Source organism: Komagataeibacter xylinus, assembly GCF_009834365.1.
GTDB classification, from domain to species: Bacteria; Pseudomonadota; Alphaproteobacteria; order Acetobacterales; family Acetobacteraceae; genus Komagataeibacter; species Komagataeibacter xylinus_D.
The window spans coordinates 336045-566730 of record NZ_CP041348.1; the positions used below are offsets into that span (position 1 = coordinate 336045).

Here is a 230686-nt window from a genome sequence, read left to right on the forward strand (position 1 = left end):
GAAAACTTTTATCACTGCATCATTTTCAAACGGATAACCGCGCCGCCTGCCGCATCCGCTCCGACAGGCCGGGCCGGAATGCCGGGCATGGCACGCAGGCACCACTGCCCGCCTCCTCATGCAACGCGCCATCACGGAACGCCACCACCCCGCCCCGGATCACGCACACCGCCTGCCCGCCCAGCGTGATGCCGCCGTACAGGCTGCCCGCGCTGGCAGGGCGCGTTTCCTGCGCATCGGGGTTCCACAGTACAAGGTCGGCATCCGCACCCGGCATGATGGCCCCTTTACGGGGGTAGATGTTGAACGCCATTGCCGCCGCCTCCGACGTGGCGCGGACAAATTCCTCCGCCCCCATCACGCCCGCCTGCACACCGTGCCGCCACACCACGCGCATCCGTTCGGCCAGCCCTGCTGTCACGCCATGGGCCGCCTGCCGGGCCGGGCTGAAGCCACTGGCCACCATGCCCACCGCGCCGCAGGCCAGCGCGCCCCACAGCGCCTGCCGGTGCGTGCTGTCCCGAAAGGGCGGACAGGTGATGTAGGGGGCAGCGTCATCAGCGTCATACACCGCCTCATCAAGCACAAGATGCGGTGCGAGCACATGCGCCTGCACGCGCTGGGCCCGGGCACGGGCCGCGATAATGGCGGCACACGCGCCCGTGGTTGAAACCGGGCCCACATGCACCGGCGCCCCCACCAGCCCCGCCAGCATGATGGCCCGGCCCACGGCATCCGCCTCGGTGGCGGGCGGGCAGGCCAGCAGGCAGGCTTCACCCCCGCTCACCCCGGCATGGTCAAGGGCCGCGCGCAGGTAAGCCATGGCCTGCGCATTCTGTGCCTCGACCATGCAGAGCGCACCAAGGCCAGCGGCATGGGCCGCCAGATCAAGAATGTCACGATCCGCCATGCCCGCTGCCATGGACAGGTGAAAGCTGTTGACCCCATGGCCCGCCAGCGTGTCCATGCCGCCCATGACAGCGCCCCCGGCATCCGGCAGCGCCATGCACAGCCCGACATCGACCGGCGCGCGGGCTGCCGCCTGCCGCCAGTCGCGCCAAGCCTGCGCCATGTCACGGCCCTGTGGGTACATCACATCGATTATGGTGGTGGTGCCGCCTGCCAGCGCATCAGCCGTTGCGGCAAAACCGGCTTCATCCGCGCCAATGCTGGTATGGGGGTCAACTCCGCCTGGCAGCACCAGCAGGCTACCGGCATCAATGACCGTGCAGCCGGTGGGGGTTTCCAGATCCGGCCCGACGGCCAGAATTTCCCCCACGCCACCACACAGCACATCCACCCGCAGGCTGGCCTGCCCTGTAACCACCGTGCCGCCGCGTATCAGCAGCAGGTCGCGCTGCGCTGCGTGCTTCATGCCGCCCCCTGTTACCGATAAGCCTAAAAGATTGTTTGGAAACACATCATGAATAAAAAATCAGAAAAGCTTCTGGGAGTCGCCTTTTTGAAAAAAAGCTTCGCCCAAACCTTCTGATCCTTAAATCAGATTTCTAGCTAGTGTCCTGATTCTGAAGTTTCGCTGATTTTGGTAGTACGGAGGCAGAATCGCTTGACGGCCTGCAGGATGTCGTCGGCGGATCTGGTCCATTTGAAGGGCTTGGGCTGTTCGTTATGGACGGCGATGAAAGCCCTGATGTCGGCCTCCAGGGCTTCGGTCGAACGGTGAATGCCGCGCCTGATCTGCTTTTCAGTGACGAGAGCGAAAAACCGCTCCACCTGATTGATCCATGAGGCCCCGGTCGGCGTAAAATGAACGTGCCAGCGCGGGCGCCTGGCCAACCAGTCACGGATCAGCTTCGTCTTGTGGGTGGCATAGTTATCCATCACCAGATGGATATCGAGGTCAGTCGGCACATTGGTTTCGATCTGGTCAAGGAATTTGCGGAATTCCGTGGATCGGTGCTTCGGATAACACTTTCCAATGATGGTGCCGGTGGCAATGTCGAGAGCTGCGAACAGTGAGGTCGTACCGTGGCGGGTATAGTCATGTGTCCGCCGCTCGACCTGGCCGGGCCGCATCGGGAGCATGGGCTGGCTGCGATCCAGCGCCTGGATCTGGCTCTTCTCATCCACGCACAGTACCAGCGCACGCTCCGGCGGTGCCATATACAGACCAACGATGTCGCGGACCTTCTCCACGAAGAGGGGGTCGTTCGACAGTTTGAAGGTCTCTGTTCGATGCGGCTGTAACCCGAACGCTTTCCAGATGCGATGGATCGTTGACGGTGCATATCCCACGGCCTGTGCCATCGAGCGCAGCGACCAATGCGTAGCACCGCGCGGGGTTTCTTCCAGTGTCCGGCGGATCGTCTCCGCGATTTCCCCGTCGCCGATCGAGCGTGGTGTCCCCGGCCGGGGTTCATCGTAAAGCCCGTCCAGACGGTCCGTTGCAAAACGCCGGCGCCACTTGCCAACCGTGTTGATGTCCGCGCCCGTCAGGTCACGGATCGCCTTGTTCTCATGCCCATCGGCTGCGGCAAGGACAATACGGGCTCGCCGCGCAAGCGCCTGGCCCGTCTTGCGCGCCCTTGCCAGAGATTCCAGTTCCTGACGCTCCAATGCCGTCAGTTCAATCGCAACCGCTACACGTCCCATTCGATTACTCCTGCCATCAGGATAATCATATAAACTTCTCGATCAGGACACTAGTGATCGCGGACGCGCACCGGCATGTTCATGGCACTGCCCAGGCGTTCGAGCCTGCGGCGCACGCTCTCGCCCTGCACCACGTCACGCCCCGGCGCAAAATGCAGCGACAGCGTGCCACCCGCCATTTCCAGCCGCGTACCATCAAGCAGGGCTTCCGTGCCGCCACTCACCGTATAGGCCAGCCGCAATGCCTGCCCCAGCACCACGGCATGGGCAAACTGGGCGGGATCAAGCAACTGGCGCGAAGGCTGCAGATACGCCACCGACAGGTCAGCCCCATAGCGCACCGCCAGCGTAAGCGACAGGAACGCCCGCGCCTGATGCGTAAAGCCCACGCCCTGCAGCCGCAGGATGCGCAGATAGGTCTGCTCGGCCCGGTATTCCGGGTGGTCATGCGCCCCTACATCCGACAGCCAGCATGCCACCGCGCGCAGGCGGTCGGCCCCGGGGTCTTCATCGGGGAAGAGCGGAGCCGTCCAGTCCGCCAGGCGCTCGGGCAACTGCATGCTGCGGCCGAGCATGCAGCACATCTCGCGCGCCACGGCATCCTGCGGGTCGTTATTGGCAACGCTGGCGGCGACATTGTGCATGTACCACCCCTCGCGCAGGCCATCGACACAGAAGACCAGCCCGTTGGGCTGCGCATGCCGCATGAGCCGGCGCAGAACGGTGGCGGCAAAGGGCGCATCATCAAGCCGCTTGCGCGGCACGCCGGGCAGGCGCTCGATCGAGCGTTTGCTGGCGCTCAAAATCCAGTCCGTCATCTCACGCGCGGTGTCGGGCGCAAGCTGATAAAGATGCACGATATTGAGCGGATAGGCCGTGCGCGCGATCTGCATGCGCGCCAGCGCGCGAAAGGCGCCGCCCACCAGGTACAGATCCTGCCCGCGCACATCTTCCAGCCAGCCCACGCGGGCCAGGTCTTCATCCACCAGTGCCCGCGCGCGAGCCAGATCGCCATCAGCGCGATCATTGAGCCGGATCACGCCCAGCGGCAGGGTGCAGGCATCGCGTTTGCGCCCGTTCTCGATGCGGATCAGCTCAAGCGAGCCGCCGCCAATATCGGCCACCAGCCCGTTGGCATCGGGTATGCCGCACAAGACGCCGGTGGCGGAATAATCGGCTTCCTCCTCCCCGCTCAATATGCGGATCGGCACGCCGGGCAGGCGTGATTTCAGGCCCGCCACGAATTCCGGGCCGTTGGTGGCATCACGCACCGCCGCCGTGGCCAGTACCTCAAAGGGGCTGGCCTCCATGCCGCGCGCGATGGCGTTGAAGCGGGCCATGACTTCCATGGCCAGCGGCACCGCCTCATCGTTCAGCCGGCCCGTGGCGTTGAGCCCCCGGCCCAGCCTGAGCACGACCTTCTCGTTGAAGATGGGCGCGGGATTGCGCGAAATGCCGTCAAACACCACAAGGCGCACGGAATTCGAACCCAGATCAATGACCGCCGAACGGCGAAACCCGCCAGCACCCGTCACATCGCGCCCCATATGCTGCCCGCGCGTCCTGCCTTGAGCGTGCCCATGCCGTAATCCTCAGTCCTCAATAATCTGTTCCGCATGCCACGGCTGCGATGCGCTGACCCGGATCGGGGCTTCTGACGCGCCACGCACCGGATAGCCCGGATGCTCCATGAAATACTCATGCGATGAAAAGGGCCTGCGCCCCGGCTCCAGCCGCCGCCAGACCCCGTTACGCTGTAGAATCCACGACTGCAGGTTGTCTTTGAGATCGATCATCATGATCTGGTCAAGCACGCGGGCATGAATTTGCGGGTCGAGCATGGGCACCATGCTTTCAACCCGCCAGTCCATATTACGCTGCATCCAGTCCGCCGAGGAAATATACAGCTTCGCCTGCTTTGACGGCAGGCGGTGCCCGTCACCAAACGCATAGATGCGGGCATGCTCAAGGAAGCGCCCCACGATGGACTTGACCTTGATGTTCTCCGAAAGGCCGGGCACGCCAGGGCGCAGGCAGCAGATGCCGCGCACCACGGCCACGATGCGCACACCCGCGTTCGATGCCGCATACAGCCGGTCGATCAGATCGGGATCGACCAGCGAGTTCATCTTGAGCCAGATCTGCCCCGGCCTGCCCGCCTGCACATGCGCGATCTCGCCTGCGATCAGTTCTTCCAGCGTGCGGCGGATGGTCACGGGCGAGAACGCGATCGCCTCCATCTTGGCGGGCATGGCGTAGCCGGTCATGTAGTTGAACAGCCGCGCCGAATCACGCGCAAGCTCAGGGTTGCACGTAAAGAACGACAGGTCGGTATAGATCCGCGCCGTAATGGGGTGGTAATTGCCGGTGCCAAAATGCGCATACGAGCGCAGGCCGCTGCCTTCGCGCCGCACCACAAGGCTGAGCTTGGCATGGGTCTTGAGGTCGGAGAAGCCAAACACCACCTGCACGCCAGCAGCCTCGAGCGCGCGGGCGAGGCGGATGTTCGCTTCTTCATCAAACCGGGCGCGCAGTTCAACCATGGCGGTCACCGCCTTGCCCGCTTCCGCCGCCTCGATCAGTGCCTTGACGATCGGGCTGTCGCGCGAGGTGCGGTACAGCGTCTGCTTGATCGCCACCACGGCGGGATCGAGCGCTGCCTGCCGCAGGAACTGCACCACCACGTCAAAGCTTTCAAACGGGTGATGCACGATCATGTCGCGCGCGCGGATGGCGGCAAAGCAGTCGCCCCCGCAATCGACAATTCGCTCGGGGAAGCGCGGCGTGTAGGGCGGGAACAGCAGGTCGGGCCGGTCATCGACGATCAGCTGCTTGAGGTCCACCACCCCGATCAGCCCGGACTGCACGAACACTTCATCGGGTGGCGGGGCCAGCCCGTCGGCCATGGAACGGGCCAGATCCTCGGGCATGCGCGATTCGATATCGAGATGGATCACCACGCCACGCCTGCGGCGCTTGAGCGCGCTCTCATACGAGCGAACCAGATCCTCGGCTTCGTCCTCGAACTCCACATCCGTGTCGCGCACCACGCGCATTACCCCCCAGTCCCCTGCCACGAGGCCGGGGAACAGGCGGTCGATGCACATCACGATCAGGCGCTCGAGCAGGATGAAGCGCGTGACACCGGGCGGCGACAGGGCATCTGGCAGGCGGATGAAGCGCTCGATGCGCGCAGGCAGCAGGATCAGCGCCTCCATCACAAACTGCCCGGTCTCGGCATTCATCAGCCGCAGCGCCTGTGCAATGCCCATGTTGGGGATGAAAGGCAGCGGATGGGCGGGGTCGATGGCCAGCGGCGTGAGCACGGGAAAGACGCGCTCCATGAAGCAGCTGTCCAGCCATTCCTGCTCCTCGGCGGTGAACGAGACCTCGTCACACACCACCACGCCCGCGGCTTCAAGCTCGCGCTGCAGGTCGCGCCAGATGCGCTGCTGCTCCTGCAACAGCCGCCCCGTGCGCTCGCGCACGGCGGAAAGCTGCTGCTGCGGCGTCAGCCCATCAGGCGAGGTCTTGACCAGCCCCTCGCGCACCTGCCCCACGAGCCCCGCCACGCGCACGGAATAGAATTCATCAAGGTTGGAGGCGCTGATCGACAGAAAGCGCACGCGCTCGAGCAGCGGGTTGCGGGGGTTGTCGGCCTCATCGACCACGCGCTGGTTGAAGTCGAGCCAGGACAGTTCCCGGTTAATGAAACGTGCGGGCGATGTGGCGTCGATCAGGGTTTCTGGTGCTTCGCGCAGGGCGACCTGCCGCCCTGCCGCCCTGGTGGAGGCGGCGCGGCTGCGCGTGCGGGGCGCCGGTTTTGCGCCCGTGGCAGGCTTGCGTGGCGTTCTGGCCAATGGATTCGCGCTCCCGTTCGGCGGTGGCATTGCTTGTTGCAAGTGATTCTAGACGACGGAGCGCCCTCTTGACCAGCGCCAAGCCCCTGCGCGCACGTAGCCTTCAGGGCCAGCATCCCGAAATCTGAGGTGACGCTTCTTTCAAAACGATTCAGGAGAACGCCGCCTTTTTGAAAAAAGGCGGCACCCAAAAACTTTTATTCTGAAAGGGATATCCACCAGTGCGCTTAAGGCCGAAGCCCATGAATTTTTTATGACACGCGCAAAATCCTGATTTTTCTAGCCCGAAGGCACCAGCGGCTGTTCGGCTGGCAGCAGGTCGGCCAGCACATGTGCGGCCAAAGCGCGGGTGACCGGGCGACCCGAGGCAAGGGCTGCGTGATCCAGCCGGTTCGCAGCCTCCTGCATGGCAAGTGCCGTGCGCGGCAGGCGGCGCAGCAGCCACTCCACCACCGGCTGCGCCACCACGATCTGCCGCTCGGCCAGCAGGCGCAGCAGCAGCACGCGCAGCAACCCATCCCCCGGCTGGCTGATGGCCACAGCCATGGTCGCACGCAACCGGCTGGCCAGGTCCGGCAGGGCTACCGCCCAGCGTGCAGGCGGCGTGCGCGCGCCAAGCAAAAGCACCATGCCATGCTCGCGCGCGGCATTGATCAGGTGCAGGAGCGCGCGCTCATCGGCGCATTCATCGGCACGATCGAGCGCAATGGCCATGAGCGGCACGCGCGCGCCACAGGCCGGGAACAGGGCCGCCACATGCGCGTGCGACAGGCTGGCCCCGTGCAGCAGCCGCGCGCCATGACGGTGCGCCCAGATTTCAAGCAGATGGGTCTTGCCGGTGCCTGCCGCCCCCCACAGCGCCAGCCTGCGCTCGGGCCATGGCGTGGCGCCGAGCAGCCAGCTCCGGGCTGCGGCATTGGAGGCGGCAAAAACGAAATCGGCGGCACGGAAACGCGGCGTGTGGGCAAACGGCAACACCATCTGGCCGATCACCCCGGCAGGCGTGTTTTCATCCGTTTTCAGCTTCGTATGCTCAACCACCGCTTTGTGCACAGCCCCGCCATGACGTAAAGAAAGCCGGAAGTCCGTTTGAACCCGGCTCCAAGGGCGGTTTTCATAGCCTGCGCGAGGGAGTCCGGGAAAGTGATAGTTTGCTTGTGAAAAAGGCCTGCTGCATGACGTCCGCCCCCCGCCCGCCAAAGCCTACCTCCGACAACGCGCCAAGCGCCACCTACCGCGATGCCGGGGTGGACATTGCCGCCGGTGACGCGCTTGTCGAAGTCATCAAGCCTGCGGCAAAGGCCACGGACCGCCCCGGCACCATGGGCGGGCTTGGCGGATTCGGCGCGCTGTTCGACCTCAAGGCTGCCGGTTTTTCCGACCCCATCCTCGTGTCATGCACCGATGGCGTGGGCACCAAGCTCATGATCGCCATCGAAAGCGGCCTGCATGAAACCGTGGGCATAGACCTCGTGGCCATGTGCGTGAACGACCTTGTGGTGCAGGGGGCAACGCCGCTGTTCTTCCTCGACTACTTCGCCACCGGCAAGCTTGCCGTCGAGGATGCCGCCAAGGTAGTGCGCGGCATAGCCAAGGGCTGCGCCGAGTCGGGCTGTGCGCTGGTGGGCGGCGAGACCGCCGAGATGCCGGGCATGTACGGCCCCGGCCATTACGATCTGGCTGGCTTTTCGGTCGGTGCGGCCGAGCGCACGGCGCTGCTGCCCGGCGATATCCGCCCCGGCGATACGCTGATCGCGCTGCCTTCGGCGGGCGTGCATTCCAACGGGTTTTCGCTGGTGCGCAATATCGTCAAGCGCAGCGGGCTGGGCTGGGATGCCCCCTGCCCGTTTGCCGATGGCCTCACACTGGGCGAGGCGCTGATGACGCCCACCACGTTATACGTTCGCCCCGTGCTCGACCTGCACCACGCGGGCCTGCTGGTGGGCGCTGCCCACATTACGGGTGGCGGCCTGCCGGGCAACCTGCCGCGCGTGCTGCCTAAGGGCGTGCGCGCCGTGCTTGATGGCACGGCCTGGCCGGTGCCGCCGGTGTTCCCTTGGCTGGCAAGCATTGGCAATGTCACCACCGAGGAAATGCTGCGCGTGTTCAACTGCGGCGTGGGCATGGTGCTGGTGGTGCGCGACACCGATGCCGCCATGGCGAAGCTAGCCGAGCGCGGGCAGCAGGCCTTCATCATCGGCACCATCACGCAGGGTGAAAGCCCGGACAGCCCGGCCACGCTGACCTTTGATGAACTGCCCAAACTGCGTGACTGACCTGGTCCCGATGCACAAAACACCCATCGCCATCCTCATCAGCGGGCGCGGCAGCAACATGCGCGCGTTGATTGCAGCCTGCGCGCGGCCTGACTACCCTGCCCGCATTGCCCTGGTGCTGAGCAACAACCCCGACGCGCCGGGGCTGGACGTGGCGCGGGAAGCCGGGCTTGAAGCCCGCGCCATCGACCACCGCGCCTACCCCCGCGACCGTGAAGGCCACGAGCGCGCACTTGACGCAACACTGCGGGCTGCGGGCGTAAAATATATCTGCCTTGCGGGCTACATGCGCCTGCTCACACCATTCCTGACCACGGCGTGGAAGGGGCGGATGCTCAACATCCACCCCAGCCTGCTGCCCGCCTTTCCTGGTCTGCACACGCATGAGCGCGCGCTGGAAAACGGCACCCGCATTCACGGCTGCACCGTGCATTGGGTGACGGAGGGCATGGATGAAGGCCCGGTCATAGGCCAGGCCGCAGTACCCGTGCTTGATGGCGACACGCCAGATACACTGGCCGCCCGCGTGCTGCTGCAGGAACACAGGCTCTACCCCGCTGCCCTGCACCGCGTGCTGGCTCCGGCCACGACACCCGCGCCTGATGCGGCAGCCAGCCTGCTGGCGGTGTAAACACGTTTCCGGGCGCTGTCTTTTTTTTTAAAAGGCAGCGTCCTGTCGAAGCTTTTTGAAAAAAGCTTCACCAAAAAATTTTTCTCTTCTGCTTTTATCGTAGCCGGATCTCTGTGTGACCTGAGCTATCTTTCCGCTTTCCAATAACATTGCGTGCGATAAAATATTTATGCACAAATCAGTCCACAGGCACAAAAAAAGCCGACCCGAAGGTCGGCTTTTCCGCAACCGGAGCATAACGCCCCGGCCTTTCCTGACCCAGAAGGATCAGGGCAGGATCTCGGTGCCAGCGAAGAAGAAGGAGAGCTCGTTCTTCGCGTTCTCGAGGCTGTCGGAGCCGTGCACGGAGTTGGCTTCGATGCTCTCGGCAAACTGGGCGCGGATGGTGTGGGCTTCGGCCTTCTTGGGGTCGGTCGCACCCATCACTTCGCGGTTCTTCAGCACGGCGTTCTCGCCTTCAAGCACCTGCACCACGACCGGGCCGGAGATCATGAAGGACACGAGGTCGTTGTAGAACGGGCGCTCCTTGTGCACTTCATAGAATGCGCCAGCGGTCGCCTTGGTCAGCTGGATGCGCTTCTGGGCAACGATGCGCAGGCCATTGCCTTCGAACACGGCATTGATCTTGCCGGTCAGGTTACGGCGGGTCGCATCGGGCTTGATGATGGAGAGGGTACGTTCGACTGCCATGGGACAGCTCCTTTCAACGGGTTGCAAAATATACGAGGCGGCATTGGACATAAGCCGACATCACCTTACAACCGCCATCTAGAGCATATCGCCGCAGACTGGTAGGTACAAAGCCGCACGAAACCAGCCATGCCCCCTTTATTGCCGGAGTTTTCCGCCCGTGAGCCTGCTCGTCATATCTGACCTGACCCTGCGCATTGCAGGGCGCACCCTGCTCGATGGCGCGAGCCTGAGCATCGACCCCGGCCGCAAGATCGGCCTCGTGGGCCGCAACGGGGCGGGCAAGTCCACGCTGCTGGCCGCCATTGCGGGTGATATCGCGCCCGATGGCGGCTCCATTCACCTTTCCGCCCGCGCGCGCATGGCGCGCATCAAGCAGGAGGCCCCCACCGGCTATGGCTCCCTGCTCGACACCGTGCTGGCGGGCGATACCGAGCGCACGAGCCTGCTGGCCGAATCCGAAACCTGCGCCGACCCCGCCCGCATTGCCGATATTCACGAGCGCCTGCTGACCATTGATGCCCATAGCGCCCCCGCCCGTGCCGCCGCCATCCTGTCCGGCCTTGGCTTTGATGCCAGCGCCCAGGCCCGCCCGGTGTCCGACTTTTCGGGCGGGTGGCGCATGCGCGTAGCACTCGCCACGGCGCTGTTCCTCAACCCCGACCTGCTTCTGCTTGACGAGCCAACCAACCACCTCGATCTCGAAGCCACGATCTGGCTCGAGAACTGGCTGGCCCGCTTTGGGGGCGCGGCCCTGATTGTCAGCCATGACCGAGGGCTGCTCGACCGCGCGGTGGATGCCATCGCCCATCTCGACCGGGGCAAGCTCACGCTCACGCCGGGCGGATATGAGGAGTTCGTGCGCATCCGCACCGAGCAGGCGCTGCAACAGGCCCGCATGGCCGAGCGCATCAACGCCAAGCGTGCACATATGCAGTCCTTTGTTGACCGTTTCCGCGCCAAGGCCACCAAGGCCAAACAGGCGCAGGCGCGCATCAAGGCGCTGGAAAAACTGCCCCAGATCGACAGCGTGGTGGAGGATACACCCAGCCACTTCTCCTTCCCTGAGCCCTCGCCCCTGCCGCCGCCCATGCTGACCATGGAGCGCGTGAGTGCGGGGTATGGCGATCACACCATCCTGTCCAACCTGTCGCTGCGCATCGACATGGAGGACCGCATCGCCCTGCTTGGCGCGAACGGCAACGGCAAATCCACCTTTGCCAAGCTGGTGGCGGGCAGGCTGGAGCCGCAGTCGGGCACGATCCAGCACAGCCCCAAGCTCAAGGTGGGCTATTTTGCCCAGCATCAGGCCGAGGAACTGCGGCCCGCTGAAACCCCGGTTGATCACATGGCCCGCGCCCTGCCCGAGGCCACGCCGCCTGCCGTGCGCGCGCAGCTTGCCCGCTTCGGGCTGGATGCGGAGCGGGCCGAAACGCCTACGCGCGACCTGTCAGGCGGCGAAAAGGCCCGCCTGCTGCTGGCGCTGGCCACGCGTGATGCACCGCACCTGCTGATCCTTGATGAACCAACCAACCACCTTGACCTTGATGCGCGTGACGCGCTGATCCGCGCACTGGCCGAATTCGAGGGTGCGGTGCTGCTGATCAGCCATGACCCGCATCTGGTTGAACTCGTGGCCGACCGGCTGTGGCTGGTGGGTGATGGCACGGTGCGCCCGTTTGAGGGCGACATGGCGGAATACCGCGTCTGGCTGACCGAACGCGCCCGCGCGGTGGCCGCAAGCAACCCCGACCGCCCCGCCGCCGCCCCAAAGCGCGATGACCGCCGCGAACGCGCCGAGGCCCGCAAGGCGACTGCCCCGCTGCGCAAGCGCATCCGCGATGCCGAGCAGCTTATGGCAAAACTGGTGGCCGAACGCACAAAGCTTGAAGCCCGCCTCGCCGACCCCAGACTGTATGAAACCGGCAAGCCTGACGAAGTTACGGCGCTCAATACCCGCCTTGCCGCCATTGCGCGCGAACATGACCGTGCGGAGGAAGACTGGCTGGAAGCAGAAACCGAGCTTGAAGCTGCGAATGCGGACTAAAACCGATAAAAGGTTTGGGTGAAGCTTTTTTTCAAAAAGCTTTGAAATAAAGGCGACACCCGAAACTTTTATTATTTAGAAGCAGCCTTCCCGGAAGCGGGCAGCCCGATCAGGAAGATCCCCAGCCCCACCGCCGAAAGGCAGGCCCCGGCCCACCCCACCGACTGCGCGCCATAACCCGCCGCAATCACCGCCCCACCAAGCCATGCCCCAAAAGCGTTGGCGATGTTGACGGCGGAATGGTTGAGGGCCGCCGCCAGTCCCTGCGCCCCGGCTGCCACATCCATGAGCCGGGTCTGCAGCGCGGGCAGCAGGGCGATGATGCAGCCGGTCAGGCCAATTACCGGCAGGATCAGCCATACATTGCCTGCGCAGAGCGCAAACAGGCATGACATGAGCGTGCTCGCCACCAGGGTTATGATGATCGCCAGCACCGGGCTGACATCAACCAGCCGCGCGCCCGCCATGTTGCCCGCCACCATGCCCAGCCCCCACAGCATCTGGGCTACCGGCAGTACGCCAGCGGATACGCCCGTAACGCCCAGCAGCACGGTGGAAAGATAGGTGCCGACGCAGAACATGCCACCAAACCCGACTGCCCCCGTGGCCAGTGTCAGCCAGACCTGCGGGCGCCCGAGCGCGCCAAGCTCGCGCCGCAGGGAAGGCGCATGGGCACGATCAACCGGCACCTGCGGCAGGCTGTGCGTCATCAGGCCAAACGCCACGATGCCCATGAGCGTAACCAGCCCGTAAACCGCGCGCCATCCCAGGGCTTCGCCCACCCACGTTACCAGCGGCACGCCCACCACATGCGCAATCGTAAGACCCGAAAACACGCCCGCTACGGCCCGCCCCCGGCGCGCGGGTGGCACCATTGCCGCCGCCACCAGTGCTGCCACGGCATAAAAGGCGCCATGCGGCACCCCGGTCAGAAAACGCAGGGCTACCAGCGTGCCGTACCCGGGTGCGAGCGCACACCCGGCATTGCCCGCCACGAACACGGCCTGCAGCACCAGCAGCAGCCTGCGCCGGGGCATGCGGGCGGCAAACAGGGTTACAAGCGGCGCGCCCACCACCACACCCAGCGCATAGGCGCTGATGACATGACCTGCCACCGGCACGCCAACGCCGAGCGAGCGCGCCACGTCGGGCAGTAGCGCCATGAGCGCGAACTCACCCGTGCCGATGCCGAACGTGGCCACCGCCAGGGCCCCCCAGGCCGCCCATACGCGCCCTGCCGCAAGGGGAACCATGTTCGCGTCACTCACATATCCGCCCTTTCCCGATGGAGAAGATTGGCTTACCGCTTGCACATCAATGCGGCATTAACCCATCAGGGGCCATATCACCTTATCAGACCATCCGTGGCAGAATTTCACCCTCCGGCAATCCGTGCGCCCCGCCATGCGTTATCCGGGTTCACGCCACGCGCACGCCATTCCCGTTTTCCACACGTTCCATGCCCACCATACGGACACATAGATGACAGCCTCCCCCCCCACGGCTCCTTCTTCCAACGAACCCGATTCAAAGCCTGCCCACCATAAGGATGACATAACCGACCCCCGCGCCATCCAGCTTGCCCGCATCTATGCCCTGCTGCGGCTGACGCTGATCGTGACTATCGTGGTCATGCTGATCTGGGTCGTGGGCGACGTGCTGATGGTCATCTTTGCCGCGACCCTGGTGGCCGTGATCCTGCATAACCTTGCCGGTCTTGTTGAACGGCGCATGCGCATGCCTTACTGGCTGGCACTTTCCACCGTGGTGGTGGTGCTGATCGGCGCCCTGACCGGCCTGATCTGGAGCAGCGGGCCAGAAATATCGGAGCAGGCGATCAAGCTGCGCACCGCCCTGAGCGAGCAGGCCCACAACCTGCGTGACAGCATGGGCCATTCCTCCACCGGGCGGATGATCCTCGATAACCTGCCCACCACCCTTGGCGGCAACGAACAGACTTCGGGCAATGCCGGATTCGGTTCCATCGCGGGGTCGATGACCGGCTTTGTCTCCTCGGCCTTTGGCGCTGCGGGCACACTGGCCGTGATCCTGATCGCGGGGCTGTATTTCGCCATCTCGCCAGAAATCTATGTCAATGGCATGCTGCGGCTGATCCCCCACCCCTACCGCAAGACATCGCGCACGCTGCTGCTGACCGCAGGCCGCACGCTATGGGCCTGGACGGCAGGACAGGCGCTGGACATGACGGTAGTGGGGCTGCTGTCCTTCATCGGGCTGTGGTGCATTGGCGTGCCGCTGGCCCTCGCCCTGGGCGTGGTGGCGGGAATGGCCAATTTCATCCCCTATATCGGGGCCTTCGTGGGCGCGGTGCCTGCCGTGCTCATCGGGCTGTCACAGGGCACGCGCGAGGGGGTGATGGTGCTGGGGCTTTACGCCGCCATCCAGTTCTTTGAAGGCAATGTCATGGCGCCACTCATCCAGCGCCATGCCGTCAAGATGCCGCCGGGGCTGACCATTCTGTCACAGACGATCTTTGGCACCATTCTGGGTATTCCGGGCCTGATCCTGGCGTCCCCGCTCACCGCCGCCCTGCTCGCTACCATGGACAAGGCCACGCCAAAACTGGATGATGACGAGCGGGTATAGTCCAGAAGCTTCAGGCAACGCCGCCTTTTGAAAAAGGCGGCACTCGGAAACCTTGATCTTTTTATCAGGCCTGCAGGGTATTCACATCCACATGCGCCATGCCTGCGCGGGTCGCTGCCTGCATGCCCTCGCGACTGTCCTCGAACACGAGGCAGGTGGCGGGCGCACAGGCAAGGCTGCGGGCAGCAAGCAGGAACATGTCCGGCGCGGGCTTGGGGTGGTTCACGTCATCAATGGTGATGATGACATCAAACAGCTTCTCAAGCCCGAGATGGCTCAGGCAGGCCGAGACAACCTGCCGCGACCCGTTCGAGGCCACCGCCATGGGCAGGCGGCCATGATACGCACGGGCGATATCGGTCACGACCGTGATCTCGCGCAGCACATGAAGCTTGCGCAGCATGCTGGTCCGCGCGTTCGAGATGATGCCGTCACGGTCCACCACGCGGCCAAGACGCTGCTCGACAATATCGAGCACCATGTGCTCGGACATGCCGCCATGGCCGTGAAACCACTCTGGCGGCACACCCTGGCCAATCGCATCTTCAAGGGCTGTGAGCCAGCCTTCACGGTACAGCGGCAGGCTGTCGACCAGCGTGCCGTCGCAATCAAAGATCAGGCCCTGCGTGCCCGCGCGGACAAGGCTCATGGGAAAGCCGACCGGGCATAATCATGCTGGTTGACCAGATCACGCAGCGCGTCGAAATCCTTGTCCTTGTAGTGATGGAAGCGGATCACGGCGCCGGGGCGTTCCTCCACGAACACGGTGTTGTTCCAGTCAGCAGCGCTGATGCCGGTCCATAGCGTGATGCGGTACGGCACGGCGGGGCCACTGGCCTGCCTGCCATCGGGCGCCACCTGCATTTCCATCACGGCATCACCGCTTGAAGGCGGGGTCTGGCCCAGCGGGCCCCAGCCCTTGGTGTGAGCCTGCAGCCAGTCATTGAGGGTCTTGACCTGCGCTGCCGTGAGCGTGCGCTCACGCCGCATGGGGCCGACCGCAATGGTGCCCGACTGCATGGTGGGGAAGCTCAGCGGCCGGAAATTGGGCATGGCCATGTACCACAACCCTGCTGCCGTGCCGATGGTGATGAACAGGAACCCGATCAGCAGGGCGGTTTCGCGTCTCATTGGCGTATGGTCTCCTTATGCACACACAGCCGCGATAACCCGGGCCACGTCATTGTCCGACAGTTCCGGATGTAGCGGAAGCGCCATGATCCGGCGCGCAAGATCTTCGGCCACCGGCAGCGATGCGCCATCATGGCAGGCCGCATAGGCTGGCTGGCGGTGCAGCGGCCGGGGGTAATAGATGGCCGAGGCCACGCCACGGGCCTTGAGCTTTTCCTGCATGGCGGCACGATCGGACTCGCCTTCGGTCAGCACGGAATAGATCGCCCATGAGGACTCGCTATCCGCCACGCGGGCGGGGGGCACCAGATGGCCCGCAATGCCTTTGTCATAGGCGCTGGCAATGGCGCGCCTGCGGGCAAGCTCGGCATCGAAACGGTCCATCTTGGCCAGGAGGATGGCGGCCTGCAGCGTATCGAGGCGGGCGTTCATGCCCGTGTGCAGCACCTCGTAGCGGGTCTTGCCCTCGCCATGGGTGCGCAGAGAGCGGTAGAGTTCGGCGCGTTCGGGGTCATCGGTCAGGATCGCGCCCGCATCGCCATAGGCGCCAAGCGGCTTGGAGGGAAAGAAGGACAGCGTGGTCGCCACCGCCTCGCGCCCGAGCCTGCGGCCAGACAGGCTCGCGCCATAGGCCTGCGCACAATCATCCATAAGGAACAGGCCCTCCTCCGCCGCGATGGCGCGCAGCGCGGGCCACGGCGCAGGCTGGCCGAACAGGTCCACCCCGATCAGCGCGCGCGGACGCAGGCGGCCGGCCTTGCGCACATCGGCAATACGCTGGCGCAGGTTTTCAGGGTCGATCTGGAAGGTGTGCGGGTCCACATCCACAAAGACCGGGGTGGCGCCGAGCACCAGCGGCACCTCCGCCGTGGCGGTGTAGGTGAAGGCGGGCAGGAACACTGCATCGCCTTCACCGATTCCTTCGGCCATCAGCACCACCTGAATGGCATCGGTGCCAGACGAAACCCCCACGCACTCCGCTGCGCCCACGTAACCTGCCAGCCGGGATTCGAGTTCGGCCACTTCGGGGCCCATGACAAAGCGGCAGTGCCGCATCACCGCATCGACACGCTCGCGCAGTGCATCGGCAATGGCGGCCTGCTGTCTGGGCAGGTCAAGAAAACCTATGGGTGCCTGCGCCGGAGCGTTCATGATGCATTCCTTTCCACATCGGCCTGCCCCGCCGGGACCTGTGTGACCATGCCGTGCGGGTTATGGACAAATTCGGGTACGAGCCTGCGCGCAAGGTCCAGCGCCTGCGCGCTGTCACCCTGGCGACATGCCACTGTCAGTGCATCCATGATATTGACGACCTGCGCAAGGTCCACCGTACGCGGCGTTGCCATCCGCAAACCGGGACAGCCGGTGGGTTGCAGGATTTCCTGGCTGTAAAACAGGTCCTCGGCCAGCTTTTCGCCCGGTCGCAGGCCGGTAAAGCGGATCTGCACGTCACGCCCCGGCCGCAGCCCCGCCAGCACGATCATCTGCCGCGCAAGCTCAAGGATGCGCACCGGCGTGCCCATGTCGAGCACGAACACCCCGCCCCGGCGCAGCAGGGCGGCTGCGAGCCGGTCCTCCTGCGCGCCGGTGCCACAGGCGCTGGCCTGCAGCACCAGCCCCACGGCTTCTGACACGGTCATGAAATAGCGCCGCATGCGCGGGTCGGTCACCGTAAGCGGGCCGCCGCGCGCAAGCTGGTGCTGGAACAGCGGAATGACCGAGCCGGTCGAGCCCATCACATTGCCAAAGCGCACGGTTACGCAGCGCATGGCGTCAGGCCCACCCTCGCGCCGGGCGCGGGCATCAAGGGCCTGGCAGTACATCTCCGCAATGCGCTTTGACACACCCATGACGCTGGCGGGATTGACCGCCTTGTCGGTCGAAATGAGCACCATGGCCCGCACACCGTGGCGGCTGGCCGCATCGGCCACGATGCGGGTGCCGGTCACGTTGGTCAGCAGTCCCTCGCACGGGTTCGCCTCCACCATGGGCACCTGCTTGAGTGCGGCTGCATGAAACACCAGTTCGGGCCGATAGCGGGCAAAAACCTGCTCGATGCGCGCGGGGTCGCGTATGTCGGCCAGAACCAGATGGCGCTTCAGCGCGGGCGCTGTTGCTTCAAGGTCGATATCCACCTGCCACAGCGGGAACTCGCCCATATCAAGCAAAATGAGTTCCGCAGGCTCATGGCGGGCGATCTGGCGCACCAGTTCCGCCCCGATCGAACCACCTGCCCCCGTTACCAGCACCCGCCTTCCGCGCAGCATGCTGGCCAGCCCCTGTTCATCCGGTGCTACGGGCTGGCGCGGCAGCAGGTCGGTCAGCCTTACGGGGTGCAGCGGAGCGCGTGCGGCACCTGTCAGGCCGGACAGGTCGGGCATGCAGCGCACCGGGGTGCCGCTTTCATGCGCCATGCGCAGAACGGTGGAAAGCCGCTCGCCCCGGCATTGCGGGTCAGCCACCACCACCATCCAGTCTTCATCCGCCCCCAGCGCCGCCAGAATGGCGCGCAGGTCGCCCACTTGCCCCAGCACGCGCAGGCCGCGCAGCCTGCGGCCGGGGCGGCGCTGACGACCTTCAAGCACCAGCCCTGCAACCCGGCGGCCCATATGCGGCACCAGCGACAGGAAGCGGCTGGCATCTTCTCCATCGCCCAGCACGATTACGCGCTGGCTGCCCCCAAGCCCCCGCAGGCCCTGCCGCCAGTACTGATAGCCCCCTCGCACGGCCGCCAGCAGCACGAACGCCGCCATGCCGTAAACCATGCCAAAAGCCGGTGCAGCCGCGCCCAGCAGACCTGTGGCCCCCAGCACCAGCCCGCCCGCGAGCGCGCAGGCCCCGCCCAGCCGCCAGAAATCGGACCGCCCGGCAAAACGCCAGTGCTGCTGGAAGATGCGGAACGGCCACCCCGCCACGCCAAGCCCCGCCATGCCCAGCACCTGCACGCTGCCGGGCCACACGCTGCCAGATACCGGGGCCTGATAACCGCACGCCCAGCCCGCAAGGCTTGCCGCCAGCCCCCCCAGGACCGTATCAAGCATGCAGTTCAGCGCTATGGTCCGTGTCATGCGCAGGCACTCGGTCATGGAGTGAGCGCTGGAGGATTGCGTTGCCATTACCCCCTTCCTATAGCCGAGCCAGCGGGGGGCAAGAAGGAGAGATCATGCCCCGGACCCAGCTTTCATGACCTTTGTGCATGCCGGTCATGGCGCGACCATGCTTTTCATGCTGCTGCTGCTGCTTGGCGCAGGCGCGGTCGGGGCTGCCGTGCTTTCGCGCCGGGTCATCGGGTTGCGCATACTGGACTACCCCACCGGGCGCAGCGCCCATGCCCGGCCCGTGCCCAAGGGCGGCGGGCTGGCCATTCTGGTCGTGTTCGTAACCGGCGTGCCACTGGCGCAGATGATCTGGCACCATACCCCCACCCTGGCTGACAAGACCCTGCTGGCCGCTACAGCCTGGCTGGGCCTGTTTTCATGGCGCGACGACATGCACCCCATGCCCGCACTGTGGAAGCTGGGCGCACAGGTGCTGGCGGCATTGCTGGTGGCCTGGGGCAGCCTGGGCATACTGCCGCATGATGGTACTGCATGGGGCATGCTGCTGGGGCGCAGCCTGTGGCTGGTCGTGCTGTGCAACGTCCTCAACTTCATGGATGGGCTGGACGGGCTGGCTGCGGGCTGCACCCTGCTGGCCTGCGTGGTCACCGCCATTTTGTGCCTGCATGCTGGCGCAGGGGTCGATACATGGGGCACGGCGCTGGTCATGGCTGTGGCCATTGCCGGTTTCCTGCCTTTCAATTTTCCCAACGCGCGGCTGTTCATGGGCGATGTGGGCAGCCAGTGCTGCGGGCTGGTACTGGGCGCGCTGGGGCTGCACATGGCCAACCTGCCGCCACTGGCGCATGGCTGGGCGCTCATGCCGCTCATGCTGTCGGGCCTGCTGGCCGATGTGGGGGTAACGCTCCTGCGCCGCACCATGCTGCGCCGCCCGCTCCTGCAGGCGCACCGGGAGCATATCTACCAGATGGCCCATCGCGGCGGCATGCAGCCTGCCACCATCACCGTGCTGGCCTGGGCGGCCACGCTCTGCGGCGCGGGGGCGGCGTGCGCGCTGGCAGGCGGCGTGATCGGCCTGCCCGCCGCAGCAGGCGGCGTGCTGGCGCTGCAACTGGCCTGGGCCGTGGTGGTGATCAGGCGCGTGCGCCATACGCCGGGATTGCGGTGGTAGAAACGAAACAGGGGGAATGGCCCAGCGACCATTCCCCCTGCCGATCGTGACAGATAACGGATTTTACTTGCCGGTAAGGGTAATCTTCATGCCCTGGGCTGCGGCGGCAAGGCGACCGCCGGAACTTGAGGTATCGAGCCGGATGCGCACGCCCGCGGGGTTGTTGAGCAGGACCGCGCCAATGCCGGTGCCCGCTGTCACATCACCGTTGACGGCGGCGTAGCTGCCCTCGAAATCCTTGACCGAATGCAGGTTATAGACCGTGCCGCTGCCCTTGATGTTGGCATAGCCCACGGCTGCGAGCGACCCGCCCTCGATCTTGAAGCGGTAGGTATGGTGCCCATAGACCAGCTTGCCCGTGCCCCATGTATGCCCCACGCCGATATCAAGCGACTTGAACTTCATGGTGACGGTGCCCGATGGCGTGCCAAGCGAGGACTCCGCGGCCATGGCCGCGCACGGCAGGCTGGCAAGGGGAGCGGCCGCAATGGCAAGGGCAAGCAGACGTCGAGAGATATGCATGGAATGGAAACCTTCCGTCGCGGAATGCACGAAGAGAACCTGCTGCTAACTCAGCTCGCGCGGCGAAGTTCCTCGGTGCGGCGTGCGCGCGGTGCCTTGCGCACGGGGGCTGCCACTTTTTCCTGCGCTGCGGCGGATGTCTCGCTCACGATTGTGCGCAGGTCGCGCAGGAACCCGTTGCCCTGCGGGGTGTGCGTGATCAGCACCGAGCGGCGGTCCATCGGGTCGGCCGTGCGGCGGGCGAGGCGCAGGTCCTCGAGCCGGTCGAGCGCGCGGGTGATCGCGGGCTTGGACACGTTCAGCTCGGCGGCGAGGCCGCGCACGGTATGGGCGTTGTCGCTGAGGTAGCAGGTCAGGAACACGGCCAGCTGGCGTGCTGAAAGGTCGGGCCCGTCGCGGCGAACCATTGCAACAACGGTATCGCGCAGGGACTGCGTCATCTGGTCCGCATTAGCCTGATTAGCCTGTGATGACTTGGCCATCGGTTGGAATCCTCTGTCATGATGTCCGTGCCGGCCAACGGGCCTGCTGGCCGTGGAATCGGACCGGCACGAAATGGTCTCTATCTGGTGGTGCCTATATAATTAGCATTTACGGCATATATAAGTCGCATCTGGCAAATTAGTTCGATTTCATAATTGTTTCTTTAACGGCGCGTTCGTTTCGTCAAGATTAAATATTTTTAATATCCCTGCATAAGTCGCTCTTAAACCAAGGCTTTCTCCGCCTTCCGGCCGGCCGGGGCGGTCAGAATCGTTCCAGCCATAGGTATCGATATGAACCCAGCGCACATCAGTTTTGACAAAATTCTCTAAGAAAAGCGCCGCTGTAATCGCCCCTGCCGTCGGTTTGGATGAAATATTGTTCAGGTCTGCCACCGGACTGCGCAGCCATTTGCGGTAGCCCGGCCACAGCGGCAGACGCCATAGCGGGTCGCCGCAGGCGCGTCCTGCCCCCTCCAGCGCAAGGGCTGCTTCATCGCTGTTGCTGAACAGCGCGGGCATGTCGGGGCCAAGCGCTACGCGGGCGGCCCCGGTCAGGGTTGCGGCATCGACCAGCAGGGCGGGATCATGCTCGCACGCGGCATGCAGCAGGTCGCACAGCACCAGCCTGCCCTCGGCATCGGTATTGCCCACCTCCACCGTCAGCCCCGCGCGCGTGCGCACCACATCGGATGGGCGCATGGCGCGGCCCGACACGCTGTTCTCCACGCAGCCCAGCCGCAGTTCCAGCCGCACCGGCAGGTCGCGCAGCACCACCAGCCGCGCCAGCGCGAGCATTATGGCAGCGCCCCCCATGTCCTTTTTCATCCGCAGCATGGAGGAAGGCGGCTTGAGGTCGTAGCCGCCAGTATCAAAACACACGCCCTTGCCCACCAGCGACAGCAGCGGGGCATCCTCGGGCGCGGTGCTGCCGCTCCAGCGCGCCACCACCACGCAGGGCGCGCGCTCCGAGCCCATGCCGACATGGAACACGGTGGGAAAATCCTGCTCCAGCCGTGCGCCGCGGATGACCGACACATCAGCGCCCAGCGGCTCAAGCGCCAGCTGTGCCGCGCGCGCCAGATCATCAGGGCCCATCAGGTTGGGCGGCGTGTTGATGAGAGAGCGCGCCAGGTTGATGCACTGCGCTACCGGGCCTGCCGCCAGACCTGCCGCATCAACCACCAGCCGCGCCCGTGGCGGCTTTGGAGCACCGTCGCGCCCGAAGGCAGGCATGCGATACGCGCCAAGGCAGAAGCCAAGGGCCATGTCGGCAGCCACGATATCCTCTGGCGCGCTGATGCGCCACAGGCCGCTTGGCAGCGAGTCGGGCAGGATGCCGAACACGAACGGGTCGGCCCCATCCCCCGCTTCCGGCACGCCCAGCACGGCGGTGGTGATGTTGCCATCCGCATCGGGCAGGCCCTGCACCTGCCCGTAACGGGCAACAAAACCGGCCTGCAGCGCAAAACGCGCCGCCTTCTCGCCCACCAGCGCCTCAAGCCCGCCCAGAGCCGAGGGGCGGATGGCGTGCACCACGCCTACAGGTTCATGGCCCACGTCGTGCGCGGCGACCAGGCAGTCGGGATGTTGCGGCATGTTCATGGCGGTCCTCGGTTGCGTCAGCAGTTATTGGCGTCAAGGGTGCGTCCGCCATCGCGCCAACGCAACACCCTGTGGCGCAACCCGGGGCAGACCCACGTGGTTTTGCTTGCATTTCCGTCCACTTGGCCGGAGCATACCTTCATGACGGGTGTACCCTCGGGGCTTCGTGGCCCCCATCGCGCAGCGGCCGGGCATCGCTCCGGCCCCCATTCCGACCAGGTGGTCCGGGCTGTGCTCGGCCCGACCAATACCGGAAAGACGCATCTCGCCATCGAGCGGCTGCTCTCGCATTCCAGCGGGGTGATCGGCTTCCCGCTCCGCCTGCTTGCCCGCGAGAACTACGACCGCATGGTGGCCCGCAAGGGCGCGCATGCCGTGGCGCTGATAACGGGGGAGGAAAAAATCATCCCGCCCAAGGCGCGCTGGTTTTCATGCACGGTCGAGGCCATGCCGCTCGACCGCCGGGTGGAATTCGTGGCGGTGGACGAGATCCAGCTCTGCGCCGACCCGGACCGGGGTCACATCTTTACCGACCGCCTGCTGCATGCGCGGGGCACGGCGGAGACAATGTTCCTTGGCGCCGACACCATCCGCAACCTGATCCGCCGCCTTGTGCCGGGCATCGAGATCGAACACCGCCCCCGCCTTTCGCAGCTCACCCATGCGGGCGCATGCAAGCTGACGCGCCTGCCGCCACGCTCGGCCATTGTCGCGTTCTCGGCAGGCGAGGTTTACGCCATTGCCGAACTGCTGCGCCGCAGGCGGGGGGGCTGCGCCATCGTAATGGGCCAGCTTTCACCGCGCACGCGCAACGCGCAGGTGGCGCTGTATCAGGAAAAGGAAGTCGATTACCTCGTCGCAACCGATGCCATCGGCATGGGGCTGAACATGGATGTGAACCATGTGGCCTTTGCCAGCCTGTCGAAATTCGATGGTTCACGCATCCGCCCGCTCACGGCAGGCGAGATCGCGCAGGTGGCGGGGCGTGCCGGGCGCGGCCTGCGCGATGGCACGTTTGGCACCACCGGCACCTGCCCGCCTTTGCATGAGGAACTGGCCGAGGCGGTGGAGCAGCACCGCTTCGACCCGCTCACCCGCCTGTCATGGCGCAACAGCGCGCTTGATTTCTCCTCGCCCGCCACCCTGCTTGGCAGCCTCAACCAGGCTTCCCCCCGGCCTGAGCTGATTGCAGGGCATGAAGCGAGCGACGTGCTGGCCCTTTCAGCACTCTCGGCCAACGCCGACATCCGCCCGCTGGTCCATTCCCGCGCGGCGACCCGGCTGCTGTGGGAGAGCTGCCAGATCCCCGATTTCCGCAAGCTCGGCGATGACAGCCACATCCGTCTGTGCGGGCGCATCTTCACCCACCTGATCAGCGATGGCCGCATTCCGGCTACATGGATGGAAAACCAGATCACCCATTTTTTCCAGACCGATGGCACCATCGACACGCTGATGCAGCGCCTGGCGGGGATTCGCGTGTGCAGCTACATCGCCGCCCGCCCCGGCTGGATCGCCAGTGCCGAACACTGGCAGGCCCGCACGCGCGAGGCGGAGGACCGGCTGTCGGACGTGCTGCACGAGCAGCTGACCGCCCGCTTTGTCGACCGCCGCGCCACCACGCTGATCCGCAGGCTGGATGAAGGCGGCCACGACAACCTGCTCTCCGCCGTGACCGCGCAGGGCAATGTGGTGGTGGAAGGCCACGAGGTTGGCCGGATTGCGGGCCTTGACCTGATTGCGGGCGAACATACCGATGCCGAGGATGGCCGCCTGCTCATGCGTGCCGCCCGCCGCGCCGTGCGCAGCGAGATTCCCCGCCGCGTGGCGCTTCTGGTGCAGGATGACGACCAGCAATTCACCTTCTCGCCCGATGGCACGCATATCATGTGGCAGGGCATGAACCTCGCCCGCCTGCTGCCGGGTGCCGATGTGCTCTCGCCCCGCCCGCTGGTGCTCGACAACCCACTGCTCGACAATGCCCAGCGCGAACGAATCCGCAATCGGCTCCAGGCCTGGATCGGGCAGGTCGTGCGCGAACATCTTGCCCCGCTTTTTGCCGTGCAGGCCGCCGTTGCTGCCACGCCTGAGCTGCGCGGCATCGTTCACCGCCTGCTCGAAGGCGCGGGCATTGCCCCCCTGCACCGGGGCGAGCGGCTCCCGCCCGAGATGCTGGGCCGCCTGCGCAGGCTGGGGGTGCGCGTAGGCCATTACACCCTGTTCATGCCCGCCATCCTGAAAGAGCGCCCGCTGCAGTTGCGCGGCTGGCTTGTAGCCATCAGCCTGAACATGCCCTGCCCCACCCTGCCCGCCATGAGCCGCATCACCCTGCCGCCCGATGCCCTGCCCCCGGCCTTCATGGACCGCATGGGCTGGCTCGCGGCAGGACCTGTGCGCATACGGCTCGATATCGCGGAAAAATTCATTCGTGAACTGGCCCGCCTGACCCGTCGCGCGCCCGTGCCGCTGCCATCGCATCTGGCCTCACGGCTGGGCGTGCGCCGTGAAATGCTGGCCGCCGTGCTGAAGGGGCTCAACATGCGCGTGCACCACCCCCGCCCCATGCCTGCTGACCGCTACGGGCCACCGGCCCCGATCATGATCCGCTTCCATGCGGAAGGCGAAAACACCAAGGCCGAAAAACCCCGCCCGGCGCAGCACCGCCAGGCCAGCAGGCGCGCTGCTGCCCGGCGCCCCCTGCGGCCCGACAGCCCCTTCGCCGCCCTTGCAACCCTTCTGGATCGGCCCTGAGCGCATGAAACAGGCCCCTACCCCTCAGCCTCTGGCCCAGCGCGTGGATGTGTGGCTGTTCCATGCCCGTTTCGGGCGCAGCCGCAGCGCCTGCGCGCAGATCGCTACCAGCGGGCATGTGCGCATCAATCGCCAGCGTGTGACCAAGGCACATGCATTGGTGCGCACGGGCGACGTGCTGACCCTGCCCGCGCCTGACCGCAAGGCCGTGATTGTCATTCGCGTGAAAGGCCAGGCGGAACGGCGCCAGGCGGCGCCACTTGCACAACTTCTGTATGAAATTGTTCCAGAAACTGCCTGAATATTGTGGCGATAGGGACAATACAGGCACCGATTATGCATTAGCCGCCGTCTTGGGCTTGCCACGACCGTAAAACACTCTCATATCTTCCGCCATTCCCGATGAGGTCATGCCCCCTGTGGCGCCTCGTCCCTTTCCATGGCTGGGCCTACTGCCACAGGCCACACAAATAACGATCGGAGATAGGCGATGACCTATGTGGTCACCGAAAACTGCATTCGCTGCAAATTCACAGATTGTGTCGAAGTCTGTCCGGTTGACTGCTTCTACGCGGGTGAGAACTTTCTCGTAATCAATCCGGATGAATGCATCGACTGCGGCGTATGCGAACCGGAATGCCCGGCTGAGGCCATCTTCCCCGATAGCGATGATCGCGCCACTCCCTGGGCTGAACTCAACGCCAAATACGCTGCCATCTGGCCCAACATCACCCGCAAGATCGATGCCCCGGCCGATGCCGAGGAATGGAAAGACAAGCCCGGCAAGAAAGACATGCTTTCCCCCGAGCCGCAGAAGGGCTGATCCCGCCTTTCCTGGCAGAACCCAATAAAAAAGACCGGCACGGTTTCCCGTGCCGGTCTTTTTTTATGCCGTCTGGCCCGGGGATGGTTGCCCACCCCCAAAGCCCAGCATGAAGCCGCGTATCAGCGCGACATCATGTTGATGGACGTGTCATGCATGATGAACATCGTGCCGGCCACGAGGACCAGAACCGACAGCACCGTGAATGTAAACGCCATGACGTTCCAGCGCTGCTCGGACGAACCGTTCATGTGCAGGAAGTAGATCAGGTGAACCACGATCTGGACCACCGCCAGCAGGGCGATCGCCCCACCGGTGGCGGACGGTGACATCGCATGCGACATCACCAGACCGAAGGCTGCTACCGTCAGGATAACGGCAAGTACGAACCCGGTAAGGTAAGATCCTACGCTACCATGGCCCTCTCCCGAGGATGAAATATGATCAGCCATCAGAGCACACCCATCAGATAGACAAAGGTGAAGACACAGATCCAGACAATGTCCAGGAAGTGCCAGAACAGGCTGAGGCAGGTCAGCTTGCCGATCATGCGCTCGTTCAGCTCAGTCTTGCCAGCCGTCTGGAACAGCAGGACCGCCATCCACAGCAGGCCGCAGGTGACATGCAGACCATGCGTGCCAACCAGCGTGAAGAAGGCGGACAGGAACGCGCTGCGATCCGGGCCGTTGCCTTCGGCAATCATGTGCGAGAACTCGCGGATTTCCATGAACAGGAAGCCCAGCCCCAGCAGGAAGGTCACCCCGAGCCAGGTCCGCATGGTGCTGACCTTGTTCTCGTGGGCGGCGATCATGCCAAAACCGTAGGTGATGGAGCTGAACAGCAGGATAGCCGTTTCAATGCCAACACCCGAAAGTTCGAACACTTCGTGGCCGGTCGGACCGCCGGCAAACTGGTCACGCAACACCGCGAACACTGCGAACAGCGTACCGAAGATGATGCAGTCCGTCATCAGATACAGCCAGAACCCGAACACCACGGGAGATTCGTGGTGTTCATCATGGGCATGGGCTGCATCAGCAGTCATGTTTTGCGCCATTATTCCGCTGCCTGTGCTGCCATAAGGTTATGGGTGTGCTCCTGCTCGATACGAGCCACCTCGGACACCGGCACATAGTAATCGACGTCATTGTCAGCCGAACGTGCGATCACCGTAGCGATGACACCGATCAGACCAACAGCCGCCAGCCACCAGATGTACCAGATAGCACCGAAGCCAAGCACGAAGCTGAAGGCACCGATCAGGAAACCGCATGCCGTGTTCTTGGGCATGTGGATGGGCTGATAGTCACCACCTGCGCGACGCGTATCGATACCCGCTTCCTTGTCGTGGGCAAAAGCGTCGAGCTCGTGCACTTCCGGCAGGATGGCGAAGTTATAGAACGGCGGCGGCGAAGAAGTGGACCATTCCAGCGTACGAGCGTTCCACGGATCGCCCGTCAGGTCACGGTTCTCGGCCAGGTTACGGTCGCGGATCGAGACATAGAGCTGGGTCAGCTGGCACACGATACCGCATGCAATCAGCACAGCACCGGCTTCAGCAATCAGCAGCCAAGGGTGCCATTCCGGGTTGTCGTAGTGGTTCATACGACGGGTCATGCCCTCGAAACCAACGACATACAGCGGCATGAACGCCACATAGAAGCCAATGAACCAGCACCAGAACGCCCGCTTGCCCCATGCTTCGTTCAGCTTGAAGCCGAAAGACTTGGGGAACCAGAAGTTCATGGCCGCCACATAGCCGAAATACACACCGCCGATAATCACGTTATGGAAGTGAGCGATAACGAACAGCGAGTTATGCAGCACGAAGTCGGAAGCCGGGATGGCGAGCATCACGCCGGTCATGCCACCGATGGAGAAGGTGATCATGAAGCCGATCACCCAGTACATGGTCGCATGGAACTCGATGCGGCCCTTATACATGGTGAACAGCCAGTTGAAGATTTTCACGCCAGTCGGAACGGCGATGATCATCGTCATGATGCCGAAGAACGCGTTCACGTTCGGGCCAGCACCCATGGTGAAGAAGTGGTGAACCCACACCACCAGCGACAGGACCATGATGGAAGCGGTCGCGTAGACCATGGTCTTGTAGCCGAAGAGCGGCTTGCGGGAGAAGGTCTGCGTGATTTCGGAGAAGGCACCGAAGGCAGGCAGGACCAGGATGTACACTTCCGGATGGCCCCAGCCCCAGATCACGCTCAGATAGAGCATCTGGTTGCCGCCGCCGTCGTTGGTGAAGAAGTGCATGCCCAGGTAACGGTCCAGACCCAGCAGGCCCATGGCCACGGTCAGGATCGGGAAGGCAACCATGATCAGCACGGTGGTGCAGAAGATGGTCCAGGTGAACACCGGCATACGCATGTAGGTCATGCCCGGCGCACGCATCTTCACGATGGTCGCGAAGAAGTTCACACCCGTCAGCAGCGTGCCCACACCGGACAGCTGAACCGCCCAGATATAGTAGTCAACACCGACGCCGGGGCTGAACTGCTGCTCGGACAGGGGCGGGTAAGCCAGCCAGCCGCACTGCGAGAACTCACCGATGAACAGCGAGACGTTGACCAGCAGGAAGCTGATGGTCGTCATCCAGAAGCTCAGCGTGTTCACGAACGGGAAGGCCACGTCGCGCGCACCGATCTGCAGCGGCACCACGATGTTCATCAGACCCTGCATGAACGCCATGGCCATGAAGAAGATCATGATCGTGCCGTGAGCGGAGAAGATCTGGTCATAGTGGTGCGGCGGCAGGTAGCCGGGGTTGCCGGCATAGGCCAGCGCGAGCTGGGAGCGCATCATGATCGCGTCCGCAAAACCACGGAACAGCGCCACGAGGGCCACAACGATATACATGACACCAATGCGCTTGTGGTCGACCGAGGTCAGCCATTCACGCCAAAGGTAGCCCCATTTACCGTAATAGGTGATGAGACCGACAACGGCGAGACCCGCGATAGCGGCACCGATGAACGTCCCAACAAGGATCGGCACATCATAAGGGATGGCCGACAAAGTTAATTTGCCAAACATCTGTCCTATTCCTTCATGTTCATGTCGGACATCGCGGACTGCTGCACGTGCAGCATCTTGCCGGTGCTCTTGTCCATGACCATGCCGTCATTGTACTTGGCAACGATGGCATCGAAGAGACCCGCATCGACATGCGAGAAGTATTCAACCGGATTGGCCTCGCTCGGCGCGGCCAGCTTCGGATAGCTTGCGCTGTCCAGCTGCTCGGAAGAAGCCTTCACCTTCTCGACCCACGCGCTGTACTGGTCCGCCGGCATTGCCAGCGCACGGAAGCGCATGTCGGAGAAGCCCTTGCCGCTGAAGTTGGAGGACTCACCCTGGAAGTCACCCGCTTCGTTGGCGATCAGGTGCAGCTGTGTCTGCATCCCGGCCATGGCATAGATCATCGTACCGAGCTGCGGGATGAAGAACGAGTTCATCACGGAGTCAGAGGTGATCCGGAAATCGACCGGCGTATTCACCGGCATGGCCATCTGATTGACGGTTGCGATCCCTTCATCCGGATAGATAAAGAGCCACTTCCAGTCCAGTGCCACAACATCGACATGAATTGGCTTGACGTTGGCTTCAGCCTCGAGCGGCTTGTACGGGTCAAGTGAATGACATGTCTGATAGGTCAGTACCGCCAGGAACAGAATGATCAGGCTGGGGATTGCCCAGATGATCACTTCGATCTTGTTGGAATGCGACCATTTCGGCAGGTATTCCGCCGAAGTGTTGGACTGACGGTACTGCCATGCGAACAGTAGCGTCAGGATACATACCGGTATGACAACCAGCAGCATCGCGTAGGTCGAGGTCAGGATCAGGCTTTTTTCCTGAGCACCGACAACGCCCTTGGGATCAAGTGTATCCCAGGTACAGCCTGCTAACAGCGCTGCTGAAGATAGGCTCATCAGCTTTGTTAATCTCGGCAAGATTTTTTTCTTCATCTCACGCCTCGTTGGTTTCGACATCACCCTGTTTTGCTCACATCCTCGCTTCATCCACGGGCTTAGACAACAGCGGCCACGTTATACGCATGGCGGGAAAAAGCATTCTGCTTCCCCGGCATCCAGCGACATCGCGCCTGAGTCGACTTCCGAAAACGACAATCGCCTCTTTCGGTTTGCATCCGTCATGAGTTAGTTGCCGACCGGCTGGCCATGACCTTGATCAATACGGCCTGCCAGACCTTACGTAAATATTACTCTCAGGGCAGATCGGACCTGAATCGCGATGCCGTCCTGTGTGCTGAAGCGCATGTCCTGTGCCGCATACCCTTTCATATGGTTTTTCTATTCAAGGGTTATCCGACCTGAACGGCCTCGTAGGCAAGCCTTCACATAATATTTCAATAGATTTCATTGCTTAAAATTTATCTTATAAAATCGTTGTTTTACAATGCCTTAAACGGGTGTCATTAACCTCACACTCTCGTCATCATATAATTTCCATATATGAATAAGTCTTATCTTTTTTAACAGAAGGACCTTCCCGACCCCTCCATCAACGCAAAAAGGGCCGCCACGGTGGTGGCAGCCCTTCTCATGCAGGCAAACAGGACTTAGGCAGTCCTTAATAAAGGCAGGAATCCTGTCGATCAGTCGTTACTGCTGTTGCGCACGCCCATGAACTGCAGCAGGAACTGGAACAGGTTGATGAAGTTCAGATAAAGGTTCAGCGCGTCATAGACGGACCGCTTCGCGGCCATGTCCGGCCCTTCATAGGCCGCGACCTGCTGGTAGGTGGCCTTGATGTTCTGGGTATCGAACATGGTCAGCCCCACGAACAGCAGCACGCCCGCGGCGCTGTAGACGAAATACAGCGCAGGGCTGTGCAGGAACATGTTCACCACGCCCGCAATGATCAGGCCGAACAGCCCCATCATGAAGAACGAGCCAAAGCGGCTGAGGTCGGTACGAGTCGTGTAACCCCAGATGGACATGGTGCAGAAGGTCGCCGCGGTAATGAAGAAGACGCGCGTGACCGAAACCCCCGTGAACACCATGAAAATGTTGGAAAGGCTCGCCCCCATCACGCCGCAGAACAGCCAGAACAGGGTCTGCACCGCCTGGGTGGACAGCCGGTTGACCCCGAACGACATGACCAGGACGAAACCGAGCGGCGCGATCATGGCCAGCATGCCAAGCCCGGTCGGCTTGATCGTGCCCAGGGCAGGCACATACTGGAAGAACAGCGACTGCAGTTGGGTGTTGGCAATCAGGTACGCGACCAGTCCCGTCAGGACCAGCCCGGATGCCATCCAGTTATAGACTCGCAGCATATAGGCGCGCAGGCCCATATCGACGGAGCCCATGGCACTCTCAGCGGTGGGGCGGATGAAACTCCGCGAATCAGGGCCAAAAGCCATTTGTTGTTTCCTTCCTCCACGTCCGTGACTGACGTGCGTCTGCCTGCATGTGGGCTCATGCTAGACGCGGTTCAAGAACATCAGCGTGACGAACACATTACAATGCGGCAACACGCTCCGCATTTTACAACACTATATATACTGTACAGGGTATGCGGCATGTGCCGTTTTGTCTTTCTGCCAAAAAGGTGCCGGATGCGTCTGTTCATTGGTCTTGAACTCCCCCTTCCCCTCACGCGCGCCCTCGCTGGCCTGCGGGGCAACCTGCCCGACGTGACGTGGTCTCCACCGGAGTCCTATCACCTCACGCTGCATTATCTGGGTGAGGTGACGCACGGCCATGTGCTTGAAGACATTCACCACGCCCTGAGTGCCATAACAGCAGCCCCCCCAACACTAACCCTGACCGCGCCCGGGCTGTTTGAGCCTGAAACCCACTACGGGCCGGATACGCTATGGATCGGCTGCGCGCCCGATGCCGCCCTGACCCACCTGCAGCAGCGAGTCCGCGCCACCATGAACCGGATCCTGCCTAGCGCCGCCCGGTCCGCGCGCCGCTTTGTGCCGCATGTGACGATGGGCCGCCTGCAACACCCCGATCTGCTCCGCCGGCAGGCCTGGCTGGCCGCCATGCCGCCCATGCCTGAGGGCGAGCCGGTGGGTCACTTCACGCTTTTCCAGTCCCTGCGCCATGCGGACGGCCCGGTTTATGACGCTCTGGAACATTATCCGCTACAGAGCTGATTCTCTGCCCTGATCCGTTACGCGTACGGCTTGAAGCAGATGGTCGTTTCACCAAAAATTTATGCCATTCATGAATAATAAAAATATATTTCTCATCATTTATTGTGAAACGCCTGTCGCGCGGTCTCAGGCGGCTCTTCTCATTCTTGCTGCAATATCAACATATTTTAAAAAAAACTCCGCTGGAATTAGCTATCCGATTCATTGCTTATCAGACAACATATTCACGTTTTAGTGAGCCTGAACACTAAAATGTCAGGAGACGGGCGTGCTAGCCTCGGTATGTTCGGATGAAACGGACTACCTGCTTTATCTCCCTGCCCGAAGCCGGTTTCCTGTCTGGTCGGAAAATGAGCGCCGCCCGCGCTTTTTGCCGGTTACATTCAGAAAGCCTGCCCGGACGGAAAGTTGCAGCGGCGGCGTCCTGAATTCGAAACCGTTAGTTTTCTGAGGACATCACATATGATTTCTGCCGTTTTCGGAAAAAGACGTTCTCTGAGCAGAACGCTTACAGCCGGAACGATATGTGCGGCTCTCATCTCGGGCTATGCCACCATGGCATCCGCAGATGACGGGCAGGGCGCCACGGGGGAAGCAATCATCCATGCGGATGACCATCCCGGCGACTGGATGACCTATGGCCGCACCTATTCTGAACAGCGCTACAGCCCGCTGGATCAGATTAACCGTTCCAACGTTGGTAACCTGAAGCTGGCCTGGTATCTCGACCTTGATACCAACCGTGGCCAGGAAGGCACGCCGCTGGTTGTCAATGGCATCATGTATGCCACCACCAACTGGAGCATGATGAAGGCCGTTGATGGCGCTACCGGCAAGCTGCTGTGGTCGTATGACCCGCGCGTGCCCGGCAACATCGCCGACAAGGGCTGCTGTGACACGGTCAACCGCGGCGCTGCCTACTGGAATGGCAAGGTCTATTTCGGCACGTTCGATGGCCGCCTGATCGCGCTTGACGCCAAGACCGGCAAGCTGGTCTGGAGCGTGAACACCATCCCGCCCGAGGCGGAGCTGGGCAAGCAGCGTTCCTACACGGTTGATGGCGCACCGCGCATCGCCAAGGGCCGCGTGATCATTGGTAACGGTGGTTCCGAGTTCGGCGCGCGTGGCTTCGTCTCCGCGTTCGATGCCGAGACCGGCAAACTGGACTGGCGCTTCTTCACGGTTCCGAACCCCAAGAACGAGCCGGACCACGCCGCCTCCGACAGCGTGCTGATGAACAAGGCCTACCAGACCTGGAGCCCGACCGGCGCCTGGACCCGCCAGGGTGGCGGCGGCACGGTGTGGGATTCCATCGTGTATGACCCCGTGTCCGACCTGGTCTACCTTGGCGTGGGCAACGGTTCGCCGTGGAACTACAAGTACCGCTCGGAAGGCAAGGGCGACAACCTGTTCCTGGGCAGCATCGTCGCGCTGAAGCCGGAAACCGGCGAATACGTCTGGCATTTCCAGGAAACGCCGATGGACCAGTGGGACTTCACCTCGGTCCAGCAGATCATGACGGTTGACCTGCCGATCAACGGTGAAACCCGCCACGTCATCGTTCATGCGCCCAAGAACGGTTTCTTCTACATCATCGATGCGAAGACCGGCGAGTTCATCTCGGGCAAGAACTATGTCTATGTGAACTGGGCCAGTGGCCTCGACCCCAAGACCGGTCGCCCGATCTACAACCCCGATGCGCTCTACACGCTTACGGGCAAGGACTGGTACGGCATTCCGGGTGACCTTGGCGGCCATAACTTCGCGGCCATGGCGTACAGCCCCAAGACCGGGCTGGTCTACATCCCCGCGCAGCAGGTTCCGTTCCTGTACACCAACCAGGTCGGTGGCTTCACGCCGCATCCCGATAGCTGGAACCTTGGCCTGGACATGAACAAGGTCGGCATCCCCGACTCCCCCGAAGCCAAGCAGGCCTTCGTGAAGGACCTGAAGGGCTGGATCGTGGCCTGGGATCCGAAGACGCAGGCTGAAGCCTGGCGCGTGGACCACAAGGGCCCGTGGAACGGCGGCATTCTGGCAACGGGCGGCGACCTGCTGTTCCAGGGCCTGGCGAATGGCGAATTCCATGCCTACGATGCGACGAACGGTTCCGACCTGTTCCACTTCGCGGCGGATAGCGGCATCATCGCTCCCCCCGTGTCCTACCTTGGCAGCGACAAGAAGCAGTATGTCGCGGTTGAAGTGGGCTGGGGCGGCATCTATCCGTTCTTCCTCGGTGGCCTTGCCCGCACCAGCGGCTGGACCGTCAACCACTCGCGCATCATTGCCTTCTCGCTCGATGGCAAGTCGGGCCCGCTGCCCAAGCAGAATGACCAGGGCTTCCTGCCCGTCAAGCCGCCGGCACAGTTCGACAGCAAGCGCACCGATAACGGCTACTTCCAGTTCCAGACCTATTGCGCCGCCTGCCATGGCGACAATGCCGAAGGTGCTGGTGTGCTGCCTGACCTGCGCTGGTCCGGGTCCATCCGCCACGAGGATGCGTTCTACAATGTTGTCGGTCGCGGCGCCCTTACCGCCTACGGTATGGATCGCTTCGACAGCAGCATGAACCCCACCGAGATCGAGGATATCCGCCAGTTCCTGATCAAGCGTGCGAACGAGACCTATCAGAGGGAAGTTGATGCCCGGAAGAACGCTGCCGGTATTCCCGAGCAGCAGCCATAATCTCCCGGTTTTGACAATTTTTCGCATCAACGCGACGCATGATGGTGAACATAATGATCAACAGGCTTAAGGTGACATTCAGCGCGGCAGCGTTTAGTCTGCTGGCAGGGACGGCATTGGCACAGACGCCAGATGCCGACCCCGCGCTGGTCCAGAAAGGGGCGTATGTCGCGCGACTGGGTGACTGCGTAGCATGTCACACCGCCCTCCATGGGCAGTCGTATGCAGGCGGGCTTGAAATCAAGAGCCCGATCGGCACGATCTATTCCACAAACATTACACCGGACCCGACCTACGGTATCGGTCGCTACACCTTCGCCGAATTCGACGAAGCGGTGCGCCACGGTATCCGCAAGGATGGTTCCACGCTGTATCCGGCCATGCCGTATCCTTCTTTCTCGCGCATGACGAAGGAAGACATGCAGGCGCTGTATGCATACTTCATGCATGGGGTGAAGCCGGTCGCACAGCCTGACAAGCAGCCGGACATTTCCTGGCCGATGTCAATGCGCTGGCCGCTGGGCATCTGGCGCATGATGTTCTCGCCCTCGCCCAAGGAATTCACCCCTGCCCCCGGCACCGATGCCGATGTGGCCCGTGGTGACTACCTGGTGACGGGTCCGGGCCATTGCGGCGCGTGCCATACGCCGCGCGGCTTCGCCATGCAGGAAAAGGCGCTCGATGCTTCAGGTGGGCCTGACTTCCTGTCCGGTGGCGCGCCGATCGACAACTGGGTTGCCCCCAGCCTGCGTAACGACCCGGTCGTGGGTCTGGGCCGCTGGTCGGAAGATGACATCTACACCTTCCTCAAGTCCGGCCGTATCGACCACTCCGCCGTGTTTGGTGGCATGGGCGATGTGGTGGCATGGAGCACCCAGTACTTCACTGATGACGATCTGCACGCCATCGCGAAGTATCTGAAGAGCCTGCCGCCGGTACCGCCCTCACAGGGCAACTACACATACGATCCGTCCACCGCGACGGCCCTGAACGCTGGCAATACCGCCAGCATGCCGGGTGCTGATACGTATGTGAAGGAATGCGCAATCTGTCACCGTAACGACGGTGGTGGCGTGGCCCGCATGTTCCCGCCGCTGGCTGGCAACCCGGTTGTCGTGACCGAGAACCCGACCTCGCTGGTGAACGTGATCGCTCATGGTGGCGTGCTGCCGCCGAGCAACTGGGCACCTTCCGCGGTGGCCATGCCGGGTTACAGCAACTCGCTGTCTGCCCAGCAGATCGCCGATGTGGTCAACTTCATCCGCACCAGCTGGGGCAACAAGGCGCCGGGCACCGTTACGGCAGCTGACGTGACCAAGCTGCGTGACACCGGGGCTCCGGTTTCCAGCTCCGGCTGGAACAGCATGAGCAGCGGCTGGTCGGTGTTCCTGCCGCAGCCTTACGGCTCGGGCTGGACGTTTGCACCGCAGACGCACACCGGTCAGGATGCCGCGCAGTAATACGCGGCAGGGGGTAACCTTTCCTATCGGGTTCCCCTCACCCTGATACGCATTACGGAAAACCGCCATGGGCTTATGTCCATGGCGGTTTTCTTATGTACGGCGATCCCGCACACTGCTGTCTTTCACCTTGAGGGAGAGTTCGTATGCAGCGCATCGTTGTCCTGACCGGGGCGGGCATCAGCCAGGAATCGGGTCTCCAGACCTTTCGCGGGCCGGATGGATTGTGGAACCATGAACGGATCGAGGATATCTGCACGCCGCAGGGCTTTGCGCGCGATCCGCTGCGGGTGGACCGGTTCTATAACGGCCTGCGTGCCCAGCTCCCCACCGTGCACCCCAATGAAGCGCACAGGGCGCTTGCCGCACTCGAGCAGGCCGGGCGCGCGGGCGACTGGCCGGGGCATCTCACCATCATCACGCAGAATATCGACGATCTGCATGAACGCGCAGGCAGCCGGAACGTCATTCACATGCATGGCGAACTGCTGCGCCTGCGCTGCACCCACTGCCACGCCACCCCTGTATGGAAAACCGACTGCTACCCCGATACACCCTGCCCCGATTGCGGAGCGGCAGCACTTCGGCCCGATATCGTCTGGTTTGGGGAAATGCCCTACCATATGGAGGCCATAGCCCGGCAGCTTGAGACCTGTGACCTGTTCGTAGCCATTGGCACCTCCGGCGTGGTCTACCCGGCGGCAGGATTTGTAGACAGCGTGGCCGACCATGCCGATACGATGCTGTTCAACCTTGAGGCCCCATCAGGCCGCAGCGCCTTTGACCAGACCATTCTCGGGCCTGCCACCCGCACGGTTCCGGCATGGACACGCGACCTGCTGAAAGCGTAAAGGCAGCCCCATGGCCGAAACCCTTGAAGACCTGCTGCGCGCCATCCGTGCCTGCCAGGCCTGCGCCGCCCACCTGCCGCTTGGCCCCCGCCCGGTGCTGCATGTATCGCGCACGGCGCGGCTGCTCATTGCCAGCCAGGCGCCAGGCACGCGCGTGCATGAAACCGGACAGTCCTTCAATGATGCCTCGGGCGATCGGCTGCGGGGCTGGATGGGGGTGGACCGCGCCACGTTCTATGATTCCAGCCGCATTGCGCTGGTGCCCATGGGCCTGTGCTATCCCGGCCGCCTGCCCACAGGTGGTGACTGCCCGCCCCGGCCGGAATGCGCGCCCTTATGGCGCGAGCGCATCATGGCGCAGATGCCCGATCTTGAACTGACGCTGGTAGTGGGCAGCTACGCCCAACTCCACATTCTGGGCAAGGGAAAGGTGAGTGAGCGCTGCCTCGACTTCCGCCGCTACCTGCCGCGCTACTTTCCCCTGCCCCACCCCTCATGGCGCACGGGGGCATGGGAGCGGCGGACGCCGCAATTCGGCACGGATGTGCTGCCTGCGCTACGCGCCTGCGTGCGCGCTGTGCTCGATGGACGGCCCGTGCCTGAAATTGCCCCGCTGGCGTGAAGGGAAAAACTTTTGACGGATGGCCTGTCAGCCTGCCATCGTGATGACGGCATGCGCGGTTGACAGCACAACCCCCTGCACGCCCGTAATCAGGATCTGCACGCCAATCGAGAGCAGGATCAGCGCGGCAAGCCGCGAGACGATGCGCGTGCCGGTCGTGCCCAGCAGGTACAGCAACTGCTCGGCATAGGCATAGGCCGCCCAGACAATTCCCGCCACCAGCACCGCCGCAATCGACAGCACGCCGTAGAATACGATGTGATTGCCCGCAGGCGGCCCCTCCGAGCCAAGGGCAATGGCGACCGCAATCGTGCCGGGGCCCACGGTAAAGGGCATGGTCAGCGGAAAGAACGCCTGCCCCATCAGGTTGGCTGCCTGCGTGCTGCCGCTGGCCTGGGCCTGCTTGCGGGCTTCCTCCGTCTCGGGGGCCTGGAGCAGCGACCACGCCCGCACGGCCACCACCAGCCCGCCCGCAATGCGCAGCGCATCAATGGTGATGCCAAAGAAAGACAGCACCAGCCCCCCGATCCAGATCGAGGCCAGCATCAGCATGGCGGAATAGAACGCCACCTGCCCTGCAAGCGCCACGCAGGTGCGCCGGTCATGCCCCGCCGTAACCTGCGCAAAGATCAGCGCCGCCCCCAGCGGATTGACAATGGAGAACAGCGCCGGAAACGCCATGAGGAACGCGCCCGACAGGCTGGGCAGGCCCACTACGGTAGAAAAATGCGTGAGCAGTCCCGCATGGGCGGTCATGGGCAGCTTCCTTTACGCCACGTGGCACATCCCCTCAGCATCCGCTCTGCCCCAACGGCGCGAAGGCCTTTTCCATGAGCGAGCGGATCGTGTTCAGGTCATCGGCACCCGCACACAGGAAACACGGATGCAGGGGCGCGCCTTCTTCCGTCAGGGGCCACGGCGTCAGGCCCAGTTCATTATAGACCGCAAGCAGGCTCGTGCCGACATGCCAGAAGGCAGGCTGGCAACCTTCCTGCACCGCAAGGTCGCGCAGCCACCATATGGCCGATGTGCAGTCATCCGCATGGCCCGCCGGGTCACCCAGCCCGACCAGATACGGCCCCAGCCGCACGAAGGGCAGCAGCGCCTGACGCCGCGCGCCCGGTATCAGGCCCGAAGGCGCGGGGGTAACCTGCCCCACCCCGTCAAGCGCATGGTCAAGGGCGCGGTAACGGGCCTGGCCCTGCTTGTTCCACGGCAGCACATGAATGCGCCCCGGCCGCACCAGCCGCACGATCATGACCAGCCCCAGCATGACCGCGAGCCCCAGTGTCCATTGCGCAATGCCCGGACGGGTGGCGAAGAGCATGATCTCCCACCAGCTTCCCCCCGCCGAATCATGCGGCCCCGCCAGCACCAGCACCACGACCGAACTGATCAGCAGCACAAGGGAGAGAATGGTCTGCGAGGAAAGCGGCTCGCTCATGATCCGCGCATGGCGGTAATAGGAGCCACGGAAAGGGGCGATCAGCAGGCACACCAGCATGAGCAGGCCCGGCACCGCCATGGGCGAGTCGCGCAGCAGCGTCAGCGCGCATGCCACGGACAGCAGCCCGATCGTGGCCTTCCACGCCAGCGTCACGCGCTGCGAAAGCCCAATGCCCAGCCCGATCAGCGCAACACCGATCAGCGAGAGCAGATAGTCCCCCACCATGGCGAAGAGCGGCTGCAGGCGGCCCGCGTTCAACCAGCTTTCGGGGTCGAGCAGGGTCAGCGCCAGCAGCAGCCCGCCACACAGCGAGACCGCGCCGGTTGCCACCGCCACCGAGAAATCGGCCTCGCTTTCACGGATCACCTGGCTTGGCCTGCCGGGCCGCGGCCCGCGCAGGGGGCTACCGGCACTCCCCTTGCGCGAAAGGGCAGCATCACCGCGCAGGAACAGTTCGTGCGCCGCGAACATGATGCCCGCCACGAACAGCGGCACGATGTAATAGAACAGACGGAAGATCAGGATGGCGGTCACAACCCGCGTGGCAGGCACGTAGGCGCCAAGGGCCAGCATCATCGTGCCGTCAAATACGCCCAAGCCCCCCGGCACGCTGGCCACCAGCCCTGCGGTGTAGGAGGCGATGTAGATAGCCAGGAACGTGCCGTAATCCAGACCCGGCGCCGCAGGCACGAAGGTGTAGGCGATGGCCGCCGTCGCCGCGACCTCAAGTGCCGCGACAAGGGTCTGCATTACCGCCATGCCGGCGGATGGAAAGGTGACCTGCCAGCGCCAGACCCTGATCTCGTTCACGTAGCGCCCGGCAATGACATAGCCGATCACCCCCGCCCACAACACGCAGCCCGCCAGCCGCATCATGGGCGAGGGCAGCGCATGGCCGATGAAGGGCACCGTGCCCGGCTCCAGCACCAGCACGCTGCCGATCAGCACCGCAGCCCCCAAAAGATAGGTGGCGGAACAGAACGCAATGATCTGGGCGACCTCAAAAGGCTTCAGCCCCCAGTTGCCATACAGCCGAAAGCGTACCGCCGCACCCGAAATGGCGGAAAACCCCAGATTATGCGACAGCACATACGAGCAGAACGCCGCAAACGCCGTGCGCCGGAAGGCTAGCTTGCAGCCCACCTGCCGCACGGCAAGCCAGTCATAAAAGGACAGTACCAGATAGGACAGCAGCGTAAACCCTGCCCCGGCCCACAGCGTGGTGGCGGGAATGGTGAGCAGCGCGTGACTGATGTCCTGCCAGTGCAGGGTGCGCACCTCGCGCTGCACCACGACCACCGCACCCACCAGCAAAAACAGCCCCAGCACATGCGGCAGGTGACGTAGCAGCGCGTTGCGCCGGCGCGCGGGAGTCAGGCCCGCCCCGGTGGGCCCATCACCTTGGGGCGGGGCAGGCGTTGCGTCTTTGGTCGGACGTTCAGCCATGGGCAGGCCCTTAGGCCGCCGTTCCCTCGGCGCGGGTCAGGGCGGCCTCGATCAGGGCCACGGTTTCCGCCACGCCATAGAGGGCAACAAAGATGCCAAAGCGCGGGCCTTCCTTCTGGCCCAGCAGTACTTCATACAGACAGCCAAACCACGCGCGCAGCGGCTCGAAGCCATGGGTCTTGCCAATCTCGAACACAAGGTTCTGGCAGGCATCGGGGCTGACATCGCCACCTTCCATGCCGCGCAGGGCCTCGGCCAGGTCGGCCAGCGCCTTGCGTTCATGGGCATCAGGCGCGCGGTACTGCTTGGTGGGGCGCACGAAATCGGCGTAGTAGACGATGGCGTATTCCACCAGACGCGCCAGCATGGGGCAGCTTTCGGGCGTGGCATCGGCGTCGTAGCGCTGGATGAACTTCCACAGCACATCCGGCGTCTCGGCATTGGCAACCGAGGCGAGGTTGAGCAGCATGCCGAACGTGACCGGGCTGCCAGCATCGTGCGGGATCGCACCCTTGTGGATGAACCAGGCCGGGTTGGTCAACAGCGCGGGGTCAGCAGGCTCCATGGCGCGGGCCTTGCCCACATGGGCCAGATATTCATCCGTCGCCTTGGGGATGACATCAAAGAACAGCCGCTTGGCGCGCTGCGGCGCGTTGAACATGTACTGGCCCAGGCTTTCAGGCGGGGCGTAGCGCAGCCATTCCTCGACCGAGATGCCATTGCCCTTGGATTTGGAAATTTTCTGCCCGTTCTGGTCCAGGAACAGCTCATAGGTCAGGCCCGCGGGCGGCTGGCCGCCAAGGATGCGGCAGATCCTGCCCGAAAGGCGCACGCTGTCGATCAGGTCCTTGCCCGACATTTCATAATCAACGCCCAGCGCATACCAGCGCATGGCCCAGTCGGCCTTCCACTGCATCTTGGCATGGCCGCCGGTTACCGGCGTCTCGAAGGTCTCGCCTTCTTCATCGGTCCAGCGCACGGTGCCTGCCACGGGGTCGATGGCGTCCATCTTCACCTGCATCACCTGCCCCGTACGCGGGTGAATGGGCAGCACGGGGGAATAGGTGGCGCGGCGTTCCTCACCCAGCGTAGGGGCGATGACGGCCACGATCTTGTCATGCACCTCAAGCACGCGCCTGAGCGCCGCGTCAAAACGCCCGCCTTCATAATACTGCGTGGAGGAAGCGAATTCGTAATCAAACCCGAAGCCATCAAGGAAGGAACGCAGGCGGGCATTGTTGTGGGCGGCAAAGGATTCATGCGTGCCGAACGGATCGGGCACGCGCGAGAGCGGCTTGCCGATATACTGGCGCAGCATCTCCTGATTGGGCACGTTCTCGGGCACCTTGCGCAGGGCGTCCATATCATCAGAGAAGGCCAGAAGCCGCGTGGGCAGGCCGGTCAGCTTCGTGAACGCCTGCCTGACCCATGATGTGCGCGCCACTTCGCCAAACGTGCCGATATGCGGCAGGCCAGACGGACCATAACCGGTTTCCAGCAGCACGGGTTTATCGGCCGTAACCGTGCGCGCGCCAACATGCGCGGACAGTTTGGCGGCCTCCTCGAACGGCCAGGACTTGGGAAGGGGCGAGATAAGGGCAGGATGCTGTTCTGACATGGACCGGCAAGCTATGGGCAGGAAGGGCACGGGTCAATCCATCCTATTCCACACCATAGGGTACAGCAATAAGAATGGCATGACACACGGCGGGCGACATCTGCCCGCTTGTACCCTATATCATTGAAGACCATGCCAGACACCCCGCCCCTGCCGGACAGCGCCCCGGCGATCCTTCCCCGGCACGGCGCCTGGTCGGTGCTCACGCCGGATGGGGAAATCCTGTCCATGCAGGCCCCCGACATCCGTCGTGAACTGCCGCAGTGGCCCGTGCCCATGGTCATCCACGCGCCTGCCATCGCGCGCAGGCTCGACCTGCCGCCACCGCCACGCCCCTGCCCGTGGCTGGACCTGCTCGAACTGTTCGCCTTCACCCAGCCCGCCCAGGCAACGCCGCCCACCGCGCGTGGGCTGGGCATGGCGCTCGGGCTCGAGGCGGACAGGCTCGAGGCCCCCGAGGCCGACCTGCTGCCTGACCTTGCCTTCGAGATGCTCGGCCGCATCGCCCGCCTGCGCAACACGCCCGAGGGCGGCATCCGCGCGGCCCTTGCGTGGCGCATGCGCAAGGCGGGATGGGCGTGGGGGCCATCGGTCTGCGCAGCACTTGGCCTGAAGGATGACGGGCCGCTGCCTGCGGGCCTGATCCAGCCCAACGAGGCGCTCAAGGTCTGGACCCGCCTGCCCAAATGGGAGGAAACCGCCCCGCGCCCTGCCCCTGCCGCCCATCCGGTCAGCGGGGAGGAGGCACAGGCGCATCTGCGCGAGATTATTGGCGAAGGTGCGGAGCACCGTCCCGCGCAGGAGGCCTTCAGCCACGTCGCCGCCCGTGCCTTCACACCGCGCGCCACACAGGGCGATCCGCACATGGTGCTGGCCGAGGCCGGCACCGGCACCGGCAAGACGCTGGGCTATGTGGCACCCGCCAATATCTGGGCGCGCCGCAACGGGGGTGCTGTGTGGATCAGCACCTATACCCGCCACCTGCAACGCCAGATCGAATCCGAACTGGCCCGGCTCTACCCTGACCCGGCGGTGCGCCGCAGCCATGTGGTGGTGCGCAAGGGGCGTGAGAACTATCTGTGCCTGCTCAACATGGAGGAGAGCGTGAACATCGCGCTCTCACGCGGGCAGGCGGGCGATGCCACCCTCATCGGGCTGGCGCTGGTGGCGCTGTGGGCGGCCCACACACAGGATGGCGACCTGTTTGGCGGCGACCTGCCCGGCTGGTTTGCCGATCTGTTCGGGCGCGGGCTGCTGACCAGCATTGCCGACCGGCGGGGCGAGTGCATCCACGGAGCCTGCCCGCATTACCAGCAATGCATGGTGGAGCATTCCATCCGCCGCGCCCGCACGGCGGACCTCGTGATTGCCAACCACGCGCTCGTCATGTCGCAGGCAGCATGGCATGCGCTTGATGGCACCGGAGCAAGCAACGAGGACAACACCCCCACCCGCTACATCATGGATGAGGGCCACCATATTGCCGATGCGGCAGACAGCGCCTTCGCTCTTGAACTTTCAGGGCTGGAAGCCGCCGAACTGCGGCGCTGGCTGCTTGGGGCCGAAGGAGCCCGCTCACGCGCGCGCGGCCTGCGGCGCAGGCTTGAAGACCTGCTGGCCAACATTCCCCGCATCGAAACGCCACTCGATACCGCGCTGATGGCCGCCCGCGCCCTGCCAGCACCAGGCTGGTCGGCCCGCCTCGCGGCCCTTGACCCGGTGCACCGGGCAGCCCGCGTACCCGCCCAGGGCGAGGAGCCGGTGCTGTCCAACCCCTCCGAGGCGCTGCTGCATGAGCTGCGCCAGCAGGTACTCGCACGCACGCAGGGCAGCCCCGAGGGTGGCCCGCGCCGCAGTGACAGCGAATGCGACCTCTACCCCATGCCCGAATCGCTGCATGCGGCGGCGCAGGCGCTGGAACGGGCATTAAGGCGGCTGGCCGAGCCGCTGCGCACGCTGGTCACCCGCCTTGATGAAGCGCTGGAAACCGAGGCCGACTGGCTCGACACCCCCATGCGCGAGCGCATTGCCGCCGCCATCCGCTCCATCCGCCGGCGCGCACTCTCACGTGTGGATGGCTGGTGCGCCATGCTGGGCAGCATGCAGGCAAATGAACCGCCCACGGATGGACAAACGCCGCAATATATTGATTACATCCGCATGGACCGGCGCGAGGGCCAGAACCCCGGCGAGCGGGACGTGGGGCTGTACCGCCACTGGCTGGACCCGACCATTCCGTTTGCCAGCGTGCTGGCAGCCCCGGCACATGGCGTGCTGGTCACATCCGCCACGCTGCGCGACGAAAGCGGTGAGGACAACACCAATGACAGCGCCGAGCGCGCATGGGATGCCGCCGAGGCGCGCTCGGGTGCAATCCACCTGCCCTCGCCTGCCATACGCGCGTCGTTTCCCAGCCCGTTCGATTACGCGCGGCAGAGCCGGGCCTTCATCATTACCGATGTCGCGCATGATGACCCGGCGGCCCTTGCCGGGGCCTACCGTACGCTGTTCATGGCATCGGGCGGGGGGGCTTTGGGGCTGTTTACCGCCATCTCACGCCTGCGCGAGGTCTATCGCCGCATCGTGAACCCGCTGGAGGAAGCGGGCCTGCCGCTGTTTGCCCAGCATGTGGACCCGATGGATAACGCAACGCTGGTCGATATCATGCGCAGCGAGCGCAATGCCTGCCTGCTGGGCACGGATGCTATGCGTGATGGGGTGGATGTGCCGGGCGAGGCCCTGCGTCTTGTCGCCTTCGAGCGCGTGCCGTGGCCGCGACCCGATATCTTGCACCGCGAGCGGCGCATTCACCTGTCGGGCGGCGCGCCGGGGCGCTTTGATGACAGGATTGCCCGCCTGCGCCTGCGCCAGGCTTTTGGCCGCCTGATCCGCAGCAGGCAGGACAGGGGTGTGTTCGTCCTTATGGACCGGCGCACCCCGTCGCGCCTGCTTTCCGCCTTCCCCGAGGGGGTGGCCGTGCGCCGCCTTGGGCTGAGCGCTGCGGCGCGGGAGATCACGGCCTTCCTGCAGGCGCAGGATATATCCGCGGACCAGCTTTCCTGATCGTGTCTCCCTGCCCTTCCCCGCGCGGTGCGGGGCAGACGCCTCAGAGCGCCTTGAGGTTGGTCGCGGCAGCCTTGCCACGCTCCATGGCGATGTCGTAGCTGACCGCCTGGTCCTCGTTCAGGCCACGCAGGCCAGCAGCCTGCACTGCCGTGATGTGCACAAACACGTCCTTGCCGCCATCATCAGGCATGATGAAGCCAAAACCCTTGGTTGCGTTGAACCATTTTACTTTTCCGGTAGCCATAGCCAGTCTCTTCTCCAGCGCCATCCTTGCCGGTCCTAATACCGGCAATCCGGGCGCGTGTGCCTTTACCGCCATGAAAAAACGGGGCATCCGGAAAACACCCTGCCACTTCCACGCCGTTCGTGCACCCATAGGGGCAGCATGAAATGGGCACCCGTGTCAAATGATCCTGACATGATGAAATGCCCGGGCCATGAAAAAAGGGGGAAAGGCCAATGGCCCTTCCCCCTTTTTTTATTCTGGCATCCGGCCCCGTGCTGCAGCTTGGGGCCGGGGTGCGCAGGGTTGGCTGGATCAGAAATCCATACCGCCCATGCCACCCATGCCGCCCATGCCACCTTCCGGTGCAGCGGGCTTCTTCTCGGGGCGCTCGGCAACCATCGCCTCGGTGGTGATCAGCAGGCCCGCGACCGATGCCGCATCCTGCAGCGCCGTGCGCACGACCTTCATCGGGTCGATGATGCCGGCTTCCACCAAGTCCTTGTAGTCGCCGATCTGAGCATCGAAACCGAAGGTGTAGGTGTCGTTTTCCAGTACCTTGCCAGCAATGACCGCACCGTCTTCACCCGCGTTGTGGGCGATCTGGCGCAGCGGAGCCTGCAGGGCCTTGCGGATGATGTCCGCACCGACGCGCTGGTCGTCGTTGTGGAAGTGCAGGCCACCAAGCTTGGTGGATGCGCGTGCCAGCGCCGTGCCACCACCGGGAACGATGCCTTCTTCAACAGCCGCACGGGTTGCGTGCAGGGCGTCGTCCACGCGGTCCTTGCGCTCCTTCACCTCGATCTCGGTGGAACCACCCACGCGGATCACGGCAACGCCGCCTGCCAGCTTGGCCAGGCGTTCCTGCAGCTTCTCGCGGTCGTAGTCGGAGGTGGTTTCCTCGATCTGCGCGCGGATCTGGCTGCAACGGCCCTTGATGGCCTCGCCTGCACCGGCACCCTCGACAATGGTGGTGTTTTCCTTGTCGATGTGCACCTTCTTGGCGGTGCCCAGCATGTCCAGCGTCACGCTCTCGAGCTTGATGCCGAGGTCTTCGCTGATGACCTGGCCACCGGTCAGGATCGCGATGTCTTCCAGCATGGCCTTGCGGCGGTCGCCAAAGCCCGGTGCCTTCACGGCGGCGATCTTCAGGCCACCACGCAGCTTGTTGACCACCAGGGTCGCCAGCGCTTCGCCATCGACGTCTTCAGCGATGATCAGCAGCGGACGGCCGGACTGCACGACAGCTTCAAGCAGCGGCAGGATGGGCTGGAGCGAGGAGAGCTTCTTCTCGTGGATCAGGATGTAGGGGCTGTCCAGATCGACGGTCATCTTCTCCGCGTTCGTCACGAAATACGGGGAGATGTAGCCACGGTCGAACTGCATGCCCTCGACCACGTCGAGCTCGGTGTGTAGGCCCTTGGCCTCTTCCACCGTGATCACGCCCTCGGAGCCGACCTTCTGCATCGCCTTGGAGATCATCTCGCCGATTTCATGCTCGCCATTGGCGGAAATCGTGCCGACCTGTGCGGTCTCGGCAGGCGTGGTGATCTTCTTGGCGTTCTTCTTCAGCTCTTCAACGACAACGCCAACCGCCTTGTCGATGCCGCGCTTGAGGTCCATCGGGTTCATGCCAGCGGCAACAGCCTTGGCACCTTCGCGCACGATGGCCTGTGCCAGCACGGTTGCCGTGGTGGTGCCGTCGCCTGCGATGTCGTTGGTCTTGGAGGCGACCTCACGGACCATCTGCGCGCCCATGTTCTCGAACTTGTCGGCCAGTTCGATTTCCTTGGCGACGGAGACACCGTCCTTCGTGATGCGCGGTGCGCCGAAGCTCTTGTCGAGCACGACGTTACGGCCCTTGGGGCCCAGCGTCACTTTTACTGCATCGGCCAGAATGTCCACGCCACGCAGCATGCGCTGGCGGGCTTCACCGCCGAACTTTACGTCCTTGGCTGCCATTGTTCTCTTCTCCGTATGGAAAGGTTTTTAAAAGGTTACCCGGTGCGGAAAGCGCGGGTGGGTCAGGCGACCACGCCCATGATGTCGCTTTCCTTCATGATCAGCAGTTCTTCACCGTTGATCGTCACTTCCGTGCCCGACCACTTGCCGAACAGGACGCGGTCACCCGCCTTCACGTCGAGAGCCACAATCTGGCCCTGCTCGTTACGGGCACCTGCGCCCACCGAGATCACCTCGCCTTCCATCGGCTTTTCCTTGGCGGTCTCAGGGATGATGATACCACCTGCTGTCTTTTCCTCGCTCTTAAGGCGACGGACGACCACACGGTCATGCAGGGGACGAAATTTCGTCATGGATCGCTCCAAATCTTCTAAAGGTAACGCCCTTGAATCAAGCAACGCCACCGGTTGGCGCGCGCGCCAGGCCGCATCGCGTTAGCACTCCCCTCGTGAGAGTGCTAAACACCAGATAGGTAGCGCCCCCACAGGTGTCAAGAATGGTGCGGAGCGAGACGGCGCAGAATTCGCGTACAAAAGGCGTTCCGAGGGAAAATCCACATTTTCCAATTAAATATCAATTGGTTAGAAAACCATTCCATCCCCCATCAAAAGCGGCGGAACAGCCCTCCCCGCAATGCATGACACGCAGCCGTGCCGATTCCATTACGCCGCGCGGCAGGGTGGGCCTCATGAGAAAGAATTCTCATAAAGTCGCCCTTCACGCGGGTTTCATATTGACGTCAGGGCAGGCCGCATCATTCTTTGCCTGACAATGAAGGAAAGAATGGAGTGAAAACCATGGGCGCAGTCGTAACCGTTACCGCGGCAGACGGGCATGAATTTTCCGCCTACCGGGCCGGTCGGCCCGATGCGGCGCGCGCCGTGGTGGTGGTGCAGGAAATATTCGGCGTCACCCCCTATATCCGCGCGGTGTGCGACGCCTTTGCCGCCCAGGGCTATCAGGCCATTGCCCCTGCCCTGTTCGACCGGGTGCGGCGCGATGCCATCCTGCCCTATGACAATGCGGGCATGCACGAAGGGCTGAAGCTGCGCGCTGAACTGGGGCAGGAAAACGCGCTGCGCGATCTCGTGGCCGCAGCCGATATGCTGACAACCGAGAAGAAGGGCATCGTGGGCTTCTGCTGGGGCGGCAAGCTGGCGTGGGAGGCAGCATGCCACACCAAGGCGTTCGCGGCAGCCGTGGCATGGTATGGCGGCGGCATTGCCGAGACCCGCAACGAAGTGCCCAACTGCCCCGTGCAGTTGCATTTTGGCGCGGAAGACACCCATATCCCGGCCGATGACGTGGACGCCATCCGCGCCGCGCATGAAGAGATCGAGATCTTTACCTATGAGGGTGCCGAGCACGGCTTTGGCTGCACGGATCGCCCCTCATACAACGAGGCCGCCGCCACTCTGGCCATGCAGCGCACGCTGAGCTTTTTCGAGCACTGGCTGTAAGAGACTGCCGGATAAACCGCGAAAAAAATGCCGCCTTAAAAATATTAAGGCGGCATCCAAAAACTTCTGTTTTTAAAATGATATTTTAACCCCGGCTCAGAACGCGACCGGCAACAGCGTCCAGCTTTTTCAGCAGGGCCGGGTCGCGCTTTTCGGGTGCCGTGATGATGGCGTGCTCGAGCGCACGGTCGCAGCCTGCGTGGCAAGGCCCACGCTTTGCACCGAGTTTGGGGATGACCGAACGCACGAGCGCACGCGCGCGGCTGGCGTTCTGCTGCATCACCTTGACCACCGCATCAACCGTGACGCTGTCATGGTCGTCATGCCAGCAGTCATAATCGGTGACCATGGCAACGGTGGCGTAGCAGATCTCGGCCTCACGGGCGAGCTTGGCCTCAGGCATGTTGGTCATGCCCACCACCGAGCAGCCCCATGAGCGGTAGAGATTGCTCTCGGCGCGGGTGGAGAACTGCGGGCCTTCCATGACCAGGTACGTGCCGCCACGGGTCACGTCCAGCCCGAGCTCGCGGCACTGGCCCTCAAGCACATCGCCAATGCGCGGGCACAGCGGGTCGGCCATGCCGACATGAGCCACGCAGCCGGTATCGAAAAAGCTCTTCTCGCGCGCGAACGAACGGTCGATGAACTGGTCGATCACCACGAAGTGGCCCGGCGGCAGTTCTTCCTTGAGTGAGCCGACCGCCGAGAGCGAGACGATATCGGTCACGCCAGAGCGCTTGAGCGCATCGATATTGGCGCGGTAGTTCAGGCGCGAAGGCGGCAGCGGATGGCCACGGCCATGGCGCGGCAGGAACACGCAGCGCACGCCATCAAGCCGGCCGAACAGGAGTTGGTCGGACGGCTTGCCCCAGGGGGTCTCGACCGTGCGCCATTCCTTGTCCTCAAGGCCTTCGATATCATACAGGCCTGACCCGCCGATCAGGCCGATAACCGGCTCGATCTGCTCGCCAGTGGCAGCGTTAGTGGACATTGGACCACGTTCTCCGTTTCAGACAGATGGAAAATACAAGCAGGATCAGCAGGAACACGACCGTCCCCACCCCTGCACGATGGCGGGCCGTCAGGTGCGGATTTGCCACCCAGGCCAGATAGGTCGTGACATCACGCGCCTGCTGCTCGACCGTGGCGGGCGTGCCATCAGGGTAGGTAATGCCGCCTTCGTACAAAGGCGGCGGCATGGCGATCTGCCCGTTGGCGGCATACGGATTATAGAACGTGCCCGGCGGCACCATCGTGCCCGCAGGCGGGGTCTGGCCGTAGCCGGTCAGGAAGGCATAGATGCGGTCCACCCCGCCGGGATGCACCACGGCAAGCCGCGACTGGTCGGGGGGCACCACGCCATGGTTGGCCGCCGCCGCCACATGCGCATCGGGATAGGGGGAGAGCAGATGGTCATCCATGTTGGCGGGCCGGGAGACCGGATGGCCGCCTGCATCAACGCCCGCCGGGAGGTGGTGGCTGGCGGCCAGCGCGTTGACATCCGCCTCCTTCAGCCCCAGCCCGGCCAGGTCGCCATAGGTCACGGCACTCATGCCGTGGCAGGTGGAACAGACCTGGGCATACACCGTGTAGCCACGCTGCACGGCCGCCATGTCAAAATGCCCCAGCGGCCCCTGAAAGCTCCAGTGCTGACGGGGCGGCTCGCGGTAATCATGCGCCTGCGCCCTGGCCCCGTTGCCCATGGGCACACCCGCGAGCAACCCGCCAAGCAGCAGCCCATGCCGTAACATGCTGCGCCGATGTCGCGCCCCGCGCTGCCGATGACCCGGTTCATGCATGTCTGCTACATTCCCGCCACAATTTCCGTATCCCTCGCATTCCTGCGCAGGGCAGGCCTCCTTCCTAGCGGCAGCGCGACCGGTCTTGCAATCACCTGTCTTGCAATAAGTGGAGCAAACGGGCACCCGTAATATCCATCGCGAACGACCAGAACGGGCTAAATGAGACGAGCATGACAATTTCCCGCACCCCCGTCGCCCACGACGCACTGAAGGACACGGCCCGGACCTGGTTTGAAACCCTGCGCGACCGGATCTGCACGGCCTTTGAACAGATCGAGGATGAGGCCGTGGCCGCTGGCACGCCCACCCTGCCCGGCAAGGAAGCCGCAGGCCGCTTCGAGCGCAAGCCGTGGTCGCGCACCAACGATGATGGCACGCCCGGCGGCGGCGGCGTGATCAGCCTCATGCGCGGGCGCGTGTTTGAAAAGGTGGGGGTCAACGTCTCCACCGTGAGCGGGGTGTTCAGCCCCGGCTTCCGCGACTCGATTCCCGGCGCATCGGAAGACCCCCGCTTCTTTGCCACCGGCATCAGCCTCGTTGCCCATATGTGCAGTCCGCTGGTGCCCGCGGCCCATTTCAACACCCGCATGATCATCACCACGCAGGGCTGGTTTGGCGGCGGTGGCGATATCACCCCCATGTTCCCCGAAAGTGCGGCGGCCATCAGCGATGGCGAGCGCTTTCATGACGGGTTCCGCAAGGCATGCGAGAAACATGACCCGGAATATTATCCCCGCTTCAAGGAATGGTGCGACAAGTACTTCTACCTGCCTCACCGTGATGAAGCGCGTGGCCTGGGCGGCATTTTCTATGACCGGCTCAATACCGGCAACCTCGATGCCGATTTCGCGTTCACCCGCGATGTGGGGCTTGGCTTTCTCGAAACCTATCCCGACATCGTGCGCAGCCGCATGATGGAGCCCTGGACGCCCGAGCAGCGCAAGGCGCAGCTTGTCCGGCGCGGGCGGTATGTCGAGTTCAACCTGCTGCATGACCGTGGCACGATTTTTGGCCTCAAAACCGGCGGAAACACCGAAGCCATCCTCATGAGCCTTCCCCCGGAAGTCCACTGGCCATAAGAATAGCGCCATGCCCGTTTCACGCTCCCTGCCCTGCCCTGACCAGTCCATCCGCCTCCATGCCGCATGGGCCGACAGCGCACCGGCAATGCACGGACCCTGCCGGCGGCGCCAGCCATGATCAGCCGCCGGGCTTTCATGGCCCTTGTGGCCGCAGGTTCCGCCCTGCCATGGGGGGCGCGGGCCTCGGAACTCCCGCGTGAGCGCCTGCCCCAGCTACCCACCGGCACGCCGGGGCTGCTCATGGCGGGCAGCCACAGCGCCATGGCGGAACGCTGGAGCCCCATCCTGCCCACGGCCCTGGGCCAGGGGCTGGGCCTGTCCAACCCGCTCAGCGTACGCGATACCGTGGGGCAGGATGGCGTGACGGGCGCCAACCTGTTCGATTCCCAGTTCGCATCCGATGGCATGATGGCGCTGGCCGCACCCGGCTCGGCGCTGGTCTCCTCGCTATGCGGCGACCCGCGCATCCATTTCGATTACAGCCGCTGGCTGCCGCTGCTGCTCAGCCTGACGGTGCCCGTCGTGATCGGGCGCACGCAGTTGCACCGCAGCCTTGGCAACTTCATGCGCGACCGGCCCGTGCGCATTGCCGTCTCGACGTTGACCGGCATCGAACTGCCCACCGTGCTGGCCATGAGCCTGTTCGGGCTGCGGCCCATACCGGTTACAGGCATTGCCACGCCACAGGCCGCCGCTGCTGCCCTGCGCGACAATCAGGTCGATGTCATCCAGATTACCGACCCGCTGGGCACGCCCGAGACGGCCGCCCTGACCAGCACGCTGGCGCAGGCGGGCTGCCCTGCCCTGTTTGCCCTGACCGACCGGCCCGGCACCGTCAGCCTGCCCGGCCAGACAATCATGAACATGGAAGACCGGCTGCGCCAGGATGCCCGCTCGGCGCTGAACAGCCTGCTTCATGCAGCACTCAGGCCACTCGCGGGGGCTGCCGGGGTGGATCTGGCGCTGGTGCTGCCCATGCTCACCTCATCGGCCACGCTGGCGCGGTGGCGGGCGGCGACCACGCAGGCACTCCATGACGGGACCGTGCAGGCCACGATGCATGATGCGGGCCGCACGCTGCTCACCGGCACGGACGCAACCGAGGCGCTGCGCCAGATCTCGGGCGATACCTCAAGCATCATGACCCTGCGCCGCTGGCTGGCCGCCAACCTGCCCACCTGGCGGCTGGGCTGAACGGCGGGCGGCTCTAGCGGTACACACCGCGCCCCGGCCTGCGCAGCAGCACGCGCACGGCACCCTGATTGGCCGCATGCGGGTGCACCACGGCCAGGATCAGGCGGCCAAGATCGCCGCGCCCCAGCCAGAACGGCAGTTCGCGCCGCAGGATTCCGCCATTATGGCCACTGCCCAGCCCGGTAATGATCTCGACACAGCGCACGTTGTCGGCATGTGCCTGAACAAGAAAACCGTGCAGGCGGTGGAACGCCGTCTGCGCCACCTGCCCGTGCAGGTCGAGCCTGCGCTCGGGGCGCAGCTTGCCGCTCACCAGCCCGCGCCAGCTCGTATCATCGAGCCCCGGCCGGCGCACCCCGATCTCGAACGCGCCGCCCTTGCCCTTCTGCACCGTCAGGCTGTGGCCTGCGGTCTGGTGCACCGCGTGCACGCCGCCTTGCGCAAGGCGCTGCATGATGGCCGCCCGGCTCATGCCCGGCCGGTCGGCCTCGGGTGGCACGGAAGGCGGCGGAGCGGGTGGTGGCGTCTGGCCCGTGTGGCGTGGCGGGGTCCGTAGCGGCGCGATACCCTGCGCGAAGGCCGCCCACAGGGCCTGTTCCTCCTCGTTCAGTCTGCGCTGCCTCACGGTATGATTCCTTTCTGCGGGCCGGTGGCCTGCGCACATGGAATCATACCGCGCCCGCAAGGTCCATGTTTTCAGGAATAGCCCGCACGCAAGGCACCTGAAAAGCCCATCGGGATGACACCAAAAAAGATGCCGCCTTTTTGAAAAAAGGCGGCATCCAGGAACTCTTTTCGTTTTTTATGAAGCGGCTCAGGGCGTCGTGTTGTGCAGTGTCTCGCCCTGATAGCGCCCGGTCAGCGTGTTGAGGAAGGCCACGATATCCGCCACGTCCTGATCGGACATGTCATGATCCGGCGTCTGGTAACGCGCCATCTTGCGCACGGCGTCATCAAGCGTCTTGACGCTGCCATCATGGAAGTAGGGCGCGGTCAGCGCAATATTGCGCAGGTTGGGCACCTTGAAGCGCTCCATGTCCGCCGGGTCGTGCGTAACTTCAAAGCGCCCTTTGTCGGCATCGGTCAGCTTGCCGCCACGGGCGGCGAAATAATCGCCTTCCAGCCCCATCGGCTCAAGCGCCTGCCCACCCATGGACGGGCCGGTATGGCACCCCGCGCAGCCCGCCTGCCTGAATACCGCGTAGCCATGCTTTTCCTGCGTGTTCAGCGCGGCGTCATCGCCTTTCAGATACTGGTCAAAGCGGCTGTCCGGGGTGATCAGCGTCTTTTCATATTCGGCAATGGCGTTGGTGATGGTGGTCTCATCGATCGTGTCGCTGCCAAAGGCAGCCTCGAACGCCGGCGCGTAGGTGGGGTCGGCGCGCAGGCGGTCTGTCACGGCGCTCCAGTCATGCGATCCCATCTCGACCGGATTCATGACCGGGCCTGCCGCCTGCTGCGCCAGCGTATCGGCGCGCGCGTTCCAGAACTGCCATTTGCTGAAGCCCGCGTTGAACACCGTCGGCACGTTGATCGGCCCCTTCTGGCCGCCAATGCCGGTGGCCGTGACCAGACCATCCACGCCGCCATGCTGCAGGCTGTGGCAACTGGCGCAGTTCGATTTTTCATCACCCGACAGCCTGCGGTCAAAGAACAGGCGCTGGCCGAGCGCCACCTTGCTGGCATCTACCGTTACGGATTCGGGGATGGGCTGCACGGGATCGGCTGCAAAGCGGTCGGCCACGCCGGGGGTGGCGTAATGCTGGCGGCGCACCTGCGCGATCCAGGTCAGCATGCTCTCGCGCTGGCTGGCGGAAAGGTGGGCATGCCAGTGCATGAGCAGGTACAGCGTGGGAGGCATGCGGTTCTGGTTGATGACTTCCTCGATGCGGGCCAGCTTTTCCTCATCGGGCACGCTGCCGTTCTGCAGCGCGTCGATGACAGGCTCCACGCGGAAGTGGCGCAGCCCCGCATCACGGTCACGGCTCATGAGCGGCTGCGCTACGGGAAGGTGGAAGTAGAACGGCAGTTCAACCTTGGCTGCGTGGCAGTAGTCACACCGCGCCTCACGCACTACATCGAGTGCCGCGCGTGACACGGCATCCACCCCTGCACCCGCAGGGGCGGGCGCGGTTGCGTGGTCAAAATGGGTGAGATAGGCGACCGTGCCACCATACACCACGCCACCTGCCACCACCGCTGCAGCAACCATCTTCCTCATCGACATGCAAAACCCTTTCGCTTGGCCTGCGGACGTTCTGGTCGATTGGAGGATTATTTGTCAAACCAATCGTTTCAATAAAAACGATCAAGGATTTCGATCATCCTGCCCATCCGCGTCCGCCTCAGCCGCGGCCATAGCCTGCCGCACGCGCTGCCGGGCAACATTGACATAGATGGTATCCAGATCAATTCCGATGCCCCTGCCCCCTTCGCGCACGGCAGCAACGAGCGTGGTGCCCGTGCCCATGAAGGGGTCGAGCACCACCGGCGCACTCTTGCCATGCAGGCGGATGCACATCTGTGGCAGCAGCACCGGGAACGTGCCGGGATGATGGAATTTCTGCGCCTTGCCCTGCACCGTCTCATACGGGATGAACCACGTATCGCCCCGGCAGCGCCGGTCCTGCCGGTGGCCACGGCGCACGATGTTGGACTTGTCCATGTAGGGCACGCCAATATCGAGCCGGTTCAGCCCGACATCGCCCGCGCGCGTCAGGTGGAACAGGTGCTCGTGGTTGCGGTTGAGGTAACGGTGGCTGTTGACCGGCTTGAAGTGGCCATGCGTGTCGGTCCCCACCGAGATCGACTTGACCCATGCAATATGGTTCTGCAGCACGAACAGCTCACGCAGCCGCACCATGAGCTCGAACGGCAGCCAGGGCTGGGCCGATGACCCCGCCACGTTGAGGAAGAACGATCCATCGGGCCGCATCACGCGCCGCACCTCGCGCGCGATCTCGACCATCCAGTCCAGATAGCCGTCCTCTTCCAGCCGGTCGCGATAGGTACGGTATTTGAGGCCGATATTATAGGGCGGCGAGGTCACGACCACATCCACGCTATCGGCTTCCATGCGGCGCAGCGCGCGCAGGCAGTCGCCGCGCACGAGCAGGTGCGGCCCCTCGGTGTAACGGACAGTCCGCGGCAGGCGGGGTGTGGATGCGGAAACCTGCCCCGCGCGGGGTCGCCCTGTCATAATGCTGCTACGCTCTTAACTCCGCCCGGAGCGGATCTAGTGTTTGTGTTTATGCCTGTGCTTCTTCTCTCGCCCCGGTTCGCTGCGGGGCACCAGCAGGATCATCTGGCCGGGTGAATGCAGGTTTCCCGCTGCCTGCGCCGCCTCCGGCCCCCAGCCCATATACAGGTCGGCCCGGTCCGGTCCCTTTATGTCGGTACCCAGATCCTGCGCGAAATCGAGCCGGTTCCACGTCGCAAGATGGCCTGCAACCGGAACCTGCGTCTGCACCCATACCGGGCTTCCCAACGGAATGTAAGAGCGGTCGACCGCCATGGAGCGCCCCGGTGTCAGCGGCACGCCCAGCGCGCCCGGCGCACCGGCCAGCGGGCTGTCGGACGGCAGTTCGCGGAAGAAGACGTAATTGGGGTTCTGCTCCATCACCGCCCGCGCCTTGCCCGGATTCGCTTCCAGCCAGCCCTTGATGGAGGCCATGTTGACATCATCGCTGCCAATCAGGCCCTGCGCCACCATGGCCCGGCCCAGCGGCACGTAAGGCTGGCCATTGAGGCCATCGAAGCCAAGGCGGACCACCTCGTCATTGGGCAGGCGCACGCGCCCTGAACCCTGAATCTGCAAAAAGAACAGGTCAACCGGGTCGGCCAGCCACAGCAGTTCGAGCTTGCGGTGCGCAAGCGCGCCCTCGTCAATCTGCGCCCGGGTCCAGTAGGGCACGATCTGCCCGTCATGCTCGCGCCCGGTCACGACATTGCCCTGCACGTCACGCTGGCGCACCAGATCGGACGGCCTGCGATAGACGGGGGTCTGGTAAATGCCGCCACGACGCAGCGAACCGCGAATTTCGGGCTCGTAATAGCCAGTGAACAGCATGCCGCCCGCGCGCTTGCCTGCGGCCATGCGGGTCGGCACGAACCATTGCTCGAAAAACGCCCGCGCAGCAGCCCGGTCGCCGCTCGGTACCGCGCGGGCGGCCGTGCAGGCGGCCTGCCAGTCGCCCACCTGGTGGCCCGCATGCGCCGAAGTGTCGCCCCCCAGCCCACTTTCAGGCGGCAGGCTCTCGATCTTGTGGCATTCAGCCAGAAAAACGGGGAGTGCCTCTTCCTGCGCATCATCCTGCCAGCCGGGCAGTTTGCTGAAGGAGAGCGCGCGGGCATGGGAAGATGGTGTCTTTGCCCCCAGCGTGGGGGACTCCATATGGCACCCGCACAGGGCAACAACGGCGCACAGCGGCGCAATACGCTTGAACACTTTCATAAAGATGTATTTATCATGACTTTATTGGTGAAAGTAAGGCCGTTCGTTTTGCCTACGCGCTGCGGCTTGCCCCAAGCCGCCAGCCTTCACCATTCATGCCAAGCACGCGCTCGAACACCCACAGGTCGGAGAATTCGGTCACGGCATCCACCCCCGCCACAGGCTGGCCGTTACCATCCATCGTGACACTGATCTGGTCGGACACGATGCGCACTTCAATATGGGCGACAGGATTGGGGCCTGTCGTCTCGTCGATATCCGCGCCGATGATGGCGATATCGGTAATATCGCGGATTTCGCTGCGCAGGGTCTCGCCCGCCTGCTGGCGCGACTGAATCGCGGCCTCGAACGCCGTGAAGGTGGCAGCGGTCAGCAGCGTGCGCAGGGTGTTCAGGTCACCCGCCGCATAGGCGGTCACGATCTGGCGGAAGGCTGCCTCCGTGCCTTTGGCAAACCCGTCTGGCGTAAAATCGGGCTGGAGTGCCGCAATACGGGCCAGCACGCCACCTACGCGCGTATCGGGCGCGGGGATGTCATAGGTTACTGTGGGCGGGGGCGGCTCGGGCGCCGTTTCCACTACCGTGGGGGCCATGGGCGGCGGCGCCACGGGGCGCGGGGCCGGCTCGGCGCCGACACGGCGGCCGAGGATACTGCGCAGCCGCAGCACGAGAAAGACAGCCACCAGCCCCAGAACAATAAGATCCAGCGGAAAATGACCAAAAGAAAAATTCATGCCGCGCGTCCATTACCGCAGGCGGGCCAGCCTGCCAAAGATTACCCTGCGCCACAACATAGGCAACGCCCGGAGCCAGCACAATGCGCCAGCAGCGTTAAAATTCCGGCAGCTGGTATGGCATCACCTGCATACCCATGCTACGGCCAGAGAATACGGTACCATTTCTTTTCGCGTATATCTTGTGGGGAATACAGACAAGCATGTCCGACACGACCAAGCCGCCCACCCCTGAAAACGACCAGACCGCCCCCCCGGCGCAGCCTCTGGCGATCAACCTGCAATACATCAAGGACCTGTCGTTCGAAGTGCCCGCCGGGGCGGAAATCTTCGCAACGCTGCGCACCAACCCGCAGATTTCGGTCAACATTGATGTGCAGGCCAACCGGCTGGAACCCGACCAGATGGTGTTTGAGGTGATCCTGGCCGTAAAGACCGAGGCCAGCGAGCCGCCGCAGCAGGAAGGTGGCCCGCAGGGTCGTCCGGTGTTCATTGCAGAGCTGGCCTATGCCTGCATCGTGACCCTGACCAACCCGCCCGCCGAACTGGTCGAGCCGATCCTGCTCGTTGAAGTGCCGCGCCTGATCTTCCCCTATGTGCGCAATATCCTCAGCGAAGTCACGCGCGATGGCGGCTTCCCGCCCGTGGTGCTGCAGCCGATCGACTTCGTGGCGCTGTGGCAGGCCAAGCGTAACTCGTTTGACCAGACGCCGGGCCACGCCTGATCCTTCTGGCGGTTACGGTTACAGACAAAAGGCCGGGGGCATGTGCTCCCGGCCTTTTTTCATGCTCCGTGCAATACCTTTGCACGGGCTGCATTTTATGAAGCTTTTCAGGGTTTGCAGTTCAGCGGGCTTCGCCCAGGCAGGCGAGCATGGCAGCCTGATCAGGTCGGGCCGCCACGCATATATCCCGCCATGCAGGCCCGGTAGCCAGGGCATTCGCCACGCCCGTTGACATGGCTACCGCCACCACCTGCCCCAGCATCGCGGCCTGCGCCGCGTTCAGGGCGGCAAGAAAGGACTGTGCCGTGCGGGTGGAATAGAACAGGATCGCCGCCACCTGCCCTGTCGCAAGCGCCTGCGCTGCCTGCGCGGGCAGATGCCGTTCGGGGCTGACTGCATAGACACAGCGCCTGATGACGCAAAACCCCTCCGCCCGCAGCGCCTGCGCCATATCGAGCCCATAGCCACGCCCCACGGCCAGCAGCAGCAGGCCACGCCCGGGCAGGGCCGCACGCAGCAATGCGCCCAGATCATCCGCCGTGCCGGCCGCCGTGACAACATGCGCAAACCCGGCCGCACGCGCACGCCCGCCCGTGGCATGCCCTACCACGTAGCAGGGTACATCGTGCCATTCAGGGCGATTGATGGCGGCAATGGCCTGCCCGCTGGTCAGCACGATGGCGTCAGGGCGGGACGTGTCCGGCGCAAGGGAAAGCTGTTCAACATGCAGCATGGAAGCCGCAATGGGCCGCCACCCCAGCCGTGCCACCGCCGCCATGGTGGGGGCGAGGCCCGGCGGGGGGCGGGTAATGATCACCCCGTCACGCGCAACGGAGGCGTGTGGCTGACTAGGCGCTCTCGGCAAAGATGTCGGCCGGGCTGTCGGCCCGCAGGCTGCGGCCAAGGTCACGGCCCAGACGGGCTGCATCGGACGGCGCGCCGCTGATCGAACGCTTGAGCAGGAAGGAGCCGTCCTCACGCGCGACAAGCCCGGTCAGGTGCAGTTCCGGCGCGCCACCGGCCACAACCGGGATCAGCCGCGCGTAACCGCCAATGGGGGTACGGCATGAGCCATCAAGCTCGGCGAGCAGCGCACGCTCGGCGGTCGCCACGGCGCGGGCCTCGTAATCCTCGATGGCGGAAAGCAGTTCGCGCAGTTCCACATCGCTTTCGCGCACGGTCACACCCACAATGCCCTGCCCCGCCGCAGGCACCATGATGGTGGGGTCAAGGATCACGTCGGCGCGGTCTTCCATGCCAAGGCGGCGCAGGCCGGCATAGGCCAGCAGGGTCGCATCGCACTGCCGCGCGGCCAGCTTGTCGAGCCGTGTCTGCACATTGCCGCGCAGCAGGCCGAATTTCAGGTCGGGGCGCACATGCAGCATCTGGGCCTGCCGCCGCACCGAGGCACAGCCCACCAGCGCACCCTGCGGCAGCACGGCATACGGGTCCGCCGGGTCGGGCTCGCCACAGCCGGGGCCAAGGATCAGCACATCACGCGCATCTTCGCGCTTGAGCGTGCAGGCCAGCACCAGCCCCGGCGGCAGCGTGGTTTCGAGATCCTTGAGGCTGTGAACGGCAAAATCGATCCGTCCATCAAGCAGCGCTTCATGGATTTCCTTGGCGAACAGGCCCTTGCCGCCAATTTCAGCCAGCTTGCGGTTGAGCACCTGGTCGCCCGTGGTGCTGATCTGGTGCTCCTGGAACGCACCCATGTCGCGCAGCACGGGGCAGAAGCGGGTCAGCACCGTAAGGAAGGCGCGCGTCTGCACCAGCGCCAGCGGGGAGGCCCGCGTGCCGACCTTCAGCGGTAGCTGCCGCCGGTGGGGTTCGGTATGGGTGGCTTCCTTTCGCTGGCGTGCAGCAGCCTCGGCCGCGACTTTCTGTAGCGCGGACGATGGAAACGGGGCGGATGGCTTTGCGGACTCCATATCGCGTGTCTATTACCGCATCGCGATAAAGGAAAGATGACATTCGACACATCCGGATTGTAAATTACGCCATGCACGCAAGCGACCAGACCCCACCCGATCTGCCAACTCCCGTTATGGCCATTGAATCTTCGTGCGATGACACCGCCTGCGCCATCGTCGCGACAGACGGTCGGATCGTGGCAGAAACGACATTAACGCAATCCGGCCATGTGCCATTTGGCGGGGTCGTGCCCGAAATTGCGGCCCGCGCCCACCTTTCCGCCCTGCCCGCGCTGGTGCGCGACACGCTGGCGAAAGCAAACATGCAGCCCCACGAACTCGGCGCCATTGCCGCAAGCTGCGGGCCAGGCCTGATTGGCGGCCTGATCGTAGGGGCTGACATGGGCAAGGGCATGGCCATTGCGCTCGACAGGCCCTTCATTGCCGTCAACCACATCGAGGCCCATGCGCTCACTGCCCGCCTGCCGGGTGTTGCTGAAAATGGCGCACCGTTTCCCTACCTGCTTCTGCTCGTGTCAGGCGGGCACTGCCAGTGCATTGCGGTGGAAGGCGTGGGTCATTACCGCAGGCTGGGCGGCACGATTGATGATGCGGCGGGCGAGGCGTTCGACAAGGTTGCCAAGATGCTCGGCCTTGGCTGGCCGGGTGGCCCGGCGGTGGAAGCGCTGGCGCGTGAGGGCGACCCGCGCGCGGTGTCCCTGCCCCGCCCGCTGATGGGCCGGCCGGGCTGCGACTTCTCCTTCTCCGGCCTGAAAACCGCCGTGGCGCAGAAGCTGCCTGCGGCAGTGCGCACCGCCCTGCCCCGGCAGGAAGCCGCCGATATTGCCGCGAGCTTTCAGCAGGCGGTGAGTGACATCGTGATCGACCGCCTTGGCCATGCGCTGGACATGATGGAACGCCCCACCACGCTGGTGGTGGCGGGCGGTGTCGCGGCCAATGGCGTGCTGCGGGCCAGCCTGCAGCAATTTGCCGCCCGACACGACCTGCCCTTTGCCGCCCCGCCGCTGCGGCTGTGCACCGACAATGCGGTAATGGTGGCGTGGGCTGCGATCGAGACCATGCGCGCGCGCCGTGAGGCGGGCCTGCCCATACCCAACGACATCGCCCTGCGGCCACGCCCGCGCTGGCCACTGGCGGAGATGGCGCAGCGCATGACCGCAGACCCGGCCGAGATAGCAACCTGAAAGAAGTTTTTGGTAAAGCTTTTTTCAAAAAGCTTCAGAGAACACCGCCTTTTTGAAAAAAAGCGGCACCCAGAAACTTTTATCAGACACAGACCCGCCCTTCCCCTTGCCCCGCAACCCCACGGGGCGCATTGCGGTTAGGCCCATGACAGAAGGCCGGTTCACGGCACACACCTGCGGAGAACGCACATCATGACCCACACCAAACGCATCGCCGTAATCGGCGCAGGCGCCTGGGGCACGGCACTGGCCCTGCAGGCCGCCCGCGCGGGCGCGCAGGTCACGCTCTGGGCGCGTAATCCTGCCGCCCTCTCGGCAGGAAGGGTCATGCCGCGCCTGCCCGGCTTTGCCCTGCCTGAAACCATTACCGTAACCGACACCCTGCCCCATCAGGCTGATCTGATGCTGCTGGCCTGCCCCATGCAGCACCTGCGCACGGTCGCCAGCACGCTGCCCCCCTGCGCGCCGATGATCGCATGCTGCAAGGGCATCGAGCAGGCCACCGGCCTCATGCCGTTGCAGGTGCTGGGAGAAGTCTTTCCCCATAGCGTGCTCGGCGTGCTGTCCGGCCCCAATTTTGCGCATGAAGTGGCAGCAAACCTGCCCGCCGCTGCCGTGCTGGCCAGCAGCGAGCGCGCGCAGGCCCGCAGGCTGGCCGACCTGCTGACTACGCCCGCCTTCCGCCTGTATGCCAGCGATGACCCGACCGGCGTGCAACTTGGGGGCGCTGCCAAGAACGTGGTGGCCATTGCCGCAGGGGCCACCATGGGTGCGAAACTGGGCGAGAACGCGCGCGCGGGCCTGATCACCCGCGCCATTGCCGAACTCGCCCGCCTGTCGCACGCGCTGGGCGGAAAGGTGGAAACGCTGTCCGGCCTTGCGGGGATTGGCGACCTGCTGCTGACCTGCACGGGGGCGGTCTCGCGCAATTACCGGCTGGGGCTGGCCGTGGGCCAGGGCACGCCCGCGCAGGCAGCGGCAGCTGGGCTTGAGGGCGTGGCCGAAGGCATGGCCACGGCGCCCGCGCTGCACCTTCTGGCGCAGGCGCACGGGGTCAGCACGCCCGTCATCGCCACGGTGGCCAGCCTGCTGGCGGGCGAGATCGACATGACGCAGGCCGCACGCCAGTTGCTGGCCCGGCCCGTAGGGCATGAATTCGCCTGACCGGAGCGCAGGCTACATTGCACATTTGCAAACAGGCAGCTTGACCCCCGGCGTGCTAGCCTGCAATCGGATCATTCCGGCGCGCATACGAGACCGAGCATTCCATGACCACGATCTACGACTTTAAACTCCCCACCCTGGATGGTTCCGAGATCGATCTCGGCACGATGCGGGGCAAGCCGATCCTGATTGCCAATACGGCCTCGAAATGCGGGTTCACACCGCAATATGAAGGCCTGCAGAGCCTGTGGACCACATGGCGCAGCCATGACCTGATGGTGATTGGCGTGCCATCGGGTGATTTCGGCAACCAGGAACTCGCCTCGCCTGCCGAGATCGGCACATTCTGCCAGCGCAACTACAATGTGACCTTTCCGCTCACGGTCAAAAGCCACGTGAAGGGGCAGCAGGCGATCCCCCTGTTCCGCTGGCTGGCGCGTGAGGGGGGATTCCTGTCGCTGCCGCGCTGGAATTTCTACAAATACCTGATCGGGCGCGACGGCAGCCTGACCAACTGGTTCACCTGCGTCACCTCGCCCGAATCGCGCCGCGTGCGCATGGCGGTCGAACGCGCCGTGATGGATCACTGATGGATATCATGGCACGCCCCAAAGCATGCTGAAGGGCTTCCTGACCGTAAGCGGCTGGACCATGATCAGCCGCATCCTCGGGCTGGTACGCGACCAGCTTCTGGCTGCCCTATTGGGCACGGGGGCAGCGCAGGATGCGTATCAGATCGCGTTCCGCCTGCCCAACATGTTCCGCCGCCTGTTTGGCGAGGGCGCGCTGAACGCCGCCTTCGTGCCGCTGTTTGCCTCCCTGCTCGAGCGCGAGGGCAAGGACACCGCGCGGCAGTTCGCCAGCGAGACCATGAGCGTGCTGCTGTCGTGGCTGCTGCTGTTGACCGTGCTGGGCGAGATCTTCATGCCCGGCGTGCTGCGCGTGATCGCGCCCGGCTTCGCGCATGGGGATGTGCGCGATTCGCTGGCCATCTCGCTCAGCCGCATCACATTTCCCTACCTGCTCATGATCTGCGGGGCGGCACTCGTCTCGGGCGTGCTCAATGGCATGCACAGATTTGGCGTGGCGGCTGCCGCCTATGTCAGCTTCAACGTGGTGGGCATTGCCGCCATATTGCTCCTGCCCCCCTTTACGGGCGATGTGGCCCATGCCGCAGCCTGGGGGGTGAGTGCCTCGGGCGTGGTGCAGTTTGGCATCCTGCTCTATGCGGCTGCCCGCGCGGGCATGCGGCTGCGGCTGGTCATGCCGTGCCTGACGCCACGCATCCGCACGCTGCTCGCCCGCATGGGCGTGGGGCTGGTGGGCAGTGGCATTACCCAGATCAACTTTCTGGTCGATACCATCATCGCCACACTGCTGCCCGCAGGCAGCGTGTCGCTCATGTATTTTGCCGACCGGGTGAACCAGTTGCCTTTGGGCGTGCTCGGCGCTGCGGCGGGCACCACGCTGCTGCCCGTGCTCACCCGCCACCTCGCTGCCAATGACGTGGCCGGCGCCCATGGCGTGCAGAACCGCGCCATTTCCTATGCCCTGATCCTGACCCTGCCTGCCGCCGCCGGCCTGCTGGTGCTGGCGGCTCCGGTGATGATGGCGCTGTTCGGCCACGGGCATTTCACGGCGCATGACGCGGTGCTGGCCGCGCAGTCACTGCGGGCCTATGCGCTGGGGCTGCCCGCCTTCGTGCTGGTCAAGGTGCTCTCGCCCGGCTTCTTCGCGCGCGGTGATACGCGCACACCGGTGCTGGTGGGCATGGGCACGCTGGCGCTCAACTTCATTCTCAACATCAGCTTCATGCACTGGCTGGCCCATATCGGCCCGCCGCTGGCCAGCAGTCTGGCCGCCATGGTCAATGCAGGCGTGCTGGCCTTCATCCTGCTGCGGCGCGGCGCACTTGTGCCCGACCCCGGCCTGCTGCGCCAGCTTGCAGGCATGCTGGGCTGTGCGGGGCTGATGGCGGGCAGTGTTGCCCTGCTGGGCTACACGCCGCTGGGCCACGCTATGAGGGCAGGCCCGGTCATGCGGATTATCGATGTGGGCGTGCTGATCGGGCTGGGCGTGGGGCTTTATCTGGTGGCCCTGCATGTGCTGGGGGTAACCGACCTCCGGCAGGCCCTTGGCGCGGTCAAACGGCGGCTGGGGCGTAAGCGGCAAGCCTAGAAGCCTGCCAAAAACAACGGATACAAGTTTGTGGGTGCCGCCTTTTTTCAAAAAAGCGGCTTTCTTCTGGTTACGCGCGGACCAGCCTTTCAAATCCATGCTGGCGAATCCCCTACCCCCCGGCTAGACACCAGACATGACATTTCCATCTCCCGAAGGCGCCACACCCGCCATGGCGCAGTGGTTTGCGCTCAAAGCCGAACATCCCGACGCCCTGCTGTTCTTCCGGATGGGAGATTTTTACGAACTCTTCTTCAATGATGCCGAAGCGGCGGCCTCGGCCCTTGATATCTCGCTCACCGCGCGCGGCACCCATGGCGGCCAGCCCATCGCCATGTGCGGGGTGCCGGTGCACGCGGCGCAGGCCTATCTGGCGCGGCTGATCCGCCGGGGCTTCCGTGTCTCGGTGGCCGAGCAGACCGAGCAGCCGCGCAAGGGGCGACCGGCATCAAAAGGGCCGCTGCGCCGCGAGGTCGTACGCCTGATCACGCCCGGCACGCTGACGGAAGATGAACTGCTTGAGGCAGGGCGGCAGAACCTGCTGGCCTGCATCATCTGCCCCACCGGGCGCGACGCGGGCGACCCTGGCCTTGCGTGGATCGATATTTCCACCGGCCTGTTCGAGACCGCAAGCGTGCCCGCGCGCGACCTGCATGACCTGCTTGGCCGCCTCGATCCTGCCGAGATCCTGTGCGCGGACAATGTGGATCTGGGTGATTTCGCCCCCCGCCGCACCCCCATCGTGCCACCGCCAGGTGCCGAGGCCGCCCGCACCCGCATGGCCGAGGCCTTTGGCGTGGCCAGCCCCGATGCGTTCGGCACCTTCAGCGATGCGGAGGCCCAGGCCGCGGCCGCAGCGCTGGACTACATCCGCCGCAGCCAGGCGGGCCAGTTGCCGCGCCTGTCGCATCCCCGCCCCAGCGACAGCCAGGACGTGCTCGGCCTTGACCCCGCCACCCGCGCCAGCCTCGACCTGCTGCGCACGCGTGATGGCACGACCGAGCACACCCTGTTTGCTGCCGTGGCTCGCACCGTCACTGCCGCGGGCAGCCGCATGCTGGCCGACTGGCTCGCAGCCCCCCTGACCGACCCCGCCCGCATTACCCGCAGGCAGGCCGGGTGGACATGGCTGCTCGACAAACCGGGCGTGCGCGACGACCTGCGCACCCACCTGCGCACCGCCCCCGACATGGCCCGCGCGCTCGGCCGCCTGTCGCTCGGGCGCGGGCAGCCGCGTGATGCCGGGGCCATCCGGCTGGCGCTTTCGGTCGCACGTGAGATTGGCGGCGTGCTGAACCAGCAGGCGGAACTGCCACCACTCCTGGCCCGGGCCGTGGGCCACCTTGACCGCGCGCACGAGCTTCAGGCCCTGCTGGAACGCGCCCTGAGCGAAAACCCGCCCGCGCGCATGGATGAAGGCGGCACGATTGCCACAGGCTACGATGAGGAACTCGACGCCCAGCGCGAACTGCGCGACGGCAGCAGGCGCATCATCGCAGCGCTGCAGAAGGAATATGCGCAGGAATTCGGCATCGCCAACCTCAAGATCCGCCACCACGCCCAGCTTGGCTACGTAATCGAGGTACCTGCCGCAGCAGCCCCCCGCCTGCGCGGGCGTGAAGACCTGATCATGCGGCAGGGCACGGCCAGTTCCAGCCGATTTGCCACCGAGCGGCTGGCAAGCCTCGACCAGCAGATCGCACAGGCCGCCGAGAACGCTACCCTGCGCGAGCGCCACCTGTTTACGCAGGTCGTGGGTCATATCCTTGATGAAGCCGCCCTGCCGGACATGGCAGCAGCCCTTGCGGTGATCGATATCGTGCAGTCCTGCGCGGTGCTGGCGGGCGGCGGCGCATGGTGCTGCCCGGCAGTGGGCGATGATACCTCCTTCATCATCCGCGCGGGCCGCCACCCGGTGGTCGAGGCGGCCCTGCCGCGCAATACCCGCTTCACCCCCAATGACTGCGACCTCGAGCCCGACCACCGCATCATGCTGCTGACAGGCCCGAACATGGCGGGCAAGTCCACCTTCCTGCGGCAGGCAGCACTTGCCGTCATTCTGGCGCAGGCGGGGCTGCCGGTGGCGGCGGCCAGCATGCGCCTTGGCGTGGTGGACCGGCTGTTCTCACGCGTGGGGGCTGCCGATGACCTGGCACGCGGGCGCTCGACCTTCATGGTGGAAATGACCGAGACGGCGGCCATCCTCAACCAGGCAGGCCCGCGCTCACTGGTGGTGGTGGACGAGATCGGGCGCGGCACTTCCACGCTCGACGGGCTGGCCATTGCCTGGGCCGTGCTGGAAACGCTGCATTCCACCCTGCGCTGCCGCGCCATATTCGCAACCCACTTCCATGAGCTGGCTGAACTTGCCAACACCATGCCCCGCCTCACCCCCCACACCATGAGCGTGCGGGAATGGAAGGGGCAGGTCATCTTCCAGCATGAAGTCGTGCCCGGCTCGGCACGGCGCAGCTGGGGCGTGCACGTAGCCAGGCTGGCGGGTGTGCCCGAGCCCGTGGTGCGCCGCGCGGGCCGGCTTCTGGGCATGCTGGAGAAAGAGCGTGGCCGGCAGGCCCCGCCGCTGCCCCTGTTCGAGCAGCAGGCTGAAGTGGTGGAAGCCGAGCCCGCACAGGCCGCCCTGCCACCCGCCGCCCTTGATATGCTCGAGACACTCGACCCCGATGCACTCAGCCCACGCACGGCGCTGGAAATGCTCTATAAACTCAAAAAACTGCTGAAACCCTGATACGGCTCTGGACCTGACCCCACCAAGGGCGGCACACTCCCGGACTGGATCATTTTCGCCACTTACAGGACGCCATCCGCCCACGATGTCGAACGCTGCCCCCCTTCCCGCCTCCTCCGTCGAGGCGATGACCGACGCCCTCCATGCCGCCCTGTTTCCCACAGGGGAGCCGGACGGCACGCGCGCCCTGCCCCCGCGTGAGGAGGCGATCAGGCTGTTCCGCCGCCACCTGTCGCGCTACCAGGCGCATGTACGCGAGGAATTCGAGCATCACCGCCTTGGGGGGGCTGAAGCGGGCAAGCTGCTTGCGGCCTATACCGATGGCATGATCCGGGTGCTCGGCGCCTATGCCATGGCGCAGACCGGTATCGATTCGCAGCATGAGGCCCCGTTCGCCATCGCGGCCACCGGCGGCTACGGGCGCGGGCTGCTCGCCCCGTTCAGCGATATCGACCTGCTGTTCCTGACCCCCGATGCGCAGGACGAGAACATGCGCACCTGCGTGGAATACATCCTGTATTTCCTGTGGGACCTCGGGCTGAAGGTGGGGCACGCCACGCGCACCATCAACGAGTGTATTGCCGAGGCGGAAGCCGACACCACGGTGCGCACCACCCTGCTTGATGCGCGTATCCTGACCGGCAGCGAATCGCTGTTTTCCATGTTTCAGGCCCGCTACATTGTGGCCTGCGTCAAATCCGGGGCCGACCGCTTCATTACCGACAAGCGCCGCGAGCGCGCCGCCCGCCACCAGCGCTTTGGTGACAGCCCCTACCTTGTCGAACCCAACGTGAAGGAAGGCCGCGGCGGCCTGCGCGACCTCCAGACACTGTACTGGATGTGCCGCTACACCTTCGGCACGCGCCATGTGTCCGACCTGCTGGCGCCCGGCTTCAGCGAGCTTGGCCTGCTGACCGAGCCCGAGGCCAAGCGCGCGCGCCGCGCGTGGGACTTCCTGTGGCGGGTGCGCTTTCACCTGCATTACGTGTCCGGCCGGGCGGAAGAACGCCTGACATTTGACGTGCAGCCCGTGGTGGGCGGACGCATGGGCTATACGCGCCACGGGCGGCAGGTGGGCGTGGAGCGCTTCATGCGCCATTACTTCCTGACCGTGCGCGAGGTCATGCGCCTCACACTGGTGCTTGAACCCGCCGTGCTGCGCCAGGCGCTTGGCCCCATAGCCAACGCGCCCGAGGCCGACAGCCAGATGCGCGATGCGGGCTTTACCGTGATTGATGGCCGCATCCTGCCCCAGCGCGGCACATCGTTCGAGAATGAACCCATCCAGATGATGCGACTGCTGGACTGGGCCAACAAGCGCAAGCTGCCGATCCACCCCATGGCCATGCACCAGCTCATCCGCTGGGAGCGCAAGGCCGCCAGCCTGCGCGGCGACCCCGAGACCGCACGCATCTTCCTCGACCTGATGTGTGGCACGCCACCCGAGCGCCCGCAGCGCGCGCCGCGCGCGGAAGAGGAAAAGCCCGATGCCATCCCCAGCTTCCACCTGATGGATGAGGGGCGGCGCAAGGGGAATGCCTACTGGCTGCACATCCTCAACGAGACCGGGCTGATGGGCCGCCTGCTGCCCGACTGGTCGCGCGTGGTGGGGCAGATGCAGTTCGACACCTACCATGTGTTCACGGTTGACGAGCACATCATCGACGCGCTGCGCATCCTTGGCCGGGTCGAGCACGGCCAGATGGCTGACGAGATTCCCATCGCCTACGACCTGGCGCGCAACCTGCATTCGCGCCGGGCGCTGTACGTGGCGGTCATGCTGCATGACATCGCCAAGGGGCGCGGAGGCGACCATTCGGAAATCGGCTCGCAGATCGCGCTGTATGTCTGCCCCGAACTGGGCATGGACAGCGAGGAGACGGAAACCGTGTCGTGGCTGGTGCTGCACCACCTGCTGCTCAGCCACACCGCCTTCCAGCGCGATATCGACGACCCCAAGACCATCCTTGACCTCGCCGACATCATCCAGTCCCCCGAGCGGCTGCGGCTGCTGCTGCTGCTCACCATCGTGGACATGCGCGCGGTTGGCCCGCGCGTGTGGAACGCCTGGAAGGCGACGCTGCTCAACGAGCTTTACATGCGCGTGGCCGAAGTGCTCGAAGGCAGCCTCGCCACCACCGAGCGCGATGTGCGCGTGGAGCGCGCCAAGGCCGCCACCGCCCAATGGCTGATGGAAGACGGCATGAACGAAGCCGACGTGCAGCACTTCATGGGGCTGGGCTATGGCAGTTACTGGCTGTCCTTCGATCACGACACCCATGCCCGCCATGCCCTGCTGATTGGCGAATCCGAGCGGCTTCACTCCCCCCTTACGGTCGAGACCCAGCCCCTGCCCGCGCGTGGCGTGACCGAGGTGACCATCTACGCCGCCGACCATCCGGGCCTGTTCTCGCGCATTGCTGGTGCCGTGGCCATTGCTGGCGCCTCGATCGTGGATGCGCGCATTCACACCATGACCAACGGCATGGCGCTCGACACGCTATGGATTCAGGATGCAGGCGGTGCTGCCTTTGAAGAACCGCAGCAGCTTGCGCGCCTGTCGCTGCTGATAGAGCAGGCGCTGACCGGGCAGATCAACATCAACCGCGAGATTGCGCAGTGCGGCCGCAGGATTGCGGGCCGGCGCATGCGCGCGATCCATGTGCCCCCGCGCGTGGTGATCGACAATCGCGCGTCGAACACCTGCACGGTGGTCGAGATCAACGGGCGCGACCGCCCCGGCCTGCTGCATGACGTGACCGCGGCGCTGAGCGAGCAGAAACTCCAGATCGCCTCCGCCCACATCACCACCTATGGCGTGCGGGCGGTGGACGTGTTTTACGTAAAGGACCTGTTCGGGCTGAAAATTACCGACAAGGGCCGCCTCGACCGCCTGCGCGCGGCCCTGCTGTCAGGCCTGCAGGAGGCGGAAGCCGCAGCCCAGCGCCGCTCATCCGAGCTCGAATCCATTACCATCTGACCGCCCGCGCTGCCTGACCCAGCCCCGCAGGGCTGGCACAAGGGCCGCGATTACGGGGTGCCATGCCTCGCCGGGTGACTGCAGCGCGGGCTGGCGCAGCACGCGCAGGCCGCCATACCACCGGCTGGCCGGGGCGGCCCCTGCCGCACCGGGCACGGAAACGGGCGGGCAGATGCTGTCAGCCTGATCCGCATCAAATGCCGCTGACCACCGCCAGTCCCCCCCAAAACGGCTGAGCAGCCAGACCGGGCAGCCCATGGCACCTGCCAGATGGGCGGCCAGCGTATCGACGCTGATAACCAGATCCAGCGTGGCGATCAGGTGGGATGTTTCAAGCAGGTCCGCATCCGCCGCCAGTTCGTGCCGCATGAAAGCCGGGTCCTTACCGGGATTGCCGCCGGGGCGCAGCGCGATGAACGTTACCCCCTCCACCTGCCCCAGCGGGGCCAGCGCTTCAGCCGCGATCGAGCGCCGCGCATCAAACCGATAGGCGGCATTGCCCGCAAAACACAGCCCGACCCGCAAGGGGCCAGCATGCTCCCGCGACTGCCACGCCGCCTGCCCCAGATAAGGCCGGAATGGGGTCACCGCATCCACGCACAAAAGGGCTGGCAGGCTGAACAGGTCGCACTGGCAGGTTACGCCCCGATAGTCATTTTTGTCAGGGGTGATAATTTCAATAGGATGTGGCGTACTTTCATCCGCCGCCTGTCCCAGCGTTGCGGCCAGGCGGTGCAGGGCGGGCGGCACCTCCAGCACCACCGGCACGCGCCTTGCTGCCAGCAGCACATAGCGCAGGAAATGCACCGCATCGCCCAGCCCCTGCCCCATCGTGACCAGCAGCCTGCACCCTGAAGGCAGCGCCTGCCCCTGCCAGCGCGGCAGGCGCTGCGTGGCGGGAGGCTGCGGCATGAAGTCGAGACGGGATTCCCACAATGCCCAACCCTGCGCCAGATACCCCTGCGCCAGCCTTGCCACACCCAGGTTGAACCGCGCGCGCGAAAGCGTTGCCGGATCGGGCGCAGGGCTGCGGGTAAGCAGGGCTTCATAGACTGTGCCGGCCTGCGCGGGCTGGCCGGCCTCGAACAGGGCGGTGGCGTGATTAAGCGCAATGCGGGCATCATCGGGCTGTGCGCGGCAGGCTCCAGCCAGTATGGCCTGCGCCTCCGCCATCTCTCCCAGCGCCATCAGGGTCAGGCCAAGATTGTTTGCGGTTTCGGGCGCTGGATCATGGCGCAGGGCCGCGCGCAGCATGGTGGCCGCCGGACACAGGTGGTGTGAGGCAAACAGCAATGCGCCAAGGGTAGCGAGCGCCTGCCCGTCGTGCCCGTCATGGGCCAGAAGTTGGCGCAGAATGGTTTCGGCCTCGGCCCTGTGGTCATGGGCCAGTAACATGCCCACCAATTCATGTACCACCGCTCCATCATGCGGGGCATGGCCCACCACATGGCGCATCTGCGCCAGCGCCGCCTCACCCCGCCCACGCCGCCACCAGAAGCGCGCCTGCGCCACCCGCGCTGGCAACCCGCTCAATGCCACTGCCCGCGCATGGGCGGCCTCCGCCGCCGCGATATCGCCCGTGCGCTCCATAATTTCGGCCAACGCCAGCATGATCGCGCCATCATCAGGGCTGTGCAGGCAGGCAACCCGGATTGCGGCACGCGCGGCAGCCTGGTGCCCACAGGCCAGCAGCGCGCGGGCCAGCACCTCATGACAGGGGCCCAGATGGGGGTGACCCGGCGGGGCGACAGACCGCGCGCGCCCGGCAAGGCTTATGGCCCGATCCGCCCGGCCAAGCGCCAGCGCGATGCAGGCAAGCCCATGCAAGGCATCAGGATCATCGGGCCAGAACCCCAGCATGGTGGCAAAACAGGTGCGCGCACCCGCCATGTCGCCCGCCCGCAACGCCATCTGCCCGCGTGCGAGCAGGCCGGCCTGTCCCGTAATCGCGTTCATGGCGCGCTTTCCCTTAATGCATGGCGGACTGGCCTGCATACAGGCGGGGTGGTTAAGGAATGGTTTGCAGGCAATGCCCAGAGGCCGGGCTGCGCCTTTTTTAAATAAAATGGCGTTATTCGAAGCTTTTTGAAAAAAGCTTCACCAAAAACTTTCTTATGATTTACAGACAATGGGCATGATTTTTACGCAGGAGCGCGCATGAACATCCCATCCCGCCCCACCAGCCAGCAGGCCTATGACATTCTGCGCCAGCGTTTTGCCCGCATGGGACAGATCCGCAACGCGCTCGGCATTCTGGGTTGGGACAAGGACACCATGATGCCCTCAGGCGCCGCTGACAGCCGCGCCGAAAGCATCGCCGCCCTTGCCGTGCTCTCGCACGAACTCATGACCGCGCCCGACATGCCCGACCTGCTCGCCCGCGCCGAGCCCCCCGCTGATGCCATGGCGGCTGCCAACCTGACCGAGATGCGCCGCCAGCACGCGCACGCCGCCGCCGTGCCCGCAGACCTGGTGGAGGCGACCTCCCGCGCGGCCTCGCGCTGCGAGATGGCATGGCGCACGGCGCGGCAGAACAGCGACTTCGCTGGTCTGCTGCCCCACCTGCAAACGGTGCTGGACTGCACGCGCGCAGTCGCCGCAGCCAAGGCCGAAGCCCTCGACCTTTCCCCCTATGACGCGCTGCTTGACCAGTATGATGCGGGCACGCGGCAGGCGGATATAGACCCCGTTTTTGCCGAACTGGCCAGCGAACTGCCCGACCTGATCGCAACCGCGCTGGCACACCAGAAAAGCCTGCCCGCGCCCATCGCCCCCACCGGGCCGTTCGCCGTGCCCGCGCAGGAAAAACTGGGCCGTGAAACCATGGCCGCCCTGGGCTTTGACATGCAGCGCGGGCGGCTTGATGTCAGCCTGCATCCGTTCTGCGGCGGGGCGGAGGATGACGTGCGCATCACCACCCGTTATGAGGCGGATGACTGCATCAACGCGCTGATGGGCATCGTGCATGAAACCGGCCATGCACTGTATGAGCAGGGCCTGCCCAAAGCATGGCGCGCCCAGCCCGTGGGCGAGGCCCGGGGCATGAGCCTGCATGAAAGCCAGTCCCTGCTGATGGAAATGCAGGTGGCCCGCGCGCAGCCCTTCATGGACTGGATGGCCCCGCGCCTGCGCACGGCCTTTGGCGGCAGCGTGAACAATCCGGCATGGGGGGCTGACAACCTGCACCGCCTTGTCACCCGCGTGCGGCCCGGCTTCATCCGCGTGGATGCCGATGAGGTCACCTATCCCGCCCATATCCTCGTGCGTTACGAGATGGAAACCGCGCTGATTGCGGGCAAGATGAAGCTGGCCGACCTGCCTGAAGCCTTCAATGCCCGCATCCACGACCTGCTGGGCCTGAAAGTGCCCGAGGACCGTCTGGGCTGCCTGCAGGACATTCACTGGCCATCCGGCTCGTGGGGGTATTTCCCCACCTATACGCTGGGCGCGATCATTGCAGCACAACTGCGCGAGGCCGCCGAGCGCGACAACCCTGCCATCATGCCCAGCATTGCCAACGGTAACTTCACGCCCCTGCTCGACTGGCTGCGCCCGCGCATTCATGCCCGTGGCAGCGGGGCGGCCACGAAGGAGATCGTGCGCGACGCCACCGGGGCCGTGCCCAATACCGGGCCATACCTGCGCCACCTGCGGCAGCGTTACTGCGCGCAGATGTAAAGTGTTTCCGGGTGCCGCCTTTTTTCAAAAAGGCGGCATTTTTTGAAGCTTTCTGAAAAAAGCTTCACCAGAAACTTTTCCGGTTTTTATGAGTCCGGCTCAAGGGCACGGTTATCGGTCAGGGCGGGCATGCCGCATGATGCCCTTGCCATTCGTCCCCGTTCGTGACGAGATAAGGCGCGATGCACGCCATGATCCCTACAGCCTTCCGCCGCCTGCGCCCTGCGGGCTTTCTCCTTGCCTGCGGCGCCAGCCTGCTGGCCACGCTGCCCGCAGCCCATGCCGCCAAGCCCGCACCGCCGCTCAACCCGCCCGCAGCGCTTGAGGAGGTCGCATCGTCCTCCACCAGCGCCTGGGACCGCGTGGTGGTGCTGCCCGATGGCAGGCTGCTGGTCGAACTGCCGCGCTGGGCGGGCAATACCGGGCCGGGGCTTGCCGTGCTCGATGCCAGCGGCAACCCGCAGCCCTACCCCGATGCCACATGGAACGACCCCGCCGCCCCGGCCTCGTCGCGCCTCATTGCCCCGGCTGACATGCAGCTCCAGCCCGATGGCACGCTATGGGTGCTCGATAGCGGCCAGCCCGACCCTGCGGGCAAGCCGCTCGAGGGCGGCCCCAAGATCGTGAAGCTCGATACAAAGGGCCAGCGCGTGCTCCAGACCTGGCCGCTCAACCCCGACATGCTGCGCGCGGGCAGCTATGCCGCCACCATGCGGGTGGCGCGTGGCCATGCCTTTGTGGGCGATGCCGGTGTTCCGGCCATGATCGTGATAAAGCTCGACACCAACACCCAGCGCCGCCTGATGGAGCACACGCCAGCACTCACCGCCCACCAGCCTATAACGGTGGAGGGCAAGGTGGCGACCAATCCCGCAGGCCATACCGCCATCATCAATATCAGCCAGATGGATGTCAGCGCCGATGGACAGTGGCTGTATTTCGAGCCGCTCTGTGGCCCGGTCTACAAGCTCGATACCGACCTGCTCGTGGACCCCAACGTCACCCCCATCGAACTCGAGGAAGGGCCGACGCTGTGGTACAAAACGCCTCCGCTCGGCGGCATTACGGTGGGGCCGGATGGCACGCTGTATTTCAATGACGTGTCTACCGGCAGCATCTTCCGCCTGATGCCCGATCGCGTGTACCAGAAAATCGTGACCGACCCGCGCCTGCACTGGCCCGCAGGCTCGTTTGCCACAAAGGATGGCCAGCTTTACGTGCCCGCCGCCCAGCTTGACCGCACGGCCCCGCTCAATGGCGGCACCAATGCCATACAGTGGCCGGTGCATATCTACCGCATCAATATCGGCACCCTGCCCCCCCCGAAATTCTGACACACCCCACGCGGAATCGCCCGCGCCGGGTCCACGCCCCCTTCGCGCGGGGGGCGGTTGGGATTATGATGGCGCAATGCGCTATATTTCTACCCGGGGGCAAGCCCCCGTCCGCGATTTTTCGTCCGTTCTGCTGGCGGGGCTGGCAGAGGACGGTGGCCTGTACCTGCCGGAAAGCTGGCCCGAGCTTTCGGTAGATGACTGGCGCGGCCTGCGTGGCCTGCCCTACCCGGAGCTTGCGGCCCGGATCATCGCCCCCTTCGCCGAAGGCTCGATCTCGCACGATGTGCTGCTCAGGCTGTGCCGCGAGGCCTATGCCCGATTCGATCACCCCGCCATCGTGCCGCTGACACAGGTGGAAGACGGGCTGTTCGTGCAGGAACTGTTCCACGGCCCCACGCTGGCCTTCAAGGACATGGCCATGCAGTTGCTTGGCCGCCTGTTCGACCACGTGCTGACCGAGCGTGACGAGAAAGTGACCATCGTGGGTGCGACCTCGGGTGATACCGGCTCGGCTGCCATCGAGGCCTGCCGTGGCCGCGAGCGCCTGCGCGTGGTGATCCTGCACCCTGAGGGCCGCACATCGGAAGTGCAGCGCCGCCAGATGACCACCGTGCTGGAACCCAACGTGACCAACCTTGCGGTAAAAGGCACGTTTGATGACTGCCAGGATCTGGTCAAGGCGATGTTCGCCGACCTGCCCTTCCGCACGGACATGAACCTCTCCGCCGTCAACTCCATCAACTGGGCGCGCATTGCAGCGCAGGTGCCCTATTACGTCTATTCCGCCCTGGCCCTTGGCGCACCCGACCGCGAGGTCTCGTTCGCCGTGCCTACCGGCAATTTCGGCAACGTGCTCGCCGCCTGGGTGGCCCGCCGCATGGGCCTGCCCATCCGCGCGCTGTGCGTTGGCTCCAACCGCAACGACATCCTGAGCCGCTTCCTCAACGAGAACGACATGAGCATCCACGGCGTGGTGCCCAGCCTGTCGCCCTCGATGGATATTCAGGTGTCATCCAACTTCGAGCGCCTTTTGTTCGAGCTGCTCGACCGCGATGCGGCAGCCTGCGCGCGCATCATGACCGAGTTCCGCAAGACCGGCGTAATGAAGGTCTCCACCCCCGTATGGGACCGCGCCAATGCCCTGTTCCACGGCATGGCGCTTGATGATGACGCGACAGCGGCCGAAATCCGCATGCTCAACACGCGCAGCCACTACCTGGCCGACCCGCACACCGCCATCGGCATTGCGGCGGGCCGCGCCTTCCGCGAGCCCGGCATTCCCATGGTGGCCATGTCAACCGCGCACCCGGCCAAGTTCCCCGATGCAATGGCGAAGGCTACCGGCATCCGCCCGGCCCTGCCGGACCCGCTTGCCGACCTGTATGACCGGCCCGAGCGCTACACCGTGGTGCCCGCCGATCTGGGTGTGATCGAGGACAAGGTGCGCGCGGCCGTGCTGACCAACGCGCCCTGAGCCTTTCCCCCATCCATCATACGTAAACAGGAGGTTGCTGGCGCCAGGGCGCCACGACCCCGCAGGACCAGCATGACCGACCTGATCAATGTGACCCGACTGGACTCCGGCCTGACCATCGTGACCGAACGGATGGACAGGGTAGAAACCATTTCGCTCGGGGCGTATGTCGCCGCGGGCACCTGTAACGAGAGTGCGGCGGAGAACGGGGTTTCCCATTTTCTCGAACACATGGCCTTCAAGGGCACGGGCACCCGCACCGCCGTGGGCATTGCGGAGGAAATCGAGAATGTGGGCGGCCACATCAACGCCTATACCGCGCGCGAGCACACGGCCTATTACGTCAAGCTGCTCAAGGAAAATCTTGATCTGGGCGCCGATATCATCGGCGATATCCTGACCCATAGCAGCCTCGCACCCGATGAACTCGAACGCGAGCGCGGCGTGATCCTGCAGGAAATCGGGCAGGCCAACGACACGCCGGATGATATCGTGTTCGACCATTTCCAGGAAACCGCCTTCCCCGACCAGCCGATGGGCCGCCCCACGCTGGGCAAGGAAGCGGGCATCCAGTCCATGGCACGCGAAACGCTGGTCAACTACATGGGCACCCATTACCGGGCGGGCAACACCATTGTGGCGGCGGCAGGCAACCTCGAGCATGGCCGCGTGGTGGATCTGGTGCAGAAGCACTTCGCCGACCTGCCCACCGGCACCGTGCCGCCGCAGCCGGGCGTGAACTACGTGGGCGGCGCGTTCGTGCAGGAGCGTGAACTCGACCAGGCACATATCGTGCTCGGCTTTCCCTCCATGCCGTATGGCGACCCGGACTATTACCCCGCCCTGCTGCTTTCCACGCTGCTTGGCGGTGGCATGTCCTCGCGCCTGTTTCAGGAGATCCGTGAAAAGCGCGGGCTGGTGTATTCGGTCTATTCTTTCAACGCGCCGTTCCGCCAGGGTGGCCTGTTCGGCATCTATGCCGGCACGGGCGAGGCCCAGGTGGCCGACCTCGTGCCCGTAACGCTGGAGGAACTGCGCAAGGTGCGCCATACGGTCAACGCCACCGAGCTTGCGCGGGCACGGGCACAGCTCAAATCATCGCTGCTCATGTCGCTTGAAAGCACGGGCAGCCGCTGCGAGCAGCTGGCCCGCCAGCTTCAGGTCTTTGGCCGCCTGATCCCCACGAGCGAGACCGTGGGCAAGATCGACGCCGTTACCATTGAAGACGTGCAGCGTGTCGCAACGCGCATCTTCAGCGGCAGGCCCACCCTGGCCTCGCTCGGGCCGGTCAGCCACCTGCCTTCGCTCGACAGCATTGCAGGAGCGCTGGCAGCATGAGTGCCAATCCCCTCGACCTCATCGCAGCCCTCATTGCCCGCGCCCGCGCGGCGGGGGCCGACGCGGCAGATGCCATATACGTCAACCGCGTGGCCCATGGCGTGCAGGTGCGCAATGGCTGCACGGAAGACCTTGAACGCTCCGAAACGTGCGACCTCGGGCTGCGGGTATTCGTGGGTCAGCGGGCGGCCATTGTCTCGGCCACGGCACTCGACCCCGAACGCTTCGACACGCTGGCCGCCCGCGCGGTGGCCATGGCCCGCGTGGTACCCGAGGACCGTTTTGCCGGCCTGTGCGAGCAGGCCCAGCACGGTTTTGTCGATGCCACGGGCCTTGACCTGTTCGACCCCGCAACCCCCACCACCACAGACCTCATGGCCCGCGCCCGCACGGCGGAGGAAGCAGCCCTTGCGGTGGCTGGCGTGTCGAACAGCAACGGGGCCTCGGCCAGTTTTGGCCTGTCTGACATCATCCTCATGACATCGGCTGGCTTTTCGGGCCGCTATGCCCGCACCAGCCATTCGGTTTCGGCCAGCGTGGTGGCGGGTTCGGGCACGCACATGCAGCGTGATTACGACTACCACTCGACCGTGCACCTCTCCGACCTTGAGGATGCCGCCCTGATCGGCCGCCGCGCGGGCGAGCGCACCGTCGCCCGCCTCAACCCGGTGCGCCCGCGCACGGGGCGGCTGCCCATCGTGTTCGACCCGCGCGTTTCCACCTCGCTGCTCGGGCATCTGTCGGGGGCGATCAATGGCATTTCCATCGCGCGCGGCACCTCCTTCCTCAAGGAGAAGATGGGCCAGCAGATCATGCCCGCAAACATCACCATCATTGACGACCCGCGGCGGGTGCGTGGTCCCGGCGCGCGCCCGTTTGATGGCGAGGGCATGCTGACATCCACCCGCACGCTGGTCGAAAATGGCGTGCTGAAAACGTGGGCGCTTGATTCGCGCTCCGCCCGCCAGCTTGGCCTCACCCCCAATGGCTGCGCCAGCCGGGGCACCTCCGGGCCGCCCGCGCCCTCGCTGGGCAACATGCACATGCAGCCCGGCACACTCACACCCACCGGACTGATGGCCGATATTGCCGAGGGCATCTACATTACCGAGATGATGGGCTCGGCCATCAACGGCATTACCGGCGATTACAGCCGTGGTGCGGCAGGCTTCATGATCCGTGATGGCGTGCTGGCCGAGCCGGTGGCCGAACTGACCGTGGCGGGCAACCTCAACGACATGTTCGCCCGCCTTGTGCCGGCCAATGACCTGACCTTCCGCCAGTCCACCAATGCGCCGACCATCCGCATTGATGACATGGTGATCGCCGGGGCCTGATCGTTGCCTTTCCGTGATTTCATGTTTCTGTAAGCCCGTTGCCCCTGTTACTGGGGCGCGGGCTTACTTATATCTGGTTAAAGGCGGCCCGATCTCATGCAGGCTGCATGGATAATGATGGTTCCGATACAGGATTGCAGATACCCTGACCCAGATGAAACAGAATTCCTCGCGCCTGATGCCGCGTAAAAGCATCATCCTCGCCGCTGGTGCGGCCCTGAGCATGCTCTCCCTCGTGGCACACCCCGATGTGGCGGATGCCCGCGCGGGTGGCGGCATGTCGATGGGGAGCCGTGGCTCGCGCACTTACAGCGCCCCTGCCCCCTCACAGACTGCTCCGTTTGGCGCAACGCCCTTCCAGCGCACCATGACGCCACGCCAGCAGGCGCCCGGCTATGGCATGCAGGCGCCGTATGGTGCGGGCATGGCCATGGCGCGGCCCCGCCACCCGTTCATGAGCGGGTTCATGGGTGGCCTGATCGGTGCCGGGCTGTTTGGCATGGTGTTTGGCCATGGCATGTTCAGTTCGGGCATGGGGGGCGGCGGCTTCCTTGGCCTGCTGATCCAGCTGGCGCTGATCTTTTTCCTGGTGCGGTGGGCCATCCGCCGTTTTAGCAACAGGGGTGGTGGCACTGGCGGGTCCGTCGCAAGCCCCTTTGGTGCCACCGGGCCCGCCGCCCCGCAACAGGGCGGCTCGCGGAATGTGGGTGTCGCCATCACGGCAGCCGACTACCAGGCTTTCCAGCAGGCGCTGATCAATATCCAGACCGCCTGGAGCCAGCAGAACGTGGACGCGATGCGCCACATGGCTACGCCGGAGATGGTGTCCTACTTCAACAGCCAGCTCACCGAGCTTGCCAGCCGGGGGGCGCGCAACGTGGTGTCCAACCTGCGCTTCGAGCGGGGTGACCTGGTGGAAAGCTGGCGTGAAAACGGGGCCGACTACGCCACCGTGGCCATGCAGTATTCCATGATCGACATCACCACCGACATGACTGGCCGCGTGATCGAGGGCGATCCCTCAAACCGCACTACCGTGACGGAACTGTGGACCTTCGTGCGCTCGGCAGGTCTCGGAACATGGCTGCTCTCGGCCATTCAGCAGACTCCGCGCCGCTGACGCAGCCCCAACTGCAAAAGGCCTGCATCATATGATGCAGGCCTTTTTTTATGTCCAGCGACAGGCCACGGCATTGCGGCACCAGTTCCGCAGGAGTGTCCTTCACCTGCACCAGGGCGCCACGTTTCCCACATGTATCCCCTGATGAAGAGCAAATTTTCTGGCTACTACCTTTTTAAAAGGCGGTGTTCTTCAAAGATTTTTGAAAACAGCTTCACCAGAAACTTTTACACTGTTCTCTTTATAGAGGGGTGAGGCTGAGCGCGTAGAGGATCACCGCCAGCGCCGAGAGCGTAACGGCCACAGCCTTGATACGGCCCTTGTGCCGACTCAAGGCCTCCTGCGCTTCCTGCTGCGGGGTCGCCTGTGCGGTTGCTGCTGGCTCCATGAGCCTGATCCTCCCGTATGGATGAAAACGGCCCGCTCAGTGGGCAATGAAGGCGTGGTCGGCCAGCAGGCCAAGGAACAGAAAAAACAGATAGGCCAGCGAATAGCGGAAAGAGCGCCGCGCCGGGCCATCACCCGTCAGGCTGACACCATTGGCATCCTGCCTATCACGCAGCACGCCTATGGCGCACAGAATGAACCCGGCACCCAGCACGCTTGCCACGACCGTGTACAGCCAGCCCGCAAGGTGCATGAAAGACGGCACCAGCGAGATGGCGGTGAGAATGATGGTGTACCACAGGATCTGCCAGCGCGTGTGCCGCGCGCCCCTGACCACTGGCAGCATGGGAATGCCCGCCCGCCCGTAATCCTTGCACGCATAAAGCGACAGCGACCAGAAATGCGGCGGTGTCCACAAAAAGATGATGCCGAACATGACCACCGGCATGACGGCCATCGACCCCGTGGCCGCCGCCCAGCCGATCATGGGCGGAAAGGCGCCCGCAGCCCCCCCGATCACGATGTTCTGCGGCGTCGAGCGCTTGAGCCACATCGTGTAGATCACGGCATAGAAGAAGATGGAAAATGCAAGGATGCCCGCCGCCAGCGCATTGGTGGCCAGCCACAGCAGGATGACCGAGGCCACCGAAAGGCCAATACCGTAGCCCAGCGCCGCATCCGGCGCGATCCGTCCATCGGGGATGGGACGGGTTACGGTACGCTTCATCACCGCATCGATGTCGCGGTCATACCACATGTTGATGGCACCTGCCGCCCCGGAGGCCATGCACACGCACAGGATGCTGACAGCAGCGACCAGTGGGTTGATCGGCCCCGGCGCCATGGCCAGGCCGGCGGCACCGGTAAACACCACCAACGAGATGACCCGCGGCTTGAGCAGCAGCAGCCAGTCACGCGCCAGCGTGCCAACGCGGCTGGAATCATAGGCAAGGCCAGCTTCGCTGGCCGGGTTGGTTACGGTGCCGCTCATGGTCATGCCTTTTCGCGCGCGGGGGAGGGTACCTGCCATTCAGCCGTGCGGGCACCCGGCCCCCAGTAATTATCCGGCAGGGGTGCACCCGGGCGCAGGCCCGCCTGCACCACGATGCCTGCAAACACCAGCACCGACAGGCCCATCAGCACCGCACCCAGCACGCCCAGCGCCCCATGGAACGCCAGCAGCGACAGCACGGTTCCGCCCACTGTCAGCGCGAAATGCAGGCGGCTTGCGCCCACCGGGGCCACATGACCCACCATCTTGCCAATCCAGTAATAAAAGCCCGCAAACAGCGCGAATACAGCAGCATACAGCGTTGCGGCATGTACATCAGCCATGCCGCCGGGCCGCAGCGACATGACGGAGCCGGACAGCAGCAGGGCTACAAAGCCCACCGCCCATTCCATTGGCACGGAGGCGCGCATGTGGCCCAGCCGCACCGTCTGCGCCCATGCCGACAGCACGACGAGCACCGGCACCACGATCAACCCAAGCTGCACTGCGGCTGAAGGTGCTGCCAGATGCGCAAGCCCGCCATGCAGCAGGTCATGCACCCATACGGAACTGCCACCGACCGACATGACCACCAGCGCACCCAGCACAAGGCGCGGCATCTGCAGCGGGCGGGCGCAGAAGGTCTCGACAACCTGCGATACGATGCCGATGGAAGGCAGCAGCAGCAGCGCGATCTCGGGGCCGGAAAAGGCATGCAGCAGCGCATCGATATGGGTGGAGACATCGCCGCCAGCCAGCCAGATGCGCGTCAGCCCACCCGCCATGACCGGCATGACCATGACCGCCATCATGCCCGCAAGCCCCTGCGCCCACACGAACAGCGGCAGGTCGCGCAGGCGCTGGCCCATCGGCCCCATGTTCAGCACGGTCGCGACCATGCAGATGCCCTGCATCAGCATGCCCAGGCACCAGCCCAGCAGCGCCAGCAGCGAAACCTGCGCGGGAAGCGCGGGCGAAAGCCCTGCCAGCACGGCCACAAAGCTGGCTGCAACCAGCGCCCACCCCGCCAGCGCCACGCGCGGCAGCGCAAGTTCACGTGCACGCAGCAGCAGCGGCACGAACCAGTTGCCAAACCCGCCCGTAAGGGCTGGCAACGCACAGAAGAAGACCATCATCATGCCATGGCGCCGCGCAATGCGCTCCATGGCGCCGGGGGTGTCGCCTCCGGCCCAGGCCTCGATCAGGGCATGGGGCAGCAGGCCTGCCTGCAGTCCCACCGCCAGCAATCCGCCCACGAGGCCCGCCACGATGGCCATGACGAGATACAGCATGCCGATGGTCCTGTAGCGACAGGCCCCCGCATCCTGCACCGCATCCGCCCCGAACTGTGTGCCTGTGGGCATACGATGTACTCCCTGCTGCCATGCGCCGGTTATGGCATGGCCAATCGTTACCATGATTTCATCATATACCGCGACTTATACACAAAAACGACCCTGTGGGCCGCCTGTGTGGTCGCGCAATTGTCATTTCAGCCCTGCCGCTGGGGCAGGGCTGTGCCTGTGTGGCTCAGGCCACCATCGGGCTGGCGCAGTCATCCGCCTCACGCTCGAGCGTGACGAGGGTGAACAGCCCTGCGGGGGGCACCGACTGCAGGGTGGCGCGACGCAGGTCAGCAGGGGGCAGCAGGGATTCAATGGCGAAATCGGGGTGCCAGCCCAGCGAGTGCGAGGCCCGCGCCATGCCGCGCTCGACCGCAAGCCTGACCCCGCCCTCGGCCAGGAAATGGTTGACGAACAGGATATGCCCGCCCGGCCTGACCACGCGCTTGAGCTCGGCAAGCAGCGCGCGCGGGTGCGGCACCACCGAGGCCACGAACATGGCCACCGCGATATCGAACGCGCCATCCTCGAAGCCGGTGGCCTCGGCATCCATTTCCAGCAGGGCATCAACATTGGACAGCTTCATGCGGGCCACGCGCTGGCGGGCGCGCTCGAGCATGTCGCCTGACAGGTCGATGCCGGTAATGCGCTTGTCGGCCCGGTAATATGGCAGGGCGAGACCTGTGCCCACGCCCACTTCCAGCACCCTGGTACCGGGCAGCGTGTTCACCGTCTCGACCGCGCGCTTGCGGCCAAAGGTGGAAATGCTGCCAAACAGCGCGTCATACACGCTGGCCCAGCGCCGGTAGGCCGCCTTGACCGCGTTTGCATCCATCGCGGAACGGGGAGACGGGATATCCACAACCCTTTCGGCGGCTTCATTGGGCAGGACATCGCTCATCGGGCTGCTCCCTTGTCGTGGCCATGGAAAAGGGCATGGCCAGCCCCCTTCCGTGCTGCGTCTGCCATGATCAAATCCGTCCCATCGTGCTGCATTACAATTCCACCTGACCTGCCCACGTGCCACACGGCCCGCGCAACTGCCTGTAATCCCTATCCGGTGTCACGCCACAGGGCGCCACAGCCACGACCACCGTGCCTGTCATGAACACCGGTTCAATCTCTACGCGTTCACGCCGCCTGCGACCAGACGGGATGTGATCGCATCCCATATCAGGCCTGCGGTATTGATGCCGTCAAAACGGTCAATTTCCTGCAGGCCGGTCGGCGATGTGACATTGATCTCGGTCAACCATTCCCCGATCACGTCAATTCCGACAAAAATCAGCCCCTGCTCGCGCAGCATGGGGCCAATCGCGTTGCAGATCTCGCGGTCGCGCGCGGTCAGCTCCGCCCTGACCGGCCTGCCGCCCACATGCATGTTCGAGCGGGTCTCGCCCTCGGCGGGGATGCGGTCGATCGCACCCACGGGCTGGCCATCAACAAGGATGATGCGCTTGTCGCCCCTGCGCACGGCGGGTTCGTAACGCTGGATCATCAGCGGCTCGCGTGAGCGGGCGAAGTGCATTTCCAGCAGGGCATTGAGGTTGGGGTCATCCTCACGGATGCGGAATACGCCAGCGCCCCCGTTGCCAAACAGGGGCTTGACGATGATGTCGCGCCATTTCGCGCGGAATTCCAGTATCGCCTTCACATCCCATGTCACCAGCGTGGGGGGCATGAGATCGGGGTAATGCGTGACCAAGATCTTCTCGGGCGCGTTGCGCACGGCGGCGGGGTTGTTCACCACCAGCGCGCGGTCGGGGCCGATGCCGTGGATGTGCTCGAGAATATGGGTAGCGGTAATGTAGGCCATGTCGAATGGCGGGTCCTGACGCATCAGGATCACGTCCATGCCTGCAAGGTCGATCACCTGCTCGGGGCCGAAAGTGGCGTGATCGCCCGCCCTGCGCTGCACCGTAACCGGGCGGGCGCGCGCGCTCACGCGGTCCGTGCGGTGGCCCTGCGGGCTGGCGCGCCCCTCGCTCAGGCTCAGCGCCTCGACCTGATAGACAAACAGTTCATACCCCCTGGCCTGCGCCTCGAGCATCATGGCAAATGTCGAATCACCATTGATGTCGATGGCACCAAGCGGGTCCATCTGGACGGCAACCTTCAGGGGGCGTGACATAGGATCAGTTTCTCCGCGCGGAACAGGTCCGGTTCGAGCCGATGGTTACAAAAGGCAACCACCGGCAGCCAAATGTCATAATATGCCTTCCGCCCCACGGCCAGCCCCCCTTTCAGGGTAAAGGCGGATAAGCAATGGCGAGCACCTCGATCGTTTCCTCCCCGCGCGGGGTGACCAGCTTCACCTCATCGCCCACGCCCGCGCGCATGAGGGCGCGGGCCACGGGCGAGACGAGGCTGACCTGCCCTGCCGCCATATCCGCCTCATCCACGCCGAGGATGGTAACGGTCCGTTCCTCATCACGTTCGCTCACGTAAGTAACGGTCGCGCCAAAAAAGACCCGGTCGCGCCGGGGCTGGGCGGCGGGATCGACAATGATGGCGTTGTCGATGCGCCTGGTCAGGAAGCGGATGCGGCGGTCGATCTCGCGCAGGCGGCGCTTGCCGTACTGGTAGTCGCCATTTTCCGAGCGGTCGCCATTGCCTGCCGCCCAGGATACGATTTCAACAATTTTTGGCCGTTCATCGCGCAGCAGGGCATTGAGTTCGCGCCGCATGGCCTCGATGCCCGCGGGCGTGATGTAGCATGACAGGCCGCCGGTTGCAGGCTTGCCATCCTTTGTTGCGGCAGGGGTCTTCAGCATCGCGCCACCGTCATGCGGATATGCCCTTCCATCTTCTGGCCCGGCGCGAGCACGCGCACGCCGCTATCGGCAATGGCCATGCGGTTGAAGCCATCATTCATGTTGCTGACCGGCTCCAGCCCGATATAGGGCTGGCCGGGCGGCGTAAACAGCACGAGATGACGCAGTTCGGGGCTGCCCTCGAGCGTGAGGGCATAGCCCTCGCGCGGCCAGCGCAGGAAGGCGCTGCCCGACCAGCCGGCGTAGCAGTTGTCAATGGCCGCCTCCCCCACGTCGCGCATATGGGCAAACGACCACTGCCCCTCCGCCGGAATGCGCAGGAGCGGCAGGTGATCGGGCGCGCTGGTCCACACGCTACTGGCCGCAAACCCGACCCTGAGCCCGGCATGGCGGGGAAAATACGGATGAAACCCCATGCCCACGGGCTGGCTGCGGGTATCTGTGTTCTCGATCAGGATGCCAATCGAAAGACCGGCCTCGCGCAGGTCGTAGCGCAGCTGGGCGCGGTAGCTGAACGGCCATTCCCCCGCGCGCGGGCCAAGGGGGGCGTAGTCGAGCGAGAGGGTGGTGCTGCTGTCCGACAGCATGGCGATTCGCCACCGGTGCTGCCAGCCATTGCCGTGAATGGCGCAGTTCTCGCCGCCAAAATTGGGGGTGAGGTGATAATCCACCCCTTCGAAGCGGAACTGGTCGCCCGCCACCCGGTTGGAAAACGGCACGAGCGGATACCCCGCCACGGCGCGCCCGTGCTGCGCCAGAAGATGGGGGTCGGCCACCGGGCGCAGGAAATCCATCGTGCCGCTGCGCCAGAAGGCGATGCTGCCGCCCATGTCGGGCAGCAGGCCGAGACGGGCCGCCCCCGCCTGGAGTTCCAGGGTTGCCGACATCTCGCGTTCATGCTGGCCCGCGCATGGCGGCATGGCCTTATCGCCCACGGCGCTTTCCCCTTCCCTTCGCCTGCTGCGGATCATAGCCGCCGCCACCGGGCCCGAGTGGCACGGGGCCACGGTTGCGCCGGGCGATGGCCTTGGGGCTCGTGCCCGGCATGCCAGCGCTTGATTGTGGCAGCGGTGGTGGCTCCATGCCCAGTTCGAGGGCTTCGAGCCTGCGGATTTCATCGCGCAGGCGGGCGGCGGTCTCGAATTCCAGCTCCGCCGAGGCTTCACGCATCTTCTTTTCCAGATCGGCGATGGCGGCCTTGTAATCCTTGCCCACCATCTCCTGCACGCTGCCATCCGCCGTGGGTGCTACCGTGACATAATCCTGCTCGAACACCGAGGAGATGGCCTCACCGATATGCTTGCGCACCGATTGCGGGGTGATGCCGTGCTCCTCGTTCCACAGGCTCTGCTTTTCGCGCCGCCGCGCGGTCTCCTCAATGGCGTAGGCCAGGCTGTCGGTCATCTTGTCGGCATAGAGCAGCACGCGGCCATCAACGTTACGCGCGGCACGGCCAATGGTCTGGATGAGCGAGGTACGCGAGCGCAGGAAGCCTTCCTTGTCAGCATCAAGAATGGCGACGAGCGAGCATTCGGGAATGTCCAGCCCCTCACGCAGAAGGTTGATGCCGATCAGCACATCGAACGCGCCAAGCCGCAGGTCGCGGATGATCTCGATGCGCTCAAGCGTATCCACATCCGAATGCAGGTAGCGCACGCGGATGCCCGCCTCGTTCATGTATTCGGTCAGGTCCTCGGCCATGCGCTTGGTCAGGGTCGTGACCAGCACGCGCCCGCCATCGGCAATGGTGAGGCGGCATTCGGCCAGCAGGTCGTCTACCTGATGCTCGACCGGGCGGACGATAGTGATCGGGTCGATCAGCCCGGTGGGGCGGATGACCTGCTCGGCAAACACGCCCTCGGTGCGGCGCATCTCCCACGGGCCGGGGGTGGCGCTGACAAACAGGCTCTGCGGGCGGAATTTGTCCCATTCCGCAAAGGTGAGCGGGCGGTTGTCGAGGCATGAGGGCAGGCGGAAGCCGAATTCGGCCAGCACGGATTTACGCGCGTGATCCCCCCGCTCCATGCCGCCAATCTGCGGCACGGTCACGTGGCTTTCATCCACGATCAGCAGCGCATCCTCGGGCAGGTATTCAAACAAAGTGGGCGGCGGCTCGCCCGGCGCGCGGCCTGACAGGTAGCGTGAATAGTTCTCGATGCCCTTGCACACGCCGGTGGTCTCGATCATCTCGAGGTCGAACGTGGTGCGCTGCTGCAGGCGCTCGGCCTCGAGCAGCTTGCCTTCGGCCGTAAACGTGGCCAGCGTGTCGCGCAGTTCCTGCTTTATGCCGGTCATGGCCTGCGTGAGCGTAGGGCGCGGGGTGACGTAATGGCTGTTGGCGTAAATGCTGATGGATTCGAGGTCGCTGGTCTTCTCGCCGGTCAACGGATCGAATTCGCTGATCTCGTCAATCTCGTCACCAAACAGGCTGATGCGCCAGGCGCGGTCCTCGTTCTGCACGGGAAAGACATCAATCGTCTCGCCGCGCACGCGGAAGGTGCCGCGCTGGAAGGCGGCGTCGTTGCGGCGGTACTGCAATTCAACAAGTGCCTTGATCAGCTTGTCACGCGCGATCTCGCCACCAACCTCGAGCTTGACCACCATGCGCGAATAGGTCTCGACCGAGCCGATACCGTAAATGCACGAGACCGAGGCCACGATGATGACATCATTGCGCTCGAGCAGCGCCTGCGTTGCGGCATGGCGCATGCGGTCGATCTGCTCGTTGATCTGGCTGTCTTTTTCGATATACGTGTCCGACCGTGGCACATAGGCCTCGGGCTGGTAGTAATCATAGTAGCTGACAAAATACTCGACCGCATTTTCCGGGAAGAACTGCTTCATCTCGGCATAAAGCTGGGCGGCGAGTGTCTTGTTGGGCGCGAGCACGAGGGTGGGCTTCTGCGTGGCCTCGATGATCTTGGCCATGGTGAAGGTCTTGCCCGACCCCGTAACGCCCAGCAGCACCTGGTCGCGCTCGCCCGCCTCCACGCCTGCCACCAGCTCGGCAATGGCCGTAGGCTGGTCGCCTGCGGGCTCATAAGGCGAATGAACCCTGAATTTGTTGACCTTGGGCTTGGCTGCCTGCCGCTCGGGCTGGAAGGTGACCGGCATGTCGGCGGGGTCGATATCGGTCGTTTTCTTCTTTTTGCGTGATGCTGTTGCCATGGCTACACCAAGTGGGGCGTCACCGGCCCTGCCGCAAGGGCCACGACCGGCTGCTTCCCGCCGCCCCCTTTAATGCTGCGCGCCAAGCGGTGGCGGCACGCGGGCCGCGCGCATGGCCTCGGCCTGCCGGGTGGCAAGGGCCGCCTCGCTGAAGTCGCCTGCAAGTTCCTGAAACAGTGCATGCCAGTTCACCTTGGCCTTCAGCCGCAGGAACACGCTGCCCAGCCCCACGGCGGAGCGGTCAACCAGCACGAATTCACGCGGGGGCTGCACGCCACCGGTGCGCTTGAGGCCGTTATAGACCTTTTCGGCCACGGCGCGGCCATATTGCGGGTCGTTATCTTCCTGGATGAAGCGTTCGCGGTCATCGAGCAGCGGACCGTAGATGAAGCGCGCCCAGTCGTTGAGTACCCGCACCGTATCGCGTGACAGGTTGGCAAAGCCCCATGCCTCATAAGCCTGCATGGCCAGATCTTCATCATCCGTCTCGATCGCCTTGTGCAGGTCGATGATGCCCTGCACGAAACGCGGGCGGAAAATGCGGATGGCGCCAAAGTCGAGCAGGTTGATGCCGTAATCATCGCGCACGGTGAAGTTGCCCATATGCGGGTCGCCATGGATCACGCCATAGCGGTACAGCGGCGCATACCACGCGCGGAACAGCGCACGCGCCATGCTGTTGCGCTGCTCTTGCGTGGGGTTGGCGTCCAGCACCTTCTGCATGCTCTGGCCATTGACCCATTCCATGGTCAGCAGGCGGCTGGTGCACAGGCTGTCGATGGGTTCGGGAATGGTCACGTCGGGCCAGTCCGCCATCATGATGCGGTACAGCCGCATGTTGGCGGCCTCGCGCTGGTAGTCGAGTTCCTCATACAGGCGGTCCTGCAGTTCCTCGAGCACATCATCCTGGCAGATGGTGCTGTCGAGGCGGTAGAACAGGCCCACGGCCATGCGAAACTGACGCAGGTCGGATTCAACCGTCGATTTCATATCGGGGTACTGCAGCTTGCACGCCACCTGCCGCCCGTCGGGCAGCACCGCGCGGTGCACCTGCCCCAGGCTTGCCGCCGCCGAGGCCGTGCGGTCGAACGAGCGGAAGTTGCGCTCCCAGTTCGGGCCGAGTTCGGCGGCCATGCGGCGGCGCACGAAGGTCCAGCCCATGGGCGGCGCATTGGCCTGGAGCTGGGCCAGTTCCTTGGCATATTCCTCAGGCAGGGCGCCGGGAATGGTAGAGAGCAGTTGCGCGCCCTTCATCAACGGCCCCTTGAGGCCGCCGAGCACGCTTTTCAGGTCCTCGGCATGCACATTCTGATTGGAGCGGAAGCCCATCTTGTGCCCGGCAATGCGCGCGGCAATGCCGCCCACCGTGCCCGAGGTGCGCACCATGCGGCGGAATTCACCAAACAGGCCGGTATTATCGAGATTCCGTTCATCCGCCACGTCAGACACGCTCCAGTTCATCTATAAATCCGGCGATCACATCCAGCCCCTTCTGCCAGAACCCCGGATCGGCCGCATCCAGCCCGAAGGGGGCCAGAAGCTCGCGGTGCCGCAGGGTTCCACCAGCCTTGAGCATATCGAGATACTTGTCCTGAAAACCAGGGTACCCGGACCGGAATACCCCGTATAGCGCGTTTACCAGGCAATCGCCAAAGGCATAGGCGTACACATAGAATGGTGAATGGATGAAATGCGGAACATATGTCCAGTACACATCATAATCTGGCGTGAAGTTGAAAGCCGGGCCAAGACTCTCGGCCTGTGTCTGGCGCCAGATCTCGCCAATGCGCGCGGGTAGCAGTTCGCCCTTGCGGCGTTCCTCATGCACCAGTGTCTCGAAGCGGTAGAACGCGATCTGGCGCACCACGGTGTTGAGCATGTCCTCCACCTTGGCGGCCAGCATCAGCCTGCGGCGGGCCGGGTCGGTCTGGGCATCGAGCAGGGCGCGGAAGGTCAGCATCTCGCCAAACACGCTGGCGGTCTCGGCCAGCGTGAGCGGCGTGCTGGACATGAGGTAGCCCTGCCTGCCAGCCAGCACCTGATGCACGCCGTGGCCGAGTTCATGCGCCAGCGTCATCACATCACGCGTGCGGCCGCGATAGTTGAGCAGCAGGTAGGGGTGGACCGACGGCACGGTGGGGTGGGCAAACGCGCCTGAGGCCTTGCCGGGCACGGGGGGCGCATCGATCCAGGCGTGATCGAAAAACTGTTTCGCCACTTCCCCCATGCGCGGGTCGAAGCCTTCATAGGCGCCCAGCACCTGTTTCGTGGCATCCGCCCACGGAATCAGCGGTTCATCCTGCGTGGTCAGGGGGGCGTTGCGGTCCCAGTATTCCAGCTTTTCAAGGCCAAGCCATTTGGCCTTGAGCGCGTAATAGCGGTGCGACAGGCGGGGATAGGCCTCGGTCACGGCCTGCACCAGCGCGTCCACCACTTCATCTTCCACCATATTGGCGCAGTTGCGCGCCGAGGTGGGGCGCGGGTAGTGGCGCAGCCCGTCCATGATGGCCTTGTCCTTGGCCAGCGTGTTGGTAATGAGCGAGAACAGCTTCACGTTGCGGCCCAGCTCATCGCCAATGGCGCCCGCTGCCGCCGCACGCTGCCTGCGGTCAGGGCTGGACATGGTGTCCAGCGCATTGCCCAGCGTAACCTGCTCGCCGCCTACGCGCACGCGCAGGCCTGCCATCGTCTCATCAAACAGACGGTTCCACGCCGCAGCCCCCGTGACCGATTTTTCGTGCAGGACCGCCTCGACCTCATCGGAAAGCTGATAGGGGCGGAACACCCGCAAATCACGTAGGAAAGGTGCCCAGTGCGCCAGCGCCGGGTCGCTCATCTGGGCGGCCAGCGCCGCGTCATCAATGCGGTTGATCTCGAGCGTGAAAAACAGAAGATGCGTTGAAATGGTGGTCAGCCGCTCATTGATCGACTGTGCAAACCGCGCCACGCCGGAATCCGACGTATTGGCCGCGAACAGAAGCTGGGCGTATGACCCTGCCCGGCCCAGCACCTCGTCAATGCGCTGGTATTCGGCAATGGCCTGTGCCAGTTCCGCTCCCGGCAGGCTGGCCAGCCTGCCCTGCCATGCGTTGCTGAAGGCCTGCGCATCGGCCTCGGCCTGATCAAGATCGGTGGCAAGCGCGGGGGCATCCGGCCCGACATACAGGTCCGACAGGTCCCACCGCGGCAGGCCGGCAAGGCCGGTTGTGGTTGCGGGAGCCGGGGCATCGGCGCTGCGCGGGGCAGACAGGGAGGCGGGAAAATTCGCTTTGAACATAGATCGGGCACCAACCATCAGATCGGGCGAAGCCTGCGCACCAACGCCGACCCCGCGATTCCATGATGTGAATCTAGTGCGTCATGCCCCGCTAGGCGACCCCACCGCCCGATATTATGCCCACAACGCAGACGGGGCCGGACATTGCTGCCCGGCCCCGCCGTTTTCTGAAGCTTTTTGAAAAATGCTTCCCCAAAAGCTTCGTTTGCTTACGCGCCTACCGCCAGTGCGGGGGCCTCGAAGCCGATGACCCTGGCATATTCCTTGGGCACCACATGCCAGAAGCGCGGCAGCGTCTTCTCCCAGTTATGCAGCAGCAGTTCGGCATAGCGACTGCCGGTCTCACGTGCATGGGTCTCGACCTGCTCACGCAGCACGGCCTCCCATTTGGGATCCTGCACGCGGCACCACATGACCGTATCGGGGTTCACGCGCTCGGCAAACGTGCCGCTGGCGTCATATACAAAGGCCATGCCGCCAGTGAAGCCCGCGCCGAAATTGTCGCCAATCTCGCCAAGGATCACCACCGTGCCGCCGGTCATGTATTCACACCCGTTCGACCCACAGCCTTCGACCACCCCGATAGCGCCCGAGTTGCGCACGGCAAAGCGCTCGCCCGCCTGCCCTGCCGCATACAGCGCGCCTGCGGTTGCGCCATACAGCACCGTGTTGCCCACGATCGCGTTCTCGTTCGACACGAGGCTTGAGGAAGGCGAAGGCCGCACCACGATGGTCGCGCCCGAGAGCCCCTTGCCCACGTAGTCGTTCGCATCACCGAGCACCTCAAGCTTGAGGCCCTGCACCGCAAACGCGCCAAGCGACTGCCCTGCCGAGCCACGCAGCCGTGCCGTAAGATGGCCCGGTGCAAGCTTGGTCATGCCGAACTGGCGCACGATGAGCGAGGAGATGCGCGTGCCGATGGCGCGATGCGTGTTCTGCACGTTGTACTGCAGTTGCATCTTCTCGCCATGGTCGAACAGCGGGCGCGCATCGGCAATCATCTGCGCGTCCAGCGTCTCGGGCACTTCGTTACGCCCCTCACGCGTGCAGTAGCGGCCATAGGGGCCGGGATCGGCCTGCGCCAGCAGCGAGTTGAGGTCGAGGTCATCGAGGTAGTCCGCCCCGCGCAGCACCTGATGCAGCAGGTCGGTGCGGCCGATAATCTCGTTGAGCGTGGAGAAGCCCAGCGATGCCAGGATGTTGCGCACGTCCTCGGCGATGAAGGAGAACAGGTTGATAACCTTCTCCGGCGTGCCCTCGAACTTCCTGCGCAGTTCCTCGTCCTGCACGCACACGCCCACGGGACAGGTGTTGGAGTGGCACTGCCGCACCATGATGCAGCCCATGGCCACAAGGCTGGCCGTGCCGATGCCGAACTCTTCCGCGCCCAGCATGGCGGCGATCACCACGTCGCGCCCGGTTTTAAGCCCGCCATCGGTGCGCAGCTTCACGCGGTGGCGCAGGCGGTTGAGCATCAGCACCTGATGCGCCTCCGCCAGCCCCAGCTCCCACGGCATGCCCGCGTATTTGACCGAGGATTGCGGGCTCGCCCCCGTGCCGCCGGAATGGCCCGAGATCAGGATTGCATCCGCCTTGGCCTTGGCCACACCGGCCGCAATCGTGCCGATGCCCGAGCGTGCGACCAGCTTCACGGTCACGGTGGCATCGGGGTTGATCTGCTTGAGGTCGTAGATGAGCTGCGCCAGATCCTCAATGGAATAGATATCGTGGTGCGGCGGCGGCGAGATCAGCGTCACGCCCTCGGTCGCATGGCGCAGCCTGGCAATCAGGCCGGTCACCTTGAAGCCGGGAAGCTGCCCGCCCTCGCCAGGCTTGGCGCCCTGCGCCATCTTGATCTCGATCTCGCGGCAGTCATTGAGGTACTGCGCGGTCACGCCAAAGCGGCCCGAGGCGATCTGCTTGATGGCAGACGACGCATTATCCCCATTGGGGCGCGGCTTCGCGCGTGCCGGGTCTTCTCCACCCTCGCCCGAATCGGACTTGGCGCCGATGCGGTTCATGGCGATGGACAGTGTTTCATGCGCCTCGGGGCTGAGTGCGCCGAGCGAGATGCCCGGTGCAATCAGGCGCTTGCGCAGTTCGGTGATGCTCTCGACCGATTCCACCGGGATGGGCGTGCGCCCGCCACGGAAGTCGAGCAGGTCGCGCAATGCCACCGGCGGCTGGCGGCGCACCGCATCGGCATAACGCTGGTAGATGGAGAAGCTGCCGGTGCCCACCGCCGTTTGCAGCATGTGGATCAGGTTGCCATCAAAGGCATGCACCTCCCCGCTGCGGCGCAGCTTGTAGCGCCCACCAACGGAAAGCGTTTCCACCTGCCTGTTCCACGCCTTGTGGTGGAAGCTGAGCACATTGCGCGCAATACCGGTCAGGCCGATGCCCGAGATGCGCGAGGGCATACCGGGGAAGAACTCCGCCGTCAGCGCGCGTGACAGCCCGATGGCCTCGAAATTGTAGCCGCCACGATACGACGCCACGATGGAGATCCCCATCTTGGACATGATCTTGAGCAGGCCCTTGTTGACCGCCTTGCGGTAGCGCTCCACCGACTCGCTCAGCGAAAGCTGGCCGAACAGGCCGCGACGGTGGCGGTCGGCAATGCTTTCCTGCGCCAGGTACGGATTGACCGTGGTGGCGCCCACGCCGATGGTCACCGCAATGGCATGCACATCGAGCGCGCCGGCCGAGCGCACGTTGAGCGAGGTGAACGTGCGCAGCGACTGACGCACCAGATGCGTATGCACCGCCGCCGTGGCGAGGATCATGGGGATATACGCCCGCTCGCTGGACTGGTGCTCATCGGTCAGGAACACATGGGTGCAGCCCTGGCGCACGCGGTCCTCGGCCTCGGCGCGGATGCGCGCGATGGCGGCGCGCAGCCCGGCCTCGCCCTCGGCGGCGGGGAAGGTGCAGTCGATGATGCAGGCATTCTTGCCACAGAATTCGACCAGCGCCTGAAACTCACCCGTGGTCAGCACCGGAGAGGGAAGCTGGAGCAGGTCGCACTGGCTCTCGTTTTCCTCAAGGATGTTGCCAAGGTTGCCAAGGCGGGTCACGAGGCTCATCACCCGCGTCTCGCGCAGGCTGTCGATGGGCGGGTTGGTGACCTGGCTGAACGCCTGGCGGAAGTAATGCGCCAGACCCCGGTAGCGGGTGGAAAGCACGGCAAGCGGCGTGTCATCGCCCATCGAGCCAATGGCCTCGGCGGCGTTTTCCACCATGGGCTGCAGGATGGTCTCGAGATCCTCGAGCGTCAGGCCCACGGCAAGCTGGCGGCGGCGCAGCATCTCGGCCTCGAACAGCACCGGCTCGCTGCCATCGGGGCGGACAATGCTCGAGATCTCCTGCGTGCGCTTGACCCAGCTTGAGAAATCCTGCCGCTGCGAAAGTTCATCGAGCAGCTCTTCATTGCTGTAGAGCTTCGCGGTTTTCAGGTCGAGTGCGAGCGACTGCCCCGGCCCGAGGCGGCCACGGCTCACGATCTCGGCCTCGGGCACCTTCACCATGCCCGTCTCGGAACCCACGATCAGCAGGCCGCCCTGGGTCAGGGTGTAGCGCAGCGGGCGCAGGCCGCTGCGGTCGAGGCCCGCGACCATCCAGCGCCCGTCGGTGGCGCACAGGGCGGCGGGGCCGTCCCACGGTTCCATCACGGCGTTGCAGTAGGAATACATGTCCTTGTGGCGCTGCGGCATGGCGGAGTTGCCGCCAACGCTTGCCGGAATCATCAGGCAGCGCGCCATCGGCGCGTCACGGCCTGCGAAGGTCAGCAGTTCGAACACGTTATCAAAGCATGCGGTGTCCGACCCCTGCGCCTGCACCACGGGCTTGAGGTCATCCATGTAGGGGTCAAGGATGGGGTCGGCGAGGCGCGTCTCGTGGCTCTTCATCCAGTTCACGTTGCCCGAGATGGTGTTGATCTCACCATTATGGGCAAGGCGGCGGAAGGGCTGGGCCAGCTTCCATGTGGGGAAGGTGTTGGTCGAGTAGCGCTGGTGATAGATGGCAAACCGGCTGACAAAGCGCGGATCGAGCAGGTCGGGATAGAACTCGGTCAGGTGCTCGGCCAGAAACATGCCCTTGTAGATAAGCGAGCGGCACGACAGCGAGCACACATACAGGTCAACCTGATTGGCGATCGCACTCTTCTCGATCCGGCGGCGGATGACGTACAGGTCGCGCTCGAACTCTTCCTCCCCGCTGCCGGGCAGGTTGCGGATCAGGATCTGCTCGATCTCGGGGCGGGTGGCGTTGGCCTTCTCGCCAATGCAGTCGGTGTTGATGGGCACCTGGCGCCAGCCATAGATGCTGTAACCGAAGGCCAGGATCTCGCTCTCGATGATCTGGCGGCAGCGCTCCTGCGCTGCGATATCGGTCTTGGGCAGGAAGATCATGCCCACCGCGATCTGGCTGTCCACCCCGCTTTCAGCGCCGCCTGCATGAATGGCATCAGCAAAGAAATCCTGCGGGATCTCGACATGGATGCCAGCACCATCGCCGGTCTTGCCATCGGCATCGACAGCACCCCGGTGCCACACGGCCTTGAGTGCTGCGATACCGGCTTCCACCACGTCGCGCCGGGGCTTGCCATCAAGGGCGGCCACCATGCCCACGCCGCAGGCATCGTGCTCATCGGCGGGGGTGTACAGGCCGGAGATGGCCTGCGCGTTGTCGCGCCATTCCTGCACGAAATCGGTGGACTGGTTTTCGAACTGATCCATCATGCTTACTCCGCCACCTCGGCCTGTGCCGCCGTCATTTCTTGCAGCCATTCATGCATCTGCGCTGCCGCGTCGCGCCCGTCGCGGATGGCCCACACCACAAGGCTGGCCCCGCGCACGATATCGCCTGCGGCAAACACGCCGGGCAGGCTGGTCATGAAACTTTTCCGATCCACCATGAGCGTGCCCCATCGCGAGACTTCAAGCTCCGGCTGGCCCCACAGCGTGGGCAGCGGCTCGGGGTCGAAGCCAAGCGCCTTGACCACGAGGTCGGCCTCGAGCGTGAACGCGCTGTCCTCCACCGGCTCGACCGACTGGCGGCCCGAGGCGTCGGGCAGGCCGAGCTTCATACGGCTGGCGCGCACGCCGCTTACGCTGCCCTCGCCCTCAAACGCCTGCGGGGCTGCGAGCCAGACGAACTCGACACCTTCCTCCTCGGCGTTCTTCACCTCACGCACGGAGCCGGGCATGTTGGCGCGGTCGCGGCGGTAGAGGCATTTGACCGATTTCGCCCCCTGCCGGATGGCAGTACGCACGCAGTCCATGGCCGTATCGCCACCGCCGATCACCACAACCGACTTACCCGCGGCATTCAGGTCGCCATTGTCGTATTCGGCCACCCTGTCACCCAGCGAGACGCGGTTGGAGGCGGTGAGGTAATCAAGCGCGCGCACGATGCCGCCCAGACCCGCGCCAGGGCCGCCAATGTCACGCGATTTGTACACGCCGGTGGCGATCAGCACGCCATCATGGCGTGCGCGCAGGGTGGAGAACGCGATGCTGTCCGCGCCATCGGTATCGCCAATGCCCTTGCCGAGATGAAAATGAATGCCCGATTCCACCAGCAGCCTGTGCCGACGCAGCACGATGTCCTTTTCCAGCTTGAAGCCGGGGATGCCATACATCAGCAGGCCGCCGATGCGGTCGTAACGGTCATAGACATGGACCTGATAGCCCTGCTCGCGCAGTTGCACGGCTGCGGCCAGACCGCCGGGGCCGGCACCGATGATGGCAACGCTCTCATCGCGCTCGACCACCGGCTTGACCGGCTTGACCCAGCCGTTGTCGAAGGCGTTATCGGTGATGTAGCGCTCGACCGCGCCGATGGTGACGCTCTCAAATCCTTCCTCGATCACGCAGTTGCCTTCGCACAGGCGGTCCTGCGGGCAGATGCGGCCACAGATTTCGGGGAAGGTGTTGGTGGCGGAGGACAGTTCATACGCCTCCTCCATCCGCCCTGCCGCCGTCATCATCAGCCAGTCGGGGATGTTGTTGCCCAGCGGGCAGTGCACCGAGCAGAACGGCACGCCGCACTGCGAGCAGCGCGAGGCCTGCGTCTCGGCCCTGGCGGGCACGAACTCATCGTAAATTTCGTTGAAGTCCTGGCGGCGCGTCTCGGCAGGCCGTTTGTCGGGCTGCTCCTGCGCCACGGAGACGAATTTCAGCATGCGCTCGGCCATCGGTCTGCCCCTGGTCTGCATAATGGAAGGAAGGCGTCAGGCACGGCATACGCGCCCGGTGTCCGCACATGACCTACGCAACGCCTTGCCCAAAGAAAAGACAGCAGTACTGACCTTAATGCAGGAAACGACCAGAAATACGCGAAATTCTCCCCTCCGCGCCGAAATCAGTCCAGCACCAGATCCATGGGCGAGGGTGTTATGCCCAGCATCTCGAGCGTGCGGGCGCCGGGGGCCACGACGTTATCGACATAAAGCAGCCTGACCTGATCGCGGGTCAGCAGCTTGCCCGGCAGGTGCTCGAGCACGCTGGCCTGAATATTGGCAAGCCAGCGCGGCACCGCGATGAGCGGGCGCGGATGCCCGGCCCACCGCGCGGCCCAGGCCACGAGCTGGCGCATGGTCATGACCAGCGGGCCGCCGAACTCGAAGATGGCGCCCTCCATGCCCTCGCTGGAGGCGATGCGCAGCATGCCCTCGGCCACATCCCCCACCCACACGGGCTGGAAGCGCGTGTCCGGGCCAAACACCGGCACCACCGGCATGAAACGCGCCATGCGGGCGAACATGGCGGGAATGGCCCCCTCCACGCCAAAAATGAGCGAGGGCCGGATGATGACCGCCTGCGGCATGTGGCGGCTGACGGCGGCCTCCCCCTCGCCCTTGCTGCGGGCATAGGCCGAAGGGCTGCTCACATCCGCGCCAATGGCCGAGACATGGATCAGCCGCGCAACGCCTGCGGCAGCACTGATCCGCGCCACCCGTGCCGCACCCGCCACATGGATCGCCTCGAACGTGGCCGCCCCGCGGGGGGAAAGGATGCCCACAAGGTTGATGACCAGCGCGCTGCCCTCGATGGCGGCAACGCAGGCGGCCTCATCGGTTACGGAGGCGACGACGGGCACCACCTGCCCCACATCGCCAAGCATGCGCAGGGTTGCGGCATGTGCCGCCGTGCGGCCTGCCACGCGCACCACGTAACCAGCCCGCGCCAGCCGCCCCACCACGGAGCGGCCCACGAATCCGCTCCCGCCAAATACCGTTGCAACCTTGCGTGCCATGGCCTGCTCCTGCCCGTTATTCATGACTGTTTCCCTGGCCCCTGTTGTCGCATCTTTGCCCGATCGCTTCCCAGACATTTTGACTGCACAGCCATGCCGGACGGCCCGCTTTCCGCCGCACGGAGAATTAAAGTGCGCCTGATTTCAAAAAAATGCATTTACCCTGTTGACCGCCCCCGCCGGGCGGACTAAACAGCGCTCACACCACCCCGGCGGCCTCCGCTGGGGAGCCTCTGAGCCCAGATGGCGGAATTGGTAGACGCGCAGGTTTCAGGTACCTGTGGCCGCAAGGTCGTGGAAGTTCGAGTCTTCTTCTGGGCACCATCTCTCAAAACTGAATATCATTCCCCTCCGGGGGCGATCAGGACAGCCCGTCGCGGGACTGTCCCGTTATCTTTTTGCCTGTTCCGCAGCCGGAATTGGTGTAAACCGCCCCGAACACATCCTTCACGGTCCTGGCCGCCCAGGGCACAGGCAGGCGTTACGGCACAACGGATTGCCCTGCTTGCGGTTGCGTTGCAGACCTGCCACCGTGAATTCAATTGCGTGACGGAGCATTACACATATGGCCACAAGCCCATCACCCGACGCCATTCACTTCTATCGTGGCGACCTGCCCGCGCATGTCACCTTCAGCGGCAGTGTTGCGGTGGATACGGAAACGATGGGCCTCAACCCGCACCGCGACCGGCTGTGCCTCGTGCAGCTTTCCGGCGGCGATGGCCACGCCCACCTGGTGCAGATGCCCAAAGGTGCCAGCGCAGCCGACTGCCCCAACCTTGTGCGCGTACTTGCTGACCCGGCCCTGCCCAAACTCATGCATTTCGCCCGCTTTGACGTCGCCATCCTGCAGCACACGCTGGGCATTACGGTTGCCCCCGCCATCTGCACCAAGATCGCCTCCAAACTGGTGCGCACCTATACCGACCGCCATGGCCTGGCCCATCTGTGCCGTGAACTGCTGGGCGTGGAACTGAGCAAGCAGCAGCAGTCATCGGACTGGGGGGCGGATGTGCTCAGACCTGAACAACTGGCCTATGCCGCCTCCGACGTGCTGTACCTGCATGCCCTGTGGGCAAAGCTCGAAGCCCTGCTGCACCGCGAGGGGCGGCGTGAACTTGCGCAGGCCTGCTACGATTTTCTGCCCACGCGCGCGCGGCTTGATATACTGGGCTACGAGGATCCTGACATTTTCGCGCATCGGGCCGCCTGATGCCCCGTGCCCGGTTTGACCGGGAACCCATTCAGACCGATACAGATCGTGCATGAATAGCAGCCCCCTTCCCCCTCCCTCCGCCATGGGCGATGACGCAGGCCAGCCCGCGCGCATGCTGCGCGAGGCCCGTGCCGTGCTGCGCGCCGAATCCGCCGGGCTGCAGGCCATGATTGCGGCGATGGAAGACAGCAATGCAGGCGATGGCGGGCTGGGGGCGGCCTTCATCGCGGCGGTAGAGGGCATCTGGTCGAACAACCGCCGCGTGGTGGTGACCGGCATGGGCAAGTCGGGTCATATCGGGCGCAAGATCCAGGCCACCCTTGCCTCGACCGGCACGCCCGCCATTTTCGTGCATCCGGCCGAGGCCTCGCACGGGGATCTGGGCATGCTGCAGAAGGGGGATGCAGTGCTGGCCATATCCAATTCCGGCGAGACGGCGGAAATGGCGGACATCATCTCGCATGCCCGGCGCTTCGGGCTGCTGCTCATTGCCATGACCGCGCGCGCGGGCTCCACGCTGGCGCAGGCGGCCGATATCGTGCTGCTCCTGCCCCATGCCCCCGAGGCCTGCCCCATCGGCCTCGCCCCCACCACCAGCTCCACCATGCAGCTTGCGCTTGGCGATGCGCTGGCCATCGTGCTGTTGCAGCGCCGGGGCTTCAGCGCCAGTGACTTTGGCATATTCCACCCCGGCGGGCGGCTGGGCACGCGGCTGCGCCGGGTGAGCGAGCTGATGCATACAGGCCAGAGCATGCCCCTTGGCCCGCCTGACATGAAGCTGCGCCGCGTGATTGTGGAAATGACCCGCAAGGCATTTGGCTGCATGGGCGTGGTGGACGTGCAGGGCCGGCTGCTCGGCCTGATTACCGACCACGACCTGCGTCTTGCCCTGGGCCGCGACCTTGACCACACCCTTGCCGCCGACATCATGAACCCCACACCCCAGACCATCGGCCCCGACCTGCTGGCCGCCGAGGCGCTGCGGGTCATGAACGACCGGCCACGCCCGATCTCGAGCATTTTCGCCCTTGATGAGGAGGGGCATGCGGTGGGCATCCTCCACCTTCACGACCTGCTGCGCGCGGGCATTGCATGACCGACCGCCCCGAAGACAGGGACGACGACACCGATCCCAACACCATCCAGCGCGAGGATTATGCCCGCAGCGCCGCCGATATCGAGCGCCAGCGCAGCATATTCGACCAGGGCACGCGCACGCGCCTGCTGCCCAACGCCGCCGACCAGGCGCGCAGGCAGGCCATCATGCGCTCGGCCAAGTGGATGCTGCCGCTGTTCGCCCTCGTTCTGCTGGGTTCGATTGCCGCATGGCCTGCGGTCGAGCGCGCCGTGATCATGCATACCGGCACCATGGCGCAGATGAGCCGCGTGCGCGTGAAAAGCGGCAGCATGCTCAACCCCACCTATCGCGGGCTGGACGATCATGGCCGCCCCTACATGATTACCGCCGACGAGGCCCGCCAGGTCGACCCCGAGCGCATTGACCTGAGCAATCCCGCCGCCGATACCCTGACCGATAACGGCAACTGGCTGTATGTTACCGCGCGCGACGGCGTATATATGCAGCATACCCAGTTGCTGGACCTGACGCGTGACGTCACCCTCTATCGCAATGACGGAACCCTCATGCTCAGCCCTACCGCCGATGTCGACATGCGCCACAACATCATCGTAACCGATAGCTGGGTCCATGCCGAAGGCCCGGTGGGCGTGCTCGACGCGCGCGGCGGCATGGTGGATACACGCGGCGGCATCATGCTGTTTCGCGGTCCGGGCCGCATGATTCTCAATGCAGCGGAAAGATCGAACTGATGGCGCGCCTCTTCCCTCACCTGCCGCTTGGCGGCGTCCTGCTCGGGCTGGTGGCGGCTGGCCCGGCCATGGCGCAGGGGCTCGACATGTCGCACGGCCAGCAGATCAATGTCACCGCCGCAGGCGGCTTCGACTGGGACCAGAACGCGCAGACCGTCACCGCCTATGACCGCGCCCAGGCCATCCGTGGCGACGTTACCGTGCGGGCCGACAAGCTCATCGCCTTCTACCGCAAGAAGGCCGCCGCCACCCCTGCACCGGGGCAGACGCCCCCCGGCACGAACACACCCGCAACACCGGGCGCACAGGCCGCAGGCAAGCCGCCCGGCCCCGACGCGCCGCTCGCAGCCCATCTTGGCGTTGCCCCCCCGCCGGAGACGCGCAGGCCCCATATCGTGGATGACACGCCCGCCCCCGCTGGCGCCACGAACACGCCCGCACCGGCCAGCACGGCCTCCGCCACCGACCCGGATGTGGATACGAACCTCGCCACCCCGTCTGACGTGCTGCCGCAGGACCTGCCCATCCCTGACCGGCCCGACCCCATCGGCGCGCCCGGCAATGGCCCGGCCAACGGGCCTGCGGGCACGGCCCAGGGGAATGGGCAGGGCGATGGCACCGGCGGCGGCACGGCGGGCGATGGCGGTTCATCCGGCGGGTCGAGCGAGGTTTACCGCCTTGAGGCCATAGGGCACGTGCATGCCTTCAACCTCAACGACCAGGCCTGGGGTGACCATGCCGTGTATGACGTCGATCAGGCCATTCTGGTCATGACCGGCGAACACCTGAAGATGACTGCGCCGCAGGATATCCTGACCGCGCGCGACGTGCTGGAATACCATTCGCACGAGCACATGTCGGTCGCGCGCGGCAACGCCACCATGACCACCAATGACGGCCGCCAGATCCGCGCCGACGTGCTGGTGGGCTACGACAAGCCCAAGCCCGAGCGCAGCAACAGGCGCAAGGAATGGAAACAGACCCACCCCAACGGCAAGCCCCCCCTGCCCGACGATGCCACCACGCCGGAAGAAGCGGCGGCGGATGACAAGCCCTCGCCCGGCGCAGGCACGATGGACCATGTCGATGCCTTCGGTCACATCATCATCCGCACCCGCACCGAGACCATCACCGGGGATCGCGGCGTGTACGTGCCCGATACGGGCATTGCCCGACTGGTGGGCAACGTGCATATCACCCGTGGGGAAAATCAGGTCAGCGGCACGTCGGCCATCGTAAACCTGCATACCGATATCTCGACCCTGACCGACAACCCCGGCTCGCGCGTGAGTGGCCTGGTCATTCCCAACCAGGCTGGCAAAGGTGGCAAGGTACAAGGCAAATGAACATGACCCCCCCGACCGACAGCCCCGACACCACGGAACTGCCCATCCCCGCCCCCTCGGCCGGGCTGATCGCCAGCGGAATCGGCAAGAGCTACAAGAAGCGGCAGGTGGTGCGTGACGTGTCGCTGCAGGTGCAGCGCGGCGAGGCCGTGGCCCTGCTCGGCCCCAATGGCGCGGGCAAGACCACCAGCTTCTACATGATCGTGGGGCTGGTGCGGCCCGACATGGGCACGATTACGCTTGATGGCGCGGACATTACCCAACTGCCCATGTACCGCCGCGCGCGCATGGGCATTGGCTACCTGCCGCAGGAGTCGAGCATCTTCCGCGGGCTCAATGTCGAGCAGAACATCATGGCTGCCCTCGAGATCGTGGAACCCGACCCCGACCGCCGCCAGACCATGCTTGACGGGCTGCTGGGCGAATTCGGCATAACGAGGCTGCGGCATTCCTCCTCGCTCGCCCTTTCTGGCGGTGAGCGGCGACGGCTGGAAATCGCCCGCGCGCTGGCCAGCCAGCCGCATTACATCCTGCTTGATGAGCCGCTTGCAGGCATCGACCCCATTGCGGTGGGCGAAATCCGTGATCTCGTGGCCCATCTGAAGGACCGTGGCATCGGCGTGCTGATTACCGACCATAACGTGCGCGAGACGCTGGAAGTAATCGACCGCGCCTACATCATGCATAGCGGGCAGGTGCTGACCGAGGGACGGCCAGAGGAAATCGTGGCCAACGAGGACGTGCGCCGCGTGTATCTGGGCGAGAAATTCACCCTTTAAATAAAACGATAAAAGTTTTGGGTGCCGCCTTTTTTCAAAAAGGCGGCATTCTTCCGCCAGCAGGCCCCCCCTGTATTCGTTACGCTTTACGCAAGGGCTGCGGGCAGAAAAAAGCGCCGCTCCCGCATGCAAGGAAAGCATGGACAGCGAGGGGGCAACCATGCCCAAATACATTCGTTCGCTGTCATGTGCCCGATCAGACCGGCACGACGCAACAGCCACTGTCACGCAGGCCTTACGGGAAGGATCGTCCCCTTAATTCATAGCCAGTCGCTCAAAGCACGTCTTCCTTCTGCCCGTAAGCAACCGCGTTACGACCATGTAAGGAGTTGCCCCTTATGCACATCAGTGTCGCCGGAAAGCAGATCGCCCTGTCCGATGCCCTGAAACACAGGGTAAGCGCCCATCTGGACCGCATATCGGAAAAATATTTCGGACAGGCCATGGAAGCCCGCGTCACCTTCAGCCGCGCGCGTTCGTTCTTTACATGTGACATCAACCTCCATGCCACGCGCGGGCTTACCCTGCGCGGCGAAGGCGAGGCCGCCGATGCCCATTCGGCCTTTGATGACGCAGCCGAGCATATTGCAAGCCGCCTGCGCCGCTACCACCGCAAGGCCACCAAGCATGGCCACCAGAAAGCCCGCCAGCAGGTGCCCGAAGTCGGGCGTGGCTATATCCTGCGGCCCGGCATGGCCGCCCTTTCCACCACGGAAGATGACGCCACGGTCGAGGATGAGGACAGCGCGCTGCCCGCAACCGGCCCCTACGCCACCATCATTGCCGAGCACCCGACCGAGATCCCGACCCTGAGCGTGAGCGAGGCGGTGATGCGGCTTGATCTGGCCGACTGCCAGATCCAGCTCTTTCGCAACAGCAAGACCGAGACGATCAACGTGCTCTACCGTCGCCCTGACGGCAATATTGGCTGGCTCGACCCCTCGCTGCGCCCCAACTGACCCCTGACCGGCAGCGTCCCCTATATGGGGCCTGCCTCCCAAACAGAAATGGCCCTGCCCCCGGATACGGGAGCAGGGCCATCTGTTTTGTGGCATGCACCAGGTGCTAGTGCAGCGGCACCAGCATCATGTCGTGCTGGACGATCGCATTGACCGCGTCATCGCGGTCCTCCGCTACGGCAAGCGGCGTGCCATCGGCGGCATGGATGGCGAAGGCATTCTCGCCCTCGACCTGTACTGTCCGGATATAGGCCACCGCTTCCATGCCCAGTCCGCGCAGTTCGCCCGTACTGATCATGTGGGGGCTGGTTGTGGGTTCCGCCGGTTCGCTGTGCAGCAGCACCCGGCCATTCCGTGTCGTGACTCTCATGGTGTCATCTCCTGCATCATGAAGGGTCTGTTGCCCTTCGTCTCCGCATCGCAACAGGGGGGCCTGACCACGCGGGGATCAGTCCTCGTCAATCACCCTGACAACACGTTGCTTGCGCCCGGCAGGCACATCAACCACCGGCGCAACACGATCATGCGAGGGCGGCGGGCTGGCCTGCGGGGCACGCGCGATCTCGATCTTGCGCACGCGCACTTCAGGCTGCGGACGGGCGAGTTCGATATGCAGCAGCCCGTTATCCATCCACGCGCCGCCAACCTCGATTCCCTCGGCCAGTACGAACGCCTTCTGGAACTGCCGCGCCGCAATGCCACGATGCAGGAAAATACGCCCCTGCCCGTCGTCGCTCTGGCGCCCGCGGATAACAAGCTGGTTGTCTTCCTGTGTTATGTGCAGGTCTTCCATCACGAACCCCGCCACCGCAAGCGTAATGCGCAGCGTGGTGGGGCTGACCTGCTCTATGTTGTAGGGCGGATACCCGTCCGATGCATTCTTTGATGCCCGTTCAAGCATCTGCTCCAGATGATCGAACCCAAGGAACATGGGTGACCCGAAAACTCTTCCCGACAAATCGGCCTCCTCTGCTGTGAGCGAGACAGGAAACGGAAAAGACGGACCCGAAACGGCATCCGCCCTCCGTTCCCCTACGATATGGGAGAATAATAGAAATGCACAAGGGAGCAGCCCGCACCATACATGTGCATTTTGGCTGTATCACCACTGGTATCGCGCGGGCGGAAACGCTAAATGGCGATCTATGATTGATCATGATGTCATCGCTCAGGCGACCCCCATGCCGATCCTGGTCGCGCCCCAGGCGGTCCTGCGCCAGAAAACCCGCCTTGTCCGCCCCGAGGACATGGGCGACCTGCGCATCACCATCCCCCGCATGTTCGCCGCCATGTACGAAGCCCCCGGCATCGGGCTGGCAGCCCCCCAGGTGGGCCTTGGCATGCGCTTCGCCATTGTGGACGTGTCCGACAAGGGCGAGGCCCGCAACCCGCTCGTGCTGATCAACCCCGAGGTGATTGCCGAGACCGAGGACATGGCCGTGCGCGAGGAAGGCTGCCTGTCGCTGCCCAACCAGTATGCCGAGGTCGTCCGCCCCGAGGCCGTGCGCGTGCGCTACCAGGACATGGAGGGCAAAAAACACGAGCTTGAGGCCAACGGCCTGCTGGCCACCTGCCTGCAGCACGAGATCGACCACCTCGAGGGCATCCTGTTCGTCGATCATCTTTCCACCCTCAAGCGCAACATGATCATGCGCCGCCTGGCCAAGGAACAGCGCCTCAAGCATTGAGTGCTGAGCGCGGATCACCGCCGCCGGAACCCGACCTGTCACGCCAAGGGTTCCGGCCCAGACAGAACGGACCCACCCACCATGCGACTGGCCTTCATGGGCACGCCCGATTTTGCAGTGCCCGCCCTGCGCGCCCTGCATCAGGCCGGGCATGACATCGTTACCGTCTACAGCCAGCCCCCCCGGCCCGCAGGCCGTGGCAAGAAACTGCGCCCCTCGCCGGTGCACCTTGCCGCTGATGCACTCGGCATTCTCGTGCGTACGCCCCTGTCGCTGCGGCGCAATGCGGAAGAGCATGCGTTTTTCCGCGCTCTCGAACTCGATGCGGCGGTGGTGGCCGCCTATGGGCTGATCCTGCCCGTGGCCATGCTCGACGCCCCTGCGCGCGGCTGCCTGAACATCCATGCCAGCCTGCTGCCGCGCTGGCGCGGAGCCGCCCCCATTCAGGCCGCCATCCTGGCCGGTGACAGTGAAAGCGGCGTAACCATCATGCAGATGGATGCCGGGCTGGACACCGGGGCCATGCTGCTGCGCGACCATGTGGCGCTGACCAACCACACCACAGCCACCACCCTGCATGATGACCTTGCCGCCATGGGTGGCCGCCTGATCGTGGACGTGCTGGCGCAGCCTCCCTACCCCGGCACGCCCCAGCCCGAAAATGGCGTGACCTATGTGCAGCGCCTGAGCCGTGAGGACGGGCGCATCGACTGGACCCGTCCCGCAACTGAAATCGACCGGCAGGTCCGCGCACTGACCCCCTGGCCCGGCACGTTCACCACGCTGGACGGGCAGGTAATCAAGATCGGGGCCGTGAGCCTGACGCAGGGCACCGCGCAGGCCATGCCCGGCACGGTGGTGGATGACGCGCTGCGCATCGCCTGTGGCGGGGGCACGATGCTGCTTGTCACGCGCCTGCAGCGCCCCGGCCGGGGCATGATGGAGGCGGCCGACTTCCTGCGCGGGCAGGCCGTGGCCGCTGGCACGCGGCTGGGCGGGGCGTAACCCCCTGATGACCGAGATCACACCCCCACTCCCCGCCATCCCCACGATCCGCCCTGATGACATCGCCCCGCCTTCCGTCTGCCGCTGGGCCGTGCTGCTCGAATATGACGGGCAGGGCCTTGTCGGCTGGCAGCGCCAGTCGGCGGAGGATCTCATATCCGTGCAGGGGCTGCTCGAAGGGGCTGCGCGCAACCTGACCGGCGGCCGCACGGTGCGCAGCATCACGGCTGGCCGTACCGATGCGGGCGTGCATGCGGCGGGACAGGTCGCGCATCTGGATTTTCCCGCCGATGTGACGCTGTCGAGTGCCACGGTGCGCGACGGGCTGAATTTCTACATGAAGCCCCACCCGGTAGTGGTGCTCATGGCGCGCCCGGTGCTGCCGCACTGGAATGCCCGCTTCTCCGCCTGCTCACGTGCCTATCGCTACCGTATCCTCAACCGCTCGTCGCGCCCGGCCCTTGATGAGGGGCGGGTGTGGCACATCAAGGCTCCGCTCGATGTGGACATCATGCAGCGCGCGGGACGCTGCCTGCTCGGGCGGCATGATTTTACCTCCTTCCGCGCCTCAGCCTGCCAGGCGCGCAGCCCCGTGCGCTCGCTTGAGCAGCTCGATGTGCGCCGCGAGGGCGAATACGTGGTGATTGAAACCGCGGCCCGTTCCTTCCTGCACCATCAGGTTCGCAACATGGTTGGCACCCTGAAAATGGTGGGGGAAGGCCGCTGGGAGCCAGAGCGGGTGGCCGAGGCCCTAGCCGCCCGCGACCGCCGCGCCGCAGGCCCCACCGCCCCGCCAGACGGGCTGTGCCTGACGGCGGTGGGGTATGAGGATAATCCCTTCAGCCGGTAGATGGCCGGTGCATGATCATCGGTGTTTGGGGGATGGCTTTTGAAGCTTTTTGAAAAAACTTCTTTATGGTTTGTGGTGGGCATCAAGCCTGTACAAAACCAGAAAGCCGTTGCCCTGCCGCTCGCGATAGGCCTCCATATAGGCCTGCCTGATCCGGTCATATAAAATGGCCCGGACCGCTTCATTCTCGTCAGGCTCCGCAGGCGTATAGGCCATGATATAGGTCGGGTTCTGGCCCAGCACTTTTTTGATTTCCGTGGCCGGATCCATGCCGGTTGCCCGGTTTTCAACCACAGAATGAAAATGACCGGGAAAGGGATGATCCGTCAGTTTGCATGGCGGCAGGAAATCATAAAAAATCGCTGATCCGTTATAAATGAACAGACAGCCTTTTTCTTTTGAAATGACGTTCAGGACATTATGAAATGTCCGGGCATTGCCACTGTTCTTCTGGTTTTCAAGAACCATGACCTGCCCTGCCACCGTACCTGCCGCCAGAAGCACCATGAGCCAGATCCGGCCGACAGGGCTGGCGAACAGGGCGGCGGATGCAATGGAAAGCGGCAGGAAAGCCGGGATGGCGTAATGGTTGTACCATTCCCCGATCAGAAAGACGCCAATCACCGCGCAAACCGACCAGGCATTGAAAAAGAAGGCGCATTTGCGCTGCACGGCGGTCCGGTTGCGGCACAGGATCATCTGCAGCACAATATTGAGCAATAGCGGGCCGATCAGCAGCATAATATTCATGAAATTATGCGCCAGAATGGCCGGGGGCTCCTTGGTGCGATGGAATATGGACAGGATGTTGGCAAACCACCAGTTCCAGCCATAACCGCACAGCCAGTACCCGCCCCCCACCAGCACGGTGGGCAGCAGGGCAATGGCCGCGAAAAGCAGGAGGTAGCGCGCCGTCGCACCCCATGAAAACCGGTTCTGCCTGAGGATATACCCCAGAAAAATACCGGCAAAACAGCCTTCAAAAACGGTTGTATACTTGATCTGCAGCGACAGGCCGAACAGCAGCATGGCCATGCCACCTTTTTTGATGATCTCGGACTGCGTGGGCTTTTCAGCGCTGATGAGCCTGACGATGTTCAGCATCGCGCACCCTGCCAGCAGGTTATAGAATACAGGCGACTGGCCGCCCTCGCCGCCCGCAAGGTTCAGCCAGGCCACATAAAGCAGGGCCGCAAACAGGGCGCCGATTGCCGATGCCACGCACCGCGCCATTTTCATGGCCACGACGGCGGTCAGGCATACGCTGGCCAGCGCGCCAATCTGATAGGCCCAGAGCCGGTAGGGGCCGAACAGGTGAAAAAAAGCGTAGATGATAAACAGACCCAGCGGCTTCCTGTCCCACACATCCACAAAGGGGATGGCGCCATGCAGCATGTCGCCGCCGACAAACAGGTAAAACCCTTCATCCACATTGATCAGCGGATTACCAAAAGACGAAAATCGGCAAAGAATGCAAAAAATAGCAATTATGATGGAATAATTCAGTGATCCATGACCATCACAAGCTTTTTTCGTGCCCATTTTGGTAATCCTGAACCTGACCTGAAACGCATGGACGCAATGGCGGACAACCATACGCTACGGATTGATTGAAATCTGCGCTTTAGTGGCCGGTAAATTGTTTGAAAACAAAATATTGATAGAAAATTTCAGAATGCCGTCTTTTTTCAAAAAAGGCGGCATCCCCGGAAGCTTTTTCATGATTTTTCTTGCAGGCAGCAAACCGGCCCTTAATGCGGCTGCGCCTGCTGGACCATAAGCGGATACAGGAAGTCGTGCCATGCCCGCTGATGGGGAGAAAGCAGCCCCGTCGCGGCTACAAGCAGCCCGAGGCTGCCCAGAATGGCCAGCACCAGCACCACCGCCTGCCCACGCCGCAGCAGCAGCCCCACGCGGGCGACGTACCAGGTCAGCCACAGGCTGTAGCCAAACTCCACGCCATTGAGAATGCCCGCCCCCGTTGCCGATTGCAGCAGTCTGGGCGAGGCCAGCGCCATGAGCAGTGCCACCACGAGGCCGACAAACAGCGTGACCCAGTCCGTCCACCATGTCGCGGTGATATAGCGCATCCACAGCCCTTCGCGCTTCCAGTGGCGGGCCAGTGCATTGGTCACCACCGCAGGCAGCAGGATCAGGCACAGCGCGAACAGCACCTTGACGCCGCTGATGGCCTGCGGGGCCGCACCCAGCGTCAACCCGCCGAGCACCAGCCACATCGCCAGCCGGGGCGCCAGGGCAGCGAGCACGGAATCGCGCGTATTGCCAAAACAGGCTATCCCTTCCGCGCGGCCCCGCCCCAGCAGCATCATGCCTTTGAGGATAACGCCAAACCCCGATGCGTTCGGGGCTGGAGAGGGGCCGCGATCGGACATTAGCCCATTACCTTTTCAAGAAAACCAGAATAGATCGCCGTCAGCTGCTTCAGGTCTGCCAGCGCCACATGCTCATCCACCTTGTGCATGCTGGCCCCGACAAGGCCGAATTCGGCCACGGGGCAGTAGCGGCTGATAAAGCGGGCATCAGACGTGCCGCCCCCCGTATCCAGCTTGGGCACATGGCCCGTTACCGCGCGCACGGCCCGGCGCAGGGCCTCGACCGGGGCATCGGGTCTGGTCAGGAAGGATTCCCCGCTGATGGCAATATTCACATCGGCCCCGGGCGCATGCCGGGCCACCACCGTGCGGATCCAGCCTGCAAGATCCGCGCCGGTATGCAGGTCATTGAAGCGGATGTTCAGCCGGGCCTGCGCCCGTGCCGGTATGACATTGGTGGCCGTGTTGCCCACGTCAAGGCTGGTCACCTGCAGGCTTGAAGGCTCGAACCACTCGCTGCCCATATCAAGCGGGGCCGAAGTCAGTTCACCAAGCAGCCCAAGCAGCCGGTGAACGGGGTTATCCGCCCGGTGCGGATAGGCCACATGCCCCTGCGTGCCATGCACGGTAATGCGGGCATTGAGGCTGCCACGACGGCCGATCTTGATGACCTCGCCCATCTCGCCCGGATTGGTGGGCTCGCCCACGAGGCAGAAATCGGGGATCTGACCGTTGGCCTGCATCCATTCCAGCACGCGCACGGTGCCGTTGGTGGCAGGCCCTTCCTCATCGCCGGTAATCAGCAGGCTTATCGTGCCCTGGGGCTCAGGCACCTTTTGCAGGTACAGGCGCACGGCGGCGACGAAGGCGGCAATGCCCCCTTTCATGTCGCACGCGCCGCGACCGAACAGGAGGCCGTCGTGTATTTCGCCGCCAAAGGGATCATGCGCCCAGGGCACGTCGCCCACCGGCACCACATCCGTATGGCCCGCAAAGCACAGATGCGGGTGCCCCGTGCCAAGGCGGGCAAACAGATTGGGCGTGCGGGCAGCCCCCTCGCCAAAGGGCAGCAGGGTCACGCTGAAGCCGATGCCTTCAAGCACGGCGGCCAGCGCGTTGAGGGCACAGCCATCATCAGGCGTGACGGAAGGGCAGCGGATCAGTGCGCGCGCCAGCGCTACAACGCCACCGGCGTCCTGTCCGGGATCTGCCATTCCATCATCCGCCATCGATTGTGTCTCCGTTGCCGGTCAGCCGCGCAGCAGCTCGTTGATCGAGGTCTTGGAGCGGGTGCGCTCGTCCACGCGCTTGACGATCACCGCGCAGTCCAGCGAAGGCAGCGGCTTGCCATCGGTCGAGGTTGCCTGGCGCGGCGGCAGGGTGCCGGGCACCACCACCGAATAAGCCGGGACACGGCCCATGAAGACCTCGCCCGTGGTGCGATCCACGATCTTGGTGGATGCGCCAAGGAACACGCCCATGGACAGCACGCTGCCGCGCTCGACCACAACGCCCTCGGCCACTTCCGAACGCGCGCCGATGAAGCAGCCATCCTCGATGATGACGGGCGCGGCCTGCAGCGGCTCGAGCACGCCGCCAATGCCCACGCCACCACTGATGTGGCAGTTCTTGCCAATCTGCGCGCAGCTGCCGATCGTCACCCACGTATCAACCATGGTGCCGCTATCAACATACGCACCGGCATTGACGAAGCTCGGCATCAGCACCACGCCCGGCGCGATAAAGGCGGAACGACGCACGATCGAGCCAGGCACCGCGCGGAAACCGGCCGCGGCAAAGGCGGCCTGGTCCCAGCCGGCAAACTTCAGCGGCACCTTGTCATAGCTCGGCGCGCCCGCGCCACCGCCTTCAACAAGACGGTTGTCGTTGAGGCGGAAGGACAGCAGCACCGCCTTCTTCAGCCATTCATTCACCACCCAGCCGCCAGCGCCCGGCGTGGCCACGCGCAGCTTGCCCGAATCCAGCGCCAGAAGGGCGGCTTCAACGGCATCACGGTCAGCGCCGGTGGTGGCGGTGGACAGCGTCTCACGACGCTCCCACAGGGCCTCGATCTGGCTCTGGAGGGATGTATCGGTCATATCTGCAAAATCCTGTCTGGGCTGGTTTTCCCGGCCTGTCATGGCCGCAAACCTGTATTAATTTGCCAGCGGACCATGCGGAGGATCAGGGGGAATGTCAACGCACCCCCTCTGCCTGCAAGCCCGCGCGGCACTGCGCATCATGCGCTGCGAATGAGGGTTCCGGGCCCGGCTTCGGTAAAGAGCTCGAGCAGGCAGGCATGCTGCACCCGGCCATCGAGAATGACGGCGGCCTTGGCACCCGCGCGCACGGCCTCGAGGCAGGTTTCCACCTTGGGGATCATGCCGCCCGAAATCATGCCGCTGGCAATGCCCTTGCGGGCATCCTCGGCGGTAAGTTCGGGAATCAGCCTGCCATCACCATCAAGCACGCCGGGCACGTCGGTCAGCATCAGCAGGCGGCTGGCATTAACCGCGCCCGCAATCGCACCCGCGGCCGTATCAGCATTGATGTTGTAGGTCTCGCCACTGGCACTGCTGCCAATGGGCGCAATGACAGGGATCAGCCCCGAGCCCGACAGCGCATAGATCACGCGCGGGTCAATGCGCTCGGGCTCGCCCACGAAGCCAAGGTCGAGCAGGCGGTCGGTTTCAACGCCGTTTTCACGCGCGCGGCGCTGGAGCCTGCGCGCGGTGATCAGCCCGCCATCCAGCCCCGAAATACCCACTGCGAGCGCGCCAGCACGGTTGATGAGGCCCGCCACCTGCTTGTTCACCTTGCCACCGAGCACCATCTCGATCACGTCGATCATGGCGGCATCGGTCACGCGCAGGCCGTCAATGAAGGTGGATTCGATCTGCAGGCGCTTGAGCATGGCGCTGATCTGCGGGCCACCACCATGCACCACGACCGGGTTGACGCCAACCTGCTTGAGCAGGGCGATATCATGGCCGAACGCGGTGGAGAGCGTGGTATCGACCATCGCGCTGCCACCATATTTCACCACAACCGTATCACCCGCGTAGCGCCGCAGATAAGGCAGCGCCCTGGCCAGAACCTCGGCGCGTGCCTGCGCGTCCTGATCAGCCGATCCTGTTCCTGTCATCCGAACGGTTCCTTCGCTCCTGACTGCTTCATATCCATTGCCCCGCCGCACCAGCGTGGGAGCAGGCCCGCATGCAGCCTAGACCGGGTTGGCGAGGCGGGCGAGCTCAGCCCGCAATTCCTCAATTCCGGCCCCGGTCGTGCTGCTCGTGGCCAGCACATCGGGGAAGGCTGCTGCATGCGCGCGTACGATCTCGCCCACCGCGCGCAGCTTGGCCGCGAGTGCTGGCGGCTTTGGCACATCGCACTTGGTCAGCACGACCTGAAAGGTCACGGCCGCGCGGTCGAGCATTTTCATGATCTCTTCGTCACTGGCCTTGAGTTCCACCCGGCTGTCGAGCAGCAGCACCACGCGGCGCAGCGTGGGCCGGCCGCGCAGGTAGGAGAACATCATGCCCTGCCAGTCTTCCTTCACTGCCTTCGCTGCCTTGGCAAAGCCGTAGCCCGGCATGTCAACGAGGGTGAGGCGGTCGGCAAGTTCAAAGAAGTTGAGCTGTTTGGTCCGCCCCGGCTCGGACGAGGCACGTGCAAGCGCCCTGCGCCCGGTCAGCGCGTTGATCAGGCTGGACTTGCCCACGTTGGAGCGACCGGCAAACGCGATCTCGGGCAGGATCGGGTCAGGCAGTTGCCCGAGCTTCTGCGCGCCGAATACGAAGTTGAATTCACCGGCAAACAGCACGCGACCAATCTCACGGTCGCGTTCCATTTCTTCTGGCGTGGGGGCTGGGTTCGAGAAATCCACCATGTTGGTCCCTACGATCACTTCTTCCCGGCCGGAAGCTTGGGCTGGCTGGTCGCAGCGGCGGCCTTCGTGTTCATGCGGCGCTGGATCACCGTCTGCTGCAGCATGGTCAGCAGATTGTTCCAGCAATAATAGATCACGAGGCCAGCGGGCTGGCGCGCCATGAAGAAGGTGAAGATGATCGGCATGAACTGGAACATCTTCTGCTGCGCCGGATCCACCGAAGGTGCCGGGTTCAGCTTCTGCTGGATGAACATGGTCAGCCCGAACGCCATCGGCCACAGGCCAAGCTGGAGCATGGGCGAGATGACCGACGGATCCCACGGGATCAGCCCGAACAGGGTGAACAGGTTTGTGGGGTCAAAAGCCGAGAGGTCATGGATCCAGCCAAAGAACGGCGCGTGACGCATCTCGATGGTCACGTACAGATCCTTGTACAGGCACCAGAACACCGGAATCTGCAGCAGCACGGGCAGGCAGCCGCTGGCCGGGTTCACGCCTTCCTGCTTGTAAAGCGCGATCATCTGCTGGTTGAGCGCCATCTGGTCGTCTTTATAACGCTCGCGCAGGGCTTTGATCTTGGGCTGGAGCTGGCGCATCTTGCCCATGGAGTGGAACTGCTTGGTGGCGAGCGGGAAGAACAGCGCCTTGACCAGCAGGGTGAACGCCATCAGCGCAAGGCCAAAATTGCCCAGCATGGTGTTCAGCCAGTCCAGCACCGTGAAGATGGGGCGCGTCAGGAACGCAAACCAGCCAAAATCAACCGCTTTCCAGAAATCGGGGATATGCAGGCTGGACTCATATTTCTCCAGCAGCGGCACTTCCTTCGCACCGGCAAAGACATGGCTTTCGGTGCTGGCCTCGCCGCCTGCCGCTACAACGAGCGGCGCGCGCGCGGTAAAGCCGACATCATAGATGCCCTTGTCGCCACCCTGCGAGAGGAAGGCGTAGTTGGCCGCAACATCACTATCCTGCTGCGGAATGACGGCAGACAGCCAGTATTTGTCGGTAATGCCAGCCCAGCCACCCTGGCCGGACTTGGACCACGCAATATTGCCCGGCGGCACGGCGGCCTTGCGCAGCGACTTGTAGGAGCTTTCGTCAAGCCGGTGGTCAATGACCGAGATCGGCCCTTCATGCACTAGGTAGCCACCCGTCTCGACCGGCGTGTAGCCACGCTCCACGCGTGAGAACGGATAGAGGGACACCCCATCGCTGCCATGGTTGACCACCTTCTGCGTGACCGCGAACATGTAGTTCTGATCAATGGCGATGGTGATCTGGAACACCTGACCCTGGCCGTTATCCCAGCTCAGGGTCACGGGCTGCGCCTCGGTCAGCTTATCGTGGTCGGCGGTCCATACCGTATTGGCGTCGGGCACGCGCACCTGGCCACCACTGACATTGGTCCAGCCCACCTCGACAAGGTTGGGCTGCGCTTCGCCGCGCCGCTCGAGCACGCGCACCAGCGGGCTGCCGTCCTTGACGGTTTCATGGTAATTCTTGAGCACGAGGTCATCAAGCCGTGCGCCGCGCAGGTCAAGCGAGCCAGCCACCCGGCCAGCATCAATCGTAACCCGCGGGTCGGGCGCATCAGACTTTGCTGCCTGGTCGGCAGTCTGGTCGGCCGCCGGGGTAGCCGCGCCATCGGCTGCAGCAGGAGCGGGCGCCGGTGCAGGCGCGGGAGCCTGCTGCTCGACCGTCTTATGGTTCTGCTGTGGCAGGAAATATTCGAAACCGACCAGCACCACGGCAGACAGTGCCGTTGCCACCATAAAACGCTTGATATCCATCAGCGACCCGCCAGACTTTTACTGTTTTGCATGCCACAGCCGCAGGCCGTGCCGGGAACAGGGTCATGACCGCCCGCGTTCCACGGGTTGCAGCGCAGGATGCGCCACCCGGCCAGCACGCTGCCGCGCCCTGCCCCATGAAGGGCAATCGCGTCACGCGCATAATGACTGCATGAAGGAGAGAAACGGCAATGCGCGCCCCAGATGGGACGGATCACCAGTTGATATGCGCGAATCATCGCGCGCAGCACATGGGCGGGCAGGCTGATGGAAGACGTACTCACGATCCTTCCTTCACCCCGGCCTTGCTCAGGGCCTTGCGGTAATCGGCCAGAAGCGACTCGAACCGCCGCCCCCGCGTGCCAGAACGGCCTATGACCACGATATCGGTGCCTTCAAGCGCCTGTTCGCGGCCAACAATCCGCACCACCTCGCGCAGGCGTCGCCGCACGCGGTTCCGCACGACGGAATTACCTACTTTTTTGGTAACGGTAAAACCAAAGCGGGCGACATCCGCATCACCGCGTTCAAGCGCCTGCAGCACCAGCCCCGGCATGGGGGCCTTGCGGCCCTTGGCCGCGACCCGCAGGAACTCGGCGCGTTTTTTAAGACGCGTGGACTGATCGGCCACTTCAAGCCGCCCCTTTGTAGAGACATTCATCGTTGCGGGCTCCTGAAAGCCCGTAACGTAAAGACGTCACCTGCCTCAGGCAGAAAGACGCTTGCGGCCCTTGCTGCGACGGTTTGCAACAATCTTGCGGCCACCAACGGTTTCCATACGCGAACGGAAGCCGTGGCGACGCTTGCGGACCAGCTTCGAGGGTTGATACGTGCGCTTCACAACGGCACTCCCAGATTGACAATGACAGACAGGTTACGGAATAAATTCCATCAGGCCCCGCACCATGCACAAGACCCGAGCGGCGCCTTATACTGCCGCTTTCGGGCAACGTCAATGCTGCCCGCCCTTTGAGCCCGAACCGGATGATTTCCATGCCCAGCTCCAGCCCCGACTCCACTGCTGCCATGACCGAAGCGCTCAGGCGGCACATCCACGACATCCGTGGCCACCTCTCGCCTGCCATGCTGCGGGCGGATTCGCTGGCCCTGAGCAAGGATGAGCGCACGCGAACTGCCGCGCGCGACATTATTGCAGCCCTCGAGGCCACCACGAAGGAACTCAGCGCCATGCGCCGCCTGCTGCCCGCACGCCAGCCCTGAGGGAAATCAGGCGTGGGGGTGCTTTTCGATCAGTTCGATCTTGTAGCCGTCCGGGTCTTCCACAAAGGCGATGAAGGTCGTGCCGAATTTGACCGGCCCCGGCTCGCGCGTGACCTTGCCGCCACCCGCGCGCACCTTCTCCACCAGCGCCTTCACATCCGGCACGCCCAGCGCGAAGTGACCGAAACCGGCGCCCACGTCATAGCCATCATCAACGCCCCAGTTATAGGTCAGCTCAATTTCGGCCTGGCCTGCGGCATTGTCGCCATAACCAATGAATACAAGGGTGTATTTGCCTTCCGGCACTACCTTGCGCCGTAGTTCCTGCATGCCCAGCAACTGGTAAAAGGCGAGGCTTGCCTCAAGGTCGCGCACGCGCACCATGGTATGGAGGTAGGTTCCCACTGGCATTTTCCCCTTCAGGTTGTTTTTGCGTCCCCGCCCGCAAATCCGGTCAGGAACAGTCCGGCCTCATCCGCCATGGCAATGCAGGCGGCAGGGTCGGTCATAAGCGTGGCCCCGGCCTCAATGGCAATACCGCGCAGCCCTGCCGCCGCCGCACCCGCTACCGTGCGCGGCCCGATGGTGGGCAGGTCGGCGCGGCGCTCCTGGTCGGGCTTGGCCATTTTGACCAGAACGCCACCGGGCCGGTCAGGTTGCCGCAACGCGCCCACGCGCCCGAGCATGAGGTCGGTGCCTTCCAGCGCCTCGACCGCCAGCACCAGCCCGCCCTGCACCACGCAGCCCTGCCCGATATCAAGCGCGCCAAGCTGACGCACCACCCGGCGGCCGAGTTCCATGTCTGCCAGAGCCGCTGCATCAGGCGCCTGCTGCCCCATCGGGCCATGACGGGCCACGGAACCGGCAAGATATTCATGCGCGCCGCGAATGGAGAAGCCTTCCTCACCCAGCACGCGCACAATGGCGCCGAGCAGACCATCATCGCCAGCGAACAGGGCCTTGCCGATGCGCGCGAGAATGCGCGCACCCGTGGCATCAGGCCGCAGATTGACAAGGGAGGGTCGCCGCACCGGGCCAATCAGCACCAGATCGCGGCAGCCATGTTCATGCAGGGCGGACAGGATTTCACCCGCCGCGGCAAGGCGGATCATGCGGTGAGGCCAGGGGCCGATCACATCCGGCTCGGCAAACCCCTGAAACCCCACGATAAAAACCTGTCCCCCGGCCTGCGTTATCGCTCGGGCCACCTGGCCGGGCAACGGACCGCCACCAGCAAGGATGCCGACACACTGCCCCGCAAGCCGACCGGCTTCTCGCTCAGGCGCCATCGCTCTCGATCATGTCGCCGCCCTGCACGCGTACAAGCCCGCGATGGCTGGGAGCTGCGATAAAATCAAGAATTTCAACCACGCGCGCATCATCGGCATAGGTCTTGCGCACGTGCTCGAGTCGGGTCTGGAACACGGTACCGGTCGCATGGGCCGCCTTGGGATACAGCGCACGGAAGGCCTGGCGCATGCGCCGGATCTCATCGGGCTGCACGCCATTGCGCCGCAGCCAGATCCAGTGCAGCCCCACCAGCCGCGCACGGTTGCCCAGCACACTGCCATACGGGATCACGTCGGCTTCCACGCCGCACACACCGCCCACAAGGGCCGCACGGCCGATGCGCACGAACTGGTGCAGTGCAGCCGCCCCCATGATGCGGGCATCATCACCAATCGTGACATGGCCGCCCATGACCACGTTGTTGACGATGATCACCCCACGCCCGAGCGTGCAGTCATGCGCCACATGGGAGTTGGCCATGATCAGGCAGTCCGGCCCGATGCGGGTGACGCCCGTACCGGTGGCCGTGCCACGATGGATGGTCACGTTTTCACGGATGATGGTGCGGGCCCCTACCACGCACGCGGTCGGCTCGCCCCTGTATTTCAGGTCCTGCGGCGCCATGCCCACGGTGGTGAACGGGTAGCACACGACCCCTTCGCCCAGCGTGGTGTGCCCGTCAATCACCACATGCGAGATCAGTTCGGCATTATCGCCGATCTCGACATCAGGCCCGACCGTGCACCACGGCCCGATCCGGACCCCGCTGCCAATGCGCGCCTGGCTGGAAACAATGGATGACGGATGGATTTCAGGCGCTTTGTCACGCCGTTCATCCAGTTGGGTACCGTTAGATGAACTTCCTGCCAGAATAGCCTCCATCCCCGCAAGTAACTGTTGCTTCGCAAAGCGGAGCCGCGCAGCGGCCCGTTCCCAGCGGGATTACCCCATGATCATGGCGCTGAATGTTGCCTCGGCAACGGACACGCCATCAACGCGCGCAACGCCCTTGAACTTCCAGACATTGGCGCGGCTGCGTTCCTTCTCCACATGAATGTGCAGCTGGTCGCCCGGGCCTACGGGGCGGCGGAACTTCGCACCGTCGATGGTCATGAAATAGACCAGCTTGCCCTCGAAGGCCTGCCCGAGCGTCAGCACCACGAGGGTTGCCGCGGTCTGGGCCATCGCCTCGATGATGAGCACGCCCGGCATGACGGGACGGGCAGGAAAATGCCCCTGGAAATGCGGCTCGTTGACCGTGACATTCTTGATGCCAACCGCCGACTGCCCCAGCACGATATCGACCATGCGGTCAATCAGCAGGAACGGATAGCGATGGGGAATCGCTTCCATGATCCGCATGATGTCAATCGATTCCAGGGTCGCAGGCTTGGCGTCCGCTGGCAGTGCCTCTACTTCTTTATCCACGTCGTCCAACCACTTGTTCGGTAAGGAGGGGAAACCTGCCACCAGATGGGCCAGGCGCCTCCTACCGGTTGAATATCTGATGACGTCTGGCGATCAGGCCTTGTCAGCCTTTTCCCCGCCGCCATCCTGCGTCGTTTTCCTGGCCATTCGACGCAGAAAAGCCACGTTCCGGAAGAACTCCCGGAAAGGCATCGCCGGACTGCCGATCACGTCGGCCCCGGCATCCACATCGGACATGACACCACACTGCGCCCCGATACGGGCCTTGGTACCGATCTTGATGTGTCCGATCAGCCCGGCCTGCGCCGCGACGGTCACGAAATCACCCAGTTCGGTTGAACCGGAAATTCCTGCCTGGGACACGACGATACAGCAGCGTCCCAGCCGGGCATTATGGCCAATCTGCACCAGATTGTCGAGACGCGAGCCCGCGCCGATCACGGTATCACGGATCGACCCGCGATCCACCGTGGAATTGGCGCCGATCTCCACCCCGTCCTCCAGAATGACACGGCCAAGCTGCGGCACGTTCTCGAAGCCCTCGGGCGTTACGGCAAAGCCGAACCCGTCCTGCCCGATGCGCGCGCCGGGCAGCAGGGTTACCCGCTCGCCCAGCAGCGCGTGCGAGATGGCGACATGCGCGCCAATACGGCAGCGCGCGCCGATCTCGACACCCGCGCCAATACTGGCATGGGTGCCGATATCCACGCCCGCCCCCACACGCACCCGCTCACCGAGCACGGCAAACGCGCCGATGGCGGCGGTAGGATCAATCTCGCAGTTCGCGCCGATTACGGCGGTGGGGTGAATGCCAGGTGTGACCGGCGGCGCGGGATAGAACAGCGTGGCGATGCGCGCCCAGGCCTGATACGGCGCGCGCGACACCAGCACCGCCGCATGCGCGGGCACCTTGTCAGCAAAGGCGGGAGCCACGATCACGGCCCCTGCGCCGGTGCCTTCAAGCAGGGGCAGGTAACGGCGGTTATCAAGAAAGCTGACCTGCGCGCGCGTAGCGGATTGCAGGGGCGCTATGCCGGTAAAGCGGGATGCCTCGCCACCATCTCTGGGCGCGCGCAGTTCAGCCCCGCCGCACCGGGCCAGATCTGCCAGATCAAAAGGCCCCTGCGTGACAAAGAAGCGTGGATCGCCCGGTATGTTGTCCGGCGTCACTGTCATGAAACGGCCCTTAATGCTTGGCGGGTGCTGCAGCCGCCGGGGCGGGCGCGGGCTTGTCGGCATCGGCGGTGGTGGGCATGGTGCCCGATTTGGCCAGCACTTCAGGGTCGGCATCCGCTGCGGGAATGAAGACGGTGGGCAGCGCTGCGTTGAGCTGGGTTGCCACCTGCTGCGTAATATCAAGCGGCTCCTGGCTCAGGGCCACCTGCTCACGGTGCAGCACGAGGTTCATGCTGCGGCTGGCGGCCACCTGCCGAATGATCTGGACCAGCTCACGCTCGATCTGGCCCAACGCCACCTGGGCTGCCTCCTGAATCACGCGGTTGCGGTTGCGGAAATCTTTCTGCGCCGCCATGACCCGCTCCTGCAGCTTGCGCTCCTGGGCCTGGATCTGGTCGGACGACATGGTCTTCGCCTGGCCCTGCAGCTTCTGCTGCTCATCACGCCAGCCAGCCTGCTCCTTCTGCGCCTCACGCGCGAGGTCATCACGCCGGGCGCCAAGCACGCGCTCGGCCTGCTGGGCCGCACTCGACAGGCGCATCACTTCCGGCACGCTGATCACACCAATAACAGGCGCGGGCGGCGGTGCACTCTTGGGCACGTCAGGCGCCTTGGGCACGGGCGGCAGCGGCAGGATCGGGGGATTCTGGGACTGCGCTTCCTCGGTATCGGCCGGGGCGGCGGCGAGCGGCATGGGGGGCGCCGCCTCATGCTGGGGGGCATGGGCCGCAGGCTGCGATGCCTTGGGCACGAACCACCCGGCATTGCCGCCGGATCCCTGCGCATGGGCGCTCGATACGGCCTGATATCCCCACCCGAGCAGAGCGGTTGCGGCAAGCAGACGGATGCCGGATTTACGCAACATTATCACCTCAGAATTGTTGGCCGAAGCCGAAGCGGAGCAGCTGGGTCCTGTCATTGGTTCCCTTGTGCAGGGGAACACCCAGATCGATATTCACGAGACCGAACGGACTCTTCCACGCAATGCCCACACCTGTCGAGACAACAGGCGTCAGCGTATCATCGTAGACCGGGGTATATTTCGGCCAGTCCTTCATGGAGGTGTAGCGACGGCGCACACGCAGGCCGTCGAGGCCGCCCATATCAACAAAGTAACGGCCCTTGATGCCCATGGCCGAGGCAAACGGAATGGGGAAGTCCACCTGCGCCGAGGCCGTATACATGAAGCGGCCGCCAAGGAAGTCCTGCTGCGAATGCATCGGGTTGCCGTCACGCGCAGGGATCGCGTAGCTTCGCGGCCCGACGCCACCATCCATGAAGCCGCGCAGCGAGTTACCACCAAGGTAGAAGTTATCGATGATGTCGCTGCGGCCGCCGCCCCAGTTCATGATGTCACCCGCGCCACCACGGAAGCTGACGGTCCACTCATGGTTGCCCATGATGCTGTCGAGCGGAATGTAGTACGCCGCATCGACCTTGCCGCGCAGGTAGCGCTCGTTGCCGCCGATACCCGCGAAGTCACCACCCACGCGTACCACGAAACCTTTATGCGGCTGCTGCCGCCGATCGCGTGTATCGTATGTCAGTGTGGTGCTAAGCTGCGACAGCAGCGACCAGCCGGACTGATCCTGCACGTAATATGACGAATCCGACCACGTATCATCCACCTGCCGGTCGGTCAGCGTATAGTTCCACGACTGCGACAGGTGGTTGTTGTAGGAATAGCCCATCCGCAGCGTGATGCCATACCGGCCTTCAGAATAGCTCTGATAGGTCATGTAATGGTTCTGCATGCCGAAGATATCGATACCGGCCACAAGGTTGCGGTTGAGGAAATACGGGTCGGTCAGCGAGATGTCGGCCTGGTCTTCATAATACGCGGCGGTGCCGGTAAAGCCGGCATCAATGCCGGTGCCGAGCAGGTTATGCTGCTTGAGGCCAAGGTTGCCGAGCACGCCCGCATCGGTCGAATAACCGCCACCGAGCGAGAACTCGCCGGTAGGCTTTTCCACCACATCGGCCGAGATGTTGACCTTGTCCGGCGCGGACCCCGGAGTCTGGTCGATCGACACGGTCTTGAAGAAGCCGAGGTCTTCAAGAATCATCTTGGAATATTTGCGGTCGAGCGGGGTGTACGGGTCGCCTTCAGCCATGGGCAGCTGGCGGCGGATCACCTTGTCCTCGGTAATGGTGTTGCCGTTGATGTCGATGCGCTCGACATACATCCGCGGCCCTTCGCTGATGTCGAACAACAGATTGACGGTGCGCTTTTCGGGGTTGCGGGCAATCTCGGGGTGCACCATGGCGAAGGGATACCCCTTGCCCTGCAGCAGTTCCTGCATGTTGGTGGCATTATGCTGGATCGCGCTGCCATCGTACCACTGCCCATGAAAGAGCGAGATGTACTTCTTCATCGAATCCGCCGAGACATGCCGCAGCGAGGACTGCACGCTCATCTTGTTCAGGCGGTAGCGGGGGCCTTCTTCCATCGTGTAGGTGATGTAGAAGCTTTTGCGGTCGGGCGAGAGCTCGCCCGTGGCGTTCTTGACCTGAAAATCGACAAAGCCGTTCTTCAGGTAGAAACGATGCAGCAGTTCGGCATCATATTTGATGCGCTCGGGGTTGTACTGGTCGCTTGAGGCAAAGAAGCGGTACCATGCCGTCTCCTTCGAGGAAACGATGCCCGCGAGCTGTGCGCTGCTGAACGACTTGTTGCCAACGAACGTGACCTTCTTGATCAGGGTCTTCTGCGCTTCGTTGATATGGAAGATCACATCCACCCGGTTATGCGCAAGCCGGATGATCTGGGGGGTGACGGTGGCGGCGTAACGCGCCTTTTCGGCATAGACGCCCAGAATCTTCTGCCGGTCGGCCGAAATGCCCTGCGGCGAGTAGACCGCGCGCGGGCGCAGCGAGATGACCTTGGTCAGGTCCTCGTCCTTGGCGGCGTGATTGCCCTCGAACACGATGCGATTGACGATCGGGTTCTCGACCACATGCACTTCAAGCACGTTACCCACGCGCTTGAGCGTTACATCATGGAACAGGCCGGTGGCGTAGAGCGTCTTGAGCGAACGGTCGAGCAGATCCTGATTGAACCGGTCACCGGGCTGCACGACCATATAGGACAGGATGGTGCTGGTCTCGATCCGGCTGTTGCCCTTGATGTCAACCGCCTCGATCGGGTCCTCCAGCGGGGGGGGCTTGATCGCCTCCACCTGGGGGGCCTGAGCCTCATCCGCGCCGCCGGGCGCCGCCTCTCCACCGAATGGCGTGTTCTGTGCCGCTTCATCCTGTGCGTAGGCGCCAGCGGTCCAGAACAGCGGCACAACGCAGACAGACGCAAGCAGCGCTGAACGTTTACTCGACAATATCGCTATTCCTCACCACTCGGCATGCGGATCAGCCATGCATTAAGACCGGATGGAGGGCCGGCTCCCTTCCTGTCATGTATCAGCCTTGGTGGCGCACCTATCCGATATACACCACACTGTGCAAGCACTTGTATCACTCAGTGCACCTTACCCGTGTCCAGCGCGCGACGCGAGCCACTGAAACAGCCCAAAATGTGACAGATCGTTAAATGTCGAAAACAGGAATAGCCCGGCGATAAGGGCGAAGCCAACCTGGAAGCTGACCTCCTGCACCCGGCGCGAGACCGGTCGCCCCAGAATAGCCTCAAAAATATAAAATACCAGCCGCCCGCCATCAAGAATCGGCACCGGAAACAGGTTGATCAGCCCAAGATTGATCGACAGCAGCGCCATGAAGGAAACGAGGCTCGCCACACCGTACTGCGCCACCTGCCCCGACATCTGGGCAATGCGCAGCGGGCCACCAAGATCCTTGGCGGTGTGCTGGCCGGTGACCATCTGCCACAGCCCCTCAAGAGTCTGGACAGAAACGTTCCACGTCTCTTTCACCGCCGAGACGAAGGCGTGCGGCAGGGATTGTGGCCTGTCGATTGTAACGGCAAAGACCACGCCAAGCTGGCCATGCGGCCTGCCGCCCTTTTCCTCCACACTGCCGATACGGACGGGCAGCGTGCTGTCGCCACCCGTGCGGTGAATGCCCAGCGTGGTGTCCAGGCCCGGCCGGGCGGCCACGAAGTCATGCAGGTCGGTCGCGTCACGCACGGCATGGTCGCCCACGCGCGTGATCACATCGCCCTTTTCAACGCCGGCCACAGCGGCAGCACTGCCTGGCGCCACCGTGTCAACCTGCGTCAGCAGGCGGGGCTGGCCCGTCGTGGCATACAGGCCGGTAAACAGCACGATGGCGAGCAGGAAATTGAAAACCGGCCCTGCCAGGATCACGATGGCCCGCGAGCCTACCGGCTTGTCATGAAAAGTGCGACCGGGCTGCCATGCGGCCTTCTGTTCCTCGGTCGCGTCTTCCGGCCCTTCGAATCCGTGCGGGCGCACGTAGCCGCCCAGTGGCACCGGGCACAGCCGCCATTCCGTGCCTACGCTGTCATGCCAGCGCAGCAGCGGGCGGCCGAATCCGATCGAAAACACCTCGACATGCACGCCACGCCAGCGGGCGGCAAGATAGTGACCAAGTTCGTGGATGAAGACCAGCACTCCCAACACAAAGGAGAACGCCAGAAGGGTCCGGATCAGATCATGCATGAATGCTAAGCTATCCCCCGATGGCCGCCATGACCATCCACAATCACATCAAGCCGCGCGGGCAGCAGTGCGCAGGCGGGCGACACGACGGGCCTCGCCATCCCAGTGCAGGACCTGTGCCAGCGTATCCGCGCGCTGCGGCCCGATGGACTGCATCACGTCCTCGACGATGCGGGCAATATCGAGAAAGCCGATTTCGCGCTTGAGGAAAGCCTCGACCGCGATTTCATTCGCCCCTGACAGGATGGCCGGCATGGCCCCGCCCACGCGCAGGGATTCGCGCGCAAGGCGCAGCGCGGGGAAGCGGACTTCATCAGGTGCTTCAAAATCAAGCCGCGCCAGCGCCGCAAGGTCGAGCCGGGGCGAGTTGGTGGGCATGCGCCGGGGCCAGGCCAGCGTGTGGGCGATGGGAATGCGCATGTCAGCCGAGCCAAGCTGGGCCACGATGGAGCCATCGGTATACTGCACCATGCCATGCACCACGGATTGCGGATGCACGACCACGCCAAGCTTGTCCTCGGTCACGTTGAACAGGCGGGCGGCCTCGATCAGTTCCAGCCCCTTGTTGAACATGGTGGCGGAATCGATGGTGATCTTGGCGCCCATGGTCCAGGTCGGGTGCTTGAGGGCGGCCTCAAGCGGGGCCTTTTCCATTTCCTCAAGCGTTGCGCGGCGGAACGGGCCGCCCGATGCGGTCAGGATGATCTGCTCGACCTCATCGGCCTGCTTGTCAGCCATGGACTGGAACACGGCGTTATGCTCGGAATCGACCGGCAGCAGCGTTGCTCCCGCATCGGCCACAGCCTTGAGCATGACATCGCCCGCGCAGACCAGCGCCTCCTTGTTGGCAAGGGCCACGGCATTGCCGTTCTTCACCGCTGCCAGCGTGGGCTCCAGGCCGATGGCACCCGTAATGGCCGCCATGGTCCAGTCAACCGGCAGGCTTGCCGCCTCGATCACGGCCTTGCGGCCACCGGCGGTCTCGATATCCGTGCCTGCCAGCAGGGTTTCCAGTTCCGGCAGCAGGCTTTCATCGGCAATGACCGCGCGCCTTGCGCCCAGGGCGCGAGCCTGCTCGGCCAGCTTGGCTACATTGCGCCCGCCCACCAGCGCGCCGGTGCTGAACTGCCCGGGCGCCTGTAGCAGCAGGTCTACCGTAGAGCAGCCGATGCTGCCCGTACTGCCCAGAACGGAAACTGTCTTCATTGCAACCTTATTCCCCAAAACGTCCCATGGCCGGGATCATGGCTTCAGTGCTGGCCCACATACCAGAAAGCAGCCCGCCCTGCCGCCCCCAAAGACAGCAGGGCCGCCATGGGAGCCGCAACCAGCAGCCCGTCAAAACGGTCGAGCAGGCCGCCATGGCCGGGCAGGATGGTGCCCGAATCCTTTACGCCACGCGCCCGCTTGAGCGCGCTTTCCGCCAGGTCACCCACCTGGGCGGCCAGTGCTATCACGCCACCAAACACGGCCCCCCGCCACAGCACGCCCGGCTGGGCTGCAGGCATGAGGCTCGCGATCAGCATGCCGCCGAGCACCGCGCACGCAAGGCCCCCGATGGAGCCGGACCAGGTCTTGGCAGGTGAAATGCGCGGTGCGAGCTTGGGCCCGCCAAACAGGCGGCCTGCCATGTAGGCCCCGGTATCGCTCAGCGCCACGCAGGATACGACAAACAGGACCACCCCTGCCCCCGGATCGCTCATGCTGCGCAGCCACAGAAGCGACAGCCCGGCACAGCCAATGGCCACCTGCCCTGCCCCGAGTGCCGGACCAAGGACAAGCCCGGCCACCATGACCAGCAGCGCACCACTCCAATGGCCGGCCACAGCGGCAATGCCGATGCACGCGGCCCATGCCATGCACAACTGCCCGCGCCGCGTTTCAAGCCCGAAGCCGAACATCCGCGCCCATTCGACTGCCATGCCTGCCATGGCCAGCACGATCATCGCGCCATAAAGCAGGCCGCCATACCACACGCACAGCCCCGCGCACGGTATCAGCACCGCAGCCGACAGCACGCGCGCGCGCAGGTCTTTCCAGTTGCCGGATTTCACAGGCGCGCCAGAAGCCGCCGCCCCTTCACGCCGGTCTTGCACCGAATCGCCTTTCACGCCGCGAATAGATCTCGAGCACGGTATCGAAATGCGCTTCGTCAAAATCCGGCCAGGGCGTATCGAGAAAAACCAGTTCGGCATAGGCCGACTGCCACAGCAGGAAGTTCGACAGGCGGCTCTCGCCGCTGGTGCGCACCACCAGGTCGGGGTCGGGCATGCCTGCGGTCAGCAGGGCGCTCGCAAAGACGGACTCATCAATCTCGTCAGCCGCGATATCGCCCCGCGCCACGGCCTGCGCCATGCGGGCCGCCGCCTGCACGATATCCGCCCGCCCGCCGTAAGACAGCGCAAGAACCAGCACCAGCCGGTCATTGCCCATGGTCACCTGCTCGGCACGCCGTGCTTCTTCCTGAATGTCAGGGGGGAAGCGCGTCAGATCGCCGATGATGCGCAGCCGCACCCCTTCACGCGACAGTTCGGCCACCTTGTGCCGCAGGTAAAAGCGCAGCAGCCCGGTCAGGTCAGCGACCTCGCCGGGCGTGCGCCGCCAGTTTTCGGATGAAAAGGCATAAAGCGTAAGCCACTTCACGCCGCGCTTGACGGCGACCGTAACAGTGCGCTGCACCGCCTCCGCCCCGGCGCGATGGCCCGCAAGCAGCGGCAGCCCCCGCGTATTGGCCCAGCGCCCGTTGCCATCCATGATGATGGCAACATGCTCGGGCAGGCACGCAGCGCCTGCAACCGGATGATCTGACCCGGACAAGACCTGATCGTCCTCCTTAGTCATGCGCGATAGGGGTGGGAAAAGCGGGACAGGGATGCACGGACGGGTCAGACCTGCTTGATCTCGCGTTCTTTCTCGACCAGCAGGTCGTCCACGCGCTTGACGTACTGGTCCGTCAGCTTCTGGATCGCGTCAGACCACGTCTTCACGTCGTCCTCGCTGATGTCGCCTGCCTTCTCCAGCTTCTTGGTCTGGTCCATGCCATCGCGGCGCACGCCGCGCACGGCAATCTTGCCGTTCTCGGCATATTTGCCAGCGGCGCGGGCCAGTTCGTTACGGCGCTCTTCCGTCAGCTGCGGAATGGGCACGCGCACGGTCTGGCCATCGGCTGCCGGGTTCAGGCCCAGCCCTGCATCGCGGATCGCGCGCTCGACAGCACCCACCAGCGTGCGGTCCCATACCTGCACCGTCAGCATGCGCGCCTCGGGCACGGCAATGGAGCCGACCTGGGTCAGCGGCACTTCGCCGCCATAGGCTTCAACGCGCACCGGCTCCAGCAGGGCCGGGCTGGCACGGCCCGAACGCAGGCCCGCGAAATCACGGCGCAGGCTTTCGATGGCGCCGTCCATGCGGCGGGTCAGATCCGCCAGCAAACTTTTCTGATCGACAGACACTGTGGCCCTCCTTCTAATAATCAATCCATCGCCCGGCGCGGTTGCGCCACGGGTGCTCTGGCGTGCGTCAGTCCGCCGCCACGATGGTGGTAAAACGCCCCTCGCCCCGCATCACGCGCGAGAAGGGTTCCTGGCCGTGAATGTTGAAGACCACGATGGGCAGGCGGTTCTCGCGCGCCAGGCTGATGGCGGCGGCATCCATGACATTGAGGTCATTGGCCAACACATCGCGGTAGGTCAGGGTGTCGTAACGCGTGGCATCGGGGTGCTTGCGCGGGTCGGCGGAATAGACGCCATCGACCTGCGTGCCCTTGAACAGGGCATCGCATTCCATCTCGGCAGCCCGCAGCGCAGCCCCCGTATCGGTGGTGAAGAACGGGTTGCCGGTACCTGCGGCGAAGATCACCACCCGCCCCTTTTCCATGTGCCGCACGGCGCGGCGGCGGATATAGGGCTCGGCAATGGAGGACATGTGAATGGCCGTCATGACCCGCGTGGGCACGCCGTGGCGCTCGAGCGAGTTCTGCATGAGCAGCGCGTTGATCACGGTAGCCAGCATGCCGGCGTAATCGCCCTGCGCGCGGTCCATGCCGCGGGCCGCCGCTGCAACCCCACGGAAGATGTTGCCACCGCCAATGACAAGACAAACCTCGACCCCGGTCCGCGCCACGGCCGCCACGTCAACTGCAATGGCGTCAACCGTTGCCGGATCGACGCCGTAAGACCCGCTCCCCATCAGGGCCTCGCCTGACACCTTGAGCAGAACACGCTTGTATGACGGAGCGGGGGTTTTGACGGGCTGGGTCATTGGGCCTCGGAACAGGTCAGGCAAACAGGGCTAGGGACGGGCAGGCCGCCCGGCCATGCCCTGTCATATAGACGGATGCCCCCCCCCACAAGCCGATGATGCCGCTCTTTTGAGGATTCAGGAAATGTCATCCAGGCCGATGGCACGCAGGCGGGCGCGCTCCTCGTCCCATCCCGCGCGTTCCTTCACGTTAAGGAAAAGGTGACAGTTACGCCCCAGAAGGCGGCCAAGTTCGCGCCGCGCCTTTTCGCCAATGGCGCGAATCCGGCTTCCCTTCTCGCCAATCAGGATCGCCTTGTGCGAGGCGCGCGTGACATAGATCGTCACCTCGATGCGCACCGAGCCATCAGGACGTTCCTCAAAGCTTTCCGTCTCCGCGGTGGCGGCATAGGGCACTTCCTGATGGGTCTGCAGGAACACCTGCTCGCGCACCAGCTCGGCGGCCAGCAGGCGGTCGGGCAGGTCGGTCAGGTCATCCTCGGGGTAGAGATAGGGGCCTTTGGGCAGTTCGGCGGCCAGGCGGTCGAGCAGGTCGTCCACCCCCTCGCCCGAGCGCGCGCTGACCATGAACACGTGCTCGACCGGCAGAATGGCGGAAAGCTGGGCCGTAAGCGGCAGAAGCATGTCACGCTTGACGAGATCGGTCTTGTTGAGCACCAGCCACAGCCTGCGCTTCTGTTCGGCCAGGCGGGTGGCAATCGCGTGCAGCGCATCGGTCATGCCAGCGCGTGCATCGACGATGAGCAGGGTGATGTCCGCATCTTCCGAGCCGGTCCAGGCGGCAGCGACCATGGCGCGGTCGAGCTTGCGCCTGGGCTGGAAGATGCCCGGCGTATCAACGAGCAGCATCTGGGTCGTGCCGCGCATGAGAATGCCCAGCACCCGAAAGCGCGTGGTCTGCGCCTTGGGGCTGACGATGGACAGCTTGGTGCCCGCCATGCGGTTGAGCAGCGTGGACTTGCCCGCATTGGGCGCGCCCACAATGGCCACGAAACCGCAGCGTGTCGTATGATCAGTATCCTGGCCGGTCATTGTCCCTGCCCTTTACGGTTCGTGGTGGTGGCGGCCTGGCTGTCTACGCCGAGCTGGCGCAGCAGGTCCGATGCGGCATCGCTTTCAGCCGCGCGCTTGCTGCCGGCAATGCCTTGCCCGGTCCTGCCCTGCGCATCAACCGCAATGACAAAACGCGGCGCGTGTGATGGCCCGTCCGAGGAGACGACACGGTATTGTGGCAGCGGCAGCCCGCGCCCGAGCACCCATTCCTGCAATGCCGTCTTGGGGTCCTTGGGCGGGCGGGCCTGGGCTACGATGGCGTCGCGCCACATGCGCCGCACGAAGGCGCGGGCCGGGTCGAGCCCCCCATCGAGATACATGGCGCCGAGCAGCGCCTCGACCGCATCGGCCAGCACGGTAGCCATCTGCCGTACGCCCGCGCGCGCTTCATGTTCAGCTACGTCCAGCGCCGATTGCAGCTCCATTTCATGGGCCACCTGCGCCAGCACCGTGCGCGAGACCAGATGGGCATGCCGCGGGCCAAGTGCGCCTTCCTGCTCATCAGGAAAGCGCTCGAGCAACCATTCGGCCATGACCAGCCCGAGCACCCGATCACCAATGAATTCAAGGCGTTCGTTCGATCCTGCCCCCCTTCTGGCCACGCTGAGGCGCGTGCGGCGGTTGCCGCTGCGCTCATGCGCCGCCGAGCGGTGGGTCAGCGCGCGCAACAGCAGTTCGGGGCGCGTGAAGTGATAGTCCAGGCACGCCTCCAGCCGCCTGATCTCGGCCGCGGGAACGCGCTCGGCCTCCATGATCAGTGCACCCCCATGAAGAGGCGGCCCCAGCGGATCTCGCTGGGCCAGTACCACACCTGCCAGAACGGATGCGCGTTATCGACCGACATGAAGATCCACTTCGCCTGCCCCACCAGATTCTCCATCGGCACGAAGCCGAGGTCCTGCGGTTCATCGCCCATGAAGCGGCTGTCGGCGCTGTCATCGCGGTTGTCGCCCATGGCGAAGAAGTAGCCCGGCGGCACCACATATTCCGGCGTGTCGTTCTTGCCGCCCTCATCGGTCAGCTTCAGGATATCATGCGCCACGGGGCCGTGGCCGCCGCTGCCGGGCAGGATCTCGCGGTAGCGGTCGCCTTCCATGCGGGTGCGGTGCTCGTCAATGGCGGCATAATCGCCTTCGGGCTCGCGGGGGACTTCGGTGCCGTTGAGGTAGAGCTTGCCCTCGCGCATCTGCACCGTATCACCCGGCAGGCCAACGATGCGCTTGATGTAGTCGATCGAGGTATCCTTGGTGAAGCGGAACACCGCCACATCGCCCCGATGGGGCATGCTGCTGAAGATCCGCCCCTCGAACAGGTCGGGCGCACCGGGCAGCGCGAAATGCGAGTAGCCATAGCTGTATTTGGCCACCCACACGTAATCGCCCACCTGCAGCGTCGGGATCATGGAGCCGGACGGAATGTTGAACGGCTCGAACAGCACCGTGCGCACGGTCAGGGCGAGCACGCCGGCTATGACCACGGTGCGCACGAGTTCGAGCAGCCCGCCGGAGCGGCGCTCAGGCTCGGCCTGCGAGAGAATTGTCTTGTTATCGTCCATTGGCATGTCTGTATCTTCAATCCGGGTCTGGCATCGACCGGACAGGCTGCACCGGACGAATAACGTGCGGATCAAGCCCACGCGCGCCCTGCCTGTCAAGCATTGCCCAAGGGCAGCGTGAAGGGCATCAGGCGACGGCCGCCTTCTCCGCCATGATCATGACCTGGGCAAAGGCATAGGGGTGCTCATCGGTCATGGTCAGGAATATGCGGGCTTCATGACCTGCGGGCAGCAGGGCCTCAAGCCGCGCCTGCGCCCCGCCTGAAAGCCGCATGACCGGCTGGCCACCGGGCAGGTTCTCCACGCCAAGGTCGCTATGGAACACGCCACGGGCAAAGCCCGTGCCCAGCGCCTTGGCGCAGGCCTCCTTTGCCGCCCAGCGCTTGGCGTAGGTGCCCAGCCGCGCATTGCCCTGCCTGCGCGCGGCGGCCTGCTGCTCGCGCGCGGTGAACACGCGGTTGATGAAGCGCGCGCCATGCCGGGCCAGGACCGTCTCGATCCGCCGCGCATCGCACAGGTCCGAACCGATGCCGATCAGCATGGCCTGACTATCCCCTTGCCCGTTCAACCTGCACCACGCCCTTGGCGGCCCGCAGCGCCACCATGATGGCGGTCAGGTGCCGCAGGTCGCGTACCTCGATATCGGCAAGGATCTCCATGAATTCAAGCTGCCGGTTGACGATGCGCAGGTTCATCATCACGCCCTCATGCTTGGCGGCGATGTTGGTCAGCGTGGCAAGCATGGCGGGCTCGTTGGCGGTGACCACGCTCAGCCGCCCGGTATGGTGGCCGGTGACATTGCGGGCGATCAGGTCGTAATCCCAGTCGAGGTCCATGAACCGCTCGGGGGTGGCGGCAAAGGTTTCCAGCGTCTGGCAGCCCAGCGTATGCACCGTGATGCCCTTGCCGGTGGAGACAATGCCCACGATCCGGTCGCCGGGCAGCGGGTGGCAGCACCCGGCAAAATGCACCGCCATGCCCGCACCCACGCCTGCAAGCGCCATGCCGCCAGCCGCCGGCTTGCGCCGCCCCGGAATGCCGCCACTCAGCGCGCCGCCCGCAGGGGCACGCATGGACAGGCCCGGCACCATGCGCGGCGCACGCGGGGCGCGGCGCAGTTCGGGGTAGGCCAGTTGCACCACCTCGCGCGCGGACTGGTTGCCATTGCCCACGGCCACGTACAGGTCGGCCACGCTTTGCAGGCGCAGATCCTTGAGCAGGCTGTCGAGCACCTTTTCCGAGCCATCCACCCCTTCCTGCCGGAAGGCCTTGGCCAGCGCCACGCGCCCGCTTTCCAGATGGGCCTCGCGCTGCTGGAGCGCTACATGCCGGCGGATGCGCGCGCGCGCCTTGCCAGTGGCGACAAACCGCTCCCACGAGGGCGAGGGCGTGCCGCCGCGCGCGGTCATGATCTCGACCTGATCGCCATTCTGCAACTCGTGGCGCAGCGGCATCAGGCGCCCATTGATGCGGGCCCCCACGCAGGTATCGCCCACCTGGCTGTGCACGGCATAGGCGAAGTCAACCGGGGTTGCCCCGCGCGGCAGCGAGATAAGCTGCCCCTTGGGCGTGAAGCAGAAGACCTGATCCTGATAGAGTTCGAGCTTGGTGTTCTCGAGAAACTCATCGGGGGCCGATGAATCCTCCAGGATGTCGAGCAGGTCCTGCACCCAGCGCAGGCCAGAGACCACGCCTTTGGTCGCCCCCTTTGCCGCAACATCGGGCAGCTGCTTGTACAGCCAGTGCGAGGCCACGCCGTTCTCGGCCACGTCGTGCATTTCCGCCGTGCGGATCTGCACCTCGATCTTCTGGTTGCGCGGGTGGCGCAGCGTCACCCCGGTATGCAGGCTCTGGTAGCCGTTGGCCTTGGGGGTGGAGATATAGTCCTTGAACCGCCCGGCAATGACCGGATAGGCGGCATGCACGGCACCAAGCGCGATATAGCACGCCTCCCGCGAGGGCACGATGATGCGGAAGGCCATGATGTCGGAAAGCTGCTCGAAGGCGACATTGCGTCGCTGCATCTTTTCCCAGATGGAATAGGGCGTCTTTTCGCGCCCCGTCACCTCCACGCCCTCCAGCCCGGCATCGACGCACAGGGCCTGGAGTTCGCGGCGGATCTCCTCGATGACATCGGCACCCTGCCCGCGCAGGTAGTTCAGCCGGGCGCGGATGGTGGCCATCGCCTCGGGCTCGAGGGCGGCGAAGGACAGGTTCTGAAGCTCGACCTTGACCTTGTCCATGCCGATACGGCCGGCAAGGGGGGCGTAGATCTCCATCGTCTCGCGGGCGATGCGCTGCCTGCGGTCGATACGCTGCACGTAATGCAGCGTACGCATGTTGTGCAGCCGGTCGGCCAGCTTGACGAGAAGCACGCGAATATCGCGCGACATGGCCAGCACGAGCTTGCGGAAATTCTCCGCCTGCTTGGTGCGGTCGGACTGGAGTTCGAGCCTTGTGAGCTTGGTGACGCCATCGACCAGTTCGGCAACCGTATCGCCAAACTGTTCGCGCAACTGCTTCTGGGTCACCCCGGTATCTTCCACCGTATCGTGCAGCAGCGCTGTCACGATCGAGGCGGTATCGAGGTGGAAACCCGCAAGGATGTTGGCCACGGCCAGCGGGTGGGTGATGTAGGGGTCGCCGTTATCGCGCGCCTGGCCCGCATGGGCGGCCTGGGCCACGGCAAAGGCCCGGCGGATCAGTTCCGCATCGGCGGTGGGGTCGTACGCATGGATGCGCCGGATCAGCCCCTCGCAGGAAAGAACGCGCTCCCCGCCCTCATGCCGCGCTGGAAGGGTGGCTGCAGGCACTGCCACACCACCCGTGGCAGGCACGGGCAGGGAGGAAGATGTAGTTTCCGATCCGGTCGGGTCAGTCACCTTCCACCCTTTCGTCAGGTGTTAGGGGCGCCAGAGATTAACGGCCCCGTCCGCTCAGGGCCGACTCAACCGATGCCTCGAGTTCTTCAGCCGACATGCTGCCGGTGGAATGACGGGCTTCTTCCTCGGCCGAGACATCCTGCAGGCCGAAGATGTTCTGCTCGGTCGGGATCAGGTCGACCACTTCCTCATCGGCAGGCTCGGGCTCGGGCGCACGGGCGAGCGAGCGCACGAGGTCGCTGCGGATCTGCTCGAGGTTAATGGTCTGGTCCGCGATCTCGCGCAGGGCGACAACGGGGTTCTTGTCGTTATCGCGGTCAATCGTCATTTCCTCGCCGCGCGACAGGGCGCGGGCGCGCTGGGCTGCGAGCAGCACCAGTTCAAAACGATTGGGAACCCGCTCAACGCAGTCCTCGACAGTGACGCGTGCCATCAGGCCTGAACTCCGGTTGTTAAATAGGTGTGTTGATCAGAATTTACCTTACTACGCCCCTGCCTGTCGTGATGCAAGCCTTATGCGGGGCCTGATGCGCCCTCCGCCTCCGCCATGCGCCGGATCTGCTGCCCCGCGACACCGGGCAGGAAAGCGTCAATCCCCTGCCCTGTCACGGGGTCACACCAGTCTGGCATGACATCGCGCAGCGGCAGCAGCACGAAGGCGCGCCGGGTTGCGCGCGGGTGAGGCAGGATGGGGTCGGGGGCCACGCGCACCAGCCCACCCATGGAGATGATGTCGAGATCAAGCGGGCGGGCGGCGTTGGCGACCGTGCGCCTGCGCCCGGCGGCGGCCTCGATGGCGTGCAACTGCTCCAGCAGCCAGGCCGGATCGACATCGCCCGCCATGCGTACGACTCCGTTCACGTAAGGGGGCTGGCCCGAGGGCGGCACCGGCGCGCTCTCGTACCATGCCGAGACACCCACCACCGAAAGGCCGGGAATACGGGCAAGCTCACCCACCGCCCACAGGCAGGTCATGGCCGCAGTTTCACCACTTTCACGCGGTAGATTGGCACCCACCGCAATAAAGGTGTCCGTGATGCAGGAGATGGATTGCGGCATGTTCATCGAGAAACTATGGTCCGTTAGCCTGCGAACGGAGTAATCCGGCGCGTCAGGGAACTTATGTGAGGATATCTGCTTCTATATAACCGGACCGATTGTTATCACACAACTTCTCCATCGTAATAAAATACATGCCAGTCGAAATTTAACACGATCGCAACATATTCACTTTCTTGTTTCAGGGACTGAACACAAATGTTTTTTCAACCCGAGGAACGGCTCTGCCTTTTTATTGATGGCACCAGTCTGTATTCCGCATCACGCAACCTTGGTTTTGAGGTTGATTACCGCAAGCTGCTGCAATTTTTCCGGTCGAAGTCAAATGTATTGCGGGCCTATTATTATTCCGCCGTGCTTGATACCGAGGAATACTCCCCCCTCAAGCCATTGACAGACTGGCTCGTCTATAACGGCTACTCCCTCGTGACCAAGAACGCGCGCGAGTTCATCGACCATAACGGCCGCCGCCGCGTGCGTGGCAACATGGATGTGGAACTCGCGGTGGATATGATGGAAATGGCGCCGCGCATCGACCATGCCGTACTCTTCAGCGGTGATTCCGATTTCCGTCGCCTGCTTGAATCCGTGCAGCGTCAGGGCGTGCGCACGACTGTGGTCGGCTCGATCAAGACCACGCCGCCGCTGATTGGCGATGAACTGCGCCGCCAGGCCGACCAGTTCGTTGAACTCGCCGACATCGCCACCCACTTCATGCGCCGTCACCTTGAAAACCGCCCGCCGCGCCACAACAACGCGCCTCCGCCGGTGCGCCACCCGGCGGACCAGATGAGCGAGCAGGACGGCGACTGATACAAACAAACCCGCCCGGGTCAGGCCCGGGCGGGTTTTTTACACAAGCGAGGTTTCAATCCTCAGCCATCAAGCTGCAGGGCGTTACGGGTACGTTCGCGCACCTGCGCGCACAACGCCGCATCCTGGCCAAGCCTGGTGCCGTAAGAGGGCACCATCTCGCGCAGCCGCGCCTCCCATTGCGGCAGGCGGTCGGCAAAGCAGCGCTGCAGTACCGTGAGCATGATGGGCGCTGCGGTGGAAGCACCGGGCGAGGCACCAAGCAGCCCCGCGATGGAACCGCCAGCCCCGGTTACGACCTCCGTGCCGAACTGCAGCACGCCACCTTTCTTCGCGTCTTTCTTGATCACCTGCACGCGCTGACCTGCGGTAATCAGTTCCCAGTCTTCCTTGCGGGCAGTGGGCACGAAGTCACGCAGGGCCTTGAGCCGGTCCTCGTTGGACTGCATGACCTGCTGGATCAGATATTTGGTCAGCGGCATGTTGTCGCGCGCGACCGCCATCATGGCCCCGATATTGTCCATGCGGATGGAGCGCGGCAGATCCAGCCACGACCCCTGCTTGAGGAACTTGGTCGAGAACCCGGCATAGGGGCCAAACAGCAGGCCCTGCCTGCCATCGATCACGCGGGTATCGAGATGCGGCACCGACATGGGCGGCGCGCCGACCGAAGCCTTGCCATACACCTTGGCATGGTGCTGGCTCACCACATCGGGGTTGGTGCAGCGCAGGAACTGCCCGCTGACGGGAAAGCCGCCAATGCCACGGGCCTCGGGGATGCCGCTTTTCTGGAGCAGGTGCAGGGCACCGCCGCCTGCGCCAACAAACACGAATTTGGCGCGCACCTTGCGCTCGCCCCCGCCATGCATGGCGCGGACCGCGATGTCCCACTGCCCGTCGGCCGTGGGGGTCAGATCCTCCACCTCATGGGCGAGGTTGAGATCAAAGCCGGGCTTGCTGGCCAGAAGGTCGATCAGGCGGTGGGTCAACGCACCAAAATTCACGTCTGTGCCCGCCGGGTGCCAGGTTGCTGCCAGAGGCTGGCCGGGCGCACGGTCCTGCATGACCAGCGGCATCCACTGGCGCATCTGGCCTTCATCGGTGGTGAATGACATGCCCTCGAACAGCGGATGCTGCTGCAGGGCTGCGTAACGGCGGCGCAGGAAATCGACATTTTCCGCCCCCCACACAAAGCTCATATGTGGAATGGGGTTGAGAAAATCACGCGGCGAGGCAATCTGCCCGGTCTCGACAAGGTAAGACCAGAACTGGCGTGAAACCTGAAAGGCCTCGTTCACGTTCACGGCCTTGGAGATATCCACCGTGCCATCGGGGCGCAGGGGAGTGTAGTTCAGTTCGCACAGGGCGGAATGGCCGGTGCCTGCGTTGTTCCAGCCATTCGAGCTTTCGAGCGCCACGTCATCAAGCCGCCCGAACAGGGCGATGGACAGGCCGGGCTCAAGCTGGCGCAGCAGGGCGCCGAGCGTTGCACTCATGATTCCGCCACCAATCAGGACCACATCGTAAGTGGTGGCGGATGAGGGATTCGAGGTCATGGCATTCTCCGGATCGGCATCGGAAACCCGCTGCGTGACTGTTCATCGGCTGGACCGGGCAGCCCGCCCGGCGGCGCGGGACACCCGGCCTGATTACATTCATGTTGGCGCCGGAGGCACCCGGCGCGCCGGCCCCATGCGTAATGGGCAACCGGACTGTCAGCCCTTTCCTTGCCACCATGTGCGCCGGGGCGCTGCATCATCTCTACGCGAGGACGCCATATTCACGCCCCAATGGCACCCGCCCGTTCGCCTCCGCACGGGCAAAAAGCCGGCCCGCGCGGGCGCGCCGGCCTTTCCTACACGCATCCCGGCGCGCCGTCATCCGCACTGGTCCATGCTGGCGGCCGGAGTCCCGCCATAGCCATGACGGATCATGACCGCGGCCACCATGCATGACAGCACGCGCACCGCCACCGGATCGGCCCGGCTGGTCAGGATGACCGGCACGCGCATGCCCATGACAATGCCCGCCGCCTGCGCCTGCCCGATGAAGGTCATCTGCTTGGCCAGGATATTGCCTGCCTCGAGGTCAGGCACGACCAGAATATCCGCCTGCCCCGCCACGGGCGAGACCACGCCCTTGCAGCGCGCGGCCTCGGGGCTGACGGCGTTATCAAGGGCAAGTGGCCCGTCCACCACCGCCCCCGTGATCTGTCCGCGTTCGGCCATCTTGCACAGCACCGCCGCATCAAGCGTGGAGGGGAGTGCGGGGTTGACCATCTCCACCGCCGAGAGCAGCGCCACCTTTGGCTGCGCCATGCCCAGCATGTGGGCAAGGTCGATGCTGTTCTGCACGATGTCGCGCCGGGATTCGAGGTCGGGCGCGATATTGACCGCGCCATCGCTCACCAGCAGCACGCGCGGGGCCTGCGGGGCATCAAGCACATAGACATGGCTCATGCGCCGGGCCGTGCGCAGCCCGCCTTCGTGGTGGCCGAGTTCATGCAGGAAGATGCGTGAATGCAGCGAGCCCTTCATCAAAGCCGCCACCGCGCCATCATGCGCCATGCGCACGCCATGATGGGCCGCCTCCTCCGCCGTGGGCAGGTCGATGAAAGTACAGCCCGCAAGCGACACGCCCGATGTGGTGGCCAGTTGCCGGATCTGCGCCTCGGGGCCAATGAGCACCGGTTGGGCCAGAGCGTTACGCGCCACCTCGGCTGCGGCCTCAATGGCTGGCAGGCTGCACGGATAGACCACGCCCAGCCGCATGGGGGCATGGCCGGACAGGGTGTGGGCCAGATCATCAAAAAAACGCAGGCTACGCATTATGCCTTCTTTCGGGTTGCGGGCAGGACCTGCTCCCCTGATGCCACAGCCCCCCCTATCCGCCCGCCATCATCTTTATGCGAGGGCGCAACCAACACCCGCGCCGCATGACACAGATGTGACCGCTGGCCGCCCCGGTTTGCGGGCACGCCCGCGCACGCACCACCGTTCAGGCTCATGGGCCACATCACCCGTGCAGCAGCGCGACCCATGCCCCCGTGACAGGCCCCACGCCCCTCATGCATGCTGGGGCACAATTACGGGCACGGGCCTGCACGGCGCCCACCATGACAAGGAGAGTATTCATGTCCACCGCTTCCCTGATCGGTTTTGTCGGCTTTGGCGCCATGGCGTCACGCATGGGGGCCAATCTGGCCAAGGCGGGCCATAAGCTCGTGGCCTATACCCCATCAGGCAAGGGGGGCGATGGCAGCACGCGCTTCGTGCCCACGCCCCGCGCGCTGGCGCAGGAGGCGGATATCGTGATCGTGTGCGTACCTGATGACGAGGCACTCGAAGCCTCGCTGCAGGGCGCGGATGGCGTGCTGGCAGGCATGAAGCCCGGCGGCCTGCTGATCAATACCAGCACCGTCGCCCCCGAGACCTCCATAGCCCTGGCCGAACAGGGCAAGGCGATGGGGCTGACCGTGATCGATGCGCCCGTGGCCGGCAGCACGCCAGAGGCGGAATCGGGCAATCTTGTGGTACTCGCCGGTGGCACGGCGGAGCAGATCAGCCGCGCCCGGCCGGTATTTGACGCCATTGGCCGCCTGACCATCCATGCAGGCCCCGCTGGCAGCGGCTCGAAGCTGAAACTCGTCATTAATGGCATCATGGGGGCCACGCTGGCCGTGGTGGCCGAAGGCGTGACCTATGGCCTGGCATCGGGGCTGGAGCGTGAGATGCTGTATGACGCGCTCGATGCGGTGCCGGTCATCTCGCCGCACCACAAGCGCAAGCTCAAGGCCGCGAAGGCAGGTGACTTCAGCCCGCAATTCCCCACCCGCCTCATGCAGAAGGACATGCGCCTGCTGCTGACCGATGGCGCCCGGCAGATGGCCCCCCTGCCCGCCATGGCAGCGGCCACCCAGAGCCTGTCGCTCACGCGCCGGCGTTACCCCAACGAGGATTATTCCGCCCTGTTTGCCGTGATGGAAGCCATGGTTGCCAACACGCCCTGACGAAAGGCCGCCTGTATCAAAAGTTTTTGGTGAAGCTTTTTTTGAACAAAGGCAGCACCCGGAAACCTTTGTTTCATCAATATATCGGGGTCAGACCCGCCCGCGCACCATTGCGGCCATGACTGCCAGCCTGTCTCCTACCCCACGCGGCGGCGGGCTTGCAGGCAAGGCGCGGGCTTTCATGTCGCGCAGGCCAAGAACTGCGGGCAGGCCTGCTGCCAGGGCCGGGCGCGGCAGGCGACCACCCGCACGCGCCTGTGCCAGCCAGGCCTGTCCCTGCTGGCGCAGCTCCCCACGCAAGGCCGCGATCTGGTCGGGGCCAGCGTGGCCGGTGCGCAGCCCATCACGCGTAAGGTTTGCATCGGCCAGCATGTCATCAGGCAGCGGGCAGCGCCCTGCGGCCAGCACGGCAGGCAGGTAGCGCACCAGCGCCCCCACTCCGTACACCCCGCCACACAGGCGCACCCGCTCCAGCATCAGGCCATCTTCGACGCCTGCGGCCTCGGCCATGGCCACCTGCAGGCCACCTGCACCTGCCAGCATCGCGGCCCGCCAGTCTTCGCGGTCAGGCAGGCCGTCAAGTTCATTTTCACGCGCCGTGATGATGGCCTCGATCGTGTCGCGCCGCACCCTGCCTGCGGCCAGCAGGCCAAGCAGGGCGCGGGCGGTATCGTGGCGCTGGGCGTTGCCACTTTCCACTACGTCGCGCCACCATTGCAGGCGGATCAGCCCCGCCATCGGCCCCGCCACCGCCCATGAGGCGGGCGTTGCCACAGCGCGCACGCATTCATGGTTGAAGGCGATCAGCGCCATGGCAGCGGCCCTTGCGGCAGCCGGCAGAAACAGCGCGCAGAAGAAGCGGTCCGGGTCAGCCGCGCGGGCGGCGTGCAGCATGGACACGCCATCGTGCGCAACATGGGATGCATCCCTCGGGGCGGTCATGGCGTTTGGTTCCGAAGGCATGGGAGGCACGTGTTCATATGTCCGTCACTTGACGCACCGGGCGCGCCCCCATAGCAATCTTGGTATGGCGGTCGCGTGCCGCCCCTTGCAATTCCCAGGAGAATGTTCATGGCTTTCGAATTGCCGTCCCTTCCCTTCGCCTACAATGCCCTTGCCAACCGTGGCATGTGCCAGGAAACGCTGGAACTCCATCACGACAAGCACCATCAGGCCTATGTGACGGCGCTGAACGGATTTGTCGAATCCAAGCCGGAACTGCAGGGCAAGTCGCTTGAGGAAATCATCCTCATGGTCAAGGGCAAGCCCGACCTTGCCCCCGTGTTCAACAATGCGGGACAGCACTGGAACCACATCCTGTTCTGGCAGAACCTGGCGCCCAAGGGCGGTGTGATCCCCGATTCCCTGAGCAAGAAGATCGTTGAGGATCTCGGCAGCATCGAGAAGTTCAAGGCCGACTTCAAGGCCGCCGCCGCCTCGCAGTTCGGCTCGGGCTGGGCGTGGCTGGTTCTGGGTTCCGACGGCAAGCTGAAGGTGACCAAGACCGCCAACGGCTCCAACCCGCTGGCCGAAGGTCAGGGCAAGGTGCTGCTCGGCCTCGACGTGTGGGAGCACTCCTACTACCTCGACTTCCGCAACCGTCGCCCCGACTACATCGTCAACTACCTCGACCAGCTCGCCAACTACGAGTTTGCCGAGGCACAGCTCCAGTCCGCCTGATCTGGCCTTACGGCCCGGACTACGGAAAACCCGGCCTTGCGCCGGGTTTTTTGCGTCTACCGCTTTTCGGGCGGCGCGTTACCGCCCAGCGCGCGCAGCTTCGTGCCGCGCATGAGTTCCGCCTCGATCTGCTCCAGCGTCATGCCCCGCGTCTCGGGCACGCGCAGCGCCACCATGAGCATGAACACCGCATTGAGCGCCGCATAGACCCATAGCACCCTGCCCGCGCCCAGCACCTCAAGCCCCGTGAGGAAGGTCGCGCTGACCACCATGTTGGCGATCCAGTTGGCGCAGGTGGAGCACGCCATGCCGAACTCGCGCCCGCGCAGCGGCAGGATCTCGGCGCAGAGCAGCCACGCCAGCGGCCCGGCCGAAAATGCGAAGGCCGCAACAAACACCAGCATGCACAGCCCCATGAGCAGCCGCATCCCCGGCATGGGCGGCACGCCGCCGGCCAGGATCATGGCCTGCCCCGCCATGGCCAGCGCCATGACCGCGAATCCGCCAATCAGCATGGGCCTGCGCCCGATCCGGTCCACCCAGAACGTGGCGACACAGGTGGAAAGCAGGTTGATCACCCCCACTCCCACCGGCCCCCACACCTGCACGTAATGGCTGTAGCCCACCAGCCCGATGATATAGGGCGCATAGTACAGCACCGCGTTGATGCCCGAGAACTGCTGCGCCACCTGCAGGCCCACTGCCAGCCACATGGCACGGCGGCAGTTGGGATCATTCATGAAATTGCCGATCCCGTCCTTGCGCGCCGCCAGCCGGGCCATGATGGCATTGCGCTCGGCCATGACCAGCCGGGGCAGCCCGCGCAGTTCGATCAGCACGCGCCGCGCGTCACGCTCGCGCCCCTGGGCAAGCAGCCAGCGCGGGCTGGGCGGCAGGAACATGACCCCCATCATGAACACCAGGCCCGGAAACCCCACGATGCCCAGCATCCACCGCCACACGCCAAAATATGAAAACAGTCCATCCGATATGAAGGCTGCCAGCAACCCGCACGAGATCATGAGCTGATAGCCCAGGATCATTGTGCCCCGGCGACCGGAATCGGCAATCTCGGCAATATAGAGCGGAGTGGTGAACGTGGTGGCCCCCGTGGCTACGCCCAGCAGCAGGCGGGCGAACAGAAGCATGCTGAACGATGAGGCCTCGGCACACAGCAGCGGGCCGATCACGAACAGCCCCGCCGTGAGCACCAGCGTGCGCTTGCGCCCCCATGTGTGCGAGAGCCATGCAGCGGCAATCACGCCAAGGGCGGCACCGAGCAGCATGATGGCCACAATCGATTCGCGCTGCAGGTCCGACAGGGTGAATTCCTGCGCGATCAGGTCGAGCGCACCTGACATGACCCCCGTATCCAGCCCGAACAGGATGCCCGAAAGGGCTGCCAGCCCCCCGATCAGCCCGGCGCGGCCATGTATGGCCGACGGGTGTCGGGAGCCTACAGGTTGGCCTGTCTGCGCGATACCGGGCTGCCTGTGCATCCTGCCTGCTCCTGCTGTTGACAGCAGCAACGATGCAGCCGGGGGGAAAGTTCGCCCCGATGCAGGGCGAACATGTACGCGTAGGGCGCGATCAGCCCTTTTTGGCCGCCTTTTCGGGCGCGCTGTCATTGGCGGGGGTGGCGGCGCTGGTAATGACCGAGCTGATGGTATCGCGCAGCACGCTCACGCGCACGCCCTGCGCGATCTCGACCTCGACCTCGTTCGACTCCGCGGTGACCTTCTGCACCACGCCGATGATGCCGCCCGCCGTCAGCACCCGGTCGCCGCGGCGCAGCGCGGAAAGCTGGCTGCGCAGCTGCTTTTGCTTGACCTGCTGCGGGCGGATGAGCAGGAAATAGAAAATGCCGAACATGGCCACATAGGGCAGCACCGCCATGATGCCATCGCCGCTCAGCAGGCCGCCGCCGGCCGCCTGGGCGTGGGCGGGCGTGGTCAGTAAATCATTGAAAATAGAGGCCATTGCAATCTTTCCGGCAGAATGAAGGGTTGAACGGGTTGCGGGTTTGCCATGCGGACCATAGTTTTCGCCTGTTTCCCGTCAAGGCGTTCGCCTGGCCCGTGTCAGCCAACGCGCTCCGGATCGCCCGGTGGCATGCGCCACCGCCCTGTCATGCCCGAATCAGGATCGACGATGGACCAGACCACCCTCCCCGTTCTCGAACGCATTGCCGCAGCCCTCGAGCGCCTCTCGCCCCCCGCGCCCTCGCTTGCCGGGCTGGAGCAGGCGGATGCCTTCATCTGGCACCCTGGCCTTGGCCGCCTGACCCCCGTGGCGCACGTGGCGCATGTGGAGATGGGCCTGCTGCAGGGCATCGACCGCCAGCGCCAGATGCTGCTCGACAACACGCTGCACTTCGCGCACGGCCTGCCCGCCAACAACGCCATGCTGTGGGGCGCGCGCGGCATGGGCAAGTCCTCGCTCGTCAAGGCGGCCCATGCGCAGGCCAACCTTGTTGATGGCAAACCCGCGCCCGCGGGCAAGGGGCGGCTGGTGCTTGTCGAGATCCAGCGCGAAGATCTCTCGACCCTGCCCGACCTGCTGGCCCTGCTGCGTGAAAGCCCGCGCCGGTTCATCGTGTTCTGCGATGACCTGTCGTTCGAGCGCGAGGATGCGGACTACAAGGCGCTCAAATCCGTGCTTGATGGCGGCATTGCGGGGCGGCCGCACAACGTGCTGTTCTATGCCACGTCGAACCGCCGCCACCTCATGCCGCGCGAGATGATCGAGAACGAAAGCTCGACCGCCATCAACACCTCCGAGGCAACGGAAGAAAAGGTCTCGCTTTCCGACCGTTTCGGGCTATGGATCGGCTTTCACAACTGCGCGCAGGATACCTTCATGGACATGGTACGCGCCTACGCGAAGGAACGCGCCCTGCCGATCAGCGATAAGGATCTCGTGCGCCGTGCCAATGCGTGGTCGCTTGGCCGCGGCGGGCGCTCGGGGCGCGTGGCCTTCCAGTTCATCGAGGATCTGAGCGCCGAACTTTCTGCCCGGCCATGATCCATCACAAGGATTGATCCATGCGGCTGCTGGCATGCTGGGCGTCTCCATCCCCCTCGATGGACCACCACAGGCCAGCACGAAGCCCGATGCGAAAGGATGCGTCAACTACGTTACAAAACATGACGGCACTGAACCATTTGCCCTGCCCGTAAAAAACATCCTTAATATCGCCATGGCGGCAGGATAACGTTCGGAATGCGTCGCAATATATGTTGTACCCGACGTCCTGCCCATGGCACATCCGGCTGCCATGCCCTGTTAACAGTCAAGAGAGACAATGGATCAGTCGTTACCGCCTGACAGCATGCAGTCCTCCGCCCCGGCCAGCGGGCGGGATCTGCGCCGAATCCGTGCCAACCCCGATTTCTGGTATCCCGTTGCATGGTCACGGGAACTGAAACCCGGCAAAACCATTGGCACCCGCTATGCGGGCCAGCCCATTGCCCTCGTCCGCCCGCGTGAGGGCGGCAGCATCTTTGCGCTTGAAGACCGCTGCGCCCACCGGCAGGTGCCCCTGAGCAAGGGCACGGTCAAGGGCGACTCCGTGCAATGCTGCTATCACGGCTGGGCCTATGGCCGCTCGGGCCGGTGCATCGACGTGCCCTATCTGGGCAAGGGCAAGCTGCCCAACGGCGTGCGCACCTACCCCGTGCGCGAGGTCGATGGGCTGATCTTCGTTTTCCCCGGTGATCCGGCCAAGGCGGAGACAACCCCCTTCCCGCGCCTGGCGGAGGTGGCGAACCCGGCCTACAAGACCCGCCGCTTCGGGCAGCTGGTGCATTGCCACTACAGCTTCATGCACGAGAACCTGATGGATATGAACCATCAGTTCATGCACATGAAGCAGATGGGGCAGATGAAGCCGCGCTTCCTGGGGCAGGAACGCGGTCCCGGCCTGGTGGAGGCGCGCTACAGCTTTGCGCGCACAAGCGGCAAGCAGCCGATTGGCGAGGCGCTGATCTTTGGCCAGAAGCGCGATAACAGCGAGAAATTCGCCCATCGCGATGTCATGACCATCCGCACCACCTACCCCTACCAGACCCTGCATATCCAGACAGGCGACAGCCCGCCGGTCATGGATCTGTGGATTGCCTACGTGCCGCAGGATGAAGCCGAGCTGACCAACCGCGTGTTTGGCCTGCTCTCCATCAAGCGGCCCGGCATTCCCGGCGTGCTGGACCTGGCTTGGCCGTTCCTGACCGCGTTCACCGAGCGGATCTTCCGCGAGGACCGCGAGATCGTGGAACTCGAGCAGAATGCCTGGTACGAGCAGGGCGGCGACCGCAACCAGGAAATCTTTCCGGTCATCAACAACCTGCGCTCCCTGCTGGTCGAATGCGGCCTGCCCGCGCAGGACGATACGCCCGCGCCGGTTGCACGGGGTGCGGCATCGGCATGATGGATCAGGGGGGACATGGTTCAGCCACCTTACTCGAGGCCGGCGAATATCGCCTGCGTGAAGTCCGCACATCTGATGCGGGCACGATGCACAGGCTGATCAATGACTGGAGCGTGGTGCGGATGCTCAGCCGCGTTCCCTTCCCCTATTCGCTGGCCATGACCGAGGACTGGATCGCCTCCACCATCGAACAGTCGCAGCATGGCGAGGCCTATCACTTCGCCATTACCTGCCCGCAGTCCGAGCAGCCCGATGCGCTGATCGGCTGCGTCGGGCTGCGCATCAATGCCGCTGACCGCTCGTGCTCGCTGGGCTACTGGGTGGGCCGCGCACACTGGAACCGCAAGGTGGCCAGCACCACGGCGGGCCGGCTTGCACGCTGGGCGCTGGCCAACCTGCCGGTGGACCGGCTCACCGCATCTGCCGCACACGACAACCATGCCTCGATCGCGGTGCTCAGGCGCATCGGCTTTCGGGAAAATGGCACAGGCACGCAGGAATTCGTCTCGCGCGGGGGCGAATACCCGGTGCGCCTGTTTGAAGCACGCCATGCCGACCTGTCGGGCGAGGAGATGACGGAAGAGACCCAGGCAGGCGATATGCGCCGGATCGTGCTGGTGGCCGCCGTGGCACTGGTGGATTCGGATGCCCGCGTGCTGCTTGCCCGCCGGCCTGAAGGCAAGTCCATGGCCGGACTGTGGGAGTTCCCCGGCGGGAAGGTGGAAGCGGGCGAAACCCCCGAGGCCGCCCTGATCCGCGAACTTGATGAGGAACTGGGGCTGGACGTGGCCCGCTCGTGCCTGGCGCCCTTCACCTTCATTTCACACGATTACGGGCATTTCCATCTGCTCATGCCCGTTTATGTCTGCCACCGGTGGAAGAACACGCCCACCCCGCGCGAGGGGCAGAAGCTGGAATGGGTGCCCGCCGGGAAACTGCGCGACTACCCCATGCCCGATGCCGATCGCCCGCTGATCCCGCTCCTGCAGGATCTGCTGTAAGATACGGAAAATGGCATGATCGATCTCGCTCCCTCTCCCGCATACCGGCGGAAGAGGACATCGCGGCGGTGGAGAAACAGATCGGCGCATCCTTCGGTCCTGCCTACAGGGAATTCATCGCCCGCCATAACGGTGCCCGGCCAGAGTATGATATCTGCACGGTCGCACCCGATAATTCCTGCGGCATAGACCTGTTTCTCGACATTGCCGCCATATCTGAACGGATGGATATCCTTGCCGATGATGTGGTATCGGCCCGCTTTTTTCCGTTTGCTGAAGGCGAGAGCTCAAACTATTTCATGATGCGCAGGGACGGCACGCCAGGCGTGTAGTCACGACCATGACCTGATGGGCATGGAGGCCCTGACGCCTGTGGCCCCGTCTCCCTGAATGCTTTCCTGCGCATGCTCCGGCCACGAGACACCAGCGCGGTGACGCTGAAACCCGGACAGGTGAAATCCATCTGGTCCGATCCGGAATTCGTGCCCACTTTTCGCAAAAATAAAGCGCTGGCGCGGGCTCAGGCCGCAGGGAAAGCGTGCGGCTCCTGCCCCGGCACGTCCACACGCAGGCTGAACAGGCTGCCTGCCTGCGGGTAGCGGGCCAGCACGTCATCTGGCGTGTTCTTGCGTGCTGTGGTTACGTACAGCGTGCGCAGGTCCGTCCCGCCAAAGGCCACCTTGGTCACGTTTTGTGCGGGCATGGCAATCGGCTCAAGCCGCGTGCCGTCAGGGCGGAAACGCTCGATGCGCCCGCCATTCCATACTCCCACCCAAAGCGTGCCCGCGCTGTCCACCACCACGCCATCGGGGTAGCCATCTTCCACACGCGCAAAGACCCGCCGGTTCGACAGGCTGCCATCAGCGGCAAGGTCAAACACGTAAATCAGGCCCGCGGGCGAATGGTTGTGGTAGAGTCGTGTGCCATCGGGCGAGATACCGGGGCCATTGGTTACGACATATCCTTCATCATGCCGCAGCACATCCAGCCCGTGCGCCTGCCGGGTGACGGAATACAATGCGCCGGAGGGCGTGCCCTCCTCATCATCCATGGTGCCGAACCATAACCGGCCCTTTGAATCGACACAGCCATCATTGATGCGGTTGCCCGGATGCTCCGGCTCTACTGCCAGCATGCGGTCGAACGCGCCGGTACGCGGATCAAGCCGGTACAGGCCATCCTTCAGCCCGCATAGCAGCGTGCCATCACTGACCGGCACGACAAAGCCCGGCCGTGCAGGGGCCTGCCACGACGTTCTGGCCCCGCTGGCGGGGTCAAGGCGGTGGATGGCCTGGCCCACGATATCGACAAAATAAAGCGCCTGCTCGCGCGTGGACCACACCGGCCCCTCACCAAGTTGTGCCCTGATATCCCATACGCAGCAGGGGTCTGGCATCGCTGGCGTGTTCATGCGTTCTCCTTTGGGGTAAGCTGGCGGTCGTTACAGGGTGGGGCCAGAACGCCCCTGCCCGCAACCTAGTGGAATGCCGATCATGAACCCCACCGCCTGCCTGCTGGTCATTGGCAACGAAATCCTGTCCGGCCGGACACAGGATGTAAACGTGCAGTATATTGCCCGTCGCCTGTCGGAAACCGGCATCACGCTGAGCGAAGTGCGCATCATTCCCGATATCCGCGCCGTCATTGTCCGTAACGTGACCGAGGCGCGGGCGGCCTATGACAATGTGTTCACCACCGGCGGCATCGGGCCGACGCATGATGACATTACCTCCGCCTGCGTTGCGGAATCGTTTGGCGTGCCCTGGGTGCACCACCCCGAGACCTTCAGCTTGCTCGAAGCCCATTTCGCGCCCGGTGAGTTCAACGCCGCCCGCCAGCGCATGGCCACCATGCCACAGGGGGCGACGCCAATCCGCAATTCGGTTTCGGTGGCACCAGGCTTTACCATGGGCAATGTGCATGTGATGGCAGGCGTGCCCCGCATCATGCGCGCGATGTTCGAGGAAGTGCTGCCCACCCTGCCCCACGGCACGCCCGTTACCTCACAGGCGTGGCATGCCAATGGCCTGTATGAAGGCACGCTTGCTGCTCCGCTTGAGGCAATACAGGAGCGCTACCCCGCCATTGACATCGGCTCCTACCCCTACCGGCTTGATGAGAGCCAGCGCGGCGTGTGCCTGCTGTGCAAGGGCACGGACACGCAGGCCGTAAGCGCAGCCGCCACCGCCGTGCGCGACCTGATTACCGGCCTTGGCTTTGCGCCCCTGCCGGGTGAACCGGCAAAGGCCTGAACCTGTTGGGAAACAATAAAAGTTTTCGGGTGCCGCCTTTTTTCAAAAAGGCGGCGTTTCTTGAAGCTTTTTGAAAAAAAGCTTCACCAAAAACTTTTACTAGCCAAAGCCGTCAGGCGACGGCTTCACGCCCCATGGCCAGGAATTTCTCGCGGCGCTGCGCCTTGAGCAGCACCGGGTCCTTGGCCAGCAGCCCGGGCAGTTCGGCAGCAATGGCGTCGCCCACCGCGCGGATGGCCGCCTTGGGGTCACGCTGCGCGCCACCGAGCGGCTCGGGAATGATCCGGTCGATCAGCCGCAACTGAAGCAGGTCCTGCGCGGTGATCTTGAGCGCATCGGCTGCGGTGGAAGCCTGCTTGGGGTCACGCCACAGGATGGAGGCACAGGCCTCGGGTGAGATGACGGAGTAGATGGCGTGCTCGAGCATCATCACCCGGTCACCCGCGCCAAGGGCCACGGCCCCGCCGGAGCCACCTTCGCCAATCACGGTGGCGATGACGGGCACCGGCACGTTCAGGCAGGTCTCGATGGAGCGGGCAATGGCTTCCGCCTGGCCACGGGCTTCGGCATCAATGCCGGGCCACGCGCCCGACGTGTCGATAAAGGTCAGGACCGGCAGGCCGAATCGCCCCGCCAGCTTCATCAGGCGCTGGGCCTTGCGGTAGCCCTCGGGCCGGGCCATGCCGAAATTGTGCTTGAGGCGGGTCTCGATCTCGGCGCCGCGCTCGGTGCCGATCACAACCACGGGCTGGTCATTGAACCGGCCCACGCCGCCAATGATGGCCTTGTCATCGCCAAACAGCCGGTCACCCGCAAGCGGCGAGAACTCGGTAATCAGCGCATCGATGTAATCGACCGTGTGCGGGCGCTGGGCATGGCGGGCCACCTGCACCTTCTGCCACGGAGTCAGCTTGGCGTAGGCCGTACGCAGCTGCCGGTCGGCTTTTTCGCTCAACCGGGTGATCTCTTCCGCAATGTTGATCCCGTCCGGACCGGACATCCTGCGAAGTTCGTCGATCTTGTTCTCAAGCTCGGCGACCGACTTTTCGAAATCTAGAAACTGGCGCATGCGCTGCCGATAGCACAGCCTGCGTGCCAGCCAAACATTTTCACGCATGGAATTCCGCCTGCCATGCATTTTTGTCCGTCCGGCCCTGCCGGGCGCTGGCGTACCATTTCTGCCGGCAACGCGCATCGTGCCCTGGCGGCAGGCCGATTTTCAATTGCCTGCAAAAGCAGGCGCGAGAACGATCCTTTTGAATAAAGTCAGCATTATTCGAAGCTTTTTGAAAAAGGCTTCACCAGAAACTGTTTTACGTCTGGCAGCTTTTCAACTCGCGCTGTCGTCCCCCTGCGCCAGCGGATGGTGCTGCGCCACGGCATCACGCAGGCGGTCGAGCATGACATGGGTATAGATCTGCGTAGTGGCAATATCCGCATGGCCGAGCAGCACCTGCAACGCGCGCAGATCCGCCCCGTGGGCCAGCAGATGGGTGGCGAAGGAATGACGCAGCACATGCGGCGACAGGCGCTGCGGGTCCAGCCCCGCGCGCAGCGCCACATCGTGCAGGATGCGGTCGAATCCCTGCCGGGTCATGGGCTGGCGGGCACTCCGCCCGGGAAACAGGTACGGGCTTTCGCGCCCGGCATCGAGCGCCATCAGCGCACGCGCCGCCTCACGCGCACGGGCCGACATGGGCACCATCCGCTCGCGCCCGCCCTTGCCGCGCACCAGCATCATGCCCGGTGCCGCATCAAGCGCGCGGCGGGGCAGCGATAGCAGTTCCGATATACGCAGGCCCGAGGCATAGAGCATTTCAAGGGCAGCCCGCGCCACCATGAGCCTGCGCCTGCGCGCGGGTGTGGCATCGGGCTCGGGCACGCAGGCGGCCAGCAGATCCGTCACCTCGGGCTCGGACAGGAATCGCGGCAGGGGCGCATCGAGCCGGGGGGCCTCAAGCAGGGCGGCGGGGTTGTCAGGCCGCATCCCCTCGCGGGCCAGGAACAGGAAATACTGCTTCAGGCACGACAACCTGCGCGCCTGCGTACGCGCCGCCAGCCCCTGCCGCGCAAGGCCCGAAAGGTAGTCGCGCAGATCACCCTCACCCGCCGTGAGCGGCGTTACGCCCCGGGCGTGCAGGGCAGCATTCATATCCGCAAGGTCGCGGGTATAGGCGCGGATGGTGTTCAGCGCCGCCCCGCGCTCGGCGGCCTGCATCTCGATAAAGGCATCAACGCCGCTTGCGCTCACCTGTCTCCCCGCTTGCTCAGCCCGGGGCCAGTGGCGCTACCGGCAGCGGGGCGGGCGCGCCGAGGGGCGGCAGGGCGGCTGGCGGCGGGGCGGCGAAGGACACATCCTTGTGCACATCTTCCTGCACCAGCGCGGGCGGAAAGGCCCCGAGCGCAAAAAAGCCCCCTATCACGCACAGGATCAGAACACTGGCCAGGGCAATAACAATACGGATCATTCAACCGCTTTCCTATGCTGCGAACCCCGGCGGCCCCAGGACAAGGCGCGCGCAAGCGTGCTGCCGCGCCCACGCGTGGCTGGCCCTGACCACGGACTCTACCGGTCCTGTCCTGCTGTATGTTAGGTTGCGCGGCATGTCACGCCAGATTCCCCCCATTCGGCCCCAGCCGGAGCCCGCATCCCTTGCCATCCCCCTTGACCTGAACGCCGTTGGCCCCGCCAGCCCACGGCAGCCGGGCAGCGGGCGCACCATCGTGCTGGTCGGGCTTATGGGCGCGGGCAAGACCACGATCGGCCGCCTGCTGGCCGCGAGGCTGGGCGTGCCCTTTGTCGATTCGGATGAGGAAATCGAGCGCGCCGCCGGCTGCACCATCGCCGACCTGTTCCAGCGCTATGGCGAGGCCGAGTTCCGCCGCGGCGAGCGGCTGGTCATCCGCCGCCTGCTGTCCGGCCCGCCCGTGGTGCTGGCTACCGGTGGCGGGGCCTTCATGGATGGGCGCACGCGTGCAAGCGTGCGCGAGCATGCCGTATCGATCTGGCTGCGCTGCCCGCTTGACGTGCTGGTGCAGCGCGTGGCCGACCGCACGCACCGCCCGCTGCTCAACAACGCAACACCGCATGCGGTGCTGGCCGACCTTATGCGCCTGCGCCATCCGGTCTATGCGGAAGCGGACATTATCGTTGATTGTGGAGATGACAACGTGGAACACAGCGCCGACCATGTGCTGCACGCCCTGCAGCACAACCAGCAGCCCCTGCGCGTGCCCGTACGGCTCGACCGTGCCAGCTACGAGGTGCTGATCGGCCCCGACGTGATCCGCCGCGCGGGCGCGCTGCTGGCCCCGGTGCTGCCCCAGAAGCGCGTGATGGTAATTACGGACGCCACCGTCTCGCCCCTGCACCTGCCTCGCCTGCTTGAAGCCCTGGCGGAGACCGGCATCCGCGCCGAGACCATCACCATCCCGCCCGGCGAGGGATCAAAGAGCATCAGCCAGTACGAGCGCGTGACCAACGCCCTGCTCGAGGCGCATGTCGAGCGCGGCACCACGGTCGTGGCCCTGGGCGGGGGCGTGGTGGGCGATCTTTCGGGCTTCTGTGCGGCCACCACGCTGCGCGGGCTGCCCTTCGTGCAGATTCCGACCACGCTGCTCTCGCAGGTGGATTCGTCGGTCGGTGGCAAGACCGGCATCAACACGCCCTTTGGCAAGAACCTGCTCGGCGCGTTTCACCAGCCCATCGCGGTGCTGGCCGATACCTCCACGCTCGCCACCCTGCCTGTGCGTGAACTGAAGGCCGGTTACGCCGAGATCGTAAAATCCGGCCTGCTGGGCGATGCAGGGCTGTTTGACTGGTGCGAGCGCCATGGCGCTGCAGTGCTGGCGGGCGATCCGGCCATGCAGGCCGAGGCCATCCGCCTCGCCTGCGCCTTCAAGGCCCGCGTGGTGGTGGCTGACGAGCGCGAGGAGCGCAAGACCGATGGCCGCGCCCTGCTCAACCTTGGCCACACCTTCGGCCACGCGCTGGAGGCCGAGATGGGCTATGACGGCAGCCTGCTGCATGGCGAGGCGGTATCGATCGGACTGCGGCTGGCCTTCATGCTGTCGGTCCGGCTGGGGTACTGCCCGGCCGAGGATCTCGACCGCGTCACCCGTCATCTCGAGCGCCTGTCCATGCCTGCGCGCATAGGCGACACGGGGCGCAACTTCTCCGCCGCCCAGCTTGTGCGCAACATGCAGCGCGACAAGAAAATGCGTGATGGCCGCCTGTCCTTCGTGCTGGTGCGCGGCATCGGCCGTGCCTTTACCTGCCGCGACGTACCCGATGAAACCGTGCTTGAAGTGCTGCGCGCGGATGGCTGCACACCCTGACACCTGCAACGACGGGGCTGTGATATTCTGACCACAGCCCCGCCCGCACCCGCCTGGCAACCCGCTACATTTACCTTATTTCAACCCTTGCCCCGCAAAACGATCCTGCCATGGATTGATGCGGATGGACGCGGTTACGCACCCCCCTGATATCCCGCTGGCGCTGGAATGGCGGCACACGCGCCGCCCGGATCAACCCGTATCAGGCCAGTGTGGAACATGCCCCCATCTCCACCAAATAAAGAAGGCGTCTGATCAAGCATCAAGGACGGGACCATGCGTCTTCGCACGGCACTGCTGGCGACTGCACTCACGACCACCCCTGTCATGGCCGCAATGGCCACGACCATCACCGGGCCTTACGTCGATATCGGCGGAGGCTATGACCTGACCCAGACACAGCACATGCACGCCTATGATGCGCAGGGCGTGCAGGAAAAAAACAGCGCGTTTTCCCCGGATGTCGCCAACTTCCTGAAGCCGGAACTCGATGCGGGCAGCAACGCCCGCGAGCGCATGCATCATGGCGCGGGCTGGACCGGATTCGCATCCTTCGGCTGGGGCTTTGGCAACGGCCTGCGCGCGGAAGTGGAAGGGGCCTATAACTGGTCGGAAACCACCCGCTACACCACCACATCCTATGGCGGCGGCCATGGCAAGACCGATGGCGCCGACCGCTCCTATGGCGGCTTTGTCAACGTGCTGTATGACATCGACCTCAAGCGCCTGTTCGGAATCGACGTGCCGGTAACGCCCTTCATCGGCGTGGGCGCGGGCTATCTGTGGCAGACCGTGAATGATGAAACGCCCATCACGAACAGCATCATAAACGTGCGCCATAACGGCACCAACGGCAGCTTTGCCTATCAGGGCATTGTCGGTGCGGCCTATGACATTCCCGGCGTGCCGGGCCTGCAGATGACCACCGAATACCGCATGATCGGCCAGGTGGAATCCTTCAACAACGGCAATCTCGGCCAGACCGTGATCAACGCCAACAACCAGCCGGTGATCGACCACAATTCCATCCGTTATGACCAGCGCTTCAACCACCAGTTCATCGTAGGCGTGCGCTATGCGTTCAATACCGCGCCGCCGCCCCCGCCGCCGGCACCCGCCATCGTGCCGCCCGCGCCAGTCGCCGCTCGCACCTATCTGGTGTTCTTTGACTGGGATGGCGCGGTCCTGACCCAGCGCGCGCGTGCCATCGTGGCGCAGGCGGCGCAGGCCTCTGCCCACGTGCAGACCACGCGGCTTGAAGTAAACGGCTATACCGATAACTCCGCCGCCCACCCCGGTCCGCGTGGCGAGAAATATAACCTTGGCCTGTCACTGCACCGGGCGGAGAGTGTAAAGGCGGAACTGATCCGCGATGGCGTGGCGGCCAGCGCCATCGACATTCATGGCTATGGCGAGGGCCACCCCCTCGTGCCGACCGGGCCGGACACGCGCGAACCGCAGAACCGCCGGGTGGAAATCATCCTGCACTAGGCTCCGACTGCAATATATTGAAAAAAAATGGAGAATCCGGCACGGGGCACATCTGTGCGCAGCCCGTGCCGAAGAATCCGTTTCCGGCCCCGAAACGGGTTGAAACAGACCTTCGGTTTACACCATTGTCCTATGCAAAATGAGGGGGGGCTGGGAAAGCGGTTCAAAAAAATCCTTATAAAATCAGGGTTTTTTATAGACTGCGGCAAAGAGGACCGAAAGATATGTGCTTTTTTTGCCACACCTGTCCCGCATGGCGCATTTTGCCCATTCTCAAGCCGGGCCAGACAGGCTAATCCCCGCTTCATAGCTTGCGGGTAATCTCAGGCTGCCCTGTCTCGGGGCAAATCCCATTGCCCGATCACAAGACGGGGCTCTGCCCTGCAACAACAGATTAAGGACTGAAACATGCGTCTTCGCGCAGCGTTACTGGCAACCAGCCTGCTGGCAGCGACACCGTTCGCAGCCAAGGCCACGACCATCACTGGCCCGTATGTCGATATCGGCGGCGGCTACAACCTGACCCAGACCCAGCACACCCGTGTCCCGGGCTATGGTGACGAAGGCGCTGGCGCAGGTCGCGTTGGCCACCGTCATGGCTGGACCGGCTTCGGCTCGGTTGGCTGGGGCTTTGGCAACGGCCTGCGTGCTGAAGTTGAAGGCGCTTACAACTGGTCGGAAATCTATCGCAAGAGCGGTAGCGACAAGGGCAGCGACCGCTCCTATGGCGGCTTCATCAACGTCCTGTATGACATCGACCTGAAGCGTCTGTTCAACATCGATGTGCCTGTCACGCCGTTCGTCGGTGTCGGTGCCGGTTACCTGTGGCAGAACGTGAACAGCAACACCATGGCCGCCCTGGGTGGCGCAAGCAGCCCGAATGCCCGCCTGCACGGCACCAACGGCAGCTTCGCCTATCAGGGTATCGTCGGTGCAGCCTATGACATTCCGGGCGTGCCCGGCCTGCAGATGACCACCGAATACCGCATGGTGGGCCAGGTCGAGTCCTTCGGCATGGGCAACATCAAGGCTGAAGCAGGCGGCGAGACCGGCGCTCTCCGCTTCGATCACCGCTTCAACCACCAGTTCATCGTAGGCGTCCGCTACGCGTTCAACAACGCGCCGCCGCCGCCGCCGCCGGCTCCCGCCGTCGTGCCGCCCGCACCGACCGCAGCCCGCACCTACCTCGTCTTCTTCGACTGGGACGGCGCAGCCCTGACCGGTCGCTCGCGTGAGATCGTGGCCGAAGCCGCACAGGCTTCCACCCACGTCCAGACCACGCGCATCGAAGTTAACGGTTACACCGATAACACCTCCGCCCATCCGGGTCCGCGCGGTGAGAAGTACAACCTTGGCCTGTCCATGCGTCGTGCTGACAGCGTGAAGGCTGAACTGATCCGTGACGGCGTGCCCGCCAACGCCATCGACATCCATGGCTACGGCGAAGCCCACCCGCTGGTGCCCACCGGTCCCGACACCCGTGAGCCCCAGAACCGTCGCGTCGAGATCATCCTGCACTGATCCCGACCAGATTGGTCAAAGAAAAGGGAGCCTTCGGGCTCCCTTTTTTTGTTTCTGAAACTTTGTTTAATATTGCCAGAAGGGCCGGCGCGACTGTGCTCTTCATGCCACAAAATCTGCAAAATCTTCTGGCACAAGATTGTTTGCAACAGTCAGAACATTCCATAAGTCATTGTTTAAAAATAAAAAAATCCCTATCAATGATTGCCTCGCATAGCGTGTTACCTTTGCGCATGACTGGAACAACGAGCAGCGCGGAACCACATGTCCGGCATCGTGTTTAAGTGACGAGATCGATTAATCATCGCATCATGGCAATGATGTCGTTTACAAAGAAGTAATAACATGAGGAAGGACCACCAGATGCGTCTCCGCTCTGCCCTGCTGGCAACCAGCCTGCTTGCAGCGACACCGTTCGCAGCCAAGGCCACGACCATCACCGGCCCGTATGTCGATATCGGCGGCGGCTATAACCTGACCCAGACCCAGCACACCCGTGTCCCGGGCTATGGTGACGAAGGCGCTGGCGCAGGTCGCGTTGGCCACCGTCATGGCTGGACCGGCTTCGGCTCGGTTGGCTGGGGCTTTGGCAACGGCCTGCGTGCTGAAGTTGAAGGCGCTTACAACTGGTCGGAAATCTATCGCAAGAGCGGTAGCGACAAGGGCAGCGACCGCTCCTATGGCGGCTTCATCAACGTCCTGTATGACATCGACCTGAAGCGTCTGTTCAACATCGATGTGCCTGTCACGCCGTTCGTCGGTGTCGGTGCCGGTTACCTGTGGCAGAACGTGAACAGCAACACCATGGCCGCCCTGGGTGGCGCAAGCAGCCCGAATGCCCGCCTGCACGGCACCAACGGCAGCTTCGCCTATCAGGGTATCGTCGGTGCAGCCTATGACATTCCGGGCGTGCCCGGCCTGCAGATGACCACCGAATACCGCATGGTGGGCCAGGTCGAGTCCTTCGGCATGGGCAACATCAAGGCTGAAGCAGGTGGCGAGACCGGCGCTCTCCGCTTCGATCACCGCTTCAACCACCAGTTCATCGTAGGCGTCCGCTACGCGTTCAACAACGCGCCGCCGCCGCCGCCGCCGGCTCCCGCCGTCGTGCCGCCCGCACCGACCGCAGCCCGCACCTACCTCGTCTTCTTCGACTGGGACGGCGCAGCCCTGACCGGTCGCTCGCGTGAGATCGTGGCCGAAGCCGCACAGGCTTCCACCCACGTCCAGACCACGCGCATCGAAGTTAACGGTTACACCGATAACACCTCCGCCCATCCGGGTCCGCGCGGTGAGAAGTACAACCTTGGCCTGTCCATGCGTCGTGCTGACAGCGTGAAGGCTGAACTGATCCGTGACGGCGTGCCCGCCAACGCCATCGACATCCATGGCTACGGCGAAGCCCACCCGCTGGTGCCCACCGGTCCCGACACCCGTGAGCCCCAGAACCGTCGCGTCGAGATCATCCTGCACTGATGATGCTGAAGGGAAAGGGAGCATTATTTGCTCCCTTTCCTCTTTTTCTGGCGCATTGATTATTCTATCAGTCAGCCAGGATGTACCAGGCAATGCCTGAATGTCCGTTTCCACCCCATGGCCAACCCGCTTTTTCGGAAAAAGGATAATCCTGTGTTCAAAATCCGCTCCGAAAAGCTGCACCAGTTCATCAAGTTCGGAATTGTCGGCGTATTGGGGTTGGGATGGGACACGGCAACACTTTATGGCCTGCGTCCTTTTGTGGGGCTGACTACGGCCACCATCGCCGCTTATTTCATTGCCGCCTCGATCAACTGGCTGATCAACCGGCTCTGGACCTTCCGCAAGGCGGGGAACCAGCATCATTTCTTCATTCAGTGGCTACGCTTTCTGGCGGGTAATGCGCTGGGCTTTTTCCTGAACCGTGGCTGCGTGTTCATGCTGTTCCACACCTCACCCGTGTTCAAGGCCTATCCGTTTCTGGCTCTGGCAGCAGGGTCGGTTGCGGGCATGATGGCGAACTTCCATATCAGCCGCAAAATGGTATTCCACGCCAAGCCCCCCGCCCTGCCCAAGAAAACAGCCGAAATCCTGCCTTTTCAGCCCGAACGCCCGGTGCCCCAGAAGGCGGTCTCGAGCCGCACCGCCGTGGCAAACGCCCGCAACAAGGTCGGATAACGCGCCTGCGCCCCATAAGGGGTGGCCAACGCGTCAAGCTGGCGAATGCCATCCTCTACCAGTTGCGTATACTCATCTCCCCCATAAAGCGCGATCCACGACCAGTATGGATTGCCCTCGCGCACGGTCAGCGGGCTTGCATGCAGCCTTGCGCCGACCTCCGCATAGCCAATCAGGCACGGGGCCATGGTCACCATCAGGTCAAGCAGGTCGCCTGCCTGGGCACGGTCAAGTATAAAGCGGCTATAGGCAAGTAATTCGAGCGATTCTTCAGCGTTTTCAAGCGTGGATTCTTCTATGCCCCACTGACGGCAATAGCCCACATGCATGGCCAGTTCGGTGTTGAGTATGCCCGCCATCAGCCCTGCTGCATGGCGCATGCTGGCCACCGTATCGGCCTTGTACACCGCCAGTGCGCAGGCGCGGGCATACTGGATGAGATACAGGTAGTCCTGAATCAGGAAATTGCGGAACGCCTCGGGTGGCAACGTGCCATCTGCCACTCCGCGCACAAAGGGGTGGCGCACAAAGTCCAGCCACTGCGCCATGCAGTCACGGCGCAGGCGGCCCGCAAGCCCCGTAGCCAGCAGGGGCCAGTCGCGTTCGGCCTGCCATTCATCGTCCATGTTCCGTCCTTTCATGCAGGGAGCGAGCCTGTCACGCATCCGCCATCTGGGGTTTACGCGCATGTTGGCACTTCCGGTCTGGTGCTACGTGCGCTAGGTGAATGAATCCGGTTTTACATCTATATCTTTCAATACAGGATCGTCTGTTTTCCGCCATGCCCACAACAAACGACATTCGTGCCACCTTCCTCGACTATTTTGCGGGGAACGGGCATCAGATCGTGCCGTCCTCGTCACTGGTGCCGCATAACGATCCGACGCTGCTCTTTACCAATGCGGGTATGGTGCAGTTCAAGAACGTGTTCACCGGGCAGGAAACGCGCCCCTACTCCCGCGCCACCACGGCCCAGAAAGTCGTGCGCGCGGGCGGCAAGCACAACGACCTGGACAATGTGGGCTACACCGCCCGCCATCATACCTTCTTCGAGATGATGGGGAATTTCTCGTTCGGGGATTATTTCAAGGCGGAAGCCATCGAACTGGCCTGGAAGCTGGTCACCAGCACCTTCGGCCTGCCAAAGGAGAAGCTGCTCACCACCGTCTATGCCGATGACGAGGAAGCAGCCTCCCTGTGGCGCAAGATTGCCGGCCTGTCTGATGACCGGATCATCCGCATCCCCACCGCCGACAATTTCTGGCGCATGGGCGATACCGGACCCTGCGGCCCGTGTTCGGAAATCTTTTATGACCACGGCCCTGAAGTGGCGGGCGGCCCCCCCGGCTCCCCCGATGAGGACGGCGACCGGTTTACCGAAATCTGGAACCTCGTGTTCATGCAGTATTTCGAGAACCCGCCCGGCACGCGTTCGCCGCTGCCACGCCCCTCGATTGATACCGGGCTGGGGCTGGAGCGCTTTGCCGCCATCCTGCAGGGCAAACGCGACAATTATGATACCGATACCTTCCGCGCGCTGATCCTGGCCTCGGCCGAGGTCACGGGCCAGGACCCTGATGGCCCGTTCAACGCCAGCCACCGCGTGGTGGCCGACCACCTGCGCTCGACCTCGTTCCTGATTGCCGATGGCGTGCTGCCATCCAAGGACGGGCGCGGCTACGTACTGCGCCGCATCATGCGCCGCGCCATGCGCCACCTGCACCTGATGGGCACGACCGAGCCAACCTTCTACAGGCTCGTCCCCGCGCTGATCCGGCAGATGGGCGAGGCCTATCCCGAGCTGATCCACGCCCGCGCCCTGATCGAGGAGACGATGAAGGGCGAGGAACTGCGCTTCAAGGCCATGCTCGACCGTGGCCTGTCGCTGCTGGCGGACGAGACCGAACGCCTTGGCGATGGCGCGCCCCTGCCCGGCGATGTCGCCTTCAAGCTGTATGACACCTTCGGCTTCCCGCTTGACCTGACACAGGACGCCCTGCGCGGCACCAGCCACGGCGTGGATGTGGAAGGCTTCAACGAGGCGATGGACGTGCAGCGCAAGCGCGCCCGCGCTGCCTGGAGCGGTTCGGGCGACAGCGCCACCGAGACCGTATGGTTCGAGGCGCGTGATACCTTCGGCGCGACCGAGTTCCTGGGCTACACCACCGAGACCTCGGATGCCGAGGTGCAGACCGTGGTGATGGATAACGCGCAGGTCGACTCTGCAGGCCCCGGCAGCAAGGTGGCCCTGCTGCTCAACCAGACCCCCTTCTATGGCGAGAGCGGCGGCCAGGTGGGCGATACCGGCACCATCACCGCGCCCGGCCTGCACATTGCCATCACCGACACCCAGAAGAAGCTGGGTGACCTGCTGGTGCATTATGGCACCGTCATTGAAGGCACGGTCAAGCCCGGCATGGCCGTGACCGCGCAGGTGGATCACGACCGCCGCAGCGCCATCCGCGCCCACCATTCGGCAACCCACCTGCTGCACGAGGCCCTGCGCCGCAGGCTTGGCGCGCACGTGACCCAGAAGGGCAGCCTGAACGCGCCCGACCGCCTGCGCTTTGACGTAAGCCAGCCCCGCCCGATCACGCCCGAGGAACTGGCCGAGATCGAGGCCGAGGTGAATGCCCGCATCCGCGAGAACACGGATGTCACCACCCGCAGCATGACGCCCGAAGAAGCCATCGAGCAGGGTGCGATGGCCCTGTTCGGCGAGAAATATGGCGATGAGGTCCGTGTTGTCTCGATGGGCGGGCCGGAAGAAGGCCGCGCAGGCTGGTCGATCGAACTGTGCGGTGGCACGCATGTGCGCCGCACGGGGGATATCGGGCTGTTCCGCATTACGTCCGAAAGTGGCGTGTCCTCTGGCGTGCGCCGCATCGAGGCCGTGACCGGCCTTGCCGCGCAGAACGCGACGGTCGCCACCGAAGAACGCCTGAACCAGATCGCCGCCATGCTGCGCGTGCCCGCTGCCGAGGCACCGGAGCGCCTGGCCGTGGTGCTGGAAGAGCGCAAGGCGATGGAGCGCCAGATTTCCGACCTGCAGCGCAAGCTCGCCTCGGGCAGTCAGGCGGCGGCGAGCATTGTCGAGATCGGCGGCATCAGGCTCGATGCCCGCAATGTGGGTGAACTGCCGCCCAAGGAACTCAAGCCGCTGGCGGATTCGCTGCGCAAGGAAATCGGCTCGGGCGTGATCGCGCTCGTCTCGACCGCCGATGGCAAGGGCAGCATCGTCGTGGCCGCAACGCCCGACCTTGCCGAGAAGGTCGATGCCGTTACCCTGGTGCGCGCGGCCAGCGCCGCCATGGATGGCAAGGGCGGCGGCGGCCGGCGCGACATGGCGCAGGCAGGTGGCCCTGACATCAGCAAGGCCGATGCAGCGCTTGAAGCCGTGCGCACAGCCCTGGCACAGGCGACCACCGCCTGATCAGGCGGGCAGAACCTTTCATACGCCCATGCAACGGCGCACCTCGGTGCGCCGTTATGCTGTACGGCGCTTGCGGCAAGACAGAAATACTTCAATTCATAAAGTTAATATTCATTAACTATATTATGATAACATAGTATTTCCGCATGGCTTCATAGCGAAACAGATGGGCCTGCCAGATGTTTCCATGATATAGATGAAGCGGGACATGCCTCCGACCGGTGCATTGCCCCTTGATGCCACAACAGGACATGACTTCACATCGGTCCGGACATTCAGGTGACAGGATATTACAATGGCCCATACCAATACTGCCCGGGAAACCCTCATCGAACTGCTGCACGGCGTTGAGCGTTTCAACACCGAAGTCTTTCCCCAGAACCGTGACCTCTTCGCCAGCCTTGCCGAGAGCCAGTCCCCCGATACGCTGTTCATCGCCTGCGCCGACAGCCGGGTGAACCCCAGCATGATCACCCAGACCCAGCCGGGCGACCTGTTCGTGCTGCGCAATATCGGCAATATCGTGCCCGCCTATGGCGAGATGCTCGGCGGCGTGTCGTCTGCCATCGAATACGCGGTCAGCGCGCTCAAGGTGTCGCACATCATCGTCTGCGGGCATTCCAACTGTGGCGCGATGAAGGCCCTGCTCGACCCGCAGGCCAGCCACCTTGACAAGATGCCCACCGTGGCAAGCTGGCTGCGCAATGCCGAGGCCGCGCGCGCCGTGCTCGAGGCCACCGATGCCGGCCCCGCCACCGTGCGCAGCCTGTCCGAGCAGAACGTGCAGCTCCAGATCGCGCACCTGCGCACCCACCCCGCCGTGGCGGCAGGGCTTGCCCGCGGCACCCTGACGTTGCAGGGATGGTTCTATGATATTGCCAGCGGGGAAGTGGTGGTGCTCGATGAAACCTCGCGCACCTTCATCCATGTCGATGAAGCCATTGCCAAGCTGCGCGCCCAGCAGGCTGACAGCACCACGGCGTAACCGCCTGCCATGGCCGGCCGCAGCCCTGGCCGGGCTGGTCATGATCTGGGCCGCCTGCCCCGCATGGGCGGCAGGCAGCCTGAAGGTTTCAACATGGAACCTGGAATGGCTGACCACGCGCGTGCAGGGTGATCCCGCCCTGCCGCCCGATGTCACGCCCCGCACGCCCACCGACATGGCGCGGCTGGCGCATTATGCCAGCCGTCTTGCCCCTGATATCGTAGCGCTGGAGGAAGTGGATGACCCGGCCCTTGCCGCCCGGCTGTTCCCTGCGCCCGCCTATCATCTCTTCATAACCGGTGATCCGGTGGTGCAGAAAGTGGCCGCCGCCGTGCGGGCCGACCTGCCTGTCACGCGCCACCCCGATGTCACGGCGCTTGATGTCTATGCCGCCGGTGCACCGCGCCACCTGCGCGCGGGGCTGGACCTGACCATTGGCACGGGAACTGACAGCCTGCGCGTGCTGGTGGTTCACCTCAAGGCCGGATGCCGTGATTCAGGCCCCACCGACCGCAGGCCCGCCTGCAACACTCTGCGGCGGCAGATGGCCGTGGTGCAGGACTGGATCATGGAACGGCAGGATGAAGGCGAGCCCTTCGCCGTACTGGGCGATTTCAACCGCCTGTTCGCTCCCGATGACCCGATGCTGCATACTTTAGGCGAAAACGGCCCCCTCACGCTGACCACTGCGGGCCATGCCAGCCCGTGCGGGGCGGGAACCTACTTCATTGACCATATCATCATGGGTGGGGCAGCGCGCGACTGGGTGCAGCCAGACAGCCTGCGCGTCATGCTCTATCGTGACCGGGCGCAGGATGGCAGCGCTCACCTGTCAGATCACTGTCCGGTTTCGGTGCGGCTTGCCCTCCCCTGAGGGGGCAGCCCTTATTCGGGCCAGATGCCCGAGGCGTGCAGGGCACTCCACCCCACCATCACCACGATCATCACAAACACCACAGCCCCCATGAGCTGGAACAGCTCCTTATAGGGCATGAACGGCGGGGCTTCTGCCGCATCAACCGCGGCCTGCGTGGTCGCCACGGCATCATGCGGGGTGGCGACAACCTGCGTCTGGGCTTCGGGCACGGGGCCGGGATCGGGGGTCGTGCTCGCGGCCATGGCCGCTTCATCTTCCTGCACGGCTTCATGCAGGGCCTCAACCGGGTGTTCTACTCCTACGGGCACAGCGGACTGCGCCACCACGGCCGGATCCTGATCGGGGGTATCGGTCATTGACGCTGTACTCCTGCTTTCGCCAAGTCTATGCCATATAGGACAGCCCGGCACGATAACGAGGGCACAGAATAGGACATCCCGTGCCATACTGCCACATGCCCCATGAACAGGAGAGACGCATGCCAGCCCTGAAACCGACCCGCCGGAAGTGCCTCGCTGCACTGGCTGCCAGCCTGCTGCCCCTGGCCCTGCCCGGCATGGCCCATGCGGGCAGGCCGCTGCGCATTGGCATGATCGGGGCGGGGCATGTCGGCACCACGCTGGGGCGGTTATGGACGCGGGCGGGCCATCAGGTCATGTTTAGCGCGCTTGAACATAAGGAGGCGGAAAAACGGGCCTCGGAATTCTACCCCCTCGCCCGCGCGGGCACGGTGCAGGAGGCCGCGAAGTTTGGTGATGCCGTAGTGCTGGCCGTGCCCTATGGCGCCCTGCCCCAGCTTGCCCACACGATCGGCTCCATCGTGGGTTCAAAGCCGCTGATTGACGTGACCAACCCCTATGGCTGGCGCGATGGCAAGATCGGGCGGCTGGCACTGCTTAATGGGGCAGGGCTGACCACGCAGTCGCTCTTCCCTGCCGCGTCCGTGGTGCGGGCATTCAACTCAGAGGACATGACCACGCTCGCCGCCCAGACATGGCGCCCGCCGCCGCGCCTGGCCCTGCCCATGGCGGGCGACGTGATCCAGGCGCTGTATGTGGCGGGCTGGCTGATCCATGACGCGGGGTTCGATCCGGTCATGGCGGGCCCGCTTTCAACGGCGAAGCTGTTCCAGCCCGGCGGCCCGGCCTTCGAGGCGCAGATGAACGCCACCGACCTGCGCCACCTGCTTGGCGTGACAGCCAACAACCCCGTTGACCGCGCGCTTGCCACTCAGTTCGCGGGCGGGATGTAATTCGCCTGCCGCAGCGCGAAGCCGAACTGCACCCAGCCAATGCCGGCTGCAATCAGCTCAACGGCAATGAACGTGCCGATCAGCCACAGCCCCGACCACGGCAGGGTCACGTACAGGCACACCCCCACCAGCAGGCTGATCAGGCCGCCAAGCAGGATAAACCACCACCCCTGCAGCCCGCGCTGCTGGAACGCCATGATGATGCGCGCGATGCCCGACACCACAAGGCAGGCGGAAATGAAGATGGTGATGACCATGGAGCCGGTGCTCGGCTCCTCCATCATCATCGTGCCCGCAAGGATATAGAGCGCGCCGCCCGCAATCGACATGAGCCGCCCGCTCCAGTCGCGCACCACGAAGGCATGCACAAGCTGCACCGTGCCCGCCACGAACAGCAGCACGCCAAACAGGATGGTACTGGCAAGTGACACGGCAAGCGCATCCACCCATGCCATGATGCCCAGGCCGAACGAAATCGCGCCCAGCCCCACAAACAGCGGCCAGCGCTGCGTAATTGCCGTATCCATTGACTGAAGGTCCTCCTGCTTACTGGTGGATGTAAGTCATCCGCATGCTGCCCGTTTCATAACAGGCGGGGGCTACGATGCGATACAGGCTTTGTGGCAATGATTGACATGCACCCCCCGGTACTTCTATACGCGCCCGACTGCCGGGAACGTGGACGATACGGCTGGTGCCCATGGGTGATTGCTCCCCGGCGCCGGTAATACGGATCGCGCCCGCCCTGTTCATGGGGAACAGGGCCTACCGGTGCCACACCATGGCCCGTGGTCCAGCCACAGGCCGTGCAGATTGAAGAGAAGAGAGCGCACCATGAGCAAGCGCCTTGAGAGCAAGTATAAAATCAACCGCCGCCTTGGCGTAAACCTGTGGGGCCGTGCCAAGTCGCCGGTCAACAAGCGCGAGTATGGCCCCGGCCAGCACGGCCAGCGCCGCAAGCAGAAGCCCTCCGACTTCTCCGTGCAGCTGATGGCCAAGCAGAAGCTCAAGGGCTACTACGGCAACATCGGCGAAAAGCAGTTCCGCAAGTATTACGATGAGGCCGTGCGCCGCAAGGGTGATACCTCCGAGAACCTGATCGACCTGCTCGAGCGCCGGCTGGATGCGGTCGTGTACCGCCTGAAGTTCGCGATCACCCCGTTCGCGGCGCGTCAGTTCATCAGCCACGGCCACATCACGGTCAACGGCCGCAAGGTCAACATCCCCTCCTTCCTGGTGCGTGATGGCGACGTGATCGAAGTGCGCGAGAAGTCCAAGCAGCTCGCCATCGTGCTTGATGCCGCCCAGAGCGGCGAGCGTGACGTGCCGGAATACATGGAAGTGGACCACCGCCAGATGAAGGGCTCCTTCCTGCGCAGCCCCAAGCTGTCAGATGTGCCCTATCCGGTGCAGATGGAACCGAACCTGGTCATCGAATTCTACTCTCGCTGATCAAGTCCCGGAACCGGGCAGGCGTGACGCCGGGCGTGGGGATTTTTCCCTGCGTCCGGCGTCCGCGTTTCTGGCCCCTGCCCGCTTCCGCCTCCCTTCCGCCAGGCCAGCCGCAGGAATGGACAAGACCGTGACCGCCACCGCCGCCGAAACCCCGCTTGCCGCCGAGATTACCCGCAGGCGCACCTTTGCCATCATCTCGCACCCTGATGCGGGCAAGACCACGCTGACCGAGCGCATCCTGCGCGCGGGCGGCGCGATCCAGATGGCGGGTAACGTACGGGCCAAGGGCGAGCGGCGGCGCACACGCTCGGACTGGATGGGAATCGAGCGCGACCGTGGCATTTCGGTCGTGACCTCGGTCATGACGTTCGAGTATGGCGGCTGCATCTTCAACCTGCTCGACACGCCGGGCCATGAAGACTTCTCGGAAGATACCTACCGCACGCTGACGGCGGTGGATGCCGCCGTGATGGTGATCGACGCCGCCAAGGGCATCGAGGCCCGCACGCGCAAGCTGTTCGAGATCTGCCGCCTGCGCGATATTCCCATCGTCACCTTCATCAACAAGATGGACCGCGAATCGCAGGACCCGTTTGCCCTGCTTGATGAGATCTCGTCCTCGCTCGCACTCGATGTCTCGCCCGCCACGTGGCCGGTGGGCCGTGCCGCCAAGTTTGTCGGCACCTACGATATCCATAAGCGCGAACTGCATGTGACCGAGGAACTCGACCAGTCTGATCCGCGCATGGTGCAGCTTGGCGAGGAACTCGAACTCGTTGAAGCGGCATTGCCCGAATTCGACCTTGAAAGCTTCAATGCAGGGCACCTGACCCCGGTCTTCTTCGGTAGTGCCATGAAGGAAATTGGTGTTACCGACCTGCTCGACGCGCTGGCCGCCTTCGGTCCGCCGCCGCGCGACCAGGCCACCGAGACGCGTAACGTGCGCGCCGATGAACCCGCTCTGACCGCGCTGGTGTTCAAGATCCAGGCCAACATGGACCCAAACCACCGCGACCGCATGGCCTTTGCGCGTATCTGCTCGGGCAAGCTGCAGCGCGGCATGCGGCTCAAGCATGTGCGCATTGGCAAGCAGTTCGCGCTGCACACGCCGCAGTTCTTCTTTGCCCGTGACCGGCAACTGGCCGAGGAAGCCTTTGCAGGGGACGTGGTGGGCATTCCCAACCACGGCACGCTGCGCATTGGTGATACGCTGACCGAGGGCGAGGACCTGCGCTTTACCGGCGTGCCCTATTTCGCCCCCGAAATCCTGCGCCGCGTGCGGCTTGATGATGCGATGAAGGCCAAGAAGCTACGCCAAGCCCTGACCGAACTGGCCGAGGAAGGCGTGGTCCAGCTCTTCCGCCCGCAGGATGGCGCGCCACCGATCGTGGGCGTGGTCGGCACGCTTCAGCTTGATGTGCTGCAATCGCGCCTGAAGGGTGAATACGGGGTAGCGATTGGCTTCGAGTCGACGCCGTATAACCTCGCCCGCTGGGTCACCGGCCCGCGTGAGCGGCTGGAGGCCTTCTGCATGGCCAACCGCACGGCCATGGCGGATGATATTGATGGCGACCCGGTCTTCCTCGCCTCATCGGCGTTCATGATGAAGCGCACGGCGGAGGGCAACCCGGAGCTGACCTTCCATGATATCAAGCAGATCGGCCAGGAAATCGGCTGACCGCGCGGGCGAGGCCCTTATGGGGTCTTGCCTATCCCTGCCTGTCTGCCCCATCTAGGCGCATCATGTCCGACACACAGCCCCGCCTGCACCTGCACGATAGCAGAACACGCAGCACCGTTCCCTTCACGCCGCTGGCCCCCGATAACGTGCGGGTCTATTACTGCGGCCCCACGGTCTATGACCTGGCGCATATCGGCAACCTGCGCGCCATGCTGACCGCCGATGTGCTGGTGCGCCTGCTGCGCCACCTCTACCCACGCGTGACATACGTGCGCAACATCACCGACGTGGATGACAAGATCAACGCCCGCGCCCATGCCAATAATGAGCCGATTGCCGACCTGACCGCGCGCACGATCCATGATTTTCATGAGGATCTGGCCGCCGTCAGCATCCTGCCGCCCGATATCGAGCCCCGCGCCACGCACCATATTGGCGAGATGCAGGACATGATCGCCCGCCTGATCGAAAGCGGTCATGCCTATGAGGCCGAGGGCCATGTGCTCTTCGCGGTCGATACCTACGCCTCCTACGGCGCACTGTCGGGCCGCAGCCCTGATGACCTGATTGCCGGCGCCCGCGTGGAAGTGGCTCCCTACAAGCGCAATGCGGGCGACTTCGTGCTGTGGAAGCCATCGGACGCCGAAACGCCGGGCTGGGACAGCCCATGGGGCCGGGGCCGTCCGGGCTGGCATATCGAATGCTCGGCCATGTCGCACCGCTATCTGGGCGAGAGCTTCGACATTCATGGCGGCGGGTCCGACCTCCTGTTCCCGCACCACGAGAACGAGCGCGCGCAGAGCATGTGCTGCCACCCGCACGGGCACTTCGCCAATCACTGGGTGCATAATGCCATGCTGCTGGTGAACGGGGAGAAGATGTCGAAATCGCTCGGCAACTTCCTGACCGTGCGCGACGTGCTGCGTGACACCCCTGCCGAGGCCCTGCGCCTTCTGCTCCTGCGCGCGCAGTACCGCTCGGTGCTGAACTTTACGCGCGACGGGCTGGACGAGGCCAAGCAGATGCTTGACCGCTTCTACCGCGCGCTCGAAACCCTTGACCCCGCACAGGAACCCGTTGCCCCGCCCGAGAGCGTGGTGAGCATTCTGTGCGATGACCTGAACACCCCCCGCGCACTGGCCGAGATGCATGCGCTGGCCGACAAAGCTGTAGCGGGTGACAGCCTGGCCGCAGCTCAGCTCAGGGCAGCAGGCAACCTGATCGGCCTGCTGCAGGACACGCCCGAGACGTGGTTCCGTGGCGGGGCGAAAGTCGATCCAGCCGAAATCGAGCGCCTGATTGCAGAGCGGCTGGCTGCCCGCAAGGCGCGTGACTTCGCCCGCGCGGATGAAATCCGCAACACCCTCGCCGCACAGGGCATCGTGCTGGAAGATGGCCCCCAGGGCACGACATGGAGGCAGGCATGACCGGCCGTGATGGCGGGGCGGATATCGGCCCCATTGGCAACAGCCCGGTCGTGATCCTTGTCCGGCCCCAGATGGCCGAGAACATTGGCACTACCGCGCGCGCCATGGCCAATGGCGGGCTGTTCCACATGCGCCTCGTCGCCCCGCGCGATGGCTGGCCGCTCGAACGCGCCTGGCGCAGTGCTTCCGGCGCCGACCGCATTCTTGAATCGGCACAGGTGTTCGAAACCGTGGATGACGCGGTAGCCGACCTGCACCACGTATTCGCCACCTGCCCGCGCCCGCGCCATATCGTCAAACCCGTGCTAACGGCACGCGGGGGGGCCGCCGAACTGCGCGAGATGACCGATCGCGGCCTGAAAGTGGGCCTGATGTTCGGCCCCGAACGCGCAGGCCTTGATAATGAGGACATGGCCCGCGCCGATGCCCTGATCCGCTACCCGCTCAACCCCGCCTTCATGTCGCTCAACCTCGCGCAGGCGGTAATGATCATGGCCTATGAGTGGTGGATGGCGAAGGATGATACGCCGCCGCGCACGCTCATGACCAACGAGACGCATGTAGCCACCCGTGGCGAACTCGACAACTTCATGCGCCACCTGATTGGCGATCTCGATGAATGCGGTTTCCTGCGCAATGAGCAGAAGCGCGCGGGCATGGTGCGCAACCTGCGGCACTTCTTCCTGCGCGGCGAGGTGACGGAGCAGGAACTGCGCACGCTGCATGGCGTGGTGACCGAACTTTCACGCGGGCGCAAGGCGCGGCAGGGCAGCAATTCATAAACATTTCAAGGTGCCGCCTTTTTTCCGAAAGGCGGCATCTTCTGAAGCTTTTTGAAAAAAGCTTCACCAAAAACTTCTTTCACAAAAAGGCCCGGTGCATAACCGGGCCTTTTTTGTATCAACGTGCGGCGATCTGGAGTCGGTCGGCCACGCGGGCGCGGCCCATCAGCGGCAGCAGGTCGCGCATTTCCGGCCCGCTGTCTTCACCCGTCAGCGCCAGGCGCAGGGGGTGGAACAGGCCCCGGCCCGTGCGGCCTGTGGATTCCTTTATCGCAGCGGTCCATGTCTTCCACGTGGTTTCATCCCACGGCTCGGCAGGCAGCGACTCCAGTGCGTGCAGCAGGAAGGGACGGTCGGCTTCCTCGATCACCGGCGGCACGATGTCGCCTGCCACCACATCCCACCAGTGGCGCAGTTCGCCTGCCATATCCACATTGCCCCGCACGGCCAGCCAGAAGGCTTCGGTCGCCCCCTCGGGCAGGCGGGCGCGGATTTCCTCAAACGGCATGGCGTGCATGATGCGCCGGTTCAGCCCCAGCAACTGCCGCATGTCAAACCGCGCCGCTGAACGGGAAACACGTCCGGGGTCATAGGTCTTGGCCAGTTCATCAAACGAAAGCGGCGCCGGATCATCCGCACTGCCCAGGCGGGCAAGGTAGGAGACGATGGCCGAAGGCTCGACCCCGTCCTGCCGCAGCGCACGAATCGACAGCCCATCAAAGCGCTTGGACAGCTTGCCCCCGCCCTCATCCAGCAAAAGCGGCAGGTGCGCGAAGGTGAAGCGGTTGCGCTTTGCCCCCAGTGCCTCGGCAATGTCGATCTGCACGCCGGTATTGGTCACATGGTCCTCGCCACGGATGATGTGGGTAATGCCCAGTTCCATGTCATCCACCACCGAGGCCAGCGTGTACAGCACCGTGCCATCGGCGCGCACCAGCACGGGGTCGGAAATGGCGGGCAACTTGACCCGGCATGAGCCCATGACAAGGTCGTTCCATTCCACCGTGCGGTGATCGGACAGCCTGAAGCGCCAGTACGGCACCTTGCCATTGGCCTCGGCCTGCGCGCGCTGCACTGGCGTCATGCGCAGCATGGCACGGTCATAGACCGGCGGCTTGCGCATGCGGATGCGTGCCTCGCGCTTGGAGGCCAGTTCCTGCTCGCTCTCGAAGCATGGATACAGTCGCCCGCTGGCCTTGAGCGCCTCGATGGCCAGCGCGTAGCGGTCCAGCCGGTCGGACTGGCGCACGAATTCATCCCACTCCATGCCCAGCCAACGCAGGTCATCCTGCAGGGCCTGCACGTATTCCTCTTTCGAGCGGGCACGATCGGTGTCGTCAATCCGCAGCAGGAAGCGGGCCTTGTGGCGGCGGGCGAACAGGGCATTGGCAATGGCCTGACGCGCATTGCCAACATGAATCAGCCCGGTCGGGCTAGGCGCAAAACGGAGTTTCATGCCCCTTATATGCGGCGATTACGCCCCGAACGCCAGAGAACACGCTTGCTCCCGCCCTCGTGGAATAGAGAAAAGTTTTTGGGTGCCACCTTTTTTCAAAAAGGCGGCGTTCCCTGAAGCTTTTTGCAAAAAGCTTCACCAAAAACTTTTCTCTGCCCTGCGGGGTTTTACGCCTCGTCCTCATCATCGCCGCGACGGGGATCGAAGGCACGCCAGTCGCGCTCCATGGGGGTGGCGGCATGGGCTGCGAAATCATCAAGCTCATTGGCCGAGCGCCAGCCCTGCTCCCCCGCTTCGAGCACCTCCGCGTCCTCGCCAAACGCGAACCAGGCCTTGAGGATGTCGGCAGCCGAAAGACCCGCCATGCGGCAGCGCTCGATGCTGTCGCGCACATAGGCGCGGGCAAAGGCGTTGGCCTGGATCAGGTCGGGAAAGCCGCCCACCTCCTCGACAATATTGTCCTCCGCACCGCCTGACAGGTCGATGATGCGCACGCGCCAGCCGCCCTCGGGGGCAAAGATGTTTTCTGACAAGATGAAGCCTTTCGTTATTCCGGGTCGGGTGGCATGCGGCGCAGCAGGAACTCGCGCCCCGCCTTGACCCGTGGCACGTCGTCATACGCCACGATATCCGCCGTGGCGTAAGTCTCGGACCAGCGGTCAGGGATGAACGAGCCCGTGCCGATCACATCCACCGGGGCATGGGCATCGGCCATGCTCAGGCATTTTTCCACGCTGAACCCCGATGAGGCGATAATGCGCACATGCGGGAAGCCCGCCTCGTCAAGCACCTCGCGCATGCGCCAGATGGCGGCGGCGGAAACCCCGGTGCCCACAAGGTAGCTGAGTTCCTTATCCGAGCGGTAGCGCCGGATGGTGCCTGGCGTGTGGCGCTCGAGCACATCATAGGAGGCCTGCGGGTCCAGCCCTTCAAGAAAGCGGCCGCCATGCGTATCGAGCCGCACGGCCAGCCGCCCCTGCGCCGCAAGTTCGGGGAAGTGCCGGCACACTTCAAGGGCGTCCGTCACCTCGCGGCCAAAATAGTCAACCAGCACCACCAGGTCCATTGCGGGATAGACCTCATGGAACATCTCGGCCGCCCGCAGGGTCGAGCCCGCATAGCCCACCAGCGCATGCGGCATGGTACCCATCCCGTGCGTGGTGCCAAAATAATGGGCCGTGGCGTCATTTGCGCCGCCAATGAAGCCATGCGCCCCTTCCTTCTGGGCGGCATGGCTGCCAACGGAGGCGGCATAGGCCATCTGCTCCTGCATGCCAAAGCCCGCGCAATGCCGGGCCTCCATGGCCAGAAAGCGCACATGCGGCAGCGCCATGGCCATCTGGTAGGCATTATGGGCCGCCACACAGGCCGGGCCGAGGCGCTGGAGCACCAGTGTCTCGAGCGGGGCAAGGGCTTCAAACGAACCTGATATGTAAGCCAGTGGCTCGCCCGCCCCCACCCATGTGCCCTCGGGGTACAGGAGGGTCGTGTCTATGGCGATGCCGCGCGCGCTACCGACCGCGCGCAGCCACTCGCTCATGAGCCGGGGGGCGGAAATGACGGGACGGCGGAGGAAGACGGCATATGTCACCTTCCTGTCGCCAAAATGCTCCACGATGGCGCGCGTGCGGTTGAAATACGCATCCGTGCGGGCTGCGATCATGTCATCCGCCGCGCAGGCAAGCCTGTCACGGCCTGCCGGTTCACCCTGGGTCATCTGCCCTCCCTTCCCGCTCTACGGCGGCGGGGTCAGCGTGCCCCGCCAGCCATCCGGTGCATTCGCGTCTTCAGTTCCTCGGACAGACGGAATGCCATCTCCAGCGACTGTTCCGCATTCAGGCGCGGATCGCAAAAGGTTTCATACCGCTCGCCCAGATCGTCTTCCGTCAGGCGGTGCGCGCCACCGATGCATTCGGTCACGTTCTGGCCCGTCATTTCAAAATGCACGCCCCCGGGGCTGGCACCCGCGGCCTCGAACACATCAAAGAAACCGTGGATCTCGGAGAGGATGGCATCGAACGAGCGGGTCTTCACACCCGTCGAGGTCGAGCTCGTGTTGCCGTGCATGGGGTCGCACAGCCATGTGACCGTACGGCCCGTGGCCATCACTTTCTCGAGCAGCGGCGGCAGGTGGTCACGCACCTTGCCCGCCCCCATGCGCGAGATGAGCGAGATACGCCCGGCTTCATCGGTGGGGTTGAGGATGTCGAGCAACTGCTCGAGGTCCTCAATGGTGGTGGAAGGTCCGACCTTGATGCCGATGGGGTTGCGCACCCCACGCAGGAATTCGACATGCGCGCCATCGGGCTGGCGGGTGCGATCACCGATCCACACGAAATGGGCCGAGCAGTCATACCATTCGCCCGAAGTCGAATCGATACGGGTCAGCGCCTGCTCGTAGGGCAGCAGCAGGGCCTCGTGCGAGGTATAGAACTCGGTCTCGTCGATCTGGGGCGTGGTGGTGGCGTTCAGGCCGCACGCCGCCATGAAGTCCAGCGTCTCGCCAATGCGCCCGGCAAGCTCGCCATAACGCTGTGCCAGCGGCGAGCGCTCGACAAAGCCGAGGTTCCAGCGATGCACCTCATGCAGGTTGGCATAACCGCCACTGGCAAAGGCGCGCAGCAGGTTCATGGTGCCAACCGACTGGAAGTAGCCGGTTTCCATGCGCTTGGGGTCGGGAATGCGCGCGGCCTCCGTGAAGTCGGAACCGTTGATGATGTCACCGCGATAGGACGGCAGGGTCACGCCGCCCTTGGTCTCGGTATCCGATGAGCGCGGCTTGGCGTACTGGCCTGCCATGCGCCCGATCTTGATGACCGGCACCTTGGCGCCAAAAGTCAGCACCACCGCCATCTGCAGCAGCACGCGGAAGGTATCACGCACGATATCGGCGGTGAATTCGCTGAAGCTCTCGGCACATGCGCCACCCTGCAGCACGAAGGCCTGCCCCGTGGCCGCCTTGGCGAGGTGGGCGCGCAGACGGCGTGCTTCACCGGCGAAGACCAGCGGCGGGTAGCGGCGCAGGCGGGCCTCCACGCCATTCAGGGCTGTCTCGTCGGGGTATCGCGGCATCTGCCGCGCGGGAAACGACCGCCAGCTCTCCGGCGTCCAGGCCTGCCGGGAAGAACTGTTGTGGCTGTGCGTCGCACTCATGGGTCGGATCCTAATTCCTCTTGATACAAGACAGTCCTTTCCGCCCACGGGCGGAAGGGCCGTCTTTATGTCGAAAAAACCGGCATATGGCAAAGCCTGTTCGCGGCGCTTTGTGATATGGGTGGCGGGACAGGCTCCATAAATGTTGCATGGCGGCCACAACTCAGGCTGCGCGCGGCCCTTTGGGGTCGTATTGCGCGGCAGGACCACCCATATGTAAAAGAGGTATGGTTGGCCTGCCACGTAACCGCTTCCCTTAACAAAAAAGCCTTGGCATGCTGCCCCCTCAGGTAAAAGGATTACGGATCATGGCCACCTCACGTGGGAAACTCATAACCGCCCTCTCGGCCGGGCTGTGCCTGTTGAGCGTGACGGCCATGGCCGCCCCGGCCAGCCAGGACGACACCAGCAGTTCCGATCAGGACCGGATGACCGTTCACGGCCAGCGCGGCCACCTGCCGCCCGGCTATGAGGAAGCGCCGTCGATGGAACTCAACCACGGCCCGGACCCCGACCATCTGGAGCATGTGCATCGTGACTCCGTTACGGGCACGGACCTGTCGCGCTTCGGCACGGCCTACCAGAGCAGCGGCATCAACGGCGATGGCCAGCTTGGCGATTCCACCGGCAATGGCTGGGTGGCCCCACGCTGAAGCGGATGCGCTGTCAGGCATAAAAAAACCGCTGCCGGGGCTGACCCGCAGCGGTTTTTTATTGGGCAGGACATAAATCCGGATAAAAGTTTTTGGTGAAGCTTTTTTCAAAAAGCTTCAAAAGGCGCCGCCTTTTTTAAAAAAGGCGGTCCCAAAACCTTTATTATTCGGAACGCGGTGTCACGCGCGTGCGGGTGCGCATGGTCACGAATTCCTCCGCCGCCGTGGGGTGGATGCCGATCGTGCGGTCCCAGTCGGCCTTTTTCAGCCTTGCCGTCACGGCCACGGCCAGCCCCTGCATGATCTCGGGCGCATCATCGCCCAGCATATGCGCTCCTACCACCACCTGGCTGGCCTGATCGACCACCAGCTTCATTAACGTGCGCTGCTCGCGCCCGCTCAGCGTGTTGCGCATGGGGCGGAAGCGGCTCACATACACATCCACATCCCCTTCCTTCGCCGCCTCTGCCTCGGTCAGGCCAACGCTGGAGAGCGTGGGGGTAAAGAACACCGCCTTGGGCGTGGTGGCGTAACACCACTCGCGCGGGGGTGCCTTGCCAAACAGGCGGTCGGCCAGGTTATGGCCCTCGGCAATGGCCACGGGGGTCAGGTTGAGGCGGTTGGTCACGTCGCCTATGGCGTAAATGCCGGGCACCGTCGTCTCGTTCCTGTCATCAACGATGATGCGCCCGTTCTCTTCCATCGCCACGCCAATCTGCGTAAGCCCCAGCCCGGTGATCTTGGGGTGGCGGCCGGTGGCGAAGAACACGCAGTCGGTCTCGATGCGGGTGCCGTTATCAAGGCTGACAATGAAACTGCCATCAGTCTGTTTTTCAATGGCGGTGGGCGAGGCCGCCACGTGCTGACGGATGCCACGCAGGTCGATCGCATCATGCAAAGCGTGGCGCAGGTCGGCATCGAAGCCACGCAGCGGCAGGTTCTGGCGGTAGACCAGATCCACCGTCGAACCCAGCCCACGGAAGATACCGGCAAACTCCACGCCAATATAACCACCCCCAACCAGGCAGACGCGGGCAGGACGTTCCTCAAGGTGAAAAGCCTGATCGGACGAGATGGCATATTCCACGCCCGGCAATTTGGGCAGGGTGGGCGTGGAGCCGACCGCAATGACAATGCGCGCGGCGGTAACGCGGCGCGGGGCCTCATGCGGGGCGAGTGGCGAGGGGTCAATGCGCAGGGTGTGCGCATCCTCGATGGTGGCATGGCCGGTAAACAGGGCTACACCAGCCTTTTCCAGCATCGAGACATAGATGCCGTTGAGGCGGGCGATCTCGCGATCCTTGGCGGCAATCAGGGCGGCCCAGTCATTGTGGCCGCGCTTTGTGTTCCAGCCAAAGCCGTGGCTGTCATCCACCCAGTCGCCATAGTCGCTGGCCTGCACCATCAGCTTCTTGGGCACGCAGCCCAGATTGACGCAGGTGCCCCCCCAGTGGCGGCTTTCGGCTACGGCAACCCGTGCCCCGTGGCTTGCGGCAATGCGCGCGCAGCGCACGCCGCCGGAGCCTGCGCCAATGACGAACAGATCAAAATCATAACTCATGCCGGTTGTGCATCCTGTCTCGGCCGGACGGGACACAGCACGCCGCCTTCCGGCAATCATCCGCCCTGCGCACGGCGGGGCCAATAAAAAACCCCGGCCATGGCGAAATGGCCGGGGGTGCGGGCGGGATCAGCGCTCGGCGAACGCTTTTTCCACCACATAGGCACCAGGGTGGGAGTTGTTGCCCTCGTCGAAGCCGCGCTCCTGCAGCATCTTCTCGGTATCGGCCAGCATTTCGGGCGAGCCGCAGATCATTACGCGGTCATGCTCGGGGTCGAGTTCAGGGATGTTGAGATCGGTGAAGATCTTGCCCGTCTCGATCAGCTTTGTGATGCGGTCGGTCACGGCAAACGGCTCACGGGTCACGGCGGGGTAGTAGAGCAGCTTGCCCTTCACGTCCTCACCGAGGAATTCATGCTCGGGCAGTTCGTGGCGGATGTGGTTGGCATAGGCCAGTTCACCCGAAATGCGCACCGTATGGCTCAGGATCACGTGCTCGTAACGCTCATAGCATTCCGGGTCCTTGATCAGGCTCATGAAGGGCGCAAGCCCCGTGCCGGTGGACAGGAAATACAGGTTGCGGCCCGGGCGCAGGTTATCAAGCAGCAGCGTGCCCACGGGCTTGCGGCCGATCAGCACCTTGTCACCCACCTTGACGTGGCGCAGACGCGAGGTCAGCGGGCCATCAGGCACGGCAATGGACAGGAATTCGAGGTGGTCCTCGTAATTCGCACTGGCAATGCTGTAGGCGCGCAGCAGCGGCTTGCCCTCGACCTCGATGCCGATCATCGTGAACTGGCCGTTCTCGAAGCGCAGCGCGGGGTCGCGCGTGGTGGTGAAGGTGAACAGCCGGTCGGTCCAGTGATGCACGGACAGCACGGTCTCGGCATTCAGGTGGCCGTATTCCTTGGTGGGTTCGGCAAGGTGGAACACGCCGGGCTGCCCCTCGACCGGGGCGAGGCCGGTGAGCATGGTCTCACTGGTTGGCATAATCAACGTATCGGACATCTGGTTATCACTCTCCCGGCTGGATATGACGCAGACACAGGATTTCCTGAAACATGCGCCACCCACAACGATATGGCTGAGGCGGGCATGTTTAGGCCATCCATAACGTGGATTTCCAGCACAAAACAAACATATCACGCATCACGGGTGGCAGAATTCGCCGTATAAGGCTTATTCTGAGGCACGCCTGTCACGTCACACATGTACAATGCGCGCTTCTATTCAATGATTTCCCATGCCGATGCAAGCCGGAGTCCATTGTCCCCGCCGCATGGATGACGCACATAGGAAGCATGAGTTCAGAATTTTCCGATCGCGACGCGTCCACCACCGCCCCTGCCGCCCTGGCGCTTGATGCAGCCATCGCCGCCACCGGCCTGCATGTTGCAACCCGCGAGCGCCCCAAGCTCGAGCGCGTGATCGCCCGTCAGCTTGCCCCCGGCGCCGACCGGGTGGATGACGCAACCTTCCGCGCGGCACTATGCACCGTGCGCCGCAAGCCGTGGGGCTCGCGCCTGATGGACCTGACCCGCCGGGCAGGCCAGGTCTGGGTCACCCGCGCGGACACCGAGACAGCCGCAAAAACGGTCGATACCCCCGAACCGGACGATGCCACCCTGCTCGCGGCCCTGACACCCGTGCTGCATGAAAAACTGCGCGCCCAGGGTGATACGCCGCAGATGGCGGTGGAGAACATCCGCTCCGATCTGTTCGATGGCACAGGGCGCATGCTCTCGCCCGGTGAACTGCACACCCTGGCCCTGGCCGTAGCCAATGCCTTTGCCGTGGCCGACCCCACAGCCTTTGCCGCAGGCCTTGATGCAGCAGAAAGCAGCCGCAAGGACCGCGATGCCCGCATAGAAGATACGGCGCGCACCCGCCGGCGCGAGGAAGTGCAGCGCCTGCGTGAGTGGGAAAAGAGCCTCGTGCCCTTCAGCGACGTGCCCGGCCTGCTGCGCTGCTCGCAGCGCGAGGCCCTGCGCTGGATTGCCGAGAACCGCCTGCCCGTGGCCCGCCGCGTGCCGCAGCCCAACGGACAGGAACGCTGGGAGTTCGACCCCTCCGAACTCATGGCCCTGCGCCAGAACCTGCCGCAGTGGCGGCGTGAGGGACCGGAAAGCGACAAACGTGCTCCGCTGGCCCCCGACCTTGGCAACAGGCGCGTGGGCAATGCCGTAATTGCGCAGGTGGCGGCCCTTGACCGCTATGCCGCCCATTTCCGCACCGCGCGCGCGCTCAACCGCCGCATCACGCTCGTGACCGGGCCAACCAATAGCGGCAAGTCGCACACGGCACTCGATGCGCTGGCGCGGGCTGAAAGCGGGCTGGCGCTGGCGCCGCTGCGGCTGCTGGCCCATGAGTTCCGCGAGTCGCTGACCGCGCGCGGCGTGCCGACCTCGCTCGCCACGGGCGAAGAACGCATCGACGTGCCCGGCAGCCGCCACCTTGCCGCAACGGTCGAGATGTGCCCGCTGAACAACCCGGTCGATGTCGCCATCATCGACGAGGCCCAGATGCTCACCGACCCCGACCGGGGGGCGGCATGGACGGCGGCCATCATGGGCGCACCCGCACGCCACCTGTTCATTCTCGGTGCGCCGGACTGCATTCCCATGGTCCGGCGCATTGCCGAACTGTGCGGCGACCCGGTGGATGAAATCCGCCTTGAGCGCAAAAGCCCGCTGGTCGCCGCCGAGCGTGCGGTCAGCCTGCCTGAACTGCAGAAGCATGATGCGCTGATTGCGTTTTCGCGCCGCGAGGTGCTCGACCTGCGTGCCCTGCTGCTGGCCCATGGCAAGCGGGTGGCGGTGGTGTACGGCGCGCTCAGCCCAGAAGTGCGCCGGGCGGAGGCGCAGCGCTTCAATAATGGTGATGCGGACATCCTGATCGCGACTGACGCCATCGGCATGGGGCTGAACCTGACCATCCGCCGCGTGGTGTTTGCGGCCCTGCGCAAATATGACGGCAACCAGACCCGCGACCTCAACCCGCAGGAGGTCAAGCAGATCGGTGGCCGCGCCGGGCGCTTTGGCAAGCATGAGCAGGGCATCGTGGCCGTGCTGGAAGGCGTGGGCAGCCCGTCCTTCATCCGCGCCATGCTGGAAGCCCCGCCCCAGCCGATCGAGGACATGCGCCCGCAGGTGCAGCCTGATGCCGACATTGTGCAGGCGGTTGCCGCCGAGATCGGGTCCGACAGCCTGTTCGGCGTGCTGGTGCGCATCCGCCGCGCGGTGCTGCGGCGCGATGACCCCAATTACCGTCTGGCCAACATGGAACAGGCCTTTGCCATCGCCACCGCTCTTGAAGGTGTTGCGGACCTGACGCTGGCCCAGCGCTGGGTCTATGCCATGTGCCCGGTTGATGATCGTGATAACGGCATCCAGCGCCTCGTGCACTGGGCGGCGGACCATGCGGCGGGCAACAGCGTGCCGCCACCGGGCACGGGTCGCCTGCCCCCTGCCGAACGCGCCGAGCGCACGGAGCTTGAACGCGCCGAAAAGCGCCACAAACGGCTGGTGGCCTGGCGGTGGCTGGCGCTCCGCTTCCCCGAGGCTTACGTCAACCGCGAGGAGGCGGAGGAAACCACGGCACGGCTGAATGACTGGATTGAGGATGTGCTGCGCCAGCAGAGCGTGCGTGCGCGGGCTACCTCTCCCTTCCGCCCTGACAGCCGCGCCAATCCGCCGGGCCGGCGGGGGGCCAACCGCGATGGCGGGCCGCCCAAGGGCAAACGCCCCCACCGCAAAAGACGCTGAACAGATTAAAGTTCTTGGTGAAGCTTTTTTCAAAAAGCTTCGAAAAGACGCCGCCTTTTTGAAAAAAGGCGGCACCCAAAAACTTTTATTCTGTTTTTAGCGGATGACTTCAATACCACCCATGTAAGGACGCAGCACGTCTGGCACGGTGATGCTGCCATCCTCGTTCTGGTAGTTTTCCATCACCGCGATGAGCGTGCGGCCCACGGCAAGACCAGAACCGTTGAGCGTGTGCACGAAGGCGGGCTTGCCATCGGCCGCGCGGTAGCGGGCATTCATGCGCCGGGCCTGAAAGTCGCGCGTGGTGGAGCATGACGAGATCTCGCGCCATGCCTGCTGGCCGGGCAGCCATGCCTCAAGGTCGAAGGTCTTGGCCGCGCCAAAGCCGGTATCACCAGCGCACAGCAGCAGGCGGCGATAGGGAATGCCCAGTTTCTCCAGCACCATCTCTGCACAGCGGGTCATGCGCTCGTGCTCGGCATCGCTTTCCTCGGGCGTGGTGATGCTGACCATCTCCACCTTCTGGAACTGGTGCTGGCGCAGCATGCCGCGCGTATCACGCCCCGCCGCCCCCGCCTCGCTGCGGAAGCACGAGGAAAGGGCCACCAGCCTGCGCGGCAGCACAGCGCCGGGCAGGATCTGGCCCGCAACGCTGGCCGTCAGCGGCACCTCGGCGGTGGGGATGAGCCAGCGGCCATCTTCGGTGCGGAAGGACTGGTCGGCAAATTTGGGCAGCTTGTCGGTGCCGTACATGGCCTCGTTATTGACCAGCACGGGTACTGCGGTTTCCTCGTAGCCGTTATCGGTGGCATGCAGGTCGAGCATGAACTGGCCCAATGCGCGCTCCATGCGGGCCAGCGCGCCGCGCAGCACCACGAAGCGCGCACCCGACAGGCGCGATGCGGTCTCGAAGTCCATCAGGCCCAGCGCCTCGCCAAGCTCGAAATGCTCGCGTGGGGTAAAGCTGAATTCGCGCACCACGCCGTTGCGGTGCACTTCCACGTTGGCACTTTCATCAGCCCCATCGGGCACGGAAGCATCAAGCTGGTTGGGCAGGCGCTCGAGCGTGCCGCGGATCTGGCCGTCAAGCTCGGCAACCCGGGTCTGGAGTTCTTCCATCCGCGCCTTGCCATGGGCCACGCGCTCTTCCAGCGCCGAGGTATCCGCGCCGGATTTGCGTAAGCCCCCGATCTCTTTCGAGATCTTCTTGCGGCTGGCCTGAAGCTCCTGCAGTTCGGTCTCGGCGGCGCGGCGCTCCGTGTCCAGCAGCAGCACGCCATCGGCCACGGCGGGCGCCCCGCGCCGTTTCAGGGCGGCGTCAAAGCCTGCGGGGTCGGCGCGTAGGGCACGCAGGTCGTGCATCAGGGGGTCTCCTCGGTTTCTTCAGGCAGTCTGCGCGGCTCGACAAGGCGGGCGCAGAGAATGGAAATTTCGTACAGCCCGATCAGCGGCACGGCCAGGCCGGTCTGGGTAATGACATCGGGCGGGGTCAGGATGGCAGCAGCCACGAACGCGCCCACATAGGCGTAGCGCCGCACCTTCGCCAGTCCCTTTGACGTGACCAGCCCCACGCGGGCCATGAGCGTGAGCACCACCGGCAGCTCGAACGCCATGCCGAACGCCAGGATCAGCTTCATCACCAGCGAGAGGTATTCCGACACCTTGGCCTGCAGTTCGATCTGCAGCCCGTCCTGCCCGTCCGCCGTCTGGAACGACAGGAAGAACTTCCACGCGGCGGGGAAGATGAAGTAGTAGGCCAGTGCCGCGCCGATGGCGAACATGATGGGGGTGGCGACAAGGAAGGGCGCGAAAGCCCGCTTCTCGCTCCGGTAAAGGCCGGGAGCTATGAAGATCCACGCCTGCACCGCCACCATGGGGAAGGACAGGCACGCCGCGCCAAAGAAGGCGACCTTCATGTAAGTGAAGAAGGCCTCATACAGCGCGGTATAGATCAGGTGCGGCTGCTCGCCCTTCTGGCGCATGATGTCGCCAAGCGGCTTGGCGAGGAAGAAGTAGATCTGCTCGGAATAGTAATAGCAGACCGCAAAGCACGCCACGAACGACACCATCGACCACAGCAGCCTGCGCCGCAGTTCAACAAGGTGTTCGAGCAGCGGCATGGGCTGGTCATCAATGGCGTCCGGGTTGGGGTTTTCGTCTTGGGCGTCCATCGTGTTCCTATTCCTGCCCTGCATGGGTCACGCCAACGCGCTGGCCACGGTGAATGACCCGCACCGGCGGCAGGAAGGCGGGGGGCGTGAGGCGCGGCAGTTCGGCGGCGATGCGCCGGGCAGTGCGGGGTGGCAGAAAATCTGGCGCATCGGGTGCGTCCACCTCTACCGGACTGTCATCAACAAGGGGGGGGATGTAATGGCGTGAGGGAATAGCCTGCTCGGGCAGGGACGATGCAGGCGTTGTCACGGGTGCGGACATGGCGGTGTGCGCCGCCTCATGCGTATCATCGAGCGAGCGGCGCAGGGCGCCATCCCCATCAATCGCATTCATGATCTTGTCGCGCACGTTCATGCGCTTGAGGTTGCCAAGCTGGTCGCGCGCCTCGGTCAGGTCGGCCTCGCGCACCATTTCATCCACATGCGACTGGAACTCGGTGGCAAGCCCGCGGGCCTTCTTGATCAGCCCGGTTACGGTGCGGATGGCAACAGGCATGTCCTTCGGCCCGATCAGCAGCAGGCCCACCACCCCGATCAGGGCAAATTCAGACCATGCGAAATCGAACATCAGCCGTTCCTTCCCTACCGCGCCCGCCTTTTGCGGCCCGCGCAAGACCGTACATCATCCTGCCCCGCACACCTATCACGCCCCGGGCGTATCAGGAACCTCATCCGGCGCATCATCACCGTGCTGCGCCGCCTGCGGGCCAGCGGGCGGTTCGGGTGCTGCGTCGGGCACGTCCACCAGCAGTTCCTCGCGCCGGGGCAGGTCGCCCAGATCCTTGAGGCCAAAATGGCGCAGGAAGCCGTTTGACGTGCCCCACAAAATCGGCCGCCCCGGCACTTCCTTGCGGCCCAGCGGCATGATCAGTTCGGCCTCGAGCAACGTGTCGAGCACCTGCTGGCTCAGGCTCACACCGCGGATATCCTCGATCTCGGCGCGGGTGCAGGGCTGGTGGTAGGCGATGATGGCCAGCGTTTCCATGGTCGATCGCGCCAGCCTGCGCGGGCGCGGCATGACGCGGGTCAGGCGCGGGGCGAGATCAGGCGCCGTGCGGAACTGCCAGCCCCCCGCCACCTCCACAAGTTCCACCCCGCGCCCGGCATAATGCGCGCCAAGAGCGGCCAGCGTTGCCGCCACATAGGCATCGCGGTCGGCGGTATCATGCGGGATGCCGCCCTGCGCGCCGAGCACCTCCGCAATGGCGCGGGTGCTGAGCGGGTCGGCGCGGGCGAAGATCAGCGCCTCGACAAGGCGCAGCGAAAAATCCCGCACCGTGATGTCTTCCACCATGTCTGCCACGGGTGCGATGAGGTCAGGCTGCTCGGGGTCGTTCATCAGGGCCTCTCCCCTTCAGGTTGCATTGGGGCGGCGGGGTCTTCCGCCATCCGCTCACGCAGCAGGATGCGGCCAAACTGTTCCGCCTGCCGCAGTTCGATCGTGCCATTGCGCGCCATTTCCAGGCTGGCCAGCAGCGTGCCCGCCACGGCGGCTCTACGGCCGGTCTCGGCCATGGGGCCAGCCCTGTCCGCCGCCGTGGGCGGCGGCAGGAAGGCCTCAAGCCCGCACCAGCCCACGGGCATGAGCGTGCCGAGCATGCGCCGCAGCCGCTCCAGCGCGTCCTGCACGGTCCAGAACCGTGGCGGGCGCGGCTGGTAGGTGGCCTTGCGCGCACGCCGCCGCATGGCCGCCATATAACCGCGCATGAGCTGCGGCACATCTACCGCAAGCCCCGAGCGGTCGATGGCAACAAGGCTTTCGGCCTGCCCGCGTTCAAACACCTCAAGGCCAAGCTGGTCGCGCGCGCCAAGCCAGCGGCCGAGCTGCACCATGCGCTCAAGCTCGAGCAGGCGCTCGTGCAGGAGAGCTGCGGCATCCTCGGCATCGGTGTCCGCCCCGTCATCCTCGGGCAGCAGCAGGCGCGACTTGAGCCAGGCCAGCCATGCCGCCATGACCAGCCAGTCCGCCGCCTGCTCCAGCCGCACGGCGGGAATGGCGCGGACCACCTCCAGAAACTGCTCGACAAGCTGCAGGATGGAAATGCGCCACAGATCCACCTTCTGCGCCCGGGCGAGTTCAAGCAGCAGGTCCATGGGCCCGTCAAACCCGTCAAGATGCACGATGGGCGAGGTCGGCTGCCCCTCAGCCATGGGGGCGGGCGTGCCAGCCGCCCGCCCTGCCTCCTCTGGCCGGCTCATGGGGTGCGCTCAGGAATGGACCGGTTCACACGGCAGGCTTTGGGCCTTGACCTTCTCGCACACCGATGCGGCCTGCGCCTTGCTCAGCCCCTTGATGCGCAGGCGGTAGAACGTCTTGCCGCTCCGTTCCGCCTTGATGACGGCAGGCTGGTAGGCACCGAACACGCCGGGATAACGGCTGAGCAGATGGCTCCAGTTCTTCAGCGCCGCCTCCTGCGAATCAAGAGCGGCAAGCTGCACGCTGTAGGCGCCATTGCCCTCATTGAGCGCGCGCGGCACCGGTGGCGGCAGGGTGGCGGGGGCCTCTTCGGCCTGCCTTGCCGGTTCCGCAGGCTTCTGTGCGGCCTCCTGCGGGGCGGACTCGGCGGGGGCTGGCGTCTCGGCAGGAGCGGATGCGGAAGCAGCCGGCGGGGGAGCATTGCCACCATCAGTACTATCGCTGCCCGGTGGCGGGGCGTACTGCCGGGCCATGGCATCGGGCTGGGGCTGCTCGGGCGGGGGCGAGAGGCGCATCACGCCGCCATCAGCCGCCATGCCATCGCCTGCGCCCAGAATCTGCATGCCACCCGGATCCGCAGGCTTGACGCGCACCGGCCCCGGCGGCGGACCGAGCACCGCAATGCCGCCTTCATGGTGGCCGAACAGCGACCAGCCACCAATCGCTATGACCAGAATGCCGCCAAGCCCCGCCGCGCCATAGACGAGCTTGCGCGTCAGCGGGTCATCGCCAAGCAGGCTGCTGCCCGCAAGCCGCGCCAGCAGGGCCCTGAAATCGGTGCCGCCCCGGCCGCCACGGGGGGGCGTGGCGCGCGGACCGATATCATCGGCCGGCTCCATGGGCGAGCGTGCGTTCAGGTCGGGGTTGGAATCAGTCCCCATGCGCTCGCGTGCGGTGGGGCGCTCGGCATAGGGATCGGGTGCGACGGGGTTGTCCCGAAGGTCATCGGGACCACCATGGCGCGGCGGGGTTTCGTCAGGACTCATCGCATCTCCTCGACCGGCTGCACGCCGAGCACGTTCAGGCCCGAACGCAGCACGGTTGCCGTCGCCTCGACAAGGGCGAGTTTCGTGCGGGTCGCGGCCACGTCATCTTCCTGCACGAAGCGCAGGGTCGTGTCATCCTTGCCCCGGTTCCACAATGCATGGAAATCAGAGGCCAGTTCATTGAGATAGAATGCAATGCGGTGCGGCTCATGCGCGGCTGCCGCCGATTCGACCATGCGCGGCCACTGCGCCATGCGCTGCAGCAGGGCAAGCTCGGCATCCGCGCTCAGCCCCGACAGGTCGGCTGTGGCAAGTTCGGCTGGCGTAAGGCCACCGGGCAGCTTGCCCGCATTGGCAAGGCCCGCCGCCGCCCGCAGCACCGAGCAGCAGCGCGCATGGGCGTACTGCACGTAAAACACCGGGTTGTCGCGGCTCTGGGCCACGACCTGGTCGAGGTCGAACTCCATCTGCGCATCGGCCTTGCGGGTGAGCATGGTAAAGCGCACCGCGTCACGCCCTACCTCGTCAATCAGGTCGCGCAGGGTGACGAACGTGCCCGCACGCTTGGACATGCGCACCGGCTGCCCATCGCGCACGATGCGCACGATCTGGCACAGCAGCACATCAAGCACCGGGCGGCCATCGGTCGCAAGCGCCGCCACGGCGGCCTTCATGCGCGTGACGTAACCGCCATGGTCGGCACCCCATACATCGACCAGCACATCCGCCCCCCGGCGGATCTTGTCGGCATGGTAGCCGATATCATTGGCGAAATAGGTGTTCGAGCCATCCGACTTGCGCAGGGGCCGATCGACGTCATCGCCAAATTCGGTGGAGCGGAACAGGGTCTGGGGGCGGGCTTCCCAGTCATCGGGCAGCTTGCCCTTGGGGGGCTCGAGCACGCCTTCGTAGATCAGGCCCTTTTCTTCGAGCTTCCTGATGGCGCGGTCGGTCTCGCCATCGGCCAGGATTTTTGCCTCGCTGGTGAACACGTCATGATGCACGCCAAGGGCGGCCAGATCCTCGCGGATCATGCCCATCATGGTATCGACCGCCTCTTTCTTCACGGTCTCGAGCCACAGGGCGGGATCGGCGGGCTTCAGGCCGGGAGCAGCGAGGCTTTCACCATGTTTTTTGGCCAGCGCCTCACCAACCGGCACAAGATAGTCACCGCCATACTGGATCGCGCCACCGGGCACGACCGCTGCGAATTCATCCTCCGTTACGGTGGTGTGCAGGGCCTGCAGGTAGCGCCAGTACGTAGCCCAGGCCAGCGCGATCACCTGTGCGCCGGCATCATTGATGTAATACTCTTTCGTAACCTCATAACCCGCCTTGGCCAGCAGGTTGGCAAGCACGTCACCCACCACGGCACCGCGGCAATGGCCGACATGCATCGGCCCGGTGGGGTTGGCCGAGACATATTCCACATTCACCTTCACGCCACGGCCTGCGCTGCTCGTGCCATAGGCCTCGCCCGTGCGCAGCACGTCATGCGCCACGGCCTGCCACACGGCAGGGGCGAGGCGCATGTTGACAAAACCGGGGCCCGCCACCTCGGCCTGCGCAATGCCGGGCACGCTGGCAAGGGCCGTGACCAGTTCAGCCGCGATCTCGGCCGGGCGGCGGCGGGCCGCCTTGGAGATGACCAGCGCCGCATTGGTCGCAAGATCACCATGGGCGGGGTCGCGGGTGGGCGTGACCTCGACGCGCTCAAGGGCTGCTGGGGGCAGGTCGGGCATGATGGTGCGCAGCGCATCGCGCACATGCGTGAGGTAACGGGCGAACAGACTGTCTGACATGCGGCTTGGTTTCCCAACAGATAACGGTAACAGGCCCTGTGGCCCGGCATGGTATGGCCCGCCGGCATCGCGCAAGGACGGTGGCAGGCGGATGATCGTGCTGCGCGTGTTTCACCCCGGCGAGGACAGGTCCGTCAACCGTCGATATTCCTCCATGGCGCAGCGATCGGTCATACCGGCAATATAATCGGCCACCACCCGGCACGCACCTGCCATATCATCCGCCTCGCGGGCAGCAAGGGCAGGCTCGCGCGTGCCATCAGGCAGCAGGGTCATGTCGCTGCTGAGGATGGTAAAGATCGATTCGACCGTCAGCCGCGCCTTACGCGCCATGCGGTTGACGCGCCAGTGGCGGTACAGCCGCGCATACAGGAAATGGCGGATGGCCAGATTGGCCTCGGCCATGGCGGGGCTGTAGGCCACCACGGGGCGGGCGGCGTGGCGGATGTCATCAGCGCTACGCGGGGCAAGGCGTGCAAGGTTGCGCTGGGTCTGGCCGATCAGATCCATGGCAAGCGTGTTGATGACGCGCCGGATGGTTTCGTGGCGCAGGCGCGGGTCGGCATTGCTGGCACCCTGCGCCGGGGCCGCGGCACGGGCGGCTGCGAGTGCAGCACCCACCACCGGCAGGCTGTCGAGTTCCTCGATATGCAGAAGCCCCGCGCGCAGGCCATCATCAAGGTCATGGGCATGGTAGGCGATATCATCGGACAGGGCGGCCACCTGCGCCTCGGCCGAGGCATGGCTGCCGAGTTCAAGCTCATGCCGGGCCGCGTACTGCGCCACGTAAGGGGTGGGGTGATCGACCGGGCCGTTATGCTTGGCCAGGCCTTCAAGCATTTCCCATGTCAGGTTCAGGCCATCGAAGGCGAAATACCGCCGCTCCAGCAAGGTCACCAGCCGCAGGGACTGGGTGTTGTGGTCAAAGCCGCCCCATGGCTGCATGGCACGCGCCAGCGCCTCCTCGCCCGCATGGCCGTAGGGCGTGTGGCCAAGGTCATGCGCCAGGGCGAGGCCCTCGGTCAGGTCTTCCTCCAGTCCCAGCCTGCGCGCGATGGAGCGGGCAATTTGCGCCACCTCAAGCGAATGGGTGAGCCGCGTGCGAAAGAAATCCCCCTCATGGTTGAGGAAAACCTGCGTCTTGTACTGCAACGTGCGAAACCCTGCCGAATGCAGGATGCGGTCACGGTCGCGCTGCCACGGGCTGCGGGTGGGGGCCTCGGCCTCGGGGTGGAGCCTGCCACGGGCCGTAGCGGTCTGGACAGCGTAGGGTGCAGTGCTCATATAGGATCAGGACCAAGCCATGGATGAAACGGTAAAGGCCATACCGCCGTACATCCATAACCCGCCCGCAGCCCGCAGCCAACATGAAGTGGCCCCGGCCTGCGTGCACAGATCATGGTGAAACCCGATGTCCACGCCCCCTTCCCCCACGGCCGAGATGTTCCGCGTATCGGATTCGGCAGCCAGTCGCCTGCGCGAGATCCTTGATGAACAGCCTGCCACCTCCACGGGCGAACCGGCTTTGCGGGTAGCGGTCGAAGCGGGTGGCTGCAACGGCTTTCAGTATAAATTCGCGCTTGAGCCTGAAACCCGGCCCGATGACATCATCATTGCCGCAGGCACTGCCCGCGTGCTCGTGGACCCCGCCAGCATGGACCTGCTGAGTGGCGCCGTGCTCGATTTTGATGACAGCCTGATGGGCGCGCATTTCACGGTGCGCAACCCGCATGCCGCCTCCTCGTGCGGGTGTGGCACCAGTTTCTCGGTGGAATGATGAAATTCGTTACCTGGAACGTCAATTCCATCCGCCAGCGCCTTGACCATGTGCTTGACTACCTTGCCCGCGAACAGCCCGACGTGCTGGCGTTGCAGGAGATCAAGTGCACCACCGAAATCTTCCCCACTGATGCCTTCAAGGCGGCAGGCTATGACAGCATCGTGGTGGGGCAGAAGAGCTATAACGGCGTAGCCATTCTCACGCGCCTGCCGCATGAGGTCACCCATACCGCCCTGCCCGGCTGGGAAACCGACCCGCCGCAGGCCCGCTACGTAGAAATTCGCGCAGGCGGCCTGATATTTGGCAATCTGTACCTGCCCAACGGCAATTCCGGCGGCAGTGCGGGCTACGACTCCAAGCTCGCCTTCATGGAGGCCCTCGCACTGCACGCCCATGCCATGCTCGCGGCCGGGCAGGACTTCGTGCTGCTGGGTGACTACAATGTCTGCCCCACCGATGAAGACTGCGCCCCCGGGGCGCTCCCACCCGATGACGCCCTGGTGCGACCGGCCACCCGCGCGGCCTTCCGCCGCCTGCTCTGGCTGGGCCTGACCGATGCGCTGCGCGCGCTACACCCGGCAGGGCGCTTTTATACGTTCTGGGATTATCAGGCCGCCGCGTGGCAGCGTGACAGCGGGCTGCGCATCGACCATGCCCTGCTCTCGCCCCGGGTGGCCGAACGGCTGCTCACTGCCCTGCCCGCGCGCGACGAACGCGGCAAGGCCCAGCCATCGGACCACGTGCCGCTGGCCGTTACAGTGGCCGACGCGGCGGGCTGAGTGGTGGTGTTGCCGGGCAGTGATCGGGCACTGGCAGCAGCCGGAACTCGCGCAACGTGCCCGCCAGCCGGAACTGCCCGAAATCAAGGTCCAGCCGGTCGGCCACGCCGTTGGTGAAATAGCGCATGCCCTGCTCGAATATCGGCCCCATGTCGCGCGTGGTGGGGTTGTAGTAGGCGATATGCACCCGCTGCGCCCCAAGGGGGGCAAGGGCTGCAAACGGCGTTGCCACCGGCGGCGCCTCGCGTGCCAGCAGTAGCACATAGGTATTCAGCGCCCCGGTCTCGACCGTGCCATCAAACAAAGGTGGTGCGATCTCGGTCTGGGCCGCCTGCCCTGCCGCGATCACGCTGGCAGTATGGGCGACGGGGAACAGCGTGCCCGCGGGCAGCGCCACATCATGCACACCGGGGGCGGTATAATGCACCCTGCCACCACCCGGGCTCATATGGGCCTCGCCTGCTATCCGCGGGCTGGCCTGGCCGTTTTCGCTCTGGTCGGCGCGGAAGATGAGGGATGAGCCATCCTTGTCCTCCAGCACCGCGTAATCGGAATCGCTGTCATGCTCATCGCCCTCCCGGCTCACGCTGCGCACATGCAGCTGCTGCTGGGTGGACCACGCCGTGCACATGTCGGACAGCACGAAGGTCAGCCTGCCCTCCGCCGTCACCACATCGCCATCGCCCACGGCGGACAGGACAAGGTCATACACCGCCCGATGCGCCGCCATCCCTACGGGCGGGGCAGCGAGTGCCGGGCCATGCCACAGCCCCACCGCCACCAGCCCCGCCATCATGCCGCGATAACACGCCCGCCGCACCATAATGCGGCGCGCCGTGAGGGAGGGGCCCATCACGGCGTGCATGGCACTCAGTCCTTCTTCTGGCCGGGCTTGGGGCGTGGCAGGTCGAGGGCGAGCGAGAGCTCCTTGAGCCGCTGCGGCTCGACAGGAGCGGGCGCGCCCATCATCAGGTCCTCGCCCTGCTGGTTGAGCGGGAACAGGATGACTTCGCGGATGTTCGGCTCATCGGCAAGCAGCATCACGATGCGGTCCACACCCGGCGCCGAGCCACCATGCGGCGGCGCGCCGTAGCGGAAGGCATTGAGCATGCCGCCAAAGCGGGCCTCAACCTCGCTGGCCGGATAGCCCGCGATCTCGAAGGCACGGATCATCACGTCCGGCTGGTGGTTACGGATCGCACCCGAGGAGAGTTCGATGCCGTTGCACACGATATCGTACTGATAGGCCTTGATGGTCAGCGGGTCCTGGTTCTGCAGCGCGTCCATGCCCCCCTGCGGCATGGAGAACGGGTTGTGCGAGAAGTCGATCTCGCCCGTTTCCTCATTGCGCTCATACATCGGGAAATCCGTGATCCAGCAGAAGCGGAAGGCGTTCTGCTCGATCAGGTCGAGTTCGGTCGCAACACGGATGCGCACAGCACCCGAGAACTTGACCATCTCGTCCCCCTTGCCCGCGACAAAGAACACGGCGTCCCCTGCCTTCAGGCCGGTTTTGGCGCGGATGGCCTCGATGCGCTCGGCCTCGAGGTTCTTGGCGATCGGCCCCTTGCCGCCCTCTTCCGCGAAGATGATGTAGCCCAGGCCACCGGCACCGGATTCACGCGCCCAGTTATTGAGCTTGTCAAAGAACGCACGCGGGCGGTCGCCAGCACCGGGGGCCGGAATGGCGCGGATCTGGCCGCCATCGGCTGCGATGCGGGCAAACAGGCCAAAGCCGGAGCCCGCGAAGGACTCGGTCACGTCAGAGAGTTTGAGCGGATTGCGCAGGTCGGGCTTGTCGCTGCCATAGACTTCCATGGCCGTGGCGTAGGGAATGCGCTCGAACGGCCCTTCGCTCACGATACGGCCGCCGCCGAACTCACGGAACACGCCTTCCATCACCGGCTCGAGGGTGGCGAACACGTCTTCCTGTGTGGCAAACGCCATCTCGAAATCGAGCTGGTAGAACTCACCGGGCGAGCGGTCGGCACGCGCCGCTTCATCACGGAAGCACGGCGCGATCTGGAAATAACGGTCAAACCCCGCCACCATGGCGAGCTGCTTGAACTGCTGCGGGGCCTGCGGCAGGGCGTAGAACTTGCCCGGATGCATGCGCGCGGGCACGAGGAAATCACGCGCGCCTTCGGGCGAGGAGGCAGTCAGGATCGGGGTCTGGAACTCGACAAAGCCAAGATCCGTCATCCGCTTGCGCAGGCTCGCGATCACCTGCGCGCGCAGCATGATGTTGCGGTGCACCTTCTCGCGACGCAGGTCGATGTAGCGGTAGGTCAGGCGCAGGTCTTCGGGGTAGTGCTCATTGCCCGCCACCTGCAGCGGCAGCACGTCGGCGCTGGACTGGACCTCGATCTCGCGCGCGCGCAGTTCGATCTCGCCGGTGGGCAGGTTGGGGTTCTTGGTCGCGCCATCGCGCAGCACCACCTCGCCTGTCACGGTCAGCACGCTTTCCACGCGCACGCGCTCGGCTGTTTCCAGCACGGGGGAGCCTGCGGGGATCACGATCTGCGTCATGCCGAAATGGTCGCGCAGGTCAATGAACAGCAGGCCACCATGATCGCGCTTGGAGTGTACCCATCCGGAAAGGCGGGCCGTCTGCCCGGCATCGGCAGCCCGCAGGGCCGCGCAGCTATGGGTACGATAGGGATGCATGCTCTTGTCCTGATTCTACCAGATTTGGGGGGCACCGCCACAAGGGGCCGCACCCGGTTGCAGGCGCGACAAAGCCAATCCCGCCCGCGCCTGTCAAGGTTATAGCTGCATGGCCCCGGCGCGCGGGGCCATGCTCACACGTATTCGGGGAAGAGATCGCACAGCCCGTCTGCCGTGGCGGGGCAGCGCCCGCGCTCGGTAATCAGGCCGGTCACAAGGCGCGCGGGGGTGACGTCAAAAGCCGGATTGGCGGCCTTGCTGCCATCGGGCACGAGTTGCACGCCTGTCACGCGGCCCTCCGCATCACGGCCCTGGATATGGGTGACTTCGCGGCCATTACGTTCCTCGATGGGGATTTCCTTCACGCCGTCACTGATGGTCCAGTCAATGGTGGTCGATGGCAGCGCCACCCAGAAAGGCACGTTATTGTCACGCGCCGCCAGCGCCTTGAGGTAGGTACCGATCTTGTTGGCCACATCGCCCGTGCGGGTCACGCGGTCGGTGCCCACGATCACGAGATCCACCTGGCCATGCTGCATCAGGTGGCCGCCGGCGTTATCGGCAATGACGGTGTGCCTGACCCCATGGCGGCCCAGCTCCCATGCCGTGAGCGAGGCGCCCTGATTGCGCGGGCGGGTTTCATCCACCCACACATGCACCTCAATGCCGCGGTCATGCGCCATGTAGATGGGGGCGAGGGCCGTGCCCCAGTCCACGGTTGCGATCCAGCCCGCGTTGCAGTGGGTGAGGATATTGACCGGGCCGGGGCGGCGGGCGGCAATCTCCTCGATCAGTTCCAGCCCCTGCCGGCCGATGGCCTCGTTCTGGATCACGTCTTCATCACAGATGCGCCCGGCCTCGTCATAGGCGGCGGCCACGCGGTCGGCCTGCGGCGTGGTGCGCAGGCGGGTGAGCATGCGCCTGATGGCCCAGGCCAGGTTGACTGCCGTGGGGCGGGTAGCGGCAAGCAATGCCGCGTCACGCTCCATGGCATCATCGCTGCTGTCATGGCGCAGCGCCAGCGCCAGCCCATAGGCCGCCACCGCGCCAATCAGCGGCGCGCCACGCACCTGCATGGTGCGAATGGCATGCGCCACCTGATCGCGCTCGGTCAGGCGCAGGATGTCGAGCGACCAGGGCAGACGGGTCTGGTCGAAGATATGGACCGACCAGCCATCATCCGCATCCACCCAGACACTGCGATAAGAGACGTTATCAATTTTCATATAAGATTTGCCGCCATCCAAAAACCGGAACACACAAAAGGGCGTGTAGGGAAGCATCCGGCCAGAGCGCGTTCAAGGCCCTGCCGCCTGAATACTTTGAATAAAGCTGCCGTTGCGGTTTTTATGCCATAAGGCAGCCTAATCCGCTCCCGCATGGACACGATCATACAGCCACTCAGCCCGCAGGGCTACCGGAACATGAAAAGCCCCTGCTCCCGGCGTGGCTGAAACCTGCAGATAAAGAACATCCCGCCATGCAGGGCGCATGGCGGGATGGTTGTGACGCACCATTCAGCGCAAAGTGGGTTCAGCCCTGCGGGCCGTCCGTCAGCGGCAGGCGCGTCAGGATCGTGGTCAGGCGCTGGGCGAAGCCGGTGGGGTCCTTCGGGCTTTCGCCATCCTGGATCCGGGCCATGTCCATCAGCGTCAGCGCAATATCCTGCACCGGGTCGCCATTCTTCACGCGGGTGGCGAGATCGGCGATCAGCGGATGGGCCGGGTTGACCTGCAGCACAGGCGCTGTGTCGGGCACCTGCTGGCCGCTGCGCTTCATCAACCGGATCATCTGCAGGTCCGGCCCGGATTCGGGGGCGGCCAGCACCACGGCGCTGTTGACGAGGCGGTTTGTACCCTTCACGTCAGACACCGCATCACCCAGCGCTTCCTTCAGCGCGGGAATCACGACTTCCAGCGCATCCTTTTCGGCCTGTGTTTCCTCCGGCGCGCCGAACTTTTCCAGATCGGTATGGAACTGGCTGATGTTGCGGATGGGCACATCCTTGTACACGCCCAGCCGCTCGGGCCAGAAGGAATCCACCGGGTCGGACAGCAGCAGCACCTCGATGCCGCGCGCGCGGAAACCCTCAAGCTGCGGCGATGAGGACAGCATTTCCGTGCGGTCGCCGGTCAGGTAGTAAATGGCTTCCTGCTCGGGCTTTTTGCGCTCAAGGTAGGCATCGAGCGTGGTCCAGCCTTCCTGCGTGCTGGAGCGGAAGCGGGCGATGGCGGCGAGTTCCGTGCGGTGGGTTGCGTCGTCCCAGATGCCTTCCTTGAAGGTGGGGCCGAAATTATCCCAGAACTTCTCGAAATCCGCCTCGTCCTTGCTGCGGGTCTTGAGTTCCGAGATCACGCGGTTGGTCACCGCCTTGCGGATGCGGGCGAGCACCGGGGTTGCCTGCAGCATCTCGCGCGAGACGTTGAGCGGCAGGTCCTCGGTATCGACCACGCCGGTTACGAACCGCAGCCACGGCGGCAGCAGGCCTGCATCATCGGTAATGAACATGCGGCGCACATGCAGGCGGATCTGGCTCTCGCGCACCGGCTCGGCAAACTCGAAGGGCTTGCTGCCGGGAATGAACAGCAGTGCGGAGAACTCCATCGTGCCTTCGGCATGCCAGTGCAGCGTGGCCCAGGGCGTATCGAAGTTGTGGCTTACGTGGCGGTAGAACTCGTTGAGCTGCTCTTCATCAATCTCGCCACGCGGCTTGCGCCACAGCGCCGTGCCCTTGTTGGCCGAGGTTTCCTCGCCATCATCCTTGACGATGGTGATCGGCCACGAAATGTGGTCGGCCCATTTGCGCACGATGGTTTCAAGCTGCCACGAATCGAGGAAGTCGTTCGCATCTTCCTTGATGTGCAGGATGATGTCGGTACCCGCCTTTTCACGCGTGGCCGGGCTGATGGTGTAGTTGCCCTTGCCGGTGGAGGACCAGCACCATGCCTCGTCACTGCCTGCGCGGCGCGAGATCACGTCTACCTTGTCCGCCACCATGAAAGCGGCATAGAAGCCCACGCCGAACTGGCCGATCAGGCTCGGCTTGTCCTCGGGCCTGGCGTTGGCGAGTTCCTCGCCAAAGGCGCGGGTGCCGGAGCGGGCGATGGTGCCGAGGTTGCGGGCAAGGTCTTCCTTGCTCATGCCCGCGCCGTCATCGCTGATGGTCAGCAGGCGGGCATCCTTGTCGGGGTTGATGCGGATCTTGGCATCTTCGGGCAGGGCGCGCGCGCCATCGGTCAGCGCCTCGAAACGGCGCTTGTCGGTGGCATCCGCCGCGTTGGCGACGAGCTCGCGCAGGAAGATTTCACGCTCGGAATAGAGCGCATGCACAACAAGGTCGAGCAGGCGGCCGACCTCGGCGCTGAATTCATGCTGTTCGCCCGTGGTTTCGGGTGGGGTCGTAGTGGTCTGTTCCGTCATGGCTTATCCAGTCTGTCTGTTGCACTGCATCAGGTTACAATTTGTATTGGATATGGAAATCCCGGCTGGTTTTTCAATGGGCTGCCATCGGGGCCTGCCTGAACAGGCAGTCCAGAAAAAATCCCGTAAAGCGAAGGGGTTTCTGGTGAAGCATTTTCCAGAAAGCTTTCAAGAACACCGCCTTTTTGAAAAAAGGCGGCACCCAAAAAACTTTCATCATTTTTCCAATATATTGTTTTAAAACTGTTTTAATCAAAATCTGTGGGCAGGTCCGGGTTGGCTGCGTGTTCGAACATGCGGGTCAACTGGCCGGGCAGCACGCGGCCAAGCGAGAGCTCGGTGGGCAGTTGGTCTGCCGCAAACCAGCCAATCTCCGATGTCTCGATACTGGTCTCGGCACTGCCGCCGGTCAGTTCGCAGATGAAATAAAGCGTGCAGCACGAAAACGGTCCAGGCGGATGGCCCTGCCGGTCGCGGTCCCACACGGCGGCGAGCTTGGTCACGCGCACGCTAAACCCGCTTTCCTCGCGCACTTCCTTTACCGTGTTTTCCACCGGGGTCAGGTTCACATCCGCCCAGCCGCCCGGCAGGGTCCAGCGGTCATGGTCCAGCACCTCGCGCACCATCAGCATGCGGCCCTGCGCATCGAACACGGCGGCGCGCACCACCAGCTTGGGCGTGGCATAGCCGTCCTGAGTGCTGAACAGATCGAGCACGCGCGTCATGTCGGCATCGCTGCCCGTGGCCATCATGTCGGCTGCAATCTGCCTTATGCTTTCATAGCGTTCGCGGTCGAACGGGCTTTCGGCATAGGTCAGGCCACTCTGGGCCAGCGCCTGCAGGTCACGGGCCCAGATAAGCCATTGCGGGGTGGTCATGCGTTGTCTCCTTGTGGCGTCCAGCCGGGCGGGGCCAGTTCAAACTGGCTGAAAACAAAGGCGGGCGCTACCTGGCAGCCCATCAGGCTCCAGGCGCCCCAGCTTTGAGCCGCCTGCCACACCCCCGGTGGCACCACCGCCTGCAGCACCTGCCCCTGTGCGGGCAGCGGGCCGAGCACGATCCGCTCGATCGGCGCGCCCTGCCGCGCTGCCATTTCAAGCACCAGCGGGCTGCCGCCCTGCCAGCACCAGATCTCGGCCGCATCAACACGGTGCCAGTGCGAACGCTCGCCCGCTGCCAGCAGGAAGTTGATGGTCGAGACCGCGCCACGCGGGCCATCGGCGGGAGTGTCGCGCCATATTTCGCGGTAGCTGCCGCCTTCGGGGTGGGGTTGCAGGCCCAGTAGCTGCCGCACGGTCGCGGCAGGGATGTTGGGGTCTCGCAAATCTGTCATGGGGGTTGTGGCTCCGGTCATGATCGCATGCTCCGGCGTAGCTCTCCTGCTACCGGGCTGCAAACGGCAGGCTGATGGAGAATAAAAGTTTTGGGGTGCCGCCTTTCTGCAAAAAGGCGGCATTCTTTGCAGCTTTTTGAAAAAAGCTTCACCAAAAACTTCTTTGAGACATGACTGGTCAGCGGTCCTCATCTGTAAAAGCAAGGGTCTGATCAGTATAGGTTTCCACCACCTCGCTAAAGGCACGTCCCTGCCCGTCGCGCAGCACCGCGCGCTGGCGCACGATCTCGGCCGGGGTCACGATCATCGCCCTGCCCTGCCCCGCAGCCGGACCGGGCCACGGCGACCACAGCCGCGCAAATTCCAGCCGCTCGCGGGTAAAATGCAGCGGCGCCACTACATGGCCGAAGGATGTGTCCGTCCCCTCCAGCGTGGCGTTCATCTGTGGGGTCAGCAGGGCGGGCACATACCAGTTATCCGCAACCGAAAGCACATACGACCCGCAGGTCAGCCGCACCTGCCGGTGCTGCACGGGTTGCGTGGCACTCACGCCCAGATCAGCCCGCACCCGCGCGGGCACCAGGTCCGGTTGTGGCAGGGCCGCCTTCTGCGCCACGACCACAGGGCGGGTGGCCAAATGGTGGCTCGCACACCAGTCCTCCAGCGCCAGCGTGGCGCTGGAGTGGGTGAGCAGGGTTATTTCCAGTTCCTGCACGCTCATCATCAGGCGTGCGCGCATGCCTGGCGTATCGGGCCATGAGAGGCTGGCCGCCTGCACCGGACAGGCAGCCAGCAGCCCAGCCGCCATGATCGCTGCGCCCCGCAGCCCCCTGCCCATCCTATGCCACCTCAGGGCGCCATGGTCCGGCCATGCAGGTGCATGGTGGCCTGCTGGCTGTCATCGGTGGCGCATGATGCAAGCCAGACGCGGAAGGTGCCCGATGGCACGCTCCACCGGTTATGTTTGCCATCGAAATGCGCCAGCAGGCGCGGCTCAAGCTGCAAGGAAACCTGACGGCTCTCGCCCGGCGCCAGGCTGATACGCTGCCAGCCCGCCAGGCGGCGCGCGCCACCATCGGGCAGGCCAACATAGACCTGCGGCACATCCACGCCCGGGCGCGTGCCGGTATTGCGCACGTTGAACGTGGCCGTCACCTGCCCGTGGTGTTCGGCCACCTTCAGCCCATCGGTGCTGAACGTGGTGTAGGTCAGGCCATAACCGAACGGATAGAGCGGCTTGAAGTGGTTGCGGTCGAACCAGCGGTACCCGACATCGCTGCCTTCATCGTAAACCAGTTCCTGATCGGTGTGGAACTGCATCTCGAACACGTTATCCGCCGTTACCCCTGCAATATCGGGGTGGGCCAGTTGCGATTCCGCCTGCGGGAAGGTCATGGTCAGATGCCCCGAGGGCGCCACCTTGCCAAACAGCAGCCGGGCAATGGCCGGCCCACCGCCAGAACCGGGGAACCACGCCTCAAGCACGCCCGCCACGCTGCTGTTCCACGGCATCAGCACCGGATCGCCGGTTTCCATCACCACCACCGTGTGCGGGTTGGCTGCCGCCACTGCCGTAATCAGCGCATCAGCATTGTCATCAAGGTGCATGCTCGGCGCGTCCATCCCCTCGAAGGTGAACTGCGTTGCATACACCACCACCACGTCGGCCGCCCGCGCCGCCCGCACGGCAGAGGCGATACTGGTGCCGGAATCATAGGTGATCCGGGCCTGCGGCGCCTCGGCCTTCATGGCCTTGAGCGGCGAGGACGGGAAATAGACCGGATCACCCGGCCATTCCTTCTTGCCCGGCCCCTTCACCGCCTCGCCACCGATGGGATCGACCTGGCTCGACCCACCGCCCGAAATCACGCCCGCATCGGCATGCCCGCCGATGACGGCAATGCGCGCAGTCGGCGAAAGCGGCAGGATGTTGCCCTGGTTGCGCAGCAGAACCGCGCCTTCCTCCTCGTCCTTCTGGGCCACGAGGGTGTCGGTCACCACATCAAGCGGCCTGCGCTGCGGCGGCTGGTCGACAAGCCCGGCGGCAAACAGCGAGCGGACAATGCGCTGCGCCATGTCGTTGATGCGCGCCTCGGGCACGCGGCCCGCCTTCACATCGGCTGCCAGCAGGGCGCGGAAATAGGGGCGGGCATCGGTATGATCGCCCGCCGATTCCTGATCCAGACCCGCCAGCGCCGCGCGCGCAGAGGAATGCGTGCCCCCCCAGTCAGACATGACAAAGCCGGGATAATGCCAGTCCTGCTTCAGCGTCTTGGTCAGCAGGTACGGGTTTTCACATGCATAAAGGTCATTGACGCGGTTGTACGAGCACATGACCGCGCCGGGATGGCCGGTTTCAAGGGCGATCTCGAAGCCCAGCAGGTCGCTTTCGCGCATGGCTGTGGGGTCGATATCCGCACTCATGGTCATGCGCGATGTTTCGAGGTCGTTCATCGCGTAATGCTTGAGCGTGGAGATCACATGCTGCGACTGCACGCCCGCAATGTTGCTGCCCACCATGAGCCCGGTCTGCAGCGGGTCCTCGCCGGCATATTCAAAGTTGCGGCCGCCACGCGGGTCGCGCGTCAGGTCCGCGCCCCCGCCAAGTATAACGTTGAAGCCGCTCTGCCATGCCTCGCGCCCGACCATGGCACCGGCCTGCCGCGCCATGTCCATATCCCATGTGCTGGCCGTGGCCTGGCCGGACGGCAGGGAAACCGCCTCACCATTCTTGCGGATATGCGCCGGGTTGCGCACGCCAAGCCCTGCATCCGAAATCTGCAGGTCAGGCAGGCCCGAACCCTTCGGCGCACGCAGGTAAGCCGCCGAACCCAGCCCCCCCGGGGGCGCGACGCTTCCATTGAAGCCACCGCCATCAACACTGAACAGCAGGGACATCTTGTCCTCAAGGCTCATGGTCGCGAGCAGCTGCCGCGCGCGGCTATCAGCCGGGTCGCCCCCGCCATCATGCGCATGCCGCGCAAAAGCGGGCACCTGCGCCAGCGCCACGCCACACGCCACGGCGGATAACAGGAATATCTTGCGGGACAGTCTCATGTGGCTGGCTTCTCCTTCAGGGGCTGGACAGTGACGGCACGGCGGCCTGCACCTGCCATTTGCTTGACCCATTTGTGAAGCACCCTGCCCCCGCGCCGCATGATCTAGCGCAAAAACAGGGCAAAGAGTGGGGGGCCAATACGCAAAAACCCTGCCTACAGGGCATGAACATGCCTGTGGGCAGGGTTTTGACGCACATGGCGCGACTGACAGGAATCAGGTCGCGGCGCTACGGGTGCGCATGTAAAAGATGACCGTCTGGGCGGGGACCGAGTTCAGGTCTTCCGCGTCAATATCACGCGTTACGACATAATCACCGAATGCGCCGGGCTGCGACGTGATCCAGCGGCCATAAAGCCCTTCCAGCACCGGGGCAAGCCATGTGCCGGCAGGCTCGCCCGCGCTGCCCACCTGCGGCAGGTCTTCATGCACGATGCGCATGGCCTGTTCTTCCGCCAGCAGGTCCAGCTTCACGTAGCCCCAGTTGATCATGGCCAGCAGGGCGTTCAGCTCGATCTGCAGCTGGTGGATGGTGTTGCACAGCGGCGGCTGGAAACGACCAGCCATACCACGGCCGACCTCGCGCAACAGGTCATTCCTGACCTCGATCCCGGCCTGATCATCGATCTCCCAGGACAGGGCCTGCAGGAAAAGCGAAAAGTCCGGTTTTGCGTTCAAAGTTGTCATTACTGGTCCATAATAAGATAGTGTGCGGAAATCATGGCGCCGCTTTCAGTCCAGTTACCGGCCTTCTGATAGCGCCCCGACAGATCAAGACGAACATTGCGTGTAAAGCGATAGCCCACCCTAGCATTAAAGCCACCGGTAAGACCAGCAATACTATCCCCGGGATAGTAGGCGCTGTTCACCGTTTCCTGCGACAGATAATCCGCCGGCGTGGCGCTCGCCGAGTAATTCGATGCAACGTAATTGGCACCGGACTGCATCAGCGATGACGTGGGGAAGAAGGGTGCCGAATGCTCGTGGAACACCTGATAGCCCACGCTGCCCGTCACATCCCAGTCCAGCCGCTTGTGCTGGCCCGCGTAGCGGATCGGCACCGTCGCCGCGTAATAGGACTGCGGCGAGAAGTAGCCGCCCTGCCCGTAGGTATAGAAATCCTCGTTCTTGGCATAACCGAAATAGGTCAGGCTTACACCAATGCGCACCAGCATGTTGGCGTTATGCCACACCAGCGTGTTGGCGCCGATGCCCGCTTCGCGCTCGCTGTTGCGCTGCACGTTCTTGCCGGTCTGGATCGCGTAACCACCGCCACCATACAGGATGGTGTTGCCCAGTGTCGCCTCGACCTGACCGTGGAAATGGTTGGTCACCACCCCACCCCATTCGCTACCCCACTGCTTGGACAGTGCCTGGCCATAGACCTGGCGGGCATACCGGCCAAGTGCGCTGTTGTAGTTCGTATCACGCAGGCCGCCATAGGACAGCACGCTGTTGGTGATCGACCGGCGCTCGGCGCTGACACGGAACGTGACCGGCCCCACGCGTGGCGAGAACTCAACCCCACCCAGCACGTTGGTGATGGGGAAGCCAATGGGCGACGCGCCCACATCGGCCCGCACCCAGCTATTGCCAAACTGCACATCCGGCGCGAACCCGGCCTCGGCCGAGGCTGCGGCAATACGCTGCTGGTCCTTGCCCGCGTTGCTGTAGCTATCGTACTGGTTATAAGCCTGCACGCCCATCATCGTGCCATAACGCGGCACATCATAGACGGAAGCTGTGTTGAGGTTGCCCGACCAGATCATGGTTGGCGTGATCGAGAAAGTCAGGGCGGACGCCCCCGCCTGCAGCGGCAGGCGGCCCACGATGGGAATGTTCGCTTCCGTCAGGCGGCCCATGCCATGCTCGCCCGAACGCGACCGGAACCCGAGGCCACCATCGATGGAGGGCGCAAGGTTTTCACGCAGCGTATGGATCTGCCCGGCAATGGAGGAGAGCATCTGGTCCGACGTATCGGGCGATACCGCTTCGGCGCTGTACGAACCACCGGTTACTGGCGCGCCGAGTTCCGTCTGGTGGCCGTAGCCACGCGGGCGGAACGGGTTGGTCGAGGGGGGAGCAAGCGCATCTTCCTGCGTTCCGCCAGCGCCAGACGCAGCCCGCGTGCCTTCAACCTGCTGCAGGCGCAGGTCGTAGGCCCGGCGCAGATCCTCGATGGTGCGCTGCCCATGGCCATCAGCCTGATCGGCCACGGCCATGGCCAGCCAGGCGCGGGCGTCCATCGGGCTTTCCTGCACGCCATCCATGGCGAGACGGGTGGCAAGGCTGTTGTGGTTGCTGTTGACCGCCGCCTGCACCGCCGCCTGCCGCGCATCAAGATCCTGCGGGTTGTGGCGCAGCACCGCAAGGTCGATCTCGAGCGCCTTGCCCGGCTTGCCATGGCCGTTATACAGCCGCGCGAGCGCCAGCTTGGGCGATGTTGCCTCCGGGTCGGCCTGCAGGGCAGGTGCCAGGTGATCATAGGCCTGCGCCTGATCGCCACGCTGGTTGAGCAGATCGGACTGCGCCACCGAGATGCCCATGCGCAGCTGCTGCAGCGTCTGCACCTGCTCGGGCAGCAGGGCGCTGCCAGCAGCCGAACCCGTGCCATCCCCCAGCGGGGCCAGCAGGCGCGCGGCTGCCACCGGGTTGCTGATCTTCATGTATTCGGTGGCATAGGACAGGCGCTGGTCGGGCGAAAGGTCAATGGTGCGCGTCGAGGCGATGCGCAGCGCCATGCGCGCATGCACCATGTCGCCACGCTGGCGGAACAGGTCGGCCACCGCCACGCCACGCGCACCGGTCGGATCAGGCTGGGAAAGGGCCTCGCGGATCAGCGGCACCGGGTTGGACACCATGGACAGGCGGCTGGCCAGATCCTGCTTGATTTCCATTTCCTCGGCGATGGAGCGGATCGCGGGGGAATAATCCGCAGGCGACAGGCCGGCCAGAAGCTGGCGGGTCATCGCATCATTGCCACTGCCATAGGTATAAAGAATACCGGCCTGGCGGTCCTGTGCGGTGACGGGGTTGGCCAGGATGGGCTGCATCACGCGCCCGGCTTCGGCCACGTCACCCTGCTGCTGCAGTGCATTGGCAAGGTTGATGCGGACCCACGGATCACGCGGGGCCTGGGCCATCGCTTCGCGCAGGATGGAAACCTTGCGCGCTGAATCCGACGTCTGGGACGCAACCGCCATCAGGCCGGAAACCTCGATTTCGCCCACCTGGCTGGCATATTGCGGGCTGACACGCGACAGGAGCTGGCGTGCTTCCGCCGTGTTGCCCTGCGCCATGTCCACCCGGGCCAGCCCCATGAGGGCCAACTGGTTATTGGGCTCACGCGACAGGATGCCACGATATTCCTGCTCGGCGGCGGCAATCTGGCCGGTCGTGCGCTGCAGGTCGGCCAGCATCAGGGTCGCACCGGTATACTGGCCGGGCTGGCGGGCCAGCGTGGCAAGCTGCTGCTTGGCCTCGGTATACTGATGGGCAGCAATCAACTGGCGAACGGAGGCGTACTCCCCGCTGACGGCCATGCCCGCCAGCGCCGGGCGCCAGCGATCGGCGGTCTTGGGGTCGGCAGCCATCGCCTCTTCAAAATAGCGGTGCGCCTCGGCGGTATCGCCCTGCCGCATGCTCACGAGCCCCATGCCGCCAAGCGAATCAGCATCATGGGAGTTGATCTGCAATGCCGACTGGAAAGACTGCTCGGCAGCGGAAAGACGGCCCGCGTTAAGCTGCTGGTAACCAGCCTGGCGCGCAAGCCCCGCCTTGTCCGGCGGACCGCCGGGGGGGTGGAGCATATGCTCGCGCAGCGCAGTATCATTGGGGTGGGCGGAAAGCCACTGCTCCATGAGGGGCTGCGTATCGGGATTGACCGGCAGCCAGCTCAGGGTCTGGCGGTAGGATTGTGCCGCGGCGGCAGCCTCGACCGGAGCCTGGCTGCGGAAGGACTGCAGATCCTTGAGCCGGGTCAGGCCTTCCATCCGGGTCGAGGTGTTATAGGTCAAGGTCTGGGCAAAGGCGAGCTGGGCGCGGTAATCCTGCGGGTTGGATGCAACGATCCCGGCAAGCCCGGCGCGGGCCTGGTCCCACTGGCTCGGCACGCCTGCCATGGTCTGGTAGTATTCCACCGCGAGAGAACGCGGCGGCTTACCACCGTGGAACAGCTTCTGGTACCCCGCCACCGCCTGCGCGTTCTGACCCGAACCCGCCAGCGAGCGGACCTGCGACAGGTCGCCTTGGGAAATGGCCCGCTCACTGAGCAGGTCATTCAGGTTGCTGGCCGCAGTACTGCCCGGCGCCACCTGCTGCAGGTGGCGCAGCGTATCGGCGGCAGCTTCGCGGTTGCCAACGGCCGTCTGGTATTCACCCTGCACTTCCAGCACGTCAGGGGAATTGGGGGCGATGCGCTCCGCATTCTGCAGGGCCTGGCGGGCATTCTCATACTGCTGCTGCTGAAGCCAGAAGCGTGCCTGCTGCAACAGGATCTGCCGTGGGGCCACAGCCGGGTTCGTGGCAGCAGTGGTCATGGCGGTGGAAGCCTGCTGCGCCCGCGCAACAGGAACCGCTACCAGCACCGTCATGCAGCTGCTGGCCAGCAGGGCACCAGAAAGCGAAAGGGCGTATCGCCTGTTCATGATCACGTTCTCTGCCTTTCTTCCTGCAACTCCTTACGGCGGCGCAGAGCATGCTTGGCCAGGGCGCGCACCAGGACAGCCACAACCAGTATGCACCCCAACAGGCCGACCACGATCACGCGGCTGGGGTGGTTGTGCATATACCAGTCAGGCTTGAGCCACAGCGGCACGGTGCCAACCGTATACAGCGGCGAACTACGGTAGGATGTCAGGTCATCGCCATGCGCCAGCACCAGATCACCCTGGATCTTGGCCTGGTTTTTCCGCTGCGCCAGGATCTGCACAAGGTTGTTGAGGCCCTGCCCGTCACCCGAAAGCAGCGCGAGAACGGTCCGCCCCGATGCCAGCGGCGATTCCGCCTCGACCATCGCGGCCACGCCACCGGTCAGCGTGCTCTCGACATCGGTCGGGGCCGTCTTGCTGACAGCCGACATGGGATCCTGGAACAGGTTCCACACACCGCTCAGCGTCGAGCGCAGGGCCATGTGCAGCCGCCCGTCCGAAATCTGATAGGCCGAGTTGCTCAGCAGCTGCGAAACATCGCCGCTATTGGCCAGTGTGGACAGGACAATCAGGTTCCGGTCCGCCACGTCATTCACGTGGTCGCTCGAGACCACATCCACGCCGGACACCGGATACCATGTCGTCGCACCCATGAAGCCCATCAGGTCGAGATAGGCGCTGACGACCATGCCATTGGGGTGTTCAGGCAGCACCACGGCCGAGCGCGACAGGTCGGCGTAGGTCGTGAACGGATAGCCGGCACTGGCCATGAAGGCGAGGTTGGGCATGCGCGTGATATGATAGGAGTTGGACAGATCGATCGTCGAATCCGGGTCAACGCCCATATGGAAAGTGCTCGGGCCGGGTTTGCAGCCCGGCTCGGCCATTGCCGCCATCTCGAAATAGAACAGCAGCTGGTTCTGGCCAAAGACCCGGTAGGTCGGGATGGGCATGGTATGCTGCTGCACGCTGTCATTGCGACGGCCGATGCCCACATGCCGCAGGAGCTGGTCCAGCGTTGAATCCGGCTCACGCAGCGGATAGGCCTCAAGATAGGTATCGTTGATGCCGACATTGAGCGATGAGCGCGACACATCGACGATCGGCCCCGGCGGCGCACGGAAACGGACGTTCAGCTTGTACGGCCGATTGCGCCACGTATACAGATCGGGCGAGACACGGAACGGCACCGACAGCGCGCCAGGCGCGTAACCTTCAGCCTGCAGGGCACTGTCTGGCACCAGTTCGCCAAGGCGGACCGGGCGACTGGTGGGAATGAAGGAGGGCGCATCATTCGCCACGCGGGCACCCACATCAATCGGGGCCACATCCATGCGGTTGGCTGTGGGCAGGGTGCTCGAACCGAAGCCGATGCCCTTGCTCGCGGTAATGACTTCATCACGATCGCGCCCGGTTACGATCAGCACCGTGCCGTTGGGGTCGGATGGATTGCCCACTTCCAGGAGCGTGGGGCCATTGACCGACTGGCGCCCGAGGGCGGAAGGCAGCTCGTCAGCCACGCCAACGACAACGGCGTTGCCCGTCTGCGGAATGGTGGAGAAGACCGGGAAGGTGACGCCACGGAAATCGGTCTGCTGACCGAACCACGATGCCAGGATGCCGGTCGCCTTCAGCACTTCGGGATCAAATGTCTGTGCGAGAACGAACGGAATGACGATCTTCTGCTTTACGTTCTTGTCGAAGAACGGCTGGGGCAGACGCGACAGCTGACGATGCGGGGGAAGCGGTATGGTGGTGATCTGCAGTTCGGAGTGTTCGGACACACTGGCCCAGAGCAACCCGTTGCTGGGGTCCGTGCAGCCCTTCGAGCTTGAAGCGAAGCTGAAATTCAGCCGGTTGCCGCTGATAAAGAAGATGGGGTTGATATCGAACGAGAGCGGCCCAAATGTAGGATGGGTGGGGTCAGGGCGCAGCGTGCCGATGAACTGCTCGTTCAGCGTGATCGTGACCGCGCTGGTATCTGGCTGGAGGCTGGGCGACATCGCCCCCGACACTATAAGCCGTGCCGACGTGACCAGCTGGTCGGCCGGAATGCCGAACTGCAAACCCTGCAGCGTGGCAGCGCCCTGCATTTTCAGCGCACTCTGCGCACCAAGCTCCTTGAGGGAGTATGTGTGCACTGTCGCCACGTCAGATGCGGCAATGGCGTTCTCGGCGTTATCCACGACCGCGTCAGCCGCGCTGGCTGCCGTGGCATCTGCCGCCGGGGCGGTCGTGGCGGGCTGGGCCGCGCTCGCGGGCGGAGCAGCCTGCGGTGCCGCGGCGGGGAGAGGTGGCAGGTCGGAACCTGCGGGCTGCGGGGCTGGCGCCTTGGAGGCAACAGGCGCAGCCTGTGCCCCCGTTGCAAAGACCAGCAGCGCGATCAGGGACACCATTTTCATATCACGAGGCCGCACGGCTGATCTTTCCTTCCTGTGTCTGTCCACTCTGGATGGTTGTGGGCTCCCTGCGCTCAACCGGTAGGGCAAGTGGTTTCTTTTTTGGACGACTATTGGCCATCATTTTGCCTTTTTTGCGGAACAGCGCCTTAATGCTGAGCAGCAGGCTCCACAGGCTGCGTAGCGGCCGATCATCTTCATAATTGTTCCATTGCAGCCAGGCATCCGCCCGTCCGAACACGAAGCGGACGATATCGCGTTCCGTATCAAGGTCATTATTGTCCCATGTGAATACGGCCTTGCCATTCTTGCAGCGCAGCATGGTAGCGGGAATATCGATCTCCTCGCCATCCAGCACGGCATGGATACGTGTCTTGATCGGCCCCGTATTGATATCTGGCCAAGGCATGTGAACGGCAACACCACCCATGGAAACATCCTGGGTCATGCCCTGCGTCATATGATGATAGGTATTGGGCTGCCCCTCGACCGGTGCTTCATAAACCGTTACCGGGATATGCGCCTCGATACGATGGCTGTAACGGACCTGCTTGGTCTCACGCCCCACTGCAATGGCGGCGAGGAGGATGATGAGACTGATCATCGCCCAGATGCAGTTCAGTGCGTAAGCACGCATGGCGATGGTATCAAGCTGGGCGGAGTGGAAGCTCAGTTCGAACAGACCGATCAGCAGGCCAGCCGCCATAATGACGGCAAAGATGATGTTGGGGTAGGTCGCGCCAAGGTCGAACTCTTCCTCCTCCAGCACGCCGCCTTTTTCCGTCACGTTGAACTTGCCCTTGGAGGGGAACATCAGCGTGATGATGGTTACGCGCACCAGGAACAGCGCCATGGTGGTTTCGTATACTTCACTCCAGAACGAATAGCGCCAGCCCTTGTTCACCTTGGCGGCGGTCGCGATGGAGTGGAACATATGCGGAATGGCGTAGGCCAGCACGGCCACCGGCGAGGCGGCGATGATGTTCTGGCCCGCGAAAAGGAACGCCAGCGGCGAGGCAAGGAAGATGACGCGCGGAATGGCAAAGAAGAATGACGTCATGGCCGAGAGGTAGCACAGCCGCTGCCCAAGCTTCAGGCCGCTCCCGAGCATCGGATTATCCACGCGGAAGATCTGGATCATGCCGCGCGCCCAGCGCATGCGCTGGCCGATATGGGTTGTGAGTCGTTCGGTAGCCAGACCACTGGCAACGGGAATGCGCAGGTAGGCGGTGGACCAGCCCTCGCGCTGCATGCGCAGGGCGGTATGGGCATCTTCCGTCACGGTTTCAACCGCAAAGCCGCCAATCGATTCAATCGCCTCACGCCGCAGGATGGCGCATGAGCCGCAGAAGAAGGTGGCATCCCAGAAGTCGTTACCGTCCTGAATAACGCCGTAGAACAGGTTGCCTTCCGGCGGGGTGCGATACCCCACGGCCAGGTTACGCTGGAACGGATCGGGAGAGTAGAAGTGATGCGGCGTCTGCATCAGGGCAATCTTGCGATCAGCGACCATCCACCCCATGGCGATCTGCAGGAACGCGCGTGTCGGAATATGGTCACAATCCAGAATGAGGATGTAATCGCCGCTTGTCTGCTTAATGGCGTGGTTGAGGTTACCTGCCTTGGCGTGCGCACTGTCCACGCGCCCGATGTAAAGGGCACCGCAATCCTTGGCGAACTGTTCGAATTCGGGGCGGACACCGTCATCAAGGATATAGACATTCACTTTATCGGGCGGCCAGTCGATGCCCAGCGCGCCCAGAACGGTCAGGCGCACGATGCTCAGCTGTTCATCGTAGGTCGGGATGAAGATATCGACGGTCGGCCACTCATCAACATTGTCCGGCAGGGGCAGCGGCGCGCGATGAAGTGGCTGGATTGTCTGGAAATAGCTGAGAAACAGCATGTACAGGGCGTAGAGCTCGGCCATGAGCAGGGTTACGCCAAGCCCGCCCTGAATCCATGTATCGAAGTCCAGCGTTTCGGTCAGGCGCCATGTCAGGTAACGCAGGGAGACCAGTGCAGAGAGCACCTCCAGAAAAATCTGGGTGCGCCGGCTTTTGCCCCGCCCAACAATAAAAAAGACGAGCACACACACAAGTGCCACAATCAGCTGCTCATTAATGGACAACGTGACCGTGGTCGCGGCAATAAGTGCACAAAGCCCCAGCGCTCCAACTATATAGTTGGCCCCACGCAGTGACAGTATCTTGTTGGAAAAGCGGTCTAGCCTACTCTCCGCGGGTACTGGCGACTGAACCTCTGACATCAATAGCTCGTCCGATAATAAATACTGATAAAACAGATAGTTATATATTCAAAAGAAAACCGTCAGACGCATTCGGTCCGTCATGTCGCCTTTCGGCCCGCAGTCGGTGCGGGACGGGGGAAAACCTTCCCCCTCCTTTCCTTTGGCATGCCGGGAGCAGGTCATTCCCGGCACGGTTTCAGGAGTCGCCGTTCGCATCTTCACGCTTGCGCAACAGGGCGTCACGCAGGCTGGGCTTGGGCACCAAACGGTCCGTGGCCCGACCGCCAAGGGTCATGAACACTTCGGTCAGGGTCGGAGAGTTGTCGGTCGGCGCGGGGCGGCCAGCCTGACTGCCATTCGGGGAAATCTTGTCAACTTTGGTCATTGTGGTCACCTTGGAAACAGGTTTTGAAACAGGACGGGACACCGGTGCCGACTGGAACAGCCTTGCTGCGGGCGCCCGCTCGCTTCCCGCACCAAAAAAGAAGCCAGGCCCTGTCAAACGCTGCCCACGCTGCTGCTGGGCCTTGGGCACGGGGGCCCAGTCTTCCACCGCCGCGGGGGGCGTGACTGACGCCGTCGTGCCAAAAACCGGAGCCGGACGGGGCGCCATGAAGGAAGACACCGCAGGCTTGGGCGGAGCGGGCGGCGCCACGGCTGCAGGCTGCTGCGGTGCGGCCTGCGCAACGGCGGCTGCGGCTGGCTGTGGCGCAGGCTCATATTCCGGAACCGTTACGGCTTCGGCGTGAGTCGCCACATAGGTCTCGGGCGCGGCTGCGGGCGCATTGTCAGGTGCGGCATAGGCTTCGGGTGCGGCCTGTTCAGGCTCTGGCTGCACGGCATAGGTATCATGCGCAGCAGGCGTATACGTCGTTTCCGCGTAGTCATGCGTCTGCTCTGCAACCTCGGCGGGCGCAGCCTCAGGCGCTGAGTGGGTGGAATAGGTCTCATCGTAGGAAGAAACGTGATGCTGCGACGTTTCTTCAGCAGCATGCCCGGTCGCTGCGGCCTGCGCTGCGCCGGACTCGTCGTGCCTGACCTCGGGCCGGGACGGACGTTTCTGCTTGAAAGGGCGGTAGTGGAAACCTGCGGCGCTAATACCATAGCCATCGGTCAGCATACGATCGACATCCTGCTGGTTGTCGACATTCACCGGTGTTCCCGCTTCCTTTTCAGGTGTGCTCACATCCCATCTCCCTGGTTCCGGGCGATATAGGCCAGCATGGTCAACGCGGCCGAATAATAGTCGGGCGCATGATCGAGCGTGGGCAGTTCACCCGCCGATGCCAGCCCCGTGCATGATGCCACGGCCAGATAGCCCGGCGGCGCATTATAGGGCGAACGCGCCCCGTTGGTCAGGTCAACCCAGCCCGGCAGGGCGGACGCGCCATAATGGTTCCAGAACAGGCTGAAATCAGCCTGCAGTTCCGGGGTCAGCATATGCGCCCAAGACAGGTAGAGCGGCACGCGAATCGCATCATACGAGAAGCGTGGCGGCCAGCCCTTGGCAATGGAGAAGGCATTGGTGTGCAGGTTGATCGACAGCCAGTCCGGCGGGAGCTTCCACTCACCGAATCGCCCTTTGGCAATGATGAGCAGCCCGTCGCCCATCACCTTTGTCCACTGCGCGTCACCCGTCAGCGCGAAGGCCTGCATGAGCGAGGGCATGACGTAATAGGACAGGTTGAGGGTGACCGCATCCTTGGTGACAAACCCGACAGCGCCCGGCAGCAGCACCGTATAGGGACCAACGGTCTTGGTCATGAGTTTCAGCACATCGCTGTAGATGGCCATGGCATCCTGGATATAGTCGGCACGTTTCCAGCGCTTGCCAGCCCAGGCGAGGCCGAGGGCGATCAGCAGGTCGCCATCGGTTGCGTTGTTCTTGTCTGCTACGGGCGGGTTATGCCCATCAAGGTAACGCCAGGAGAACAGGGCATCCCCCTTGTGCTGCAGGTTGGCGCGCGCCCAGGTCCAGATCGCCTCGAACGCCGCCCGGTCGCCTGCTGCGGCGGAGAAGAGCATGCCGTAGCCCTGCCCCTCGCTGTGGGATTCACCGCTATTGCCCGTATCGACAATGCGCCCGTCAGAATGAAAATACTTGTTGCGGAAAATGGTCCATTGCTGGGCGATCTGCGGGTTCACGCCAATGGCGTCATCGGCCTGGGCGCCAGAAGAAAGCACGGGAAAGCTGCCTGCCACTGCCATGGCGGACAGAAAGGAGCGGCGCCCCATTCCGGATACATGTTTTTGCAGCTTCATAAAATCCAACAGCATCTACCACCACACCCTCAAGAAGTCTGAACCCACGCCACTGCCTGGCTGAACGCATGCCGCGCCCTCGATACCCTGCCGTGCCATGACGCCTTAATCGGAAACTCCTCCATCCTGCAAGTCGAAGGCGACCATTCCGGGACAGACTTTATTACTGAAAAGGACCATAACGTCTCTTCCCCCAACGGCGAAACCGCCACCAGCGCCAAACCGGAGACAGGGAGGAAAAAGTTGCATTTTTGTCACGCAGGAGCAAATGCCTCTCTGCAAAAACCGTTTGATAATTCCTAGAGAAATTAAAGAAGAGAAATATGGCGAATGATCGCTGTTCACTATGGTGCCATCTTTTGCAAAATTAAAAGACGGAAAATATTTTAAATTTCAAACACGCTTGATCTGAATCAATGCTTTTTAGGACATAGGCGGCCGCAGTATATAAGATGCCTTTATTATATATTAATATAAAAAAAGTTGCCTTGCCATAGCGCACCTACACTTATCGCAAAGATATTTGCCAAAATGCAGTACATACGAAAAACCCGCCTTGCGGCGGGTTTTTATTCAATCAGTCTTTTATTCAGCCAAAGCTGGCTGGCGTCCCGTAGGGGATTCGAACCCCTGTTGCCGCCGTGAGAGGGCAGTGTCCTAGGCCTCTAGACGAACGGGACAAAAGGCCGGTAGGCGCGTTCTAGGCGATGTCACTGCGGCATGCAAGCAAAGAATCATGCATGCCGCACATTTCCGTTCAGGGCTGCCCCAGCACAAGCCGCGCTGTGATGCGCCGCGTGGCGGGGTCCCACACGATGATGCGCTCAGCCACGCCACCGCCTGTCAGCGCCACGGCCAGCAGCCCGTCCGCCCGTGCCGTGACCGAACGCACGCTCGTGCCGGGCGGCTCTTCAACCACAAGCGCTGCCTGTGCCGCCATGTCCGGACCGGCCACCACGGGGCCCGCCACTGCCATCGCAGCCGCGTGCGGGGGGGAAGGATGCATCATGCGATGCACCAGCACCCCTACCAGCGCCAGCGACCCGAGGAACAGCAGAACCCCCATGCCGATCACTGCAGCGAGCAGCGCGCGCGATCCCTGTTTTTCCATTCCGTGCTTTCCGTTCCCGAATACCGTTTTTTCCGATAGACACATGCCATGAATGACACTGCCCCCCCTGCCCCGATCATCGCCACTGCCGATGATGCAGGCCAGCGCACCGACCGCTTTCTTGCCAACGCGGTCGAAAGCCTTTCGCGCTCGCGCGTCAAGTCCCTTATGGAAAGCGGGCACCTGCTGCGCAATGGCGATCCGCTGCGCGACCCGGCCGAACCCGTGCGGGCAGGCATGTGTTATGAAATTCACCTCCCCCCCGCAATCCCCGCAACGCCGCAGGGCCAGGACATCGCACTCAACATATTATATGAGGACCGCGACCTGATCGTGCTCGACAAGCCCGCCGGCATGGTGGTGCACCCCGCACCGGGCAACGAGGATGGCACACTGGTCAACGCCCTGCTCGCCCATTGCGGCGAGAGCCTGACCGGCATTGGCGGCGAAAAACGCCCTGGAATCGTGCACCGGCTGGACAAGGACACATCGGGCATCATGGTCGCCGCCAAGACCGAGATGGCGCATCAGGCCCTGTCCCTCGCCTTTGCCGAGCGGCGGATCGACCGCGCGTACGAGGCCCTGTGCTGGGGCATTCCCACACCGGGCAGCGGGTCGTTCGATGGTGCGATCGGGCGTGACAGGCGCGACCGCAAGCGCATGGCGGTGGTGACCGGCAGCAGCGGCAAGCACGCGCTCACCCATTACCGGGTTCTGGGCACCTTCCACGGCGGGCTTGCGCATGTGGAATGCAAGCTGGCTACCGGACGCACGCACCAGATCCGGGTGCATTTTGCTCATGCCGGGCATGCACTGGTGGGCGACCCGGTCTATCTGCGCCGCGTTCCCGCTGCCGCCCGCGCCCTGCCGCCTGCGGCAAAGGCCGCAGCGCTGGATTTTGGCCGCCAGGCACTGCATGCGCGCAGGCTGGGCTTCATCCACCCGCGCAGTGGCGAGGAGATGCTGTTTGAAAGCGCGCCGCCGGAAGACTTCCGCCAGCTTCTGACCGATATTGCCTGATTAACAGGCATATTCATTGACAGGAGCAGGAACAATGCCTATGTTCGGTGATTGTTCGCCGGGGCCGACGTCCCCAGGCTAACTGGACGTCCTGCATGGAACTGCCCAGGATGGGGGTTGCATGCGGGGACGTGAGAAGTCCAGTCGTGCGTCTAGCAGAGTGATGATGCAACCCGCCCGGTCACAATGACGTTGAGCCGGATTACAGCTGCCCCCATCCCTCTGGTACAGGAGTCCGTTGCAATGGCCTCTTCTGCTCTTATTTCCGGTCCCGAAAACAACCTGTCCAAATACCTTCGGGATATCCGCAAATTCCCCATGCTCTCCCCCGAGGAGGAACTTCGCCTTTCCCATCGCTGGAAGGACAAGGGCGACACCGAAGCCGCCCATAAGCTTGTCACCTCCCACCTGCGCCTCGTGGCCAAGATCGCCATGGGCTATCGCGGCTATGGTCTGCCGGTGGGCGAACTGATCAGCGAAGGCAATATCGGGATGATGCAGGCCGTGCGCCGCTTCGACCCCGATCGGGGCTTCCGCCTGGCAACATATGCCATGTGGTGGATCCGTGCTGCGATACAGGAATACATCCTGCATAGCTGGTCACTTGTGAAGATCGGCACAACCGCCGCCCAGAAAAAACTTTTCTTCAACCTGCGTCGCCTCAAGGGCCAGATGCAGGCAATTGATGATGGCGACCTCCAGCCCGAGCAGGTCAACAAAATCGCCCAGTCCCTCGGCGTGCCCGAGCAGGACGTGGTAAACATGAACCGCCGCCTCGCCGCACCCGACCACAGCCTGAACGCGCCACTGCGCATGGATGGCGAGGGCGAGTGGCAGGACTGGCTGGTGGATGACAACGACAACCAGGAACAGACCCTTGCCGAGAGCGAGGAATATTCCGGCCGCCAGGCGCTTCTGGCCAATGCCATGAAGTCGCTCAACGACCGCGAGCGTCACATCCTGAGCGAGCGCAGGCTCAAGGATGAACCGGCTACACTTGAAGAGCTGTCGCATGTCTATAACATCTCACGCGAGCGGGTGCGCCAGATCGAGGTCCGCGCCTTTGAAAAGGTGCAGGCCGCAATGAAGGCCGAAGTCACCTCCCGCCGCGCCCGGCACGCTGAAGGGGCGGAAGCCTGAAATAAAGGCGGCGTTCTTCAGAAGCTTTACCAAAAACTTGTAAATCAAAAGCCCCGCAAGCGACTGGCCTGCGGGGCTTTTTCTTTGAATCTTTTGGGAAATAAGAAGTTTTTTGGTGAAGCTTTTTTCCCAAAAGCTTCAAAGAAATGCCGCCCTCCGGAAAAAGGGCGGCACCCAAAAACGTCTATTGGACCCCGATCAGTCCTCGAACGGGTCGCGCATCAGGATGGTATCATCACGCTCGGGGCTGGTGGAAAGCAGGGTCACCGGCGCCTCCACCAGTTCCTCGATGCGGCGCACGTATTTGATGGCCTGCGCGGGCAGCTCTGCCCAGGAGCGCGCGCCCTTCGTGCTGTCTTTCCAGCCTTCCATCGTCTCGAACACCGGGCGGATGCGCTGCTGCGCGCCGGGAGCCGAGGGGAAGTGCCTGGTGGTCTTGCCATCGAGCTCGTAGCCCACGCAGATGCTGATCTCGTCCAGCCCGTCCAGCACATCCAGCTTGGTCAGGGCCAGGCCATTCACGCCGCCCACACGCACCGCGCGGCGCACCAGCACGGCATCAAACCAGCCACAGCGGCGGGGGCGGCCCGTCACGGTGCCGAATTCATGCCCGCGCTCGCCAATGGTGCGCCCCATCTCATCATGCAGTTCGCTGGGAAACGGCCCCTCGCCCACGCGGGTGGTGTAGGCCTTGGCAATGCCCAGCACAAAGCCGATGCTCGTCGGCCCCACGCCAGCGCCGGTGCCCGCATTGGCGGCAACGGTGTTTGATGAGGTCACGTACGGGTAGGTGCCGTGGTCCACATCCAGCATGACTGCCTGCGCGCCCTCGAACAGGATGCGCGAGCCGCCACGGCGGCTGTCATCGAGCAGATCCCACACAGGCGCCATGAAGGGCAGCACGCGGGGGGCCACGGTGTTGAGGAAGTCGAGCAGTTCCTGCTTGGTGAAGGTCTCGGCACCCAGCCCCTTGAGCAGGGTGTTGTGGTGCAGCAGCAGTTCGTCGAGCTTCCAGTCCAGCGTTTCCGGCTCGGCCAGATCACACAGGCGGATGGCGCGGCGGGCCACCTTGTCCTCATAGGCCGGGCCGATGCCACGCCCGGTGGTGCCGATCTTGCGCTCGCCACGGGCGGCTTCACGCGCGCGGTCGAGCGCGCCATGCACGGGCAGGATCAGGGGGGCGTTTTCTGCAATCTTCAGCGTCTCGGGCGTGACCTTGAGGCCCTGGGCGGTCACGCGGTCGATTTCCTTGAGCAGCGCCTCGGGGTCAACCACCACGCCATTGCCGATCACGCCCATCTTGCCGCGCACGAGGCCCGAGGGCAGCAGGGAGAGCTTGTAGGTCTGCTCGCCCACAACCAGCGTGTGACCCGCATTGTGGCCACCCTGAAAGCGCACGACCACATCGGCGCGGCTGGCCAGCCAGTCCACGATCTTTCCCTTGCCCTCGTCACCCCACTGGGTGCCGATCACGGTGACGTTGGACATTTCATGCTCCTTGATATGCTGCCCGGCAGCCACTGCGCGGCCAGCCGGAAAAAACGGGGTCGGTTCAGAAAAAAGAAATCAGTGTAAACTTCAGGCGTCATTCACCGGCACAAGCTGGCCATCCACCACCACCAGCGCACAGGCCAGCAGGGCCGCCTGCGCCAGCGGGTCTTCATCCGGCCCGAGGGCGCTGACCGTGGCATAGCCCGCCGCCCGCAGGGCAGCCGCCTTTTCCGCTGGCGTGCGCCATGGCAAGTAGATGCGCGTGCGGCTGGGCAGGGACGGCGCCGCGCGCAGGATGATGTCGGGCCGCAGGGTGATGCCACAGGCCGGTTCATCATCATTGGACAGATAGCGTCCGCCCCGGCCCAGCTCTTCACGCTGGCCAGCAGCATAAACGCTGACGCACACGCCGGTATGATACTGCCAGCCCCGGAACTCCACCGGGTCCACCGTCAGGCGGATGCCGGGCACGCGGGCCTCGATGGCAGCTACGGTGGCCGCCAGCCGCTCGCTCAGCGCGCGCACGGCGGGGGGCAGGTCAACCGCTGCCAACTCGGCCAGCGCGCCCTGCGCCGGGCCTGCCGCATGCAGAAGGCGGATCAGCACATCGGCCAGGTCGCCGCCATGCCGCGCCACGGCGGCCGCATCCTTGCGGTCAAGCGCGCGCATGAGCGCGCCACGCACATTGCCCTCGAACCCGCCTGCATCAAGCAGGGCGGTGGTGAGCGCTGGCATGGTCAGGTCAAACGAAACACCGCGCACCTGCAGGGTTGCCAGGCACTCGGCGGCAAGGGCCACGATTTCCGCATCCGCATGCGGGCCGTCAGGCCCGATCAGTTCCACGCCCGCCTGCGAGATCTGCCGATCCCCCTCGCCCCGGTTGCTGGCCATGAGAATGCATGGCCCGGCATAGGACAGGCGCAGCGGGCGCGGCACGTCAGGCAGGCGCGTTGCGGCAATGCGGGCGATCTGGGGCGTCATGTCCGGCCGCAGCGCCATCATGCGCCGCGTATCAGGGTCCATCAGGCGGAAGGTCTGCGCGGCCACCGCCGCACCCGAGCCGGAGAGCAGGGTGGTCTCGAATTCCAGCAGCGGCGGGGTCACACGGTCATAACCATGGGCTGCGAACACGCGCATCAGGGTTTCGACGCCCGCAGCCTCGGCCTCGGCCTCGGGAGGGAGCCGGTCCACGAACCCGGCAGGCAGAAGGGCTGGGTTGAACGGCGGATCATCAGTCATGGCAGGGCCTATCGTGCTGCAATCATGCCCGCAGGCACGCGGCCTGGGCATGATGGATCGGACATGGAAGGAGAAAGGGAGAGATCAGGCGTGTTCGTGCCGCACCTGCTCATAAGCCCAGTCAAGCCACGGCAGCACGGCCGCAAGGTCCGCGGTTTCAACCGTGGCGCCACCCCACAGCCGCAGGCCCGGCGGTGCATCGCGGTAGCTGCCCACATCCATGGCCACACCTTCCTTGCCCAGCAGGGAAACGATCTTCTTGGCTGCTGCCGTCTGGGCGGCATGATCAAGCGCTGTAAACCACGGGGCGACAATACGCAGGCAGATGGCCGTGCTTGAGCGGTGCGCCGGGTTGGGGGCAAGGAACTGCGCCCAGTCGGATTTCGCCTCCCATGTGGCGATCGCTGCTAGATTGGCTTCACTGCGGGCGATCAGCCCTTTCAGCCCGCCAATGCCCTCGGCCCATTTCAGGCCATCCAGCGCATCTTCCACGCACAGCATGGAGGGCGTGTTGATGGTATCGCCCTTGAAGATACCCGCGATCAGGCCCTTGCTGTTGGTCAGGCGGAAGATCTTGGGCAGCGCGCGGGGGGCTGGCGTGGACACCAGGCGTTCCACCGCGCGCGGAGAGAGGGCCAGCATGCCGTGGGCTGCCTCGCCACCAAGCACCTTCTGCCATGACCATGTCACCACATCCAGCTTCTCCCACGGCAGGTCCATGGCGAAGGCGGCGGATGTGGCGTCACAGATCACCAGCCCGTCGCGCTGCGTGGGGATGGCGGCATCATAGGGCAGGCGCGCGCCCGATGTGGTGCCGTTCCAGGTCAGCACCACGTCGCGCGACCAGTCCACCTGCGCCAGATCCGGAATCTCGCCATACTCAGCCTTGAGCACGCGGGCCTCGGGCAGCCTGAGCTGGGCAATGATGTCATTGGCCCATGTGGCGGAGAAGCTCTCGAACGCCAGCACATCCACCGGGCGCGTGCCCAGGATGGACCACAGCACCATTTCGACCGCACCAGTGTCGGACGCGGGCACGATGCCAAGCACCCAGTCCTCGGGCATGCCCAGCATGGCCTTGGAGCGGGTAATGACCTCGTTGAGCCGCGCGCGCCCCTCGGTCGAGCGGTGCGAGCGCCCTACCAGCGCATCGGCCAGGGCATGGAGCGACCACCCCGGGCGTTTGGCGCACGGACCGGAGGAAAAGCGCGGATTGGCAGGCCGCACGAACGGCTTTGCAGTAAGGGCTTCAGGCAAGGGAGATAACGTCCTGTTCGCGACACGGGCATTGGCACGGCAACACCGCCAACCGGTGCGCCAGACTGGTGCGAGAGGGGGGATTCGAACCCCCATGCCTTTCGGCGGTCGATTTTGAGTCGACTACGTCTACCGTTCCGTCACTCTCGCATACAGGCACCCCGCCCGGAACGGGACGGATGATACCACGGCAATCAGTCCATGGACGTCTTGCGGACCCGCTATATCACACCGGCGGCGGCGGCTCCAGCCCCAGCATCAACGCCAGATTCTGGATCGCGGCCCCTGATGCGCCCTTGCCCAGATTGTCCAGCCGCGCGGTCAGAACGGCCTGCCCCAGCTCTTCATTGCCATGCACGCGCAACTCCATCCGGTCGGTGCCCGCCAGCGTATCGGCCACCAGCTTGGCGCAGGGTTCGGCCACCGTAATGCGGTCGGAGCCTGCGTAATGCGCGGCCAGCACCCCGTGCAGGTCGGCAAGGCCAACAGTGCCGGGCAGCAGGTCAAGATGCAGCGGCACGGACACGATCATGCCCTGCGCAAAATGCCCGACCGAGGGCACGAACAGCGGCAGCTGGGCAAGGCCGGCATACAGCTTCATTTCCGGAATGTGCTTGTGCCCAAGCCCCAGCCCGTACAGCTCGAATGCCGGGCCGCCATCACGCTCATGCGCCTCGATCATGCTGCGGCCGCCGCCGCTGTAGCCGCTTACGGCATTGACCGTGACGGGATAGTCATCAGGCACCAGCCCGGCTTTTACGAGCGGGCGCAGCAGGCCCACCAGCCCGGTGGGGTAGCAGCCAGGGTTGGATACCCTTGCTGCCTTGCGGATGCGCTCCGGCTGGGCCGCATCCATTTCGGGGAAGCCGTAAACCCAGGCCGGGTCGGTGCGAAAGGCGGTACTGGCATCAAGGATGCGGGGTGCCTCGGCACCCATGCCATCAGCCATGGCCACGGCCTCCTTTGCCGCCGCATCCGGCAGGCACAGGACCACCACATCAGCAACTGCCATCATCTCGCGCCGGGCGTCGGGGTCCTTGCGGCGGTCAGGGTCGATGGAGCGCAGCGTGACCGGCAGGTGCTGGAGCCGCTCGCGGATACCAAGCCCCGTAGTGCCTGCCTCGCCATCGATAAAGACCGTTGCCTGTCCGTCGCTGCTCATGTGCCATCCATCCTGATAAGAACTTCCCGCCCTGCGGTGCGCGATCTATACAAAACCTGCGCCCGACCGCAACATAAACAGGCAGGAACCCCCCTTATGCAAGATGCTGCCCCTCCCCTCCAACGCCTGCTCGACATCATGGCCCGCCTGCGCGACCCCGAAAGCGGCTGCCCGTGGGACAAGGCGCAGGATTTTGCCTCCATCGCGCCCTACAGCATTGAAGAAGCCTATGAGGTGGCCGACACCATCGCCCGTGAAGACTGGGACGGCCTGCCCGATGAGTTGGGCGACCTGCTGCTCCAGGTCGTCTATCACGCGCAGATGGCCGATGAGAAAGGCCTTTTCGACTTCGCCACCGTCGCCACCCTGATTGGCGACAAGATGATCCGCCGCCACCCCCATGTGTTTGGCGAGGCCGAAGCACAGGCCGGGCAGTGGGAAAACGGCAAGGCGCTTGAACGCCTCGCCCGCAACCGGCGCGGCACGTTAGACGACGTGCCCGTGGGCCTGCCTGCGCTGATACGCGCGCGCAAGCTCTCGGCCCGTGCCGCCCGCGTGGGCTTTGACTGGGATACGGCAGGCGAGGTTGCCGCCAAGGTGGATGAGGAACTCGATGAACTGAAGGTCGAGCTTGCAAGCGGCGACCGCGAGAAGATCTTTGATGAACTCGGCGATGTGCTGTTCACGCTGGCGACACTGGCCCGCAAGCTGGACATGGACCCCGAGGCCTGCCTGCGCCAGGCCAACGCCAAGTTCACCCGCCGCTTTACCGCCGTCGAGCATGATCTGGCCGACCGGGGGCTCGCACTGTCCGATGTGGACGTAAAAACCATGGAGGAAGGCTGGCAGGCGGTCAAACGCCAGGAACGCGCGGCAGCAAAAAAGACTTAAAAATCAGAAGTTTTTGGTGACGCTTTTTTCAAAACGCTTCAAAAGAACGCCGCCTTTTTGAAAAAAGGCGGCACCCTGAAACTTTCATCTTTATTCCGCCGTCAGCAGCAGGTCGTGCAGCGCCTGCCAGCTTGCACGGTCAGGCGCATAAAGCAGGCCACCGCTGCGGTCGGTCACGCGGTAGGGCGAGCCATCAAAATGGGCGCTGTAGCCGCCTGCCTCCTGATGGATCAGCCAGCCTGCCAGATGGTCCCACGGCAGGGTGCGGTTGAACAGCAGGAAGTGACAGCGCCCATCGACGAGCATGAGGTATTCATGCGCCGCACAGCGGAAATCCCACGATCCCGCCACCTTGGGCAGGTTATGGGTCACCACGTCGCGCACGGGGGCCGGCAGATAACGCCATGAGGCATTGCCCGCCATCTCGCGTGCGGGCACGGCGAGGGCGACCTGCAGGCGGCGCTCGCCCCCCCTGCCATCATCAAGCCACGCGCCCTGCCCGCGCGCGGCCACGGCAGCAATGTTGCAGATGGGGTCCACAATCGCCCCGCCAACCACTTCACCACCCGATAAGGCAGACACCATCACACCAAACAGCGGCACGCCCGCCGCGTAATTGGCGGTGCCATCAATGGGGTCGATCACAAAGGCCAGTTCAGCCGTAGCCAGACCATCAAGCAGGTCGGGGCCGGCGGCCACCGCCTCCTCTCCCACCACGAGGGCTTTGGGCCAGACGGCCTGCAGGGCTGTGGTCAGATCGCGCTCGGTAGCTTCATCCGCCACGGTCACAATATCCATCGGCCCGCTCTTGCTGCGGATATCGGCATGGTCAAGGCAACGGAAGGACGGCATGACATGGCGCTGTGCTGCTTCACGCATCATCGCCACCACCTTGTGCATATCCGCCAGTGTGATCCGTTGCGTCATTGCTGCCTCCGCCTCTGTCCGTTGTTTAACCCGTCATTCCTGCGCTGCCGGGCGCCACTTTTCCACCCCACGCGCCATCATGGCCGGCTCCCCCAAAAGCCCACCTGTGCGGCCCGTTTGGAAAGAATCCTGTAGTCATAAGGCAGTTTCCGGCGAAGCTTTCCGGGAAACGCTTCAGGAAATGCCGCCTTTTTGAAAAAAGACGGCCCCCTCAAACTCTCGCTTATTCTACAGTTCCTAATCGACCAGACAGGTCACGACACGACCGAACTGCATCTCGAAACGCGCACGGTTGGCGGGCGAAAGGCGCACGGTCATCTCGGCCCCTTCCTCCCCATCACTGCGCTCTGTCACCTCGCCGTGCTCATGCAGCCAGGCCATAGCCGCGCCCTCGGCGATGGGCACGCGATAACGCACCACTTCCATCGCGCGGGTCATGCGTTCATCGATTGCAGCCAGCAGATCAGGCAGGCCATCGCCAGTAATGGCGGAAATGACCACGTTGCCCGGCCGCGCGCCCACGGCATCGCGCCCGCCCACCAGGTCGGCCTTGTTCAGCACCTCGATCACGCGGCCCTGCCAGTCGGCCTCGATCGTGCCGTTGCGCGCCATGCCCTCAAGCACCTCGATCACGTCATTGCGCTGGGATGCGCTATCGGGGTGCGAGACATCGCGCACATGCAGGATGATGTCAGCCTCGGCCACCTCTTCGAGCGTCGCGCGGAATGCGGCGATGAGTTCGGTCGGCAGGTCGCTGATGAAGCCCACCGTATCGGACAGGATCACCCGCCGCCCCGAGGGCAGCTGGATGCCGCGCATGGTGGGGTCCAGCGTTGCAAAAAGCTGGTCCTGCGCATACACGCTCGCCCCGGTCAGGGCGTTGAACAGGGTGGATTTGCCCGCATTGGTGTAACCCACCAGCGCCACGATGGGGAACGGCACCCGCCTGCGCGCCTGCCGGTGGAGGCCGCGCGTGCGGCGCACCTGCTCAAGCTCGCGCTTGAGGCGCACGATCCGGTCGCCGATCATGCGGCGATCGGCCTCGATCTGCGTCTCGCCAGGGCCGCCGAGGAAGCCAAAGCCACCGCGCTGGCGCTCAAGATGGGTCCAGGTGCGCACCAGCCGGCTGCGCTGGTATTCCAGATGGGCGAGTTCGACCTGCAGCGTGCCTTCACGCGTGGCCGCGCGCTCGCCAAAGATATCAAGGATCAGCGCGGTCCGGTCGATCACCTTGCAGCCCAGCGCGCGCTCAAGGTTGCGCTGCTGCACGGGCGTAAGCCGGGAATCGATGATGACAACGGTAATGTTGTCGGCCTTGACCGTCTCTTTAAGCGAATCGACCTGTCCGCCGCCAAGCAGGGTGGCAGGGCGCCGGGCGCGCAGCAGCAGCACCGCCTGGCACACCACCACCAGCCCGATGGAGGCGGCAAGGCCTACCGCTTCCTCCAGCCGGGCTTCGGCCGCGCGGGCATCATCGTGCCGGTCGGGGCGCTCCCATGGCAGGATGACTGCGGCGCGCGTGGCGGATGAAGGCGCCGCCACCGTCACGACGGGCTGCCATCCGTGGCTGCCGGTTCTTCCGTTTCCTCAGCCGGGGGATCGAACAGGCTGACGGGGGTGGCGGGCATGACGGTGCTGATCGCGTGCTTGTAGACCAGCTGCGTATGGCCGTCGCGCCTCAGCAGGACGGAAAAATTGTCAAACCAGGTAATGATGCCCTGAAGCTTGACGCCATTGACGAGGAAAATGGTGACCGGCGTTTTCGACCGGCGGACATGGTTCAGAAACACGTCCTGTACATTCTGTGAAGGTTCTTTTGCCACGGCAGGGCCTTACTTGTTGTTTGTTGGGCGAAAATCAACACGGCACAGTCACGTGTCATGCTACGGCGTTGCCACCATCCGTATCACGGTTCGTTGTCTAGCAGGCATGCGTCAGGTGGGCAAAAGCTCATCCTGCGTTGCGATCCTCCGATGTCACACCGAGCTGCTTGAGCTTGCGGTGCAGCGCGCTGCGCTCCATGCCCACAAAGCCTGCGGTACGGCTGATGTTCCCGCCAAAACGCAGAAGTTGCGCCTGAAGGTACTGGGTCTCGAACAGGTCACGGGCCTCGCGCAGCGGCAGGCTCATCACATCCTCGTCAGAATCGAACTTGAGCAGCGCGGGCGCCCCATCCCCCACCGAGGAAGGCAGCATGTCGGCCCGGATGGGGTCGGTGCTGTTGCCCGGCATCATGATCAGCAGGCGCTCCATCAGGTTGCGCAGCTCGCGCACGTTGCCCGGCCACTCGTAGCTCTGCAGTGCTGCAATGGCATCGCCTGAAAGCTCGCGCAGCGGCAGGCCCGCGTTTTCAGCCGCGCGGTCCAGGAACATGCGGGCAAGCTCGGGGATGTCCTCGCGCCGTTCGCGCAGGCTGGGAATGCGCAGCGGCACGACGGCGAGGCGGTAGTACAGATCCTCACGGAAGCGCCCGAGCCCGATCTCGGCCTGCAGGTCGCGGTTGGTGGTGGCGAGCACGCGCACATCCACCTTGACCCGCCGCGAGCCGCCGAGCCGCTCGAAGGTCTGGTCCTGCAGCGCGCGCACGATCTTGCCCTGCGTTTCGAGCGGCATGTCGGACACTTCATCAAGCAGGAGCGTGCCGCCATGCGCGCGCTCGAGCACGCCGGTACGCCGACCCGTGCCATCATCGCTGCCCTCGATGCCGAACAGCTCTTCCTCAAACCGGCCCGGCGCAAGGGTGGCGCAGTTGAGCGCAATGAACGGCCCCTCGGCGCGACGGGAGCTGGCATGGATCATCCGTGCCGCCACTTCCTTGCCGGTGCCCGCCGCCCCCGAGATCAGCACGCGCGAGCCGGTCGGCGCCACGCGGTCGATCTGGTTGCGCACGGCGGCAATGGCCGCACTGCGCCCCTCGAGCACGGTGCCTGAACCCGCGCGCAGGCGCAGCTCGGCATTCTCGCGCGCAAGGCGCGAGGCCTCGAGCGCGCGGCGCACCACCACGAGCAGCCGGTCAGCCTGGAAGGGTTTTTCAATAAAGTCGTACGCGCCGTGCTGCAGGGCCGCAACGGCGGTCTCGATGGTGCCATGGCCCGAGATCATGATGACCGGGACGGATGGCTCCTCCTTGTGCAGCACATTGAGGATGCCCAGCCCATCAAGCCGTGAACCCTGCAGCCAGACATCGAGCACCACCAGCGCGGGCCGACGCTCCCTGAAGGCAGCGATGGCGGAATCGGAATCGCCCGCCAGCCGCGTTTCATATCCTTCATCGGCCAGAATGCCTTCGATAAGGAGCCGTATATCCGGCTCATCATCGACGATCAGGATTTCATGCCCCATGGTCGTCCTTTATCGGCAAAATCAACGTCGACACAGCTCCCCTGCCCCCGGCATTGTCCTCAAGCCCGATGCT

The 230686-nt window shown here is 64.2% G+C and carries 200 protein-coding genes and 3 tRNA genes (1 of these 203 running past the window's edge); 70 read left to right on the forward strand and 133 right to left on the reverse strand.

Annotated features, from left to right (window positions below; all coding sequences use genetic code 11):
* Positions 1-25: 25 nt before the first annotated feature.
* From FMA36_RS01730 to FMA36_RS01750, 5 genes are all read right to left on the reverse strand, one after another.
* A complete protein-coding gene (locus tag FMA36_RS01730; RefSeq protein WP_159260323.1) occupies positions 26-1375 on the reverse strand; it encodes an amidohydrolase family protein in 1350 nt (449 codons plus the stop codon).
* A gap of 137 nt (positions 1376-1512) precedes the next feature.
* Positions 1513-2613 carry an IS630 family transposase gene (locus tag FMA36_RS01735; RefSeq protein WP_019092710.1) on the reverse strand — a complete coding sequence of 367 codons (1101 nt, stop codon included), beginning with the start codon at positions 2611-2613 and terminating at the stop codon, positions 1513-1515.
* A 50-nt stretch (positions 2614-2663) separates the two neighbouring features.
* Entirely contained in the window at positions 2664-4160 is a 1497-nt protein-coding gene (locus tag FMA36_RS01740; protein WP_159260325.1) for a Ppx/GppA family phosphatase, read from the reverse strand.
* A gap of 45 nt (positions 4161-4205) precedes the next feature.
* Entirely contained in the window at positions 4206-6473 is a 2268-nt protein-coding gene (locus FMA36_RS01745) for an RNA degradosome polyphosphate kinase (protein WP_408885639.1), read from the reverse strand.
* 279 nt (positions 6474-6752) lie between these two features.
* Entirely contained in the window at positions 6753-7514 is a 762-nt protein-coding gene (locus tag FMA36_RS01750) for a P-loop NTPase family protein (RefSeq protein WP_159260329.1), read from the reverse strand.
* 134 nt (positions 7515-7648) lie between these two features.
* Between FMA36_RS01750 and purM the strand changes: the two genes are divergently transcribed.
* On the forward strand, positions 7649-8749 hold the full coding sequence (purM, locus tag FMA36_RS01755) for a phosphoribosylformylglycinamidine cyclo-ligase (RefSeq protein ID WP_159260331.1): 1101 nt from the start codon (positions 7649-7651) through the stop codon (positions 8747-8749).
* 10 nt (positions 8750-8759) lie between these two features.
* Entirely contained in the window at positions 8760-9380 is a 621-nt protein-coding gene (gene purN, locus FMA36_RS01760; RefSeq protein WP_159260333.1) for a phosphoribosylglycinamide formyltransferase, read from the forward strand.
* A gap of 267 nt (positions 9381-9647) precedes the next feature.
* Here purN and ndk read toward each other — a convergent pair whose 3' ends face one another.
* Positions 9648-10070 (reverse strand): nucleoside-diphosphate kinase, encoded by a 423-nt coding sequence (gene ndk / locus FMA36_RS01765; protein ID WP_159260335.1) that lies wholly within the window; start codon positions 10068-10070, stop codon positions 9648-9650.
* Between the two features lie 160 nt (positions 10071-10230).
* Here ndk and FMA36_RS01770 point away from each other — a divergent pair, with 160 nt between their 5' ends.
* Positions 10231-12117: an ABC-F family ATP-binding cassette domain-containing protein gene (locus FMA36_RS01770; RefSeq protein WP_159260337.1), complete on the forward strand. Its 1887-nt coding sequence runs from the start codon at positions 10231-10233 to the stop codon at positions 12115-12117.
* Between the two features lie 71 nt (positions 12118-12188).
* Here the strand turns inward: FMA36_RS01770 and FMA36_RS01775 are convergent, their stop codons facing one another.
* Entirely contained in the window at positions 12189-13280 is a 1092-nt protein-coding gene (locus FMA36_RS01775; protein WP_408885656.1) for an MFS transporter, read from the reverse strand.
* A gap of 319 nt (positions 13281-13599) precedes the next feature.
* Between FMA36_RS01775 and FMA36_RS01780 the strand changes: the two genes are divergently transcribed.
* A complete protein-coding gene (locus FMA36_RS01780) occupies positions 13600-14724 on the forward strand; it encodes an AI-2E family transporter (protein ID WP_159260339.1) in 1125 nt (374 codons plus the stop codon).
* Between the two features lie 64 nt (positions 14725-14788).
* Here the strand turns inward: FMA36_RS01780 and FMA36_RS01785 are convergent, their stop codons facing one another.
* Genes FMA36_RS01785 through FMA36_RS01800 form a run of 4 tightly spaced genes read right to left on the reverse strand, consistent with a single transcriptional unit; the run spans position 14789 to position 18971 of the window.
* Positions 14789-15373 (reverse strand): HAD family hydrolase, encoded by a 585-nt coding sequence (locus FMA36_RS01785; protein ID WP_159260341.1) that lies wholly within the window; start codon positions 15371-15373, stop codon positions 14789-14791.
* A complete protein-coding gene (locus FMA36_RS01790; RefSeq protein WP_159260343.1) occupies positions 15370-15855 on the reverse strand; it encodes a hypothetical protein in 486 nt (161 codons plus the stop codon). Before FMA36_RS01790 ends, FMA36_RS01785 begins: the two co-directional genes overlap by 4 nt.
* Before the next feature lie 15 nt (positions 15856-15870).
* A complete protein-coding gene (locus FMA36_RS01795; protein WP_159260345.1) occupies positions 15871-17007 on the reverse strand; it encodes a DegT/DnrJ/EryC1/StrS family aminotransferase in 1137 nt (378 codons plus the stop codon).
* The gene (locus FMA36_RS01800) at positions 17004-18971 is read right to left on the reverse strand and encodes a polysaccharide biosynthesis protein (protein WP_240906447.1); all 1968 of its coding nucleotides are present in this window, start codon (positions 18969-18971) and stop codon (positions 17004-17006) included. The genes FMA36_RS01795 and FMA36_RS01800 overlap by 4 nt, the downstream gene beginning before the upstream one ends.
* A 67-nt stretch (positions 18972-19038) precedes the next feature.
* Between FMA36_RS01800 and FMA36_RS01805 the strand changes: the two genes are divergently transcribed.
* The gene (locus tag FMA36_RS01805) at positions 19039-20085 is read left to right on the forward strand and encodes an MraY family glycosyltransferase (RefSeq protein WP_159260347.1); all 1047 of its coding nucleotides are present in this window, start codon (positions 19039-19041) and stop codon (positions 20083-20085) included.
* Between the two features lie 63 nt (positions 20086-20148).
* Here FMA36_RS01805 and FMA36_RS01810 read toward each other — a convergent pair whose 3' ends face one another.
* The 3 genes from FMA36_RS01810 to FMA36_RS01820 all read right to left on the reverse strand — a co-directional run bounded on the left by FMA36_RS01810 (position 20149) and on the right by FMA36_RS01820 (position 22694).
* Positions 20149-20607, reverse strand: a complete 459-nt coding sequence (locus FMA36_RS01810) for a hypothetical protein (RefSeq protein ID WP_206065157.1) — start codon at positions 20605-20607, stop codon at positions 20149-20151.
* A 50-nt stretch (positions 20608-20657) separates the two neighbouring features.
* Positions 20658-21089, reverse strand: coding sequence for a MarR family transcriptional regulator (locus FMA36_RS01815; protein WP_159260351.1), 432 nt, complete (start codon positions 21087-21089; stop codon positions 20658-20660).
* Positions 21090-21239: 150 nt separating this feature from the next.
* Positions 21240-22694: a leucyl aminopeptidase family protein gene (locus FMA36_RS01820; RefSeq protein ID WP_159260353.1), complete on the reverse strand. Its 1455-nt coding sequence runs from the start codon at positions 22692-22694 to the stop codon at positions 21240-21242.
* Positions 22695-22835: 141 nt separating this feature from the next.
* Here FMA36_RS01820 and FMA36_RS01825 point away from each other — a divergent pair, with 141 nt between their 5' ends.
* The 3 genes from FMA36_RS01825 (at position 22836) to fdxA (ending at position 26268) form a co-directional block, all read left to right on the forward strand.
* Complete coding sequence (locus FMA36_RS01825; RefSeq protein WP_159260355.1) at positions 22836-25445, forward strand: helicase-related protein; 2610 nt, start codon at positions 22836-22838, stop codon at positions 25443-25445.
* 4 nt (positions 25446-25449) lie between these two features.
* The gene (locus FMA36_RS01830) at positions 25450-25746 is read left to right on the forward strand and encodes a S4 domain-containing protein (protein ID WP_159260357.1); all 297 of its coding nucleotides are present in this window, start codon (positions 25450-25452) and stop codon (positions 25744-25746) included.
* 189 nt (positions 25747-25935) lie between these two features.
* Positions 25936-26268 carry a ferredoxin FdxA gene (fdxA, locus tag FMA36_RS01835; protein WP_078526760.1) on the forward strand — a complete coding sequence of 111 codons (333 nt, stop codon included), beginning with the start codon at positions 25936-25938 and terminating at the stop codon, positions 26266-26268.
* A 122-nt stretch (positions 26269-26390) separates the two neighbouring features.
* On the opposite strand, the gene cyoD is transcribed toward fdxA, so the two are convergent.
* The 5 genes from cyoD to FMA36_RS01860 all read right to left on the reverse strand — a co-directional run bounded on the left by cyoD (position 26391) and on the right by FMA36_RS01860 (position 31672).
* Positions 26391-26720, reverse strand: coding sequence for a cytochrome o ubiquinol oxidase subunit IV (gene cyoD / locus FMA36_RS01840; protein WP_078526758.1), 330 nt, complete (start codon positions 26718-26720; stop codon positions 26391-26393).
* The gene (cyoC, locus tag FMA36_RS01845; RefSeq protein WP_061272539.1) at positions 26720-27325 is read right to left on the reverse strand and encodes a cytochrome o ubiquinol oxidase subunit III; all 606 of its coding nucleotides are present in this window, start codon (positions 27323-27325) and stop codon (positions 26720-26722) included. Before cyoC ends, cyoD begins: the two co-directional genes overlap by 1 nt.
* Positions 27325-29319 (reverse strand): cytochrome o ubiquinol oxidase subunit I, encoded by a 1995-nt coding sequence (cyoB, locus tag FMA36_RS01850; RefSeq protein ID WP_110566544.1) that lies wholly within the window; start codon positions 29317-29319, stop codon positions 27325-27327. Before cyoB ends, cyoC begins: the two co-directional genes overlap by 1 nt.
* Positions 29320-29324: 5 nt before the next feature.
* On the reverse strand, positions 29325-30251 hold the full coding sequence (gene cyoA, locus FMA36_RS01855) for a ubiquinol oxidase subunit II (RefSeq protein WP_165165683.1): 927 nt from the start codon (positions 30249-30251) through the stop codon (positions 29325-29327).
* 650 nt (positions 30252-30901) lie between these two features.
* Positions 30902-31672: a Bax inhibitor-1/YccA family protein gene (locus FMA36_RS01860; protein ID WP_167517996.1), complete on the reverse strand. Its 771-nt coding sequence runs from the start codon at positions 31670-31672 to the stop codon at positions 30902-30904.
* 195 nt (positions 31673-31867) lie between these two features.
* On the opposite strand from FMA36_RS01860, the gene thpR reads away from it, so the two are divergent.
* From thpR to FMA36_RS01885, 5 genes are all read left to right on the forward strand, one after another.
* On the forward strand, positions 31868-32416 hold the full coding sequence (gene thpR / locus FMA36_RS01865) for an RNA 2',3'-cyclic phosphodiesterase (protein ID WP_159260359.1): 549 nt from the start codon (positions 31868-31870) through the stop codon (positions 32414-32416).
* Between the two features lie 462 nt (positions 32417-32878).
* Entirely contained in the window at positions 32879-35101 is a 2223-nt protein-coding gene (locus FMA36_RS01870; RefSeq protein WP_078526752.1) for a PQQ-dependent dehydrogenase, methanol/ethanol family, read from the forward strand.
* A 53-nt stretch (positions 35102-35154) separates the two neighbouring features.
* Positions 35155-36561 (forward strand): c-type cytochrome, encoded by a 1407-nt coding sequence (locus FMA36_RS01875; protein WP_240906448.1) that lies wholly within the window; start codon positions 35155-35157, stop codon positions 36559-36561.
* Between the two features lie 146 nt (positions 36562-36707).
* Positions 36708-37412, forward strand: a complete 705-nt coding sequence (locus FMA36_RS01880; RefSeq protein WP_159260360.1) for an NAD-dependent deacylase — start codon at positions 36708-36710, stop codon at positions 37410-37412.
* 10 nt (positions 37413-37422) lie between these two features.
* Positions 37423-38034 carry a uracil-DNA glycosylase family protein gene (locus FMA36_RS01885; protein WP_159260362.1) on the forward strand — a complete coding sequence of 204 codons (612 nt, stop codon included), beginning with the start codon at positions 37423-37425 and terminating at the stop codon, positions 38032-38034.
* 27 nt (positions 38035-38061) lie between these two features.
* On the opposite strand, the gene FMA36_RS01890 is transcribed toward FMA36_RS01885, so the two are convergent.
* Genes FMA36_RS01890 through FMA36_RS01900 form a run of 3 tightly spaced genes read right to left on the reverse strand, consistent with a single transcriptional unit; the run spans position 38062 to position 42545 of the window.
* On the reverse strand, positions 38062-38790 hold the full coding sequence (locus FMA36_RS01890) for a MarC family protein (protein WP_159260365.1): 729 nt from the start codon (positions 38788-38790) through the stop codon (positions 38062-38064).
* A gap of 34 nt (positions 38791-38824) precedes the next feature.
* Entirely contained in the window at positions 38825-40927 is a 2103-nt protein-coding gene (locus FMA36_RS01895) for a lysylphosphatidylglycerol synthase domain-containing protein (RefSeq protein WP_159260367.1), read from the reverse strand.
* A 10-nt stretch (positions 40928-40937) separates the two neighbouring features.
* The gene (locus tag FMA36_RS01900; RefSeq protein ID WP_159260383.1) at positions 40938-42545 is read right to left on the reverse strand and encodes a lysine--tRNA ligase; all 1608 of its coding nucleotides are present in this window, start codon (positions 42543-42545) and stop codon (positions 40938-40940) included.
* Positions 42546-42677: 132 nt separating this feature from the next.
* Between FMA36_RS01900 and FMA36_RS01905 the strand changes: the two genes are divergently transcribed.
* Entirely contained in the window at positions 42678-45608 is a 2931-nt protein-coding gene (locus FMA36_RS01905; protein WP_159260385.1) for an ATP-dependent DNA helicase, read from the forward strand.
* A gap of 43 nt (positions 45609-45651) precedes the next feature.
* On the opposite strand, the gene FMA36_RS01910 is transcribed toward FMA36_RS01905, so the two are convergent.
* The 3 genes from FMA36_RS01910 to FMA36_RS01920 form a co-directional block, all read right to left on the reverse strand.
* Positions 45652-45855, reverse strand: coding sequence for a cold-shock protein (locus FMA36_RS01910; protein ID WP_010507660.1), 204 nt, complete (start codon positions 45853-45855; stop codon positions 45652-45654).
* Between the two features lie 294 nt (positions 45856-46149).
* Positions 46150-47796: a chaperonin GroEL gene (gene groL, locus FMA36_RS01915; protein WP_078526738.1), complete on the reverse strand. Its 1647-nt coding sequence runs from the start codon at positions 47794-47796 to the stop codon at positions 46150-46152.
* Positions 47797-47858: 62 nt separating this feature from the next.
* Entirely contained in the window at positions 47859-48149 is a 291-nt protein-coding gene (locus tag FMA36_RS01920) for a co-chaperone GroES (protein WP_078526736.1), read from the reverse strand.
* Positions 48150-48593: 444 nt separating this feature from the next.
* Here FMA36_RS01920 and FMA36_RS01925 point away from each other — a divergent pair, with 444 nt between their 5' ends.
* Positions 48594-49256, forward strand: a complete 663-nt coding sequence (locus tag FMA36_RS01925) for a dienelactone hydrolase family protein (RefSeq protein WP_159260387.1) — start codon at positions 48594-48596, stop codon at positions 49254-49256.
* Between the two features lie 85 nt (positions 49257-49341).
* Here FMA36_RS01925 and FMA36_RS01930 read toward each other — a convergent pair whose 3' ends face one another.
* Positions 49342-50247 carry an S-methyl-5'-thioadenosine phosphorylase gene (locus FMA36_RS01930; protein WP_159260389.1) on the reverse strand — a complete coding sequence of 302 codons (906 nt, stop codon included), beginning with the start codon at positions 50245-50247 and terminating at the stop codon, positions 49342-49344.
* Complete coding sequence (locus FMA36_RS01935) at positions 50237-51055, reverse strand: cytochrome c1 (RefSeq protein ID WP_159260391.1); 819 nt, start codon at positions 51053-51055, stop codon at positions 50237-50239. Before FMA36_RS01935 ends, FMA36_RS01930 begins: the two co-directional genes overlap by 11 nt.
* A 173-nt stretch (positions 51056-51228) precedes the next feature.
* Here FMA36_RS01935 and hemF point away from each other — a divergent pair, with 173 nt between their 5' ends.
* Positions 51229-52137, forward strand: a complete 909-nt coding sequence (hemF, locus tag FMA36_RS01940) for an oxygen-dependent coproporphyrinogen oxidase (RefSeq protein ID WP_159260393.1) — start codon at positions 51229-51231, stop codon at positions 52135-52137.
* A 117-nt stretch (positions 52138-52254) separates the two neighbouring features.
* Positions 52255-53334: a hypothetical protein gene (locus FMA36_RS01945; protein WP_159263488.1), complete on the forward strand. Its 1080-nt coding sequence runs from the start codon at positions 52255-52257 to the stop codon at positions 53332-53334.
* A 13-nt stretch (positions 53335-53347) separates the two neighbouring features.
* Here the strand turns inward: FMA36_RS01945 and FMA36_RS01950 are convergent, their stop codons facing one another.
* The 5 genes from FMA36_RS01950 to FMA36_RS01970 form a co-directional block, all read right to left on the reverse strand.
* Positions 53348-53959: a Smr/MutS family protein gene (locus tag FMA36_RS01950; protein ID WP_159260395.1), complete on the reverse strand. Its 612-nt coding sequence runs from the start codon at positions 53957-53959 to the stop codon at positions 53348-53350.
* Between the two features lie 189 nt (positions 53960-54148).
* The gene (locus FMA36_RS01955) at positions 54149-55555 is read right to left on the reverse strand and encodes a cytochrome c peroxidase (RefSeq protein ID WP_276612614.1); all 1407 of its coding nucleotides are present in this window, start codon (positions 55553-55555) and stop codon (positions 54149-54151) included.
* An 87-nt stretch (positions 55556-55642) separates the two neighbouring features.
* Positions 55643-56533 (reverse strand): DNA-methyltransferase, encoded by an 891-nt coding sequence (locus tag FMA36_RS01960; protein ID WP_159260397.1) that lies wholly within the window; start codon positions 56531-56533, stop codon positions 55643-55645.
* Positions 56534-56569: 36 nt separating this feature from the next.
* On the reverse strand, positions 56570-57787 hold the full coding sequence (gene mltA, locus FMA36_RS01965) for a murein transglycosylase A (protein ID WP_159260399.1): 1218 nt from the start codon (positions 57785-57787) through the stop codon (positions 56570-56572).
* Between the two features lie 52 nt (positions 57788-57839).
* Positions 57840-58520 (reverse strand): Tim44/TimA family putative adaptor protein, encoded by a 681-nt coding sequence (locus FMA36_RS01970; protein ID WP_159260400.1) that lies wholly within the window; start codon positions 58518-58520, stop codon positions 57840-57842.
* 203 nt (positions 58521-58723) lie between these two features.
* Between FMA36_RS01970 and secB the strand changes: the two genes are divergently transcribed.
* Positions 58724-59245 (forward strand): protein-export chaperone SecB, encoded by a 522-nt coding sequence (gene secB, locus FMA36_RS01975; protein ID WP_061272495.1) that lies wholly within the window; start codon positions 58724-58726, stop codon positions 59243-59245.
* 121 nt (positions 59246-59366) lie between these two features.
* On the opposite strand, the gene FMA36_RS01980 is transcribed toward secB, so the two are convergent.
* Entirely contained in the window at positions 59367-60062 is a 696-nt protein-coding gene (locus tag FMA36_RS01980; RefSeq protein WP_240906449.1) for a uroporphyrinogen-III synthase, read from the reverse strand.
* A 31-nt stretch (positions 60063-60093) separates the two neighbouring features.
* A complete protein-coding gene (gene hemC, locus FMA36_RS01985) occupies positions 60094-61176 on the reverse strand; it encodes a hydroxymethylbilane synthase (RefSeq protein WP_130730044.1) in 1083 nt (360 codons plus the stop codon).
* 71 nt (positions 61177-61247) lie between these two features.
* Here hemC and tsaD point away from each other — a divergent pair, with 71 nt between their 5' ends.
* The 6 genes from tsaD to FMA36_RS02015 all read left to right on the forward strand — a co-directional run bounded on the left by tsaD (position 61248) and on the right by FMA36_RS02015 (position 71431).
* Positions 61248-62363 (forward strand): tRNA (adenosine(37)-N6)-threonylcarbamoyltransferase complex transferase subunit TsaD, encoded by a 1116-nt coding sequence (gene tsaD, locus FMA36_RS01990; RefSeq protein WP_159260404.1) that lies wholly within the window; start codon positions 61248-61250, stop codon positions 62361-62363.
* Positions 62364-62555: 192 nt separating this feature from the next.
* On the forward strand, positions 62556-63527 hold the full coding sequence (locus FMA36_RS01995; RefSeq protein ID WP_159260406.1) for an NAD(P)H-dependent glycerol-3-phosphate dehydrogenase: 972 nt from the start codon (positions 62556-62558) through the stop codon (positions 63525-63527).
* A gap of 104 nt (positions 63528-63631) precedes the next feature.
* Positions 63632-64117 (forward strand): glutathione peroxidase, encoded by a 486-nt coding sequence (locus FMA36_RS02000; protein ID WP_159260408.1) that lies wholly within the window; start codon positions 63632-63634, stop codon positions 64115-64117.
* A 25-nt stretch (positions 64118-64142) separates the two neighbouring features.
* A complete protein-coding gene (gene murJ, locus FMA36_RS02005) occupies positions 64143-65705 on the forward strand; it encodes a murein biosynthesis integral membrane protein MurJ (RefSeq protein WP_159260410.1) in 1563 nt (520 codons plus the stop codon).
* A 136-nt stretch (positions 65706-65841) separates the two neighbouring features.
* Entirely contained in the window at positions 65842-68451 is a 2610-nt protein-coding gene (gene mutS, locus FMA36_RS02010; protein WP_159260413.1) for a DNA mismatch repair protein MutS, read from the forward strand.
* An 85-nt stretch (positions 68452-68536) separates the two neighbouring features.
* Positions 68537-71431, forward strand: coding sequence for a [protein-PII] uridylyltransferase (locus FMA36_RS02015; protein ID WP_159260415.1), 2895 nt, complete (start codon positions 68537-68539; stop codon positions 71429-71431).
* Here FMA36_RS02015 and FMA36_RS02020 read toward each other — a convergent pair.
* Positions 71402-73387 (reverse strand): tetratricopeptide repeat protein, encoded by a 1986-nt coding sequence (locus tag FMA36_RS02020; protein ID WP_159260417.1) that lies wholly within the window; start codon positions 73385-73387, stop codon positions 71402-71404. The two genes, FMA36_RS02015 and FMA36_RS02020, sit on opposite strands and share 30 nt — an antisense overlap.
* A gap of 201 nt (positions 73388-73588) precedes the next feature.
* Here FMA36_RS02020 and FMA36_RS02025 point away from each other — a divergent pair, with 201 nt between their 5' ends.
* From FMA36_RS02025 to FMA36_RS02050, 6 genes are all read left to right on the forward strand, one after another.
* Positions 73589-75109 carry a carboxypeptidase M32 gene (locus tag FMA36_RS02025; RefSeq protein ID WP_159260419.1) on the forward strand — a complete coding sequence of 507 codons (1521 nt, stop codon included), beginning with the start codon at positions 73589-73591 and terminating at the stop codon, positions 75107-75109.
* Between the two features lie 191 nt (positions 75110-75300).
* A complete protein-coding gene (locus FMA36_RS02030; protein WP_240906450.1) occupies positions 75301-76443 on the forward strand; it encodes a major royal jelly family protein in 1143 nt (380 codons plus the stop codon).
* Positions 76444-76519: 76 nt separating this feature from the next.
* A complete protein-coding gene (gene thrC, locus FMA36_RS02035; protein ID WP_159260423.1) occupies positions 76520-77920 on the forward strand; it encodes a threonine synthase in 1401 nt (466 codons plus the stop codon).
* 72 nt (positions 77921-77992) lie between these two features.
* A complete protein-coding gene (locus FMA36_RS02040; RefSeq protein WP_159260425.1) occupies positions 77993-79258 on the forward strand; it encodes a M16 family metallopeptidase in 1266 nt (421 codons plus the stop codon).
* Complete coding sequence (locus tag FMA36_RS02045) at positions 79255-80595, forward strand: TldD/PmbA family protein (protein ID WP_159260426.1); 1341 nt, start codon at positions 79255-79257, stop codon at positions 80593-80595. The genes FMA36_RS02040 and FMA36_RS02045 overlap by 4 nt, the downstream gene beginning before the upstream one ends.
* Positions 80596-80749: 154 nt before the next feature.
* Positions 80750-81715 (forward strand): Tim44 domain-containing protein, encoded by a 966-nt coding sequence (locus FMA36_RS02050; protein ID WP_159260428.1) that lies wholly within the window; start codon positions 80750-80752, stop codon positions 81713-81715.
* A 241-nt stretch (positions 81716-81956) separates the two neighbouring features.
* Here FMA36_RS02050 and FMA36_RS19110 read toward each other — a convergent pair whose 3' ends face one another.
* The 13 genes from FMA36_RS19110 to FMA36_RS02110 form a co-directional block, all read right to left on the reverse strand.
* A complete protein-coding gene (locus FMA36_RS19110) occupies positions 81957-82103 on the reverse strand; it encodes a hypothetical protein (protein WP_167517997.1) in 147 nt (48 codons plus the stop codon).
* A gap of 36 nt (positions 82104-82139) precedes the next feature.
* Positions 82140-83093: a heme o synthase gene (locus FMA36_RS02055; protein WP_159260430.1), complete on the reverse strand. Its 954-nt coding sequence runs from the start codon at positions 83091-83093 to the stop codon at positions 82140-82142.
* A gap of 2 nt (positions 83094-83095) precedes the next feature.
* A complete protein-coding gene (locus FMA36_RS02060) occupies positions 83096-84457 on the reverse strand; it encodes a cbb3-type cytochrome c oxidase subunit I (RefSeq protein ID WP_206065161.1) in 1362 nt (453 codons plus the stop codon).
* A 166-nt stretch (positions 84458-84623) separates the two neighbouring features.
* On the reverse strand, positions 84624-85337 hold the full coding sequence (locus FMA36_RS02065) for a class I SAM-dependent methyltransferase (RefSeq protein ID WP_159260432.1): 714 nt from the start codon (positions 85335-85337) through the stop codon (positions 84624-84626).
* A 222-nt stretch (positions 85338-85559) separates the two neighbouring features.
* The gene (gene gshB / locus FMA36_RS02070) at positions 85560-86567 is read right to left on the reverse strand and encodes a glutathione synthase (RefSeq protein WP_159260434.1); all 1008 of its coding nucleotides are present in this window, start codon (positions 86565-86567) and stop codon (positions 85560-85562) included.
* A gap of 112 nt (positions 86568-86679) precedes the next feature.
* Positions 86680-87210 (reverse strand): transcription elongation factor GreB, encoded by a 531-nt coding sequence (greB, locus tag FMA36_RS02075; protein WP_159260436.1) that lies wholly within the window; start codon positions 87208-87210, stop codon positions 86680-86682.
* Positions 87204-88097 carry an aldose 1-epimerase gene (locus FMA36_RS02080; protein WP_159263494.1) on the reverse strand — a complete coding sequence of 298 codons (894 nt, stop codon included), beginning with the start codon at positions 88095-88097 and terminating at the stop codon, positions 87204-87206. Before FMA36_RS02080 ends, greB begins: the two co-directional genes overlap by 7 nt.
* Before the next feature lie 37 nt (positions 88098-88134).
* The gene (uvrB, locus tag FMA36_RS02085) at positions 88135-90378 is read right to left on the reverse strand and encodes an excinuclease ABC subunit UvrB (protein WP_159260438.1); all 2244 of its coding nucleotides are present in this window, start codon (positions 90376-90378) and stop codon (positions 88135-88137) included.
* A gap of 69 nt (positions 90379-90447) precedes the next feature.
* Positions 90448-91839 carry an ABC1 kinase family protein gene (locus tag FMA36_RS02090; RefSeq protein WP_159260440.1) on the reverse strand — a complete coding sequence of 464 codons (1392 nt, stop codon included), beginning with the start codon at positions 91837-91839 and terminating at the stop codon, positions 90448-90450.
* Entirely contained in the window at positions 91820-93655 is a 1836-nt protein-coding gene (locus FMA36_RS02095; RefSeq protein WP_240906451.1) for a M3 family oligoendopeptidase, read from the reverse strand. The genes FMA36_RS02090 and FMA36_RS02095 overlap by 20 nt, the downstream gene beginning before the upstream one ends.
* A gap of 209 nt (positions 93656-93864) precedes the next feature.
* Entirely contained in the window at positions 93865-98397 is a 4533-nt protein-coding gene (gene gltB / locus FMA36_RS02100; RefSeq protein WP_159260444.1) for a glutamate synthase large subunit, read from the reverse strand.
* A gap of 2 nt (positions 98398-98399) precedes the next feature.
* Positions 98400-99854 carry an NAD(P)-dependent oxidoreductase gene (locus FMA36_RS02105; RefSeq protein ID WP_159260446.1) on the reverse strand — a complete coding sequence of 485 codons (1455 nt, stop codon included), beginning with the start codon at positions 99852-99854 and terminating at the stop codon, positions 98400-98402.
* A gap of 167 nt (positions 99855-100021) precedes the next feature.
* Positions 100022-100915, reverse strand: a complete 894-nt coding sequence (locus FMA36_RS02110) for a complex I NDUFA9 subunit family protein (RefSeq protein WP_159263496.1) — start codon at positions 100913-100915, stop codon at positions 100022-100024.
* A gap of 237 nt (positions 100916-101152) precedes the next feature.
* Here FMA36_RS02110 and FMA36_RS02115 point away from each other — a divergent pair.
* From FMA36_RS02115 to hpf, 7 genes are all read left to right on the forward strand, one after another.
* Positions 101153-101239 (forward strand) — tRNA-Leu (locus tag FMA36_RS02115).
* Between the two features lie 241 nt (positions 101240-101480).
* Positions 101481-102128 (forward strand): ribonuclease D, encoded by a 648-nt coding sequence (locus FMA36_RS02120; protein ID WP_159260448.1) that lies wholly within the window; start codon positions 101481-101483, stop codon positions 102126-102128.
* Positions 102129-102180: 52 nt separating this feature from the next.
* Positions 102181-103227, forward strand: coding sequence for a KpsF/GutQ family sugar-phosphate isomerase (locus tag FMA36_RS02125; RefSeq protein ID WP_159260450.1), 1047 nt, complete (start codon positions 102181-102183; stop codon positions 103225-103227).
* The gene (lptC, locus tag FMA36_RS02130; RefSeq protein ID WP_159260452.1) at positions 103224-103961 is read left to right on the forward strand and encodes an LPS export ABC transporter periplasmic protein LptC; all 738 of its coding nucleotides are present in this window, start codon (positions 103224-103226) and stop codon (positions 103959-103961) included. The genes FMA36_RS02125 and lptC overlap by 4 nt, the downstream gene beginning before the upstream one ends.
* The gene (locus tag FMA36_RS02135; RefSeq protein WP_159260454.1) at positions 103961-105307 is read left to right on the forward strand and encodes a hypothetical protein; all 1347 of its coding nucleotides are present in this window, start codon (positions 103961-103963) and stop codon (positions 105305-105307) included. Before lptC ends, FMA36_RS02135 begins: the two co-directional genes overlap by 1 nt.
* Entirely contained in the window at positions 105304-106086 is a 783-nt protein-coding gene (lptB, locus tag FMA36_RS02140) for an LPS export ABC transporter ATP-binding protein (protein ID WP_408885640.1), read from the forward strand. Before FMA36_RS02135 ends, lptB begins: the two co-directional genes overlap by 4 nt.
* Before the next feature lie 338 nt (positions 106087-106424).
* Positions 106425-107045: a ribosome hibernation-promoting factor, HPF/YfiA family gene (hpf, locus tag FMA36_RS02145; RefSeq protein ID WP_159260456.1), complete on the forward strand. Its 621-nt coding sequence runs from the start codon at positions 106425-106427 to the stop codon at positions 107043-107045.
* 106 nt (positions 107046-107151) lie between these two features.
* Here the strand turns inward: hpf and FMA36_RS02150 are convergent, their stop codons facing one another.
* Positions 107152-107415, reverse strand: a complete 264-nt coding sequence (locus FMA36_RS02150) for a DUF1150 family protein (protein ID WP_159260458.1) — start codon at positions 107413-107415, stop codon at positions 107152-107154.
* A gap of 78 nt (positions 107416-107493) precedes the next feature.
* Positions 107494-107976: an Hsp20 family protein gene (locus FMA36_RS02155; RefSeq protein ID WP_159263498.1), complete on the reverse strand. Its 483-nt coding sequence runs from the start codon at positions 107974-107976 to the stop codon at positions 107494-107496.
* Positions 107977-108190: 214 nt separating this feature from the next.
* On the opposite strand from FMA36_RS02155, the gene def reads away from it, so the two are divergent.
* The 3 genes from def to truA all read left to right on the forward strand — a co-directional run bounded on the left by def (position 108191) and on the right by truA (position 110588).
* Complete coding sequence (def, locus tag FMA36_RS02160; RefSeq protein ID WP_159260460.1) at positions 108191-108733, forward strand: peptide deformylase; 543 nt, start codon at positions 108191-108193, stop codon at positions 108731-108733.
* 81 nt (positions 108734-108814) lie between these two features.
* Positions 108815-109738: a methionyl-tRNA formyltransferase gene (gene fmt / locus FMA36_RS02165; RefSeq protein WP_159260462.1), complete on the forward strand. Its 924-nt coding sequence runs from the start codon at positions 108815-108817 to the stop codon at positions 109736-109738.
* A gap of 7 nt (positions 109739-109745) precedes the next feature.
* Positions 109746-110588: a tRNA pseudouridine(38-40) synthase TruA gene (gene truA, locus FMA36_RS02170; RefSeq protein WP_159260464.1), complete on the forward strand. Its 843-nt coding sequence runs from the start codon at positions 109746-109748 to the stop codon at positions 110586-110588.
* A gap of 63 nt (positions 110589-110651) precedes the next feature.
* Here the strand turns inward: truA and FMA36_RS02175 are convergent, their stop codons facing one another.
* The 10 genes from FMA36_RS02175 to rpmH form a co-directional block, all read right to left on the reverse strand.
* Entirely contained in the window at positions 110652-112019 is a 1368-nt protein-coding gene (locus tag FMA36_RS02175; RefSeq protein ID WP_159260466.1) for a glycosyltransferase family 39 protein, read from the reverse strand.
* A 320-nt stretch (positions 112020-112339) separates the two neighbouring features.
* The gene (locus FMA36_RS02180; RefSeq protein ID WP_206065163.1) at positions 112340-112981 is read right to left on the reverse strand and encodes a hypothetical protein; all 642 of its coding nucleotides are present in this window, start codon (positions 112979-112981) and stop codon (positions 112340-112342) included.
* Entirely contained in the window at positions 112981-114135 is a 1155-nt protein-coding gene (dapE, locus tag FMA36_RS02185; RefSeq protein WP_159263502.1) for a succinyl-diaminopimelate desuccinylase, read from the reverse strand. The genes FMA36_RS02180 and dapE overlap by 1 nt, the downstream gene beginning before the upstream one ends.
* Positions 114136-114171: 36 nt before the next feature.
* Positions 114172-115020: a 2,3,4,5-tetrahydropyridine-2,6-dicarboxylate N-succinyltransferase gene (gene dapD, locus FMA36_RS02190; RefSeq protein ID WP_159260468.1), complete on the reverse strand. Its 849-nt coding sequence runs from the start codon at positions 115018-115020 to the stop codon at positions 114172-114174.
* A 140-nt stretch (positions 115021-115160) separates the two neighbouring features.
* Entirely contained in the window at positions 115161-116066 is a 906-nt protein-coding gene (argB, locus tag FMA36_RS02195) for an acetylglutamate kinase (RefSeq protein WP_159260470.1), read from the reverse strand.
* A gap of 78 nt (positions 116067-116144) precedes the next feature.
* Positions 116145-116810 (reverse strand): ribosome biogenesis GTP-binding protein YihA/YsxC, encoded by a 666-nt coding sequence (gene yihA, locus FMA36_RS02200; protein ID WP_159263503.1) that lies wholly within the window; start codon positions 116808-116810, stop codon positions 116145-116147.
* Positions 116811-116824: 14 nt separating this feature from the next.
* The gene (gene yidC, locus FMA36_RS02205) at positions 116825-118600 is read right to left on the reverse strand and encodes a membrane protein insertase YidC (RefSeq protein WP_159260472.1); all 1776 of its coding nucleotides are present in this window, start codon (positions 118598-118600) and stop codon (positions 116825-116827) included.
* Positions 118600-118884 (reverse strand): membrane protein insertion efficiency factor YidD, encoded by a 285-nt coding sequence (yidD, locus tag FMA36_RS02210; RefSeq protein WP_110566655.1) that lies wholly within the window; start codon positions 118882-118884, stop codon positions 118600-118602. Before yidD ends, yidC begins: the two co-directional genes overlap by 1 nt.
* Positions 118881-119231 carry a ribonuclease P protein component gene (gene rnpA, locus FMA36_RS02215; RefSeq protein ID WP_159263505.1) on the reverse strand — a complete coding sequence of 117 codons (351 nt, stop codon included), beginning with the start codon at positions 119229-119231 and terminating at the stop codon, positions 118881-118883. Before rnpA ends, yidD begins: the two co-directional genes overlap by 4 nt.
* Before the next feature lie 75 nt (positions 119232-119306).
* Positions 119307-119441, reverse strand: coding sequence for a 50S ribosomal protein L34 (rpmH, locus tag FMA36_RS02220; RefSeq protein WP_078526639.1), 135 nt, complete (start codon positions 119439-119441; stop codon positions 119307-119309).
* A gap of 152 nt (positions 119442-119593) precedes the next feature.
* On the opposite strand from rpmH, the gene FMA36_RS02225 reads away from it, so the two are divergent.
* Complete coding sequence (locus FMA36_RS02225; RefSeq protein WP_159260474.1) at positions 119594-119821, forward strand: hypothetical protein; 228 nt, start codon at positions 119594-119596, stop codon at positions 119819-119821.
* A gap of 6 nt (positions 119822-119827) precedes the next feature.
* On the opposite strand, the gene gloA is transcribed toward FMA36_RS02225, so the two are convergent.
* The 20 genes from gloA to folK form a co-directional block, all read right to left on the reverse strand.
* Entirely contained in the window at positions 119828-120226 is a 399-nt protein-coding gene (gene gloA, locus FMA36_RS02230; RefSeq protein WP_159260477.1) for a lactoylglutathione lyase, read from the reverse strand.
* Positions 120227-120240: 14 nt separating this feature from the next.
* The gene (locus FMA36_RS02235; RefSeq protein ID WP_159260479.1) at positions 120241-121110 is read right to left on the reverse strand and encodes an LpxI family protein; all 870 of its coding nucleotides are present in this window, start codon (positions 121108-121110) and stop codon (positions 120241-120243) included.
* On the reverse strand, positions 121100-121951 hold the full coding sequence (gene lpxA, locus FMA36_RS02240; RefSeq protein WP_159263507.1) for an acyl-ACP--UDP-N-acetylglucosamine O-acyltransferase: 852 nt from the start codon (positions 121949-121951) through the stop codon (positions 121100-121102). Before lpxA ends, FMA36_RS02235 begins: the two co-directional genes overlap by 11 nt.
* Positions 121952-122053: 102 nt before the next feature.
* Positions 122054-122539 (reverse strand): 3-hydroxyacyl-ACP dehydratase FabZ, encoded by a 486-nt coding sequence (gene fabZ / locus FMA36_RS02245; RefSeq protein WP_078528062.1) that lies wholly within the window; start codon positions 122537-122539, stop codon positions 122054-122056.
* A 93-nt stretch (positions 122540-122632) separates the two neighbouring features.
* On the reverse strand, positions 122633-123715 hold the full coding sequence (gene lpxD / locus FMA36_RS02250) for a UDP-3-O-(3-hydroxymyristoyl)glucosamine N-acyltransferase (protein ID WP_240906452.1): 1083 nt from the start codon (positions 123713-123715) through the stop codon (positions 122633-122635).
* A gap of 10 nt (positions 123716-123725) precedes the next feature.
* The gene (locus tag FMA36_RS02255; RefSeq protein ID WP_159260482.1) at positions 123726-124580 is read right to left on the reverse strand and encodes an OmpH/Skp family outer membrane protein; all 855 of its coding nucleotides are present in this window, start codon (positions 124578-124580) and stop codon (positions 123726-123728) included.
* 7 nt (positions 124581-124587) lie between these two features.
* Complete coding sequence (bamA, locus tag FMA36_RS02260) at positions 124588-127047, reverse strand: outer membrane protein assembly factor BamA (RefSeq protein WP_206065165.1); 2460 nt, start codon at positions 127045-127047, stop codon at positions 124588-124590.
* 150 nt (positions 127048-127197) lie between these two features.
* Positions 127198-128307 (reverse strand): RIP metalloprotease RseP, encoded by a 1110-nt coding sequence (gene rseP / locus FMA36_RS02265; protein WP_159260484.1) that lies wholly within the window; start codon positions 128305-128307, stop codon positions 127198-127200.
* A 48-nt stretch (positions 128308-128355) separates the two neighbouring features.
* Positions 128356-129513 (reverse strand): 1-deoxy-D-xylulose-5-phosphate reductoisomerase, encoded by a 1158-nt coding sequence (gene dxr / locus FMA36_RS02270; RefSeq protein WP_159260486.1) that lies wholly within the window; start codon positions 129511-129513, stop codon positions 128356-128358.
* 44 nt (positions 129514-129557) lie between these two features.
* Positions 129558-130403 (reverse strand): phosphatidate cytidylyltransferase, encoded by an 846-nt coding sequence (locus FMA36_RS02275; protein ID WP_159260488.1) that lies wholly within the window; start codon positions 130401-130403, stop codon positions 129558-129560.
* Positions 130387-131061 (reverse strand): polyprenyl diphosphate synthase, encoded by a 675-nt coding sequence (uppS, locus tag FMA36_RS02280; RefSeq protein WP_240906540.1) that lies wholly within the window; start codon positions 131059-131061, stop codon positions 130387-130389. Before uppS ends, FMA36_RS02275 begins: the two co-directional genes overlap by 17 nt.
* Before the next feature lie 131 nt (positions 131062-131192).
* Positions 131193-131759, reverse strand: a complete 567-nt coding sequence (gene frr / locus FMA36_RS02285) for a ribosome recycling factor (protein ID WP_061271562.1) — start codon at positions 131757-131759, stop codon at positions 131193-131195.
* Positions 131760-131826: 67 nt separating this feature from the next.
* A complete protein-coding gene (gene pyrH, locus FMA36_RS02290; RefSeq protein ID WP_078526615.1) occupies positions 131827-132567 on the reverse strand; it encodes a UMP kinase in 741 nt (246 codons plus the stop codon).
* Between the two features lie 117 nt (positions 132568-132684).
* Complete coding sequence (gene era / locus FMA36_RS02295; protein ID WP_159260493.1) at positions 132685-133599, reverse strand: GTPase Era; 915 nt, start codon at positions 133597-133599, stop codon at positions 132685-132687.
* On the reverse strand, positions 133596-134372 hold the full coding sequence (gene rnc / locus FMA36_RS02300) for a ribonuclease III (RefSeq protein WP_159260495.1): 777 nt from the start codon (positions 134370-134372) through the stop codon (positions 133596-133598). The genes era and rnc overlap by 4 nt, the downstream gene beginning before the upstream one ends.
* A gap of 2 nt (positions 134373-134374) precedes the next feature.
* The gene (gene lepB / locus FMA36_RS02305) at positions 134375-135175 is read right to left on the reverse strand and encodes a signal peptidase I (protein WP_159260497.1); all 801 of its coding nucleotides are present in this window, start codon (positions 135173-135175) and stop codon (positions 134375-134377) included.
* 127 nt (positions 135176-135302) lie between these two features.
* Entirely contained in the window at positions 135303-135716 is a 414-nt protein-coding gene (acpS, locus tag FMA36_RS02310) for a holo-ACP synthase (protein WP_159260499.1), read from the reverse strand.
* Positions 135717-135723: 7 nt separating this feature from the next.
* The gene (locus FMA36_RS02315; RefSeq protein ID WP_159263511.1) at positions 135724-138018 is read right to left on the reverse strand and encodes a RelA/SpoT family protein; all 2295 of its coding nucleotides are present in this window, start codon (positions 138016-138018) and stop codon (positions 135724-135726) included.
* A 76-nt stretch (positions 138019-138094) separates the two neighbouring features.
* Positions 138095-138490, reverse strand: a complete 396-nt coding sequence (gene rpoZ / locus FMA36_RS02320) for a DNA-directed RNA polymerase subunit omega (protein ID WP_159260501.1) — start codon at positions 138488-138490, stop codon at positions 138095-138097.
* A gap of 80 nt (positions 138491-138570) precedes the next feature.
* Entirely contained in the window at positions 138571-139122 is a 552-nt protein-coding gene (gene folK, locus FMA36_RS02325; RefSeq protein ID WP_408885641.1) for a 2-amino-4-hydroxy-6-hydroxymethyldihydropteridine diphosphokinase, read from the reverse strand.
* A 192-nt stretch (positions 139123-139314) separates the two neighbouring features.
* Here folK and FMA36_RS02330 point away from each other — a divergent pair, with 192 nt between their 5' ends.
* Positions 139315-139929, forward strand: coding sequence for a LabA-like NYN domain-containing protein (locus FMA36_RS02330; protein ID WP_159260505.1), 615 nt, complete (start codon positions 139315-139317; stop codon positions 139927-139929).
* Positions 139930-139991: 62 nt separating this feature from the next.
* Here FMA36_RS02330 and FMA36_RS02335 read toward each other — a convergent pair whose 3' ends face one another.
* Both FMA36_RS02335 and FMA36_RS02340 read right to left on the reverse strand, forming a co-directional pair.
* Positions 139992-141485, reverse strand: a complete 1494-nt coding sequence (locus tag FMA36_RS02335; protein WP_159260507.1) for a malate:quinone oxidoreductase — start codon at positions 141483-141485, stop codon at positions 139992-139994.
* Between the two features lie 321 nt (positions 141486-141806).
* A complete protein-coding gene (locus FMA36_RS02340) occupies positions 141807-142760 on the reverse strand; it encodes a bifunctional enoyl-CoA hydratase/phosphate acetyltransferase (protein WP_159263512.1) in 954 nt (317 codons plus the stop codon).
* A 302-nt stretch (positions 142761-143062) separates the two neighbouring features.
* On the opposite strand from FMA36_RS02340, the gene FMA36_RS02345 reads away from it, so the two are divergent.
* Positions 143063-143938 carry an NAD(P)-dependent oxidoreductase gene (locus tag FMA36_RS02345; protein ID WP_159260510.1) on the forward strand — a complete coding sequence of 292 codons (876 nt, stop codon included), beginning with the start codon at positions 143063-143065 and terminating at the stop codon, positions 143936-143938.
* Between the two features lie 90 nt (positions 143939-144028).
* On the opposite strand, the gene FMA36_RS02350 is transcribed toward FMA36_RS02345, so the two are convergent.
* On the reverse strand, positions 144029-144880 hold the full coding sequence (locus tag FMA36_RS02350) for a squalene/phytoene synthase family protein (protein ID WP_159260512.1): 852 nt from the start codon (positions 144878-144880) through the stop codon (positions 144029-144031).
* A gap of 129 nt (positions 144881-145009) precedes the next feature.
* Between FMA36_RS02350 and FMA36_RS02355 the strand changes: the two genes are divergently transcribed.
* Positions 145010-145618 (forward strand): superoxide dismutase, encoded by a 609-nt coding sequence (locus FMA36_RS02355; protein WP_110566925.1) that lies wholly within the window; start codon positions 145010-145012, stop codon positions 145616-145618.
* A 56-nt stretch (positions 145619-145674) separates the two neighbouring features.
* On the opposite strand, the gene FMA36_RS02360 is transcribed toward FMA36_RS02355, so the two are convergent.
* Together FMA36_RS02360 and yajC are read right to left on the reverse strand one after the other, a co-directional pair.
* Positions 145675-147117, reverse strand: coding sequence for a sugar porter family MFS transporter (locus FMA36_RS02360; RefSeq protein ID WP_159260514.1), 1443 nt, complete (start codon positions 147115-147117; stop codon positions 145675-145677).
* Positions 147118-147208: 91 nt separating this feature from the next.
* Positions 147209-147598, reverse strand: a complete 390-nt coding sequence (yajC, locus tag FMA36_RS02365; RefSeq protein ID WP_159260517.1) for a preprotein translocase subunit YajC — start codon at positions 147596-147598, stop codon at positions 147209-147211.
* A 171-nt stretch (positions 147599-147769) separates the two neighbouring features.
* Between yajC and FMA36_RS02370 the strand changes: the two genes are divergently transcribed.
* From FMA36_RS02370 to FMA36_RS19660, 5 genes are all read left to right on the forward strand, one after another.
* Entirely contained in the window at positions 147770-148642 is an 873-nt protein-coding gene (locus FMA36_RS02370; RefSeq protein WP_159263514.1) for an ATP-binding protein, read from the forward strand.
* A 34-nt stretch (positions 148643-148676) separates the two neighbouring features.
* On the forward strand, positions 148677-148832 hold the full coding sequence (locus tag FMA36_RS02375; RefSeq protein WP_159260519.1) for a hypothetical protein: 156 nt from the start codon (positions 148677-148679) through the stop codon (positions 148830-148832).
* A gap of 90 nt (positions 148833-148922) precedes the next feature.
* Positions 148923-150044 (forward strand): Rieske 2Fe-2S domain-containing protein, encoded by a 1122-nt coding sequence (locus tag FMA36_RS02380; RefSeq protein WP_408885642.1) that lies wholly within the window; start codon positions 148923-148925, stop codon positions 150042-150044.
* Positions 150041-151045 carry a bifunctional GNAT family N-acetyltransferase/(deoxy)nucleoside triphosphate pyrophosphohydrolase gene (locus FMA36_RS02385; protein ID WP_159260521.1) on the forward strand — a complete coding sequence of 335 codons (1005 nt, stop codon included), beginning with the start codon at positions 150041-150043 and terminating at the stop codon, positions 151043-151045. The genes FMA36_RS02380 and FMA36_RS02385 overlap by 4 nt, the downstream gene beginning before the upstream one ends.
* Positions 150961-151377 (forward strand): SMI1/KNR4 family protein, encoded by a 417-nt coding sequence (locus FMA36_RS19660; RefSeq protein WP_276612596.1) that lies wholly within the window; start codon positions 150961-150963, stop codon positions 151375-151377. The genes FMA36_RS02385 and FMA36_RS19660 overlap by 85 nt, the downstream gene beginning before the upstream one ends.
* Positions 151378-151565: 188 nt before the next feature.
* On the opposite strand, the gene FMA36_RS02395 is transcribed toward FMA36_RS19660, so the two are convergent.
* Positions 151566-152441, reverse strand: a complete 876-nt coding sequence (locus FMA36_RS02395) for an SMP-30/gluconolactonase/LRE family protein (RefSeq protein ID WP_159263518.1) — start codon at positions 152439-152441, stop codon at positions 151566-151568.
* Positions 152442-152538: 97 nt separating this feature from the next.
* Here FMA36_RS02395 and FMA36_RS02400 point away from each other — a divergent pair, with 97 nt between their 5' ends.
* Positions 152539-153297: a competence/damage-inducible protein A gene (locus FMA36_RS02400; protein WP_159260525.1), complete on the forward strand. Its 759-nt coding sequence runs from the start codon at positions 152539-152541 to the stop codon at positions 153295-153297.
* A gap of 112 nt (positions 153298-153409) precedes the next feature.
* On the opposite strand, the gene FMA36_RS02405 is transcribed toward FMA36_RS02400, so the two are convergent.
* The 3 genes from FMA36_RS02405 to FMA36_RS02415 form a co-directional block, all read right to left on the reverse strand.
* The gene (locus FMA36_RS02405; protein WP_159263520.1) at positions 153410-154366 is read right to left on the reverse strand and encodes an acetyl-CoA carboxylase carboxyltransferase subunit alpha; all 957 of its coding nucleotides are present in this window, start codon (positions 154364-154366) and stop codon (positions 153410-153412) included.
* Positions 154367-154627: 261 nt separating this feature from the next.
* Entirely contained in the window at positions 154628-155548 is a 921-nt protein-coding gene (locus FMA36_RS02410; RefSeq protein WP_159260527.1) for a site-specific tyrosine recombinase XerD, read from the reverse strand.
* A 16-nt stretch (positions 155549-155564) separates the two neighbouring features.
* Positions 155565-155765, reverse strand: coding sequence for a hypothetical protein (locus FMA36_RS02415; protein ID WP_159260529.1), 201 nt, complete (start codon positions 155763-155765; stop codon positions 155565-155567).
* Positions 155766-155901: 136 nt separating this feature from the next.
* On the opposite strand from FMA36_RS02415, the gene aroB reads away from it, so the two are divergent.
* The 5 genes from aroB to FMA36_RS02440 all read left to right on the forward strand — a co-directional run bounded on the left by aroB (position 155902) and on the right by FMA36_RS02440 (position 162801).
* Positions 155902-157635 (forward strand): 3-dehydroquinate synthase, encoded by a 1734-nt coding sequence (gene aroB / locus FMA36_RS02420; RefSeq protein WP_159260531.1) that lies wholly within the window; start codon positions 155902-155904, stop codon positions 157633-157635.
* A gap of 276 nt (positions 157636-157911) precedes the next feature.
* The gene (locus FMA36_RS02425) at positions 157912-159126 is read left to right on the forward strand and encodes an OmpA family protein (protein ID WP_159260533.1); all 1215 of its coding nucleotides are present in this window, start codon (positions 157912-157914) and stop codon (positions 159124-159126) included.
* 408 nt (positions 159127-159534) lie between these two features.
* Complete coding sequence (locus FMA36_RS02430) at positions 159535-160647, forward strand: OmpA family protein (RefSeq protein ID WP_159260535.1); 1113 nt, start codon at positions 159535-159537, stop codon at positions 160645-160647.
* Between the two features lie 363 nt (positions 160648-161010).
* Positions 161011-162123: an OmpA family protein gene (locus FMA36_RS02435; RefSeq protein WP_159260537.1), complete on the forward strand. Its 1113-nt coding sequence runs from the start codon at positions 161011-161013 to the stop codon at positions 162121-162123.
* A gap of 117 nt (positions 162124-162240) precedes the next feature.
* Positions 162241-162801: a GtrA family protein gene (locus FMA36_RS02440; protein ID WP_159260540.1), complete on the forward strand. Its 561-nt coding sequence runs from the start codon at positions 162241-162243 to the stop codon at positions 162799-162801.
* On the opposite strand, the gene tenA is transcribed toward FMA36_RS02440, so the two are convergent.
* Positions 162723-163427, reverse strand: a complete 705-nt coding sequence (gene tenA / locus FMA36_RS02445; RefSeq protein WP_159260542.1) for a thiaminase II — start codon at positions 163425-163427, stop codon at positions 162723-162725. The two genes, FMA36_RS02440 and tenA, sit on opposite strands and share 79 nt — an antisense overlap.
* A 155-nt stretch (positions 163428-163582) precedes the next feature.
* Between tenA and alaS the strand changes: the two genes are divergently transcribed.
* The 3 genes from alaS (at position 163583) to FMA36_RS02460 (ending at position 168093) form a co-directional block, all read left to right on the forward strand.
* Positions 163583-166234: an alanine--tRNA ligase gene (alaS, locus tag FMA36_RS02450; protein ID WP_159260544.1), complete on the forward strand. Its 2652-nt coding sequence runs from the start codon at positions 163583-163585 to the stop codon at positions 166232-166234.
* Positions 166235-166529: 295 nt separating this feature from the next.
* Positions 166530-167219 carry a carbonic anhydrase gene (locus tag FMA36_RS02455; protein WP_159260546.1) on the forward strand — a complete coding sequence of 230 codons (690 nt, stop codon included), beginning with the start codon at positions 166530-166532 and terminating at the stop codon, positions 167217-167219.
* A gap of 40 nt (positions 167220-167259) precedes the next feature.
* Positions 167260-168093 carry an endonuclease/exonuclease/phosphatase family protein gene (locus FMA36_RS02460; RefSeq protein ID WP_240906542.1) on the forward strand — a complete coding sequence of 278 codons (834 nt, stop codon included), beginning with the start codon at positions 167260-167262 and terminating at the stop codon, positions 168091-168093.
* Positions 168094-168104: 11 nt separating this feature from the next.
* Here the strand turns inward: FMA36_RS02460 and FMA36_RS02465 are convergent, their stop codons facing one another.
* Positions 168105-168452, reverse strand: a complete 348-nt coding sequence (locus tag FMA36_RS02465; protein ID WP_159260548.1) for a hypothetical protein — start codon at positions 168450-168452, stop codon at positions 168105-168107.
* 122 nt (positions 168453-168574) lie between these two features.
* Here FMA36_RS02465 and FMA36_RS02470 point away from each other — a divergent pair, with 122 nt between their 5' ends.
* Positions 168575-169348: an NADPH-dependent F420 reductase gene (locus FMA36_RS02470; RefSeq protein WP_159260551.1), complete on the forward strand. Its 774-nt coding sequence runs from the start codon at positions 168575-168577 to the stop codon at positions 169346-169348.
* Here FMA36_RS02470 and FMA36_RS02475 read toward each other — a convergent pair.
* Positions 169327-169875, reverse strand: a complete 549-nt coding sequence (locus FMA36_RS02475) for an HdeD family acid-resistance protein (protein WP_159260553.1) — start codon at positions 169873-169875, stop codon at positions 169327-169329. The genes FMA36_RS02470 and FMA36_RS02475 overlap by 22 nt on opposite strands.
* A gap of 307 nt (positions 169876-170182) precedes the next feature.
* Between FMA36_RS02475 and rpsD the strand changes: the two genes are divergently transcribed.
* The 4 genes from rpsD (at position 170183) to FMA36_RS02495 (ending at position 174693) form a co-directional block, all read left to right on the forward strand.
* Positions 170183-170800, forward strand: a complete 618-nt coding sequence (gene rpsD / locus FMA36_RS02480; protein ID WP_025437534.1) for a 30S ribosomal protein S4 — start codon at positions 170183-170185, stop codon at positions 170798-170800.
* Between the two features lie 118 nt (positions 170801-170918).
* Positions 170919-172481 (forward strand): peptide chain release factor 3, encoded by a 1563-nt coding sequence (locus FMA36_RS02485; RefSeq protein ID WP_078526555.1) that lies wholly within the window; start codon positions 170919-170921, stop codon positions 172479-172481.
* Positions 172482-172546: 65 nt separating this feature from the next.
* Positions 172547-173911, forward strand: coding sequence for a cysteine--tRNA ligase (gene cysS, locus FMA36_RS02490; RefSeq protein WP_159260554.1), 1365 nt, complete (start codon positions 172547-172549; stop codon positions 173909-173911).
* Positions 173908-174693 carry an RNA methyltransferase gene (locus FMA36_RS02495; RefSeq protein WP_206065166.1) on the forward strand — a complete coding sequence of 262 codons (786 nt, stop codon included), beginning with the start codon at positions 173908-173910 and terminating at the stop codon, positions 174691-174693. The genes cysS and FMA36_RS02495 overlap by 4 nt, the downstream gene beginning before the upstream one ends.
* A 118-nt stretch (positions 174694-174811) precedes the next feature.
* On the opposite strand, the gene gltX is transcribed toward FMA36_RS02495, so the two are convergent.
* From gltX to FMA36_RS02515, 4 genes are all read right to left on the reverse strand, one after another.
* On the reverse strand, positions 174812-176149 hold the full coding sequence (gltX, locus tag FMA36_RS02500) for a glutamate--tRNA ligase (RefSeq protein WP_159260558.1): 1338 nt from the start codon (positions 176147-176149) through the stop codon (positions 174812-174814).
* A gap of 167 nt (positions 176150-176316) precedes the next feature.
* On the reverse strand, positions 176317-176682 hold the full coding sequence (locus FMA36_RS02505; protein WP_078526548.1) for a hypothetical protein: 366 nt from the start codon (positions 176680-176682) through the stop codon (positions 176317-176319).
* 14 nt (positions 176683-176696) lie between these two features.
* Positions 176697-177866: a beta/alpha barrel domain-containing protein gene (locus tag FMA36_RS02510; RefSeq protein WP_159260560.1), complete on the reverse strand. Its 1170-nt coding sequence runs from the start codon at positions 177864-177866 to the stop codon at positions 176697-176699.
* A 32-nt stretch (positions 177867-177898) separates the two neighbouring features.
* Entirely contained in the window at positions 177899-179302 is a 1404-nt protein-coding gene (locus FMA36_RS02515) for a class II 3-deoxy-7-phosphoheptulonate synthase (RefSeq protein ID WP_159260562.1), read from the reverse strand.
* A gap of 308 nt (positions 179303-179610) precedes the next feature.
* Between FMA36_RS02515 and FMA36_RS02520 the strand changes: the two genes are divergently transcribed.
* Positions 179611-179955 carry a hypothetical protein gene (locus FMA36_RS02520; protein ID WP_110566743.1) on the forward strand — a complete coding sequence of 115 codons (345 nt, stop codon included), beginning with the start codon at positions 179611-179613 and terminating at the stop codon, positions 179953-179955.
* A gap of 163 nt (positions 179956-180118) precedes the next feature.
* On the opposite strand, the gene gorA is transcribed toward FMA36_RS02520, so the two are convergent.
* Positions 180119-181516: a glutathione-disulfide reductase gene (gorA, locus tag FMA36_RS02525; RefSeq protein ID WP_159260564.1), complete on the reverse strand. Its 1398-nt coding sequence runs from the start codon at positions 181514-181516 to the stop codon at positions 180119-180121.
* A gap of 129 nt (positions 181517-181645) precedes the next feature.
* Positions 181646-182524 (reverse strand): ferredoxin--NADP reductase, encoded by an 879-nt coding sequence (locus tag FMA36_RS02530; protein WP_110566747.1) that lies wholly within the window; start codon positions 182522-182524, stop codon positions 181646-181648.
* A gap of 293 nt (positions 182525-182817) precedes the next feature.
* Here FMA36_RS02530 and FMA36_RS02535 point away from each other — a divergent pair, with 293 nt between their 5' ends.
* The gene (locus FMA36_RS02535) at positions 182818-185280 is read left to right on the forward strand and encodes a helicase-related protein (protein ID WP_159260566.1); all 2463 of its coding nucleotides are present in this window, start codon (positions 182818-182820) and stop codon (positions 185278-185280) included.
* 96 nt (positions 185281-185376) lie between these two features.
* On the opposite strand, the gene serS is transcribed toward FMA36_RS02535, so the two are convergent.
* The 8 genes from serS to FMA36_RS02575 all read right to left on the reverse strand — a co-directional run bounded on the left by serS (position 185377) and on the right by FMA36_RS02575 (position 193720).
* Entirely contained in the window at positions 185377-186642 is a 1266-nt protein-coding gene (gene serS, locus FMA36_RS02540) for a serine--tRNA ligase (RefSeq protein WP_159260568.1), read from the reverse strand.
* Complete coding sequence (tatC, locus tag FMA36_RS02545) at positions 186642-187451, reverse strand: twin-arginine translocase subunit TatC (protein ID WP_206065168.1); 810 nt, start codon at positions 187449-187451, stop codon at positions 186642-186644. The genes serS and tatC overlap by 1 nt, the downstream gene beginning before the upstream one ends.
* A 7-nt stretch (positions 187452-187458) precedes the next feature.
* Entirely contained in the window at positions 187459-188019 is a 561-nt protein-coding gene (gene tatB / locus FMA36_RS02550) for a Sec-independent protein translocase protein TatB (protein WP_159260570.1), read from the reverse strand.
* Positions 188020-188094: 75 nt separating this feature from the next.
* A complete protein-coding gene (scpB, locus tag FMA36_RS02555) occupies positions 188095-188790 on the reverse strand; it encodes an SMC-Scp complex subunit ScpB (RefSeq protein WP_159260573.1) in 696 nt (231 codons plus the stop codon).
* Complete coding sequence (locus FMA36_RS02560; protein WP_408885643.1) at positions 188790-189650, reverse strand: segregation and condensation protein A; 861 nt, start codon at positions 189648-189650, stop codon at positions 188790-188792. Before FMA36_RS02560 ends, scpB begins: the two co-directional genes overlap by 1 nt.
* Before the next feature lie 9 nt (positions 189651-189659).
* Entirely contained in the window at positions 189660-190634 is a 975-nt protein-coding gene (locus tag FMA36_RS02565; protein WP_159260575.1) for an SPOR domain-containing protein, read from the reverse strand.
* Positions 190631-192436: an arginine--tRNA ligase gene (gene argS, locus FMA36_RS02570; RefSeq protein ID WP_159260577.1), complete on the reverse strand. Its 1806-nt coding sequence runs from the start codon at positions 192434-192436 to the stop codon at positions 190631-190633. The genes FMA36_RS02565 and argS overlap by 4 nt, the downstream gene beginning before the upstream one ends.
* A 111-nt stretch (positions 192437-192547) precedes the next feature.
* Positions 192548-193720, reverse strand: coding sequence for a deoxyguanosinetriphosphate triphosphohydrolase (locus FMA36_RS02575; RefSeq protein WP_159260579.1), 1173 nt, complete (start codon positions 193718-193720; stop codon positions 192548-192550).
* 127 nt (positions 193721-193847) lie between these two features.
* On the opposite strand from FMA36_RS02575, the gene FMA36_RS02580 reads away from it, so the two are divergent.
* Both FMA36_RS02580 and FMA36_RS02585 read left to right on the forward strand, forming a co-directional pair.
* Entirely contained in the window at positions 193848-194213 is a 366-nt protein-coding gene (locus FMA36_RS02580; RefSeq protein ID WP_159260581.1) for a HesB/IscA family protein, read from the forward strand.
* The gene (locus FMA36_RS02585) at positions 194210-194995 is read left to right on the forward strand and encodes an exodeoxyribonuclease III (protein ID WP_159260583.1); all 786 of its coding nucleotides are present in this window, start codon (positions 194210-194212) and stop codon (positions 194993-194995) included. Before FMA36_RS02580 ends, FMA36_RS02585 begins: the two co-directional genes overlap by 4 nt.
* On the opposite strand, the gene FMA36_RS02590 is transcribed toward FMA36_RS02585, so the two are convergent.
* The 17 genes from FMA36_RS02590 to FMA36_RS02670 all read right to left on the reverse strand — a co-directional run bounded on the left by FMA36_RS02590 (position 194970) and on the right by FMA36_RS02670 (position 218144).
* Entirely contained in the window at positions 194970-195860 is an 891-nt protein-coding gene (locus FMA36_RS02590) for an EipB family protein (protein ID WP_159260585.1), read from the reverse strand. The genes FMA36_RS02585 and FMA36_RS02590 overlap by 26 nt on opposite strands.
* A 5-nt stretch (positions 195861-195865) precedes the next feature.
* Positions 195866-197662, reverse strand: a complete 1797-nt coding sequence (gene aspS / locus FMA36_RS02595; protein WP_159260587.1) for an aspartate--tRNA ligase — start codon at positions 197660-197662, stop codon at positions 195866-195868.
* 134 nt (positions 197663-197796) lie between these two features.
* Positions 197797-198888: an S-methyl-5-thioribose-1-phosphate isomerase gene (gene mtnA, locus FMA36_RS02600; protein WP_159260589.1), complete on the reverse strand. Its 1092-nt coding sequence runs from the start codon at positions 198886-198888 to the stop codon at positions 197797-197799.
* A gap of 307 nt (positions 198889-199195) precedes the next feature.
* On the reverse strand, positions 199196-201082 hold the full coding sequence (gene htpG, locus FMA36_RS02605) for a molecular chaperone HtpG (protein ID WP_159260591.1): 1887 nt from the start codon (positions 201080-201082) through the stop codon (positions 199196-199198).
* A 29-nt stretch (positions 201083-201111) separates the two neighbouring features.
* The gene (locus tag FMA36_RS02610; protein WP_159260593.1) at positions 201112-201288 is read right to left on the reverse strand and encodes a hypothetical protein; all 177 of its coding nucleotides are present in this window, start codon (positions 201286-201288) and stop codon (positions 201112-201114) included.
* Positions 201289-201330: 42 nt separating this feature from the next.
* On the reverse strand, positions 201331-201960 hold the full coding sequence (locus tag FMA36_RS02615; RefSeq protein WP_159260594.1) for an NUDIX hydrolase: 630 nt from the start codon (positions 201958-201960) through the stop codon (positions 201331-201333).
* On the reverse strand, positions 201957-202415 hold the full coding sequence (locus FMA36_RS02620; RefSeq protein WP_159263528.1) for a cupin domain-containing protein: 459 nt from the start codon (positions 202413-202415) through the stop codon (positions 201957-201959). Before FMA36_RS02620 ends, FMA36_RS02615 begins: the two co-directional genes overlap by 4 nt.
* 178 nt (positions 202416-202593) lie before the next feature.
* On the reverse strand, positions 202594-203223 hold the full coding sequence (locus FMA36_RS02625) for a hypothetical protein (RefSeq protein ID WP_240906455.1): 630 nt from the start codon (positions 203221-203223) through the stop codon (positions 202594-202596).
* 41 nt (positions 203224-203264) lie between these two features.
* Positions 203265-205472: a beta-glucosidase family protein gene (locus FMA36_RS02630; protein WP_159260598.1), complete on the reverse strand. Its 2208-nt coding sequence runs from the start codon at positions 205470-205472 to the stop codon at positions 203265-203267.
* A 216-nt stretch (positions 205473-205688) separates the two neighbouring features.
* Positions 205689-206159 carry a cellulose biosynthesis protein BcsD gene (gene bcsD, locus FMA36_RS02635; RefSeq protein ID WP_159260600.1) on the reverse strand — a complete coding sequence of 157 codons (471 nt, stop codon included), beginning with the start codon at positions 206157-206159 and terminating at the stop codon, positions 205689-205691.
* Positions 206159-210118, reverse strand: a complete 3960-nt coding sequence (locus FMA36_RS02640) for a cellulose synthase subunit BcsC-related outer membrane protein (protein ID WP_159260602.1) — start codon at positions 210116-210118, stop codon at positions 206159-206161. The genes bcsD and FMA36_RS02640 overlap by 1 nt, the downstream gene beginning before the upstream one ends.
* A gap of 2 nt (positions 210119-210120) precedes the next feature.
* Positions 210121-212538: a cellulose biosynthesis cyclic di-GMP-binding regulatory protein BcsB gene (locus FMA36_RS02645; protein WP_240906456.1), complete on the reverse strand. Its 2418-nt coding sequence runs from the start codon at positions 212536-212538 to the stop codon at positions 210121-210123.
* Positions 212525-214789 (reverse strand): UDP-forming cellulose synthase catalytic subunit, encoded by a 2265-nt coding sequence (gene bcsA, locus FMA36_RS02650; RefSeq protein WP_159260604.1) that lies wholly within the window; start codon positions 214787-214789, stop codon positions 212525-212527. Before bcsA ends, FMA36_RS02645 begins: the two co-directional genes overlap by 14 nt.
* Before the next feature lie 178 nt (positions 214790-214967).
* Complete coding sequence (locus tag FMA36_RS02655; protein WP_240906457.1) at positions 214968-215957, reverse strand: endoglucanase; 990 nt, start codon at positions 215955-215957, stop codon at positions 214968-214970.
* On the reverse strand, positions 215954-217006 hold the full coding sequence (locus FMA36_RS02660) for a glycosyl hydrolase family 8 (RefSeq protein ID WP_240906458.1): 1053 nt from the start codon (positions 217004-217006) through the stop codon (positions 215954-215956). The genes FMA36_RS02655 and FMA36_RS02660 overlap by 4 nt, the downstream gene beginning before the upstream one ends.
* 631 nt (positions 217007-217637) lie before the next feature.
* Positions 217638-217713 (reverse strand) — tRNA-Glu (locus tag FMA36_RS02665).
* Between the two features lie 77 nt (positions 217714-217790).
* On the reverse strand, positions 217791-218144 hold the full coding sequence (locus FMA36_RS02670; protein ID WP_159260608.1) for a flagellar basal body-associated FliL family protein: 354 nt from the start codon (positions 218142-218144) through the stop codon (positions 217791-217793).
* Between the two features lie 48 nt (positions 218145-218192).
* Here FMA36_RS02670 and FMA36_RS02675 point away from each other — a divergent pair, with 48 nt between their 5' ends.
* Both FMA36_RS02675 and rpoH read left to right on the forward strand, forming a co-directional pair.
* Positions 218193-219164: an RluA family pseudouridine synthase gene (locus FMA36_RS02675; RefSeq protein ID WP_159260610.1), complete on the forward strand. Its 972-nt coding sequence runs from the start codon at positions 218193-218195 to the stop codon at positions 219162-219164.
* A gap of 243 nt (positions 219165-219407) precedes the next feature.
* The gene (gene rpoH, locus FMA36_RS02680) at positions 219408-220304 is read left to right on the forward strand and encodes an RNA polymerase sigma factor RpoH (protein WP_159260612.1); all 897 of its coding nucleotides are present in this window, start codon (positions 219408-219410) and stop codon (positions 220302-220304) included.
* Between the two features lie 198 nt (positions 220305-220502).
* On the opposite strand, the gene FMA36_RS02685 is transcribed toward rpoH, so the two are convergent.
* The 5 genes from FMA36_RS02685 to argC all read right to left on the reverse strand — a co-directional run bounded on the left by FMA36_RS02685 (position 220503) and on the right by argC (position 225453).
* On the reverse strand, positions 220503-221792 hold the full coding sequence (locus tag FMA36_RS02685; RefSeq protein WP_159260614.1) for an adenylosuccinate synthase: 1290 nt from the start codon (positions 221790-221792) through the stop codon (positions 220503-220505).
* A gap of 90 nt (positions 221793-221882) precedes the next feature.
* A complete protein-coding gene (locus FMA36_RS02690) occupies positions 221883-223034 on the reverse strand; it encodes an ATP phosphoribosyltransferase regulatory subunit (protein WP_159260615.1) in 1152 nt (383 codons plus the stop codon).
* Positions 223035-223118: 84 nt separating this feature from the next.
* The gene (locus FMA36_RS02695; protein WP_159260617.1) at positions 223119-224291 is read right to left on the reverse strand and encodes a phosphoserine transaminase; all 1173 of its coding nucleotides are present in this window, start codon (positions 224289-224291) and stop codon (positions 223119-223121) included.
* A 66-nt stretch (positions 224292-224357) separates the two neighbouring features.
* Positions 224358-224441, reverse strand: a tRNA-Leu gene (locus tag FMA36_RS02700).
* A gap of 76 nt (positions 224442-224517) precedes the next feature.
* On the reverse strand, positions 224518-225453 hold the full coding sequence (gene argC / locus FMA36_RS02705) for an N-acetyl-gamma-glutamyl-phosphate reductase (protein ID WP_159260619.1): 936 nt from the start codon (positions 225451-225453) through the stop codon (positions 224518-224520).
* A 96-nt stretch (positions 225454-225549) separates the two neighbouring features.
* Between argC and mazG the strand changes: the two genes are divergently transcribed.
* Complete coding sequence (gene mazG / locus FMA36_RS02710; RefSeq protein WP_159260620.1) at positions 225550-226344, forward strand: nucleoside triphosphate pyrophosphohydrolase; 795 nt, start codon at positions 225550-225552, stop codon at positions 226342-226344.
* 90 nt (positions 226345-226434) lie between these two features.
* Here mazG and FMA36_RS02715 read toward each other — a convergent pair whose 3' ends face one another.
* The 5 genes from FMA36_RS02715 to FMA36_RS02735 all read right to left on the reverse strand — a co-directional run.
* Positions 226435-227271, reverse strand: a complete 837-nt coding sequence (locus FMA36_RS02715; protein WP_159260622.1) for an inositol monophosphatase family protein — start codon at positions 227269-227271, stop codon at positions 226435-226437.
* A gap of 237 nt (positions 227272-227508) precedes the next feature.
* Positions 227509-228819, reverse strand: coding sequence for a GTPase HflX (gene hflX, locus FMA36_RS02720; protein WP_159260624.1), 1311 nt, complete (start codon positions 228817-228819; stop codon positions 227509-227511).
* Positions 228816-229094, reverse strand: a complete 279-nt coding sequence (hfq, locus tag FMA36_RS02725) for an RNA chaperone Hfq (RefSeq protein WP_159260626.1) — start codon at positions 229092-229094, stop codon at positions 228816-228818. Before hfq ends, hflX begins: the two co-directional genes overlap by 4 nt.
* A 127-nt stretch (positions 229095-229221) precedes the next feature.
* A complete protein-coding gene (gene ntrX / locus FMA36_RS02730) occupies positions 229222-230613 on the reverse strand; it encodes a nitrogen assimilation response regulator NtrX (RefSeq protein WP_110566806.1) in 1392 nt (463 codons plus the stop codon).
* Positions 230603-230686, reverse strand: partial view of a sensor histidine kinase NtrY-like gene (locus FMA36_RS02735; RefSeq protein ID WP_159260628.1) — the 3' portion only. Its footprint extends 2184 nt past the window's final position; 84 of the gene's 2268 nt are visible here — the last part of the coding sequence; the start codon falls outside the window, past its right edge — the gene reads right to left on this strand; the stop codon is at positions 230603-230605. Before FMA36_RS02735 ends, ntrX begins: the two co-directional genes overlap by 11 nt.

Bases quoted from the DNA above. Each gene is read 5' to 3' on its own strand.
- FMA36_RS02060 (WP_206065161.1), bottom strand. From the start codon at position 84,457: ATGCCCACAGGCACACAGTTCGGGGCGGATGCGGTGCAGGATGCGGGG.
- FMA36_RS01895 (WP_159260367.1), bottom strand. From the start codon at position 40,927: ATGGCTGAACGTCCGACCAAAGACGCAACGCCTGCCCCGCCCCAAGGT.
- bcsA (WP_159260604.1), bottom strand. From the start codon at position 214,789: ATGTCAGAGGTTCAGTCGCCAGTACCCGCGGAGAGTAGGCTAGACCGC.
- FMA36_RS02495 (WP_206065166.1), top strand. From the start codon at position 173,908: ATGACCGGCCGTGATGGCGGGGCGGATATCGGCCCCATTGGCAACAGC.
- uppS (WP_240906540.1), bottom strand. From the start codon at position 131,061: ATGGATGGCAACGGGCGCTGGGCCAATACGCGGGGGCTGCCGCTGCTT.
- FMA36_RS02350 (WP_159260512.1), bottom strand. From the start codon at position 144,880: ATGACCGCCCCGAGGGATGCATCCCATGTTGCGCACGATGGCGTGTCC.
- tsaD (WP_159260404.1), top strand. From the start codon at position 61,248: ATGCACGCAAGCGACCAGACCCCACCCGATCTGCCAACTCCCGTTATG.
- FMA36_RS01780 (WP_159260339.1), top strand. From the start codon at position 13,600: ATGACAGCCTCCCCCCCCACGGCTCCTTCTTCCAACGAACCCGATTCA.
- serS (WP_159260568.1), bottom strand. From the start codon at position 186,642: ATGCACGACCTGCGTGCCCTACGCGCCGACCCCGCAGGCTTTGACGCC.
- dxr (WP_159260486.1), bottom strand. From the start codon at position 129,513: ATGAAGACAGTTTCCGTTCTGGGCAGTACGGGCAGCATCGGCTGCTCT.
- FMA36_RS02560 (WP_408885643.1), bottom strand. From the start codon at position 189,650: ATGAGCCGGCCAGAGGAGGCAGGGCGGGCGGCTGGCACGCCCGCCCCC.
- FMA36_RS02065 (WP_159260432.1), bottom strand. From the start codon at position 85,337: ATGAGCGATGTCCTGCCCAATGAAGCCGCCGAAAGGGTTGTGGATATC.
- FMA36_RS02485 (WP_078526555.1), top strand. From the start codon at position 170,919: ATGGACAAGACCGTGACCGCCACCGCCGCCGAAACCCCGCTTGCCGCC.
- aroB (WP_159260531.1), top strand. From the start codon at position 155,902: ATGTCACGCCAGATTCCCCCCATTCGGCCCCAGCCGGAGCCCGCATCC.
- FMA36_RS02435 (WP_159260537.1), top strand. From the start codon at position 161,011: ATGCGTCTCCGCTCTGCCCTGCTGGCAACCAGCCTGCTTGCAGCGACA.
- tenA (WP_159260542.1), bottom strand. From the start codon at position 163,427: ATGGACGATGAATGGCAGGCCGAACGCGACTGGCCCCTGCTGGCTACG.
- FMA36_RS02395 (WP_159263518.1), bottom strand. From the start codon at position 152,441: ATGCCAGACCCCTGCTGCGTATGGGATATCAGGGCACAACTTGGTGAG.
- FMA36_RS02105 (WP_159260446.1), bottom strand. From the start codon at position 99,854: ATGGCCGAGCGCATGCTGAAATTCGTCTCCGTGGCGCAGGAGCAGCCC.
- purN (WP_159260333.1), top strand. From the start codon at position 8,760: ATGCACAAAACACCCATCGCCATCCTCATCAGCGGGCGCGGCAGCAAC.
- FMA36_RS02530 (WP_110566747.1), bottom strand. From the start codon at position 182,524: ATGTCCGATACGTTGATTATGCCAACCAGTGAGACCATGCTCACCGGC.
- FMA36_RS02690 (WP_159260615.1), bottom strand. From the start codon at position 223,034: ATGACTGATGATCCGCCGTTCAACCCAGCCCTTCTGCCTGCCGGGTTC.
- lptC (WP_159260452.1), top strand. From the start codon at position 103,224: ATGACCGACCGCCCCGAAGACAGGGACGACGACACCGATCCCAACACC.
- FMA36_RS02155 (WP_159263498.1), bottom strand. From the start codon at position 107,976: ATGTTCCTTGGGTTCGATCATCTGGAGCAGATGCTTGAACGGGCATCA.
- FMA36_RS01900 (WP_159260383.1), bottom strand. From the start codon at position 42,545: ATGTCAGAACAGCATCCTGCCCTTATCTCGCCCCTTCCCAAGTCCTGG.
- folK (WP_408885641.1), bottom strand. From the start codon at position 139,122: ATGAACATGCCGCAATCCATCTCCTGCATCACGGACACCTTTATTGCG.
- argS (WP_159260577.1), bottom strand. From the start codon at position 192,436: ATGTCAGACAGTCTGTTCGCCCGTTACCTCACGCATGTGCGCGATGCG.
- FMA36_RS02670 (WP_159260608.1), bottom strand. From the start codon at position 218,144: ATGGAAAAACAGGGATCGCGCGCGCTGCTCGCTGCAGTGATCGGCATG.
- pyrH (WP_078526615.1), bottom strand. From the start codon at position 132,567: ATGACCCAGCCCGTCAAAACCCCCGCTCCGTCATACAAGCGTGTTCTG.
- FMA36_RS02045 (WP_159260426.1), top strand. From the start codon at position 79,255: ATGAGTGCCAATCCCCTCGACCTCATCGCAGCCCTCATTGCCCGCGCC.
- FMA36_RS02430 (WP_159260535.1), top strand. From the start codon at position 159,535: ATGCGTCTTCGCGCAGCGTTACTGGCAACCAGCCTGCTGGCAGCGACA.
- FMA36_RS02425 (WP_159260533.1), top strand. From the start codon at position 157,912: ATGCGTCTTCGCACGGCACTGCTGGCGACTGCACTCACGACCACCCCT.
- fdxA (WP_078526760.1), top strand. From the start codon at position 25,936: ATGACCTATGTGGTCACCGAAAACTGCATTCGCTGCAAATTCACAGAT.
- FMA36_RS02455 (WP_159260546.1), top strand. From the start codon at position 166,530: ATGGCCCATACCAATACTGCCCGGGAAACCCTCATCGAACTGCTGCAC.
- uvrB (WP_159260438.1), bottom strand. From the start codon at position 90,378: ATGGCAACAGCATCACGCAAAAAGAAGAAAACGACCGATATCGACCCC.
- FMA36_RS01775 (WP_408885656.1), bottom strand. From the start codon at position 13,280: ATGGCGCTACTGCCCGACGTGGCGCGCTCGCTCGGCGTTGGCGTGCCG.
- FMA36_RS01945 (WP_159263488.1), top strand. From the start codon at position 52,255: ATGATCAGCCGCCGGGCTTTCATGGCCCTTGTGGCCGCAGGTTCCGCC.
- thpR (WP_159260359.1), top strand. From the start codon at position 31,868: ATGCGTCTGTTCATTGGTCTTGAACTCCCCCTTCCCCTCACGCGCGCC.
- greB (WP_159260436.1), bottom strand. From the start codon at position 87,210: ATGCTGAAGACCCCTGCCGCAACAAAGGATGGCAAGCCTGCAACCGGC.
- hemC (WP_130730044.1), bottom strand. From the start codon at position 61,176: ATGGAGTCCGCAAAGCCATCCGCCCCGTTTCCATCGTCCGCGCTACAG.
- FMA36_RS02090 (WP_159260440.1), bottom strand. From the start codon at position 91,839: ATGAACTGGAGCGTGTCTGACGTGGCGGATGAACGGAATCTCGATAAT.
- FMA36_RS02225 (WP_159260474.1), top strand. From the start codon at position 119,594: ATGCCCAGCTCCAGCCCCGACTCCACTGCTGCCATGACCGAAGCGCTC.
- ndk (WP_159260335.1), bottom strand. From the start codon at position 10,070: ATGGCAGTCGAACGTACCCTCTCCATCATCAAGCCCGATGCGACCCGC.
- FMA36_RS01740 (WP_159260325.1), bottom strand. From the start codon at position 4,160: ATGGGGCGCGATGTGACGGGTGCTGGCGGGTTTCGCCGTTCGGCGGTC.
- FMA36_RS01785 (WP_159260341.1), bottom strand. From the start codon at position 15,373: ATGAGCCTTGTCCGCGCGGGCACGCAGGGCCTGATCTTTGATTGCGAC.
- FMA36_RS02345 (WP_159260510.1), top strand. From the start codon at position 143,063: ATGTCCACCGCTTCCCTGATCGGTTTTGTCGGCTTTGGCGCCATGGCG.
- FMA36_RS02660 (WP_240906458.1), bottom strand. From the start codon at position 217,006: ATGGGGCGCCGCTCCTTTCTGTCCGCCATGGCAGTGGCAGGCAGCTTT.
- FMA36_RS02465 (WP_159260548.1), bottom strand. From the start codon at position 168,452: ATGACCGATACCCCCGATCAGGATCCGGCCGTGGTGGCGCAGTCCGCT.
- bcsD (WP_159260600.1), bottom strand. From the start codon at position 206,159: ATGACAACTTTGAACGCAAAACCGGACTTTTCGCTTTTCCTGCAGGCC.
- FMA36_RS01870 (WP_078526752.1), top strand. From the start codon at position 32,879: ATGATTTCTGCCGTTTTCGGAAAAAGACGTTCTCTGAGCAGAACGCTT.
- FMA36_RS01800 (WP_240906447.1), bottom strand. From the start codon at position 18,971: ATGGCAACGCAATCCTCCAGCGCTCACTCCATGACCGAGTGCCTGCGC.
- hpf (WP_159260456.1), top strand. From the start codon at position 106,425: ATGCACATCAGTGTCGCCGGAAAGCAGATCGCCCTGTCCGATGCCCTG.
- FMA36_RS02470 (WP_159260551.1), top strand. From the start codon at position 168,575: ATGCCAGCCCTGAAACCGACCCGCCGGAAGTGCCTCGCTGCACTGGCT.
- FMA36_RS01935 (WP_159260391.1), bottom strand. From the start codon at position 51,055: ATGCATGAACCGGGTCATCGGCAGCGCGGGGCGCGACATCGGCGCAGC.
- FMA36_RS01970 (WP_159260400.1), bottom strand. From the start codon at position 58,520: ATGAATTTTTCTTTTGGTCATTTTCCGCTGGATCTTATTGTTCTGGGG.
- FMA36_RS19660 (WP_276612596.1), top strand. From the start codon at position 150,961: ATGGGTGCCCGCCGGGAAACTGCGCGACTACCCCATGCCCGATGCCGA.
- FMA36_RS02615 (WP_159260594.1), bottom strand. From the start codon at position 201,960: ATGACCACCCCGCAATGGCTTATCTGGGCCCGTGACCTGCAGGCGCTG.
- yajC (WP_159260517.1), bottom strand. From the start codon at position 147,598: ATGGCCTCTATTTTCAATGATTTACTGACCACGCCCGCCCACGCCCAG.
- murJ (WP_159260410.1), top strand. From the start codon at position 64,143: ATGCTGAAGGGCTTCCTGACCGTAAGCGGCTGGACCATGATCAGCCGC.
- FMA36_RS02335 (WP_159260507.1), bottom strand. From the start codon at position 141,485: ATGACCTCGAATCCCTCATCCGCCACCACTTACGATGTGGTCCTGATT.
- lptB (WP_408885640.1), top strand. From the start codon at position 105,304: ATGAACATGACCCCCCCGACCGACAGCCCCGACACCACGGAACTGCCC.
- def (WP_159260460.1), top strand. From the start codon at position 108,191: ATGATTGATCATGATGTCATCGCTCAGGCGACCCCCATGCCGATCCTG.
- mazG (WP_159260620.1), top strand. From the start codon at position 225,550: ATGCAAGATGCTGCCCCTCCCCTCCAACGCCTGCTCGACATCATGGCC.
- FMA36_RS01830 (WP_159260357.1), top strand. From the start codon at position 25,450: ATGAAACAGGCCCCTACCCCTCAGCCTCTGGCCCAGCGCGTGGATGTG.
- FMA36_RS02330 (WP_159260505.1), top strand. From the start codon at position 139,315: ATGTTTTTTCAACCCGAGGAACGGCTCTGCCTTTTTATTGATGGCACC.
- cysS (WP_159260554.1), top strand. From the start codon at position 172,547: ATGTCCGACACACAGCCCCGCCTGCACCTGCACGATAGCAGAACACGC.
- FMA36_RS02515 (WP_159260562.1), bottom strand. From the start codon at position 179,302: ATGAGTGCGACGCACAGCCACAACAGTTCTTCCCGGCAGGCCTGGACG.
- cyoB (WP_110566544.1), bottom strand. From the start codon at position 29,319: ATGTTTGGCAAATTAACTTTGTCGGCCATCCCTTATGATGTGCCGATC.
- FMA36_RS02120 (WP_159260448.1), top strand. From the start codon at position 101,481: ATGGCCACAAGCCCATCACCCGACGCCATTCACTTCTATCGTGGCGAC.
- FMA36_RS01825 (WP_159260355.1), top strand. From the start codon at position 22,836: ATGACGGGTGTACCCTCGGGGCTTCGTGGCCCCCATCGCGCAGCGGCC.
- FMA36_RS02565 (WP_159260575.1), bottom strand. From the start codon at position 190,634: ATGAGTCCTGACGAAACCCCGCCGCGCCATGGTGGTCCCGATGACCTT.
- aspS (WP_159260587.1), bottom strand. From the start codon at position 197,662: ATGCATCCCTATCGTACCCATAGCTGCGCGGCCCTGCGGGCTGCCGAT.
- FMA36_RS02055 (WP_159260430.1), bottom strand. From the start codon at position 83,093: ATGAGCGGCACCGTAACCAACCCGGCCAGCGAAGCTGGCCTTGCCTAT.
- hemF (WP_159260393.1), top strand. From the start codon at position 51,229: ATGACAATTTCCCGCACCCCCGTCGCCCACGACGCACTGAAGGACACG.
- FMA36_RS02015 (WP_159260415.1), top strand. From the start codon at position 68,537: ATGTCGAACGCTGCCCCCCTTCCCGCCTCCTCCGTCGAGGCGATGACC.
- truA (WP_159260464.1), top strand. From the start codon at position 109,746: ATGACCGAGATCACACCCCCACTCCCCGCCATCCCCACGATCCGCCCT.
- FMA36_RS01880 (WP_159260360.1), top strand. From the start codon at position 36,708: ATGCAGCGCATCGTTGTCCTGACCGGGGCGGGCATCAGCCAGGAATCG.
- FMA36_RS01820 (WP_159260353.1), bottom strand. From the start codon at position 22,694: ATGAACATGCCGCAACATCCCGACTGCCTGGTCGCCGCGCACGACGTG.
- FMA36_RS01885 (WP_159260362.1), top strand. From the start codon at position 37,423: ATGGCCGAAACCCTTGAAGACCTGCTGCGCGCCATCCGTGCCTGCCAG.
- mutS (WP_159260413.1), top strand. From the start codon at position 65,842: ATGACATTTCCATCTCCCGAAGGCGCCACACCCGCCATGGCGCAGTGG.
- scpB (WP_159260573.1), bottom strand. From the start codon at position 188,790: ATGAACGACCCCGAGCAGCCTGACCTCATCGCACCCGTGGCAGACATG.
- FMA36_RS02150 (WP_159260458.1), bottom strand. From the start codon at position 107,415: ATGAGAGTCACGACACGGAATGGCCGGGTGCTGCTGCACAGCGAACCG.
- thrC (WP_159260423.1), top strand. From the start codon at position 76,520: ATGCGCTATATTTCTACCCGGGGGCAAGCCCCCGTCCGCGATTTTTCG.
- FMA36_RS02030 (WP_240906450.1), top strand. From the start codon at position 75,301: ATGATCCCTACAGCCTTCCGCCGCCTGCGCCCTGCGGGCTTTCTCCTT.
- FMA36_RS01815 (WP_159260351.1), bottom strand. From the start codon at position 21,089: ATGGCCAAGTCATCACAGGCTAATCAGGCTAATGCGGACCAGATGACG.
- FMA36_RS19110 (WP_167517997.1), bottom strand. From the start codon at position 82,103: ATGGAGCCAGCAGCAACCGCACAGGCGACCCCGCAGCAGGAAGCGCAG.
- fmt (WP_159260462.1), top strand. From the start codon at position 108,815: ATGCGACTGGCCTTCATGGGCACGCCCGATTTTGCAGTGCCCGCCCTG.
- FMA36_RS02235 (WP_159260479.1), bottom strand. From the start codon at position 121,110: ATGGCGCCTGAGCGAGAAGCCGGTCGGCTTGCGGGGCAGTGTGTCGGC.
- FMA36_RS01795 (WP_159260345.1), bottom strand. From the start codon at position 17,007: ATGAACGCTCCGGCGCAGGCACCCATAGGTTTTCTTGACCTGCCCAGA.
- FMA36_RS02575 (WP_159260579.1), bottom strand. From the start codon at position 193,720: ATGAGCACTGCACCCTACGCTGTCCAGACCGCTACGGCCCGTGGCAGG.
- gshB (WP_159260434.1), bottom strand. From the start codon at position 86,567: ATGTCACGCCCCCTGAAGGTTGCCGTCCAGATGGACCCGCTTGGTGCC.
- era (WP_159260493.1), bottom strand. From the start codon at position 133,599: ATGACCGGCCAGGATACTGATCATACGACACGCTGCGGTTTCGTGGCC.
- gltX (WP_159260558.1), bottom strand. From the start codon at position 176,149: ATGAAACTCCGTTTTGCGCCTAGCCCGACCGGGCTGATTCATGTTGGC.
- FMA36_RS02405 (WP_159263520.1), bottom strand. From the start codon at position 154,366: ATGCGCCAGTTTCTAGATTTCGAAAAGTCGGTCGCCGAGCTTGAGAAC.
- yidC (WP_159260472.1), bottom strand. From the start codon at position 118,600: ATGGATATCAAGCGTTTTATGGTGGCAACGGCACTGTCTGCCGTGGTG.
- acpS (WP_159260499.1), bottom strand. From the start codon at position 135,716: ATGCTGATCGGCATCGGTTCGGACCTGTGCGATGCGCGGCGGATCGAG.
- FMA36_RS02020 (WP_159260417.1), bottom strand. From the start codon at position 73,387: ATGAACGCGATTACGGGACAGGCCGGCCTGCTCGCACGCGGGCAGATG.
- FMA36_RS01955 (WP_276612614.1), bottom strand. From the start codon at position 55,555: ATGAGGAAGATGGTTGCTGCAGCGGTGGTGGCAGGTGGCGTGGTGTAT.
- yihA (WP_159263503.1), bottom strand. From the start codon at position 116,810: ATGGTGGATTTCTCGAACCCAGCCCCCACGCCAGAAGAAATGGAACGC.
- FMA36_RS02585 (WP_159260583.1), top strand. From the start codon at position 194,210: ATGATGAAATTCGTTACCTGGAACGTCAATTCCATCCGCCAGCGCCTT.
- FMA36_RS02630 (WP_159260598.1), bottom strand. From the start codon at position 205,472: ATGAGACTGTCCCGCAAGATATTCCTGTTATCCGCCGTGGCGTGTGGC.
- FMA36_RS01805 (WP_159260347.1), top strand. From the start codon at position 19,039: ATGACCTTTGTGCATGCCGGTCATGGCGCGACCATGCTTTTCATGCTG.
- FMA36_RS02460 (WP_240906542.1), top strand. From the start codon at position 167,260: ATGATCTGGGCCGCCTGCCCCGCATGGGCGGCAGGCAGCCTGAAGGTT.
- FMA36_RS02180 (WP_206065163.1), bottom strand. From the start codon at position 112,981: ATGTCCGATCGCGGCCCCTCTCCAGCCCCGAACGCATCGGGGTTTGGC.
- tatB (WP_159260570.1), bottom strand. From the start codon at position 188,019: ATGTTCGATTTCGCATGGTCTGAATTTGCCCTGATCGGGGTGGTGGGC.
- FMA36_RS02440 (WP_159260540.1), top strand. From the start codon at position 162,241: ATGGCCAACCCGCTTTTTCGGAAAAAGGATAATCCTGTGTTCAAAATC.
- FMA36_RS02675 (WP_159260610.1), top strand. From the start codon at position 218,193: ATGAATGACACTGCCCCCCCTGCCCCGATCATCGCCACTGCCGATGAT.
- FMA36_RS02135 (WP_159260454.1), top strand. From the start codon at position 103,961: ATGGCGCGCCTCTTCCCTCACCTGCCGCTTGGCGGCGTCCTGCTCGGG.
- rpoH (WP_159260612.1), top strand. From the start codon at position 219,408: ATGGCCTCTTCTGCTCTTATTTCCGGTCCCGAAAACAACCTGTCCAAA.
- dapD (WP_159260468.1), bottom strand. From the start codon at position 115,020: ATGACCGATACATCCCTCCAGAGCCAGATCGAGGCCCTGTGGGAGCGT.
- FMA36_RS01735 (WP_019092710.1), bottom strand. From the start codon at position 2,613: ATGGGACGTGTAGCGGTTGCGATTGAACTGACGGCATTGGAGCGTCAG.
- FMA36_RS02125 (WP_159260450.1), top strand. From the start codon at position 102,181: ATGAATAGCAGCCCCCTTCCCCCTCCCTCCGCCATGGGCGATGACGCA.
- FMA36_RS02475 (WP_159260553.1), bottom strand. From the start codon at position 169,875: ATGGATACGGCAATTACGCAGCGCTGGCCGCTGTTTGTGGGGCTGGGC.
- FMA36_RS01730 (WP_159260323.1), bottom strand. From the start codon at position 1,375: ATGAAGCACGCAGCGCAGCGCGACCTGCTGCTGATACGCGGCGGCACG.
- FMA36_RS01790 (WP_159260343.1), bottom strand. From the start codon at position 15,855: ATGAGACGCGAAACCGCCCTGCTGATCGGGTTCCTGTTCATCACCATC.
- FMA36_RS02685 (WP_159260614.1), bottom strand. From the start codon at position 221,792: ATGTCCAACGTCACCGTGATCGGCACCCAGTGGGGTGACGAGGGCAAG.
- cyoD (WP_078526758.1), bottom strand. From the start codon at position 26,720: ATGGCTGATCATATTTCATCCTCGGGAGAGGGCCATGGTAGCGTAGGA.
- FMA36_RS02620 (WP_159263528.1), bottom strand. From the start codon at position 202,415: ATGACAGATTTGCGAGACCCCAACATCCCTGCCGCGACCGTGCGGCAG.
- alaS (WP_159260544.1), top strand. From the start codon at position 163,583: ATGCCCACAACAAACGACATTCGTGCCACCTTCCTCGACTATTTTGCG.
- FMA36_RS02640 (WP_159260602.1), bottom strand. From the start codon at position 210,118: ATGAACAGGCGATACGCCCTTTCGCTTTCTGGTGCCCTGCTGGCCAGC.
- FMA36_RS02385 (WP_159260521.1), top strand. From the start codon at position 150,041: ATGATGGATCAGGGGGGACATGGTTCAGCCACCTTACTCGAGGCCGGC.
- tatC (WP_206065168.1), bottom strand. From the start codon at position 187,451: ATGGACGCCCAAGACGAAAACCCCAACCCGGACGCCATTGATGACCAG.
- mltA (WP_159260399.1), bottom strand. From the start codon at position 57,787: ATGAAAGTGTTCAAGCGTATTGCGCCGCTGTGCGCCGTTGTTGCCCTG.
- argC (WP_159260619.1), bottom strand. From the start codon at position 225,453: ATGAGCAGCGACGGACAGGCAACGGTCTTTATCGATGGCGAGGCAGGC.
- FMA36_RS02050 (WP_159260428.1), top strand. From the start codon at position 80,750: ATGAAACAGAATTCCTCGCGCCTGATGCCGCGTAAAAGCATCATCCTC.
- FMA36_RS02370 (WP_159263514.1), top strand. From the start codon at position 147,770: ATGGACCAGACCACCCTCCCCGTTCTCGAACGCATTGCCGCAGCCCTC.
- FMA36_RS02360 (WP_159260514.1), bottom strand. From the start codon at position 147,117: ATGCACAGGCAGCCCGGTATCGCGCAGACAGGCCAACCTGTAGGCTCC.
- FMA36_RS02255 (WP_159260482.1), bottom strand. From the start codon at position 124,580: ATGTTGCGTAAATCCGGCATCCGTCTGCTTGCCGCAACCGCTCTGCTC.
- rpoZ (WP_159260501.1), bottom strand. From the start codon at position 138,490: ATGGCACGCGTCACTGTCGAGGACTGCGTTGAGCGGGTTCCCAATCGT.
- groL (WP_078526738.1), bottom strand. From the start codon at position 47,796: ATGGCAGCCAAGGACGTAAAGTTCGGCGGTGAAGCCCGCCAGCGCATG.
- argB (WP_159260470.1), bottom strand. From the start codon at position 116,066: ATGACAGGAACAGGATCGGCTGATCAGGACGCGCAGGCACGCGCCGAG.
- FMA36_RS01995 (WP_159260406.1), top strand. From the start codon at position 62,556: ATGACCCACACCAAACGCATCGCCGTAATCGGCGCAGGCGCCTGGGGC.
- FMA36_RS02095 (WP_240906451.1), bottom strand. From the start codon at position 93,655: ATGTTCAAAGCGAATTTTCCCGCCTCCCTGTCTGCCCCGCGCAGCGCC.
- gltB (WP_159260444.1), bottom strand. From the start codon at position 98,397: ATGATGGATCAGTTCGAAAACCAGTCCACCGATTTCGTGCAGGAATGG.
- cyoA (WP_165165683.1), bottom strand. From the start codon at position 30,251: ATGAAGAAAAAAATCTTGCCGAGATTAACAAAGCTGATGAGCCTATCT.
- FMA36_RS01860 (WP_167517996.1), bottom strand. From the start codon at position 31,672: ATGGCTTTTGGCCCTGATTCGCGGAGTTTCATCCGCCCCACCGCTGAG.
- FMA36_RS02375 (WP_159260519.1), top strand. From the start codon at position 148,677: ATGCTGGGCGTCTCCATCCCCCTCGATGGACCACCACAGGCCAGCACG.
- FMA36_RS02110 (WP_159263496.1), bottom strand. From the start codon at position 100,915: ATGGCACGCAAGGTTGCAACGGTATTTGGCGGGAGCGGATTCGTGGGC.
- FMA36_RS02080 (WP_159263494.1), bottom strand. From the start codon at position 88,097: ATGTCGGCAACCCTGGAACTCCAGGCGGGGGCGGCCCGTCTCGGCCTG.
- mtnA (WP_159260589.1), bottom strand. From the start codon at position 198,888: ATGAAAATTGATAACGTCTCTTATCGCAGTGTCTGGGTGGATGCGGAT.
- FMA36_RS01920 (WP_078526736.1), bottom strand. From the start codon at position 48,149: ATGACGAAATTTCGTCCCCTGCATGACCGTGTGGTCGTCCGTCGCCTT.
- secB (WP_061272495.1), top strand. From the start codon at position 58,724: ATGTCCGACACGACCAAGCCGCCCACCCCTGAAAACGACCAGACCGCC.
- rnc (WP_159260495.1), bottom strand. From the start codon at position 134,372: ATGGAGGCCGAGCGCGTTCCCGCGGCCGAGATCAGGCGGCTGGAGGCG.
- FMA36_RS02625 (WP_240906455.1), bottom strand. From the start codon at position 203,223: ATGGCGGCTGGGCTGCTGGCTGCCTGTCCGGTGCAGGCGGCCAGCCTC.
- FMA36_RS02715 (WP_159260622.1), bottom strand. From the start codon at position 227,271: ATGACGCAACGGATCACACTGGCGGATATGCACAAGGTGGTGGCGATG.
- gorA (WP_159260564.1), bottom strand. From the start codon at position 181,516: ATGAGTTATGATTTTGATCTGTTCGTCATTGGCGCAGGCTCCGGCGGC.
- FMA36_RS01810 (WP_206065157.1), bottom strand. From the start codon at position 20,607: ATGCATATCTCTCGACGTCTGCTTGCCCTTGCCATTGCGGCCGCTCCC.
- FMA36_RS01905 (WP_159260385.1), top strand. From the start codon at position 42,678: ATGCCAGACACCCCGCCCCTGCCGGACAGCGCCCCGGCGATCCTTCCC.
- rpsD (WP_025437534.1), top strand. From the start codon at position 170,183: ATGAGCAAGCGCCTTGAGAGCAAGTATAAAATCAACCGCCGCCTTGGC.
- dapE (WP_159263502.1), bottom strand. From the start codon at position 114,135: ATGGCAGATCCCGGACAGGACGCCGGTGGCGTTGTAGCGCTGGCGCGC.
- FMA36_RS02000 (WP_159260408.1), top strand. From the start codon at position 63,632: ATGACCACGATCTACGACTTTAAACTCCCCACCCTGGATGGTTCCGAG.
- FMA36_RS02580 (WP_159260581.1), top strand. From the start codon at position 193,848: ATGTCCACGCCCCCTTCCCCCACGGCCGAGATGTTCCGCGTATCGGAT.
- ntrX (WP_110566806.1), bottom strand. From the start codon at position 230,613: ATGGGGCATGAAATCCTGATCGTCGATGATGAGCCGGATATACGGCTC.
- FMA36_RS02535 (WP_159260566.1), top strand. From the start codon at position 182,818: ATGAGTTCAGAATTTTCCGATCGCGACGCGTCCACCACCGCCCCTGCC.
- FMA36_RS01960 (WP_159260397.1), bottom strand. From the start codon at position 56,533: ATGACAGGGCGACCCCGCGCGGGGCAGGTTTCCGCATCCACACCCCGC.
- FMA36_RS01925 (WP_159260387.1), top strand. From the start codon at position 48,594: ATGGGCGCAGTCGTAACCGTTACCGCGGCAGACGGGCATGAATTTTCC.
- FMA36_RS02040 (WP_159260425.1), top strand. From the start codon at position 77,993: ATGACCGACCTGATCAATGTGACCCGACTGGACTCCGGCCTGACCATC.
- FMA36_RS02400 (WP_159260525.1), top strand. From the start codon at position 152,539: ATGAACCCCACCGCCTGCCTGCTGGTCATTGGCAACGAAATCCTGTCC.
- FMA36_RS01930 (WP_159260389.1), bottom strand. From the start codon at position 50,247: ATGTCCACTAACGCTGCCACTGGCGAGCAGATCGAGCCGGTTATCGGC.
- htpG (WP_159260591.1), bottom strand. From the start codon at position 201,082: ATGACGGAACAGACCACTACGACCCCACCCGAAACCACGGGCGAACAG.
- FMA36_RS02025 (WP_159260419.1), top strand. From the start codon at position 73,589: ATGAACATCCCATCCCGCCCCACCAGCCAGCAGGCCTATGACATTCTG.
- FMA36_RS01875 (WP_240906448.1), top strand. From the start codon at position 35,155: ATGATCAACAGGCTTAAGGTGACATTCAGCGCGGCAGCGTTTAGTCTG.
- FMA36_RS02415 (WP_159260529.1), bottom strand. From the start codon at position 155,765: ATGATCCGTATTGTTATTGCCCTGGCCAGTGTTCTGATCCTGTGCGTG.
- lpxD (WP_240906452.1), bottom strand. From the start codon at position 123,715: ATGACAGTGACGCCGGACAACATACCGGGCGATCCACGCTTCTTTGTC.
- FMA36_RS02355 (WP_110566925.1), top strand. From the start codon at position 145,010: ATGGCTTTCGAATTGCCGTCCCTTCCCTTCGCCTACAATGCCCTTGCC.
- purM (WP_159260331.1), top strand. From the start codon at position 7,649: ATGACGTCCGCCCCCCGCCCGCCAAAGCCTACCTCCGACAACGCGCCA.
- FMA36_RS02380 (WP_408885642.1), top strand. From the start codon at position 148,923: ATGGATCAGTCGTTACCGCCTGACAGCATGCAGTCCTCCGCCCCGGCC.
- FMA36_RS01890 (WP_159260365.1), bottom strand. From the start codon at position 38,790: ATGACCGCCCATGCGGGACTGCTCACGCATTTTTCTACCGTAGTGGGC.
- FMA36_RS02590 (WP_159260585.1), bottom strand. From the start codon at position 195,860: ATGCACGCCGTGATGGGCCCCTCCCTCACGGCGCGCCGCATTATGGTG.
- FMA36_RS02510 (WP_159260560.1), bottom strand. From the start codon at position 177,866: ATGACCCAGGGTGAACCGGCAGGCCGTGACAGGCTTGCCTGCGCGGCG.
- FMA36_RS02520 (WP_110566743.1), top strand. From the start codon at position 179,611: ATGGCCACCTCACGTGGGAAACTCATAACCGCCCTCTCGGCCGGGCTG.
- lepB (WP_159260497.1), bottom strand. From the start codon at position 135,175: ATGGACGATAACAAGACAATTCTCTCGCAGGCCGAGCCTGAGCGCCGC.
- FMA36_RS01910 (WP_010507660.1), bottom strand. From the start codon at position 45,855: ATGGCTACCGGAAAAGTAAAATGGTTCAACGCAACCAAGGGTTTTGGC.
- cyoC (WP_061272539.1), bottom strand. From the start codon at position 27,325: ATGGCGCAAAACATGACTGCTGATGCAGCCCATGCCCATGATGAACAC.
- rseP (WP_159260484.1), bottom strand. From the start codon at position 128,307: ATGCATGATCTGATCCGGACCCTTCTGGCGTTCTCCTTTGTGTTGGGA.